The following is a 225,433-nucleotide window of genomic DNA, read 5'->3' as shown; positions in this document are numbered from 1 at the left end:
TCATGCGATGCGGCACCGTGGGTGTCGGCGTTCGGAAGGCGCCGGCCCATCTCCGCTCCACGGCCACGAGGAGCCCCTGCCTGCGGTTCTGCGGCACGCCGTAGTCGACGGCGTTCACGACGAACCAGCTGAACTCGTAACCAAGATGAGCCAGTTCGGCGCGTGCGAAGTCGCGGAAACCTCGGTACCTGTCCGCGTGCGCGAGATCGGGAACGTTCTCGATGATCACCGCTCGTGGCCTGATGGCGTGGGCCAGGTAGACCGTGGCCTCCAACAGGCGCTCCTCCAGGCCCGATTCGGCTCGCCCGGCGGTCGCACTCGACTTCACCCGCGGCAGGCCCGCCGTGAGGAGATCCACGTCATAGCTCTCGGGGTGCTCGACCGGATCGTAGTCGAGCAGGTCGGTGCGGAGCACGTTCCAGTGCGGCCGATTGGCCCGCAAGGTCGTGACGGCGTCCTCGTCGTCGTCCAGGAGCAGACGCGGTTGGAAACCGGCTTGTTCCATGCCGAGAGCGAGTCCGCCCGCCCCGGAGCACACGTCCACGAACGTCAGTCCCCCCATGCCTCCCACTCTCCCGCCTGCTCCGCCAGGCGCCGCTTCACCACCGCTCGCACGCGAGCGGCCACCTCTTCCGAACTCTCGTGCTCCCAGAACCGAAGGACCGCCCACCCCTGATCCTGCAAGTGTCCGGACGTCTCGGTGTCGCGAGCCATGTTCTTGTCGAGCTTGGCCCGCCACCACTCGGCGTTCGACTTCGGCTGGGTGGCGTGCTGCGGGCAGCCGTGCCAGAAGCACCCGTCGAGGAAGATCGCGACCCTGGCTCTGGGAAAGACGATGTCGATCGTGCGGCGGGTCATGCCGGGCACCGGCACGTTCACGCGGTAGCGCATGCCCGACGCGTGGAGCAGTCGTCGCACAGCGATCTCCGGCGCCGTGTCGCGGGAGCCCTGGCGACTCATGCGGGCGGACACGGAGGCGGAGGACGGGATGGGGTCGGGCACGTCGCAATTGTGCCGGCGATCCTGGTGCAGGGAGTCAGACAGCGGTCGTCCCGGACCGACCCACCGGATCGGAGCGGGTGCGCGTCGAGCACGTCTTCGCCCGCATGAAGATCTGGAAAGGTCTCCGCGACTGCTGCCTCGAATCTCCGACACGGCCTCAGCCAACCGATAATCCCCGGCTTATCCGCCCATGCGAAAACGGTCATTGTTCGTTTCTTTGGGCCACGGCATTCTGTGACGCGGGTCCGGGGAGGCGGTGGTCCGCATGCGGAATGCGGCTCGGTGTCTCCGGGTGCCGACGCGTGGAAGTGCCGCGCTGCGGCAGGGGCAACGTGGACATGTCCGAGTGAGGATCACCGCAATGAAGAAGCGCGCCGCGCTCGCACTACAGCGTGACCGGCGAGTCCGGGCCCCACAGGGGCGCCAGATGTGCCCGGCCCGGCGTCCTTCGTTCATGACGGCGACCACCCACTGGTCTGGGACGACACTGCCGACGGGCATTTCCGTGGTGGTGGAGTACACGCGCTCCGACGAGAACGGCGGCGACTGTCCCAAGTGACCACCGCGCCAAGTGACCACCGCGGCAAGTCGACTGAGACAAAAGACTGCTGCGGCGAAAAACGAGTGCGAAAAGACAGATGACCGACGAGGCCCCCGGGCTGTTCGGCCGGGGCGTCAGGCGTCCCGATCGACACTCCGAGAGCCTCGCCACTGAAAGGTAGGACGTTCACCATGAGGCGCATCAAGACGTGGACCGCGACGGTCGTTCCGGCCGCAGCCGTCTCCGCGGCCCTTCTCTCCGCCCCGACGGCCACCGGAGCGCCCGTTCATGGCCAGGCCGAATCCGGGGTGGCCATGAGCGCTCAGGCGAAGACTTGCGAAGGATCCCCCGGAACCGTGGTGACGAAATACCGGACGCCGGTCCACACCGGGTACTACGGCTCCTCCACGGTTACGAAGACCCTCGCGGCCAAGACCTCCGTCCGCACGTACTACAAGTGCGTCAACTCCTACGGCAACGTCTGGTATGAGATCACCGGAAAGATGGATCAGGACACCAGCAAGAGCCGGTTCATCTACAGCGGGAACCTGATGCCCTGATTCTCCGACGAGGCGGCAGGCTGCGCTGCCAACGGGTCGGCGTCGTGACGACCCGTTGGTAACCTGCCGCAATGGACGAGGTGTTGGACGAGGGGCCCTTTTTCCACGGCACGAAGGCCGAGTTGCGGGTCGGGGATCACCTCACCGCCGGGTTCCCTTCGAACTACCGGCCCGAGATCGTGATGAACCACATCTACTTCACCGCGTTGCGTGACGGCGCGGGGCTCGCGGCCGAACTCGCCGCCGGTGACGGGGAACCGCGCGTGTACGCCGTCGAGCCGACCGGGGAGTTCGAGAACGACCCGAACGTCACCGACCGGAAGTTCCCCGGCAACCCCACCCGCTCCTACCGCAGCAGGGAGCCGATCCGGATCGTCGGTGAGGTCACCGGCTGGACGCGCCAGACCCCCGAGGCCCTCCAGGCGTGGCGGGACCGGCTGACCGCGATGCATCGGGAAGGCCGCGCCGAGATCATCAACTGAACCCGGCCAGAACCAGGTGATCCGACCAAGCAGGCCCGCGCAGCCGCCCAGCTGCGCAAGGGTGTGCTGGAGTACTGCGTGCTCGCCCTGATGCGGGACCGTCCCCGCTACGGCGTAGAACTCCTGCACGCCCTGGAGGAGTCCGGGGCCCTTGCCACCAGTCAGGGCACCGTCTATCCGCTGCTCTCCCGGCTGCGCCGCGAGGACCTGGTCACGACCACCTGGCAGGAGTCCGCCTCCGGCCCGCCCCGTCGCTACTACGCGCTGACCGCCACCGGCCGGGCCGCTCTGGACGAGTTCAGCCACGTCTGGCCCGGCTTCCGCGACGCCGTCGACGCGTTCCTGACCACCACCCCGCACCCCTCCGCCGGAGATCTCGTATGAAGACGCCCACGACTTCGACCGACCTCGTTCGCGACTACCTCGCGGCCGTCGAGCGCGAGGCCTCCGCGCTGCCCGCCGACCGGCGCCGGGAACTCGTCGCCGACCTCGGCGAGCACATCGAGGTGGCCCGCGCCGAACGTCCCGGTGCCGCGCCCGGCGAGATCCTCGCGGAGCTGGGGGACCCCCGCACGATCGCGGCGACGGCGCTGGCCGAGGCGGGCAGCGGTGGCGCCCCGGCTCCGGTGTCCGGCGGTGCGGGCGTTCCCGTGCGGCGCGGCAGGGTGCATCCGCTGGTGCCGCTGCTGATGCTGGCCGTTCCGTACCTCGTCACCACGGTCCTCCCCGACGTGCCCGGCCTGGCCCTGTGCAGCGGCCTGGTCCGCATCGCCGGCGGGGTACTGCTGTGCACCTCGGTGCACTGGACGCCGGTGCGGAAGATCGTCGGCGTACTGCTGAGCGTCGTCGCGCCTACCGTCGCCGGGCTCGTCTGGCGGGAGACCACCGTCGCCCCCGCGGGAGACACCCCGGCCCTCGTGGGCAACCTGGTGGTGCTCGCCGTCGTGGTCGGCGCGTCGGGCTGGCTCTGGCGGGCCCGCCGCGCCTGAGGCGGCCTCGCGGGGCGGGGCAGGTGGCCTGGCGGCGGGCACGGCCGGGGGAGCGGGGGCGGATCAGGCCCCCGGCCGCTCCGCGGTGAGGTCTCGCACCGGTAGACGTGGTAGACGACCGGCGGCGCCGGATCTCACCGTTTCCCGGCGACGTCCTCCCCGTGGCACTCGCCGTACGTCCGCCCAGACCCGCACCAGCACGCCGCCCCGCGCTGCGGGGGCCACGCCACCGCGAGGCCCCGGGCCGCCAGTGTCGTCGCGTACTGGGGGAGCAGCGTCGGGTCGGACGGGGACGCGCCCTCGGATGCCGCGAAGGCCTCGTAGGACGGGACCGTGCCCGGGACGACGCCGAGGTTCGGGGTGCCCGACGAGGCCAGTTCGCGCAGGGCCGCCTCTATCGACGCCAGGTGGGCGTCGTAGGAGGGGTATTCGGAGGCGAGGGACGGGTACGCCTCGATCAGTTCCGCCAGTTCGCCGGCCGGCCAGTGGAGCATGGCGACGGGGAAGGGGCGGGACAGGGCCTCGCGGTAGGCGCCCAGCTCGGCGCGGAGGCGGGAGATCTCCGCCTCCAGGTCCGCCGGGTCGTCCGAACCCAGGGACCAGACGCGCTTCGGGTCGTGCAGCTCGTCCAGGGAGACCGGCATCGAGTGCAGGGTGTCGGCCAGTGTGTCCCACCCGTCGTGGGCCAGGCCCAGCATGCGGCGGACGCGGTGGCGGCCGTAGAGGAGGGGGTGGGTGGAGTACGGGGGCTCCGGTACGTCGGTGAGGAGCAGGCGGGCGCCCTCCGTGAACGTCTCGTGCGCCGCCTCCAGCTCGTCGTGGGACTCCAGCGCCTCCGCCACGATCACCCAGGGGGCCGGGTCGCGCGGCGCCGCCGCACGCACGCCGTCGATGATCGCCCTGGCCTCCGCCTCGTGGTCGTACTCCCAGAGGTTGGACGCCTTCAGGGCGCGGACCAGGGACGGGTTCTCCAGGGCGGCGGGGGTGTCGGACGACAGCAGGCGGTCGTAGAGCTTGGTCGCGGCCGGGCGGTCGCCGGACAGTTCCAGGTGGGCCGCGGCGCGCAGCAGCAGGGCCTCGGCGTCCTCGGGGTAGAGGCCGGCGGTCCGTTCCAGGCGGGCAGCCTCGGCGGCGTGGTCGACGTTTTCGGCGGGCGTGTCGGGGCGCATGGGGGACACCGTACTGCCGTGAGGTGACGGGGGTCAGCCACCCGGGTGCCGGAGACCGGGCGGCGGTGCCGAGGATGGCCGGGGTACGGGGCGCGCCGCTCAGTGCCGTGGCCGCAGCGTTCCCACCAGCACCGCGGCCACCACGGCCAGCCCCGCCGACACCCACAGGGCCACGTTCGTGCCCGCCCCCGGGCTCCCCGCCGACGTCGCGATGGCGATCGTCAGGGCGACCCCGGCGCACGAGCCGATGTAGCGGAACGTCTGCTGCGCGCCCGAGCCCATCGCCGCGCGGGCCGTCGGCACCGACTCCACCGCGAGCAGCGGCAGCGCGGCGTTCAGCAGGCCACTGCCCACGCCCGCCACGACCAGGCCGGGCAGCAGGCGCGCCCAGGAACCCGCGTCGACGGCGCCGAGCATGGTCAGGACGCCGGCCGCGTGCAGGGCGAAACCGACGGCCAACTGGTGGCGCGGGGAGACGCGGTGGGCGAAACGGCGGGCCTGGAGGGCCACCGCGAAGGCCAGGCCGGCCCAGACCAGGGAGAGCAGGGCCGTGTCCATCGGGGACAGGCCCAGCGCCCGCTGCAGCACCGTCGGCAGGAAGCTGAAGAGCCCGATCACCGACAGGCCCGTGAACAGCCCGCCCGCGGAGGAGGCCAGGAAGAGCGGGCGGCGCAGCAGCGACAGGTCGATCATCGGGGTGGCGGCGCGGCGTTCCACGACCACGAACAGGCCGCCCAGCAGCACCGCCGCCGCCAGCAGCAGGCCCACCGGCGCCCGCAGCCAGCCGTCCCGGCCCAGCGTCAGCGCCGCCACCAGTGCGACCAGCGCCGGTCCGAAGGTCAACGCGCCGGCGAGGTCCGGCCGGCCGGGCCGCGGCGAGCGCGATTCCGACAGGGCCCGCGCCCCCAGCCCCGCCACCACCAGCGCGGCCGCGCCGAGGACGCCGTACGCCAGTCGCCAGTCGGGGATCGCCCCGACCAGTACGGGGCCGACGGCTATCCCGCCGCTGACGAAGGCGCCCCACACGCCGGTGGCGCGCAGCCGCCCGGCCGGGGTCGGGAAGGCGTGGACGAGCAGGCCGAGGCTGCTGGCGAGGAGCGCCGCGCTCGCCGCGCCCTGTGCGATGCGGGCCAGCGTGAACAGCCAGGTCGTGGACGCGAAGGCGCCCAGGACGGTGGTGACGCCGAGGGCCAGTGTCCCGGAGACGAAGAGCCGGCGGCGCCCGTAGTCGTCGGCCAGGCTGCCGGCCACCAGGAGGAGGGCGGCCAGGCCGAGCGGGGTGCCGTTGATCAGCCAGGCCTGGGCGGACAGCGGGGTGTGCAGGGCGGCGGCCGTGTCGGGAAGCGTGACCAGCGGCGCGGTGTACGTCATCAGGGCCACGGCGGTCGCGGCGCTGGTCAGCGCGAGGGTGCGGCCGGGGTGCGGGGGCGGCGAGGCGCGTTCGGCGGGCGGCGCGGCTGTCGCGGCTGCCGGGGTGGTGGGTGAGGTGGAGGAGTCCGTGCCGGTGTCGCTCATGAGTGGCGGTCCGCTCTCGGTGGCTCGACGGGAGGGTGGGTCGGAGTCGCGAGTTCAGTCAATGAACTGACCTGAGGTGGACCAACCTAGCACCGTTGGTTCGGTGACTGAACCTTGTGGCGGGAAGTCGCTACAGTGGACGGCATGGCACTGGGCAAGGACTACGCGACGCAGGAGTGCTCGATCGCCCGCGCGCTCGAGGTCGTCGGCGAGCGCTGGACGCTGCTGGTGATCCGCGACGCCCTCTACGGTGTCCGGCGCTACAACGACTTCCTCGTCCACCTCGGCATCCCGCGCGCCGTCCTGGCCAACCGCCTCCAGGCGCTCACCGCCGAGGGCATCCTGGACAAGCGCCGGTACCAGGAGTCGCCGCCCCGGGACGAGTACGTCGTCACCGACCGCGGCATCGCCCTGTGGCCCGCCCTGCGGGCGCTCGGCATCTGGGGGCGCGAGCAGCTCGGCGGCGAGCCGATGCGCACCTTCTGGCACGCCGACTGCGGCACCGAACTCAGTCCGTACGGCGCCTGCCCCGCCTGCGGCAGGCTCGTCGCCGTCCACGACATCGACATGCGGCCGGGCCCCGGACTCGACCCCGACCCCGCGGACCCGGTCAGCCGGGCGCTGCTCGGTACGCGGCGGCTGCTCCAGCCGATCGAGACCGAGCCGGGCCCCGCGCAACGTCCTGTATAACTGGGGCAAACGCGCGTGCGAGAGGAGGAGTCGCCGATGTCGCCGACGACCACGGGCAACCGCCCGGCCGTCCTGCGTCTCCTGCGTCTCCTGCGTCCCCTTCTCGTCCTGCTGCTGGTCCTCCTGCCCGTCGCGCTCGTCGACGTCGGCAGCCTCTCCGCCACCGTCGCGCTCGCCGCGACCACCGCGGTCGGTTCCGCGCTCGCCGCGTGCGCCGTCGTCGCCGCACGCTGCGCGCCCGCCGTGCCGCCCACCCGGGTGCGTACGGCCATCAGGGACCGTGACCTGCGTACGGCCTTCCTGCCCCAACGGGATCCCGACGCCCCCGGCCGCCGCAGGCCCCGAGCGCCCGGACACGCCCTCCCGGCGACCACCGCGTAGGGCACATCTCCTTTCCACCCGGCCCCGCGCCGGTCGTGTCGTCATGCCGCCCCGCCTCAACCCGGCACGACGAGACCCCCGGAGGGCTCACCCACCATGTCCGTTTTCGCCAGCCTGGTCGGACACCTCGCCGACCTGCTCCAGCCCCTGTTCGGCGCCTCGGCCGCGGCCGCCGCCATCGTCCTGTTCACGGCCCTCGTACGACTCCTCGTCCACCCGCTGTCCCGGGCCGCCGCGCGCGGCCAGAAGGCGCGCACCGAGCTCCAGCCGCGCGTCGCCGAGCTGCGCCGCAAGCACGCCAAGGACCCCGACAAGCTCCAGCGGGCGGTCCTCGAACTGCACGCCGAGGAGAAGGTGTCCCCGCTGTCGGGATGCCTGCCGAGCCTCTTCCAGCTCCCCGCGTTCTTCCTCCTTTACCACCTGTTCTCCAGCTCCTCGATCGGCGGCGAGGCCAACGCGCTGCTCTCGCACCGGCTCCTCGCCGCCCCGCTCGGCGGACGCTGGGCCGACGCGCTCGGCGACGGCGGGGTGCTCGGAGGCGCGGGGCTCGTGTACGCGGTGCTGTTCGCGCTCGTCGCCGGGGTCGCCACCTTCAGCTACCGGCTCACCAAGCGGACGATGGCCGCGCGGCCGGTGCTGCCCACCGGTGACGGGGAGCCCGTGCCGGGCGTCGGCGCGATCACCAGGGTCATGCCGTTCATGTCCTTCTTCACCCTCTTCACCGTGGCCGTGGTGCCGCTGGCCGCCGCGCTGTACGTCGTCACCAGCACGACGTGGAGCGCGGCGGAGCGGGCGGTGCTCTACCGCTGAGCGCGGGCCGGCCGGGTGCGTGGCTACGGTCCAGTACGTGAACGGGGTATTGCGGAGTGGACCCCCTCCTTGGAGGATCGACCAGTCCTCCGATGCTGTCGCGTTGCTGCCGCACCCAGGTCGCGCATCGTCGGGCGGGCTGCCCGCGATCGAGGAGTTGGGGATCATGAAGCTGTTGCGAGTCGGTACGGCGGGGTCGGAGCGGCCCGCGCTGCTCGACGCCGACGGGACCCTGCGAGACCTGTCGGGCGTCGTGACGGACATCGACGGCGAACTGCTCGCCGACGAGGGCGCGCTCGGCCGGATACGGTCCGCCGCCGAGGCCGGTGAGCTGCCCGCCCTGGACGCGACGGGGCTGCGCGTGGGACCGCCGGTGGGACGCATCGGCAAGATCGTGTGCATCGGGCTGAACTACCACGACCACGCCCGCGAGACCGGGGCCGAGCCGCCCGCCGAGCCGGTCGTCTTCTTCAAGGCGCCGGACACGGTGGTCGGGCCGCACGACACGGTGCTCGTGCCGCGCGGGTCCGTCAAGACCGACTGGGAGGTGGAGCTGGCGGTTGTCATCGGGCGCACCGCCCGCTACCTGGAGTCGGCGGAGGAGGGGCTCGCGTGTGTCGCCGGGTACGCGGTCGCGCACGACGTGTCCGAGCGGGAGTTCCAGATCGAGCGCGGCGGGACCTGGGACAAGGGCAAGAACTGCGAGACGTTCAACCCGCTGGGCCCGTGGCTGGTGACCGCCGACGAGGTGCCCGACCCGCAGCGGCTTTCGCTGCGGCTGTGGGTCAACGGCGAGCTGAAGCAGGACGGGACGACGGCGGAGCAGATCTTCCCGGTGGGGGAGGTCGTGCGGTACGTGAGTCGGTTCATGGTGCTGCGTCCCGGTGACGTCATCAACACCGGGACGCCGGCGGGGGTGGCGATGGGGCAGCCCGAGCCGAAGCCGTATCTGCGGCCGGGCGATGTCGTCGAGTTGGAGGTCGAGGGGCTGGGGCGGCAGCGGCAGGAGTTCAAGGGGGCCTGAGCGGAGAGCGGGTGCGTGCGACTGGGCCGGTCCCGCCCCGGCCCAGTCGCCGGCCGCGGCTCAGCCGACCAGCCTGCCGCAGAGGACGGTACCGTCGTCGAGGTCCCAACGGCGGTCCGCTCCGCAGACGTTGGAGTCTTCGGAGGCGGTGTCCTGAACGGCGGTGATGCGTACCAGGGTCTCGTCCGCGGCGAAGCAGGAGCGGATGGTGTTGCCGTAGATCTTCACGTCGTCATCGATTTCGCCGGCCTTCAGGCACTGGCCCGCCACGTAGTTGCGGGTGAGGCAGAGAACGGTGGTGCTGCTGAGACTGAGTCGCCACACCGTCTTGTCGATCGAGCATTTGACCTTGCCCGCCGTGGTCACACGGTAGACGGCGGCCTTGGCAGAGCAGGGGACCCTCGTCGGGGTGGAGGGGGTCCAGTCGTTGGGGTAGACCGTGCCTTCCCGGAGGTTGCGCAGACAGTCGTCCGGTCTCACGCGGGCGAAGGCAGCGGCAGCGGCGCTCTCGGAGGCCGAGACGTCCGGCGTCTTCCCCGTGTCGGCGCCCGGGTCCGCTCCGGGTTGCGTGCCGGCATCGTCCTGCTCGGCGAAAACGGATGCCACCCGGTCCGCGACCTCGGACAGGGCCGCGGACACGGAGTCCCAGCCGAAGAGGATCAGGGCCCACGCGAGGATCAGGACGATCGCTTTGACCACCGTGCCGACGGCCGGCGTGGACTTCTCCGCCGTTGGTGTCTTCGGTACCTCGGCTTCGGCCGGCGGTTCGGTCTTGTGCTCGGCCTCAGGCCTCGCCGGCGGTCTGTCCTTCTGCTTGCCGGGCGGTTTCCCCGGCGCCTGCTTCTTCCTCTTCCGTCCCTCCTGCGTCTGCGGCTTGTGAGGCTTCCGCTTTTCGGGTCCGCTTCTCGTGCCGTCGCCGTCGGGAGCCTCGCTGAGGACGCGGGTGCGGGGCATGGTCCAGTCGCGGACCAGGGTCTCGGCCTCGGAAAGACCGGCGGCCTGCTCCAGGCGCCGGCCCTCCCGGGCGTACGAGGCGATCAGAAGGTTCCAGTCGGCGGGCAGGGACTCGGTGCCGACCGACAACGACTGGATCAACTCCCGGGCGGTGGGCCGCCCGGCCGGGTCGCGGGACAGGCAGGCGCCGACGGGACCGGCGAGGCCGTCGGGCAGACCGGCGAGGTCGATGTCGGCCTGCCGGACGTAGTTGAGCTGCTGCAGGGGTTCCGTGGTGTACGGGTAGGGAAGCCGTCCGCAGGCCACGTAGTACAGGGTGACACCGAGCGAGTACACATCGGAGGCGGCCGTACAGGACTGCCCCTCGGCCTGCTCCGGTGCGGCGAACGCGATGGTGCCCAGGGTGAGGCGGGTACTGGTCAGGTCGCTCGCATGTGAGATGCCGAAGTCGATGACCTTGGGTCCGGCGGCGGTGAGCAGTACGTTGAGCGGTTTCACATCGCGGTGCACGATCTTCTTGCCGTGCAGTTCCACGAGCGCCTCGGCCACACCCCTGCCCACACGGCATACCGCGCCGGCTCCGTTCAGCGCTCCCCGCTGCACGACCAGCGCCTCGAGTGACGGCGCCGGCACGTATTCCATCGCCATCCACGGCTTGGCCGCCCCTGCGTCGGAGTCCAGCACCCGGGCCGTGCGGTTGCTGCTGACGCGCGCGGCGAGGGCGACCTCGCGACGGAAACGGCGACGTGCCTCGTCGCTGACCCCGCCGGGCGCCAGCACCGTCTTCACCGCGGCCAGGTGGCCCGTTTCGACGTTCCGCCCCAGGTAGATCAGCCCCATTCCGCCCGTGGCCAGCTGACCCAGCAGGCGGTAGGGACCCAGTCTCCGCTCTTCGCCCGCCAGTGCCACGAGTCCCATGCCGCCTGCGGTGGACCTCTCCGTCACAGTGCCTCCGCTCCGGTTCCGTCGTGCTCCCACCGCGTGGTTCGCCGTGTGGAGGCACGGGCTGACGGGCGATCAGTCGCATTCAGTCTGAGACAAGAGAGCGCAGTGTGGAATTGTTTCCAGAAAAATTTCCAGAAATCTCTCCCGCGCTGGAACGGAGGCTAGGCTCACCGGCAGGGGCGAGTGGGAGGCTCCGGGAGCGAGGACGTCCGACCCATGGGTCCGAAACAGCAGCGCGGAGTGGCCACCGTCGAGCAGGTGCTCGACTGTGCGCTGGATCTGTACGCCGCGTCGGGCGAGGCGGGCGTCACCGTGAGCGCCGTGACCTCCGCCAGCGGGGTGAGCGCCGGCAGCGTCTACCATCACTTCGGCAGTCTCCAGGGCGTGCTGGCCGCCGTGGCGCAACGCTGGCTGGGCCGCCTCCTGGCGGAGTTGGTCGCGGCACTCGAGGAGGCCGGTGACGACACGCGCCGCGGCATCGAGGCCGTGGTCCACGACTACCTGCGCTTCGTCACGGACCATCCGGACGCGGCCCGGCTCATGCACTCCGTCGCGACGGACCGCGAGGCCATGGCAAGAGGCCCTGAGCTCCGCAGCTCCCAGGAGGCACGTCTGGCGCCGCTGGCCGCCTGGCTACGGGACCGGCAGGAGGCGGGCGACCTCGTGGCACTGCCCGTACCCGTGCTCGAGTCGCTCGTTCTGGGCCCGGTGACCGCTCTGGCGCGTCGATGGCTCTCGGTCGGAGACATCGACCTGGCCGAGGCGGCGCGCACCGTGCCGCAGCAGATCTGGTGGGCCGTCGGCAACCGCCCGTGACGCCGGCCCGGCCCGCGGTGCTGGGGCCGGGCCGGGACGGGCTGCACCGGCCGCACTGGCTTTACTCAGGCCAGCAGCGCGGCCAGCCGGCGCCAGCCGTCCCTCGGGAGGCGGGTCATGTCGTCCTCCACCAGCTGGAGGGCGACGTGGTCGGCGCCCGCCGCGTGGAAGGCGTCGATGCGGGCGCGGACCGTGGACTCGTCGCCCCAGGCGAAGACCGCGTCGATCAGGCGGTCACTGCCGCCGCCGGTGACGTCGGCGTCGGTGAAGCCGAGGTTCAGGAAGTTCTTCGTGTAGTTGGGCAGCTTCAGGTACATGGCGAGGTAGGCGCGGGCCGTCGCGCGGGCGCGGGCCGGGTCGGCGTCGAGGACGACCTTCAGCTCCGGGGCCAGCAGCGGGCCCGCGCCGAGCCGCTCCCGGGCCTGCGCCGTGTGCTCGGGCGTCACCAGGTACGGGATCGCGCCCGCCGCCCGGTCCCGGGACAGGTCCAGCATCTTCGGGCCGAGCGCCGCCAGCACCCGGTGGCCGGCGTGCATCCCGGCCCGGTCCAGCTCGTCCAGGTAGCCGACCATCGTCGAGTACGGGCGGCGGTACCCCTCCACGCGCGGGCCGTGGCTCACGCCGAGGCCGAGCAGGAAGCGGCCCGGGTGGGACACCTCCAGCTCGGCGAAGGCCGCCGCCGCCTCGGACGCCTTGTGCTCCCAGATGCTCTGGATGCTGGTGCCGACCACGATCCGCGAGGTCGCGCGGATCAGCGGGGCGGCGTTCCGGGCGGCGCTGTTGCCGCCGAGCCACAGGGCGCCGTAGCCGAGCTGCTCCAACTCGGCGGCCGCATCGGCGCGTTCGGCCGCGCCCTCCGGGGCCTCGGAGCGCAGGGGGACGCTCCAGACGCCGTATCGTCCGACCGAATCCTTCAGCTCGTTCAGACCCCTCTGGTCCTTGAGATCCTGCGGGGAAGCCGTCGCCTCGTTCATCGCTTGCGATCCCTCCGGTGGGCACCGTGATCATGCTGCGTGTCTGCCTGCCAACCACGGATACCCACCGCTGATTCCCCGACCGCGCCGCGCGGGGCCGGCCGGGTTACTCGCCGAGGAAGCGCTCCAGCGCCTCCACCACAAGGCGGTGGTCCTCCACCTGCGGCAGTCCGGAGACCGTCACCGCGCCGACGACACCGACGCCGGCGACGGTGACCGGGAAGGAGCCGCCGTGCGCCGCGTACGTGCCCGGGTCGAGCCGCGAGGACTCCTCGAAGGTCGTGCCCTTGGCCCGGAAACGGGAGCCGACCAGGTACGAGGCCGAGCCGTACCGCTCCACCACGCGGCGCTTGCGCGCGATCCAGGCGTCGTTGTCCGGGGTGGAACCCGGCAGGGCGGCGTGGAAGAGCTGCTGGCCGGCGCGGTGGATGTCGACGGCGACCGGAGCCTCGCGCTCCCGGGCCAGCTCGACGAGCAGGGAGCCCAGCGCCCACGCGTCGTCGTGCGTGAACCGGCGGAAGACCAGACGGCGTTCCTGCTCCTCCAGCTCCACCACGGTGGGCGTCGTAGGTGTGGTGCTCACAGGGCCACCACCACTCCGTCGCGGGCGGAGCGGCGGGCCGCCTCCAGGACGTCCAGGGCGGCGGCCGCCTCCCGGGCGTCCACCGGGTTCGGACCGCCCTCGCGCAGGGCCTTCGCCACCGCCGCGTAGTACGCGGGGTAGTCGCCCGCGACGGTCGCCGCCACCTGGCCGCCGCCGGTCAGCGGGGAGTCCCCGGCGCCGACGCGGCCCCACAGCGACTCGTCCTCCTCGCCCCAGCCGGGACCCGGCCGCTTGCCCTCGCGCAGTGCCGCCTCCTGCGGGTCGAGGCCGTGCTTGACGTAGCCGGCCTTCGAGCCGAGCACCCGGAAGCGGGGGCCGAGCTGGGCGGCGGTGGAGGAGACGTAGAGGTGGGAGCGGACGCCGTTCGCGTGCGTGAGCGCGAGGAACGTGTCGTCGTCCGCCTCCGCGCCCGCCCGCCGGACCACGGACTCGGCGTACACCTGCGTGACCGGGCCGAAGAGGACCAGGGCCTGGTCGACGACGTGGCTGCCGAGGTCGTACAGGAGACCGCCGATCTCCGCCGGGTCGCCGGACTCGCGCCAGCCGCCCTTCGGCTTCGGCCGCCAGCGCTCGAAGCGGGACTCGAAGCGCCACACGTCGCCCAGCGCGTCCTGGGCGAGCAGCTCGCGGAGGGTGAGGAAGTCGTTGTCCCAGCGGCGGTTCTGGAAGACGGAGAGGAGCAGACCGCGCTCCTCGGCCAGCGCCGCCAGCGTGCGCGCCTCGGCTGCCGTGCCCGCCACCGGCTTGTCCACCACGACCGGCAGACCGGCCTCCAGCGCCCGCGTCGCGAGCGGCACGTGCGTCTTGTTCGGGGACGCGACGACGATCAGGTCCAGCTCGCCGGCCCGGTCGAACAGCTCGTCGGGCGTGGCGACGGTGCGCACGTCCGGGAACTCGGCGCGGGCCTGCTGCTGCCGCTCCGGGTTCGAGGTGACGACCGTGTCCAGGGCGAGGCCCTCGGTGGCGGCGATCAGCGGGGCGTGGAAGACGGAACCCGCGAGGCCGTAGCCGACGAGGCCGACGCGCAGAGGGGGGTTGCCGGGAGGAGTACCAGTCATGCGTCCCACTTTCGCAACGGTGTTGCCAAAGTGCAAGCGCCGGGGACAATGGGGGAGTGAACAGGAGCAACGGCGGAGGCGCGGGGATCGGCGGAGGTACGGGTACGGGTGCGGGCGGCGCCAACCTGCTCGCCCTGCGCAGCCACAACACCGCCCTGGTGCTCGACCTGCTGCGCACCGCCGGTGCCGAGGGCATCAGCCGGCTGGAACTCGCCGAGCGCACCGGGCTCACCCCGCAGGCGGTCAGCAAGATCACCGCGCGGCTCCGGGGCGAGGGCCTCGCCACCGAGGCCGGACGCCGCGCGTCCACCGGCGGCAAGCCGCGCACGGTCCTGCGCCTGGTGCCCGGGGCCGGTCACGCCCTCGGCGTCCACCTGGACCGGGACGAGCTGCGGGCGGTGCTGGTCGACCTCGACGGCAGGGTGGTGGGGGAGCGGCGCGCTCCACTGGACCTGGGCGCGGGGGCCGAGACCGTGCTGGAAGGGGTGGCGCGGGCGGCGGAGGAGCTGACGGCGGAAGCGTCGGCGGCGGAGGGGGCGGGGGCGGAGGGTGTGAGCCCGGCTCGGTCGGAGGCCGCGGGGCCGGCCGGGTCCGCGGGGAGGAGGACGGCTGCCACCGAAGACCTGCGGTCACTTGCCGGATACGGCCCACGAGTCCGCGCCGAGCAGGGCGGCCCGCTCGCCCATGCCAGGGCGGGCGGTCTGCGAGCCCGTGCCGCGCAGCAGCCGGGGCCTTCCGGCGGGTCGGGGCCGGTGTCTTCCGCCGGGTTGGGGCCGGCGTCTTCTGCCGGGTCGGGACCGGTGCCCTCTGCCGGGTCGGGACCGAGACCCCCCGGCGGGTCGGGACCGCAGCTTTCCGGCAGGTCGGGACCGGGACCTTCCGGTGGGTCGGGGCCGGTGTCTTCCGCCGGGTTGGGGCCGGCGTCTTCTGCCGGGTCGGGACCGGAGCCCTCTGCCGGGTCGGGACCGAGACCCCCCGGCGGGTCGGGACCGCAGCTTTCCGGCAGGTCGGGACCGGGACCTTCCGGTGGGTCGGGGCCGGAGCCCTCTGCTGGGTTGGGGCCGGTGTCTTCCGGCGGGGCGGGGCCGGTGTCTTCCGGTGGGTTGGGGCCGGGGCCTTCCGGTGGGTCGGGGCCGGAGCCCTCTGCTGGGTTGGGGCCGGTGTCTTCCGGCGGGGCGGGGCCGGTGTCTTCCGGTGGGTTGGGGCCGGGGCCTTCCGGTGGGTCGGGGCCGGAGCCCTCTGCTGGGTTGGGGCCGGTGCCTTCCGTTGGGTCGGGACCGAGACCCCCCGGCGGGTCGGGGCCGGAGCCTTCCGGTGGGTCGGGGCCGGAGCCCTCTGCTGGGTCGGGGCCGGAGCCCTCCGGTGGGGCCGGATCGCAGCCGTTCGGCGGGGCGGGGGTTCCCGGTGGGGCGGGCTCCCGGCACCCGGGGTACGCCGCCGGTGCCGACCCCGACGTGCTCGATCACGCTCCCGCCCTCCTCCGACGCCTTCCCACCCTGCTCGGTCTCGGCGTCGCCCTCCCCGGGCCGCTCGACCACGGCCGGGGTGTGCTGCACCGGGTCACCGGCTTTCCGGAGTGGGACGGCTTCCCGCTGCGGGACGCGCTGGAGCGGCGGCTGGGTGTGCCGGTCGTCGTCGACAAGGACACCAACGCGGCCGCGCTCGGCCTCGCGATCACGGACGCGGGACGCGAGGGCGGCTCCTTCGCCTATCTGCACCTCGGTACGGGCCTCGGCGCCGGTCTCGTCTTCGGCGGCGGCGTGCACCGCGGCGCCAGGACCGGCGCCGGGGAGTTCGGGCACCAGGTCGTCCAGCTCGACGGACCGCCCTGCACCTGCGGCGACCGGGGCTGCATAGAGGCCCTGTGCCTCGCCGCCGTCGCCCGCGGGGACCTCGCGGAGGCGGCCAGGGTGCTCGGCGCGGGCGCCGCGAACCTCGCCGGGCTGCTGGACATCGACCTGGTGCTGCTGGGCGGCCGTACCGTCGACGCCGCGCCCGAGGCCTTCGTCCACGGCGTCGGCGCGGTCCTCGACGCCCGCGCCCGGCGTGAGGGCGGCCACGACGGCGCCGTACCGGTGCGGCTCGCGCCGGGCGGGGCGCGGGCGGTGGCGGAGGGTGCGGCCCAGTTGCTGCTGGCGCCGCTGTTCGGGCGGGGCGACGGCGGCTGAGGCCGGCGGAAGAGCCCGCTCCCTCAGATCCCTCAGACGAGGTCCACCAGGTCCGCGATGGACTCCACGACCTTGGTCGGCCGGTACGGGTAGCGGTCGATGTCGTTGAGCGTCGTCAGCCCCGTGAGGACGAGGAAGGTCTCCATCCCGGCCTCGAGCCCGGCCAGGACGTCGGTGTCCATCCGGTCGCCGATCATGGCGCTGGTCTCGGAGTGCGCGCCGATGACGTTGAGCCCGGTGCGCATCATCAGCGGGTTCGGCTTGCCGACGAAGTACGGCTCCTTGCCCGTGGCCTTCGTGATCAGCGCGGCCACGGAACCCGTCGCCGGCAGGGCGCCCTCGGGCGACGGCCCGGTGTTGTCCGGGTTGGTGGCGATGAAACGGGCGCCGTTGTTGATCAGACGGATGGCCTTCGTGAGCGCTTCGAACGAGTAGGTCCGTGTCTCACCGAGAATCACGAAGTCGGGGTCGGTGTCGGTCATCACGTAGCCCGCGTCGTGCAGCGCCGTCGTCAGACCGGCCTCACCGATGACGTAGGCGGTGCCGCCGGGATGCTGGTTGTCCAGGAAGGAGGCGGTGGCCAGCGCGGAGGTCCAAATGTTCTCGACCGGCACCTCGAGACCGATCCGGTTCAGGCGGGCGTGCAGGTCCCGCGCGGTGTAGATCGAGTTGTTGGTGAGGACCAGGAAGGGTCGCCCGGAGTCGCGCAGCTTCTTGATGAAGGCGTCCGCACCGGGAACGGGCACGCCCTCGTGCATCAGCACGCCGTCCATGTCGGTGAGCCACGATTCGATGGGCTTGCGCTCTGTCATGGGGGCGGACTCCTGCCGTGCGTGGACCATGGAAAGCCCATGGTATGCAGTCATACGTTCGGATCGATCACCCCCGAGGCCGCCGAAACCCCCGTTCTCCCGCCATGACCCGATCGGAGTAGCCCCACCCCCGCGCAGGATGCGCGTGCGGGGCACGCGGGGGAGCCTCCAGGTAACTGGAGGTACACGATGGGCTCACTGAAAGTCACTCTCTGTGCGGGCGCCGCGCTGGCCACCGCGCTGTGCGCACCGGCGGCCTACACCTACGCGGCGGACGGCGGCGACGTCTCCGTGTCCCCGTCCAGGCCCGCCCCCGGCACCGACGTCACGCTCCGCGTGCCCGACTGCACCGAGAAGACGGCCGTCGCCGTGTCCGCGGCCTTCGAGTCGGACGTCCGGCTCAGCCTGGCCGCGGGGGACGGCGTCCTCGTCGGGTCGAGCCGGGTCCGCACCAGCGTGCAGGCCGGTGCGTACGCCGTGCAGGTCAAGTGCGGCGACCAGGCACGCAAGGGCACCATCACCGTCCACGACGAGGGGCGCCCGTCCACGCACGCATCGCCCGTCGCCCCCGTCGACGCGGGCGGCGGCGGCACCGCGGAGCTGGCCGCGTCGGACGCCGGGGACGGGGCGCGCGTCGACGCCCCCGGCGCGGCGCACACCGTGACCGGCCTGGTGCTCGCGGGCATCGCCGCCGTCGCCGTCGCGCTGCGCAGCGTCCGCAGCCGGAGCCGCGGGACGGACTGACCATGTCCGGACAGGACGCGCGGGACACCGCGACCCGACAGGACACCGCGACCGGACAGGACGCCGCACCGAACACCGCACCGGGCACCGCCGCCTCAGGCGGCCGCCTGGTGACCGGCATCGCCTGGATGGTGCTGCTCCTCGGGCTGTGGCTGTGGGGCCGCGAGGCCACCGACGTGCGCGAGGGCATATCCCGGCCGGCCACCGGCGACATGGCGGCCGCCGGCCGGCCCCCCGACGTGCCCCTGCCCCCGGCCCACGCACCCCTCGGCGAGGCCCGGCCGCAGCGGATCGAGGTCCCCGAGCTCGGCATCGACGCCCCCGTCGTCGCCCGCGGCCTCGACGGCAAGGGCGCGATCGAACCACCGCCCTTCGACCAGCCCGGCGCCGTCGGCTGGTACGCGGACGGCGTCACCCCCGGGGCGGCCGGCACCGCCCTGATGGTCGGTCACGTCGACACCGAGACCCGGCCCGCCGTCTTCTACGAACTCAGCACCCTCGAACCCGGCGAGACGATCCGCGTGGTCCGCGACGACACGGGGACCGCCGAGTTCACCGTCGACGACGTCCAGGTCCTCACCCGCGACGGCTTCGACGCCCAGCAGGCCTTCGGACCCCGCGACACGGGCCGCTCCGAACTGCGCCTCATCACCTGCGGCGGCACCTTCGACCACACCACCGACAGCTACACGGCCAACGTCGTCGTCTCCGCCTACCTGACCGCGACCGCCTCCTAGCACAGCGCCGGGCCCACCGTCCGGGAACCGCGTGGGTACAGGAGGCGTATGTCAGGATTGAGCCTCGAACAGTGCACCCAGGGGGGTTGGATGTACGGCAGCAAGCCGGCCGGAAACATGTCCAGGAGGCGGGCTGCGTCGGCGGCGGTGCTCGGAGCGGCGGCCCTGCTGATCGCGGGCTGCTCCTCGTCCGGCGACGGGGACGGCAAGGGCGCGGGCGCCGGGATCACGCAGCAGCCCAAGGAGACGGACCCGTTCTGGGTCAACCCCGACGGCACCGCGGCCCAGCAGGTGGCCTCCCTGACCGAGGACGGCAAGAAGGACCAGGCCGAGCAGATCCGCAGGATCGCCCAGCAGCCGACCGGCGAGTGGATCAGCCCGGAGAACCCCGAGGAGCAGGCCCGCGGCTTCACCGAGGCCGCCGACGAGGCCGGCCGCACCGCGCTGCTCGTCCTCTACAACATCCCGCACCGCGACTGCGGCCAGTACTCCCAGGGCGGCGCCGCCGACGGCGACGCCTACCGGGACTTCGTCGACGGCGTCGCCGAGGGCATCGGCGACCGTGCCGCCACCGTCGTACTCGAACCGGACGCGGTGCTCCACCTCGTCGACGGCTGCACGCCCGAGGAGTTCCACGAGGAGCGCTACGACCTCCTCAAGGGCGCGGTCGAGAAGCTCGCCGCCCTGGAGAACACCAAGGTCTACCTGGACGCGGGCAACGCCGGCTGGGGCCACCCCGACCAGATCTTCGACCCCCTGAAGCGGGCCGGCATCGACCAGGCCGACGGCTTCGCGGTCAACGTTTCGAACTTCTACGGCACCGAGGAGTCGATCGCCTACGGCAAGCGGCTCTCCGCCAAGGTCGGCGGCAAGCACTTCGTCGTCGACACCAGCCGCAACGGCAACGGCCCCTACACCGAGGGCGCCCCGGACGAACGCTGGTGCAACCCTCCGGGGCGCGCCCTCGGCGAAACCCCGACGACGAAGACGTCGGACCCCCTCGTGGACGCTTACCTGTGGGTCAAGCGCCCCGGGGAGTCCGACGGCGAGTGCAAGGGCGGCCCGAAGGCAGGCGAGTGGTACCCCGAGTACGCCCTGAAACTGGCGCAGGGATAAGAAACCCAGGGGCGCGGGGCTGTGACATGTGCGGCTGCCGCCGCGTGTGCGCGACCGGCCACAGCGCTCCCGCGCCCGAAGACACGTCCCGCGGGAGCGCTACGGAACCCGCACCCACTCCGCCTTGCTGGGCGTCCCCTCCCCGTCCGTAACGAACATCATGTACCACCCCGACGGAACCAGGTTCTTGCTGCTCGGCACCGTCACCGTCAGCTTGTCCCCGTCCGCCTCGAAGTCCAGCGCGACGGACCGCTGATCCACGTCCGTGACGTGGGTCGACGCGCTCGGCCGGATCAGCCGCACCTTCTTGACCGTCGACGCCGCACGCGAGGTGAACGTCCCCGACCCGCCGCGCTCGATGGTCTGCGGCCCACCCGCCAGGTCCGGCCGCGAGTCCCGGTACAGGTACGGCGGCGTGTAGATCTCGATGCGCTGCTCGAACTTGCCCGGCTTGGTGTTGGCCTTGTCGGCGTAGAGCGAGTCCGAGCCGAAGAACATCAGGCGCCCGTCGGGCAGCAGGATCGAACCGGAGTGGTAGTTGCGCCCCACCAGCGGGTCGGCGACCTGCTCGAACGAGTTGGTGTCCGGGTGGTACAGCCGCGCCTGGAGGATGTTGGAGTCGCCGCGGCCCCGGTAGTCCTCCGAGCCGCCGGAGACCAGCACGCTGTCGTCGGGCAGCACCGAGGCCTGCGGATAGCGCGTGCCCTTCTCCATCGACGGCCCGTCCACGAACTTCGGGTCGTCCGCCTTCAGGTCGACGAGCCGGGTCTTCTCGCTGGACAGCTTGGACTCGCCGACCCCGCCGCCGCCGATCACCATGTACTTCTCGTCCTGCGCCGGAGGCAGCAGCACCGTGTTCGCCGTCTCCAGCATGTTCGCGTCGCTCATGCCGGGGACCTTGGTGAACTTGTTGGTCTCCACGTCCCAGATGCCCGGGTCGCGGCCCACGTCGTCGGGGCCGTAGCCGGCGTTCGCGCCCGAGTAGAAGATCTTGCCGTTCTCCATCAGGAACAGCGCCGGGTACGTCGGGAACTGGCGGACCTTGTCGGTGTAGGTCCACTCCCTGGTCTTCGGGTCGTAGATCTCGTTCTTGCCCGGGACCAGCTGGCCGATGTCGTCGAGACCGGAGACGCTGAGGATCTTCCCGTCGCTCAGGGTGGTGAGCGTCGGGTACCAGCGGGCCTCGTGCATCGGGTCGACCTTGATGTACTTCTCGGCGACCGGGTCGAACTCGAAGGCGTCCCGGATGCCCTGGAAGTCCTTCTTGTCGAGGGCGAGCTTCTGTGCGATGCCGTACGTGTTGCGGGCGTCGGCACCCGACAGGCCCTGGATGCGGTAGTTGTCCTCGGTGCCCGTCTCGTACTCGGTGCCGCTCTTCTGCGCCTCGACGTAGATCCGGCCGAGGCCCGGGTCGTTGCGCAGGAACTTCCCGGTCGCCTTGTCGAAGACCTTCTCGGCGCGGGGCACCAGCACCGGGTCCTTGGAGACGAAGGTCTTGCCGTTCTCCTTGCCGGTGAACCTGGTGCCCGCCGGAAGGGTGATCGGCTTGTCCGGGTTCTCGTTGTGGACGACCATCAGGCCGCCGGCCTTGGTGACGTCGCCCTTGAGCTTCTCGTACCGCTTGGTGCCGCCCGCGATCAGCAGGTTGCCGTTGGCGAGCTGCGTGTGCCCGGTGCAGAACAGGTCGGTGGGCGTCGGCACCTTCTTGATGGTGCCCTTGACGGGGTCCCAGATCCGGGTGTCGTACTGCTTGTCGTCGGAGTTGTCCTGGTTGTTGCCGGACCCGGCGACCATCAGCACCTTGCCGGTGCGCAGCAGTGCCGCGTGGATGGTGTTCTGCCGGTACTTCTCGGGAAACTCGACGATCTCCCACTTGCCGTTGGCGGCCTTGTACTCCGGCTGGTTGATCTTGTACTGGTGGTATTTCTCGGTGCTGAAGCGGTAGAGCCACGGCCCGTTCATCCCGGCCAGCGCTACTACCACCGCCGTACCTATCGCGAAGCGACGGGCGCGGCGGCGGCCGGCACGGTCTTTCATTCCTTACGTCCCCCAAGTCCACCAAGGGCGATCTGCATGGTCTGGTCGTCGCCCCCGTCGGCGGAGGCGGCCCAGTCGGGTGTCTGCTGCGGAGCGGGCGCCGCGTGCCGTCCGTGCGACTGCTGCTGGTACGGCTGCTGTCCGTAGGGCGCCTGCTGCTGCCCGTGGGGCGCGTACGCCTGTCCGGGCGCGGGCTGCTGCGGCGGGACCCGGGGTGCGGGCTCCGCCGCCGAGACCGGCGGTTGCTTCTTCGCCTTCCTCAGCTCGTGGCGCCAGGCGAACATCGGCGACGCGGTGATCAGCAGCGCGAACGTCGCCCAGACGACCATCGCGGGGTGCGAGTGGCCGAGCGCGACACCGGCGGCGATCGAACCGGCGAAGATCACGATGAAGTACCAGTGGTACCGGAAGGTCCCGAACAGGGTGTCCGGGCTGGCCGAGTCGCCCTTCGGGGTCACCACGAACTTGCTCTTGCGGCGCAGCACGGAGTCGATGAGCGCCTTGGCGTACAGCGGCGCCGACAGCGCGGACATGATCATGCCGGCCACGCCGCCGGAGCCCTCCGGCTCGTGCGGGGAGACGTTGTGGCGGCGGTTCCAGACGTACAGGCCGATCTGGAGCGCGGAGGCGTTGCCGTAGAGCATCAGCCAGACCGCCGGGTCGATGTTGACGCCGGACGCGCCCAGGCCCAGGAACAGGCAGCAGCTCATCGCCGCCAGGATCCAGTTCAGGGCCGACATCGGATAGAAGATGATCATCATCGTGTAGTTGAAGAGCTTGCTCGGCGGCAGCGAGTACCAGCCCTTCCAGTACTGCTTGAGGATCGTCTCGTACGTCCCCCGCGACCAGCGCATCTGCTGGGTGAAGAAGTCCGTCCAGGCGTTCGGGCCCTCGCCCACCGCGAGCACGTCCGGGGTGTACACCGAGCGCCACTTGCGGCCCGTGGCCGGGTTCTTGTGGCGGTGCATCTCGAAGCCGGTCGCCATGTCCTCGGTGATCGAGTCGTACAGGCCGCCGATCTGCTTGAGCGCCCTGATGCGCACGGCGTTGGAGGTGCCCACGAACATCGGCCCGCCGTAGCGGTTGCCGGCGCGCTGGATCAGCGCGTGGAAGAGGAACTGCTGCGACTCGGCGGCCTTGGTGATCGGGTTGTCGTAGTTGCCGTAGACCTGCGGGCCGATGACGAAGCCGACGTCCGGGTCGCGGAAGAAGCCGAGCATCCGCTCCAGGTAGTTGGGCAGCGGCACGTGGTCGGTGTCGACGGAGGCGAAGAAGTCGTAGTCGTCGCCGTGCGCCTCGAGCCAGGCGTTGTAGTTGCCGTGCTTGGTCTTGGCGCGGTGCGGGCCCTTCTTCCGGTTCCACTTGGCGACGCCCTTGCGGGAGAAGTGGTGCACGCCCAGGCGCGCGCAGACCTCCTTCACCTCCGGGTCGTCGCCCTCGTCGAGGAGCCAGACGTGCATCAGACCGCGGTGACGGATCTTCACGGCCGCCTCCAGGGTCTTCGTCACCATCTCCAGCGGCTCCTTGCCGGGCACGAAGGAGGTGAGGAAGGCGACCCTGGTGCCGGTCTCGGGCACCACCGGCACGGGGTCGCGGGCGACCAGGGTGGCGTGCGCGTTCGACAGCACGTTCAGGCAGCGGAACAGCTCGATCAGGCCGATCGCCACGAGCATCACGATGTCGAGCGCGGGCAGCCAGGAGAAGGCCGGGTAGTCGCGCTCCGTCCAGTGCTCGGGCTGGAGCAGCCAGACCAGCAGCACCACCGACAGCAGCGGGGCGGCGGCCAGCATCAGGGCGACCCGGATGCGGTGCGGCTCCTGCGAGATCAGCGAGCGGTACTGCACCCGGTACGGCTTGTTCGGGTCGGGCTGGGTGAGGGGGCCCGCGAGGCGGCTGTAGTGCTCGTAGTCGTACTTCGGCAGCGTCTTCTTTATCCGGCGGAAGGAACCGGTGTTCCAGTTCCGGTGCCCGGGGACCCTGAGCTGGGTTGTCTGGGACGGGTCGTGGTCCTGCCCGGCGCCCGTCGGCGTCGACGTCATGAGTCATCCCCCCACACGCTGGTCATGCGTGTTTCGTCGCTTCCTTCGTCTGCTCAGGTCCCCCTCGACCGTCACGGACGCGTCAGTGGTGGGTCATGGTCACCACGGCATCCACACCTTATATAGACATGGAATGGCGGCCCCCGGTTGCATGATGCCCCCCTCGGCATCCCCTCCGCACCCGGCCCCCCGGCCGGACCAGGGTTCTACGGCGTTCGTCATGATCGCAAGACGCCCTGACGCCGAATGCACCGAAGGCCCCCCGTGTGATACGAGAGGCCTTCGACCGTCTGTGCGCCGCCAGGGACTCGAACCCCGGACCCGCTGATTAAGAGTCAGCTGCTCTAACCAACTGAGCTAGCGGCGCCTGCTGACCTGCGCAACTCTACCCGATGCCGACCGGTGCTCCGGACCATCCGGCCGCCGTGCCCGGCGACCGGGCAAATCAGCCGGGTACATCATTCGGACCGTCAACATGCGAGTGATGACGACAGTTGAGAAACTGACCGACATGTACCGAAGTGCGCCGCCGCGGACATGTGTGCCGGGAGTGTGAGGGGAATCGCATGGAGACTCCCGTATTCGAGGAAATCGATCCCGCGAGCGATTGCGAATGCCCCGGCTGCCGTCACTGGCGGCGCGTTCTGCCGCATTCACCGGCAGGCCGCGCGCTCGCCCATCCGGCGGCGTACCGCACGCTGGTCGTGGCCGCCGCCGCTTCCGCGACCGCCGCGTCCGCCCTCGGCGCGGGCCCGGCGGCGGCGCTCCCCGCGGCCGCCCACGCACCCCACCGGCCCGGTGCTCCCGCCGCGGACGAGCCCGGCACCCCGCAGGGACCCAGGGCACCGCTGCACGGTCCGACCGGCCGGCCCGCGACGCCCCCGGCCGGTGCGGAACTGGCCTCCCTCACCCGCACGGAGATCATCGACCGGGCCAAGACCTGGGTGGCCGCGAAGGTCCCGTACAGCATGACCGCGTACCGGTCCGACGGCTACCGGCAGGACTGCTCGGGCTTCGTGTCGATGGCCTGGAAGCTGCCCGCGAACGAGTGGACCGGAAGCCTCGGCACCGTCGCCGACCGCATCACCAAGGCGGAGCTGGAGCCGGGCGACATCCTGCTGTTCCACAACGCGTCCGACCCGGAGAAGGGCTCCCACGTGGTGATCTTCGGCGGCTGGACGGACGGCACGCGCACCGCCTACACGGCGTACGAGCAGACCCCGCCGCACACCCGCAAGCTGGACACGCCGTACGCGTACTGGAGCAACTCGGCCAAGTACCTGCCGTACCGCTACAAGGGGGTCGCCGCGAGCCGGACGGGCAACGCCGGCGCCCAGGAGGCACCGCCCGGGGCCGCGGGGCCCGCCTCGCACGGGGTGGCGGGCTATCCGGGGCGCGGCATGTTCCGGCCGGGCGCCGACAACGCGTACATCACCCGGCTCGGCCGGCAGCTGGTGAGGAAGGGGTTCGGCACGTACTACACGAAGGGACCGGGGCCGCGCTGGGGCGAGGCGGACCGGCGGGGCGTCCAGGCCTTCCAGCGCGCCCAGGGCTGGCGGGGCGGTGCGGCGGACGGCCACCCGGGCCCGGAGACCTGGCGGCGGCTCTTCTCGTGACCGGCGCCCGGCAGGTGACCACCCGTTCATGACGCGTCTGGCGCGGAGGCTGGAGCACGCATGAGTACGAACACGACATCCTCGACCGAACTCCCGACCGATCTGTCGACCGGACTCTCGACCGGACTCCCGGCGGAGGCGCCGGCCGGACTCTCGACGGATGCCCCGGCGAATGCCTCGGCCCAGGCATCGACCGAGGCGTCGACGGGGACCGCGACGCAGTCCTCGGCGGGCCCCGGGGCCGCGGTGCCGGACGCCGCCCGGCCCGCGGCGGCGGAGCCCGGTCCGCGGCCCGCCCGGCTCATTCACAACGAGGCCACCACCGAGATCCCCGTCCATCTGCTGTTCCGCGACGACCCCGCCCCGGCGCCGGTGCCGCTGCGGCCCGCGGTCGTCGCACGGCGGCAGGGGCCGGGGGAGCGGCCCGGCGACCGGCCACCGGCCCGCCGTCCCGTCAAGGCCCGCCCGCGCCCGGTGCCGTCGGTCGACCCGGAGCTGACGGAGCGTCCGGCCCGGGTGCTGCCCGGTGCCGCGGGGGTGGCCGCCGGTCTGTGCGGGGTGGCCGGGTGCGTGGCCACCTCCTGGTGGGCCGGCCTCGTGCCGCCGCTCACGGCCCGGGCGCTGGGGCTGCCGGTGTCGGCGGGCGCCGGGCTCGGGCCCGCGCAGTGGGCGGCGTACGCGGCGGCCGGGGCGCTCGGGATGTTCGGGTTCGGCGGGCTGGCCCGCGGGCGGACCGGACGGGCCTGGGTGCTCGGTCTGTTCGGCCGTTACCGGGGGACGGTGCGGCGGACCGGCCTGATGTGGGTGAACCCGCTGCTGCTGCGCCGCCGGGTGGACGTGCGGCTGCGGCACTGGCGCAGCGAGCCGATGCCCGCGGCCGACGGCAACGGGGTCGCGCTCAGGGCGGTGACGCTGGTGGTGTGGCGGGTGCGGGACACCGTACGGGCCACGCTGGGCGTCGAGGACCACGAGACGTATCTGCGCGAGTGCGTCGAGGCGGCGCTGGCCCGGGTCCCGGTGGAGCCGCTCGGCACGGTCCGCAGCTCGGCGGACGTGGCCGGCGACACGCTGACCCGGCTGGTGGCGGCGGACGCGGCGCCGGTCGGCCTGGAGGTGTTCTCGGTGCGGCCCGTCCGGGTGGAGTACGCCCCCGAGGTCGCCGCCGCGATGCACCGCCGCCGGATCGCCGCGCTGGACGCGGCGCAGCGGGCGAGCGTCCTGACCTCGGTCGTGGACTCGGTGGAGGACACGGTGACCCGGCTGACCATGCGCGGCCTGGTCGAACTGGACGACTACGAGCGCAAGGTGCTGGTGAAGGATCTGACGGTGGCGTTCTGCGCGGGGCGGGGGGACACGGGGTCCTGATCCGCCGGTACGGGGGCGGCCGACGCGTTCCGCCTTTGGTATGGACATGTTCAACTAACGCCAATAATCTGAACTTGGTCTAGACCTGCACGGCTCACTGAACTTCCCCACACGTCACAGGGAGCAGCAGTATGCGCACAAGGACCAAGTTGTACGCGGCCGCGCTGGGCATGGCGACCACCGGAGCCCTCGTGCTCTCGTCCGGCGGCGCCAGCGGTCACGGCTACACCGACCTGCCCGTCAGCCGGCAGAAGGTGTGCCAGAACGGCACGGTCGGCGGATGCGGCGCCATCCAGTGGGAGCCGCAGAGCGTCGAGGGCCCCAAGGGCTTCCCCGCCTCCGGGCCGGCCGACGGGAGCATCTGTTCCGCCGGCCACGGGTCGTTCGCCGCGCTCGACAGCCCCAAGCAGCCGAACGGCCAGGCGTGGCCGACCACCAAGGTGAACGGAGGTCAGAGCTACACCTTCCGCTGGCAGTTCACCGCCCGGCACGCCACGACCGACTTCAAGTACTACGTCACCAAGCCGGGCTGGAACCAGAACCACAACCTGTCCCGGTCCGACCTCAACCTCACGCCGTTCTTCACGGTGCCCTACGGCGGCAAGCAGCCCCCGGCCACGCTCTCCCACAGCGGCACGCTGCCGTCCGGGCTGAGCGGACACCACGTCGTCCTCGCGGTGTGGACGGTCGCCGACACGGCCAACGCGTTCTACGCGTGCTCGGACGTCACCTTCTGAACAGCGGAAGGGCCCCCTCGCCGAGCGAGGGGGCCCTTCCTTCTGTGCGCCGCCAGGGACTCGAACCCCGGACCCGCTGATTAAGAGTCAGCTGCTCTAACCAACTGAGCTAGCGGCGCATGACTCCCGCCGTCCGCTTTCCGCGGCCGACGACGAAGAAAATACTACCCGGTCCCGGGCAGTGCTCCCGACCATCCCCGGACCGGTGCTCGTCCGTCCTAGATCGCCATCGACAGCAGCACCGGCGCCGCCCTCCGGTTCAGCTCGTCCGCCGCCCGGCGCAGCCGGTGCGCGTGCTCGACCGGGAGCGACAGGGCCAGACAGCCCACGGCGGAACCGGCGGTGATCGGAACGGCCGCGCAGACCGTGCCCACCGCGTACTCCTGGAGGTCCAGGACCGGCACGGTGGCCGGCTGGGACTCCAGACGGGACAGCAGCAGCTTGTCGCTGGTGATGGTGCGCGAGGTCAGGCGGGCCATCTTGTGCCGGGCGAGGTGGTCGCGGCGGCCCGCGTGGTCCAGCTGCGTCAGCAGGCTCTTGCCCACCGCGGTCGCGTGCGCCGAGACACGGAAGTCCACCCACTCGTTCACCTTCGGGGCGGCCGGGCTGTCGGCGTACTGGGTGACGCTGACCTCGCCGTCGACGTACCGGCTGATGTAGACGGCGGCGCCCACCGAGTCGCGCAGCCGGTCCAGGGTGCGCTGGAGCTTCTCGCGCAGGGCCTGCTCCCGGCCGTGGGCCGAGCCCAGCCGGGCCAGCGCCTCCCCGGTGACGTACGCGCCGTCGGCGGTCTGCTCGACGTAGCCCTCGCGGCGCAGCATGCGTAGGAGCGGGGTCAGCCGCTCCCCGTCGAGGCCGCTGAGGCGGGCGATCTCGGTGTCGGTGACACCGGAGGTGTGCCGCGTCACCGTCTCCAGAACGCGCAGGGCGTCCTGGGCCGAGTGATGCGGCGCGGTCGGCTGGTGCTGCAGCGCCACGGTGGTCTCCCCCTGCGCTAGCTCGTCGGCCCCTGTCCCTGCCTGTGCCCCCGGTCCGGACAGCGGATGCCGTCCACGATAGCCGCCAAGGTGCCCGATGTGAGGGGGTGTTGGCCCAATTTCAGGGCCCTCAACTGCGACATTGGCCCGGTGGCATATGCCATGGGAATGCCCCAACGTCCCGACCTCGGACGTTGGGGCAGTCACGGCGCGTGGTTACAGGACCGCGCTGAGGAATTCCCGGGTGCGGTCGTGCTCCGGCTCGCTGAAGATCTTCTCCGGCGGTCCGGCCTCGATGACCCGGCCCGAGTCGAACATCAGGACCTGGTCCGAGATGTCCCGGGCGAAGTTCATCTCGTGGGTCACGCAGAGCATGGTGATGTCCGTGGTGCGGGCGATGTCCCGCAGCAGGTCCAGGACGCCCGCGACCAGCTCCGGGTCGAGCGCCGAGGTCACCTCGTCGAGCAGCAGCACCTTCGGCCGCATCGCCAGCGCCCGGGCGATCGCCACCCGCTGCTGCTGGCCGCCGGAGAGCTGGGCCGGCCGGGCGTCGCACTTGTCGGCCAGGCCCACCATGTCGAGCAGGCCCTTGGCCCGCTCCACCGCCTCGTCCTTGGACATCCCGAGGACCGTGACCGGCGCCTCGGTGATGTTGCGCAGGACGCTCATGTTCGGGAACAGGTTGAACTGCTGGAACACCATCCCGATCTGCTTGCGGACCTCGCGCCGCTCCTTCTCCGTCGCCGGGAAGAGCTTCTGCCCGTCCACGGTGATCGTGCCCTCGTCGGGCTTGAGGAGCGTCATCAGCAGCCGCAGGATCGTCGTCTTGCCCGAACCGGACGGGCCGATCAGGGTGACGTGCTTGCCGGCGTCGACGGAGAAGTCCAGGTGGTCCAGGACGGTGTTGTCCCCGAACCGCTTGGTGACCTGCTCCAGGCGTATCAGCTCACCGGAGTTGCGCTCGGGGCTTTTCTCGGGGTTGGGAAGAGTGTCAGTGGGCAAGGCGTCGCTCCAGGGCTCGCAGGGCAAGGGAGGCCAGGTAGGAGATGACGATGAAGGCCACGCCGATCACCGTCAGGGGCTCGGTGAACTGGAAGTTCTGCTGCGAGAACAGCCGTGCCTCGCCGAGCATCTCCAGCACCGTGATCGCCATCAGCAGCGGCGTGTCCTTCAGCATGGAGATCACGTAGTTGCCGAGGGCGGGGGTCACCCGGCGGATCGCCTGCGGCAGGATCACCGCCGTCCAGGTCCGGCGCATCGGCAGATTCAGCGCCGTCGCGGCCTCCCACTGGCCGACCGGCACTCCCTCGATGCCGGCCCGGTAGACCTGCATCGTGTACGTCGAGTAGTGCAGCCCGATGGCGACCACACCGGTGGTGAGCGCCGAGAAGGTGATGTTCCACTCGGGCAGCACGTAGAACAGGAAGAACAACTGCACCAGCAGCGGGGTGTTGCGCACGAACTCGGTGATCACACCGATCGGCCAGGTCACCCAGCGGCTCGGCACCCGCATCAGCAGCGCCCAGACCAGGCCGAGGCCGAAGGAGACCAGCGAGCCGAGGACCAGGATCTGCAGGGTGACCAGCAGCCCGTCCCAGAAGTGCGGCAGGAAGTCGGAGACCGCGCTCCAGTCCCATTTCACGACACACCACTTCCCTCAGGCACCTGCACGGCCGCCGGCTTCTTCTGCGGCGCCTTGCCGACGCCCGCCTTGAGCTTCTTCTCCAGGCCGCGCATCACCCGCGTGAGCAGGAACGCGATCACGAAGTAGATCAGCAGGATGTACGTGTAGATCTCCGCGCTCTCCTGCAGCGCCAGGCGCACCAGGTTGCCGCTGAAGGCCAGGTCGCCCATGCCCATGATCGACACCAGGGCGGTGCCCTTGAGCAGCTCGATCAGCAGGTTCGAGAAGGGCGGGATCATCTCCGGCACCGCCTGCGGCAGCAGGATCAGCTTCATCCGCTGCCAGGGCGTGAAGCTGAGGGCGATGCCGCCCTCCTTCTGCGCCGGGTCGACCGCGCCGAGCGCACCGCGCACGATCTCGGAGCCGTACGCCCCGTAGGTCAGGCCGAGTGCCAGCGTGCCCGCCCACATCGGCACCAGCTGCCAGCCGAAGGCCGGGGGCAGCACGAAGAAGACCCAGAAGATCATCACCAGTGCGGAGGTCCCGCGGAACACCTCGGTGTAGAAGCCCGCGAGGAAGCGGACGATCCACAGCCGGTGGGTGCGCGCGATGCCGGCCACGAAGGAGACGGCCGTCGCCAGCAGCGAGCTGAAGAAGAGCAGCTGGACGGTGACCCAGACGCCCTGGAGTACGAGTTCCCACAGTCCCGAGGTCATCCGCCGCAGAGCTCCTTCGCGGTCAGATCGGTCATCTCGTTCTTGGTGAAACCGAAGGGCTTGAGGATGCGCAGCAGTTCGCCGCTCTTCTTGAGCTTCTGCAGCTCGACGTTGAAGGCGTCCCGCAGGTTGGTCTCGTCCGGGCGGAAGGCGAAGCCGCCGCCGTCGACGTGCGGCTTGCCGCCGACCAGCGGTGCGAAGGCCTCGGTCGCCTCCGCCTTGCTGGACTTCTTCACCACCTCGCGGACGGTCAGGGCCGTACCGGCGAAGACGTCCACGCGCCCGGACTCGACGGCGTTGAGTCCGGCCACCTGGTCGGGGACGATCAGGATGTCGTCCTCCTTGTACCCGTGCTCCACCGCGTAGGCGATCTCGGCGTAGCCGGTGCCGGTCGCGAACTTGGCCTTCTTCTTGACGACGTCCCGGTAGTTGTGCAGCCCGAGCGGGTTGCCCTTGCGCACGATGTACGCGTCGAGCATCTGGTAGTCGGGGTCGGAGAAGATGACCTGCCGGCAGCGGTCGGCGTTGATGTACATCCCGGCCGCCACGACGTCGAACTGCTGCGAGGCCAGGCCCGGGATCAGGGAGCCGAACTCCGTCGGCACCGGCTGCACCCGGTCCACTCCCAGCCGCTTGAAGATGACCTTCGCCAGCTCCGGCGCCTCACCGGTCAGCTCGCCGTTCTTGTCGATGTACCCGAAGGGGATCTCGCCCGCGATGCCGAGCCGGGCGACTCCCTGCGCCCTGAGCCGGCCGAGCAGGTCACCGCCCTCCACGTCGGATGCGCTGGCGACCCGCGAGCAGCCGGCCGCCCCCAGCGCGCCGAGCGCCGCGACCCCCGCGAGCAGCGACCGGCGAGTGGGCCCGGCTGTCCTGGACCTTAGGTCGGATATACCCCATGGCGGGGTTCTGTGTGGTGGAGCCATGGGCGCGCAGCTACCCGAAGGTGGGCAGGTTATGCCGATCTTTTTCAGTCCGATACATCGGCCCGGCGCCCTTGACCGCGGGGCCTCGGGGCACTGCCATGGAGGGCATGGCTGATCGCTACATCGAAGTCTCGCTGGTCAAGCGTGGAATCACCTGCACGGCCCAACTGCTCGACGACCGGGCCCCGATCACCTGCGCGGCCGTCTGGGACGCGCTCCCCCTCGGCGGCGACGTGTATCACGCCAAATACGCCCGCAACGAGATCTACGCCCTCTTCCCGCCCTTCGCGGCATCCGAACCACCGCTGGAGAACCCGACCGTAACGCCCATTCCGGGCGACCTGTGCTATTTCGCCTTCGCGGGTGCCGAGTTGGGCACGAAGGCGTACGGCTACGACCGCGAGGTGCGCCCCGGCACCACCCTCGTCGACCTCGCCCTCTTCTACGAGCGCAACAACCTGCTCCTCAACGGCGACGTCGGCTGGGTCCCCGGCACCGTCTGGGGCCGCATCACCGAGGGCCTCGACGCGATGGCCGAGGCCTGCAACGACCTGTGGCGCACGGGAGCGGCCGGCGAGACCCTCAGCTTCCGCCGAGCGCCGTAGCTGGGGGCAGTCGTGCCTCCCCCAGAGGGGTGCCCCCACGGCGGCACGGGTGGGCGCAGCGGCACCCGGCCGGCGCCGGTTCGCGCCCCCACCCCGCGCCCACCCGCACGCCGGTCACTACTGGGCCGACGTACCCGCCCCGTACAGCGCATGCGCGGCCCGCAAGACCAGATCGTCGCGGTGCCGCGCCGCGACGATCTGCACCCCGACGGGCAGCCCGTCCCCGTCCACCCCCGCAGGGACAGTCGCAGCCGGCTGCTGCGTCAGATTGAACGGATACGTGAACGGCGTCCACCCCGTCCACCGCCGGTACCCCGACCCCTTCGGCACCTCCACCCCCGCCTCGAACGCCGTGACCGGCAACGTCGGCGTCACCAGCAGGTCGTACGAATCGTGGAAGGCGCCCATCCGCCGCCCCAGCTCCATCCGGACGTCCACCGCCGCCAGATAGTCCAGCGCCGAGTACCGCGCCCCCGCCCCCACGATCTCCCGCAGCCCCGGATCCAGCAGCTCCCGCTGTCCCGCCCGCAGATGCTGCACCACCCGAGCCGCCCCGCTGAACCACAGGGTGTGGAAGGCGTCCACCGGGTCCGTGAAGTCGGGGTCGGCCTCCGTCACGTACGCGCCGAGCCCCGCCAGCCGCTCCACCGCCCGCCGCACCGCCCCGGCCACCGCGGGACGCACCGCCACCTGCCCGCCCAGCGAGGGCGAGTACGCCACCCGCAGCCCCCGCACCCCGCCGGACAGCGCCTCCGTGTACGACCCGGCCGCCGGGCCGAGCGCCGACCAGTCCCGGGCGTCCGGGGCGCCGACGACGTCCAGCATCAGCGCCGCGTCCGCCGCGTCCCGGGTCATCGGACCCACGTGCGCGAGCGTGCCGAACGCGCTCGCCGGGTACAGCGGCACCCGCCCGTACGTCGGTTTCAGGCCGAAGATGCCGCAGAAGGACGCCGGGATGCGCACGCTCCCGCCGCCGTCCGTGCCCAGCGCGAGCGGCCCCGCCCCGAGCGCCACCGCCGCCGCCGCGCCCCCGCTGGAACCGCCCGCGGTGCGGGACGGGTCGTGCGGGTTGCGGGTCACGCCGGACAGGGGCGAGTCCGTCACGCCCTTCCAGCCGTACTCCGGCGTCGTGGTCTTGCCGACGAACACCGCGCCGTGCTCGCGCAGCCGGGCCACGGACGGCGCGTCCTCGTCCCAGGGGCCGTCCGGCGAGACGGCCCGGGAACCGCGCAGGGTCGGCTGACCGCGCGTCAGCAGGATGTCCTTCACCGTGACCGGCACCCCGTCGAGACGCCCGCACGGCTCCCCGCGGCGCCACCGCTCCTCGGCCCGACGGGCCTGGTCCAGCGCCTCCTCGCCGGTCAGCCGGACGAAGGCGTTCACCTCCGGCTGGATGCGTTCGGCCCGTTCCAGAACCGCCCGGGTCGCCTCCACAGGGCTGAAAGCACCCTTGCGGTAGCCGTCGACGAGCTGTACAGCGGTCAGCTCGGTGAGGTCGGTCATGCAGCACCCTCCCGCAGGTCCGGGACGTCGGCGACGTCAGTGTCCGGGTACGTATCCGCGCTTCTTGTCGACCACGTTGGCCAGCGGTCCGCCCGCCGCCCAGGTCTCGAACAACTCCACGAACTGAGCGCCCAGTTCGTCCCGCCAGCCGATCGTGTCCCCGCTCATGTGCGGCGAGACGATCAGCCCCGGCACCTCCCACAGGGCGCTGTCCGGCGCCAGGGGCTCGTGGCTGAGCACGTCCAGGGCCGCGCCCGCGATCCGGCGCGCCGTCAGCGCCTCGACCAGGTCGTCCTCGACGACCAGTTGCCCCCGCCCCACGTTCACGAACCGGGCGGAGGGCCGCATCAGCCCGAACCGCCGGGCGTCGAACATGCCGCGCGTGTCGTCGGTGAGGGGTGCCGCCGCCACCACCCAGTCGGCCCCGGCCAGCAGCGGGTCCAGCTCCTCGGTCCCGTGGACGCCGGGGCGCGCGGTGCGGCCGACCAGCGCGGTGGTGATGCCGAGCGCTTCCAGCGTCCGCGCGACCGCCCGGCCGATCGGGCCGGTGCCCACCACGCAGGCGCGGGTTCCGGCCACCCGCATCGACTCGCGGTGCCGCCAGGTCCGCTCGCCCTGCAGGCGCAGCGTGGCGGGCAGGTCCTTGGCCATCGCCAGCACGAGCGCGGCGACGTACTCGGCGATCGGCTGGTCGAAGACACCGCGCGCGTTGGTCACCACCGTGTCCGACTCGGCCAGCTCAGGGCACATCAGATGGTCCACCCCGGCGCTCGCCGTGTGCACCCAGCCCGGCCGCGGGCCGCCGCCGGGCCACGCCTCGCGCACCGCGTGCGAGGTGAAGTCCCACACCAGCAGGACGTCGGCGTGCGGCAGCCGCTCGGCCAGCGTCGCCGCGTCGGCGTGCTCGATCCGGGCCCGGCCGGTCAGCCGGCCCAGACGGGGGAGCGGCTCCGCGTCCAGGACGAGGAGCGTGGGCACGGGCGGGGACGCGGGCGTGGGTGAGGACGCGGACGTGGTCATCGGCGGGCCTGTCTCCGGTCGGTGGAAGCGGGGGCGGTTCAGGTGTTGACGGGGGACTTAACCAGCTGTTGACCTGGAGGTGATGCGGGCGGATTGACCACGCTCGCACCGGAACCTACCTTCGTCAACACGGCCGTTCATAACGGTGCGTTGCCCTCCCCTTCCTCAGTGTGAGGCCGGTGCGTGCCATGGACATCTCCTTTCTCGGCGGACCAGCTCCGCAACGCGGGGTCGGCGTGGTCGCCCCGTTCGACTTCGCACTCGATCGCGAGCTGTGGCGATGGGTGCCCGACGACGTGTCACTGCACATGACACGGACGCCCTTCGTACCCGTCGAGGTCAGTCTGGACCTCGCCCGGATGGTCAGCGAGCACGAGACCCTCGGCGAGGCGGTCCGCACCCTCAACGCCATCGCGCCCCAGGTCGTCGCCTACGCCTGTACCTCGGGCAGCTTTGTCGGCGGCATCGCCGGGGAACGCGCCATGTGCGAGGCGATGACCTGGGCGGGCGCCGTCCCCTCCGTCACCACCTCCGGCGCACTGCTGGACGCGCTGACCGAACTGGGCGTACGCCGGGTCGCGCTGGTGACGCCGTACACCGTGTCCGTGACCCGGGCGCTGGAGGCGTACGTCGCCGAGGCCGGCGTCACCATCACCGGCTGCGCCTTCATGGGGCTGACCCGGCACATCTGGAAGGTCCCGTACCGCGACGTGGCCGACATGGCACGCCAGGCCGTGCCCGCGCCCGGGGCGGCGGACGCCCTGTTCATCTCCTGCACCAATCTCCCCACCTACGACGTCATCCCGCAGCTGGAGGCCGAGCTGCGGATCCCCGTGATCTCGGCCAACCAAGTGACGATGTGGGCGGCGCTGCGCCGACTGGGTACCCCTGCGGTAGGGCCGTACCAGGCCCTGACCGATCCGGCCGCCCGCATCGGCCCCGCGGTGACGGGTGCGACCGGTCCCGCGGTGGTGGGACCCGCCGGTCCCGTCGACCCCGCGGTGGCGGGCCCGGTCGGACCCGCGGCGGCGGACATGCCGGGCGTCGGTGACGTCCCGGACACCGAACAGCAGCAGGAAGGGTGGACATGACAGCACTGGGATTCCTGTACCCGGGCCACTCCGGCGAGGACGACTACCCACGCATCGAGCAGCTCCTGGGCAGCGACATCCGGGTGGACCTGGTGCACACGGACATCGGCGAGGACGCCCACCGGGTGGACGCACTGCTCGAGATGGGCTCGCCGCGGCGGCTGGAGGCGGGCGTGGCCGAGCTGCGGCTGGCCGGCGCCGACGCCGTGGTCTGGGCCTGCACCAGCGGCAGCTTCGTGCACGGCTGGGACGGCGCGCACGAACAGGTGCGCGCCCTGGCCCGGGCGGCGGGTCTGCCGGCCTCCTCCACCTCCTTCGCCTTCGTGCACGCGGCGAAGGAGATCGGGGCGCGGCGGGTCTCGATCGGCGCGACCTACCCGGACGACGTGGCGCGGCTCTTCGCGGACTTCCTCGGCGCCGCCGGCATCGAGGTGTCCGACGTCGTCAGCTCCGGCGTCATCACCGCCGCGGAGGTCGGCACCTGGACCGAGGAGGAGGTGCTGGCACTGGGCCGCGCCGCCGACCGCCCGGACGCCGAGGCGGTGCTCCTGCCGGACACGGCCCTGCGCACGGCGGCCCACATCCCGGCCCTGGAGAAGGAACTGGGCAAGCCGGTCCTCACCGCCAACCAGGTCACCATCTGGGAGGGCTTGCGCCTGGCCGACCGCCGGGTCAACGCTCCCGAACTGGGCGCGCTGTTCACACGGGAGCCGGTGGTGCAGGCCTGACGCGGGACGCGTCGAAGACCGGACCGCGGCCCGGCGGCCGACACGAAGTCCGACACGGAAGAACCCCGGTCCCGCAGGTGCGGGGCCGGGGTTCTCGTCGAGCGCTGAGCAGGCCTTGCACCTGCATTTCCCCACGGGAAGTGGGGCGTCTTTCCTTGGACCACCAACGCACTGCCTGCTGCCGGGAGTTGCTCCCCGTGATCAGGCAAGATGATCGTACCGCAGCTCCGGCCGGGGTGCACATCGGCCGCGTGGCGGGGGAGGGTGGCGGGTCCGGGGGCGACACGTTCCTGGGCGTCGATGTTCATGTACACGGACAGTGTCTCTGAATCTGAATCCATCTGAACCCTTGTCAGGTCCTGGGGTGCATCCTATTCTCACGGCGAGAAAGCGCTTTCCCGCCATGATGATTGACGTGATCATGACATGGCTTCCGTTCCGGCATGTGAAGGCGAATGGGGAGACCGAGGATGAGACGACCAGTCGCGCTGCGACTCCAAGCGGCACTGGGCACGCTGGCCCTCGCGGCCGCGGCCGGTGTGGTGCTGACGATGCCCGAGGCGGCGGCAGCGGCCGGCGGCGCCACCGGCTACGCGACCCAGAACGGCGGAACGACCGGCGGCGCGGGCGGGCAGACCGTACGCGCCACCACCGGCACCGCGATCCACCAGGCCCTGTGCGGCCGGGCCAGCAGCAGCACCCCGATCACCATCGAGGTCGAGGGCACCATCAACCACGGCAACACCAGCAAGGTGTCGGGCGACAGCTGCAACACCGCCGCCGACAAGATCGAACTGAAGCAGATCAGCAACGTCACGATCGTCGGCGTGGGCAGCGGCGCCGTCTTCGACCAGCTGGGCATCCACATCCGGGAGTCCAGCAACATCGTCATCCAGAACGTGACCGTCCGGAACGTCAAGAAGTCCGGCTCGCCCACCTCCAACGGCGGCGACGCCATCGGAATGGAGAGCGACGTCCGCAACGTCTGGGTCGACCACTCCACCCTGGAGGCCTCGGGCGGGGAGTCGGAGGGCTACGACGGCCTCTTCGACATGAAGGCCAACACCCAGTACGTCACCCTGTCCTACAGCGTCCTGCGCAACTCCGGGCGCGGCGGGCTGATCGGCTCCAGCGAGAGCGACCGCTCCAACGGCTACGTCACCTTCCACCACAACCTGTACGAGAACATCGACTCCCGCGCGCCCCTGCTGCGCGGCGGCACCGCCCACATGTACAACAACCACTACGTGAGCCTGAACAAGTCCGGGATCAACTCCCGGGCGGGCGCCAAGGCCAAGGTCGACAACAACTACTTCGAGGACTCCAAGGACGTCCTCGGCACCTTCTACACCGACGAGGCCGGTTCCTGGCAGGTCAGCGGCAACATCTTCGACAACGTGACCTGGTCCGAGCCCGGCGGCGACAACAACCCGGCCGGCCCGGACCCGCAGTCCAACACCACGGTGTCCATCCCGTACTCCTACAGCCTCGACGACGCCTCCTGCGTCCCGTCCGTCGTGAGCGCCACGGCGGGGGCGAACAAGGGCCTGAAGGTGTCGAACGGCAGCTGCACGCCGCAGAGCCCGGACCCGACCGACCCCACGGACCCAGACCCGACGGACCCGACCGACCCGGACCCGACCGACCCGCCGAGCGGGACCAACCTCAGCATCGGGGCCGGCGCCGACGGCTCGTCCAAGGCGAGCGGCACCAGCTACGGCAACGTCCGCGACGGTGACCTGAGCACCTACTGGTCCCCGGCCGGTACGACCGGCTCCGTCTCCGTCAAGTGGTCCTCCGCCAAGACCGTCGCCAAGATCAACATCCGGGAGGCGGCGGGCTCCGGCGGCACCATCGGCGCGTACCGCGTCGTCAACCACGACACCGGTGCCGTCCTGGCCTCCGGCAGCGGCGCGGGCGTGATCGCCTTCTCCCCGGTCTCGCTGGAGAAGATCACCTTCGAGATCACCGGCGCCTCGGGTACCCCGAAGGTCGCCGAGTTCGAGACGTACGCCGGCTGACAGGGCCGCAGCGGCGGGGTGTGTCCGGATCGCGGTGCCGGGCACACCCCGCCCTCTTGCGCGGACGCGGGACAATGGACGGTGGCCCACTCCACCGGAGTGCCCCCGCGCCGGGGGAGGGCCGTCGTGACGTACGAGGAGGAGAAGACATGGCGGAGCCCACGCCGCGTCGGCACGAACCGCGGCTACGCCCCGCGCCCCTGCTCTTCGAGCCGGCGGAGTCGGCCGCCGATCCCGAGCACTTCTTCGACCTCGAGTCGATCGACGACCCCCGGGCCCTGCTGGAGCGGGCCACCGAGCTGACCCACGCGTTCCGCGCGGCGGCGGACCGGGCGATGGAGTTCCAGGCGATCGCGGCGGCGCAGCTGGCCGATCCGCGGCGGTTCGACCGCCTGACGACCGCAGACATCGCCGAACGGGCCGAGTGGACCGAGGACTACGCCAAGAGGATGGTGGAGTTCGGCCGCGACCTGATGCGCGGCGAACCGGCCGAGTAACCGGGGCGCATATGACAGGGGGCTGGGCAAGATACTCCCCTCCCCGGCGTCGTGTCCCCGTTTCCCGTAACCCGGCGGAGCGAGTCCCTCACGCCCGGTAGATATTTGCGCTATGAGCAGCACACGCAACGCCACGCCCCACGTTTCGGACGTCACCTCGGACGGCGCCGCCTGGCTGGCGTCGGCGGGCGCGTACCCGCGCGCCACGCTCGCGCTCTGGGAGGAGCGGCCCGGGACCCCGGTCGTCCTGCCCTGCGGCTCCGCCTTCGACGTGGTGAGCGCTCCCGCGATCTTCGGCCGCCGGATGCTCGACCGGCTGTGGGAGGACGGCCCGGGTTCGGGCCCGGTGGCGGAGTTCCGCGGCCGGATGCTGCTGTTCGCCGCGTCGGGCACCGCCCAGCGCCTGCCCTCGCTCCTCGGCTGGGAGGAGTGGGGTGTCCGCGGCCGGGAGGGCGGCCGTACGGGCGAGGTGCCGCCGCTGCTGTGCCACGGCGTCGGGGACACGGTGACCGTCCCGGCCCCCGCGGGTTCGCCGCCGGGCTCCGGGTCCCGCTGGCTGGTGGCCCCGGACACCCGCCGGCCCTGGCTGCCCGGCCCGGAGATCCTGCTGTGGGCGGCCGTGCGGGCGGCCCGCGCGGCGGTGCGGATTTCGATTTTTCCTCCCGCCGACCAGGATGCTAAGGTCTACGACGTCAGCAGGCGCCGCTAGCTCAGTTGGTTAGAGCAGCTGACTCTTAATCAGCGGGTCCGGGGTTCGAGTCCCTGGCGGCGCACGATGGCGATGGCGAGGTGTGTCCACGGAAAGCGTGGACCTTCTCGCCATCGTTGTTTTTGCGCGGCTTCGCCGCGCGTTGTGGGGGCTTCGCCACCCACACCCCCCCACTCGGTGGGCCGGGGATGAGGGGTTGCCCCCCCCCAGTGGGCCGGGGGGTGAGGGGGCGTCCCGATGTCCGTGTGGTCCGGGGTGTGTGGGTCACCCGGGGGTGATCTGAACGGTCCAGGCGCCCGACTCCGTGCGGCCCTCGACCTTCACCTTCACGCCGTCGCCCGGGACCGTGAAGCTCTCGCCGAGGGCCACCGGGGCGTCGGCGAGCGGGGGGTAGACCGAGTCGGCCCAGCAGGCGTCGGTGTGCGGGTGGGCGTCGACCACGTCGATCGGCCCGCCCCCCGACTGCGCCCCGCTGCGCACCCGGTACACCAGCACCCCCGCCCGGCAGGCGGAGGCGTCGTTGCCGACCGGCGTGCGCACCTCGAAGGCGAGCGCGCTGCCCGCCCCCGTGCGCACCACCGCCAGCTTCGTGCCCTGCCCGAGGCCGAAGGCCGGCGCGCCGGCGGCACCGGGCACCACCACGCCCGGGCCCGCCCCCAGCGGCTCCATCGTCAGCCGGGTCGGCCCGCTGCCCCGTACGCAGACCACCTGCCGGGGCTGCAGCCAGCCCAGCTTCCACTTGTGCCAGCCGAACAGGTCCGGGGCGAGTCCGAACTGGCTGCCCATCAGGTCCCAGTCGCCGACGTGCGTGTCCCAGTCGCCCTTGCCGTCGATTGGACGGTGGTACAGGTCGGGCAGGTCGAAGACGTGCCCCGTCTCGTGGGCCAGGACCAGCCGGTCCGGCGGATGGTTCTCGAAGACCGTGACGACCCGGCGGATGTCGGTGCCGTCGGCCCGCATCGGGGTGTCCAGGTTGACGACCTTCGTGGCGTCGGAGTCCACGCCGGGCGCGTCCGGGTCCGCGACGAAGTAGACGACGTCGTACCGGGAGAAGTCGACGTGCCGGTCGGCCGCGGCCAGCGCGTCGCGCAGGTAGGCGGCCCGGTGCTCGGGGCTCCAGTCGCGCCGTATGGCGTACGACGTCGACGGGCTCGGCATCCGGATCCAGTCCCGCAGCGGATGTGGGCGGAGCGTGAAGGCACCGTAGGAGGCGCGCCGGAAGAAGTCGCCGGTGGCCGGGAAGTGGTCGGCGGCCAGTTCGGCCGGTGCCGTCAGCGGCTGGGAGTCGGGGAAGGACAGGAACACCATCACCGCGTCCAGGGTGCGGGCCGGCCGGGGATAGGTGGCGTTCCAGGTGTCCAGGCCCTCCGAGTGGTGCACGTCGGTGCGCTGGAGCGCGCAGGGCTCCGGGGAGAAGGGCTCGGCGACCGAGGGAGCGGTGATCAGGGAGGTCGCGGCGAGCGCCGACATCGTGGTGCACACCGCCGCCGTGCTGCGCAGCCTGCTCCGCGCCGCCCGCCCCGTGCCCGCCTCCCGGGGAAGTCGCCTCAGGGGAAGCTGGCGCGGCACATGAACCTCCGGGCGCGGTCGACGGGACACCGCACCCAGCTTGTGCATGATTGTCGTATTACGACCTGTTCGCCTGCACCGGAAGGGTGAGCCGGTCGGTTTTTCGCCGGAGTTCTCCTGGCCGACATTCCGAAGACACTCACGGAACGTCACAACTGGTCGGAGGGGTGACGGACCCGTCCAGGTGTGGGCAGAAACGATCTGCCAGAGGGGTCGCTCGGTCCGGAGCGCGGAACGGCGGCTGGAAGGGCCCGGTGTCAGCCTCTATGATCGGCACACTTTCCTGCACGAACAGAGCACGAACAGAGATCGAGGCACTGCGGGAGCGAGCGGTGAACGGAACCTCCGAAGGGCCGGCGCCCGCGGCAGACCTCGGCCCGTCGGTCATCACAGAACGTGACGAAGATCTGGCTCCTCGTGCCGGGCGTGCGGGGCCACCGGCCTACCGGTCGGTGTTCACCACGGCCCCGCTCGCCATGGCCGTCGTCGACGCCGAGGGGCTGGTCGTCAGCGCCAACGACTCCCTGGGCGCCCTCCTCGGCACCGACCCGGCCGCGCTGGCCGGCGGCGTGGCGGCGGACCTCGTCGACCTCGCCTCCGACGCCGGCACCTGGCACGCCTACCGCGAGGTGCTGCGCGGCCACCGGTCCCGGCTGCGCTGCACCAGACGGCTCAAGCGGGCCGACGGGCACTCCCTGTGGGCGCAGGTGACGGTCGAACCGCTGGCCGGCTCCGGGGACGGCGACTGCGAGGGGCTGCTGCTCTCCGTGGCCGACGTCAGCGCCCGGCGCGAACTCCAGGCGCGGCTGCGCCACCTCCAGATGCACGATCCGGTGACCCGGCTGCCCAACCGCGCCCTGTTCTTCGAGCGCCTGACGGCCGCGCTGGAGGCGGAGTCCCACGAGCACGGCCGCACGGGCCGGATCGGCGTCTGCTACCTGGACCTGGACGGTTTCAAAGCCGTCAACGACACCCACGGCCACCGCGTCGGCGACCGGCTCCTCGCCGCCGTGGCCGAACGGCTGACCAAGTGCGCGGAGGAGGCCGCCCACGCCCGGTCCGGCGCACCGCTGGTGGCCCGGCTCGGCGGCGACGAGTTCGCCCTCCTGGTGGAGGACTCCACCGGCACCGAGCAGCTCGCCGACCTGGCCGGAGCGGTCCTGGCGGCCCTCCAGCCGCCGTTCGAGCTCTCCGACCGGTGCCTGTCGGTCACCGCCTCGGTCGGCGTCGTCGAACGCCACACCGCCGGCACCACTCCCACCGCCCTGATGCAGGCCGCGGACACCACCCTGTACTGGGCCAAGGCCGACGGCCGGGCCCGCTGGACCCTCTTCGACCCCGAGCGCAACGCCAGCCGCATGACCCGCCAGGCGCTGGCCGCCACCCTCCGGCCCGCCATCGAACGCGGCGAGTTCGCGTTGGAGTACCAGCCGCTGGTCGGCATGGAGGACGGCCGGGTCCGGGGCGTCGAGGCACTCGTCCGCTGGAATCATCCCCAGTTCGGCGTACTGGCGCCGAATCGGTTCATCGCACTGGCGGAGGAGGATGGATCGATCGTTCCCCTCGGTCGCTGGATCCTGCGCACCGCCTGCCACCAGGCCCGCCGCTGGCAGCTGGCCCACCCGGACGAGCCGCCGATCTTCGTCAGCGTCAACGTGGCGGTCCGCCAGGTCTGGGACTCCGACCTGGTGGCGGACGTCGCCCACGCCCTGGAGGAGACGGGCCTCGCCCCGCACCTGCTCCAGCTGGAGCTGACGGAGTCGGCGGTGATGGGCTCGGCCGGGCGCCCGCTCCAGGTCCTCAAGGCGCTCAGCGACATGGGCGTCCACATCGCCATCGACGACTTCGGCACCGGCTACTCGAACCTGGCCTACCTCAGCCGGCTGCCGGTCTCGGTGCTGAAACTGGACGGCGCGTTCGTACGCGGTTTCCAGTACGACGCCGTGTCCGAGGGCGCCGCCGTCTCGGCGGCCGACGGGGCCGGGGGCGCCAACCCGGCCGACGAGGTGATCGTCGAGGCCATGGTCCAGCTCGCCCACCGCCTCGGCCTGACCGTCACCGCCGAGTGCGTGGAGACCTCCGACCAGGCGACCCGCCTGCGCCGCATCGGCTGCGACACAGGACAGGGCTGGCTCTACTCCCGGCCGGTGGCACCGGACCGCATCTCCGCGCTGCTGGGCTCCGGGGGGCCCGGCGGACCCGCCGGGGTTCAGGCCGGGGTCGGCAACCCGTAGGCGTCGGCGATCAGTTCGTAGGAACGCAGTCGTACGTCGCCGCCGTGGGCGTTGGCGGTGAGCATCATCTCGTCGGCGCCGGTCCGCTTCTGCAGGTCGTCCAGGCCGGCCCGGACCTCGTCGGCGGTGCCGTGGACGACGTTGGAGTTCCAGGACCGCACGAACTCCTCCTCCATCGGGCTGAAGTCGTACGCCTCGGCCTCCTCCGGCGTCGGCACCAGCCCCGGGCGCCCGGTGCGCAGCCGGACCATGTTCAGCGCCGCCGCCCGCACCTGCCTGCGCGCCTCCCTCTCCTCGTCGGTCGCGAGCGCGGCGACGCCGATGAGGGCGTACGGGGCGTCCAGTACCGCGGACGGCCGGAAGGACTCCCGGTACAGGTCGAGCGCGGGGATCGTGTTCTGCGCCGAGAAGTGGTGCGCGAAGGCGAAGGGCAGCCCGAGGGTGCCGGCCAGCCGCGCGCTGAACCCGGAGGAGCCGAGCAGCCACACCGGCGGCCGGTGCGCCGACTGCACCCCGCCGGGCGAGGTGGCCTGCACGGGCCCCGGCACGGCGTGGATACGGGCGTAGGGGTGCCCGTCCGGGAAGTCGTCGTCCAGGAACCGGATCAGCTCGGTCAGCTGCTGCGGGAAGTCGTCGGCGCCCTCGTTCAGCCGGTCGGTGCGGCGCAGGGCGGCGGCGGTGGCCCCGTCCGTGCCGGGCGCGCGGCCGAGACCGAGGTCGACGCGCCCCGGCGCCATCGCCTCCAGCGTCCCGAACTGCTCGGCGATGACGAGCGGCGCGTGGTTGGGCAGCATGACGCCGCCCGACCCGAGCCGGATGCGCTCCGTGTGGGCCGCCAGGTGGGCCAGGATCACCGCGGGGGAGGAGGAGGCGACGCCGGGCATCGAGTGGTGCTCGGCGACCCAGTACCGCTGGAAGCCGCGCGCCTCCGCGAGCCGCACGATGTCCACGCCGGTCCGCAGCGCGTCGGTGGCGGTCCGGCCGGCACCGACGGTCACCAGGTCCAGTACGGAGAGCGGGACGGGAGCGGTGCCGTGGGCGGTGCCCCGGATCTCTCCTGCGGCGTCTGCGGGCATGACGGGGTGCCTCCTGTGCTCGACGTGTTCGACGTGTTCGTACGCGGGTCGCTTCGCGACGTAACAGGAGGGGGTCTCCGGTTATTCCCCGTCGGGTTCCTTGAGGACGCCGGGGAATGCGGTGAGGGACGGCCTGACGTCCGGGTCAGCGGACCACGCGGTGGCGGAGGCGGACGATGCCCGACGCGAAGGTGTGGGACTCCACGAGGTCGAGCTTCACCCGGCGTCCGTCTTGAGGGAAGTAGGAGGTACCGCCGCCGACCAGTACCGGGTGGACCATGGTCCGGTACTCGTCGATCAGGCCGGACGCGGCTACCTCCGCGGCGAGGGTCGCGCCGCCGATCGCGATGTCGCCCTCGCCGGGCTCGGACCGCAGGCGCTCGATCTCCTGCGCCAGGGTGCCGGAGGCCAGGCGTGTGTTGGTGCCCCGCACCGTCTCCAGGGTCCCGGAGAACACCACCTTGGGCACCGCCTTCCACAGCTCGGCCCACTCCAGCTCCGCGGCGTCGAGCGTCGCGTCCTGGCCGGCGGTCTCCCAGTACAGCATCGTCTCGTACAGGCACCGGCCCAGGAGGTGGACGCCGGTCTGCCGCAGCTCGTCGGTGAAGTGGCCGAAGACCTCCTCGTCCGGATCGCTCCAGTCGATGGCGCCGTCCGGGTCGACGATGAAGCCGTCGAGGGACGTGTTCATCGAATAGGTCACCCTGCGCATCGGAAGGCCTCCTCGGTAGCCGTTCGGATTCGACAGTACGGCCGCCGGGCGGGCACCGCAGCAACCGCCGGGAACCGCTCAGCCGTAGTAGGCGATCTTCTCGTCGAGGACCGCCATGGCCTTCCGCAGCGCCGCCACCCGCTCGGCCAGGGCGGCACGGCGCTCGTGCAGGAAGGCCACCCGCTCCTGCGCGGTGTGCTCGGCGCGCAGGACGGCGACGAACTCCCGCAGGTCCGCGATGCCGAGGCCGGCCTCGCGGAAGCACGTCACCAGGCCGATCCAGAAGACGTCGTCCTCGGTGTACTCCCGGTGGCCCCCGGCGGAGCGCCGGATCGGGCCGATGAGCCCTTCGCGCTCGTAGTACCGCAGCGTGTCGAGGGAGACGCCCGTGCGGTCGGCAGTCGCCGCCGGAGTGAGGGTGGTCATGGAAGCCCCTTCTGTGACCGTTGCTACCGTGCCGCGGCGAAGCGCGCCACGTGCGCTTCGGTGAGACGTACGCGGCGTGCGGCAAGGGCTTCCTCGATCTGCTCCACCCCGCTCGCCCCGACGATGGGATCGATCCCCTGGTGCATCAGCCAGGCCAGGACGACCTGGTTCCTCGTCGCCGACAGTTCGCCGGCGACGTCCTCCAGGACCGCGAGCACCCGAGTGGTCCCCGGGTGATCATAGGTCGGCGGAAACGGTTTGTCGGCGCGCACGTAGGATCCCCACATCAGCGAGGTGTACGACCACACGGCGAGCCCCTGCGACCGTGCCAGGTCCAGGTCGTCGGCGGTGAGCATCCGGTGGCCGGCCTCCGCGACGGGGGTGAGGGGACGCGGCTGGGCCAGTGAGTGCCGCAGTTGCAGCGACGTCCACGGCTCCACGCCCCGCTCCCGTGCGAGCGACCGGGCGCGCTCCACGCGCCAGGCGGAGTGGTTCGCCGCTCCGACCCGGAGCGCCGTTCCCTTGGCGACCAACTCGCCGAAGGCGTCCACCGTTTCCTCCAGCGGCACGGTGCGGTCCTCCGCGTGGGCCCAGAACAGATCGACGTGATCGACTCCGAGACGGCGCAGGCTCCCTTCCATGCCGGCGTGCACGGCGCGCGCCGAGAGGCCTTCGGCGGTCTCCGGGGAATGCGGGACGAGCGGGTTGTGACGGACCTTCGTCGCGATCCGCACCGTGTCTCGCGCACCGGGGCGGGACTGGAGCCAGGCGCCGATGACGCGCTCGCTGGCGCCGCCCACGCCGCCGGGGTCGGTCCAGAAGGAGTAGCAGTTGGCGGTGTCGAGCCAGACGCCACCGCCGGCGACGAAGGAGTCGAGGATCGCGAAGGCCCGCTCGGGGGCGACGCGGGTGCCGAAGTCCATGGTTCCAAGGACGATCTGGTGCTGTGTGACATCCATGCCGCTCATCCTCGAATCTGGAGCGCGCTCCAGGTCAAGCGGTCCTCGACCGGAGCGCTGCTCCCGTGTGCGGTGGTCAGTCGACCGGCGAGACCCGGATCAGGTTGCCGTCCGGGTCCGTGATCACGAAGGTACGGCCGAAGACCTCGTCGTGGGGTTCCTCCACCACGGTGACGCCCTTGGCGACCCACTCCGCGTGGAGCGCGTCGATGGCCGCCGGCGAACCGGGCAGCATCAGGCCGACCTCCGAGGTGCGCGGGGTCTGGGGCGTGACCGCGTCCGCGCGGCCGCTCCACAGGGCGAAGAGGACTCCGGGGGCGACCTCGAAGGGGACGTAGCGCGGTGTCGTCACCACCGGTTTGATGTCGAACAGGTCGGAGTAGAAGGCGGTCGCGCGCTCGACGTCGGTGACGTAGACGAGGAAGAGGTTGGGTGCGGGCATGGGGTATCGGCTCCTTCCGGGCGGTCCGTTCGGCCGCTGGTTCCAGCCTGGCCTGAGAACATGACAGAAGTTGTCGTGTTCTGAGGGGGGAGGGGCGTCGGGTGAGTCGGCCGCAGCGGTTGATCGAGCTTCTCGCGGCCCTGCAGGCGCGGCCCCGGACCACCGCCGAGTCGCTGGCCGAAGAGCTGGGGGTGTCGACGCGGACCGTCCTGCGCGATGTGCGGGCGCTCGTCGACGCCGGGATTCCCGTCTTCACCGAGCGGGGCAAGTACGGCGGCATCAGCCTGCTGCCCGGTGACCAGGCCGACCTGTCGAAGCTGACGACCGGTGAGGCGGACCTGCTGCGGGCCGTCGGGCTCGACCTGGAGCGGGCCCGTCAGCTCGGCGGTGAGGCGGCCGCCCGGTCGGCGCTGCGCAAGCTCACCTCGCGCAGGCAGCCGCCGCCCGCCCGGGACGAGCTGCCGCTCGCGCTGACGGACGTGATCGCGATCGACAACCGGCCCTGGTTCGAGGAGGCCGTGCCGCTGCCCGACGTCGCGGGGCTGGTGCGGGACGTGCGTACGGGGAGGCGGTTGCGGATCGTCTACCGCAGGAGCGGGGCCGCGTCGGCGCGGGAGTTCGTGGTGGATCCCTACGGGCTCGTGCAGCGGGGCGGACGTTGGTATCTCGTGGCCGACCGGGACGGGCGGCCACGGATGTTCGCGCTCACCCGGCTCCAGCGGTGGGCCGTGCTCGACGGCGGGCGTCGGCTGCGTCCCGGTGCCGACCTCGCCGGTACGGCACGGGAGTTGGGCGAGGCGTTGGAGCGCAGGGAGCACGTGATGGTCACGGCGCGCGTCGACGGGGCCAGCCTCGACATCGCCCGCCGGATCCTGGGTGCCCGGCTCAGGGCGGTGGGCGACCAGGGGGACGACGGGCGGGTCGGGATCACCGTGGCGTACGACCAGGTCGACGGCGTACGGCAGTTGCTCCAGTTCGGCGAGCACATCGAGGTCGTCGCCCCGGAGGCGGCCCGGCGGCTGGTGGAACGGCTGGCGACCGGAATGGCCCGACGGCACGCGCGGTGACGTATCTCCGGCCCCCTGAACACTCCGCCCGAAACCGTCAGGGCCGCCAGGCCACCCGGTGTTCCGCGAGGTGCGCCGGCAGCGCGTGGTTCGCCTCCCAGCCGTCCGGGCTGTGTTGCTTGGGCGCCTTCGGCGGCGTGCCGGTCCAGGTCCGGCGGTCGAGGGCGTCGTGCTGGGCGTTCGCCGGTCCACCGGTACCTCTTCCGTCAGGGCCGCCAGGCCACCCGGTGTTCCGCGAGATGCGCCAGCACCGCGTGGTTCGCCTCCCAGCCGTCCGGGAACTTCACCAGGGTGCCCAGCTGGACCGGTTCCGTGGACGGGTAGTCGTCGAGCAGGCCGTCCACTCCCTCGCGGCAGACCACGATGCACGCGTGCCGGTGCCGGGAGGCGAGGACGCACAGGCGGCCGGTCTCCAGGTGGAAGGCGGTGGCGTCGGGGCGCCCGGAGAGCGGGTGCAGGACGACCGTGACGTCGTACTCGCGGCCCTGGAGGCGGTTGGCCGTGTCGACGGTCACCTCGGTCACGCCCAGGTCGGCCAGCGCCGAGCGGACCGCCGCCGCCTGGTCGCGGTGCGCGGTGCCGACGGCGATGCGGGCGGAGGTGAGGGGGGCGGGGTCGGGGGAGCGCTCGGACGTCGCGCGGCCCTCGCGGTCCAGGAGGCGCCGGACCACCGCCGCCACCGCCCGCACCGCCTCCGGGTCGGTGCGCGGGGTGTGCCGGGCCGGAAGCTCCAGCAGGCCCCAGCCCGAGACGGCGGCCTCGTCGATCACGCGGTCGGGGCCCGAGCCGTCCGACGGCACGGTGAAGGCCAGACTCCGGTCGCCGTGGTCCGTGCCGCTGCGGAACGGCGTGTACGGGTAGAAGGCGTCGGAGACCAGACGGGCCGCCGACGCCGGGAGCCGCCAGGAGACCGGGAGGCGGTGCTGGGGCAGACCCGGGTTGTGGGCGAGCAGCGTCGTCACGGCGGAGGACGACGGGTCGTAGGCCAGGCCCGCCCACTGCTCGCTGCCCACTGTCGCGAACGGGTCCAGCTGCCCCGGATCGCCCACGAACAGCGCCCGCTCGAAGAGCCCGGCGACCGCGAGCAGGGAGTCCGAGCGCATCTGGTACGCCTCGTCGACGATCGCGTGCCGCCACGGCTCGTCCACCTTGACGTGCGCCCACTTCGCCGCCGTCGACAGCACGACGGCCCGGTCGGCGAGGTCGGCGGCCTTGGCCGACTTGCGGACGTGTCCGAGGGCGTCGAGCGCCTTGTCGTACGGGTCGGCGTCGCTGCTGTGCAGGCGGCCCACCGGGAGGTCCGGGTTCTTCTCGGCCAGGCGCAGCACCAGGTCGTCCACCTGGGCGTTGGTCTGCGCCACCACCATCAGCGGGCGGCCCGCCTCGGCCAGCTCCAGTGCGGCCCGCACCACGAGCGTGGACTTCCCGGCGCCGGGCGGGGAGTCGACGACGACACCGCGCTCCGTGCCGTGCAGGGTGTCGTCGAGGATGGCCGCGGTGGCGCGGGCCGCCTCCGCGCCCGGGTCGAAGGGCGGGGCGGCGGGCTCGGCGGGGGCCTCGGCGGTCACAGCAGGTCCTCCTCGGTCTGGGCGTCGGCGGCCTCCGGCACCGCGGCCGCCTCACCGGGCGGGCCGCCGTGCGTCCACGGCGTCTGCTCCGGGTCGGGGAGCTTCGCGCCGCCCCGCTGCTCGTGCTCGAAGAGCGTGAAGCAGACCAGGTCGCCCTTCTCCGGCACCGACCCGGCCTCGGGCTCCTTGCCGCGGCCCATCTTGTCCATGATCCGCAGGACCAGCGTCCCGTCGTCGGTCCCGGTCCCGGTCGCGTCGTCCGTCCCCGTCCGGTCGTCGGGGAACGCCGGGCCGACGTACTCGGCCGTCTGGGGTTTGCCGCCCAGCGAGCGGTAGACCTTCGTCCGCTCACCCAGGTGCGGGCGGTCGTCCGTGCGGACCGTGACCAGCGGGCGCGGACTGGGCCGCTTGCTCTCGCTGTACGCCATCACCACGTCGACGACCTCGCCCGCGAACGCCTCCCCGGACAGCCGCCGCCCCGCCATCACCAGCGGATCGTCCAGCGCCTCCTGGGCCTCCAGCCGGGCCTGCTCGCGCTCGCGGGTGGCCAGCTTGTTCGCCGCCGTCACGGCGTCGTCGCGACGCGGCTGCGGGGGCTCGCCGGCCAGGATGCGGTCGCGGTGGGAGGTGAACGACCAGCGGTCGCGGGTCCAGCGCTCCTCGGCGTGCGCCCCCTCGGGCAGCTCCCGCAGCAGGTCCAGGCCCCGCCACACCGCGTCCCAGGTGGGCCGGGTGCGGGTCTCGACGAGGGCGCGGATCTCCCGCTCGGCGGCGGTGAGCGCGCCGAGCCGCTCGTCGGCCTCCAGGCCGTCCTCGGCGGCGGCCAGCGCGGTGCGGGCGCGGTCGTAGCGCTCGATGGCGGGGGCCAGCAGCTTGTTGTCGAAGGCCGGGTCGGTCGCCGGGCCCGCGGGCGGGCACAGCAGCTGGCCGTCGGCGTCGCGGGCCAGCTCGGCGCGGCGGGCGGCCTCCGCGCCGGTCGGGCCCGTGTCCCGCGGGTCCTGCGGCGCGATCCACGCGAGCAGGGCCCCCAGATGCTGGTCCTCCAGCGTGGACTGCCCGGTCGCCCAGTGCCGGCCCAGCAGGTCGGTCACGGCGAGCAGGAGGGAGGCGCCGGGAACGCGGGCCCGCTCGCCGTAGTGGGTCAGCCACCGGCCGAGCAGCGGCACCCGCGGCGGCGCCGGGTGCGGGGTCTCCGGGTCCTGCTCCGCCGTGCGCCGAAAGCGCATGGACCGGCCCAGCAGCCGTACGAAGTCGACGCCCGCGCGGCTCGGCACGACCAGCTGCGCGGCGTCCACGCACAGGTCCACCTCGACCTTGACCCGCTTGCCCGTCTCCGGGTCGGTCTCGGTGCGCTCGGCGGCCTCGACGCTCTCCGCGTACGCCTCGACGTGCGGCAGCACGATGTCCGCCAGCTCGGCCAGGAACGCGAAGCGCAGGTCGCGGTCGCGGGGCTGCGGCACGACCAGCAGGTGCGGCGCGTCCCGGTCGGTGCCGACCAGCGCGCCGAGCGGGGCACCGGCCTCACCTGCGGTGGTCAGCGGTACGAAGACCAGCGGACGGTCGGACAGGTGCCGGTGCCGGACGGTGGCGGCGGGCTGGGCGCGGCCGGTGTGCACGGCCTCCAGCCGGGCGAGCGTGGTGATCAGCGACACCCGGTCACCCCGCCGGCCGTCGCGAGTGCCTCCGAACGCAGCTCGGCCGCCCTGCGCAGTGCGGCCACCGCCGGGTCGTCCGGGTCGCCGGCCTCCCCGCGGGCCGCCGCCAGTACGTCCTCGACCGTCGACAGACCGCCCAGCTCGGCCCGGACCGGGCGGCCCAGGCAGGTCACCGCACCGGCCTCGCGGGACCGGGCGCGGCAGTGGAAGGCCAGCTCGCACGCGGACAGGCACTCGGGCGCGTACGTCGCCGGAACCGCCTCGACCGCCGCCGCGAGCTCCTCGGCCGACTGCTCGGGGGAGAAGCAGACGCCCTCCGGGAGCGCGTCGGCGATCTCCTCGATACGGGTCAGCCGGGCCAGCTGGCGGTCGGTGACGGCGCGCTGCTTGCGCACGTCGACGGCGGACGCGGTGGGCAGGTTGGAGAAGTCCTTGGGGCAGACCAGCAGGACGCGGTGGCGCACGCGCGGGGCCGGGTCGAGCCGGGCGGCGACCCGCTCCAGGGCCAGCACGTACACCGCGGCCTGCCGCGCGGCGGCGCCGACCTTCGCGGGGTCGGCGGAGCCGTCCAGCATGGGGAAGGACTTGATCTCGACGACCGTCCAGCTGCCGTCCGGATGCACCACCACGGCGTCCGGCTCCAGGAAGGCGGGCGAACCGGCGACCTCGAGGGCGAGCATCGGGTGGTCGAGCAGCGTCCACGCGCCGGCCGTGCCGGTGGCCTCGCGCAGCGCCAGCGACGTCCGCGCCGCACGCCCCTCGGGGCCGGTCGCGGACAGGTCGGGCACGTGCGCCGGGGCTTCGGCGGGCGGCTCGGCACCCCGGTCCAGCCGCTCGTGCACGAGCCGCAGCAGCTCGGCGCCGCCGTCCGCCTTGACCTTGGCCTCGAAGGCGTTGCCCCGGGTGAGGGCGAACTGCGACTGACCGAAGGCCGACGGCGAGCCCAGCGCGCTCGCCAGCGAGCCCTTGTCCACCCCGGCGCCGTCGAGGATCGCCCGCCGGCGGCACCCCGGGTTGGCGGCCAGGGCGGCCAGGGCGCGCGCGTCGAGGGCCTTGGCCGGTACGTCGGGACCGCGCAGCTCAGCGAGCCGGTGCCGGAGTCTCGTCCCCCGCGTCCGAGGGGGCGGGGTCCGGCTCGGCTCCCGCTCCGAACCGCTGCTCGCGCTGCCGTGGAAATCGCTCACCCGCGGAAGTCTGGCATCCACCACTGACATTCGCGGAACCCGCGCCGTCCGCGGCAGGGGCGGCGACGGCCGCGGGGGTGGTCGCGGCGGCGGTGGCGGAGCCGGTCGATGCCGGCGCGAAACGGTCCGGGAGCCGGGTCCGCACCCGCTCGGCGGTCCGCAGCACGAACGGCGTCAGCAACAGCCCCGCGCCCATCACGGCCGCGCCGGCGACCGCGTCGAGGAAGTAGTGGTTGGCGGTGCCCATCACCACGATCGTGGTGCCCAGGGGGTAGACGACGGCGGCCACCTTCGTGACGCGGGTGCCGCCGTGGCGCCACAGCATCACCCCGCACCACAGCGCCCAGCCCACGTGCAGGCTCGGCATCGCCGCGTACTGGTTGGTCATGCCGCCCATGCCGCGCGGCGCGCTCGCCGCGCCGCCCCACCAGCCGTACGAGCTGTACTGGGCCATCGTGTCGACGAACCCGTGACCGGCGTCCAGCAGCCGGGGCGGGCAGGTGGGCAGGAGGGTGAAGCCGATCAGGCCGATGAACGTGGACGTCATCAGCCAGGTGCGGGCGGCCCGGTAGCGCACCGCGCGGGAGCGGAAGAGCCACACCAGGACCGCCGGGGTGACCAGGTAGTGCAGCGAGGCGTACCAGAAGTCCGCCGGGACGCCGATCCAGGGCTCACTGGTGAACAGGCGGTTGAGGGGGTGCTCCGCGTTGAGGAAGAGCGCCTTCTCGATGTCCAGGAGGGCCAGGCCGTGGTCGACTGCGTCGGAGACGTCGCCCCGCACGAGCAGGCGTCCGGCGCTGTAGCAGGCGTACACGAGGACGATGAGCGGCAGCTCGGTCCACCAGCGCAGCCGAGTTTGCGGGGCCGCCTCGGTGCCCGGTGTCTCGGAGTGCGGCAATCCGATCGCCCTCCCCCTTCTCACTTCTCGTTCACTCGTGCGCCCGGACGGACACGGGCGAGTCACTCTACGGCCTCGCCGGGCCCGCTCCGCGAAGCGCCCTCGGACCGGATAGACGCGGGCGCCGCCCCTCGGGTTGCCCGGACGGACAGTACGGGATGATGGAGGGGTCCCCCCAGACATTTCTCCCGGAAAGGCCTCTTCATGGCACCGCGCATTCTGCTGGCCCGGCACGGACAGACGGAGTGGTCGCTGTCCGGCAGACACACCGGCAGGACCGACGTGCCGCTGCTGGAGGAGGGCCGGCGCGGCGCGAAGCTGCTCGGCGAGCGGCTGCACCGGGCGCCGCTGGACGGACTGGACGGGGTGGAGGTGCGGACCAGTCCGCTGGTGCGGGCGAGCGAGACCTGCGAGCTGGCGGGCTTCGGCGAGCGCGCACGCGCGTGGGACACGTTGATGGAGTGGGACTACGGGGCGTACGAGGGCATGACCCCGGAAGAGATCCAGGCCGTGCGGCCCGGGTGGCTGATCTGGCGGGACGGGGTGCCCGAGGGGGAGAGCGTGGCGGATGTCACCGCGCGCGCGGACGAGGTGGTGGCGTGGGCGCGGGGGGCGGAGCGGGACGTGCTCGTCTTCGCCCACGGGCACGTTCTGCGGGCGATCGGGGCGCGGTGGCTGGGGTTGCCGGTGTCGTTCGGGGCGCGGATACGGCTGAATCCGACGTCGCTGTCGGTGCTGGGGTGGGCGTACGGGGAGCCGGCGGTGGAGAGCTGGAACGACTTGGGGCATCTGGTCGGGTGACGGTTGGTGCGGGTGCGAGGTCCGTGCCGGTGCGGTGCATGTCTGTGGCGGCGCTGGTTGCGGTGCCCGGCGTTGGGGCTGGGCGGGGGTGGGGTGCGTGGCCCGGCGTTGCGGGGTGCCGCTGCGCCCACCCGTGCCGCCCTGGCGGCACGACTGCCCGCAGTGGGGGCGGCTGGGCGGGGGTGCGTGGTCCGGCGTTGCGGGGGTGCCGGTGTGTCCACCCGTGCCGCCGTGGGGGCACGACTGCCCGTAGTTGGGGCGGCCGGGGCTGCGGTTACGCCGGGCGGGGCAGCGCGCCGTGGCGGTCGAGGAAGGCTGCGACGTCCGGCGATCTGTGGTGGGGGAGGAGGACTCGGGCGGTGCTCGCGAGCATGGTGTGGATGCGGGAGGACTGGACCTCGTTCAGGAGGTCCAGGACGCGCATGCCCGCGCCGGCGGCCTCGTCGGGGCGGCCGCCGCGGGCCAGGTCGTCCGCCAGTTCCGCCGAGTACAGCGCGAGGTTCCGGGTGAAGTGCGGGTCCTGGAGGTCCGCCGCCCGCCGCGCGTGCCGGGCGGCCCGCGGCCAGTCGCCCAGGGTGGACCAGCACTGGGCCTCCAGCCCCTCCAGCTCGGCCTCGCCGTAGAAGCTCATCCACTCGGGGTCGGTGTCCGAGGAGCCCCGCGCGAAGAAGGTCTGCGCGCGGACCAGCGCCTGTTCGCAGCCGACCCGGTCGGCGAGCCCCGCCCAGCCGCCCGCCTCGCGCAGCGCGAGCAGGGACATCAGCCGGTCCGAGCCCAGCGGGCGGGCGGCGCGCTGCGCGGCCTGGGCGGCCCGCACGGCCTCGCGCGGGCGGCCCGCGTCACGGGCCAGGAACGCCATGTTGCAGAAGGCGTGCGCCTCCAGACCCGCGTCGCCGTTCATCCGCGAGGTGGCGAGCGCCTCGGCGTAGTGGGAGCGCGCGTCGTCGAAGCGCCCCGAGTCGTGCGCCAGCCAGCCCACGGAGATCGCCAGTTCGCCGGCGCCGGTGTAGAGCCGGTCCGCGGTCGCCTGCCGCGACGCCCCGGCGTCCAGGAGCGCGTACGCGGTGCGCAGCGGGGCCGCCGCGCGCCGGTAGAGACCGTCCGCGCCGTGCCGGTCGTCCAGCAGCCGGATCCGGCGGACTGCCTCTTCGAGGGCGCCGGCCTCGCCCGTCCCGGCCCGGCGCGTGGGGCGCCCGGCCGCCGCGGCGTCCAGGGCGAGTCCCAGGGGGGTCAGCGAGGCGGCGGCCACGGTGGCACCGCTCGTCATGAATGCGCGACGCAGCACGTCGCTCTCCTCGTTGTTGTCGTGCTTTTCGTACAGGTCTTGCGGTTCTTGCGTGTCCCGGACGTCTCGCGAGTCATACGTCTCGTACGGCTCACCCGCCCCCCGCGACTCACTTGTGGCGCGCGCCTGGCGTCCCCGTACCGACGAGCGGGGCGCGAACCCCAGGTCGGTGAGCGTGCGGCCGGGGAACATGTGCAGGAACACCCGCTCGTAGGCGTAGTTGGGGCAGCGGATCTCGCCCGCCTCGACCCGGCCGACGTAGCGCGCGTCGCAGCTGACCCGTTCGCCGATCTCGCGCGCGGCCCGGCGGACCGCCGCCGCGAACTCCGCCGGGGAGCGCTTGCCGCGCAACCGCCTGAAGGCGAGGTTCGGCCGCGGGGGCCGTTCTGGCTGGGCGGAGGTCACCGTTGACGACGCCATGGCCGGGTCCTCTCGTGCGAACCGTCGAACCATGCCGGGTCGGAACGCGACCCTGCGCGTCCCTGTTTCCGGCGAGCAAGAACGTACCGGCTGTGACGGAGCCGCCACGCGCTGTTTGGCTACAAACCGGATATCTCATCCACGATCTGCCATGAAGTGCCATCCTTTGCGGCGGCCCCGTGCCGTAGCCGTTGACGGTCCGCCGCGTTGAACCGGGTGGACCGGGAGGCCCCCGACTCCCGATCCGCTCGTCCGAGGAGGAGTTCCGTGGTGGAGGCCGGGATGGACACCAGCATCAGCGTTCCCCCCTGCGACGCCTGTGACGTCGTCACCGTGCCGACCCGACAGGGTCTGGAAGCGGTCGACATCATCAGGCGGGGAGCCGGTGAGGAGGTGGGCCCGGTGCTCCACGACGACGGCGGCGACACCCTGGGCTTCCTGGTGCCGCCGGGCACCGCCGCCGCCTGGGACGTGCCGGGCAGCACCTGTACGGAGACGGACGGCCGGGGACTGAGCATCGTCCCGGAGCCCGAGCCGCCCGTGGAGGGATCCGACTGGCTGCTGCCGCCCGGCGAGGCGGACCTGGCGACCGACCCCGTCGTCCTGCGGGCCGCGCTGGGCGAGGCGGCCCGGCTGATCAGGGCCGCGGACAGCTGCCGCTGAGGAAGGCCCGCCCGCCCGGTCCGATAATGGGCCGATGGGAAAGACCAGGAACAGCCGCCGTGGGCGTGCCGCCGCCGAATCCGTCGTCGAGGACGTCGACGGAGGGCGCGCCGAGCTGGTGCCCGACCGGGACCGGCCCCGGGCCTGGACGCTGCTGATCGACGGCGCCCCGCAGTCGCACGTCGACCTCGACGACCCGGCGTACCTGTCCTTCGAGTACCAGCGCCGTATCGGTCACGTCATCGACCTGGCCGCCCCGCAGGGCAAGCCGGTCCGGGCCGTGCACCTCGGCGGCGGTGCCCTCACCCTCGCCCGCTACGTCGCCGCGACCCGACCCCGCTCCACCCAGCAGGTCGTCGAGCGGGACGCCGCCCTCGTCCAACTGGTCCGCCGGGAGCTTCCCCTGGACCCCGGTGCGCGGATCCGGGTGCGTTCCGCCGACGCCCGAGCCGGGCTGGCCAAGGTGCCCGACGGCTGGGCCGACCTCGTCGTCGCGGACGTCTTCGGCGGGGCCCGCACACCGGCCCACCTGACCTCCACCGAGTTCCTCGACGAGGTGCGGCGCGCGCTCGCGCCCGGCGGGGTCTACGCCGCCAATCTCGCCGACGGCCCGCCGCTGGCCCACCTGCGCGGCCAGATCGCCACCGCCGCCGCCCGGTTCGCCGAACTCGCCCTCGTCGCCGACCCGGCCGTCCTGCGCGGCAAACGCTTCGGCAACGCGGTCCTGGTCGCCTCCGACCGTCCGCTGCCCGTCGCCGAACTCACCCGCCGCGCCGCCTCCGACCCGCACACCGCGCGCGTGGAACACGGGCGCGCGCTCGGCGACTTCACGGGCGGCGCCCAGCCCGTGACGGACGCGGCGGCGGTGGACTCGCCCGCGCCGCCGGAGTCCGTCTTCGAGTGAGCCCACGCCGTCAACCGGGCACGCGGCCCCAAGCGGGCCTTCGGCCGGCCGCGTCGGTTCAGTAGCTGCCGATCTCCACCCGCGGCGGACCGTCGTGCCAGGTGCAGAACACCGAGACCCGGTCGGCGCCCGAGGTGAACTCCACCCGGATCCACGACTCCGTCTTCCACACCTGCATCGACCAGCCCGCACCCGGCGTCGCCGACACCAGGGACGCGGACGACGTACCGAGGTCGAAGACCGCGCGGCCGCCGTCGGTGTCGTAACTCCGGACTTCCCCGGACGTGTCGGGCGCGGGGCTCGCCGGGTCCGCGGGCGGCGTCGTGGACGGTGCGGTGCGCGACGGTTCGGGGGCTGGTTCGCGGGGTGTCCCGCTCGGCGTCGGCGACGCGCTGTGCGAGGGCGACGGGCGGCTGGTGGACGAGGCCAGGGACTCGCCGTCGTCGTCGCTGCCCGACCCGTCACGCACGCTCGCGTCGGCGGCCGTGATGGGCAGCGCGCGGGGGGCGTCGTAGGCCGTGCCCGCCATCACGGTGTGGACGCCCCACCACGACAGGGTGACCGCGGCGCCGGTGGCGAGCAGCCAGGCGATCACGTGGACGAGTCCTCTGCGCATCGCGGCCATACTGCCCCACCCGCCCCACCCGTGTCGCCCGAACGGGGTGTGACGCGGGCCCGACAGGAGTTGTCCACAGGCCCGGACCGGGTTGGTCCGCATGGCGTACGGTGCCGCCCATGGCAAGTGTGCTCGTGGTCGAGGACGACCAGTTCGTACGCTCGGCGCTCATCCGGCAGCTCACCGACGCCTCGCACACCGTGCGCAGCGTCGGTACGGCACTGGAGGCGCTGCGCGAGGTCGCCCATTTCCGGTTCGACGTGGTGATCCTGGACCTTGGGTTGCCCGACCTGGACGGCTCCGAGGCGCTGAAGATGCTGCGCGGCATCACCGACGTACCGGTGATCGTCGCCACCGCCCGGGACGACGAGGCGGAGGTCGTACGGCTGTTGAACGCGGGCGCGGACGACTACCTCACCAAGCCGTTCTCCGTCGAGCACCTGTCGGCCCGGATGGCGGCCGTACTGCGCCGGGCCCGCGGCGGCCCCGCGGAGGCGGCGCCGCCGACCGTCCTGCGCGTCGGCGGCCTCACCGTCGACCCGCTGCGCCGCCAGGCCGAACTGGACGGCACGGCCCTCGACCTGACCCGCCGCGAGTTCGACCTGCTCGCCTTCCTGGCCGGCCGGCCCGGGGTCGTCGTACCCCGCAAGGAGCTGCTCGCCGAGGTCTGGCAGCAGTCCTACGGCGACGACCAGACCATCGACGTCCACCTGTCCTGGCTGCGGCGCAAGCTGGGCGAGACCGCGGCCCGGCCGCGCTACCTGCACACCCTGCGCGGTGTCGGCGTGAAGCTGGAGCCACCGCGATGAGATGGGCCCTGGTCAAGGTCTCGCTGGCGGTCACCGCGATGGTCGTGGTCGCCTTCGCCGTGCCCCTCGGACTCGTCATCCGCGAGATGGCCCGGGACCGCGCCTTCTCCAACGCCGAACGGGAGGCCGCCGCCGTCGCCCCCGCCCTGTCCATCACCACCGACCGCGAACAACTGGAACGCGTCGTGGCCTCCGCCGGTTCGGACACCGGGATGGCCGTGCACATACCGGCGCCCGCCGACGGCGAAGGCGACCCCACCGACATCGGACGGCAGCGCGCCACCGACGAGGACATCGCCGCCGTACGGGAGATGGGGCGGGCCTCCACCACCGAGGTGGGCGGCGGCTCCACCCTGCTCCAGCCGGTCGCGCTCAGCTCCGGCGAGATCGCCGTCGTCGAGGTGTTCGTCCCCGAGTCCGCGGTGACCAACGGCGTCGGCACGGCCTGGGCGGTGCTCGCGGCGGTCGGCGCCGCCCTGATCGTCGGGTCGGTCGCCGTCGCCGACCGGCTGGGCGTCCGGATGGTGCAGCCCGCGCGGCGCCTGGTCGACGGGGCGCACGAGCTGGGCGAGGGCAGGCTGGGCGCGCGGGTTCCCGAGGAGGGGCCGGACGAACTGCGGCGCGCCGCCGTCGCGTTCAACTCCATGGCCGACCAGGTCGTCCAGCTCCTCGCCAACGAACGGGAGCTGGCCGCCGACCTGTCCCACCGCCTGCGCACCCCGCTGACCGTGCTGCGCCTCAACGCGGCCTCGCTCGGCGACGGCCCGGCCGCCGAGCAGACCCGGGCAGCCGTCGAGCAGCTGGAGCGCGAGGTCGACACGATCATCCGCACCGCGCGGGACGCCAAGCCGCAGACGGCCGCCGCCGGACCCGGCGCCGGGTGCGACGCGGCCGAGGTGGTCCGGGAGCGGATGGGGTTCTGGTCGGCGCTCGCCGAGGACGAGGGCCGCAAGTGGCGGGTGGCCGGCGCCGACCGGCCGGTGCGCATACCCGTGGCCCGCGCCGACCTGGCCGCCTCCCTCGACGCGCTGCTCGGCAACGTCTTCCGGCACACCGCCGAGGGCACCGCATTCGCCGTCGACCTGCACAACGGCGAGGACGCGGTGATCGTGCTCGTCTCCGACGCGGGCACCGGCATACCCGACCCCGAGGCGGCGATGGCCCGCGGGCGGGGGTCGGGCACCGACGGGTCGACCGGGCTCGGCCTGGACATCGTGCGCCGGATGGCGGAGTCCACCGGCGGTGACGTACGCATCGGGTCCTCCGTGCTGGGCGGCACCGAGGTGCGCATCTGGATCCAGCTGGACGGGCGGACGGCGCCGGTGCGGCGCGGACACCGGGGAGCGGTGCGACGGCGCAGGCAGGGCCGCACTCCGGCGTCGGCGCCCACACCGGCGGTCCCGACCGGCCGCGACCATTAATCGGTCCCGATCTCTTCCTTAAGCCCACCCTAAGATCGCCAACCCCCGTCCGGATCAGGCTCTTTGCCCGTTTCTGGGTCGCTAGCGTGCTGCCTCACCCCCACCCCGCCCCCGCCGGTCTCCCGCGGGGGCACCGTGAACAGCGAAGGCAGGCACGTGATGCGTACGCACCGACGCAAGGTCAGTGGCAGGAACAAGGCGATCGGCGCCGTCGTCGCGGCGGCCGTGGCCGGCGGCGGGGCACTGCTGTTCACCAGCACCGCCCAGGCGGCCGCGGTCGGCGCCGCGTACACGAAGACCAGCGAGTGGTCGACGGGCTACACCGCCCAGTACGTCGTCACCAACACCAGCGGACAGGCGAAGGCGGACTGGACGCTGGAGTTCGACCTGCCCTCGGGCGCGAAGCTCGGCTCGCTGTGGAACGCCGAGTCGAAGGTCGACGGGCAGCACGTCACCGTGACCCCGCCCAAGTGGGACACGGACGGGCTGAAGGCCGGAGAGTCCGTCACGGTCGGCTTCGTCGTCGACGGCACCGCCGACCCCACCGGCTGCCTCGTCGACGACGCCACGTGCTCGGCGGACGACGGCGCCACCCCCGAGCCCAGCGGCCGCCCCACCGAGCCCCCGGCCGCGACGCCCACGCCGACCCCCACGGCCACCGACACCGCCGAGCCGACGCCGACCGGCACCCCCACTACCCCGGCGCCGACCGGCACCCCCGGCAACGGCACCGACGCGGGCGCCGGCTTCGCGCCGTACGTCGACACCTCCCTCTACCCGGCCTTCGACCTGCTCGCGCACTCCGCGGCGACCGGTGTGAAGGAGTACAACCTCGCCTTCGTCACCGACGGCGGCGGCTGCACCCCCAAGTGGGGCGGCGTCACCGACCTCGGCGGCGACGCGGTCGCGAACCAGATAGGCGACCTGCGTGCCGAGGGCGGCGACGTCCGCGTCTCCTTCGGCGGCGCCTCCGGCTCCGAACTGGGCACGACCTGCACGTCGGCCGACGCGCTGGCGGCGGCGTACGGCAAGGTCGTCGACGCCTACAAGCTCACCAAGGTCGACTTCGACGTCGAGGGCGGCGCGCTGCCCGACACCGCCGCCAACACCCGCCGCGCCCAGGCGATCGCCGCGCTGCAGAAGCAGCACCCCGGCCTGGACGTCTCCTTCACCCTCCCGGTGATGCCCGAGGGCCTGACCCAGGCGGGCGTCGACCTCCTCGCCGACGCGAAGAAGAACGGCGTGGACATCGCCGCCGTCAACATCATGGCGATGGACTACGGCCCCGCGTACAGCGACGACATGGGCACCTACGCCACCCAGGCCGCCACCGCCACCCAGGCCCAGATCAAGGGCGTCCTCGGCCTGTCCGACGCGGACGCCTGGAAGACGGTCGCCGTCACCCCGATGATCGGCGTCAACGACGTCGCCTCCGAGGTGTTCGAGGTGGAGGACGCCACCCAGCTCGTCGAGTTCGCGAAGTCCAAGGGCCTGGGCGCGCTGTCCATGTGGTCCGCCACCCGCGACAAGGCCTGCCCCGGCGGCCCGAAGCCCTCGGCCGACGCCACGTGCAGCTCCGTCGACCAGGAGCCGAACGCGTTCTCCAAGGCGCTCGCCGCCTACAAGTAGAGCCCCGGGCAGCCGGGCCCCGAGCGGGCCCGGCCTCCCCCGAGCGGGGCCGGGCCCCACACCGGCCCCGCGAGCGGGGCGCGGCACCCCCCAGGTGCCGCGCCCCGCTTCCGTCGTACCGCTGCCCGCCGCGGGGCCTACTCGGCCGCGTCCACCGGCGGCAGCGTCCCCGTGCGGGCGGCCCGGCCGTACCACAGGGCGCTCGACTTCGGGGTGCGCTGCTGGGAGGCGTAGTCGACGTACACCGCGCCGAAGCGCTTCTCGTAGCCGTACGCCCACTCGAAGTTGTCCAGCAGGGACCACAGGTAGTAGCCGCGGACGTCGGCGCCGTCGGCGATGGCCTGCCGGACCGCCGCGAGGTGGCCGTTCAGGTAGGCGACCCGCTCGGGGTCGTGCACCGAACCGTCCGCGCCGGGCTTGTCGTCGTAGGCGGCGCCGTTCTCGCTGATGTACAGCGGCATGCCGGGAGCCTCGCGGTTGTAGCGCATGATCAGCTCGTGCAGGCCGGACGGGTCGACGCTCCAGCCCATCTCCGTGCGCTCGCCCGGCGGCTGGTGGAAGGCCACGTCGTCCGCGGCGGGCCACGGCGAGTGGTCGCTGGCGCCGTGGCCGTCGGCGCGCGGGGCGCGCGAGTCGGCGGCGGCCGCCGACACCACGGTGGGCGTGTAGTAGTTGAGGCAGATCGCGTCGATCGGCTGGCGGATCCGGCCCAGGTCGCCGTCCTGGACGTACGACCAGTCCGTCACCGGGGCGGTCGCCTCCAGCAGGGACTGCGGGTAGGCGCCGTGCAGGATCGGGCCGTGGAAGACGCCGCCGGACAGGTCGTCGATCTTGCGGGCCGCCGCCAGGTCCGCCGCGCTCTGCGACAGCGGCCGTACGACGGACGTGTTGAGACTGATCGCCACCGAGTTGCGGGCCGGCATCACCGAACGCAGCGCCACCGTGCCCAGGCCGTGCGCCAGGTTCAGGTGGTGCGCGGCGCGCAGCGCGGCCACCGGGTCGGTGCGGCCGGGGGCGTGCACACCGGAGGCGTAGCCCAGGAAGGCGGCGCACCACGGCTCGTTCAGGGTGATCCACTGCTCCACCCGGTCGCCGAGCGCCTCGCCGACGATCTGCGCGTACTCGGCGAAGCGGTATGCCGTGTCCCGCTCGGGCCAGCCGCCCGCGTCCTCCAGCTCCTGCGGCAGGTCCCAGTGGTAGAGGGTGACGGCCGGCTTGATCCCGGCGGCGAGCAGCTCGTCCACCAGGCGGCGGTAGAAGTCCAGGCCGCGCTGGACGGCGGGGCCGCGGCCGGTCGGCTGCACCCGGGTCCAGGAGACCGAGAAGCGGTAGGCGCCGAGGCCCAGGTCCTTCATCAGAGCCACGTCGTCGCGGTAGCGGTGGTAGTGGTCGACAGCGATGTCACCGGTCTCCCCGCCGGCCGTCTTCCCGGGGGTGTGGCTGAAGGTGTCCCAGATGGAGGGGGTACGGCCGTCCTCCCGCACCGCGCCCTCGATCTGGTACGCCGAGGTGGCGGCGCCCCACAGGAAGGCAGGGGGGAAGGTCACCGGGGTCACCGGCGTTGCGGACTCAAGCATGGAAGCGCTCCCATAGAGGGTTCGTGGCGGGTCGTCCCGGCCGGCGCGAAGTCCGGCCGGTGAGACCGACGGGTAGAAGGACGAGGGGGGAAGCCGGGCCGGGCGGCGGTCACCCGAACCGGGGCCGGGGCGGCGGTGACCCGGCCCACGGGGGCGAGATGCCGGTGAGGCGTCAGCCCTTGACGGCGCCCTGCATGATGCCGCCCACGATCTGCTTGCCGAAGATCGCGAACACCAGGAGCAGCGGCAGCGTGCCCAGCAGCGCACCGGCCATGATCAGGGACTGGTCCGGGGTGTAGCCGCGGCCCAGCCCGGCGAGGGCCACCTGCACGGTCGGACTGCCGTTCTGCGTCAGCACCAGGAACGGCCACAGGAAGTCGTTCCAGGACTGCACGAACATCAGCATGCCGAGCACGGCCATCGCGGGCCGCGCGGCCGGGAACACCACGTGCCAGATGACCCGCCAACTGCTGGCGCCGTCCACGCGCGCGGCCTCGATGATCTCGTCCGGCAACGCCTGGAGCAGGTACTGCCGCATGAAGAACACCCCGAACGCGTTCACCAGGGACGGCAGGATCACCGCCTGCAGCTGGTCGGACCAGTCCAGCTTCGCGACCAGCATGTACAGCGGGATGATGCTGAGCTGCGGCGGCACCATCATCGTGCCGATGACGATCAGCATCAGCGCGTTGCGCCCGCGGAAGCGCAGCTTGGCGAAGGCGAACCCGGCGATCGTCGACAGGAAGACGATGGTGAACGCCGAGATGCCGGCCACGATGGTGGTGTTGAGGAAGGCCTCGCCGAGGTTGGCGTCGGTCCAGGCGACCTCCAGCTTGTCGAACAGGTTGGCGCCGAACCAGAAGGGCGGCGGCGTCTGGGCGAGCCGCTGGTTGTCGCGCGAGGCGGCGATCGCCGTCCACACCAGCGGGAACAGCGAGCCGATGGTGAACAGAGCGAGGATGATGTAGGCGATCGGCCCGGCGTGCAGCGTGCCGCCCGCCCGCGCCGCCCTGGAACGTCGTCGGCCCCGCCGGGGCGGCTCGGGTGCCGCGTCGGCCGGGGGTTTCGTCATGGTCGTCGTCACGGCCGGTTCTCCTTAACTACTGGCGCGCAGCCGGCGCGAGATGACGGCGTTGATGATCCCGATCACGATGAGGATCAGGAACATCGCCCAGGCGATCGCGGAGGCGCGGCCCAGGTGCTGGTTGACCCAGCCCTGCTCGTACAGGTACAGGCCGAGCGTCTGGAACTGGTGCTGGGAGCCGCCCGAGGCACCCTTGTTGGCGTCGAAGAGCAGCGGCTCGCCGAAGACCTGCGAGGCGCCGATGGTCGACACGACGACCGTGAACAGGATCGTCGGACGCAGCGAGGGCAGCGTGACGTGGATGAACTGCCGCCAGCGGCTGGCGCCGTCCAGCGCCGCCGACTCGTACAGGTCCTGCGGGATCGCCTGCATCGCGGCCAGGTAGATCAGCGCGTTGTAGCCGGTCCAGCGCCAGATGACGATCGAGGACACCGCGAACTTCGACGCCCACGAACCGTTCTGCCAGTCGATCTTGTCCAGGCCCACCAGGTCGAGGAACCAGTTGATCATGCCGTAGTCACGGCCGAAGAGCAGGACGAAGACCAGCGAGGCCGCCGCGATCGACGTCGCGTACGGCGCCAGCATCACGACCCGGTAGAAGGTCGAGGCACGCAGCTTGTAGTTGAGGATGTGCGCGAGGCCCATCGCCATCAGCAGCTGCGGCACCGTCGAGATGACGCCGATCCACAGCGTGTTCCTCGCGGCGTTCCAGAAGAACTCGTCGTCGAAGATCCGGGTGTAGTTGTCCAGTCCCGTCCACGACATGTCGGTGGGCGCGGTCAGCTCCACCGTGTGCAGCGAGGCCCAGCCGGTGTAGATCAGCGGGAACAGGCCGAAGGCGAGGAAGAGCAGGAAGAACGGCGAGACGAACGCGTACGGGCTCCAGCGCATGTCCCGCTGCCAGCGGCGGGACAGCTTGGCCCGCCTCTTGCTGTCCGCCTCCGCGGACGCCCTGTCGCCGGGCGGGCGGCCCGGGGCCGCGCCCCCCTCGACGGGGGACGCGGCGGTGTCGTGCCGGGTGGTCATTCCGGTCACTTCTCCAGGTTGTTGTCGATGGTCTTCACGGCGTTGTTCCACGCGTCCTTCGCCGACTTGCCCTGGGTGACGAGGATGACGCCGTTGTCGGTCAGACCCTGCTGGATGATCTGGTCCTTCGGGCCGATCACCTGGGTCGGGATCTGCTCGGCGGCCTTGGCGAACAGCTCGCCGATGGGCGCGTCACCGGTCATGTCGTTCTTGCCGCCGGTCACCTGCGGAAGCTTGTAGGCGGCGGGAGCGCTCGGGAAGCTGCCCATCTTGGAGAACAGCTTGGCCTGCTGCTCGGGCGCGGTCAGCCAGGTGACCAGCTTCTGGGCCTCCTTCACGTGCTTGCCGCTCTTGGGCACGCCCAGGAAGGTGCCGCCCCAGTTGCCGGACTTCGGGGCCTGGGCCACGTCCCACTTGCCGGTGGAGTCCGGCTGGGACTTGGCCTTGATGGTGCCGAGCATCCACGGCGGACAGGCGACGGTGGCGAACAGGCTGTTGGAGATGGTCTGGTCCCAGGCCGGCTGGAACTGGGTCTGCGACTGAACCAGCCCCTTCTCGGCCGCCTCGGCGGTCAGGTCGAAGGCTTCCTTGATCGCCGGGTTGGTCTTGTAGATGACCTTGCCGGAGGAGTCGTAGAACTTCTCGTCCTCACTGCTGACGATGGCGTTGATCAGACCGCCGGGGGAGTCCATGAAGTAGGTGTCCTTGCCGGCACCCTTCTTGTACTGCTCTCCGGCCTCGATGAACTTCTTCCAGTCGCCGGCCCACAGCTTGGAGACCTCCTCGCGGTCGGTCGGCAGACCGGCCTTCTCGAAGAGGTCCTTGCGGTAGCAGATGGCCATGGGGCCGATGTCGGTGCCGAGGCCGATCGTGGCGCCGTCCTTGGTGGTGGCCTGCTGCCACTTCCAGTCGAGCCAGTTGCCCTTCTGCACGCCCTCGGCCTTGGACATGTCCTCGAACTTGTCCGCCTGGGTGGCGACGACCTCGGCGATGTTGCCGACTTCGACCGCCTGCACGTCCTGGAGGCCGCTGTTGGTGGTGAGGTGGTTCACCAGGGCGGGGTAGTAGTTCTCGTTCCGCTCGGTGACGTTCTCCTCGATGTTGATGTCCGGGTTGAGCTTCTCGTACTCCTCGTAGAGACCGGCCTCCTTGAAGCCCATCGTCCCGAACAGACCGAGGGTGATCGTGGTCTTGCCGCTGCTGTCGCCCGACGACGAGTTGTCCTCGTCGTTCCCGTCGTCGGCACAGCCGGCCAGCAGCCCGGCGCCCAGCGACGCGATGGCCGCCATGACCACCACCTTGCGGGCCGATCCTCTGCGTGCTGCTCGCATTTGCGTCCTCCTGTTGCCCTGACGTGCCGACCCCCCGGCCAACTGCATGGTTGGACCCGCTGCTTCATGTGTTTCGTTCGTCGCTGCGGCTCGGGCGGGGAACGTGCGGGATGTGTATGTGCCAGGTAGTGTGGGAGCGCTCCCACAAGTGATGTGTTGAAGAGTCGTCGGTCCGGGCGGGGGTGTCAAGGGAACGGACGCGACGAATTGCGTTCAGTTATCGGCCTGTTAACTGGACGCCACGAGCGACACGGAGACACTCCCGTACGGCCGGGGAGGGGCCGGAGTCGGTCATTACACCCGACCGGCCTGTTAAATTCCAGGCCAGCCGCAGAGTGCGGGGGTGACGACGGGAGGCGGAGCCGATGGCAGGCCACGGAGTGCGTGGGCGGAGCGGTGGCCGGCCCACCCTCGAAGAGGTGGCGGCACGCGCGGGCGTCGGCCGCGGCACGGTCTCCCGCGTGATCAACGGCTCCCCCCGGGTGAGCGACGCGACCCGGGCGGCGGTCGAGGCGGCGGTCGAGGAACTCGGCTACGTCCCGAACACGGCGGCGCGTGCGCTGGCGGCCAACCGTACGGACGCGATCGCCCTGGTGGTGCCCGAGCCGGAGACCCGGTTCTTCGCGGAACCGTACTTCTCGGACATGCTCAAGGGTGTCGGCTCCGAGCTGTCCGACACCGAGATGCAGCTCCTGCTGATATTCGCGGGCAGCGACCGGGAGCGGGAGCGGCTCGCCCAGTACCTGGCGGCGCACCGGGTCGACGGCGTCCTGCTGGTCTCGGTGCACGCCGACGACCCGCTGCCCGACCTGCTGACCCAGCTGGAGATCCCCGCGGTGATCAGCGGCCCGCGTTCCGCCGCCGAGCCGCTGGCCTCGGTGGACTCGGACAACTACGGCGGCGCCCGCTCGGCCGTCGAGCACCTGCTGTCCCGGGGGCGCGGCCGGATCGCCCACATCACCGGCCACCTCGCCGTCTACGGTGCCCAGCGACGCGTCGACGGCTACCGCGACGCCCTGCGCGAGGCGGGCCACGAGGTGGACGAGGGGCTGATCGAGGCGGGGGACTTCACCGAGGAGGGCGGTCGCCGCGCGATGACGGAGCTGCTGCGCCGCCACCCCGACATCGACGCGGTCTTCGCTGCCTCGGACGTCACCGCTGCGGGTGCGGGCCAGGTCCTGCGCGAGGCGGGCCGGAGCATCCCGGGCGACGTGGCGCTGGTCGGCTACGACGACTCGGCGATCGCCCGGCACATGGAGCCGCCGCTGACCAGCGTGCGCCAGCCCATCGAGGAGATGGGCCGCGCGATGATCGACCTGCTGCTGGCCGAGATCGCCGACCGCAGGCCGGCCGCTTCGCGGGGGCTGGAGCGGCACCAGGTGGTGCTGGCGACGGAGCTGGTGGAGCGCCGGTCGTCGTAGGGGAGGGGTACGGCGCGGGTGGGTCGGTCCACGGGCCGCGTACCCGTAGTAGAGGGGTACCTCTCGCGCCCACCCGTGCCGCTATGGGGGTTACCCCCTCTGGGGGAGGCACGATTGCCCGCAGACGCCTGCGTGCGGGCGTCGGGTGCGGTGCGGGACTGTGGCTTGCGTGCCCCGGCTTGAGGGGGCGAAGGACCCTGGGTGCGGGCGCGGCGGGGGTGGCGCGGGCCGGCCGGCGCCGGCCGGGTGCCGTTGCGCCCTGCCGTGCTGCCGTGGGGGCACCTCCTCTGGGGGAGGCATGATTGCCCGCAGACGCCTGCGTGCGGGCGTCGGGTGCGGTGCGGGACTGTGGCCTGCGTGCCCCGGCCGGAGGGGGGCGAAGGACCCCGGGTGTGGGGACGGCGGGGGGTGGCGCGGGTCGGTGCTGGCCGGGTGTCGCTGCGCCCACCCGTGCCGCCATGGGGCCCCCTCTGGGGGAGGCACGACTGCCCGCAGTTGGGGATGAGCGGGACGCCCGGGTGTGGGTACGGCGAGGGTGACGTGGGCCGGTGCCGGCCGGGTGCCGTTGCGCCCTGCCGTGCTGCCATGGGGGCACCCCCTTTGGGGGAGGCACGACTGGCCGCAGTTGGGGCGGGATGGTGGCTGCTCGCAGCTGGGACGCCTGCGCCGGGCGTCAGGTGCGGTGCAGGACCGTGGCCTCCGTGCCCCAGCCGAGGGGGACGACTCGGGTGACCTGCCAGCCGGTCTGCTCGGCGAGGGCCGTGATCGCGGTGGCGTCCCGCAGCGGGCTGCCGGTCGCGGCGTAGGCGTGCAGTGCCGCTTCGGCCGCGTGCGGGCTCAGGCCGTCCGGGCGGGAGGCCTCCACGAGGACGGCCGTCGGGGCCCAGGCGGCGAGCCGGGTGAGCAGGGCCGCGGCCTCCTCGTCGGTCCGGTGGGCGAGGGCCTTCGCGGCCACGGCGACGTCGGCGGGTCCCGCGGTCCAGTCGATCCGCTCCGGCGCCGGGACGTGGGAGCGCAGGACCGCCGCCGGGACCTCGTCCTCCGCGAGCCGCAGCCGGGGCCGGCGGCCGGCGTCGTCCAGGGCGGCGACGACCGCCGCGCTGCCGGGACCGGTGAGCAGGCACGACTCGACGCCCGCCCACAGGGGGTCGGCGGTCAGGCCGTTCAGGAGGAACACCAACTGCTCGCACTCCTCGACCAGTTCGCCGTACCGCTCCGCGTCCCGGACCACCGTGTCGTGCAGAGTGGCCCCCGACGCCCGCTGCCACGGGGAGCCGCCGTCGCGCAGTGCGGGCGCCAGCTCGGCCAGGGAGAGCAGCAGCTCCGCCTCGTGGCCCACGTACTCCTCCCGCTCGTGTTCGTCGAGCAGTTCCTCGCCCGCCGGGCCCAGCCGCAGCCCGCCGTCGTCGCCGACGACCACGCCGTGCGCGGCGAGGAGGGGCAGCAGGACGCCGACCCTCGGCGCGGGCACGCCCAGCCGCGCGGCGAGCGCGTCGGGCGTCACGCCGGGTGCGTCGGCGACCGCGTCGACCAGCCCGAGCCGCAGCGCGGCCCGCGTGACCAGCCACGGCACCGGCGACGGAACGTGCGCGTGCTCCCCGGCCGCCGGGGCGTCCTGCGTCTCGGCCGGGGCGCCGGTCTCCTCGCGGTGCCAGTAGCCCGTGATGTTCAGCCGCTCCTTCGCCAGCCCGCACTCCCGCCGGAGGTAGCGGCGCACCGGCAGCAGCGCCCGGCTCTCCGCCGCCGCCCAGGCGTAGCCGTCCCCCTCCGGCAGCGGCAGCGTGCGCACGGCGGCCTCCAGTGCCGCCGCGTCGCCGGGCTCCGCGACGACCCACTCGAGCGTGTCGCCGTCCCGCAGCGCGAGCTTCTGGCGGGCGGAGTCGTCCGCGACCGTGACCAGGATGTGCGCCGGTGCGTCGACGGGGCGTTCGTCGAGGAAGCGGCCGATCGCGGGCAGCGCGGTCTCGTCCCCGGCGAGCAGGATCCAGTCCGGCCGCTCGGGCAGCCGCAGCGAGGACTTGGGGCCGACGAACCACAGCTCGTCGCCGGCCCGCGCCGACCTGGCCCAGGCCGCAGCCGGCCCGTCCCCGTGGGTCACGAGGTCGAGGTCGAACTCACCGGCCGCCGTGTCCACCCGACGCGGGGTGTAGTCGCGGGTGAGCCGGGTCTCGGACGGCGTCCACTCGATGCCGTGCGGCAACTGGGCCGGGAGCGCCGCGCGCACGTCCCCGTCCGAGGCCAGGATCAGCTTGACGTGGTCGTCGAACCCCGGCGCGGCGAAGGCCGGGTGCGCGGTCCCGTCCCGGGTGAACGCGCCGAGCTGTTCGCCGCCGAGGACGACCCGCCGCATCCGGGGCGTCACGTCGTGCACGCGGCGCACCGTGACCCGGCGCAGCACCAGGGGATGTGTCGTGTACGCACGCCGCGCCGCCATCAGGAGAACTCCTTCTCGATGATGTCCAGCAGTGCCATCGACTCGTCGTAGTCGCCGCGCAGCACCCAGTACGGCAGGTCGTAGGCGTGGCCCGACTTGAAGGCGGGCAGCGCGCCGTAGACCGGGTTCTTCTTCAGCGTGGCGACATCGGTCGTGTCGGCGTTGAAGCCCATCACGAACACCGACGGCTGGGTGATCGTCTGCCCGGCCTTCTCGGTCGACAGCTCGAACATGTCGCCGCCCTGCCCGTACACCTTGAAACCGCCCTTCGCGAAGACCGGCGCCGGTTCGATGCCGACCTTCTCGAACTCGGCCGGCAGGCCGACGTTCTCCACCAGGCCGTAGGCCGTGCCGTCCCCGGTGAAGGCCAGGAAGGAGACCGGGCCGGGCGGCGGCTCGATCGCGTTCTTCACCTCGGTGATCCGCTTGTCGTAGGCGGCCACGTGCTCGTCGTAGACACCGCCCTTGCCGAACACGTCCTTCGCGAGGAAGGAGAACTGGGCGCGCCAGTCGCCGAGCTTCTTGCCCACCAGCACCGTCGGTGCGATGTCCGAGAGGTCGTCGTAGACCTTCTCCGCCTGGAAGAGCGGGAAGCCGATGCCGCCGCCGACGATGAGGTCGGGCTCCAGGGCGAGGATCGCCTCCAGGTCGAAGCCGTCGACGCTCCACGGCAGGAACGTCGTCCCGTCCTCCTTCGCCTCCTTCGCCCAGTACGGGGAGAACTCGCCCTTGCCGTCGGCGTCCTCGGGGATCGTCGCGCGCACCGGCACGTCCAGGTCGTAGAGGTAGCCGGCGAGGGCGTGGTTCAGCACGACCACGCGCTTCGGCTCGGCCGGCACCTTCACCTTGCCGTAGTCGGTCGTGACGGTACGGGTCGTGGCGGACGCCTTGCCGTCGCCGCCGTCCCCGCCCCCGTCACCGGAGGAGTCGGAGGAGGCGCAGCCGGTGAGGGCCAGCGTGGCGACGAGCGCGACGGCGAGCAGGCGGGCGGGAGCAAGCATGGGACCTCACGGGGCTGGGCCGAATCAGTTGTTCGACGAATTGGTAAGGTGACCCTAACCTCGCTCGGTCCGCGGGATCGGTCCGCATGCGACATCACCGGTGACGGACACGACACTTCGCAGGCACGGGGAGGCAGGCTTGCCGGTCACATCCCTCGGCACCGTGGTCGCCGAGAACGCCATCCGCTTTCTCGGCCACGACACGCACCAGCACGACGAGCCGCACCTCGTCTACGTCGTGACCGGCTCCGCCCTGCTGACCGCCGACGGCGGCGAGTGGCGGCTCGGCCGCCAGGAGGCGGTCTGGCTCGCTCCCCGGGTGCCGCACGCCCTGCGGATCGCCGACGGCGGCATGGCACTCGGACCCACCCTCAACCCCGATGACCTGCCCCGATGCCGTGTGCAGCCGCTCGGGGCGGTGCCCGCGGTCATTGAGGTCATGACCACCGCACTGGGCGCGGCACCGGGCACGGCGGAACAGGTCAGGCCGTTCCGGCAGGCGCTCGGCCGGGTGCTGCGGAACATCTCGCGTCCCTACTTCCCGGTCGTCCTGCCCACCCACCCCGCGGTGCGCGCCCTCGCCCGCGACGCGCTGCGCACCCCCGCCACGACGCTGGAACGGCTCGCCGCACAGCACCGGATGAGCCCGCGCCAGGTGCAGCGGATCTTCCTCGACGAGACCGGACTGCCCTTCACACGGTGGCGCGGCCGGGCCAGGATGAACGCCGCCGTCGAGCACGTCCTCGGCGGCGGGGAGCTCACGGCGGCGGCCCGCGCGGCCGGCTACGCGACCCGGGCCGGACTGCTGCGCGCGCTGAGCCGCGAGTCCGGCATCCCGGTGAGCGAGCTGACCGCGGACCCGGCGGGTGCCCTCGGCGCACGCTGAGCGCACCGGCGCAGGCTCCGGATCCAGAGTGTGCACGTCCGGTGTGTACGTAAGGCATAGCGGTCGCCGCGCGGAGAGCGTGGTGGCCGGCCCGCCCGTGGGGCGGGCCGCGCAAGGAGGATGGATGGCACAGGCGCTCGCGACGGCGACCGCGCCCCCGCAGGCTCGCCCGCCGCGCCCCGGCAGGCGGCGGCTGCTCGGCCTGGCCGTCGCCGTCGCCGTACTGCTCGTGGCGGTGGTGCTCAGCGTCGCGGTCGGCTCGGCGATGCTCCCGCCGGACGTGGTGTGGCAGGCCCTCACCGCTCCCGACGGCTCCGCCGCGCACGCCACGGTCGGTTCCGCCCGCGTGGACCGCACGGTGCTCGGCATCCTCGTCGGCGTGGCCCTCGGCGTGGCGGGCGCGCTGATGCAGGCGCTCACCCGCAATCCGCTCGCCGACCCCGGGATCCTCGGCGTCAACGCCGGCGCCGGGTTCGCCGTCACCCTGGGCGTGGCGGTCCTCGGCGTCACGCGCATCGAGCAGTACCTGCCCTTCGCGTTCGCCGGGGCGGTCGCCGGCGCGGCGGTGGTCTACCTGGTCGGCAGCGGCGGGCGGGGCGGGGCCTCACCGCTGCGGCTCACCCTGGTCGGGGTCGCCTTCACCGCGGTGCTGTCCGGCATCTCCCAGACCCTGGCGCTGATCGACACCGAGACCTTCGACCGGATGCGGTTCTGGGAGGCGGGCACCGTCACCGACCGCCCGGGCGGCACCGCCACCGCGATCCTCCCCTTCGTCGTGGCCGGTCTCGTGCTCGCCGTCTGCTGCGCCCGCCCGCTGAACGCGATCGCCCTCGGCGACGACGCCGCGCGGGCCTTCGGCCTGCGCATCGGGGCGACCCGGGTCGGCGTGGTGCTCGCGGTGACGCTGCTGTGCGGGGCGGCCACGGCGGCGGCGGGCCCGCTGATCTTCGTCGGCCTCATGGTGCCGCACGCGGTACGCCGGATCACCGGGCCCGACTGGCGCTGGATCCTCGCCTACTGTGCCGTCCTCGCGCCGGTGGTCGTACTGGTCGCCGACGTCCTGGGCCGCCTTGTGGTGATCCCCTCCGAGCTGCCGGTCGGCGTGATGATGCCGCTGGTCGGCGCGCCCGTACTGATCCTGCTGGTGCGCACGGGACGGGCGAGGACGCTGTGAGCGGGGTGCTCGTGCTCAGGGCGGGGCCCCTGAGCCTGCGGACGACGCGCCGGGCGGTCGCGGTGTGCGGGCTGCTGTGGCTGGCGCTGCTCGGCCTGGCCCTGTGGGCCTTCACCCTGGGCAGCTATCCCCTGAGCCCCGGCGACGTCGTCTCCGTCCTCACGGGCGAGGCGAGCAGGAGCGTGCGCACGGTCGTCCTGGAGTGGCGGGCACCGCGCATCGTCGCCGCCGTGCTCTTCGGGGCCGCGCTGGCCGTGGGCGGCGCGGTCTTCCAGTCCCTGACCCGCAACCCGCTCGGCAGCCCCGACTTCATCGGCTTCACCACCGGCTCCTACACCGGCGTGGTGCTGACCATGCTGGCCGGGGCGAGCGGCTACGCGGCGCTCGCGGCCGGGGCGCTGGCCGGGGGGCTCGCCACCGCGCTGGCCGTGTACCTGCTGGCGTTCCGGCGCGGGGTGCAGGGCTTCCGGCTGATCGTCGTGGGCATCGCGGTGGGCGCCCTGCTGTCCTCGTTCAACACCTGGTTCTCGGTGAAGGCCGAGGTGGACGCGGCACTGCGGGCGGCGGTGTGGGGCGCCGGGTCGCTCGCCACCGTCGACTGGCGGACCATCGCCGTGGCCGCCGTCGTCCTGACGGGGGTCGCCCTGGTGGCGCCGGTGGCGCAGCGCAGGATGCGGCGGCTCGAACTCGGCGACGACACGGCGGCGATGCTGGGCGTGCCGGTGGAGCGTACGAAGCTGCTGCTGGTCCTCCTCGGCGTGGTCGCCACGGCCACGGTGACCGCGGCGTGCGGACCCATCTCCTTCGTCGCCCTGGCGGCCCCTCAGATCGCCCGCCGCCTCACCGGCCGCGGTACCTCCGTCGACCTCGCCGGATCGGCCCTCGTCGGCGCGGTGCTGCTGCTCGGCGCGGACATCGCCGCGCAGCACGTGATCCCGGGGGTGACGCTGCCGACGGGGGCGGTCACGGTGTGCGTCGGGGGCGCGTATCTGCTGGTGCTGCTCGTGCGGGAGGGGCGGCGGGGGCTTTAGGGGGACGAGGTGGCCGACGAGGTGGCCGAGGGGCGGGGACTCTGCCGCCCGGAGCCCGGAGCCCGGAGCCGGAGCTCCGGAACGCCGTCAGCCGGTGACCCTCTCGCGAGGGTCACCGGCTGACGGATCAGGGTGAGTGACGGGACTTGAACCCGCGGCCACCTGGACCACAACCAGGTGCTCTACCAACTGAGCTACACCCACCAAGGCCGGTGCTCGAATCCCGCATGGCGGGGTTTCCCGACCGGCTGAGAAAAAGTGTACAGGGTCCGAAGGGGTGCTCGCGCCCGGCTTTCCGGACGCCGCCGACCGGTGGGTCCGCGCCCCTAACCGGCGGATACGACGTGCTTGGCGGCGATCGCCCTGGCCGTTTCGGAGTCGGGGCCGGGCTGCGGTACGAAGACCGCCTCCCGGTAGTAGCGCAGCTCGGCGATCGATTCGCGGATGTCGGCGAGCGCGCGGTGGTTGCCGTTCTTCTCGGGGCTGTTGAAGTACGCCCGCGGGTACCAGCGGCGGGCCAGCTCCTTGATCGAGGAGACGTCGACGATCCGGTAGTGGAGGTAGCCCTCCAGCGTCGCCATGTCGCGCAGCAGGAAGCCGCGGTCGGTGCCGACGGAGTTGCCGCACAGGGGGGCCTTGCCGGGCTCCTTCACGTGCTCCCGCACATAGGCCAGCACCTGGGCCTCGGCGTCGGCAAGGGTGGTGCCGCCGTCCAGCTCGGCGAGCAGTCCGGACGCGGTGTGCATCTCGCGCACCACGTCCGGCATCGTCTCCAGGGCCCGGTCCGGCGGGCGGACGACGACGTCGACGCCCTCGCCGAGGATGTTCAGCTCGGAGTCGGTGACGAGGGCGGCAACCTCGATGAGCGCGTCGTCGGACAGCGAGAGGCCGGTCATCTCGCAGTCGATCCACACCATGCGATCGTTCATGCGGGCCACTGTACGGGGGGCGCCTGTTCATCGGTCCCCCGGCGTCGGTGCGGGCCTCGCCGGGGGCTGCCGCCCCCGGGCCCCCGCTTCGGCCCTGAACGGGCCTCGTCCTCAAACGCCGGACGGGCTGGTTGGGGGCGCTGTCCGGCATCGTGCGTGCACGCCGGACCGGCTGGTTGGATCCTGTCCGGCATCGTGCGTGCACGCCGGACGGGCTGGTCGGGGGCCCTGTCCGGCATCGTGCGTGCACGTCGGACCGGCTGGTCGGGGGCCCTGCCCGGCATCGCATGCGGACGCCGGACGGGCGATTGTTCCCGTCCGGCGTTCTGGGTGCCGCGTCACCTCACGGCGCGCTGCGCTGCCCCGGGACGCTTGCCGCGCCCGCCGGCATCGGGGTGGCCGTGCGGCGGGTCTGGAAGGGGACCGCGGTCTCCGGGGGGAGGGCGGCCGGCGGGTCGGACGGGGGCAGGGGCCGGGCGGCGCCCGCGGTGTCCGGGTCGGGCTGGCGGTCGCCCTGGGGGCGGCGGGCCCGGTAGGCCGCCCGGTAGGCGGCCGGGGACGAGCCCAACTGGCGGCGGAAATGGCCGCGCAGGGCCACCGGCGAGCGGAAGCCGCAGCGGCCCGCGACCTCGTCCACCGAGTAGTCCGACGTCTCCAGGAGGCGCTGCGCCTGGAGGACCCGCTGGGTGATCAGCCACTGGAGCGGGGCGCTGCCCGTCAGCGAGCGGAACCGGCGGTCGAAGGTGCGGCGGCTCATGTAGGCGCGCGCGGCCAGCGTCTCCACGTCGAACTGCTCGTGGAGGTGCTCCAGCGCCCAGGCGACGACCTCGGCCAGCGGGTCGGCGCCGATCTCCTCCGGTAAAGACCTGTCGAGGTAGCGCTCCTGGCCGCCGCTGCGGCGCGGCGGGACCACCAGGCGGCGGGCGAGCGCACCGGCCGCCTCGTTGCCGTGGTCCGTGCGCACGATGTGCAGGCACAGGTCGATCCCGGCCGCGGTGCCCGCGGACGTCAGCACGTCGCCGTCGTCCACGAACAGCTCGCGCGGGTCCACGTGCACCGACGGATAGCGCTTGGCCAGCGTCGGCGCGTACATCCAGTGCGTGGTGGCGGGGCGGCCGTCCAGCAGTCCGGCCGCCGCGAGGACGAAGGCGCCCGTGCACAGCCCGACGATGCGTGCCCCCTCCTCGTGCGCGCGGCGCAGCGCGTCGAGCGCCTCCTCCGGCGGCGGCGAGGTGATCGACCGCCAGGCCGGCACGACGACGGTGCCCGCGCGCGAGATCGCCTCCAGTCCCTGCGGCGCGGTGAGTTCCAGGCCCCCCGTGGTCCGCAGCGGGCCCTCCTCACCGGCGCACACCAGCAGCCGGTAGCGCGGCACGCCGGCGTCCTGGCGGTCGATCCCGAACACCGACAGCGGTATGGAACTCTCGAAGATGGGGCCGCCGCTGAACAGCAGCACCGCGACGATCTCCTTGCGGCGTCGCCCGGAAAGCTTCCGGGCCGCGGCTTCCGGCGCGGCAGCGGAGTCGTGGCTCATACTGCTAAGCCCCCCTCGGTGGTCGCGGCGCCCTTCACCCTTCGGGTCTGTCGCTCCAACACGTTTCCCCTCGGTCCTGCACGAGTCCCCCGCCGTAGACGGTCAAGATCGAATCTACTGTGTCCCGCCGCGCCGAGGTGGCTGGTTCGGCACTTGGGACATTGTCGACATGGCAACTTGGCGTGAAGCAGTCGATCACGAAGCGTTGCACTCCGGGGCGCCCCTGGGAAGTGCGCCTTGTGTCAGTGGCCAATCCCCATAGGGTGCGGAGGGGTCCCGAGACCCTTTCCGTGCAGGTGGAACGGGGGTTTGGGGGCGGTGAGGGGTGCAGATGCGCCACCCGCGGAAGTTGGCTGAAAAGAAGCGGAACTGTGCGCGGAAACCGGTCAGTCGACCGGTGTGTTTTGCCCAGTGTGCCGTCCGCCCCTGTGAGCCCGCCGCCGGACCGCCACACGCTCGGACCGGCGCAGCAGCAGACGGCACACGCCGGTGACGGCGGCCAGGCCGAACGCGGTGCCGGCGGCGCCCGCGAACGAGGCGCCGTACCAGAGGAGCGCGACGGGCACCAGGAAGCAGCTGAAGGCCGCCCAGCGGACGAGATCGGTGACGCCGTCGCGGCCGGGTGCGCCGGACGTGGGCTCGGCGGGGCGGTGCGGTCCGGTCACGGGTGCTCCCTGGGGTGGCGGCATGGAGATCAACGTCCGCGCGGCGCATCGGTCACGACCGGTGACCGACAGTTGAATCCTGTGCAAACTGCCTGTACAGAGCAGCAACCATTGCGTTACGGGCGCCCTCTCGGGCATGCTCCGGTGCAGCCCGCGGCCCACCCTCCGCGGGATCTGGGCGAAGGAGGCGTGCCGCCGTACCCTTGGGGGTATGGGGTTGGGAAGACCATTCCCGGACACACAGCTCCGCCGCCCACTGTTGTCCCCCATAGAGGATAAAAACGCCGAGACAGCCATGGCCGGTCACGAATTCTTCGAACCCGCGGACCGCAAGCGGCCCGTCGCCGAACCTACGGCGGCCGAGCCCCTGGCGGCCGGAGAGCCACGCCAGTCGTGCGACCCAGCCTTCAAGCACGGCGTCGTCGTCGGCTTCGACGGCTCCACCTCCAGTGAGCGCGCCCTCGCCTACGCCATCGGCATGGCCTGCCGACTGGGCTCCGGTCTGGTCATCGTGCACGTGGCCAACCGGCTGCCCACCACGGTGTGGGCCGGGTGCGAACCCCCGGTCTTCGTCGACGTGCCCGACCACCGCACCGAGGTGCTCGGTCTGGAGCTGGCGTGCGCCGACTACCTCGCCGAGGTGCCCTGGATCCTGGTCGAGCGCGGCGGCGACATCTGCCACGAACTCGAAGAGGTGGGGCGGGAGTACGAGGCGGACGCCATCGTCGTCGGCTCCAGTCACGGCCTGGTCGGCCGCCTCTTCGGCTCCGTCGCCGGCCGGCTGGCCAAGCGGGCCAAGCGCCCCGTGGTGGTCATTCCCTGACGGCCCCCGTCGTGTCGCCGCGCGCGGGGGCCGTTTCCGGTGGGAGGCGTCCGGCTACTCCACCGTCACCGACTTGGCGAGGTTGCGGGGCTTGTCGATGTCCCGGCCGAGGGCCAGCGCCGTGTGGTAGGCGAGGAGCTGGAGCGGGATGCCCATGAGGATCGGGTCCAGCTCGTCCTCGTTCTTCGGGACGACGACGGTGTGGTCGGCCTTCTCCTGCTCCTGGTGGGCGACGGCGAGGATCTGACCGCTGCGGGCCTTGATCTCCTCCATGGCCGCGCGGTTCTTCTCCAGAAGGTCGTCGTCCGGCACGATCGCGACCGTCGGCAGGGCGGGCTCGATCAGGGCGAGCGGGCCGTGCTTCAGCTCGGAGGCCGGGTAGGCCTCGGCGTGGATGTAGGAGACCTCCTTGAGCTTCAGGGAGGCCTCGCGGGCGACCGGGTAGCCCCGCACGCGGCCGATGAAGAGCATCGAGCGGGCCTCGGCGTACTGCGCGGCCAGCTTCTTGATGTCCTCCTCCTGCTCCAGCATCTCGGAGATCTGCGCGGGCAGCTTGCGCAGGCCCTCGATGATCCGCTTGCCGTCGCGCACGGACAGGTCGCGGGTGCGGCCCAGGTGGAGGGCGAGCAGCGCGAAGGCGACGCAGGTGTTGGTGAAGCACTTGGTGGACACGACGCACACCTCGGGACCGGCGTGCACGTACATGCCGCCGTCGGCCTCGCGGGCGATCGCCGAACCGACGACGTTGACGATGCCGAGGACGCGGGCGCCCTTGCGCTTCAGCTCCTGCACGGCCGCCAGCACGTCGTAGGTCTCACCGGACTGGGAGACGGCGATGTACAGGGTGTCGGGGTCGACGACCGCGTTGCGGTAGCGGAACTCGGAGGCCGGCTCGGCGTCCGCGGGGATGCGGGCCAGCTCCTCGATCATCTGCGCGCCGATCTGGCCCGCGTGGTACGAGGTGCCGCAGCCGAGGATCTTCACGCGGCGCACGGCGCGCGCGTCGCGGGCGTCCAGGTTGAGGCCGCCGAGGTGCACGGTGGAGAAGCGGTCGTCGATCCGGCCGCGCAGCACGCGGTCCACGGCCTCCGCCTGCTCGTGGATCTCCTTGTGCATGTAGGTGTCGTGGCCGCCCATGTCGTAGGAGGCGGCCTCCCACTCCACGGTGGTGGGCTCGGACGTGGTGCGCGTGCCCTCGGTGGTGAAGGTGCGGAAGTCGTCGGCCTTGAGGGTGGCCATCTCGCCGTCGTCGAGCGTGACTATCTGCCGGGTGTGCGCGACCAGCGCGGCGATGTCCGAGGCGACGAACATCTCCTTCTCGCCGATGCCGAGGACGACCGGCGACCCGTTGCGGGCCACGACGATGCGCTCGGGGAAGTCGGCGTGCATCACGGCGATGCCGTACGTGCCCTCGATGACCCGCAGGGTCTCGCGGACCTTGTCCTCCAGCTTCTCCGCCTCGGAGCGGGCGATGAGGTGGACGAGGACCTCGGTGTCGGTCTCGGAGAGGAACTCGACGCCGTCCGCCTCCAGCTTGCGGCGCAGGTCGGCGGCGTTGTCGATGATGCCGTTGTGGACGACGGCGACCTTGTTGTCGGCCGACATGTGCGGGTGGGCGTTCACGTCGGAGGGGGCGCCGTGGGTGGCCCAGCGGGTGTGGGCGATGCCGGTCGTGCCCTTGAAGCGCGCCGGGACCTTGGCCTCCAGGTCGCGCACCCGGCCCTTGGCCTTGACCATCCTCAGGCCGGTCGCCTTCGGGGAGGTGACGACGACACCCGCCGAGTCGTAGCCGCGGTACTCCAGGCGCTGCAGACCCTCCAGGAGCAGGGGCGCGACGTCACGCTTGCCGATGTATCCGACGATTCCGCACATGTATACGTATCCCTCGTGTCCCTCTCGGCCTGCTCAGCCGTAGACGATGCGGCGCAGCTGACGGAGCGACAGCTCCGGCGGCGCGACCGCGCGGTATTTCAGTTCCGACTCGATCCGCTCGAAGATCGTCGCGTTCACCAGGCCCTGGGCCTGGAGCTCGCGGTGGCGGCGACGGACGTATTCCTCGGTCGCCTCGTCGAAGTAGGCGAGCACGTCCTGGACCACGCGCAGCGCCTCGCCCCGGCTCAGGGGGGTGGACCGCGTCAGGTGATCAACGAGTTCGTCGTGCACCCGGTAGATCCTGAGGTAAGGGAGACGCTTGTGCAAGAATCCTGCCCGATATCGGGCAGGTGTGGGCGTACCTGTGTGGTCGCCGTGGCTACATCCGCTTCAGGACCGCCTGCTTCGCCAGGGTGAACTCCTCGTCCGTCAGCACCCCGGAGCGGTGCAGTTCGCCCAGCTCCCGCAGTCGGCGCAGCAGCGCGTCGTGGTCGTCCTCGGCGGCCGGGGCGGGTGCCGGCGGGGCGGCCGGAGCCGCCTCGGCCGGGCCGGCCTCCAGGGCCGCGCGGGCGGCCGGGTGCGGGAGGCGGGCCTGCACGGCCGCGGCCACCAGGGCCATCAGCGGGTCCCGTTTGAAGCCCCACAGCTCCACCGCGTTGGGGTCGTACTTCGGCGGCACCTTGCCCGGCGCCGCCCGCACGGTGAAGCGGAGGTGGCCGTTCTCCAGGCCCACCGTCGGCTGCCACTCCACGGCGACGATGTTCTCCAGCGGGAGGGTGCGCGGCCCGGCGGCGGACTTGGCGTCCTCCGCCTGCCACTTCCACTCCAGCCGCACCCGCTCCCCGTCGAAGTTCGCGACGCCGTCCCCGGCCGACACCGACAGCGGCACCGAAGGCCCCGGCAGCAGATAGGCGTCCACCGGGCCGGACGGAACCCGGTCGAGGAGCAGCGCGTTGCGCACCTCGTCCACGAAGTACTCCGCCACGCCGTACCGGTCGGGCTCCACCACGAGCTGGTACGGGTCGTGCGGCTCGGTCAGCCGGCCGCCCGTCGCGTGCAGCAGGGGATCGGCGCCGTCCCGCAGCCGGAGTCTGAGCCGCCCCGACTTCTTCCCCTGCTCGAACGAGACGCCCGCCAACGCGGTGAGCGGCACGAGCAGTTCACCCAGCTCCCTGCGGAGCAGGCCGACGTTCTTGTCCCGCCCGGGTGTCAGCCGCAGGGCGTCGCCGTCGAAGACCCACGTTCCGTCCTTCTGGATGATTTCCGCCATGCGGGGATTGTTTCATCGCTTCTTCGGACGGCGATGGTGCGGGAGAGTGGTCCGCACCCGTCCCCAACGCCCGTGCCCGACCCCTCGATTGCACCCATCGCGAAGGGAGCCCACGTGAGACCTCATCGACGGCACCACAGAACGACTCCCCGCATCACCCGGCTGCTGGGAGCGCTGCTGCTGGTGGCGGCGGTCGGCGCCACGACCACCGGCGCCACCGCGGCCCGGAGGGCGGCCGCGGAACCCACGCCGCTGGACCGGGTGATCCCGGCCCCCGCCTCGGTCGACCCCGGCGGCGCCCCGTACCGCATCACCCGCGGCACCCACATCCGCGTCGACGACTCCCGCGAGGCCCGCCGCGTCGGCGACTACCTCGCGGACCTCCTGCGGCCCGCCACCGGCTACCGGCTCCCCGTCACCACCCACGGTCACGGCGGCATACAACTGCGCCTGGCCAAGGGCCCGTACGGCGACGAGGGCTACCGCCTCCACAGCGGCCGCTCGGGCGTCACCATCACCGCCCGCAAGGCCGCCGGGCTCTTCCACGGCGTCCAGACCCTGCGTCAGCTGCTGCCCGCCGCCGTCGAGAAGGACTCCGCGCAGCCCGGGCCCTGGCCGGTCGCGGGCGGCACCATCGAGGACACCCCGCGCTACGCCTGGCGCAGTGCCATGCTCGACGTCTCCCGGCACTTCTTCGCTGTCGACGAGGTCAAGCGCTACATCGACCGCGTCGCCCGCTACAAGTACAACAAGCTCCACCTGCACCTCAGCGACGACCAGGGCTGGCGCATCGCCGTCGACTCCTGGCCGCGCCTGGCCACGTACGGCGGCTCCACCGAGGTCGGCGGCGGCCCCGGTGGCCACTACACCAAGGCGGACTACAAGGAGATCGTCCGCTACGCGGCCTCCCGTCACCTCGAGGTGATCCCCGAGATCGACATGCCGGGCCACACCAACGCCGCCCTCGCCTCCTACGCCGAGCTGAACTGCGACGGCGTGGCGCCCCCGCTCTACACCGGCACCGAGGTCGGCTTCAGCTCGCTGTGCGTGGACAAGGACCTCACCTACGACTTCGTGGACGACGTCCTCGGCGAACTCGCCGCGCTCACCCCCGGCCGCTACCTCCACATCGGCGGCGACGAGGCGCACTCCACGCCGCACGAGGACTTCGTGACGTTCATGAAGCGCGTCCAGCCGATCGTCGCCGAGTACGGCAAGACGGTCGTCGGCTGGCACCAGCTGGCCGGCGCCGAGCCGGTCGAGGGCGCCCTGGTCCAGTACTGGGGCCTGGACCGCACGAGCGACGCGGAGAAGGCCGAGGTCGCCGAGGCCGCCAGGAACGGCACCGGACTGATCCTCTCCCCGGCGGACCGGACGTACCTGGACATGAAGTACACCGAGGACACCCCGCTGGGCCTGTCCTGGGCGGGCTACGTCGAGGTGCAGCGGTCCTACGACTGGGACCCGGCCGCCTATCTGCCGGGCGCCCCGGCCGAGGCGGTGCGCGGGGTCGAGGCCCCGCTGTGGACGGAGACCCTGTCCGAACCGGACCAGCTGGACTTCATGGCCTTCCCGAGGCTGCCGGGCGTCGCCGAACTGGGCTGGTCCCCGGCGTCGACGCACGACTGGGACACCTACAAGGTGCGGCTCGCCGCGCAGGCACCGCACTGGGAGGCGGCGGGCATCGACTACTACCGCTCGCCGCAGGTGCCCTGGACCTGACCGGAAGGCACGACGGGCACCCCGGAGGACCGTCTCCGGGGTGCCCGCCCGTCTGTGGGGGCCCTGGGCGCCTACCGGCCCGCGATGGGGTTCTTCAGCGTCCCGACGAGCTGGAGCGCGCCGGACGGGTCGGCCAGGTCCACCATCTGCCGGTTGTCGCGCAGCTGGAGCCGGTTGAGGCAGGACAGTGCGAACTCGGGCGCGAACATGTCGTACCGCTCGAACTTCTCCGCCAGCTCCGGCACCGACTCCTGGTACTCGCGGGTGACCTCGGCGACCGTCCGCCAGAAGGTGTCCTCCTCCACGATCCCCTCCTCCGCGAGGTTCGCGGCGAGGAAGCGGAAGAAGCAGTCGAAGACGTCCGTGAAGATCGACAGGAGCTTCTTGTCGTCCGGCACGTCCACCGCGATCCGGGAGACCTCCGGCGGCAGCACGGCGTCCGGGTCCATCACCGCGATCTCCTCGGCGATGTCCTTGTAGACCGCCCGCCGCACCACGCCGTCCTCCAGCACGAGGATCACGTTCTCGCCGTGCGGCATGTACACCAGGTCGTAGGCGTAGAAGCTGTGCAGCAGCGGGACGTAGTAGGCCCGCAGGTAGTGCCGCAGCCACTCGGCGGGCGGCAGCCCGGACCGCTCGATCAGCGCGCCCGCGAAGGAGGCGCCCTCGTGGTCGACGTGGACCAGGGAGGCCATGGTGGCGAGCGTCTCGCCCTCCCGGAGGGACGGCACCGGGCTCTGGCGCCACAGCGCCGCCAGCATCTTGCGGTACGGCGAGTAGCGGTCGGTGGCCCGCTCGTACTCCAGGTGCCGGTAGCCCACGGCCGCCCGCTCCCGGATGATGCTCAGCCCCGTCGACTTGAGCACCGGGTCGCCCTCGATCAGCTGGGCGAGCCAGTCGTTGATGGCCGGGGTGGCCTCCATGTACGCCGCCGACAGACCGCGCATGAAGCCCATGTTGAGGACGGACAGGGCCGTCTTCACGTAGTGCTTCTCGGGGTGCGAGGCGTTGAAGAAGGTGCGGATGGACTGCTGGGCCAGGTACTCGTCGTCGCCCTCGCCCAGGCAGACCAGGTGCCCGCGGGCGACCTCGGCGGCGAAGGTGACGGTGAGCTTGTTCCACCACTGCCAGGGGTGCACCGGGATGAGCAGGTAGTCGGCCGGGTCCAGACCGCGCTCGTGCAGCACGCCGTGGAAGCGGTCCACGGTCGCGGCGCCCAGCTCGTCCCGGACGAAGGACTCGTACTCGATGCCCACGCCCGCGGTGAACGCCGCCCGCGAGCGGTGCGCGGCCAGCCACACCAGCCGGACCGGACTCGCGGTCTCGGGCGCGTACGACAGGTACTCGTGGACGCCGAAGCCGAGCCGGCCGTTGTTGGCGACGAAGCACGGGTGGCCCTCGGTCATGCCGGTCTCGACGGCCTGGAAGCCGACGCGGGCCAGCTCGGCGGAGGTGACCTGCGGCTTGGCCAGCTTGTAGCAGGTGCCGGAGAGGGTGGAGGAGATCTCCTCCAGGTAGACGGGCAGGATCTCGTCGCTCAGGCCCAGCGTCCGCTTCAGCTCGATGAAGAAGTCCAGGGCGGAGACGGGGAGTTCGGAGCCGTGGCGGTGACGGGTGATGGAGTCGGCCGCCACCTGCCAGTGGTCCAGGGCGCGGACGGTGGCGGTGAAGCGGTACTCGGTCGTGCCGTCGTCGCCGCGGACGACGTACCCCTCCCCGTCCGGTTCCCGCTCGGGGGCCAGCAGCCGCTCGTGCGTGAACTCGGCCAGCGCCTTGCGGACCAGGAGGCGCTCGGCCCGCTCCCAGTGCCCGGGGGTCAGGTGGGCGACGGCGTCGGCGAGGCTCATGCGGACACCGCCCTCTCGAACTGCTCGCGGGTGCAGAAGCTCAGCAAGGCCTTCTTCTCCGGCTTCTGGATCTCGCGCTCGGGCACGAATCCGACGGCTGCGTTCAGGGCGTGGACGGCGGTGTTGGTGACGTCCGGTTCGACGACGACCCGCCGGGTGGCCGGGTCGGCGAAGAGTTCGGTCATGACGGTGGTGATCACGGCGCGGGTGAAGCCGTGCACGGGCCGGTCGGTCGGCGCGGCCAGGAAGTGCATGCCGACGTCGCCCGGCTCGGGCTCGTACAGCCCGACCAGCTCGCGGTGGGCGGGGTCGTAGCGCTCCATCAGGAAGGCCGGGACGCCGTCGTGCAGGCCGATGTGCGCCTGCTGGTGCTCGTCGGCGGCCAGCTCCATGTACGCCCGCTCCACGTCCACCAGTTCGGCGTCCTGCATCATCCAGAACGCGGACTTGGGGTGGGTGAGCCAGCCGTGCAGCAGCCCGGCGTCCTTCAGCGGGTCGAGGGGGCGCAGGGCCAGCGCCCCGACGGCGGTGGCGGTGGTGGTGCTCATGCGGCGAACTCCTGGAACGCGATCGTCTTCTCGACCGGGTAGTACTCGCGGCCGAGCAGCTCCCGGACGATGCAGCTGTTGCGGTAGGCACCCATGCCCAGGTCGGGGCTGGTGATGCTGTGCGTGTGGACCCCCGCGTTCTGCAGGAACACGCCGCCGCCCGTGACGTCCACGGCGTAGTTGCGGGCCACGTCGAAGTTGCCCCGCGAGTCGTAGCGCAGCCGGTCCCGGACGGGCTTGAGGAACTCCGGCTCGGCGTACCGGTAGCCGGTGGCGAGCACCAGGCCCTCGGTCTCGATCTCGAAGTCGCTGCCCTGCTCCTCCTGGCGGAAGCCGAGCGTGTACGTGCCGTCCGCGTACCGGGCGCCGGTCAGCGCCGAGTTGGTGAGCAGGCGGGTGGGGACGGGACCGCCGAGCCGCTTCTGGTAGAGCAGGTCGAAGATCTCGTTGATCAGGTCGCCGTCGATGCCCTTGAACAGGCCTTTCTGCTCACCGGTGAGCCGGTATCGGGTGTCCTCGGGCAGCGCGTGGAAGTAGTCCACGTACTCCGGGGACGTCATCTCCAGCGTCAGCTTGGTGTATTCGAGCGGGAAGAACCGCGGGGAGCGCGTGACCCAGTTGAGCCGGTAGCCGTGGACGTCGATCTCACTCAGCAGGTCCTGGTAGATCTCGGCGGCGGACTGGCCGCTGCCGACCAGCGTGATCGACTTCTTCTTCACCAGCTCCGCCCGCTGCTGGAGGTAGCGGGAGTTGTGGAGGAAGTCGCCGGCCAGGCCCCGGCAGGCGTCCGGGATGTGCGGCGGGGTGCCGGTGCCGAGGACCAGGCGGCGGGCGCGGTAGGTGTCGCCGGAGGTGGTGGCGACGGCGTACAGCTCCTCCCGCTCGTCCCACGTCACCTCGGTGACCGTGGTGGAGAAGCGGACGCTGCTCAGTTTGTGCGCGGCCCAGCGGCAGTAGTCGTCGTACTCGACGCGCAGCGGGTAGAAGTTCTCCCGGATGTAGAACGAGTAGAGACGGCCCTTCTCCTTCAGGTAGTTGAGGAAGGAGTACGGCGAGGTCGGGTCGGCCAGCGTGACCAGGTCCGACATGAACGGGGTCTGGAGGTGGGCGCCGTCCAGGAACATGCCGGCGTGCCATTCGAAGTCCGGCTTGGACTCCAGGAAGACGCCGTTCAGCTCGGCGACGGGCTCGGTGAGGCAGGCGAGGCCGAGGTTGAAGGGGCCGAGGCCGATCCCCACGAAGTCGTACGTGATGCTGGCTTCAGGAAGCGCGGTCAAGGGAGTCTCCCAGGTACTGCTCGGCGTGGCCGGCGATCAGGTCGAGGACGGCGGCGATGTCGGCCGTGGTCGTCTCGGGGTTGAGCAGGGTGAACTTCAGGTAGTGGCGCCCGGCCACCTTGGTGCCCGCGACCACGGCGTCGCCGGAGGCGAACAGGGCCTTGCGGGCGTACAGGTTGACGCGGTCGATCCCGGCGGGGTCGGTGACGGCCGCCGGGACGTAGCGGAAGACCAGGGTGGAGAGGCTGGGCTCGACGACCACGTCGAAGCGCGGGTCGGCGGCGAGCAGTTTCCAGCCCTCGGCGGCCAGGTCGCAGACCTCGTCGAAGAGTTGGCCGATGCCGTCGGCGCCCATCACGCGCAGGGTCATCCACAGCTTGAGCGCGTCGAAGCGGCGGGTGGTCTGGAGGGACTTGTCCACCTGGTTGGGGATACGTTCCTGCACCATGCGGTGCGGGTTGAGGTACTCCGCGTGGTAGGTGGCGTGGCGCAGGGTGGCCGCGTCCCGGACCAGTACCGCCGACGAACTCACCGGCTGGAAGAAGGACTTGTGGTAGTCCACGGTGACCGAGTCGGCCCGCTCGATGCCCGCGGCCCGGTCCCGGTACTTCAGGGAGGCGAGCAGCCCGCAGCCGTAGGCCGCGTCGACGTGCATCCACACGCCGTACTGCTCGCACAGCCCGGCGATCTCGGGCAGCGGGTCGATGGAGCCGAAGTCGGTGGTGCCCGCGGTCGCGACGACGGCCATGGGGACCAGGCCGTCGCTCGCGCAGCGCTCCAGTTCGCGGGCGAGGGCGACGGTCTGCATGCGCTTGTCGTGGTCGACGGGGATCGACACGACGGCGTCGGGGCCGAGGCCGAGCAGTTTCGCGGACTTGTTCACGCTGAAGTGGCTGACCTCGGAGGCGAAGACGCGCAGGTCGGCGAGGTCCTCGGTCTTCGCCTCCTCGCGGGCGAGCAGCAGCGCCTGGAGGTTGGACTGGGTGCCGCCGGAGGTGAACACTCCGTCGGCCGCCGGGCCGAGGCCGATGCGGTGGGTGGTCCAGTCGATCAGTTTGCGCTCGATGAGCGTGCCGCCGGCCGACTGGTCCCAGGTGTCCAGGGAGGAGTTGACGGCGGACAGCACCGCCTCGCCGAGCACCGCCGGTATGACGACGGGGCAGTTGAGGTGGGCGAGGTAGCGGGGGTGGTGGAAGTAGAGGGCGTCGCGGAGGTAGACGTCCTCCAGCTCGTCGAGGACCGCGGCCGTGTCGTGCAGCGGCCGGTCGAGGTCGATCTCGTCGATGCGGGGGGAGAGGGCGTCGACCGTGACACCGGTGAACGGGCGGTCGGTGGTGGCGATTCTGGCGGCCACCCGCTCGACTCCTTCGGTCACGGAGCGGCGGTACTGCTCCGCGGTGGCGTCGTTGAGCAGGTGCGAGCGCATGTGGGGGTCCTCCGGTGGGGACGGTCCGAGAGGGGCGGGGAGGGCGGAGCCCTCGCTTCAACTTAGGTGAGCCTAACCTAAGTCGAAGTGATCAAACGCGCACCTGTGGGTGACCGCCGTCACTGCGGCCCCGTGCGGGCGGGCGTCAGCCCTGCTCGCGGAGTTGTTCCTCCGTCAGGCCCCGGCGCCAGTAGCCGACGAAGGTGACGCGCCGGCGGTCGATGCCGCGCTCGCCGACGAAGTGCCGGCGCAGCCGCTTGACGCAGCCGGACTCGCCCGCGATCCAGACGTAGGGGTGGGCGGCGGAGGGGAGCCGGGCGTCGCGGAGGGTGGCGAGGGTCGCCTCGGCGCCGCCCCCGGCGTCCCGGACCAGCCAGGTGATCTCGGCGTCCGCCGCGGTCGTGAGGTCCTGCACGTCCCCGGCGTGCGGCACCTCCAGCCAGGCCCGGGCGCGGGTGCCGGCCGGCAGCGCCTCCAGGGCGGCGCAGGCGGCCGGTACGGCGGTCTCGTCGCCCCAGATCACCACCAGGTCGGTGTCCTCGGGCGGCCGGAAGCGGATCGCCCGGTTGTCGGCGACGGCGGGGCCCAGCACCAGCACGCGGTCGCCGGGGGCGGCGTCGGCGGCCCAGCGGGCGGCGGGACCGGCCTGGATCCCCGACTCCGGTTCGAGGCCGTGCAGCACGAAGTCGATGTCGATCTCGGCGGTGTGCCCGTCGCCGTCCCGGCGCAGTGCCCGCAGCGTGTACGAGCGCATCACCGCCCGTACGTCCTCCGGCAGTTCGCGCCAGCCCTGCCACCAGCCCTCGCCCAGCTCGACGGGCACCGCGGGCTCCGACTGCCCCGGATGCGGCAGGAACAGCGACAGCGACTGGTCGAGGCCGTCGGAGCGGAAGGCGCGCAGCTCGGGTCCCGCGAAGGTGACCCGGGCCAGGGACGGGCCGAGCCGCCTCGTCCGTACGACCTGGACGGAGAAGAAACGGAACGGGGCGGCGACGGCCGTCGTCATGTGGGGCTCCGGGGAAGGGGGGTGGGTCAGCCGACCTTCTTGGCGTTCTCGATCGCCTCGGCCAGGTTGTCCAGCAGAGGCGTGCACTTGTCGTAGGACAGGATCGGCTCGGGGGAGCGGGCGATGACCTGGCCGGCCTTGACCGCGGGGAGCTTCTTCCAGGTGCCCTCGGTGATGTCCGCGGGCTGGATGGTCGAGGCGCGGTCGTCCATGATGATGACGTCGGCCGGGTACTTGTCGACGTTCTCCCAGCTCAGGGACTCGAACCAGCCGCCGGTCGCCTTCTTGGCCGCCTCGGAGGGCTCCACGAAGTTCACGCCGAGGGACTTGAAGTACTCCAGGTCCACCGAGAGGTTGGTGCCGGAGACGTAGAACAGGTCGGCGCTCGCGGAGCCGGCCAGCACCCTGATCTCGGGCCGGGCCTTGGCGGCGGCGCGCAGCCGGGCGGCGGCCTTGTCGAAGGCGGCCTTGGCATCGGTGACCTTCTTGGCCTTCATGTCCGCGCCGAGCGACTCGGCCAGCTCCCACATGCGCTGCAGCGGCTGGGTGAGCCGGCGGTCGAAGACCGAGATCGCGACGCTCGGGGCGAGCTTGGCGACCTTGTCCTTCGACTCCTCCGGGACGGACCAGAGGGTGCCCGCGGTGTCGAACGTCGTGGTGATGAGCACCTCGGGCGCGAGGGAGGCGTACTTCTCGACGTTGAGCTTGCCCCACTCGTTGCCGAGGACGGTGACCTTGTCGACGTCGAGGTCGCCGGCCTGCACGTCGGGCTTGCCGTCCTTGGTGGTGGTGGGCCCGAAGACACCCTTGACCTGGACGCCGTAGTCGTAGAGGGCGGCGGCGACGCCGGTGAAGGCGACGATGTTCGCCGGCACCTCGTCCAGCTTCACGGTGGTGCCGCGGTCGTCCTTGAAGGACCAGGGGCCGGACTTGGCGGTGCCGCCCGACCCGTCGCCCGAGCCGCCGCTCTTGCCGTCGTCGTCCCCGCAGGCCGCGAGCACGGCACCGAGGCCGAGGGCGCCGCCGGCGGCGAGGATTCCGCGGCGGGTCGGGTGGGAGGCTCTGGCGTTGGACATGGTGGTGGCTGCCTTCGAACGGTGCGGAGCGTCGTGCTCTGCGGGACAATTCGAAGGTAGGTTAGCCTAACCTCAGGCTCTGTCCAGGGGTGGGGGCCGGTGCGGCCCGGCCCCCGTGGCGTCCGAGCCTCAGCCCGCCAGCCCCAGCTCCCGCGCGATCAGCATCCGCTGGACCTCGCTGGTGCCCTCGCCGATCTCCAGGATCTTCGCGTCCCGCCACATGCGGGCCACCGGGTACTCGTTCATGAAGCCGTAGCCGCCGTGGATCTGTGTGGCGTCCCGGGCGTTGTCCACCGCGACCGTCGACGAGTACAGCTTCGCCACCGCCGCCTCCTTCTTGAACGGCTCGCCCGCCACCAGCCGCGAGGCCGCGTCCCGCCAGGCGAGGCGGGCCGTGTGGGCCTTCATCTCCATGTCGGCGATCTTGAACTGGATGGCCTGGTTGGCGCCGATGGGCCGGCCGAAGGCGTGACGTTCCTTCGCGTAGGCGACCGACTCGTCCACACAGCCCTGCGCGAGCCCCGTGCCCAGCGCCGCGATGGCCACCCGGCCCTCGTCCAGGATGCGCAGGAACTGCGCGTAGCCGCGCCCCCGCTCGCCCAGCAGGTTGGCCGCCGGGACCCGCACGTCGGCGAAGGACAGCTCACGGGTGTCCGACGCGTTCCAGCCGACCTTCGAGTACGGGGCGGCCACCGTGAAGCCCGGGGTGCCCGACGGGACGATGATCGACGAGATCAGGGGCCTGCCGTCGGGCTTGCGGCCGGTGACCGCCGTGACCGTGACCAGACCCGTGATGTCCGTGCCGGAGTTGGTGATGAAGCACTTGGTGCCGTTGATCACCCACTCGTTCGTCGACTCGTCCAGGCGGGCCGTGGTGCGGGTCGCGCCCGCGTCGCTGCCGCCGTCCGGCTCGGTCAGGCCGAACGCGCCCAGGATCTCCCCGGAGCACAGCCGGGGCAGCCACTCGCGCTTCTGCTCCTCGGTGCCGAACAGATGCAGGGGCATCGCGCCCAGCGAGACGCCCGCCTCCAGCGTGATCGCCACCGACGAGTCGACCCGGGCCAGCTCCTCCAGGGCCACGCCGAGCGCGAAGTAGTCGCCGCCCATGCCGCCGTACTCCTCCGGGAACGGCAGCCCGAACAGGCCCATGCGGCCCATCTCGCGGACGATCTCGTACGGGAACTCGTGCCGCTCGTAGAAGTCGCCGATCTTCGGCGCCACCACGTCCTGCGCGAACTGCTCGACCGTGCGGCGCAGTTCTTCCAGTTCGGGGGAGAGCTTGTGGTCCATGCTGTTCACGACTCCTGGTGGGAGAGGGCTCGAACGGTGCGGGACGGGCTGGGCCGGCCCAGGTGGGCGGCCATCCAGACGCTTGTGGCGACGAGACGGCCCAGGTCGACCCCGGTGTCGATGCCGAGGCCACGCAGCATCCACACGAGGTCTTCGGTGGCGAGGTTGCCGGTGGCGGACTTCGCGTACGGGCAGCCGCCGAGGCCGCCCGCGGAGGCGTCGACCGTGGTGACGCCCTGCTGGAGCGCGGCCAGCGTGTTGGCCAGGGCCTGGCCGTAGGTGTCGTGGAAGTGGACGCCCAGCGCGGACACCGGCACACCCGCCCCGGTCAGGGCGGTGAGCAGGGCCGTCACATGGCCAGGGGTCGCCACGCCGATGGTGTCGCCGAGACTCAGCTCGTCGCAGCCCATGTCCAGCAGGGCCCGGCAGACCCGCACCACCTGGGGGACCGGGACCGGGCCCTCCCACGGGTCGCCGAAGCACATCGAGAGGTAGCCCCGTACGCGGACGTCGTCGCCCTGCGCCTTCGCCCGGGTCACCACCGGCTCGAACATGGCCAGCGCCTCGTCCACCGTGCGGTTGAGGTTGGCCCTGGCGAAGGACTCGGTGGCGCTGGCGAAGACCGCGACGCGGCGCGCGCCGAGCGCGAGGGCCCGGTCCAGGCCGCGTTCGTTCGGAACCAGCACCGGCAGCGACACCGGCAGGCCGGAGACCTGCGGGTACAGGTCCTCGGCGTCCGCCAGCTGGGGGACCCACCTGGGGTGCACGAAGCTCGTCGCCTCGATCGTGGTCAGGCCGGTGCCGGCCAGGCGGCGGATGAACTCCGCCTTGACGGCCGTCGGCACGGTCGCCTTCTCGTTCTGTAGTCCGTCGCGCGCGCCGACCTCGTGGATGCGGACGCGGGCGGGCAGGCCCTCGGCCGGTACGGTCATCGGCAGGCCCGGGTCCGGGGCGTTCATGCCGTCTCCTCCGCCGCGTCGTCGGTGGGTGCGATGACCGCGAGCACCTGGTCCATGGCGACCGTCGTGCCCGGCGCCACGTCCAGCTCGGCGACGGTGCCCGCGTGCGGGGCGGAGACGACGTGCTCCATTTTCATCGCCTCCACCACCAGCAGGCTCTGCCCGGCGCCCACCTCGTCGCCGACGGCGACCTTCACCACCGTCACCGTGCCCGGCATCGGCGCGGTCAGCGAGTCGGCGCCCGCGTGGGCGGCGCGGTCGAGGGAGGCGGCGACCGGGTCGTGGTCGCGCACGTGCCAGGCGTCGCCGTCGCGGCCCAGCCAGTCGGCGGCGCGGTGGAAGGTGTGCCGGACGCCGTCCAGGGTCACCGACACCCGGTCCCCGGTGACGGTGTGGGTGCCGCTCGGGGTGTGAGTGACGGGTTCGAGTCCCGTCGCACGCAGCGGGAAGGCGGGCGCCTTCGGCTCGCCGCCCATCCGCCAGCCGCTCGGCACCGAGAACGGGTCCGTCCAGCCGTCACCGCGTGGGTGCAGTGCCTGAAGCCGGACGGCCGCCGCCGCCTCGTACACCTCCTCCGGCACTCCGGTGGCGACCAGGCCGTCGACCTCCCGCTCCACCAGCCCGGTGTCCAGCTCGCCCGCCACCACCGCCGGGTGCGCGAGCAGCCGCCGCAGGAACCCGGCGTTGGTCTGCACGCCCAGGGTGACCGTCCCGGCCAGCGCCGCCCGGAGCCTGCGCAGCGCGGTCTCCCGGTCGGGGCCGTACGCGATCACCTTGGACAGCATCGGGTCGTACAGGCTGCCGACCTCGGTGCCCTCGCTGAGCCCCGAGTCGGTGCGCACGCCGTCGCCCTCGGGCTCGCGCAGCCGCAGCACCGTGCCGCCGGACGGCAGGAAGCCCCGGGCAGGGTCCTCCGCGCACAGCCGGGCCTCGATCGCGTGCCCGGTCAGCCGTACGTCCTCCTGCGCGAACCCGAGCCGCTCACCGGCCGCCACCCGCAGCTGCCACTCCACCAGGTCCAGGCCGGTCACCAGCTCGGTCACCGGGTGCTCGACCTGGAGACGGGTGTTCATCTCCATGAAGTAGTACTGCGAGGGGTCGCCGCCCGACACGATGAACTCCACCGTGCCCGCGCCCCGGTAGCCGCAGGAGCGGGCCGCCTGCACGGCCGCCTCGCCCATCGCGGCACGGGTCGCCTCGTCCAGCAGGACGCTCGGCGCCTCCTCGATCACCTTCTGGTGCCGGCGCTGGAGCGAGCACTCGCGCTCGCCCAGGTGCACCACGCCCCCGTGGCCGTCGGCCAGCACCTGGATCTCGATGTGCCGGGGGCGGTCGATCCACCGCTCCACCAGCAGCGTGTCGTCGCCGAAGGAGGCACGGGCCTCGCGGCGCGCGGCGGCGATCTCGTCGGTCAGCACGGCCTCGTCCCGCACCAGCCGCATGCCCTTGCCGCCACCGCCCGCCGACGGCTTGAGCAGCACCGGGGTGCCGATCTCGCGGGCGGCGCCGGCGAGCTGCGCGTCGGTGAGCCCGCTGCCGCTGGAGCCGGGGACGACCGGCACCCCGGCCGCCTTCACCGTCTCCTTGGCGCGGATCTTGTCGCCCATGAGCGCGATCGCGTCGGCGGACGGCCCGATGAAGACCAGCCCCGCCTCCTCGCAGGCCCGCGCGAACCCGGCGTTCTCGGCGAGGAAGCCGTACCCCGGGTGCACCGCCTGTGCGCCCGTGCGGGCCGCCGCCTCCAGCAGCCGCTCGGCGGACAGGTAGCTCTCGGTCGCGGGCGCCGGACCGATCCGTACCGCCTCGTCGGCCTCCCGCACGTGCCGCGCGTCCGCGTCGGCGTCGGAGAAGACCGCCACCGAGCGCACGCCCATCGAGCGCAGCGTCCGGATGACGCGGACGGCGATCTCGCCGCGGTTGGCGACGAGCACGGTGTCGAACATGCGCGGCATGTCGTGGTGCGGCGTCTCGTTCGTGTTCTGCATGGGTCCCCTCCTCACATCCGGAAGACGCCGAACTGGGGCTCGCCCAGCGGCGCGTTGGCACACGCGGTCAGGGCCAGGCCCAGCACCTGCCGGGTGTCTGCGGGCTCGATCACGCCGTCGTCCCACAGGCGGGCGGTCGCGTAGTAGGCGTTGCCCTGGTGCTCGTACTGCGCCCGGATCGGCGCCTTGAAGGACTCCTCCTCCTCGGCCGGCCACTCCTCGCCGCGCCCCTCCAGCTGGTCCCGCTTGACCGTGGCCAGCACGGACGCGGCCTGCTCGCCGCCCATCACGGAGATCTTGGCGTTGGGCCACATCCACAGGAACCGCGGCGAGTACGCCCGCCCGCACATCGAGTAGTTCCCCGCGCCGTACGACCCGCCGACGACCACCGTCAGCTTCGGCACGCGCGTGCACGCCACCGCCGTCACCATCTTGGCGCCGTGCTTGGCGATGCCGCCTGCCTCGTAGTCGCGGCCCACCATGAACCCGGAGATGTTCTGCAGGAACACCAGCGGGATGCCGCGCTGGTCGCACAGCTCGATGAAGTGGGCGCCCTTCTGGGCCGACTCGGAGAACAGGATGCCGTTGTTGGCGACGATCCCGACCGGGTGGCCGTGGATGCGGGCGAAGCCGGTGACCAGGGTCTGCCCGTACTCGGACTTGAACTCGGCGAAGCGGGAGCCGTCCACCACGCGCGCGATGACCTCGCGGACGTCGTAGGGGGTGCGGGAGTCGACCGGCACCGCGCCGTAAAGCCCCTGCGGGTCCACCTTCGGCTCGACCGCGGGCTGCACGCCCCAGGGGAGCGCACCGCGCTCCGGCAGGGTGGAGACGATCTGCCGCACGATGCGCAGAGCGTGCGGATCGTCCTCGGCCAGGTGGTCGGTCACGCCGGACACGCGCGAGTGGACCTCGCCGCCGCCCAGCTCCTCCGCCGTGACCACCTCACCGGTGGCCGCCTTCACCAGCGGCGGGCCGCCGAGGAAGATCGTGCCCTGATTGCGGACGATCACCGCCTCGTCGCTCATCGCCGGGACGTACGCGCCGCCCGCCGTGCAGGAGCCGAGGACGGCGGCGATCTGCGGGATGCCGGCGCCGGACATCCGGGCCTGGTTGTAGAAGATCCGCCCGAAGTGCTCGCGGTCGGGGAAGACCTCGTCCTGCATCGGCAGGAAGGCGCCCCCCGAGTCGACGAGGTAGAGGCACGGCAGCCGGTTCTCCAGCGCCACCTCCTGCGCCCGCAGGTGTTTCTTCACGGTCATCGGGTAGTACGTGCCGCCCTTGACGGTGGCGTCGTTGGCGACGATCACGCACTCCCGGCCGCTGACCCGGCCGACTCCGGCGACGACGCCGGCGGCCGGGGCCGCTCCGTCGTAGAGCCCGTCGGCCGCGAGCGGGGCCAGCTCCAGGAACGGCGAGCCCGCATCGAGCAGCGTGTCCACGCGGTCGCGCGGCAGCAGCTTGCCGCGCGCGGTGTGCCGGGCCCGCGCCCGCTCGCCGCCGCCCAGCCGGGCCGCCGCGAGCTTGGCGCGCAGCTCCTGAACGAGGACGCCGTGCGCCTCCTCGTTGGCCCGAAAGGCCTCCGAGGCGGGGTCCGCCGCCGTCGTCAGCTCCGGTGCCTCTTGCATCCTGCGGTCCCCTCACCCAGTGATCGACCAGTTAATGAGCGTTAACGCATTTCCCTCAGGTTAACGACCGCTAACCTCCCTGTCTAGAATCGACTTCATGGCCACCAGAACCGACGCCCCCACCCGCCGCGAGCAGATCCTCAAGGAGGCCGCCCGGCTCTTCGCCGAGCGCGGCTTCCACGGGGTCGGCGTCGACGAGATAGGCGCCGCGGTCGGCATCAGCGGCCCCGGTCTCTACCGTCACTTCCCCGGCAAGGACGCGATGCTCGCCGAGCTGCTGGTCGGAATCAGCGACTCGCTGCTGACCGGGGCGAAGCGGCGGCTGGCGGAGGACGGGGCGGCCGGTGCCGAAGCGGTCCTCGACTCGCTCATCGAGGGGCACATCGACTTCGCGCTCGACGACCGCCCGCTCATCACCCTGCACGACCGCGAGCTGGACCGCCTGCGGGACGCCGACCGCAAGATGGTGCGGCAGTTGCAGCGGCAGTACGTCGAGCTGTGGGTCGGGGTGCTCCGGGAGGTCTACCCCGCCGTCGCGGAGCCCGCCGCCCGCTCCGCCGTCCACTCGGTCTTCGGCCTCCTGAACTCCACCCCTCACCTGGGCCGCCCAGGCTCCCTGCCCGGCCGCGCGGTCACGGCGTCGCTGCTGCACCGGATGGCGCGGGGGGCGTTCGCGGCGGTGGGGGAGGCGTAGGGGCGGTTCCGGGCTTCTCGGCCGACCCTGCGCCGGAGTGACGAGGGTTACCCGCGTCCCGGTCTGGACGCCTCTGTCTACCCGCCGGTACGGTGGTATCTGAGCAAGCGCTTAGATATTCGTACCCTGGAGGTGGCGCGGTGCGCCGTACGGTGTTCAACGAGGACCACGAGGCGTTCCGGGAGACCCTCCGCGCCTTCATCGAGGCCGAGGTCGTCCCCGTCTACGACGACTGGTTCGCCGCCGGCCAGGCGCCGCGCGAGTTCTACTACAAGCTCGGCGAGCTGGGCATCTTCGGCATCAACGTGCCCGAGGAGTTCGGCGGCGCCGGCATGGACAGCCACAAGTTCGAGGCCGTCCTCTACGAGGAGACCGCCCGCGCCGGCGTCCAGTTCGGCGGCTCCGGCGTGCACGTGCTGCTCGCCCTGCCGTACATCAGGATGCTGGCCACCGACGAGCAGAAGAAGCGCTACCTGCCGAAGTTCGTCACCGGCGAGGAGATGTGGGCCATCGCGATGACGGAGCCCGGCACCGGCTCCGACCTCGCGGGCATGAAGTCCACCGCCAAGCTCTCCGAGGACGGCACCCACTACGTCCTCAACGGCGCCAAGACCTTCATCACCGGCGGCGTGCACGCCGACAAGGTGATCGTCTGCGCCCGCACCGCCGCGCCCACCGCCGAGGACCGCCGCCACGGCATCTCCCTGTTCGCCGTGGACACCAGGTCCGAGGGCTACTCGGTCGGCCGCAAGCTGGACAAGCTGGGCCTGCGCACCTCCGACACCGCCGAGCTGGCCTTCGTCGACGTGAAGGTGCCGGTCGAGGACCTGCTCGGCGAAGAGAACAAGGGCTTCTCCTACCTCGGCCACAACCTGGCCTCCGAGCGCTGGGGCATCGCCTTCGGCGCCTACGCCCAGGCCAAGGCCGCCGTCGCCTTCGCCAAGAGCTACGTCCAGGACCGCACGGTCTTCGGCAAGCCGGTCGCGCACTTCCAGAACACCAAGTTCGAGCTGGCCGCCTGCCAGGCCGAGGTGGACGCCGCCGAGGCCGTCGCCGACCGCGCCACCGAGGCCCTGGACGCCGGCGAGCTGACCCCAGCCGAGGCCGCCAGCGCCAAGCTGTTCTGCACCGAGGTCGCCCACCGCGTCATCGACCGCTGCCTCCAGCTGCACGGAGGCTACGGCTACATGAACGAGTACCCGATCGCCCGCCTGTACGCGGACAACCGCGTCAACCGCATCTACGGCGGCACCAGCGAGATCATGAAGTCGATCATCGCCAAGAACATGGGCCTGTAGACCGCGGAATCACTGGCCATGAGCGAAGCACTCCAGTCCCTCCTCGATCTGCTCGACCTGGAGCGGATCGAGGAGGACATCTACCGCGGCCGCTCCCGGTCCGCCGTCGTCCCCCGGGTCTTCGGCGGGCAGGTGGCGGCCCAGGCGATGGTCGCCGCGGGCCGCACGGTCCCCGAGGACCGGCACGCGCACTCCCTGCACGCGTACTTCCTGCGCCCCGGCGACCCGGGCGCCCCCATCGTCTACGACGTCGACCGGCTGCGCGACGGCCGCTCCTTCACCACCCGCCGCGTCGTCGCCGTCCAGCACGGCAAGCCGATCTTCACCCTGTCGGCGTCCTTCCAGACGTACGAGGAGGGCCTCGACCACCAGGCCCCGATGCCGCCCGCACCGGACCCGGCCACCCTCCCCACCGGCGAGGAGCGGCTGCGCGGCTACCCGCACCTGCCTGCCGAGACCGTGGAGCGCTTCCTGGAGGCCCGCGCCGCCGTCGACCTGCGCTACGTCGACGACCCGCCCTTCGGCGACTTCGGCACCCCGCGCGAACCGCACTCCCAGGTGTGGTTCCGCGCCAACGGCAAACTCGCGGACGATCCGCTGCTGCACGTCGTCCTCGCCACCTACGTCTCCGACATGACCCTGCTCGACTCGGTGCTGCTCGCGCACGGACGCGGCGGCTGGGCCGTCGGGGACGTCGTCGGGGCCTCGCTGGACCACGCCATGTGGTTCCACCGGCCCTTCCGCGCCGACGAATGGCTGCTGTACGACCAGCAGTCGCCGTCCGCGTCCGGCGGCCGGGGCCTCGGCCAGGCCCGCATCCACACCCAGGACGGCCGGCTCGCCGTCTCGGTCGTCCAGGAAGGCGTGGTCCGCGTCCCTCGGGAACACTGAGGGGCATGGCGGACACAGCAGCGGGAGCGGGCGCGAAGAACGGCGGCGGCGACAGCACCTTCACGGTGCTCGTCGCCGCCTTCGCGAATCTGGGCATCGCCGTCGCCAAGGCGGTGGCCGGTGTGATCAGCGGCTCCAGCGCCATGCTGTCCGAGGCCGCGCACTCGGTCGCCGACACCGTCACCGAGGTACTGCTGCTGACCTCGCTCAAACGCAGCGTCCGCCCCGCCGACGAGGACCACCCCCTCGGCCACGGCCCCGAACGCTACGTCTGGGCGCTGCTCGCCGCCGTCGCCACCTTCGTCGGCGGCGCCGTCTTCTCCCTCTACGACGGCATCCACACCCTCACCCGGGGCGAGGACCTCGGCGACCCGCTGGTGTCGTACCTCGTCCTGGCCGTCGCCTTCCTGCTGGAGGGCTACTCGCTGCGCACCGGCCTCAGGCAGGTCCGCGGCGAGGCCGCCCACCACCGGGTCTCCTTCGGCCGCTATCTGCGCCGCACCCCCGACACCGCCGTCAAGGCCGTCGTCATGGAGGACTCCGCCGCGCTGGCCGGTCTGCTGCTGGCCGCGGGCGGACTGCTCGGCGGACAGCTCACCGGCTCCGGCGTCTGGGACGCCGTCGCCTCGCTGTGCATCGGCGTCCTGCTGCTGTACGTCGCCTGGGTGCTGGGCCGCTCCAACGTCGAGTTCCTCGTCGGCCGCCCCCTGTCGCGCTCCGTGCGGGACCGGATCCGGGCGGAGCTGGTGGCCGTCGAGCACATCGAGGCCGTGCTGGAGCTGACCACCCTGGTGCAGGGGCCGAGCGAGGCCCTGGTCGCCGCCAAGGTCGACTTCCGGGACGTGTCGACGGCGGCGCAGATCGAGTGGGCGTGCGAGCGGGCCGAGCAGCGGCTGCGCGAAGAGTTCCCGATCGTGCGCCGGGTCTATCTGGACCCGACGCCGGGATTCGCGCAGCGTCGCTCGGAGGGGCTGAACCCCTGGCCGTAGGAGCCGTGGCAGCCGAGCCGCAGCGGCGCGGGCTACTTCAGACCCGCCTCCGTCAGCAGGTACGCCGTCATCGGGTCGTAGTAGCGCGGGCTGACCACGTGGTCGTCCAGCGGTACCGCCACCTGGAGGGTGCCCTCGGACTCGGCGAGGAAGAGCGCCGGGTCGTTGCAGTCCGCGTAGCCGACGGAGTCCACGCCGTGCTGGGCGGCGTAACCGGCCCAGCCGTGGTCGGCGACCACCAGGTCGGGCAGCGGGCGGCCCTCGCGCTCCAGACCGGTCAGGACGGCCTTCATCGGCTCGCCGGAGTGGGTGTGCCACAGCGAGGCCCCGTGTTCGAGGACCGAGACGTCCGCGAACTGCTGGACGTACCCCTCCTCCGTGGTCAGCCCCTCCGGGATCACGACGATCTCGCAGCCCGCCGTCCGCAGCGCGGCGGCCGTGGCGCGGTGCACGTCGAGCAGTCCGCCGGGGTGACCGGTCGCGAACAGCACCCGCTGCCCGCCGTCGGCCGCCTTGCGCAGCCGCCCCGCCATCCGCTCCAGCGCCGAAACGGTCAGCTCGGGGTCGATGGTGTCCTGGCCGTACCGGTGCTCGGGGTCGTCGTTGACACCGACCCGCTCCGCCATCACCGCGAGCACGTCCTGCTCGTCGCTCCAGCGGTCGCCCAGCTCCAGACCGAGCCAGAAGTGGCGGTCGCCGTTCGCCAGCTTCCGGTAGTGGGAGAGGTTGTTCTCGCGGGGAGTGGCGACGTCGCCCGCGATGCGGGTTCTGACGAGGTGCTCGGCGAGTTCGGCGCGGCTGGGTGTCCCGGGTATCGGCATGGCTCCATTGTGTAGCAGCCGGAGGGCGGGGAGCAGCCGGTCCCGGGCGGGATAGCCGATTCCTCCAGCCCCGGGGCCGCGTATGGACGGAATGTACATGTCGCCCCCGCATTTGGGCCATCTAGTCTGCGACGACCGGCTGCCTCGCTCACCAGTACAGTCGGACGGCAGTAGTACATACGCGACGAAGCGTAAGAAGGAAGGCAGTACATGAGCAGCAACGAGACGCCCCGCGGCCCCGTGGACTCGTCCCGGATCCCGCGCTACGCCGGACCGGCGACCTTCGCCCGGCTCCCGCGCCTGGACGAGGTCCGGGCCGCCGACGTCGCCGTGGTGGGCGTGCCGTTCGACTCGGGCGTCTCCTACCGCCCCGGCGCCCGCTTCGGCGGCAACGCCATCCGCGAGGCCTCCCGCCTGCTGCGCCCCTACAACCCGGCTCAGGACGCCGCTCCCTTCGCCCTCGCCCAGGTCGCCGACGGCGGCGACATAGCCGTGAACCCCTTCGACATCCACGAGGCCGTCGAGACGATCGAGGCCGCCGCCGACGACCTCCTCGGCACCGGCGCCCGCCTGATGACCCTGGGCGGCGACCACACCATCGCCCTGCCGCTGCTGCGCTCGGTCGCCAGGAAGCACGGCCCGGTCGCCCTGCTCCACTTCGACGCCCACCTGGACACCTGGGACACCTACTTCGGCGCCGAGTACACGCACGGCACCCCGTTCCGCCGTGCGGTGGAGGAGGGCGTCCTCGACACCTCCGCCCTCTCCCACGTCGGCACCCGCGGCCCGCTGTACGGCAAGCAGGACCTCACCGACGACGAGAAGATGGGCTTCGGCATCGTCACCTCCGCCGACGTCTACCGCCGCGGCGCCGACGAGGTCGCCGACCAGCTGAGGCAGCGCATCGGCGACCGCCCGCTCTACATCTCCATCGACATCGACTGCCTGGACCCCGCCCACGCTCCCGGCACCGGCACCCCCGAGGCCGGCGGCATGACCTCCCGCGAGCTGCTGGAGATCCTGCGCGGCCTGGCATCCTGCAACCTGGTGTCCGCCGACGTCGTCGAGGTCGCCCCGGCCTACGACCACGCGGAGATCACCTCCGTCGCGGCGTCCCACACCGCGTACGAACTGACCACCATCATGTCCCGCCAGATCGCAGAGGCCCGCGCGAAGTGACCCACGACCACGACCTGGAGCTCCGTCCGACCGCCGCCCAGACGGAGGCCGCGCTGAATCCTCCCCCCGGCCGCAACGGCGGAGACCTGGTCGTGGAGAGCCTGGCCGGGCTCGGCGCGACCACCGTCTTCGGCCTGCCCGGCCAGCACGCCCTCGGCGTGTTCGACGCGCTGCGCCGCTCCGACCTGCGCTACATCGGGCTGCGGGTGGAGAACAACGCCGGTTTCGCCGCCGACGCCTACGGCCGCATCACCGGCGAGGCCGCCCCGCTGCTGCTGTCGACCGGCCCCGGCGCCCTCACCTCGCTGGCCGCGCTCCAGGAGGCGCGGGCGGCCTCGGCGCCGGTGCTGGCGATCAGCAGCCAGGTCCCGACGGCCGGGCTGGGCGGCGGCCGGCACGGATATCTGCACGAACTCCCCGACCAGGCCGCGTCCTTCCGGGGGGTGGTGAAGTCCGTCCACACGGTCCGCACCCAGTCCCAGATCCCGTCCGCCATCGCCGAGGCGTGGACGTCGGCGCTGACCGTCCCGCACGGCCCGGTGTGGGTGGAGGTCCCGCAGGACGTACTCCTGGCCGAGACGACGATCCCGGTCGTGACCGGCGGCGACACCTTCCCCGAGGAACTGCCCCCGCGCCCCGAACTGACGGCGGTCGCCGCCGACCTGCTGACCCGCGCCGAGCGCCCCGTGATCATCGCGGGCGGCGGAGTGGTCCGGGCGGACGCCTCGAAGAAGCTCCGGCAGCTCGCGGAACGCCTCCAGGTCCCCGTCGTCACGACCTTCGGCGGCAAGGGCGCCTTCCCCTGGACGCACCCCCTGTCCCTCCAGTCCTGGCTGGAGGACCGCCACACCACGGACTTCCTGGAGGACGCCGACGTACTCCTCGTCGTCGGCTCGGGCCTCGGCGAACTCTCCTCTAACTACCACACGTTCGAGCCGCGCGGCCGGATCGTCCAGATCGAGGCCGACCTCGGCAAACTCGAGTCCAACCACCCCGCCCTCGGCATCCACGCCGACGCCCGCCTCGCCCTCCAGGCGCTGCTGGAGACGGTGGGGGAGCGCGTCGACCCGGGCGCCCCGGAGCGCGTCCAAGCGGTCCTGGGCAAGGTCCGCCAACGCCTCGCCTCCCAGGAACTCGCCCTGGAACAGGACGTGCTGGCCGCCGTCCGCAAGGCCCTCCCGTCCCGCGCCCCCTCCTTCTGGGACATGACCATCCTGGCCTACTGGGCGTGGTCGGCCTTCGACGCCAAGGCCCCGAACACCATGCACTCCGCCCAGGGCGCCGGCGGCCTCGGCTACGCTTTCCCGGCGGCCCTGGGCGCCGCGGCCGCCGACCCCACCCACCCGGTCCTCGCGGTCTCCGGCGACGGCGGCGCCCTGTACTCCGTCGCCGAACTGGCCACCGCCCGCCAGTACGACCTGAACGTCACCTGGCTGATCGTCGACGACGGCGGCTACGGCATCCTGCGCGAGTACATGACCGACGCCTTCGGCGCGCCGACGGCGACGGAGCTGACCCGCCCCGACTTCGTGGCGCTGGCCGAGTCGTTCGGGGTGCCGGGCGTACGGACGTCGCCGGACACGCTGGCGGCCGACCTCGCGAAGGCCCTGGCCGCACCGGGACCCTCGGTGGTCGTCCTCCCCGCCGTACTGCGCATGTTCGCGCCGACACACCTGGGCTGACGGCGTGTCACCGGCCGGGGAAGGTCAGGAGATGGCCCGCAGACCGCCGCGCGACCCGCGCCCGAGCCGCTCGACGGCGCGTGCCGTCTCCTCGTCGGCGGGCAGCAGCACCAGCAGCTGCTGCGCGTCCGAGGTGAGGTCGAGCGTCTCGCGCCGCAACCGCAGCTCCGGCCCGGAGGGGTGGCGCAGCCGGAGCACACCCCGCGCCGGAACGACGTGCCGGTTCAGCCGACGGGTGAACTCCGGCCCCGCCACCGGCGCGAGATCCGCGGTGAACCACTCGGAGTTCTCCGCCACCGGCCCGAGCCACAGGTCGAAGGCCTGCTCGTCCGCGACGTCGTCCCAGTCGGCGAAGAACTCCCGGGCCCGGGGGTCGGTGAACACGTAGCGGGTGAGGTTCGGGGCGTCGCTGTCGAGCAGCCCGGTGCCGCTCGTCACCGACTCGTACGCGGGAGTGCGCGCGAGGATGTCCCCCAGCCGGTTGGTGACCAGGGCGATCCCCGGCTCCAGCAGACGCAGGGTCTCCAGGACCGGCGGGCGCACCTCGCGGCGCGGCGGGGCCGGGCTGGTGCGGTCCGTGCACTCACCACCGGTGATCTTCGCGAGGTAGCGCAGGTGGTCGCGCTCGGCCGGCGAGAGGCTCAGCGCGTCGCCGATCGCCCGCAGCACGGCATTGGAGGGATGACGGTCCCGGCCCTGCTCGATGCGCGTGAGGTACTCGACACTGATCCCGGCCCGCGTCGCGACGTCCGAGCGCCGCAGCCCCGGTGACCGGCGCCGTCCGTGGTCCGGCAGCCCGAGCGACTCCGGCTGGGTGCTGTCCCGCCTGGCCCGGATGAAGTCCCCCAGAGGTGTCCCCATGCCTTCGAGGATAGGGCGGGCCGCGCCCGCCCCGGCGGCCTGAGGCTGGCCCTGTCGGGGCCAGCCTGAGCACGGTCTGGCTGCCCCGCCGGGCGGACCCGATGGTGAGGGACATGAACAACGCGAACAACGACAAGCTCAAGCTCGTGGTCCTCGTCGGCAGCGTCCGGGACGGGCGGTTCGGCCCCGTGGTGGGTTCCTGGGTGGCCGAGCAGGCCCGTGGCCACGGCGGTTTCGACGTGGAGGTCGTCGACCTCGCCGAGGTCGACGTCCCCCTGACGCTGCCCGCGGTCTCCCCGAGGCAGGCCGGCGACGACTACCCCCGCCCGCAGGGCATGGCGCCCCTGACGTCCGCGCTGGCCGGCGCCGACGCGGTCGTCCTGGTCACGCCGGAGTACAACCACAGCTACCCCGCGTCCCTGAAGGCGGCCATCGACTGGCACTTCACGCAGTGGAAGGCCAAGCCGGTCGCCTTCGTCAGCTACGGCGGCCCCGCGGGCGGCAGGCACGCGGTGCTGCACCTGGAGAACGTCCTGACCGAACTGCACGCGGTGACCATCCGGGACGGGCTCGCCTTCCCGAACTACTACGCCGCCTGGCAGGACGGCAGCCCGCTCGACGCCGACGCCCCGGGTTACGCGAAGACGCTGTTCGAGCAGCTGGCCTGGTGGGCGGCGGCACTGCACACGGCCCGCGCGGCCGCCCCGTACCCGGGCTGAGAAGGGCTACCAGATCGACTCGACCCACTCCGGGTGGTCGACGAACGGGTTGCGGTTGTGCTGGTAGTCGTCGTAGATGACCTGGTTGCGGTGCTCCTCGAAGGCGTCCGGCGGGTCCTCGTCGTTCCAGGCCTTCAGTACGGAGAGCTTGCCGATGTACGGGTTGCTCCCGTTGTCCACCTGGCCGTTGACCTCCAGGTCGGCGAAGCCGTCGCCGCCCTCGTAGCGGACCGCCATGTAGAAGATCATGCGGGCCACGTCGCCCTTGACGGCGTCGCGGGGTTCGAAGGAGTCGGAGTCGCTGAGGCTGCCGCCCCCCTCGCTGACCGCGCTGCCGCCGTTGTCGAAGTCCTTGTTGCCCCGCACGCTGTTGACGCCGACGTCCGAGGGGCGCAGGTGGTGCAGGTCGGTGCCGGGGCCGGTGGCGGTGCCGAAGTCGCCGTGGGACTTGGCCCACACGTGCTCGCGGTTCCAGTCGCCGGTGTCGCCGCCGTTGAGCGACTTGCCGCGGGAGACGCCCGAGTAGAGCAGGATCACGTTGCCGGTGTTGTCCGGGTCCTCGTCGGTGGCCTTCAGGGCGTCCCAGACACCCGAGTACGACAGCTTCGTCTGGTCGCTGATGATGGTGTGGAGGGACGACTTGAGGCTCGTGCCGGTCTTGCCGATCGCGTCCTTGTAGTACGTCGAGTCGTAGTCCGTGTTCGTCGTCGTGGACGCCGTGGCCGGGCTCGCCGTCAGGGAGGGGGCGGCGAGCCCGGCGAGTACGGCGGCCGCGGCGAGGGCCGCCGCCTTCCGGCGCCGGGTGCGTATCGCGAGCATGTGGGGTGTCCGATCTACGCGTGTGGAGTTGTGTGGTACGACGAGCGTGACATGGACATGTTGGAGGTGGGGTGTACGGAGAGTGGCGATTGCGTGACGGTGGCCCCCGGCCGGGAGGGGCGGGGGCCACCGGGGCGGATGCGCCGGGGGGTCAGTCCACGTCGGCGGGATCAAGCCGGTAGAGGGACGAGGAGCTCTCCGAGTCGCCGCTTCCGTATTCGCTCGCCTCGACGGCCGTGCCGTGCTCCTGGACCCACTGGGTCACCTCGGAAGCGGCCCCGGAGCCGCCGCCCCTTCCGCCGCCCATGCCCCCGCCGCCGGCCTGGACGTAGTGCAGCTCGCCGTTCTTCACCAGCTCCTTGAGCCGGGCGAGGGTCATGGCGTTGTCGCTGCCCGACCAGCCCCACATCGAGATGACCGGTTCGCCGCTGCCGAGGATGAGCTGTGCCGCGCTCTGCGAACTCGACACGGCCAGGAGCCACTTGGCCCCGTCCCGGTGCTTCTTCAGGTACGCGACCAGCTCGCTGCTCGCACCGCCGCCCATGTCGGCACCGCCACCCGGACCGCCGGTTCCGCCGCCGAAGCCGCTCGCACCGCCCGGCTGTTCGGCGCCCGCCTCGTCGCCGTCGCCGTCCGGCTGTCGACCGTCCGCCCGCTGACCGTCTGAGTCCGTGCCGGACCCGGACCCGGACCCGGACCCGGAGCCGGAGCCGGAGCCCATGCCCGTGCCGGAGCTGCCGCCCGGGGGTGTGCCGCCGCCGGTATCCCCGGAGCCGCCGGTATCCCCGGAGCCGCCGGGAGCCCGGCCGCCCGGGCCCCGGCCGCCGGACCCCTCACCCTCCCCACCGCCCGGGAACCCGCCCCGGCCGCCGCCGCCACCCGGACCACCGCCACCGGGACCGCCGGCCCCGCCACCCGGGCCGCCCATGCCGCCCCCCGTCGAGGGACCGGCCGTCGGGTTGGTGCCGCCCGCCATGCCGCCGCCCGAGCCGGACGGCACCGACCAGGCGTACGCCGCCGGGCCCGCCACCGCCGCGACGACGGCCGCCGCCACGGACACCGCCAGCAGCCGCACCCGCCGCCCCGACCGGAACACCAGCAGCCCCGCGATCGCCAGCGCCATGACCACCGCGATCGCCGGCCACAACCACGTGTTCCACCCGGACGCGCGGCGCAGCAGCACGACCGCCCACACGCCCGTGACGCCGAGGGCGAGCGGCAGCACCCACACCCACCGCCGGTCGGCCCGGAACGCGCGCAGCAGCATCACCCCGCCGCCCCCGCACAGCGCCGCGATCCCGGGTGCGAGCGCGGTCGTGTAGTACGGGTGCATGGTGCCCTCGGCGAGGGCGAAGGTCAGGTAGTGCAGGGCCGTCCACCCGCCCCAGAGGACGAGTGCGGCGCGCGTGAGGTCGGTGCGGGGCGCCCTGCCGCACAGCACGAGGCCGCCGGCGAGCGCGACGCCCGCGAAGGGGAGCAGCCACGAGATCTGGCCGCCGAGGGCGTCGTTGAACAGCCGGCCGACGCCCGCCGCGCCCGAGAAGCCGCCGCCACCTCCTCCGCCCCCGCCCATGTTGCCGTCGCCGCCGAGGATCCGGCCGAGCCCGTTGTAGCCCGTGATCAGGTCCCAGGCCGTGCCGTCGGTCGAACCGCCGATGTACGGCCGCTCGGAGGCGGGAACGAGGGACACCGCGGCTGCCCACCAGAAACTGGAGACCGCCAGCGTGACGGCGGCGAGCAGCAGGTTCCTGAGCCGCTTCGTCCGGGCGAGGTCCGTCGCGTACACGTAGACGAGGAAGACCGCCGGCAGCGCGATGTAGCCCTGGAGCATCTTCGTGTTGAAGGCGAGCCCGAAGCAGGCCGCCGACCCGAGCAGGGGCCCCAGCCGCCCGTCACGGACGGCGCGCAGACCGAGCGCCGCCCCGGCCACCATCAGGAACACCAGCAGCGTGTCCGGGTTGTTGTCCCGGTTGATGGCGACCGTGATCGGGGTCAGCGCCAGCACCAGTGCGGCGAGTGCCGCCGCACCGTGGCCCCACACCCGCCGCACGGACGCGTGCAGGATCCAGATCGTCGCCAGCGCGGCCACGATCAGCGGCAGCATCATCTGCCAGGTCCCGTACCCGAACAGACGGCACGAGAGACCCATGACCATCAGGGCGAAGGGCGGCTTGTCGACGGTCAGGAAGTTGCCCGCGTCCAGGGAGCCGAAGAACCACGCCTTCCAGCTCTCGGTGCCGCTGAGCACGGCCGCGCTGTAGAAGCTGTTCAGGCCGGACCCGGACAGGTTCCAGCAGTACAGCCCGGCCGCCAGGGCGAGGATCGCCAGGAGCGCGGGCCGCGACCACCGGGGCGCGCCGGCGGTCGGGGACGGTACGGGCGGCTCGGTGGCCGCGTGCGGTGGAGCGGTGGCAGATGTCACCACGCCACCGTGACCGCGGCCGATGGGCACGGGCTGTGGTCCGCCTGGGGGCGAGCTGTGGATCGCGCGAGGTGTGACCGGCCGATTGTTGCGGCGGGATGAAATCCCCGCTCGCCCGTGTTGGTGCCTTCCGGTAGATCAGGTGAGCAGGACGACCGACCGGAGGGCACGGCGTGGACGCGCAACGGGGCTGGGTGCGACGACTGACGGGGTACGCCTGGCGGTATCCCAAGGACGTCGTCCTCGCGCTCGGGGCCTCGCTGGGCGGCATGGCCGTCATGGCGTTCGTACCGCTGATCACCAAGGTGATCATCGACGACGTGATCGGCGACAAGACCAGGGACATGGCCGTCTGGGCCGGTCTCCTGATCGGCGCCGCGGTCGTCGTCTACGCCCTGACCTACATCCGCCGCTACTACGGCGGCCGGCTCGCCCTCGACGTCCAGCACGACCTGCGCACCGACATGTACGGGACGATCACCCGGCTGGACGGGCGGCGGCAGGACGAGCTGTCCACCGGGCAGGTGGTCGGCCGGGCGACCAGCGACCTCCAGCTGATCCAGGGCCTGCTCTTCATGCTCCCGATGACCATCGGGAACGTCCTGCTCTTCCTGATCTCCCTGGTGATCATGGCGTGGCTGTCCCTGCCGCTCACCCTGGTCGCGCTGGCCGTCGCGCCCGCCCTGTGGTTCATCGCCCGCCGCAGCCGCAGCCGGCTGCACCCCGCCACCTGGTACGCGCAGGCGCAGGCCGCCGCCGTCGCCGGGGTGGTCGACGGCTCGGTGAGCGGCGTACGCGTGGTGAAGGGCTTCGGGCAGGAGGAGCAGGAGACCGGGAAGCTCCGCGAGGTCGGACGCAGGCTCTTCGCCGGGCGGCTGCGCACGATCAGGCTGAACGCCACCTACACCCCGGCCCTCCAGGCCGTCCCCGCGCTCGGCCAGGTCGCCATGCTCGCCCTCGGCGGCTGGCTGGCCGTACGGGGGCACATCACCCTCGGCACCTTCGTCGCCTTCTCCACCTACCTCGCCCAGCTGGTCGGCCCGGTCCGCATGCTCGCCATGGTGCTCACCGTCGCCCAGCAGGCCCGCGCCGGCACCGAGCGCGTCCTGGAGCTGATCGACACCGAGCCGGCCATCGAGGACGGCACGAAGACGCTGCCGGCCGACGCGCCCGCCACCGTCGAGTTCGACGACGTCGCCTTCGGCTACGACACGGGCGACGGGGAGCCGCGACCCGTCCTGGACGGACTCTCCTTCGAGATCCGCGCGGGTGAGACCCTCGCCGTCGTCGGCTCCTCCGGTTCCGGCAAGTCCACCGTCTCGCTGCTCCTGCCGCGCTTCTACGACGTGTCGCGCGGAGCCGTCCTGGTCGGCGGCCACGACGTGCGCGAACTGACCCTCGACTCGCTGCGGGCGGCCGTCGGACTCGTGCCCGAGGACTCCTTCCTCTTCTCCGACACCGTCCGCGCCAACATCGCCTACGGCCGCCCGGACGCCACCGACGAGGAGATCGAGGCCGCCGCACGGGCCGCGCAGGCCCACGGCTTCATCACGGAGCTGCCCGAGGGCTACGGCACGACCGTCGGCGAGCACGGGCTGACCCTCTCCGGCGGCCAGCGCCAGCGCGTGGCGCTCGCCCGGGCGATCCTCACCGACCCCCGGCTGCTGGTCCTCGACGACGCCACGTCCGCCGTGGACGCCAAGGTGGAGCACGAGATCCACGAGGCGCTGAAGCAGGTCATGCGGGGCCGCACCACGCTCCTCATCGCCCACCGCCGCTCCACCCTCGGCCTCGCCGACCGCATCGCCGTCCTCGACCGCGGCCGTCTCGCCGACCTCGGCACCCACGAGGAGCTCCAGGAGCGGTCCGCCCTCTACCGGCGCCTGCTCACCGACCCCGACGAGCTGGGCGGTGTCTCGCCCGGCCACACCCGCCCCGCCGGGAAGACGGAGGACACCTCCGACACCTCCGTGCGCGACGAGCTGGACGCCGAGTTCGACGCGGAGCGCGGCGTCACACCACGGCTGTGGACCGGCGACCGCGCGCCCAAGGACACCGCGCTCGCCGACACCCCGGCCACCCCGGAGCTGCTCGCCCAGGTCGACGCGCTGCCCCCGGCGGACGGCACCCCGGACATCGACGAGGCGCGGGCGGTGCGGCCCGAGTCGTCCTACGGCCTGCGGCGTCTGCTGAGCGGCTTCCGGGCGCCGCTGCTGATCAGCCTCGCCCTCGTGGCCGTGGACGCGGGCATGGGCCTGCTGCTGCCGCTGCTGATCCGCAACGGCATCGACGACGGCGTCACCCAGGTCGCCCTCGGCGCGGTGTGGGCGTCCTCGCTGCTCGGCCTGCTCGCCGTACTCGCCCAGTGGGCCGCGCAGACCGGCGAGATCCGCATGACGGGCCGGACCGGCGAGCGGATCCTGTACTCGCTCCGCCTGAAGATCTTCGCCCAGCTCCAGCGGCTCGGCCTCGACTACTACGAGCGCGAGCTGACCGGCCGGATCATGACCCGGATGACGACGGACGTGGACGCGCTGTCGACGTTCCTGCAGACCGGACTCGTCACCGCCTTCGTCTCGGTCGTCACCTTCTTCGGCATCATGGTCGCCCTGCTGGTGATCGACGTGCAGCTCGCCCTGATCGTCTTCGCGACGCTGCCGCCGCTGATCATCGCCACGTACTACTTCCGCCGGGCCAGCGTGAAGGCGTACGAACTGGCCCGCGAGCGGGTGTCCACGGTCAACGCCGACCTCCAGGAGTCGGTGGCGGGCCTCAGGATCGTGCAGGCCTTCCGGCGCGAGGGGGACGGCGGGCGGCGTTTCGCCGAGCGCAGCGACAGCTACCGGCAGGCCCGCATCCGCGGACAGTGGCTGATCTCGATCTACTTCCCGTTCGTGCAGCTGCTGTCCTCGGCCGCCGCCGTGTCCGTACTGGTCGTGGGCGGCGGGCGGATCGACGACGCGACCCTGACGACCGGCGCGCTGGTGGCCTACCTGCTCTACATCGACCTGTTCTTCGCACCGGTCCAGCAGCTCTCCCAGGTTTTCGACGGCTACCAGCAGGCCTCCGTCTCGCTGGGCCGCATCCAGGAACTGCTGCGGGAGCCGACCTCCACCCGGGCCGCCGAGCAGCCCTCCGAGGTCGCCTCGCTGCGCGGCGAGATCGCCTTCGAGGACGTGCGCTTCACCTACGGCGGTGACGACGCCGCGGAGGCCGCGCTCACCGGCATCGACCTGCGCATCCCCGCCGGGCAGACCGTCGCCTTCGTCGGCGAGACCGGCGCGGGCAAGTCGACGCTGGTGAAGCTGGTGGCCCGGTTCTACGACCCGACCGAGGGCCGGGTCACCGTCGACGGGCGGGACCTGCGCGCCCTGGACCTCACCTCCTACCGGCACCGCCTCGGCGTCGTCCCGCAGGAGGCGTACCTCTTCCCCGGCACCGTCCGCGACGCCATCGCCTACGGCCGCCCGGACGCCACCGACGCCCAGGTGGAGGCGGCGGCACGGGCGGTCGGGGCGCACGAGATGATCGCCACGCTCACCGGCGGCTACCTCCACGAGGTCGCCGAGCGGGGCCGCAATCTGTCCGCCGGACAGCGCCAGCTGATCGCGCTGGCCCGCGCCGAGCTGGTCGACCCGGACGTGCTGCTCCTCGACGAGGCGACGGCGGCCCTGGACCTGGCCACCGAGGCGCAGGTCAACCAGGCCACCGACCGCATCGCCGGCCGCCGCACCACGCTCGTCGTCGCCCACCGGCTGACCACCGCCGCCCGCGCGGACCGCGTCGTCGTCATGGACGGCGGGCGGGTCGCCGAGGACGGCACGCACGACGAACTGCTGGCCCTCGACGGGCGGTACGCACGGCTGTGGCGGACCTTCGTCGGCGCGGCCGAACCGGAGGAGCCGGTCGGCGCGGCCCGCTGACCCGCCGTTCGGGCAACCATTCGACACCCTGCGTGCGTCCGTACACCCGTACGTCGTCAGTCATCGCCCCACGGAGGGGGACCGCAGTGGGCCGGACCGGTGCCGCAACCCGTCGTCGGCTGGCGCTCGGCACGGCCGTGCTGAGCGCCGCCGCGCTGCTCGCCGTCGCGACGCCGCAGGACGCACAGGCCGCCACGGGATGCCCCGGCCGCAAGGTGCGCACCCTGCCCCTCTCCACCGGGTCCGTCCTCGTGTACCGACGCGGCGGCCACGTCTGTGCCGTCACGGTCCCCAAGAAGCCGGGCACGAAACGGCAGATGTCCGTGAGCGTGCAGGCACGGGGCGGCCGGCCGGTCGTGGACTCGGGCCGGTTCGCCCACCGGGCCGGACCGGTGACCGTGCACGCCGGAAAGCGCTGCGTGCGGGTGACCGGCAAGGTGGCCAAGAGCTCCGTCGGCTCCGGCTGGATCCTCTGCTGACCCTGGTGTCGCGGGAGTTGCTCCGATAGCTTCCGGCGGACATCCGTTTCACAGGGAGGGTGCATGCGCAAGGCGCTCAGATGGCTGCTGGCGCTCGTGGTGCTCATAGGCACCGTCAGCACGGCGGGCGCGGCCACCGCCGCCGAGCCGAAGGCCGTCGACATCAAGGACCGGCTGCTGTCCATACCGGGCATGAGCCTGATCGAGGAGAAGCCGTACACCGGCTACCGCTTCTTCGTCCTCAACTACACCCAGCCGGTGGACCACCGGCACCCGTCCAAGGGCACCTTCCAGCAGCGGATCACCGTGCTGCACAAGGACGTGAACCGCCCGACGGTCTTCTACACCGGTGGCTACAACGTCTCCACGACGCCCAGCCGGCGTGAGCCGACCCAGATCGTGGACGGCAACCAGGTCTCCATGGAGTACCGCTACTTCACGCCGTCCCGGCCCGCCCCGGCCGACTGGTCCAAGCTGGACATCTGGCAGGCCGCCAGCGACCAGCACCGCATCTTCAAGGCCCTGAAGCGCGTCTACTCGCAGAACTGGATCTCCACCGGAGGCTCCAAGGGCGGCATGACCGCCACCTACTACGAGCGCTTCTACCCGCGTGACATGGACGGCGTCGTCGCCTACGTCGCCCCCAACGACGTGGTGAACAAGGAGGACTCGGCCTACGACCGCTTCTTCGCGCGCGTCGGCACCGAGGAGTGCCGCGACAAGCTGAACGGCGTGCAGCGCGAGGCGCTGGTGCGCCGGGCGCCGCTGGAGAAGAAGTACGCGGCGTACGCGGCCGGGAACGGCTACAGCTTCGACACCATCGGCAGCCTCGACCGCGCCTACGAGGCCGTCGTCCTCGACTACGTCTGGGGCTTCTGGCAGTACAGCACCCTCGCCGACTGCGCCGACATCCCGGCCGACGCCAAGAACGCCACCGACGAGGCGATCTGGGACTCCGTCGACACGATCTCCGGCTTCTCCGCCTACACGGACCAGGGCCTGGAGACGTACACGCCGTACTACTACCAGGCGGGCACGCAGCTCGGCGCGCCGACGATCCACTTCCCGCACATCGAGAAGAAGTACGTCCGCTACGGCTACCAGCCGCCGCGCAACTTCGTGCCCCGCTCGATCCCGATGAAGTTCGAGCCGTGGGCGATGCGGGACGTCGACACCTGGGTGCGGCACAACGCCAGCCACATGCTGTTCGTGTACGGCGAGAACGACCCGTGGGGCGCCGAGCGCTTCCGTCTCGGCCACGGCGCGCGCGACTCCTACGTCATGACCGCGCCCGGCATGAACCACGGTGCGAACGTGGCCGGTCTGGTCGCCGACCAGAAGGCCTTCGCCACCGCCCGCATCCTGGACTGGGCGGGCGTGGCCTCCGCCAAGGTCCAGGAGAACCCGTCGGCGGCCGAGCCGCTGGCGACGTTCGACGCCGGGCTGGACAAGCGGGACGTCGAGCGCGAGCCGGCGCTGCGGCCGTAGGACCGTCCGCGACTTGCCCGTCCGGCACGGTGACTGTGCCCGGCCGCTCACAGCGGCCGGGCACAGCCCGTTCCACAGCCCGGGGAGCGGGTCAGGACCGGTAGCTCAGCCCGTGCCCGAGCGGGAGGAGCACCGTGTCCGGGTCGTCCGCGCGCATCACCGGCACCGGCAGCTTCCCGCGCGGCCGCACCCGCCCGGCGATCACCCGGGCCGCCGCCCGTACCTCCACGTCCGTCCAGGAGTAGGCGGCGAGGAAGGCGGGGACGCCGGGCAGCTGGGCGACGTCGTACGGGTTGCGGACGGCGACCGCGACGACCGGCTTCCCCGTCTCCAGCAGCCGCGTGACCAGGGTGCGCTGGCTGTTGCCCGCGGTCACGTTGTACGTGGCGACGACCACCGCGTCGGCGTCCCCGGCCGCCGTGACGGCGGCGTCGACGGCGGCGGCGGAGGGCGCGGTGCCGGTGGACAGGGCGGTGGCCGTGAAGCCCAGCTCCGTCAGCGCGCCCGCGAGCACACCGGTGGGCGGGCCGGTCGTGCCCGAGGGCGAGGCCGGATCGGCGCCCACGACCAGCAGCCTGCGGTGCTTCCGGTGCGAAAGCGGCAGCAGCCGGCCCTCGTTGACCAGCAGCGTGGTGGTCCGCTCGGCGATCCGGTCGGCCGCGGCCAGGTGCGCCCGGGTGCCGACGGTCCGGTCGACGTCCCGGCGGGTGGTGTACGCGTCCCGGAACAGCCCGAGCTTCGCCTTCAGCCGCAGCACGCGCAGGATCGATTCGTCGAGCCGCGCCTCGGTCAGTTCGCCCTCCCGGACGGCCGTCAGGACGGCGTTCCAGGCGAGCGGCAGGTCCGGCGGGTTCAGCAGCTGGTCGACACCGGCCTTCAGGGCCAGCACCGGCACCCGCTCGTCGCCGTACTTCGTCCGTACGCCCTCCATGCCGAGGGAGTCGGTGACCACGACGCCGTCGTAGCCCAGCTCCTCGCGCAGGATGCCGGTGAGGATGGGGCGGGAGAGGGTGGCCGGGTCGCCGGAGTCGTCGAGCGCGGGGACCATCAGGTGGGCGGTCATGATCGCGTCGATGCCGGCCTCGATCGCCGCGCGGAAGGGCGGCGCGTCCAGCTCCTCCCACTGCTCACGGCTGTGCGTGATGACGGGGAAGCCGGTGTGGCTGTCGGTGGCGGTGTCGCCGTGCCCGGGGAAGTGCTTGGCGCAGGCGGCGACACCCGAGCGCTGATAGCCCGTCACCTCCGCGGCCACCAGCTCCGCCACCGCGCCCGGGTCGGCGCCGAAGGACCGCACGCCGATCACGGGGTTGGCCGGGTTGACGTTGACGTCGGCCACGGGGGAGTAGTCCTGGCGGATGCCCAGGGCGTTCAGCTCGGCGCCCGCGATCCTGCCGAGGGTACGGGCGTCGGACCGCGACCCGCCCGCCCCGACGGCCATCGCGCCCGGGAAGAGGGTGGCGGGCTCGCCCACGCGGGCCACTATGCCGTGCTCCTGGTCGGTGGAGATCAGCACGGGCAGACCGCGGGGCTGCTCCAGGGAGGCCTTCTGGATGCCGTTGGACAGGTCGGCGATCTGGTGCGGGTCGCGGGTGTTGTGCGCCCAGGCGAAGTAGATGATGCCGCCGACCCGGTACCGGGCGACCAGCTCGGCCGCGGTGCGGACGCCGATCTCCGCCAGGTTGGCGTCGACGTCCGCCTGGTCGGGGTCCGTGGCGGAGTGGCCGTAGACCCGCATCACGAAGAGCTGCCCGACCTTCTCCTCCAGCGTCATACGGGAGATGAGGCCGCGGAGCTTGTCGTCGTCGGGCCTGCGGGCGTCGGCGTGGGCCGTCCCGCCCCCGGCCGCGAGGGCCGCGGTGACGACCGCGGTGGCGGTGAGGACGGTGCGTCTGGAGGGCTGAGCGGTGCTTCCCGTGCCGGCCGTGCTGCTGTGGTGCACGTGCGCTCCTTCCGGAGGGCTGCTGAAGGAAACTGCCAAGGAGTCACCAATATCCGGGAAGTTTCTGCCAGTCAAGGGACCGCACACGAGTCGCCCGGGCGGACGGTGGAGGCGGGTCGGCCGGCGGCGACCGAGCGGCCCGTGGAGCTGTCGTGGGCCGAGACGGCCGGCCAGTGGGCCCGCAGCGTGCGGACCGTTTCCGCGATGGCCGGGCGGCGTGCCGCGCCCGTGCGCCACAGTGCGTACAGGCGTCGTACCGGCATCGGGTCGAGCGGCACCTCCACCACTCCCGCGGGCAGCGGGCCGCGTCCCAGCCGGGGGATGAGGGCGACGCCGAGACCGGCGGCGACCAGGGCGACCAGGGTCGGGTTCTCGTCCGCCTGGTGGACGATGTCCGGCTCGTGCCCGGCGCCGCGCAGCGTCCGCAGCAGCCAGTCGTGGCACACCCGCCCGGGCGGCTGGCAGATCCACCGCTCCCCGCCCAGCTCCGCCCGCCGTACGGCGCTCCGCCCCGCGAGGCGGTGGCCCTCGGGCACCAGCAGGTCGCACAGGTCCTCCCCGATCGGCGCCTGCTCCACCCCGGCCGGGGCGGGCAGCGGGGCGATGTCCCAGTCGTGCGCCACCACCAGGTCGACCGCCCCCTTGGCCACCAGGTCCACGGACAGGTGCGGGTCGACCTCGGTGAGCCGCGCGTCGAGGCCCGGGTGGCGTGCCGCCAGGTCGGCCAGCACGGAGGGCAGCAGACCGCGCGCCGCCGACGCGAACGCGGCGATGGCCAGCCGCCCCGACGGCACCCCGCGCCGCTCCTCGAGGCGGGTCTCGGCCCGCTCCACGATGGCCAGCAACTCACCGGCGGTGGCGACCAGTTGCCAGGCCTCGTCGGTGAGCCGCACCCCGCGCCCCTCCCGCTCCAGGAGCACCGTCCTGGTCTCCCGCTCCAGCTTGGCGATCTGCTGCGAGACGGCGGACGGCGTGAAACCGAGCGCGGCGGCGGCCGCACCGACCGTCCCGTGCACGGACACGGCGTGCAGGGCGCGCAGACGCTGGAGGTCGAGCACGGCGGCTCCCGGGGGTGAGACGGACGAGGGGCGGCGTAACGAAAAGCATTAGCAGGGCTTCATCCAACCATGCAGCAATCATCGCTGGTGCTACATGGTCGTTCCGGCGGATCCTCGACGCATGCGACCTTCCCACCTCCTCCTCGCCGTGCTCGTCGCCGCCGTCTGGGGCGTGAACTTCACGGTCGTCGAGATCGGCCTCGACCACTTCCCGCCGCTCCTCTTCTCCGCCCTGCGCTTCCTGGCCGCCGCGCTCCCCGCCGTCTTCCTGGTGGGCCGCCCGAAGGTGGCCTGGAAGTGGATCACGGCGGTGGGACTGGTCCTCGGCGTGGCCAAGTTCGGCCTGGTCTTCGTGGGCATGGACGCGGGCATGCCGGCCGGCCTGTCCTCCCTCGTCCTGCAGATCCAGGCGGTGTTCACCGCGGTGATCGCCGCCGCGGTCCTGCGTGAACGCCCCTCCCGCGTCCAGGCCCTGGGCATGCTGGTCGCACTGGCCGGCATCGGCGTGGCGGCGATCGACGAGGGCACCTCGGGACCGCTGGGCGCGTTCCTGATGGTGGTCGGCGCCGCGGCGGCGTGGGGCGTGTCCAACGTCCTGACCCGCAAGGCGTCCCCGCCCGACGCGCTGAACTTCATGGTCTGGGTCTCCACCGTCCCGGTGCTGCCCCTGCTGGCCCTCTCCCTGCTCACCGAGGGCCCCGCCGAGGACCTCGCGGCGCTGCGCGCCCTGGACTGGCAGGGCGCGGGCACGATCCTCTTCGTCGCCTGGGTCTCGACCGTCTTCGGCTTCGGCGCCTGGGGCCGGCTGCTGCGCCGTCACCCCGCCTCGACGGTCGCGCCGTTCTCGCTCCTGGTCCCGGTCTTCGGCATGTCGTCGGCGGCCCTCTTCCTCGGCGAGTCGGTGACCCCCCTGCGCTGGTGCGCGGCGGCCCTGCTGGTGGGCGGGGTGGCGCTGACGACGCTCACCTCCGCCCGCAAGCACCTGCCGGAGGCGACCGTCCGCACCGCGCCGGAATTCGCTGGACGGCCCCCCGCTCCGGCTGAAGAATCCGTCGGGTGACGTTCACACTGAAGGGCCCGGTCCTCGAAGGCACGCTGGTACGGCTGGAGCCGCTGGACCACCGGCACGCGGCCGACCTGGCGGTGGCGGCGGAGGAGGACCGCGGCACCTACGACTTCACGTCGGTGCCGTCGGCCGGCGAGGTCGGCGCCTACATCGACGCCCACCTGGCCACCGCGGCCACCGGACGGCTGGCGCCCTACGCGCAGGTGTCCCTCGCCACCGGCCGCGCCGTCGGCGCCACCGCCTACTGGGAACCCCGCTCCTGGCTCACCGACGACGCGCTCGACGCCGTCGAGGTCGGCTTCACCTGGCTGGCCCGTGCCACCCAGGGCACGGGCGTCAACGCCGAGGCCAAGCTGCTCCTGTTCCGCCACGCCTTCGAGGTCTGGGGCGTCTTGCGCGTCGACCTCAAGACCGACGCCCGCAACCGGCGCTCCCGCGCCGCGATCGAGAGGACCGGCGCCCGCTTCGAGGGCGTCCTGCGCAACTGGTCCCGCTCCTTCGTGCCGGGCGAAGAGGGCCGGCTGCGCGACTCCGCGATCTACTCGATCACGGCGGCGGAGTGGCCGCACTGCCGGGAGCGGCTGGCGGAGAGCGTGCGGTCGGCGGCGGCGCCGACCGCGCTCACGCCGCGTCCGTGAGCAGCCGGGCGAGGTGCTCCCGGCCACGCCCCAGCAGCTCGGGCAAGGGGGCGGCCGACTCGTACCACCGCTTCTCGTACTCCCAGCACAGCCAGCCGTCCCAGCCGTGCCGCGACAGCACGTCCACCACCTCGGTGAGCGGCAGCACGCCCGCTCCCAGCGCCAGCGGCGTGGTGTCCTCGGCGGAGGCGATGTCCTTGACCTGGACGTAGCCCAGGTGCGGGGAGAGCGCCGCGTACGACTCGGAGGGCTGCTCCCCGCCCAGCCAGGTGTGCATCACGTCCCACAGGGCGCCCGCCCGGCGGTGCCCGACCAGCCCCAGGACCCGCATCGCGTCGGCGCCCGTACGGTGCGAGTCGTGGGTCTCCAGCAGGATGCGTACGCCCAGCTCTGCGGCGTACTCGGCGGCCGTGCCCAGCCGCCGCGCGGCCACCGCGTCCGCCTCCTCGGCGCTCTGCTCGGTGCCGCCGCCGGGGAAGACCCGGATGTACGGGGCGCCCAGGTCACGGGCGAGGTCGAGCAGGCCGCGGATCTCGGCGATCACGGCGTCGTCGTCACCGGGCGCGGCGACCCGCGCGTACCCCGCCACGGCGAGCGGTTCGACACCCGCCGCCCTGAACTGCGCTGCCACCGCGGCCCGTTCGTCCGGACCGAGGCCGGGGTTGACCGGTTCCTCAGGATGGGCGCGCAACTCGACACCGTGGTAACCGTGCGCTGTCGCCAGCCCCAGTACGTCGCTCAGGGGCAGGCCGGGAACACCGAGAGTGGAGAACGCCAGCTTCATGCCCACGGAGCGTACCCGCGATCATTCGGTTTACCTGTCGACGCGGGCCGGCAAATCCAGTCCGGTCACGTATGGACGCCGGCCGGCATTCCCAGCCCGTCCGGCGTTTGAGGACGAGGCCCGTTCAGGGCCGAAGCGGGGGCCTGGGGGCGGCAGCCCCCAGCAGGGCCCACACCAACGCGGGCCCACCGCGTTACCAACGGTCCGCTTCAAACTCGCGGCCGTCCGGAGGACCCCCGTACCATCAACTCCCCCCGCACCGCCGCGATCCCGCCGACCGGCGCCTCCTCCCGCCCCATCGCGACCCGCCCCGCCCGCGCTCCCGCCTCCGCCAGCGGCAGCCGGACCGTCGTCAGCGCGGGCACCGCGTCGATGCTGAACGGCAGGTCGTCGAAGCCGGCCACGGACACGTCGTCCGGGATCCGCAGCCCCGAGTCGCGCAGCGCCGCGCACGCGCCCAGCGCGACGGTGTCGTTCGCGGCGACGACCGCGGTCAGCGTCGGGTCCCTGCGCAGCAGCTCCAGCGTGGCCTCGTACCCGGCCTGCCGGTCGTAGCGCCCGTGGACCGTCCAGCGGGGGTCCTCCTCGATGCCCTGCGCGGCGAGCGCCGTGCGGTGGCCCTCCAGCCGGTGCCGGGTCGTGGTCCGTTCCTCCGGGCCCGCGATGTAGCCGAGCCGCCGGTGCCCGAGCCCGATCAGGTGCTCGGTCAGCATCCGCCCGCCCCCGCGGTTGTCGAAGGTCAGCGCGATCGCCCCGGTGTCCGGGGCCGGCGGGCGCCCGCACAGCACCACCCGCGTCCCGGCCTCCGTGAGCCTGCGCAGCTTCGCCGCCACGGCCGACTGGTGGGCCCCGTCCTCCATCGCGCCGCCGGTCAGCACGACCGCCGCCGCACGCTGCCGCTGGAGCAGCGTGAGGTAGGTCAGCTCGCGCTCCGGGGTGCCGCCGGTGTTGCAGACCACGGCGAGTCTCTCGCCGCCCGCTCTGCCGCCCGGCCCGCCGATCTCGGATTGGACGGCGCCGGCCATGATGCCGAAGAAGGGGTCGGCGATGTCGTTGACGAGGATGCCCACCAGGTCGGAGGTGGCCGCCGCCAGCGCGCTCGCGGGGCCGTTGAGCACGTAGTCCAGCTCGTCGACGGCCTTGAGCACCCGCTCCCGGGTGGAGGCGGCCACGGGGTAGTTGCCGTTCAGTACGCGCGACACCGTCGCGGGGGAGACCTGGGCGCGGGCCGCCACGTCCGCCAGTGTCACCGTCATGTCCTCGTCCTCCGCATCGCACGTGTGAGCCGAACGCCGTACCGGGTGACCTTACGGCCACCGCCCGCCGTCGTTCGCCCCCTCGAACAACTCACCCGAACCGCGGTCTTGTCCAGACCACCGTTCACAGGCTAGCTTCGTCCTACATAGAAAGCGCTTGCTGTTCGGTTCGGGGTCGATCCGCGGCTTGCGGCATGGCTCGTACGAAGGGAATGACGTGACACGCAAGACGGTGCGTATCGCCATGAACGGCGTGACCGGGCGCATGGGCTACCGCCAGCACCTGGTCCGCTCCATCCTGGCGCTGCGCGAACAGGGCGGCCTGGACCTCGGCGACGGCACCGTGCTGTGGCCGGAGCCGGTCCTGGTCGGCCGCCGCGAGCACGCGCTGCGGGCGATGGCCGAACGGCACGGACTCGACGAGATCTCCACCGACCTGGACGCGGTCCTCGCCGACGACGGCATCGACGTCTACTTCGACGCCCAGGTGACCTCGGCCCGCGAGGAGGCGATCAGGAAGGCGATCGCCGCGGGCAAGCACATCTACACGGAGAAGCCCACCGCCACCGGTCTCGACGGCGCACTGGAACTGGCCCGCCTCGCCGAGGCCCGGGGCGTCAAGCACGGCGTCGTCCAGGACAAGCTCTTCCTCCCCGGCCTGCTCAAGCTCAAGCGCCTCATCGACGGCGGCTTCTTCGGCCGGATCCTGTCCGTGCGCGGCGAGTTCGGCTACTGGGTCTTCGAGGGCGACTGGCAGGAGGCCCAGCGCCCGTCCTGGAACTACCGCACGGAGGACGGCGGCGGCATCGTCGTCGACATGTTCCCGCACTGGGAGTACGTGCTGCACGAGCTGTTCGGCCGGGTGAGGACCGTCCAGGCCCTCACCGCCACCCACATCCCCGAGCGCCGGGACGAGAAGGGCAAGCCCTACGACGCCACCGCCGACGACGCCGCGTACGGCGTCTTCGAACTCGACGGCGGCGCGATCGCACAGATCAACTCCTCCTGGGCGGTCCGCGTCAACCGCGACGAGCTGGTCGAGTTCCAGGTCGACGGCACGGAGGGCTCCGCCGTAGCGGGACTGCGGGGCTGCCGTGTCCAGCACCGCTCGGCCACCCCCAAGCCGGTCTGGAACCCGGACGTCCCCGCCACCGAGGCCTTCCGCGACCAGTGGCAGGAGGTCCCCGACAACGGCACGTTCGACAACGGCTTCAAGGCCCAGTGGGAGCTGTTCCTCAAGCACGTCTACGCCGGCGCCCCCTACCACTGGGACCTGCTGGCCGGTGCCCGCGGCGTCCAGCTCGCCGAACTGGGCCTCAGGTCCTCGGCGGAGGGCCGCCGCCTCGACGTACCGGAGATCGCGCTGTGACCCTCCATCTGCCGAACGCCGACGGCACCCTGCGCGCCCACGAACCCCGCACCGCGCCCCCGGCAGTCCCGGCGGCGGGCGGGGGAAGCGGGGGAAGCGCTTTCACCTCCCGGACGGTCTTCTCGGCCGCGCACGTCGTCGCAGACCCGTTCGCGGACACCACGCCCGACTCGCCCGCCGCCGTCGACTGGGACGCCACCCTCGCCTTCCGCCGCCACCTGTGGTCCCACGGACTCGGCGTCGCCGAGGCGATGGACACCGCCCAGCGCGGCATGGGCCTGGACTGGGCCGGGGCGGCCGAGCTGATCCGCCGCTCCGCCGCCGAGGCGAAGGCGACCGGCGGCCGCATCGCCTGCGGCGTGGGCACGGACCAGCTGACCGCGACCGCTACCACCTCCCTCGCGGAGGTCCGGACGGCCTACGAGGAACAGCTCGCCGTCGCCGAGGAGTCGGGCGCCCAGGCCATCCTGATGGCCTCCCGCGCCCTCGCCGCGACGGCCAAGGGCCCGGACGACTACCTGGAGGTCTACGGCCACCTGCTGCGCCAGGCCGCCGAACCGGTGATCCTGCACTGGCTGGGCCCGATGTTCGACCCGGCCCTGGACGGCTACTGGGGCTCGTCCGACCTCGACACGGCGACGGACACCTTCCTGGAGGTCATCGCCGCCCACCCCGACAAGGTCGACGGCATCAAGGTCTCCCTCCTGGACGCCCAGCGCGAGATCGACCTGCGCCGCCGCCTCCCGCAGGGTGTGCGCTGCTACACCGGCGACGACTTCAACTACCCCGAGCTGATCGCGGGCGACGACCAGGGCTTCAGCCACGCCCTGCTCGGCATCTTCGACCCCCTGGGCCCGCTGGCGGCGCAGGCCGTCCGCGTCCTGGACACCGGGGACACGGAGGGCTTCCGCGCCCTCCTCGACCCCACCGTCGAACTCTCCCGCCACCTCTTCCAGACCCCCACCCGCTACTACAAGACGGGCGTGGTCCTCCTGGCCTGGCTGGCCGGGCACCAGAGCCACTTCACGATGGTCGGCGGCCTCCAGTCGGCCCGCTCCCTGCCGCACCTCGCCCGCGCCTACGAACTCGCCGACGACCTGGGCCTGTTCCCCGACCCGAAGCTGGCGGAGGAACGCATGCGCAACCTGCTGAGCCTGTACGGAGTGAACCAGTGAGCGATCCCGGCCCGACCCGCTTCAGCATCAACCAGATGACGGTCAAGCAGCTCTCGCTGCCCGAACTCACCACCGCCTGCCGCGAACTGGGCGTCGGCAACGTCGGCCTGTGGCGCGAACCGGTCCAGGCGTACGGCGTCGAGGCGGCGGCCAAGCTGGTCCGCGACGCGGGCCTGCACGTCACCACCCTGTGCCGGGGCGGCTTCCTCACGGCGACCGACCCGGACGAGCGCGCCCGCGCCCTCGCCGACAACCGCCGTGCCGTCGACGAGGCCGCCGTCCTCGGCACCGACACCCTGGTCCTGGTCTCGGGCGGCCTCCCGTCCGGCGACAAGGACCTGCGCGCCGCCCGCGAACGCATCGCCGACGCGCTGGCGGAGCTCGGCCCGTACGCCGAACGGCACGGCGTACGCCTCGCCATCGAGCCGCTCCACCCCATGTACGCCTCCGACCGCTGCGTGGTCTCCACCCTCGCCCAGGCACTGGACCTCGCCGAGCGCTTCCCGGCCCACCAGGTCGGCGTGACCGTCGACACGTACCACATCTGGTGGGACGACCGGGCGCCCGAGCAGATCGCCCGGGCCGGCGCGCAGGGCCGCATCCACACCTTCCAGCTCGCCGACTGGACGACCCCGCTGCCCGAGGGCGTCCTCAACGGCCGCGGCCAGATCGGCGACGGCGCGATCGACATGCGGGAGTGGAAGGGATACGTCGAGGCGGCCGGGTACACCGGCCCGATCGAGGTCGAACTGTTCAACGAGGGGCTGTGGGCGCGCGACGGGCGGGAGGTGCTGGCCGAGACGGCGGCACGGTTCGCCGAACACGCCGGGGACGGGGCGCCCGAAAAATAATCCCGGCGACCGTGCAACCCTTCCGCGGCCCCGCGGGTCGTACTTGGCATCGGAACTCCCGTGGGGGTACCCGGGGGGGAAAATCCGCGGGGTTCCGAAGGGGTGGGGAACCCGAGGGGGCCCGGTCGTCGACCGGGCCCCCTCAAACTTCTCCCCGCACGCGCGGGCACTCCTCAGAAGAAGACCCCGCACCGCAGCAGCACGTTCGCGTACGGCCGGGCCTCCCCGGTGCGCACGATCAGCCGCGCGCCCGCCGACAGCTCCTTGAGCCGCTCGTGCGGGACGAGTTCGAGCACGGGAAAGAGCCCGTCGAGCAGCGCGGCGCACCCGGTGTTCGCCTCCCGGACCTCCGTCGCCGCCGTGGCGCCCTCGACGACCAGCTCGGCGAGCAGGCCGTCCAGCACCTCGGCGAAGGACGGCACCCCGGCCCGGAACGCCAGGTCGACCACGCGCGGCCCGTCCGGAACGGGCATGCCCGCGTCGCACACCAGGACACCGTCCCCGTGGCCGAGTTCGGCGAGGGCGCCCGCAAGATGGCGGTTGAGTATTCCTGCCTTCTTCACCGCGCCCCGGCCCCCAGCGCCTCGGCTTCCGCAGCCGTCGGGTACGACTCCTGCGCGCCCGCCTTCGTGACCGCCGCCGCGCCCACCCGGGCCGCGTACGCCGCCGCCTCGGCGAGCGACTCGCCCGTGCCGAGCCGCCAGGCCAGCGCCGCGGTGAACGCGTCACCGGCGCCCGTCGTGTCCACGGCGTCCACCTTCACCGACGGCACCCGGACCACACCCCCGGCCGCCGACGCGACCAGCGCGCCCTCGGCGCCCAGCGTCACGACCACCGAGCGGGGCCCCTTGGCCAGCAGGATGCGGGCCCAGTCCTCGGGACGCTCGCCGACCAGGGCGTCGCCGAGGATCACCTTCGCCTCGTGCTCGTTGACGATGAGCGGGTCGCAGGCGGCCAGCACCTCCTGCGGAAGCGGCTGGGGCGGCGACGGGTTCAGCACGAACCGGCTGTCCGGCGCGAGAGAGCGCACCACCTCCACGACCGTCTCCAGCGGGATCTCCAGCTGCGTGGAGACCACCCGGGAGGCGTGGAAGAGGCTGGCCGCGGCCCGGACGTCGCCCGGTGCGAGGCGGCCGTTGGCGCCCGGCGAGACCACGATGCTGTTGTCCCCGGACGGGTCCACGGTGATCAGCGCGACGCCGGTCGGGGCGCCGCCCACCAGGACACCGACCGTGTCGACGCCGGCCGCCCGCTGCGAGTCCAGCAGCAGCCGGCCGTAGTCGTCGTCGCCGACCCGGGCCAGCAGGGCCGTACGGGCACCGAGCCGGGCGGCGGCGACGGCCTGGTTGCCGCCCTTGCCGCCCGGGTGGACGGCCAGGTCGGAGCCGAGCACCGTCTCCCCGGCCCCCGGCCGCCGCTCGACACCGATCACCAGGTCGGCGTTGGCCGACCCGACGACCAGCAGGTCGTAGTCGTACATCAATCGTTCTCCGATTCGAGTGATTCCCGCTGGTTCCCGCGGGCCGGTCTCAGCCTTCGAAGCCGGCCACGTTCTCCTTGGTGACGACCTTCACGGGCACCTTCACCGTCTGCTCCACCTTCTTGTCCTCGGCCGCCCGCAGCGCGTTCTGTACGGCGATCCTGCCCAGTTCCTTCGGCTGCTGCGCGACGGACGCGAACAACGTGCCCTCCTGGACCGCCTTCAGCCCGTCCGGGGTGCCGTCGAAGCCGACGACCTGGACCGACTTTCCGGCCTTGGAACCCAGCGCCTTGATCGCGCCCAGCGCCATCTCGTCGTTCTCCGCGAAGACGCCGTCGACGTCCGGGTGCGCCTGGAGCAGGTTCGTCATCACGTCCAGGCCCTTGGTGCGGTCGAAGTCCGCGGGCTGCTTGGCGACGACCTTGATGCCCGGGTACTCCTTGAGCCCGGCCGCGAAGCCCGCCCCGCGCTCCCGGCTGGCGGAGGTGCCGGCCTGGCCCTGGAGGATCACGATGGTGCCCTTGCCGCCGAGCTTCTCGGCGAGCGCCTTGGCGCCCAGCTCGCCGCCCTCGACGTTGTCGGAGGCGACCAGCGCGGACGTGTCCGCCTTGTTGACGCCGCGGTCCACGGCGATCACGGGGATGTCGTCCTTGTTCGCGGAGCGCACCGAGGGGCCCGCGGCGTCGGAGTCCACGGGGTTGACGACGACCGCGGACAGGCCGCCGCTGACGAAGTTCTGCAGCTGGTTGGCCTGCTGGGAGGCGTCGTTCTGGGCGTCCGTGACCGTCAGGTCCACACCGAGCTTCTTCGCCTCCTCCTGGGCCCCGTCCCTGATCTGCACGAAGAACGGGTTGTTCAGCGTCGACAGCGACAGCCCGATCTTCTGGCCCCTGCCGTCCGAGGAGCCGTTGTGCAGCAGCGAGGTCGCACCGACGACGGCCACCGCGACGACCGCGGCGACCACGTACGTCAGTGCCTGCTTGCCCCGGTTGCCGCCCCCGGAGGCCCCGGCCGCCGGAGTGACCGCGCCCGCCTTGCGCCGCAGCGTGTCGAAGAGCACCGCCAGCGCGATGACGACACCGATGACGACCTGCTGCCAGAACGCGGAGACCGACAGCAGGTTGAGGCCGTTGCGCAGCACCGCGAGGATCAGCGCGCCGATCAGCGTCCCCGACGCCTTGCCGGTGCCGCCCGCCAGCGAGGCACCGCCGATGACGACGGCGGCGATGGCGTCCAGCTCGTAGCCCTGCGCGGCCTGCGGCTGCGCGGAGGAGAGCCGGGAGGCGAGGACGATGCCCGCGGCGGCGGCGAACAGCCCGGAGAAGGCGTAGATGGCGAGCTTCTGCCGCTTCACCCGCAGCCCGGACAGCCGCGCGGCCTCCTCGTTGCCGCCGATCGCGTACATGGACCGGCCGATGTACGTCCGCCCGAGGACGAACGCCGTGATCAGCCCCATCACGATCATCACGAGCACCGGCACCGGCAGCCACCCGCCGAGCGTGTCACCCAGGTGGGAGACCGAGTCCGGGAAGGCGATCGGCGAACCCTGCGAGATGACCAGCGACAGACCGCGCCCCACCGACAGCATGGCGAGCGTCGCGATGAACGGCGGCAGCTTCCCGTACGAGATCAGGAAGCCGTTGACCAGGCCGCAGGCGATGCCCGTCGCGACGGACAGCAGCACGGCGAGCGCGACCGGTATCCCGGCCTCGGTGGCGCTCCAGGCCAGCACGGTGGCCGACAGCGCGGCGACCGAACCGACCGACAGGTCGATGCCCGCCGAGACGATGACGAAGGTGACGCCGAACGCGAGGATCGCGGTGACGGCGGCCTGGACGCCGACGTTCAGGAGGTTGTCGGCGGTCAGGAAGTCCCCGGACAGCGCCGACATGGCGATGACGAGGACGATCAGGGCGGTCAGCGCGCCGTTGTCGAGCAGCAGGCGGCGCAGGCCGCCCGTGGCGCCGCCCTGCGCGCCCGGCTTGCTCTTGAGCGTGTCAGTGGCCACGGGAGGCCTCCGTTCCGTCCGTTCCGTTGGTGTGCGTGCTGACGGCGAGTGCCATCACGGCGTCCTGGGTGGCCTGTTCGGCGGGGAGTTCGCCCGCGACGCGCCCCTGTGCCATGACGATCACGCGATCGCTCATGCCGAGGACCTCCGGCAGATCGCTGGAGATCATGAGCACGGCGGCGCCCGCGGCCGTCAGTTCGTTGACGAGCTGGTAGATCTCGACCTTGGCGCCGACGTCGATGCCGCGCGTCGGCTCGTCGAGGATCAGCACCTTGGTGTTCGCCAGCAGCCACTTGCCGATGACGACCTTCTGCTGGTTGCCGCCGGAGAGCGTGCGCACGTGCTGCCCGAGCCCGGCCATCCGCACGCCGAGCTGCCCGGCGATCCGCTCGGCCGCCGCGTGCTGCCCCTTGAGGTCGACGAGGCCCGCGCGGGCGGAGGACCGGAGCGTGACGAGCCCGAGGTTCTCCTCGACGGACGCGTCCAGCACGAGCCCCTGCCCCTTGCGGTCCTCGGGCACGAGCCCGATCCCGGCGGCCATGGCGGCGTTCACGTCGTGCCGCCGCAGCGGCGCGCCCGCGACGTGCACGCTCCCGGCGTCGTACGGGTCGGCGCCGAACACCGCCCGCACCACCTCCGTCCGCCCGGCCCCGACCAGCCCCGCGATGCCGACGACCTCACCGGCCCGCACCTCGAAGCCGACGTCGTGGAAGACGCCGTCCCGGGTGAGCCCCTCCACCTTGAGCAGCGCCTCACCGGCGTCGGTGCGCTCGCGCGGGTACTGCTGCTCGATGGACCGCCCGACCATGAGCCGTACCAGCTCGTCCTCGGGCGTGGAGGCGGGCACCTGCCCGACGCTGCGGCCGTCCCGGATCACGGTGACCCGGTCGCCGAGCGCGGCGATCTCCTCCAGATGGTGGGTGATGAAGACGATCCCGACGCCGTCCTCGCGCAGCCGCCGCACGATCGCGAACAGCTTCTCGACCTCCTCGGAGGTCAGCACGGCGGTCGGCTCGTCCATGATGAGCACGCGCGCGTCCAGGCTGAGCGCCTTGGCGATCTCGATCATCTGGAGCCGGGCGATGCCGAGTTCACGCACCCGCGCCCGGGGAGAGACGTTGACCCCCACCCGCTCCAGCAGCACCTCGGCGTCGGCGTCCATCCGCTTCCGGTCGATCATGCCGAACCGGCGCGGCTGGCGCCCCAGGAAGATGTTCTCGGCGACCGTCAGATCGGGGACGAGGTTGAACTCCTGGTAGATGGTGGCGATCCCGAGGCGCTCGGAGTCCTGCGCACCGTGGATGCGCACCTCCTCGCCACCGGCCAGGATCCGCCCGGCATCGGGCGTGTAGGCGCCGGAGAGCATCTTGATCAGCGTGCTCTTGCCCGCGCCGTTCTCACCGAGCAGCACGTGCACCTCGCCCCGGCGCAGGTCGAAGTCGACGCTGTCGAGCGCGACCACGCCGGGGAAGGTCTTGCGGATGCCCTCGATGCGCAGCAACTCGTCCGGACTGCGGCTGCTCACGGCGTACTCCTTTGTACGGGGGTCGGGATCTGGTGCACGGCGGTGCTGTGCTCGCCGCACGAGCGGCGCGCGACGAGCCGCGCCGGAAGGGTGACGGACTCGCCGGCCCGCCCCGCGATCCGCTCGACGAGCGCGCGTACGGCGGCCCGCCCGAGCTCACGGGTGGGCTGGGCGATCGCGGTGACCGGCGGATCGGTGTGCACGAACCAGGGGATGTCGTCGAACGCGGCGAGCCCGATGTCCTCGGGGACCCGCAGCCCGCGCGCGCGTACGGCGTCCAGCGCGCCCAGCGCCATCAGGTTGTCGGCGGCGAAGACGACTCCGGGCGGCTCGGGCAGGTCGAGGAAGCCCTCGGTGACCCGGCGTCCGCTGCCGGCCTGGAAGTCGCCCTGGCCGATGTAGGCGTCCGGGAGGGGGAGCCCGTACGCGGCGAGAGCTTCGCGGAAGGCGTCGACGCGCTCGCGTCCGGTGGTCGTGGCGGCGGGCCCGGCGATGATCGCGAGCCGCCGGTGCCCGAGCCCGTGCAGATGCGCCACGAGGTCCCGTACGGCCGCCCGCCCGTCCGACCTGACGACGGGCACGTCCACGCCGGGGATCCACCGGTCGACGAAGACCATCGGGGTCCCGGCCCGCGCTGCGTCCAGCATGCGCGGGGAGCCCCCGTCGGTGGGGGAGACGAGCAGCCCGTCGATCCGCCGGTCGAGAAGCGTGGTGACGTGGTGGTCCTGGAGCTCGGGCCGCTCGTCGGCGTTGCCGATGATGACGCTGTAGCCGAGCGCGCGGGCCTCCTCCTCGACGGAACGGGCCAGCTCGGTGAAGTACGGGTTCATGACGTCGCTGATGACCAGGCCGAGGGTGCGGGTCTGGTCGGTGCGCAGCGACCGGGCGACGGCGTTCGGGCGGTAGCCCAGCGTCTCGACGGCGGCCAGCACGCGCGCGCGGGCGGCTGGGCTGACCGAAGGGTGGCCGTTGAGCGCCCGCGAGACCGTCGCGACGGACACACCCGCCTCGGCGGCGACGTCCTTGATGCTCGCCATCGTCGTTCCACCTCCTCGTGGAATCGATTACATGGAGGATTGGAAACGATTACACGGCCCGGAATCAAGGGGTGGGGGCGGGCCGAGACCCAATCGTGACCCCTTTCCTCCGCGGCGGCCCGGTGGCGGGGGCGGCGGGTACCGTCCCCGGCCGTCACGAACGGCCCGGCCGAGTACCGTCCCGGCCGGTCGCGCGGTAGGAACGGGAGGACGGCGGTGACCGGTCCCCGGGGCGGGGCGACGGTCCCGCGCATCGGCGAACCCGGGAGCACGCGCATGACCCACTCCTCCGGCGGCCCCGCCGGACCGGACACCTTTCCCGCGCTGTGCGCCCACACGCACCTCTTCCCGGGGGCGCGCTGCCGCGTCCAGGGTCTCCCGGACCCGGACGCGTTCGTGGCCGGACCCCGGCCGCTCGACCTGGACCTGCGGTTCTCCGACGGAGTGATGGTGGCGGCCCGGCTGCTCACGGAGCCGGGGGAGGGCTCCCCGCTCGCGGAACCGGGGGAGGGCCACTCCGCGGTGGCGGTGCTGGCCGTCCCCGCCCACACCACGGCCGCCGGGACCCGGATCGACGCCCGCACGTGGCGGATCCGGGACCTGGACGTGCGCGAGGGCGCCGACGTCGAACTCGTCGTCGGCGCCCTCGCGCGGCCCTGAGCCGTGGCGCTCAGCTCACGGCCGTCGCGAACATCCCCGCCTCGTACGAGCCGCCCTTCTGGTGCGTGATCACGGCGAGCCGGTTGGCCGCGTTGATCAGGGCGACCAGGCAGATCAGCGCGGCGGTCTGGTCGTCGTCGTAGTGCTTGCGCACCAGCGCCCACGTCTCGTCGGACACGCCCTCGTGGGCGTCGGCGAGCCGGGTGCCCTCCTCGGTGAGGGCCAGCGCCGCCTGCTCGGCCTCGGTGAACACGGTGGACTCGCGCCAGGCGGCGACCAGGTGGAGCCGGACCGCGCTCTCCCCGGCGGCCGCGGCCTCCTTGACGTGCATGTCGATGCAGTGGCCGCAGCCGTTGATCTGGCTGGCCCGCAGCGACACCAGCTCCTGCGTGGCCTTCGGCAGCGCCGACTCGTGAAGCAGCATGCCCATGCCCGCGAACCGCTTCCCGAACCGGCCTGCGAACTCGTTCTCGAAGAGGTTGAATCGGGTGTCCATGATCTCGTCCTCGCTGTCGTGTCTGGCTGTCGGTGTCTGGCTGTCGGCGCTTCGCCGCCGGTGTCTCCGTGCCTCGGTGACGAACACAAGACGCCGGCGCACCGAGCCCTGTGACAGGCCGCCGATGTGACACAGGCCACCGTCGGCGGGTGTCACGGAATCGGGCCGGCCGGTGTCCTGTGCGCGTGACATCGTGGGAACCGAACGAACGGGAGAAGCCGGTGACCAGCGAGAGGAACGGCCGCGAACAGGGCGACGCGACCGGCGACGGGGGGTCCGCGGGCGCGGTCGACGGGGGATCCGTGGACGCGGCCACCGAGGACTTCGTCGCGCACCGCAACCTGCTCTTCACGGTCGCCTACGAGATGCTCGGCTCGGCAGCCGACGCCGAGGACGTGCTCCAGGAGACCTGGCTGAGATGGGCGGGCGTCGACCTCGACGCGGTGCGCGACCGCCGCGCGTACCTCGTCCGGGTCACCACCCGCCAGGCCCTGAACCGGCTGCGCACGCTCGGCCGCCGCAAGGAGTCCTACGTCGGCTCCTGGCTGCCCGAGCCGCTGCTGACCACGCCCGACGTGGCCGAGGACGTCGAGCTGGCCGACAGCGTGTCGATGGCGATGATGCTGGTCCTGGAGACGCTGGCACCGGTCGAGCGCGCGGTGTTCGTCCTGCGCGAGGTGTTCGACCTCGGGTACGACGAGATCGCCGAGGCCGTCGAGAAGAGCCCGGCCGCCGTCCGGCAGATCGCGCACCGCGCCCGCGCCCACGTGGCGGCACGCCGCCCGCGCGGGGAGGTCACGGCGGCCGAGTCCCGCCGGGCGCTCGCGGCGTTCCAGCGGGCGGTCGAGACGGGCGACCTCCAGGGCCTGCTCGACATCCTCTCCCCGGACGTCGTCCTGCTCGGCGACGGCGGCGGCATCAAGCAGGCCGTGCTCCGGCCGGTCGTCGGCGCCGACAAGGTGGCCCGTCTCATGCTGGGCGGCCTGGTCAAGCTGTCCGTTCCGGTGTCGATGGACCCGGCCCAGGTCAACGGCTATCCGGCGCTGATCGTCCGCCTCGACGGCGAGCTGGACACCGTGGTGGCCGTCCGCTTCGACGAGGGCCGCATCACCGGCCTGTACGCCGTACGCAACCCGGAGAAGCTGTCGTACATGCGCGAGGAGACGGTCCTGAGCCGCTGACCGACGTCCGGGCTCAGCGGGGCTCCGGGAGCGCCTCTCATGTCGAAATCCACTACCGCGACGACGTACGACGGCGGGAGACTTTCCCCATGACGGACATGGGGACGTTTCGCGACGCGGTCACCGCGTGGGCGGCCGGCGGCCCCGGCGGCCCGGCGCAGGACCTGGCCGACCGGCTGTTCGTCCACACCGCCGTCCTCCTCGAAGGGCCGAGCGACGCGGCGGCCGTCGACGCGATGGCCGCGCGGCACGGCCGGGACCTCGCGACGGAGGGTGTCTGCGTCCTCCCGATGGGCGGCGCGATGAGCGTCGGCCGTTTCGCCGGCCTCCTCGGCCCCTCCGCCCTGGACCTGCGCCTCGTGGGCCTGTGCGACGAGCGGGAGCAGGACTTCTATGTCCGGGCCCTGGCACGCGCCGACGCGGCGCGGGACGGCCTCTTCGTCTGCGCGGCCGACCTGGAGGACGAGCTGATCCGCGCGCTGGGCGTGAGCACGGTGACCGAACTCGTCGAGGCGGAGGGCGAGTCGCGCCGCCTCCAGACCTTCCTCCGGCAGCCCGCCCAGCAGGGCCGCGCCGCCCAGCAGCAACTCCGCCGCTTCCTCGGCACCAAGTCGGGCCGCAAGATCCACTACGGCCGCGTCCTGGTGGAGGCCCTGGAACCGGCCCGCACACCCGCTCCACTGGCGGGACTGTTCGCGGCGCTGTGACGGCCGTCGTCACGCCGCCGACAGTTCGCACCACACGTACTTGCCCCGGTTGCCGTGTCTGGCCAGCGGATGCCACCCCCACACGTCGGCGCAGGCCCGTACGAGTGCCAGCCCCCGCCCCTCCTCCAGCTCCGTCACCCGCTCGAACCGGGCAGGCGGCTCGGGCGGTTCGGGGTCGGCGTCCCACGCCCCGATCCGCAACGTCCCCGGCGGCGACCAGCGGATACGGAGGGCGGCGGGGCCCTTGGTGTGCCGTACGGCGTTGGACACCAGCTCCGTGGCGAGCAGTTCGGCGACGTCGACGAGGCGGATCAGCCCGTGCATGGTGAGGACCAGCCGGAGGGTGCGGCGGCTGACGGTGACGGCACGCAGGTCGTTGGGGATGTAGAGGGAGTACTCCCAGGGTTCGTTCTCAGGCATGCGGGGCTCCTCGCGGAGGGCGGTGGGGTGAGGGGCGGGCCCGGTGTCATTGCCGCAGCCGTCATGGCAGGACGGGGCGGTGCGCTTCCGGCGGCCCGGTGTCGCACGGTGTGCGTCGCGTCACCGACCGTAGACCTTAAAGTTTCGGCGCAGCAAGCCGGTCGCGTAATCTTCACCCCGAACGAGTCGCGCCGACGGGCGCGTTGGACGGAGGAACGGTCAATGCCCACGAGGCGCGAGCCAACGGCGCGACAGCTGCGCCTCGCCGTCGAGCTGCGCAGGCTCAGGGAAGCGGCGGGTTTTACCGCGCGGCAGGCTGCGGCCATGCTCGGCGTGAGCAACGTTCAGATCAGTCAGATCGAGTCGGGATTGTCGGGAGTGAGCGAGCAGAGACTCCGACGCCTGGCATCTCATTACGCCTGTACGGACGAGGAGTTCGTCAACGCGTTGGCGGAGGTGGCAACCGACCGCACGCGTGGCTGGTGGGAGGAGTACCGGGGCCTGCTGCCCACCTCGTTCCTGGACCTGTCCGAGCTGAACCACCACGCCAGGTTCCGTCGCGACGTGGCGGTTCTGTATGTGCCGGGGTTGTTGCAGACGGAGGAGTACGCCCGTGCGGTCTTTGCCGGAAGGGTGCCCGAACTCACCGGCGAGGAACTCGAGGTGCGCGTCCGTCACCGCATGGCTTCCCAGCGGCTCACCGTTCCGTACGAGTTGGTGCTCCACGAGGCTGCCCTCCGTATCAGGGTCAGTGACCGTGTCGCCTCGCGGGCCCAGCTCACCAGGCTGCTGCAGCTCTCGGAAGCAGACGACGTCAGTGTGCGCGTCATCCCTTTCGACCTGGACGGCTTTGCCAGAGCCGCCAGCACCATGACGTACGTGGGCGGCGCCGTACCCAAACTGGACACGGTGGTGCGGGACGTACCGCACGGATCGGCGTTCATCGACTCCGAAGCCCAGCTCGGCGCCTTTCGAACTCGTTTCCGTAAAGTGGAAGCCGTATCGCTCGACCCCGATCGCTCGCGTGACCTCATCAACCGGCTGGCGAAGGAGCTGTGAGACGCATGGACAACTGGCGGAAGTCGTCCTACTCAGGCCCCGACGACGGCAACGAATGCGTGGAGATAGCCACGTCGACCACCCACGTCGCCGTCCGCGACAGCAAGGCCCCCACCCGGGCCACCCTCACCTTCCCGCCGGAGGCCTTCGCCTCCTTCCTCGACGCCCTCACGTCGCAAACGCGCCGTTAGCCGTCCCTGCCGTACCGGCGGAACTCCGACGTCTCCACCGTCCACGGCCCGAACGGCATGTAGTGCGGGATGCCCATGGCCGGATAGTCGGCCAACTTCTCGCCGTAGTCGTTGCCCGGGTCGGACGGTGAGACGATCTCGACGGCAGCCAGCACCTGCGTCGCGTCGACGGCCAGGCCCTCTTCGTCGAGGGTGGCTTCGGGGATCACGACGGCGTCCGGGCGGCGCATGCGTCCGATGGCCGGGTGCTCGATCTCGGGGCCGTTCGCGCAGATGTGGTCGGGGTGCGTGTCAAGGAGTTGCGCGTCCAACTGCTTGCAGATGCGGCGGACGGCACCCTCGTGCCGCTTCGACGGGCACATCATCGCCAGTATCTACTGAGAAAGCGACTCTCCGACCGCCCTGTCACACCCCACCGGTACGGTCGACCCATGCCCACCCAGCCCCCCGTGGCCCCCGGCGAGCGGCGGCTCGCCACTCTCGAAGGCGTCCTGGAGAGGATCACGTACGCCAACGAGGAGAACGGCTACACGGTCGCCCGCGTCGACACCGGCAGAGGCGCCGGCGATCTGCTGACCGTCGTCGGCGCGCTGCTGGGTGCGCAGGTGGGGGAGTCGCTGCGGATGGAGGGGCGCTGGGGCTCGCACCCGCAGTACGGCAAGCAGTTCCACGTGGAGAACTACACGACGCTGCTTCCCGCCACCGTGCAGGGCATCCGGCGCTATCTCGGGTCCGGGCTGGTCAAGGGGATCGGGCCGATCTTCGCGGACCGGATCACGCAGCACTTCGGGCTGGACACGCTGACGATCATCGAGGAGGAGCCCAAGCGGCTCATCGAGGTGCCCGGCCTCGGGCCCAAGCGGACCAGGAAGATCGCCGACGCCTGGGAGGAGCAGAAGGCGATCAAGGAGGTCATGCTGTTCCTCCAGACCGTGGAGGTGTCCACCTCCATCGCCGTGCGGATCTACAAGAAGTACGGGGACGCTTCGATCTCCGTCGTGAAGAACCAGCCCTACCGGCTCGCCGCCGACGTCTGGGGCATCGGCTTCCTCACCGCCGACAAGATCGCCCAGTCGGTCGGGATCCCGCACGACAGCCCGGAGCGGGTCGGGGCCGGGCTGCAGTACGCCCTGTCGCAGGCCACCGACCAGGGGCACTGCTATCTCCCGGAGGAGAGGCTGATCGCCGACGCGGTGAAGCTGCTCCAGGTGGACACCGGGCTCGTCATCGAGTGCCTCGGGGAGCTGGCCGCCGAGCCGGAGGACCCGGACGGCGATCCCGGGGTCGTACGGGAGAAGGTGCCGCACCCCGAGGGCGGCGAGCCCGTCACCGCCGTCTACCTCGTCCCCTTCCACCGGGCCGAGCTGGCCCTGGCCGGACAGTTGCGGCGCCTCCTGCACACCGACGAGGACCGGATGCCCGGCTTCCAGGACGTGGCCTGGGACAAGGCGCTCGGGTGGCTGAGGCAGCGCACGGGCGCCGATCTCGCGCCCGAGCAGGAGGCGGCCGTCAAGCTCGCGCTCAGCGAGAAGGTCGCCGTGCTCACCGGCGGGCCCGGCTGCGGCAAGTCCTTCACCGTGCGGTCGATCGTGGAGCTGGCGCGGGCGAAGAAGGCGAAGGTCGTACTCGCCGCGCCCACCGGACGGGCCGCCAAGCGCCTCGCCGAGCTGACCGGCGCCGAGGCGTCCACCGTGCACCGGCTGCTGGAGCTGAAGCCCGGCGGAGACGCGGCCTACGACCGGGAGCGGCCGCTGGACGCCGACCTGGTGGTCGTGGACGAGGCGTCCATGCTCGACCTGCTCCTCGCCAACAAGCTCGTCAAGGCCGTCCCGCCCGGTGCCCATCTGCTGCTCGTCGGGGACGTCGACCAGTTGCCCAGCGTGGGCGCCGGGGAGGTGCTCCGGGACCTGCTGGCGCCCGGCAGCCCCGTGCCCGCCGTCCGGCTCACCCGGGTCTTCCGGCAGGCGCAGGAGTCCGGCGTCGTCACCAACGCGCACCGGATCAACGCCGGGCAGCATCCCGTCACCGACGGCATGAAGGACTTCTTCCTCTTCGTCGAGGACGACACCGAGGAGGCGGGGCGGCTCACCGTGGACGTCGCCGCGCGGCGCATCCCCGCGAAGTTCGGGCTCGACCCGCGCCGGGACGTGCAGGTGCTGGCACCCATGCACCGGGGCCCCGCCGGGGCCGGGACGCTGAACGGACTGCTCCAGCAGGCCGTCACCCCGGGGCGCCCGGACCTGCCGGAGAAGCGGTTCGGCGGCCGGGTCTTCCGCGTCGGCGACAAGGTCACCCAGATCCGCAACAATTACGAGAAGGGCGAGAACGGCGTCTTCAACGGCACCGTCGGCGTCGTCACCTCGCTCGACCCGGTCGACCAGCGCCTCACCGTGCTGACGGACGAGGACGAGGAGGTGCCGTACGACTTCGACGAACTGGACGAGCTGGCGCACGCGTACGCGGTCACCATCCACCGGTCGCAGGGGAGCGAGTACCCGGCGGTGGTCGTCCCCGTGACCACCGGGGCCTGGATGATGCTCCAGCGGAACCTGCTGTACACGGCGGTCACCCGGGCGAAGAGGCTGGTCGTGCTCGTCGGGTCGCGCAAGGCGATCGGCCAGGCGGTGCGGACGGTGTCGGCCGGACGGCGGTGCACGGCGCTCGACTTCCGGCTGGCGGGCTCCCGGCCCTGAAACCTTCCCGCAAACCTCCCGGCCCGTGTGAAAAAAATGATCGATCAAACGAGTCGGAAAGGTCACACAGCACTTCCGGATGGGCCCCGGAGGGGGCAGGATGAGCAAGTTGGCGGCACTGAGTGCCGTCAATAGGCCCGATGGTCGACCCCGAGTGCACTCTCCTCAGCCAAGTGGGGGATGGTAGAGACAGTCAGGGCACCTCGAAGATGAGGCACTACGTCGGTGAGGGAAGACGTGAGCGACAACTCTGTAGTACTGCGGTACGGCGATGGCGAGTACACCTACCCGGTGATCGACAGCACCGTCGGCGACAAGGGCTTCGACATCGGGAAGCTCCGCGCCCAGACCGGTCTGGTGACGCTGGACAGCGGTTACGGCAACACCGCCGCCTACAAATCCGCCATTACGTATCTGGACGGCGAAGCCGGCATCCTCCGGTACCGCGGCTACCCGATCGAGCAGCTGGCCGAGCGCTCCTCCTTCGTGGAGGTGGCCTACCTGCTGATCAACGGCGAGCTGCCGACCGTCGACGAGCTGTCCGCGTTCAAGGGCGAGATCACGCAGCACACCCTGCTGCACGAGGACGTCAAGAACTTCTACAAGGGCTTCCCGCGCGACGCCCACCCGATGGCCATGCTGTCCTCGGTGGTCTCGGCGCTGTCCACCTTCTACCAGGACAGCCACAACCCGTTCGACGAGCGGCAGCGCAACCTCTCCACGATCCGGCTGCTCGCGAAGCTTCCGACGATCGCGGCCTACGCCTACAAGAAGTCGATCGGCCACCCGTTCGTCTACCCGCGCAACGACCTCGGCTACGTCGAGAACTTCCTGCGCATGACCTTCTCGGTCCCGGCGCAGGAGTACGTGCCGGACCCGACGGTCGTCGCGGCGCTCGACAAGCTGCTGATCCTGCACGCGGACCACGAGCAGAACTGCTCGACCTCCACGGTCCGCCTGGTCGGCTCCTCGCAGGCCAACATGTTCGCCTCGATCTCGGCGGGCATCAACGCCCTGTGGGGCCCGCTGCACGGCGGCGCCAACCAGTCGGTGCTGGAGATGCTGGAAGGCATCCGCGACGCGGGCGGCGACGTCGACTCCTTCATCCGCAAGGTGAAGAACAAGGAGGACGGCGTCCGCCTGATGGGCTTCGGCCACCGGGTCTACAAGAACTTCGACCCCCGCGCCAAGATCATCAAGGCCGCCGCGCACGACGTGCTCTCCGCCCTCGGCAAGTCCGACGAGCTGCTGGACATCGCCCTGAAGCTGGAGGAGCACGCGCTCTCCGACGACTACTTCGTCTCGCGCAGCCTCTACCCGAACGTCGACTTCTACACCGGTCTGATCTACCGGGCCATGGGCTTCCCGACCGAGATGTTCACGGTCCTGTTCGCCCTCGGCCGGCTGCCGGGCTGGATCGCCCAGTGGCACGAGATGATCAAGGAGCCGGGTTCCCGCATCGGCCGCCCGCGCCAGATCTACACGGGCGTCGTCGAGCGCGACTTCGTGCCCGTCGAGGAGCGCTGAGCCGCAAGGCACCCCCACAGCGCGTCAGGTGAGTCCCGTACCGCCCCGAGTGGTACGGGACTTTTCCGTGCCCGGACCCCTGAAAGGTGCGGGAACAGCAGAAGGCGCCCTGGCGCCGGTCCCCCCACGGGCCGACGATCCAGGGCGCCTTCCCATGCCCCGGTGCGGATTCCCCCCACGGGATCCGGCCGGGCGTCTGTGAGGACAGCGCCTGAATTCGCTGTTGAGCACAACGAGCAGAACTCGCGGTGCGGGTCGTGCTCGTCCTGCGGTCGTACCTGTCGTACTCGTCGTACCTGTCGTGCTCGTCGTGCGGTCTGCCGGGACAGCGCACGCCCGGGAGGGCCGCTCAAAGCTTCCCGGTGTACGTGTCCCGGCAACGCAGCTCTGGGAAAGTCCCCCAAGACATCCCCAGACGCCAGGTCACGCCCCCCAAGACGCTTCCTGACATCGCCAACTTAGACCTTCGAACCCCTTCGATGGTTACGTTCGCATCACTGTGATCTGCGTCTCTTGCATATGTCCGTTAGGTGCGCAAGAACCCCGTACGTCGCACAGGGCTCAAGCGTAGGGAAGATGCGCGAGCCTTGTGAAGAGCTTATGTGAGGCGAGTGCCGGACTCCAGAGGCCCAGCCCCTCGACCTGCGTGAAATGTGGACCGGTGCGGGTCAGTGAAAGGTGCGCAGCCGGAGGCTGTTGGTGACCACGAAAACCGACGAGAAGGCCATCGCCGCCCCCGCGATCATCGGATTCAGCAGCCCGGCGGCGGCCAGCGGCAGCGCGGCCACGTTGTAGCCGAAGGCCCACACGAGATTGCCCTTGATCGTGGACAGGGTGCGCCGGGACAGCCGGATCGCGTCCGCCGCCACCCCGAGGTCCCCGCGCACCAGGGTCAGGTCGCCCGCCTCGATCGCCGCGTCCGTCCCCGTGCCCATCGCCAGTCCCAGGTCGGCGGTGGCGAGCGCGGCCGCGTCGTTGACGCCGTCGCCGACCATGGCGACCGTACGGCCCTCGGAACGCAGCCGTTCCACCACCGCGACCTTCTCCTCGGGCAGCACCTCGGCGATCACCTCGTCGATGCCGACGGCCGCCGCGACCGACTCGGCCACCCGGCGGTTGTCGCCGGTCAGCAGGACGGGGGTCAGGCCCAGCCGGCGCAGCCGGGCCACGGCCTCGGCGCTGGTCTCCCTGACCGCGTCCGCCACCGCGAGGACTCCGCGCGCCTCGCCGTCCCAGCCGACGACGACGGCCGTACGGCCCCGCTGCTCGGCCTCGTCCACGGCGGCCGACAGCTCGGGCGGGAGGGCGTCGTACAGGCGCCCCACGGCCACCTCGCGGCCCGCCACGCGGGCGCGTACGCCGCGCCCGGGGACGTTCTCGAAGTCCTCGACGCCCGGCAGTGTGCCGACCCGTTCCCCGGCGCCGGCCGCGACCGCGCGGGCCACGGGGTGCTCGGAGGCGTGCTCGACGGCGCCCGCGAGCCGCAGCAGTTCGTCGGCGTCGGTGCCCTCGGCGGCGTACACCTCGTGCAGGGTCATGCGGCCGGTGGTGACGGTGCCGGTCTTGTCCAGCACGACCGTGTCGACGCGCCGCGTGGACTCCAGCACCTCCGGGCCCTTGATGAGGATGCCGAGCTGGGCGCCCCGGCCGGTGCCGACCAGCAGTGCGGTGGGCGTGGCGAGGCCCAGCGCGCACGGGCAGGCGATGATCAGGACGGCGACGGACGCGGTGAACGCGGCGACCGTGTCGCCGGTGGCACCGAGCCAGCCGCCGAAGGTGGCGAACGCGATCAGCAGCACGACCGGCACGAAGACGCCGGAGATCCGGTCGGCGAGGCGCTGCACCTGGGCCTTGCCGCTCTGCGCGTCCTCCACCAGCTTCGCCATCCGCGCGAGCTGCGTGTCCGCGCCGACCCGGGTCGCCTCGACCACCAGCCGGCCCCCGGCGTTCACCGTGGCGCCGGTGACGGCGTCGCCGACGGTGACGTCCACCGGCACGGACTCGCCGGTCAGCAGGGAGGCGTCCACGGCGGAGGCACCCTCGGCCACCGTCCCGTCGGTGGCGATCTTCTCTCCGGGCCGTACGACGAACCGGTCGCCCACGGCCAGCCGGGCCACCGGTATCCGCACCTCGCGGCCCTCGCGCAGTACCGCCACGTCCTTGGCGCCCAGCTCCATCAGCGCCCGCAGCGCGGCACCGGCGCGGCGCTTGGAGCGGGCCTCCAGCCAGCGGCCGAGCAGCAGGAAGGCGGTGACCCCGGCGGCTGCCTCCAGGTAGATCGTGGAGGCACCGTCGGTGCGGGAGACGGTGAGGTCGAAGCCGTGCCGCATGCCCGGCATGCCCGCGTCCCCGAAGAACAGCGCCCACAGGGACCAGCCGAACGCAGCCAGCGTGCCGAGCGAGACCAGCGTGTCCATGGTGGCCGCGCCGTGCCGCAGGCCCGTCCAGGCGGCGCGGTGGAAGGGCAGCCCGCCCCAGACCACGACGGGCGCGGCCAGGGTGAGCGAGAGCCACTGCCAGTTGTCGAACTGGAGCGCCGGGACCATCGCGAGCAGGACGACGGGGACGGCCAGGAGCACGGAGACCAGCAGGCGCTGCCGCAGGGCCGACAGCTCCGGGTCGTCGTCGCCGTCCCCGGTGGCGCGCCCCTCGGTCCCGGCCTCGTCGGCGGGCTCCGGGGGCGGCGCGGGCTCCTCGGCGGTGTACCCGGTCTTCACGACGGTGGCGATCAGGTCGGCGACGGCGACGGTCACCGGGTGGCTGACCCGGGCCTTCTCCGTCGCGTAGTTCACCGTGGCGGTGACACCGTCCATGCGGTTGAGCTTCTTCTCGACGCGGGCCGCGCAGGAGGCGCAGGTCATCCCGCCTATGAGCAGCTCGACCTCGGCGACGCCGGGTTCGGGCCCGGCGGCCGCGGCGGCGGTGCGGGTGTCCGCGGTGGTGCTGGTCATGGTCCGGACTCCAGGGCGGGGACGGGTGCGCCGGGCTCAGACCCGGCCGACGAGCTCGAAGCCCGCCTCGTCCACGGCGGCGCGCACGGCCGCGTCGTCCAGGGGGGCCTCGGAGACGACGGTGACCTCGCCGGTGGAGGCGACGGCCTGCACGGAGCCGACGCCCGTGATCTCGGAGATCTCGCCGGAGACGGCGCCCTCGCAGTGGCCGCAGCTCATTCCGCTCACCTTGTAGACGGTGGTGATGGAGCCCTGGGCGGTGTCGGTCTGGGCGGTCATGTCGTTACTCCTCGTCGGGGGGCGTGCACGGGCGGGTACCCGGGGGTCCGGGCTGGACCACTCGCCTCCCACTGTACCCCTAGGGGGTATGGCTTCGGATGAGCCTGCCGTGAGATGAGGCACGGAAGGCGGAAACTCCGCCCGAACGACAGCCACGGCAGTGACGACAGCCACGACAGTACGAAAGTGGGGGTGACGGATGCGCGCGGTCGTGTTCGAGCGCTTCGGGGAGCCGGCCGGGGTGCGGGAGGTCGCCGACCCCGCGCCCGCGCCGCACGGCGTCGTGGTGCGTGTCGAGGCCACCGGACTGTGCCGCAGCGACTGGCACGGATGGCAGGGCCACGACCCCGGCATCGCGCTGCCGCACGTCCCCGGTCACGAACTCGCCGGTGTCGTCGAGGCGGTCGGCGACCGGGTGGCCGGGTGGCGGCCCGGCGACCGGGTGACCGTGCCCTTCGTCTGTGCCTGCGGGAGCTGCCCGGCCTGCGCGGCGGGGGACCAGCAGGTGTGCGAGCGCCAGACCCAGCCGGGCTTCACCCACTGGGGCTCCTTCGCCGAATACGTGGCGCTCGACCACGCCGACGTCAACCTCGTCGCCGTGCCCGAGGGCATGTCGTACGCCACCGCCGCCTCGCTCGGCTGCCGGTTCGCCACCGCGTTCCGCGCCGTCGTGCAGCAGGGACGGCTCACGGCGGGGGAGTGGGTCGCGGTGCACGGCTGCGGGGGCGTCGGCCTGTCCGCGGTGATGATCGCCGCGGCGTCGGGGGCGCGCGTGGTCGCCGTGGACGTGTCGGACCGCGCGCTGGAGCTGGCGCGGGCCTTCGGCGCGGCCGAGTGCGTGGACGCCTCCCGGACGCCGGACACGGCGGCCGCCGTCCGCGACCTCACCGGCGGCGGCGCCCACCTCTCGCTCGACGCCCTCGGTTCGCCCGTCACCTGCGCCGCGTCCGTGGCCGGCCTGCGCCGCCGCGGCCGGCACGTGCAGGTCGGGCTGCTGCCCTCGGTGGACGGCACCACACCGGTGCCGATGGCCCGCGCGGTCGCCCTGGAGCTGGAGCTGCTGGGCAGCCACGGGACGGCCGCGCACACCTATCCGCCGATGCTCCGGATGGTCGGCGCCGGAGTGCTCCGGCCGGACCTGCTGGTGACGTCCACCATCGGCCTCGACGCGGTCCCGGCGGCGCTCACGGCGATGGGGACGGCACCCGGCGCCGGGGTGACGGTCATCGAGCCGTGACGGCTGCCCCGGGGCGCCCTCGGTGGACGGCCCACTCGTGGCCGAGGACGGCCATCAGCACCTCGTCCACCCACACGCCGTCCCGCCGCTCCACCTCGCGCCGCACGCCCTCGCGCACGAACCCGACCTTCTCGTAGACCCGCAGCGCCCGGTGGTTGTGGGCGTAGGCGTCCAGCTGGACGCGGTGCAGGCCGAGTTCCTCGAAGGCGTGGCCGACGATCAGCCGGGTCGCCTCGGTGCCGACGCCCCGGCCGCGTCCCCGCGCGCCGATCAGGGTGCGGAAGGTGCAGGAACGGTTCTCGGGCTCCCAGTCGTGGAGCACGACCTCGCCGAGCAGTTCCCCGTCGGCGGGGTCGGTGACGGCCAGGTCCAGGCGGTCGGGCCGGGTGCCGCGCGTGCCGTACCAGTCGCGCAGCACCCGAGGGGTGAGTTCGCGCGGCGGGGGGCCGGTGAAGTGCGCGACCTCGGGGTCGTGGACGATCGCCCACATGGGCTCGGCGTCCGCCTCGGTGAAGGGCCGCAGAACGGTCCTGTCACCGGTCAGCACGGGTTTGACGGAGAAGTCCATGGGCCGAACTGTGCCCCACGCGGACGTGGGGCACCGAACGGTTTTCCGGCGCCGGAAGCGCTAGGGCGCCCGCGGGCCCCCTAGCGCTTCCGGTTGCGGGGGCGGGACGCCACCCAGGCCCGGACCGTGTCCGCGTACCAGTACGGCTTTCCTCCCTCCACGTGGTCGGGCGGTGGCAGCAGCCCGTGCTTGCGGTACGACCGCACGGTGTCCGGCTGGACGTTGATGTGGGCCGCGATGTCCTTGTAGGACCAGAGCCTTCGGTCGGTCACTCGTTGCACCTCCCTGCGCGCGCCGCGGCGGCGACCGGGGACGGCCGCCGGGGGGAGCCGGGCGCTGCGCCGGCGATCACCAAGCCTGTTCCGGGTGAACGACGCCGGGTGAGGGGCGGTCAGGGGCCGTACCGGGGTGTGACGGAAGACCCGCGTGCGCGTGACAAGTGTGACGCGGAGGGCGCATTTGTGACACGAGTGCCACACAGGCGTACGCCGTCGTTCAGGCGCGGCGCGTTGACTGTGCCGGTCGTCGGCGCTCCGTCGTACGCCCCGGGACCGCCACCCGGATCAAGTCGTCCGAATGTCCGGACAAAACATTGACAGGCCGCACGCGCGGGGCTAGAAACCGGGGTGACGCAAGGGCGCGGGCAAGAAGGGAACGCGATGGCGCACGACCCGATGGCACACGGCCCGGTCGCCGGTTCCCCCACCGAACGCCTCCGGCGCGGGAAGGCGGCCTCGCCCTGGCAGGAGCGAGGCACGAGCGCCAACTCCCCGCTCGCACCGGCTCCGCGCCGGAGGTTCCCGCGTCCCGCCGTGGCGCCGGCCGCCCACACTGCCCCACGTGTCTACGCGGACGCCCAAACCGCAGACACAGTGTCGGGCGCGCCCGCTGCGCCCGGCTGCTGGGATGGAGTCACGGCCGAGACCGCGACCCGAGCACCGGTCCCGCTCCCGGCCCGTGAGCAGTACGAGCAGTACGCGCAGCACGCGCTGCGAGAGCTGCACCAACGGCACGTCTCGACCCGTCGCCGCCATCTGTGAAGGAGTTCTCGGTCATGACGAACATCGTCAACCACTGGATCGGCGGCAAGACCGCCGAAGGCGCCTCGGGCATGTACGGGCCGGTCACCGACCCGGCGACCGGCGAGGTCACCACCAAGGTCGCCTTCGCCTCGGTCGACGAGGTGGACGCCGCGGTCGCCGCCGCCAAGGAGGCGTACCTGACCTGGGGTCAGTCCTCCCTGGCCCAGCGGACCTCGATCCTTTTCCGGTTCCGGGCGCTGCTGGACGCGCACCGCGACGAGATCGCCGCGCTGATCACCGCCGAGCACGGCAAGGTGCACTCCGACGCGCTCGGCGAGGTCGCGCGCGGCCTGGAGATCGTGGACCTGGCCTGCGGTATCAACGTGCAGCTCAAGGGCGAGCTGTCGATGCAGGTCGCCACCCGCGTCGACGTGTCCTCGATCCGGCAGCCGCTCGGTGTGGTCGCGGGCATCACGCCGTTCAACTTCCCGGCCATGGTGCCGCTGTGGATGTTCCCGATCGCCATCGCCTGCGGCAACACCTTCGTGCTCAAGCCGAGCGAGAAGGACCCGTCGGCCGCCGTGAAGGTCGCCGAACTGCTCTCCGAGGCCGGACTGCCGGACGGCGTCTTCAACGTCGTGCACGGCGACAAGGTGGCCGTGGACCGCCTGCTCGAACACCCTGACGTCCAGGCGGTCTCCTTCGTCGGCTCGACCCCGATCGCCCGCTACATCCACACCACCGCATCCGCCCACGGAAAGCGCGTGCAGGCCCTGGGCGGCGCCAAGAACCACATGCTGGTCCTGCCGGACGCCGACCTCGACGCGGCGGCCGACGCGGCGGTCAGCGCGGCCTACGGATCGGCCGGCGAGCGCTGCATGGCCATCTCCGCGGTCGTGGCCGTCGGTTCCGTCGGCGACGAACTGGTCGAGAAGATCCGCGAGCGTGCCGAGAAGATCAAGATCGGCCCCGGCACCGACCCGTCCTCCGAGATGGGCCCGCTGATCACCAAGGCGCACCGCGACAAGGTCGCCTCCTACGTCGAGGGCGCGGCGGCCGAGGGCTGCGAGGTCGTCCTGGACGGCACCGGATACACCGTCGACGGCCACGAGGACGGCCACTGGATCGGGCTCTCGCTGCTCGACCGGGTGCCGACCACCGCCAAGGCGTACCAGGACGAGATCTTCGGCCCGGTCCTGTGCGTGCTGCGCGCCGAGACGTACGAGGAGGGCGTGGCGCTCATCAACGCCTCGCCGTTCGGCAACGGCACCGCGATCTTCACCCGGGACGGCGGCGCGGCCCGCCGCTTCCAACTGGAGATCGAGGCCGGCATGGTCGGCGTGAACGTCCCGATCCCGGTCCCCGTCGGCTACCACTCCTTCGGCGGCTGGAAGGACTCGCTCTTCGGCGACCACCACATCTACGGCAACGACGGCACGCACTTCTACACCCGCGGCAAGGTCGTCACCACCCGCTGGCCGGACCCGGCCGACGCCCCGGCGGGCGTGGACCTGGGCTTCCCGCGCAACCACTGAGGCGGCGCGGACGCCCCCGGCCCGCCGGTCGACACGGCGAGCCGGGGGCCCGGCGGGTCACTGGCCGATCGCCGTGTCCCGCTGCTCCCTGACCTGCTCGGTGAGGTCGCCGGTCTCGGCGGCGGGCGGCGCCGTGATCTTCTTGGTGGCCCCGAACTTCACGAAGTCCATGTTCACCGTCATTCCGGCGCCGCTCTGCGTGATCCGCACCGGCAGGTCCTTGCCGTCGACCCAGATGTCGCACGTCAGCTTTCCGCCACTCGCCTCCAGGGCGGTGATGGCGGCCTTCTTCTCGGCCGCGGTGAACTCGGACCTCTCGATGTGCTCCGCACCGAGGCTGCCCCGGTAGTGGGTGGTCTTCCTGCCGAGGACGGTCTCCTCGCCGAGGTCCTCCACCTCCGTGGAGGCCGTCATGTAGCGCAGTGTCGCCGTGGGGTCGGCGTTGGCCGCCATGTTGTCGGCGCCCGCCTCGCCCGCCACGGCGGCGACGTCGACGCGCATCCACTCCTTGCCCGCGATCGGGCCGCTCGGCTGGGGATCGACGTCGTAGTAGTAGGCGCCGTCGACCATGACGACCCGCGTCGTCGGGTCGTCCTGGAGGGCGCTCATCTGCGCGGCGGCGGTGTCCATCTCGACGTCCATGGCCGCGCCGTCCCCCCAGGAGTACGTGCCGTCCATGGAGATCGGCTCGCCGCCGGTCGCGTCCAGCTCGGTCGTCGTCCTGACCTGGGCGGAGCCCAGCTCCTCGGTCCGGTAGGTGGCCCGGGTGAGGGCCGCCATGACCGTGTTCGCCTTGTCCACGGCCTTGTCGGCCGTCTCCGTCGCCGTCTTCGCGCCGTCCGAGCCGCACGCGGTGGCCGTGACCATCGCGGCCGCCGTGAGCCCCACCCAGGCCGCGGTGTACTTCAGCTTCATGAGTCCCCACCCGTTGCTGAGTTCCTGTGATTCATCTGTGCGCACGACTGTACCGGCCCCCACCGACAGCGTCCGGATACCGGACGCCGTCGGTGGGGGGCGAAGCCCGGCGGCGGTCCGCCGGAACCCGGCCGGACTACCGCGCCCGTGGTACCCGCGGCCGGGCGCGTACTTCCCTGGGAGGGCCGACGGTTCACTCCCGGGGCGGCCCCCGTCGTCGGCGGCGGCCCGTACCGTTGACGCATGGATCTTCGACTGCCCCGCGTGCGAGGGCTGCTACGGGGGCCGCGGCGGATGCTCTCCGCCGCGGCCGCCGTCGTCGTGCTCGCCGGTGCCGGGACGTGGACGGCCGTCGCCGGTGACGACCCGGCCCCGGTGCGGCACGCCGACCGGGCCGTGGCGGTGGGCGACGGCGTGCGCCTGGACACCTCGTACTTCACGGCGGGATCCGGCGGCCGACGCCCGGCCGTCCTGCTCGCGCACGGCTTCGGCGGCAGCAAGGACGACGTACGGGCGCAGGCCGAGGACCTGGCGAGGGACGGGTACGCGGTCCTCACCTGGTCCGCGCGCGGCTTCGGCAAGTCCACGGGGAAGATCGGGCTGAACGCGCCGGACGGCGAGGTCGCCGACGTCTCCCGCCTGATCGACTGGCTCGCCCAGCAGCCCCAGGTCCGGCTGGACGAGGACGGCGACCCCCGTGTGGGCATCGCGGGCGGCTCCTACGGCGGTGCGGTCGCGCTGCTGGCGGCCGGCCACGACCCCCGGGTGGACGCCATCGCCCCGGCGATCACGTACTGGAACCTGGCGGACGCGCTGTTCCCGAACGGCGTCTTCAAGAAGCTGTGGGCCGGCATCTTCGTCAACTCCGGCGGCGGCTGCGACCGGTTCGAGGCCGACCTGTGCCGCATGTACCAACGGGTCGCCGAGTCCGGTACGCCCGACGCCGAGGCGGTGAAGCTCCTGGAGCAGCGCAGCCCGCAGGCGGTGGGTGAGCGGATCAAGGTGCCCACCCTGCTCGTGCAGGGGCAGACCGACTCCCTCTTCCCGCTCGGCCAGGCCGACGCCGCGGCGAAGACGATCCGGTCGAACGGCGCCCCCGTGGACGTCGACTGGATCGCGGGCGGCCACGACGGCGGCGACATGGAGACCGGCCGCGTCCAGGCACGCGTCGACGACTGGTTCGACCGCTACCTCAAGGACGACGAGGGCGCCGACACCGGCGCGGCCTTCCGCGTCACCCGCACCGGAGGCGTCGACTCCACCGACGGAAGGGCCCAGTTGCGCGGCGCGAGCGCCGACCACTACCCGGGCCTGGGGAACGGACGGCGTTCCGTGCCCCTGCACGGCCGAGAGCAGAGCGTCGACAACCCCGCCGGCGCCAACCCACCCGCCGTCTCCGCACTGCCCGGCCTCGGCGGCGCCGGAGGGCTCTCCCAGCTCTCCTCGCTCGGCGTCGGCGTCTCCCTGGACTTCCCCGGCCAGTACGCCGCGTTCGAGTCCGCCCCGGCCGGTGACGACCTGCGGATCACCGGCTCCCCGACGGCCACCCTCCACGTCCGCTCCACCACCGAGGACGCCGTCCTGTTCGCCAAGGTGTACGACGTCGGCCACGGCTCCGCCGCGCCCGTGCTGCCGTCTCAGCTGGTGACCCCCGTCCGCGTCGAGGACGCCAAGGCGGGCAAGGACGTGACGGTCACCCTCCCGGCGATCGACCACGAGGTGGAGAAGGGCCACCGCCTCCGCCTGGTCCTCGCCTCCACCGACCTCGGCTACGCCTCACCGGCCGCCCCGGCGACGTACACCGTCTCCCTCAAGGGCGACCTGGAGGTGCCGACCGCACCCGGCGTCACGACCGCCGCCGCCCCGCTGCCCGCCTGGGTGTGGTGGCTGCCCCTGGCCGGTGCCGCCGTCGCCCTGGCCCTGCTGTGGACCGGCCGCCGCCGCACCGCCGCACCCGCGCCCGACCCGGCGCTCGCCGACGTACCCCTGCAGATCACCGGCCTGAGCAAGCGCTACGCCGGGTCCGCCGAGCGGTACGCGGTGCGGGAGCTGTCCTTCCGCGTGGAGAAGGGACAGGTGCTCGGCCTGCTCGGACCCAACGGCGCGGGCAAGACCACCACCCTGCGGATGCTGATGGGCCTGATCAAGCCGGACGACGGCGGGATCAGGGTCTTCGGCCACGCCATCCGGCCCGGCGCCCCGGTGCTGTCCCGGGTCGGCGCCTTCGTCGAGGGCGCGGGCTTCCTGCCGCACCTGTCGGGGCGGGAGAACCTGGAGCTGTACTGGCGGGCGACCGGCCGCCCACCCGAGGACGCCCACCTCGACGAGGCCCTGGAGATCGCCGGTCTCGGCGACGCGCTCGCCCGCGCGGTGCGCACGTACTCCCAGGGCATGCGCCAGCGCCTCGCCATCGCCCAGGCCATGCTCGGCCTGCCCGACCTGCTCATCCTGGACGAGCCGACCAACGGCCTGGACCCGCCCCAGATCCGCGAGATGCGCGAGGTGATGATCCGCTACGCGGCGGCCGGGCGCACCGTGATCGTCTCCAGCCACCTGCTGGCCGAGGTCGAGCAGTCCTGCACCCACCTCGTGGTCATGGACCGCGGCCGCCTCGTCCAGGCGGGCCCGGTCGCCGAGATCATCGGCTCCGGCGACACCCTCCTCGTCGGCACCGGCCTGCCCGTGGACGAACCGCTGGTGGACAAGGTCGCCGCGCTGCCGGGAGTGGCCTCGGTCGTGCACACCGACGACGGGCTCCTGGTCCGCCTCGACCCCGGCGGCACGGCGCCCGGCCTGGTCGCCGAACTGGTCCGCCTGGAGGTGCCCGTGGCGTCGGTCGGCCCGCACCGCCGCCTGGAGGACGCCTTCCTCACCCTGATCGGAGGCTCGGCATGAGCACGCCCACCAAGTCGGCCACGACCGGGCCCGGGCCCGAACCGGCGCCGGCGCCCGAGTCCGCCCGCGGCTACCGGGCGGGCCGCACCCTGCCCCTGCGGGTGGAGCTGGTGCGCCAGCTCAAGCGGCGCCGCACCCTGGTCATGGGCGCGATCCTCGCCGTCCTGCCGTTCGTCCTCGTCGTCGCCTTCGCGATCGGCGGCGAGCCGGACGGTCCCGGCGACCGGGTCACCCTGATGGACACCGCCACCGCCTCCGGCGCCAACTTCGCCGCCGTCAACCTCTTCGTCTCGGCGGGCTTCCTGCTGGTCGTCCCGGTCGCCCTGTTCTGCGGGGACACCGTAGCCTCCGAGGCGAGCTGGTCCTCCCTGCGCTACCTGCTCGCCGCGCCGGTGCCGCGCGCCCGGCTGCTCGCCTCCAAGCTGGCCGTCGGGCTCGGGCTGAGCCTGGCCGCGATGGTGCTGCTGCCCCTGGTGGCGCTGGCCGTGGGCACCGTCGCCTACGGCTGGGGGCCGCTGGCCATCCCCACGGGCGGTTCACTCGCCCCGGGGACGGCCGCGCAGCGCCTGGTGGTGGTCGTGGCGTACATCTTCGTGTCCCAACTGGTCACCGCAGGGCTCGCGTTCTGGCTGTCCACCCGCACCGACGCCCCGCTCGGCGCGGTCGGCGGCGCCGTCGGCCTCACCATCGTCGGCAACGTCCTGGACGCGGTGACGGCGCTCGGCCACTGGCGCGACTTCCTGCCCGCGCACTGGCAGTTCGCCTGGGCGGACGCCGTCCAGCCGAACCCCGAGTGGTCCGGCATGATCCAGGGCACGGCGGTCTCGGTCACGTACGCGCTGGTGCTGTTCGCCCTGGCCTTCCGGGGCTTCGCCCGCAAGGACGTCGTCTCCTAGGCCCGGCCCGGCGGACCGCCCCCGGGCCCGCTTCGAGACACAGCCACCCCGTGCCGCACGCTTCGGCCCGCAGGCCCGCCCATTGACGTTTCCTTACGCGTGAGTAAGTTTACTCCGAAGTAAGTTCGTGAACGAGTACACGCGACAGCGCATCAGTCCGACCGCGACCGGGAGCCGTCATGGGCGTACGCAGGGACCTGAAACGGGCGAGAGACCGCAGTGACCTGCGGTCCCGTACGAGGACCGAGACCGTCACGGACGCCCGCGGCACCGTCCGCGAGGCCCGCACCGCCCCCCTCGCGCCCCGTCCCACCGCGGGCAGCACCGCCGACATCCCGTTCACCAACGCGGCCGAGGCCCCCGGCGCGGTGGTCCTGCGCCGCGAGGTGAACGGGGCCTGGCGACCCGTCACCGCCGCGGAGTTCGCCCGCGAGGTCACCGCCGTGGCCAAGGGCCTGATCGCCGCCGGCCTGGAACCCGGCGGCCGGGTCGCCGTCATGTCCCGCACCCGCTACGAGTGGACGGTCCTGGACTTCGCGATCTTGGCGGCCGGCGGCCAGACCGTACCCGTGTACGCCACCTCCTCCGCCGAGCAGGTCGAGTGGATCGTCCGCGACTCCGGAGCCCGCTACGCCGTCACCGAGACCGCCGCCAACACCGCCACCGTCCTGACCGGCACCGCCGGCCACCCCGGGCACCCGCGCGTCTGGGAACTCGACGCCGGCGCGCTCGCCGACCTCACCGCCCTCGGCCTCGGCGTGAGCGACGAGGAAGTCACCAAGCGCCGCACCGCGCTGACCCCGGACACGGCCGCCACCGTCTGCTACACCTCCGGCACCACCGGCCGCCCCAAGGGCTGCGTCCTCACCCACGCCAACCTGCACGCCGAGGCCGCCAACACGGTCGAACTGCTGCACCCGATCTTCAAGGAGGTCACCGGCCAGACCGCCTCGACCCTGCTCTTCCTCCCCCTCGCCCACATCCTGGGCCGCACCATCCAGATCTCCTGCCTGCTGGCCCGCATCGAGATCGGCCACTTCCCGAGCATCAGACCCGACGAACTGCGCCCCGCGCTCAAGTCGTTCCGTCCGACCTTCCTGGTCGGCGTCCCCTACCTCTTCGAGAAGATCCACGACACCGGCCGGGCCACCGCCGAGAAGATTGGCCGCGGCGCCTCCTTCGAACGCGCCCACCGCCTCGCCGTCCGCTTCGGCGCCGCGCACCTGGAACGCTTCCTGGGCCGGGGCAAGGGCCCCACCCCGGGCCTGTGGGCGGGCTGGGCCCTGTACGACCTGCTGGTCTACCGCCGGGTCCGGCGGGAGCTGGGCGGCCGGATGCGCTACGCCATCAGCGGCGGCTCCCCGCTGGAGAGCGACCTCAACCTGTTCTTCTACGCCGCCGGAATCATGGTCTACGAGGGGTACGGCCTGACCGAGACCACCGCGGCCGCGACCATCGTCCCGCCGCTCGGCCCCCGCCCCGGCACGGTCGGCCCGCCCGTCCCCGGCACCGCCGTGCGCATCGCGGACGACGGCGAGGTGCTGGTCAAGGGCGGCATCGTCTTCGGCGCCTACCGGGGCAACCCGGAGGCCACCGACGCGGCCCTCACCGACGGCTGGTTCGCCACCGGCGACCTCGGCTCCCTCGACGCCGACGGCTACCTCACCATCACCGGCCGCAAGAAGGACCTCCTGGTCACCTCCGGCGGCAAGAACGTCTCCCCGGCAGTCCTGGAGGACCGCCTGCGCAGCCGCCCGCCCGTGGCCCAGTGCCTGGTCGTCGGCGACAACCGCCCCTTCGTCGCCGCCCTGATCACCCTCGACCCGGAGGCGGTCGCCCACTGGCTCGCGGTGCGGAAGCTGCCCGCCGGCACACCGCTGTCCGAGCTGGTGCACGACGAGAGGATGCGCGCCGACGTCCAGAAGGCCGTCGACCACGCCAACGCGGCCGTCTCCCGGGCCGAGTCGATCCGCGCCTTCCGGCTGGTCGAGGGCGAGTTCACCGAGGAGAACGGGCTGCTGACCCCGTCCCTGAAGGTGAAGCGGCACGCGGCGGTCGAGGCGTACGCGGACGAGATAGAGGCGCTGTACGCGACGCCGGCACGCTGATCCGCGCCCGGGCGCCGGGGGCATGCGAAAGGGGCGGACCGCCGATGTGCTCGGCGGCCCGCCCCGGGCGCGTCCCGGCGCCTGCGCCCTCAGCCCTCGCCGTTGGAGGACAGGATCGAGACGTCCTCCAGGAGGTGGGCCAGCGCACCGTCGCGCTTGGCCTGCGTGGAGTTCTCGGCGCACTGCTGGTTCATGTCGTCGCCCAGGACGTTGAGGTCCTGGATCGGCACGAGACCGATGACGCTGACCGGGATGTCGCTGACCGCGATGCACGGCTTGTTGAACGAGCCCTGGATGAGCGCCATCTGCGGGCTCATGTTGCCCGTGGTCATCGAGTTGCCGAAGTACTGCGAGGCGCCGTTCCCGTTGGCCGAGACGGGCCCGCTGTCGTCGCCGAGCGCCATCGCCTGCGGGGCCGCGGCAGCGGAGGCGCCCATGACGGAGGCGGCGATCGCCGCGTAGGCAACTACCTTCTTGATCACTGGCCAGTCCTTTCTGAGGAAACCCCGTCCACCGGAGCGCTCTGGTCAACTCCGTGGGTCCGGCCGGGTTTCTCCCGTTCACTCCGACGGCGGACAGCGGGAAATGTGTGCGGGTCCGCGTTTCCCCAGGGGATTTGGGCGATTTACGGGCCGATTCCGGGATCCGGTGCGGGCCAACCGGGTGAACGCCCGAAACCAATCATGGCGCATCGGGTTGATGAGGCCGTAGGACAGTGCGTCGCTACGACGAAAGGAACGCGAAGTGCTCAAGAAGGCAATGGTCGCCGCGGCGGCTGCCGCTTCTGTGATCGGTATGTCGGCTGCCGCCGCTCCCCAGGCCCTGGCCATCGGGGACGACAACGGGCCGGCCGTGGCCAACGGCAACGGCGCCTCCTCGGCGTTCGGCAACTCGGCCACCAAGGGCGACATGAGCCCCCAGCTGTCGCTGGTCGAGGGCACGCTGAACAAGCCGTGCCTCGGTGTCGAGGACGTCAACGTCGCCGCTGTCAACCTCGTGCCGATCCAGGACATCAACGTCCTGGCGGACGACCTGAACCAGCAGTGCGCGGACAACTCCACGCAGGCCAAGCGTGACGGTGCCCTGTCGCACGTCCTGGAGGACCTGTCGGTCCTGTCGGCGAACGGCGAGGGCCGCTGAGTCCAGCCCGCGCCCGGTACGGGCGGCCCCCGCTGATTTCCGCGTGGGCCGCCCGGCCGTGAATCGGGACGGGATTTCGCCGGGGAGCGGATCGACGTCGTCGCTCTCCTGGGGGAACGGCCGGACCGTGCCGTGAGGCATCCGAGTGAATTCCGGGGTGTCCCACGTTCGGTAGTTTCTCCGGCCGTCAATTCCTCGTTTGCAGGCTGCAGGTCATGGTGCGAGCCGTCAATGCTGTGCTCGCGCGGTTTCGGCCGTCAATCAGGCATGACCGCAGAGAAGGGAAAGTTCATGAAGAAGAGCGCTGCTGTCGTCGCGGGCGCGATCATGGCCCTCGGCATGGCCGCCCCGGCCTTCGCCGACGCCGGCGCCGAGGGTGCCGCCGTAGGCTCCCCGGGCCTCCTGTCCGGCAACGTCGTCCAGGTTCCCGTGCACGTTCCCGTCAACGTGTGCGGCAACAGCATCAACGTCGTTGGTCTGCTGAACCCGGCGTTCGGCAACAAGTGCGAGAACGACTGACGTCGTTCCGCACCGACCGGCTGCGTCACGGCCGGCCTCGGCCAACTCGTTTGGTTCGGGGCCGGCCGTTCCCTCTTTCTGCGGCCAGTCCCCCAGACCGTTCTCCAGCCATCTCTCATCTACCAGCAGGAAGACAACCAGAGTGCGACAGACCCTGAGCAGGGGGATGGTCGCGGCTGCCGCCGCGACGGGCATCCTTTCCCTGTGCGGCAGCCCCGCCCTTGCCGACTCGCATGCGGACGGGGCCGCCACGAACTCGCCGGGCGCCGTTTCCGGCAACGCCCTCCAGGCCCCCATCGACATCCCCGTGAACGCCTGCGGCAACTCCGTGGACGTGATCGCCGCGCTGAACCCGGCCTTCGGCAACGAGTGCGAGAACGCCTCGGACGAGCAGCCCGACGGCCACGGCGGCGGATACGGCGAGGACACCTCGTCCACGTCCTCCTCGTCCTCGTCCTCGTCCTCGTCCGGTTCCGGTTCCCACGCGGACGGCGCGACCCACGGTTCGCCCGGCGTCGGATCCGGCAACAACACGCAGATCCCGGTCGACGTGCCGGTCAACCTCTGCGGCAACACCGCCGACGTGATCGCCGCGCTGAACCCGGTGTTCGGCAACGCGTGCGAGAACTCCGCCGAGGAGCCCCCAGGCTACGGCGAGGAGGAGCCGCCGCCCCCGACCACGCCCCCCGGCTACGGCGAGGAGGAGCCCCCGCCGCCCACCCACGAGGAGCCGCCGCCCCCCGGTGAGGAAGAGCCCCCGCCGCCGCCCGAGGAGGAGCACCCCCCGCCGGCTCCCCCGAAGGAGCAGCCGCCCGCGCTGGCCGAGACCGGCAGCGAGGGCACGCTGGGTGCCGCGGCCGCGGGTGCCGTGCTGATCGCGGGCGGAGCGATCCTGTACCGCCGGGGCCGGGCCGCCGCAGGCCGCTGACCCCGGCCCGCTCGCCCCGACCCCCCCCCACACCCCCGACGGCCCCCGCACGGGCCGCCGGGGGTGTCGTGTTCTCCACCCCGGCGGCCCGTCCGCGTCAGCGGATGCCCGCGCGGTCCGCGTCGCGACGGCCGGCGTGGCCCGGGCGGCCCCGGTGGTCCTCGTCCGGACGGTCGGAGACACCGGGGCGGTCCGCGGCCGGTGCGGAGGCCTGGCGCACGACACGGCCCCGGGCCGGGGCGCCGGCCGGCGGACGGGCGTCGCTCCGGTGCGCCCGGTCCCGCAGCCGGGCGCCCACGTGCCGGCCCCACAGCGCCCACAGGGCCCTGCCCGGCGCCCGGTCGTCCCGGGCGTACCAGGCCAGCTCCCGGCCCCCGCGCCCCTCACGGACCGGACGCAGTGCCCTCAGCGGCGCGTAGTTCTCCACCACGAACACCCGCCCCGGCCGCGGCGCCCCCTGCGGCAGCGGACGGTGGGTCAGGTCCAGGTGCAGGGCCCGTACGACGTCCAGCCCCGCGGTGTCGGCGAAGAGCCGGAACTGGGCGCCGGGGCGCGGGTTGAAGTCGAGCATGTGATAGCGGCCGGTCGTGCCGCAGCGGCGGAAGTCGAGGTCGAGGACGCCCCGGTAGCCCAGCTCGGCGACGATCCGCTCGGCGAGCCCCCGCACCTCCGGGTTCGGCGTCCAGCGGCCCACCGCCGTCAGACCCGCGCCGCGCGGCCTGGCCCGCGTCTTGCGGCCCGCACCGCCCGCCCGGACCGTGCCCGAGCGGGCGGCGTACCCGTGGAAGAACCAGTCCCGGTCCGGGCCCGGCGGCAGGAACGCCTGCAGCAGCAGCCGGCTGCCCGCCTCCTCCGCCCGCCGGTACAGCTCCCCGGCCTCCCGCGCCGAGCGCACCAGCACCGTGCTGCGCAGCCCGCCGCCCGGGGGAACGAGCCAGGGCCGGCTCCACTTCGCCACCACCGGCAGCCCCAGCCGCCAGGCAGCGCGCGCCGCCTCCGCCGCGCCGCCGGGGATCACGGTCTCGGGGTGCGGGACGTCCAGGGCCGCGCACACACCGGCCAGTTCCGCCTTGTCCGCCACGCGCTCCGCGAGCCCGCCCGGCTGGTCCGGCAGCAGATAGGCGGGCGCCAGTTCCGCCCGCGCCCGGGCCACCGCCACGGCACACGCGTCGTCCATCGGGATCAGTACGGCGGGGCGGGCGATCCGCGCGGCGACGCGGCGCAGGGCCGCCACGATCTCGCCGAGCGACGCGCCGGGCGGCGGCGGGGTGTGCAGCCCGCCCAGGTAACGGGAGGCACGGACCGGGCTCCCGGCGCAGTCGGCGACCACGTGCACCTCCACCCCCGCGCGGCCGAGGGAACGCACGGCACCCAGTGTTCCGTGGTGGAAGGGATTGCGGTCGGTCCGCAGCACAACGGCGGGGACACGGGTGTCGAGCAGCGGCACGGGAGACTTCCTTCGTATGCGGGCGGCGGACGCCTCGGTTCACCGGTGCGGGCGATCACCGCACTCGAAAGCCGTAACGGCGGTGGCGTGATGGCATCTCATATGACTGAGTGTCAGTAACGGAGACCGGGCCGGAGATCCGACCGGACCAGAGATCTAAGGAGGCCGCCATGGCCGTACGGCAGTCACGGGCGCGGTCCGGGCGGCGGCCGGCGCACGCCGCGGTGGCGGCGATCGCGGCGGCGGCCTTCCTGGCCGCGGGACCCGGTGCCGCCGCCGGCGAACCGGCCGCGCCCGCGCCCGAACCCGGTCCGAAGGCCGGCCCCGCCTTCGGCGCGTACCTGGACTACGGCCCGCGCGGCGTGGCTCGGATGGCCGCGCTGAGCCACTGGCTGGGCGGCGCCGAACTGCGCGTCGGCCACACCTACCTGCCCGGCGACCGCTGGAGCAACATCGAGGGCGCCCCCGGCTTCCTCGACGTGTGGGCCGACTGGCGCACCCGCAAGGCCGACCGGATGCTCGTCCTCAACGTGCCCATGATGGAGCGCAACGAGGAGCACGTCGGCGACGACGAGGTGCGCGAACTGCTGCGCCAGGGCGCCGCCGGACGCTTCGACCAGCACTTCCGCGCCCTCGCCGAACGCCTCGTCGCGCTCAAGGTGCCGGACACGGTGCTGGTGCTCGGCTGGGAGATGAACGGCACCACCTACACCCACCGCTGCGGACCGGATCCGGAGGCCTGGAAGACGTACTGGAACCGGATCGTCACCACCATGCGCGCGGTGCCCGGCCAGAAGTTCCGCTTCGACTTCGCGCCGAGCCGCGGCCGGGACGCCGTGCCGTGGACGCAGTGCTATCCGGGCGACGCCACCGTCGACATCGTCGGCATGGACTCCTACGACCAGCCGCGCGGCATGACCTTCGACGAGCAGGTGAAGGAACCCTACGGGCTCCAGGCGCACGTCGATTTCGCGAAGGCGCACGGCAAGCCCGTCTCCTACCCGGAGTGGGGGCTGTTCCGCAACGGCGACAACGCCGCGTACATGCGGCGCATGCTCGCCTGGATGGACGAGCACAAGCCGGTGTACAACACGGTCACCGACTACTGCCCGCACGGCGTCTGGCAGTGCGACGACAACCCCCGTTCCACCGCCGTCTACCGGTCCGTGCTCTTCGGCCGCACCGAGGAGACGGAGCCGACGGTCCCGGAGCCCGGCGCTTCCACCACGCCCACGCCCACCGCACCCCCGGTGCCCTCCACCGCGCCCGAGCCTCCGGCCGACTGCTCGCCGCTGGAGCTGGGCGACTGGGTGGAGCACTGGCTCGGCGGGAAGCTGTGCCTGCGCCTGGACTGGTACTCGCGCGAGCGGTAGAGGCGCGCGCAGGGTGCCGCGGTGGCGGCGGGCCCGGTCAGGTGCCGCCACCGTCGTGCTCCCTCCGCTCCGCCCGCCGCCGCAGCAGCTCCTTGCCCCGCCGGCGCGCCGCCGCGTCGCACAGGGCCGCCGCCAGCAGCGGGGCCGTGCGGCGGCGGGCCAGCAGCAGCCGCTGGTTCGGCACCGGCTCGGGGCGCCAGCGGTGCTTGTACGGCTCGTCGCCCCGCAGCAGGCTCAGCGTGCCGCGCCCCGGCGCGCGTGCGTACGAGGCGCACGCGTCCAGCAGCATCACCGCGACGTCCGCCTTCCGTTCCCGCAACCGGGGATGCGCGCCGTAGAGGTAGCCGCCGGCCAGCCGGCGCGACAGCAGCGTCACGTCCACGGCCACCACCTCGTCGGCCATCCGGAACTCGGTGACCACCGCGTCCCCGGACCGCACCATCGGCCCCACCGCCCGCACCAGGTGCTCGCGGAACCGGGGAAGCAGGTGCTCGCCGGTCACGTTCCGTCCCCGCCACTGCAACCGGTGCAGTTCGAGGAGGCGCCGCACGGCCGCGTCCGCCTCGTCGGGCAGGACGGGCCGGCCCTTGACGCCGAGCGCGTCCAGCCGGCGCAGCTGGGCGCGGACCCGCTGCCTGGTCTTGGCCGAGGCCAGCCGGGCGACCAGCTCGTCCAGCGGGAGGGCGGGCAGTTCCAGGCAGAGCGAGTCGTCCAGCCGGCGCCGGGGCCCGCGCCAGCGGGCGTAGACCCGTTCGGCGGCGGCGCCCGGCCGTACCTCGCGCAGGTCGACCAGCGCCGTGCGGGACGCCGCCGCGAGGCCCGCGGTGAGCGCGGTCACGGCCTCCGGGCCGCGCTCGTCGTCCAGCAGGACGTCCCCGTAGTCCGAGATCGCCCCGCCCAGCGGCACCAGCGCCGGTACGGGACGCCGTACCAGCATCAGCGGTGCGGCGGCGACCAGTTCGCGGCCGTCGCGGGCCAGCACCAGCCGCAGCCTGCCGGGCGAGCCGTACGAACGCCACCACGAGTACAGCCAGGCGTGGCTCTGGAACGGGGTGGCGGTGTCACATCCGTCGTACAGCCGCCGCCACTCGGCGGCCAGCCCCGCGAAGACCCGCTCGTCGGTGACCAGTTCGATCGTGTGGCCGGGCGGGAGCGGACCCGGGTGCGGGGGCCTGGGAGGCGTCACAGCTGTCCGCGGCCGTCGGCGGCCGAAGCCGGTCCGGGTACGGCCGCCGCCGTGCGGCCGGGCTCCCGGCCGGTGCGGCGCGGCCGGACCAGCAGGGCCAGCCCGCCCAGCAGACCGCCCGCGCTCGCGCCCACCAGGCCCGTCACGGCGGCGGACGGCGAGGACGCCTCGGTGGGCTTGGTGGCCCGGGCGAACTGCCGCAGCTCCACATGGGTGTCGCCGGCGGAGGCGTCCGCGTGCCGGGTCAGGGCGCGGGCCACCGCGTTGGCCATGTCGGCGGCCTCCTCCGGGTCGGCGGAGGTGGCCGTCACGGAGACCATCGGCGCGTCCGGGGAGGTGGCGGTGCGCACACTGCGCTCCAGGGTCGCCACCGGCACGTGGGCCCACATCTGGGCGTCGCCGAGCACCGCGAGCTGCGTGGCGACCCGGCCGTAGGCCTGCGCGAAGCCCAGCGCGGCCGAGGGGTCGGACTGGTCGGCGGGCACGGCCACGACGTAACTCGTCGCCGTGTACCGCGCGGTGGAGAGCAGGCCGTACCCGGCGCCGAGCAGCCCGCCGGCGAGGACGCCGGCCGCCAGTGCCGACCAGGGCGGCAGGGAACGCAGGCGGCGCGGGAGACGGCGCAGGGCGGTCCGGGCGCTGTCCCGGCGTGCGGGCGGGGCGGGCTCGGGGGCCGTCGCGGGCTCGGCCGGGGACTGGGTGAGTGACTCGGTCATGCGGAACTGACTCCCTGGGATGCCGGGGACGGGTGTAGCGGATGCGTGAGGGTGGTCGCGTACACGTCCATCAGCCGGGCGGCGCTGCGGGTGACGCAGTAGTGGCGGGCCGCCTCGGGCGCGGTGCGCATGCCGGGCACCGCGCCGCCGCGGGCGCGCACCTCGGCGAGGGCGCGCGCGAACTCCCCGGTGCCGCCCCCGACCCGCCGTGCCGTGGGCGCGAACCCGGGGGGCAGGTCCTCGATCGCCGGGCAGGAGGCGTACAGCACCGGCAGCCCGGACGCGAGCCCCTCCACGGCGGCCAGGCCGAAGGCCTCCTCCGGCGACGGCGAGGCGAGGACGTCCATCGCGGCGGCGAGGGCGGGCAGGTCGGGGCCCGGGGAGCCGTCGGGCAGGTAGGGGCGTTCGCCGGTGAGCAGGACGCGGTCGGCGACGCCGGCCTCACGGGCGGTGCGGCGCAGCAGGTGCTCCTCGGGGCCGCCGCCGACCAGCAGCAGCCAGCAGTCGGGCGGCAGCAGGGCCAGGGCGCGGACCAGGACGTCGAAGCGCTTGGCCGCGGTCAGCCGGCCGACGCCGCCGACGACGTACGCGCCCTCGGGCAGGCCGAGGCGGCGCCGGGTGCGCAGCCGCTGGACCGGGTCGAAGCGGAAGCGGGCCAGGTCGATGCCATTGGGGACGACCTCGATACGGGGCTCGGGCACGCCCCAGCGGCGCAGCCGGTCGGCGACGGTGGGGGAGACGGCGACCGTGGCGCTGCCGAGGCGCTCTCCCGCCAGGTACAGGGCGCGGATGCCCGGGGTGAGCGCGCGGCCCTCCATCTGGGAGTCGCCGAGGGAGTGTTCGGTGGCGACGACCGCGCGCACCCCGGCCAGGCGGGCGGCGATGCGGCCGTAGAGGCAGGCGCGGTAGAGGTGGGTGTGCACCAGGTCGTAGCCGCCGGTGCGGATGAGCAGGGCCAGGCGCGGCAGCGCGGCCAGGTCGCGGTTGCCGGTCATGCCGAGGTGGACGACTTTCACGCCGTCGGCCAGCAGGCCCTCGGCGACCGGGCCGGGGTTGGTGAGCGTCACGACGTCGCAGTCGACGGGCAGGTGCCGCAGCAGCAGCCGCAGTTGCTGCTCGGCGCCGCCGACACCGAGACCGGTGATGATGTGCAGGGCCTTCACGTCCGCCACCTCACACCCCCGCAGCGGCCCGGCGGCGCAGGCGGTGCAGCCGGGTCTTCAGGAGCAGCCGTACGGGGGTGTCCCGCTGGCCCACGTGCACGCGGGGCAGGGCGTGGGGGCCGGTCAGCGGGCCGGGGTCGATGGCGCAGGCGTAGCCGTACCCGGCGGCGCGCACGGCGTCGGCGGCGCGGGCGTCGACCGTGCCGTACGGGTAGCAGAAGCCGGTGACGGGAGTGCCGGTCAACTCCGTGATCCGGGCCCTGCTTTCAGCGGTCTCGGCGGTCAGCGTGGCCTCGTCCGCCGCGGTGAGGTCGACGTGGGTGAGACCGTGCGAGCCGATCTCGACGCCCTCGGCGGCGGCGCGGCGGATGCCGTCGGCGGTCAGCAGCGGCTTGCGCGGGCCCAGCGGGTCCCACGCGTTGTCGCCGCCGAGCCGGCCCGGCAGCACGAACAGGGTCGCCCCGCAGCCCCAGCGGCGCAGGCACGGCAGCGCGTGCTCGACGAAGTCGGCGTACCCGTCGTCGAAGGTCAGCCCGACCAGGTCCCGGCCGCCGCCCCGGGCGCGCTCGGCCAGCAGCTCGGCGACCGGCACGCCGCGCAGCCCGCGCCGCCGCAGCCAGCCCAGCTGCGCGTCCAGCCGGTCGGGCGTGACGGTGATGCGGTACGGGTCGTCCGAGCAGTCGCCGACGGAGTGGTACATCGCGACCCAGGGGACGGGGGCGGGGCCGGTGCCGGCGCCGGAGCGCGGGCGGGTGTCAGCGGTCGTCGTCGCCGAGGCGGGTGCCGCGGAGGGGGAACCGGAAGCGGGAACGGCCATGCGGGTGCCTTTGTGTGACGGGGCGGAGGAAACGGACGGGGCGGACCGTCCGCAGAACGGTGCCGAGGCCCTGGACGCCCGGGGCCAGGCAGAGGACGGCGAAGACCGCGCCGACGGTCGCGGCGCCGACGGCCAGCGAGACGGCGGCACCGGGGCCGGTGACCCGGTCGGCGGCCAGCACACCCGCACCGGTCGCCACGGCCGCCGCCGGCACCGCCCGGCCCAGGTCGCTCAGGACCCGCCGCACGCGCACCGGCACGCTGCGCGGGCCCGTCCCGGCGAGCAGCAGGGCGGCGGTGACGGTGATGCCGGCGGCGTTGGCGGCGGCGATGCCGCCCACGCCCCACCGGCCGACCGCCGAGACACCGACGGCGGCGGTGGAGACGACCCCGACGGCCATCGCGCCGAACGGGTACCAGGAGGCGCGGCCCGCCGAGAAGTAGGAGCGGGCCAGCGCGCCCACCACGGTCTGGCCGAGCAGCCCGAGCGCGTACACGCGCATGACCCCGGCGGTCGCCGCCGTGTCGGCCGCACCGAACGCGCCGCGCTGGAAGAGCAGGTGGACGATCTGCGGTGCGCAGGCGACCACGGTGGCCGCGCCGAGCAGCACCAGGCGGGCCGCCAGCGCCACGTCCCGTTCGACCCGGTCGCGGGCCCGTTCGGTGTCGCCGTCGGCCAGTGCGCGGGCCACCACCGGGAAGGTGACCGTGCACAGCATCAGCGACAGCGTCATGGGGATCTGGGCCACCTTCTGCGCGTAGTTCAGGTGCGAGATGGCCCCGGAGGGGAGCCCGGAGGCCAGGAAGCGTTCGATGAGGACCTGGGACTGCCGGCACAGCGCGAACAGCAGGACGGTCGTGAACAGGGCGGGGGCGAGCGGACGGGCGGGCTCGTCCGCCACCGGGTTGCGCCCGCCGCCCTCCCGGTGCCGAAGCCGCCGCAGCAGCGAAGGCAGTTGCGCCGCCACCATCAGGGCCCCGCCCACCGCGACGCCGGCCGCCGCCGAGCGCACCCCCCAGCGCCCGCCCAGCACGAACATCACCGTGATGATGCCGGTGTTGTAAGCGACGTAGATCGCCGCCGGCGCGAGGAACCGCCGGTGCGCCCGCAGCGCGGCGCTGCAGTACCCGGCGAGCCCGAAGCTGAGGACGCAGGTGGCGGTGAGCCGGGTGCAGTCCACGGCGAGGGCGTGGTCGGACAGCCCCGGTGCCAGGGCCCGCACCAGCACCGGCGCGGCGACGGCGACCAGCGCACCGGCCGCCGTGAACGCGAGGGCCAGCCGGGGCAGGGTCGAGGCGACCAGCGCGCGCACCGGGTCGCCGGGGACGCCCCGCGCGCGGCGGGCCAGGGCCAGGCTGAACATCGGGACCAGCGCGAAGGCCAGCCCGTCCTCGATGAGCAGCGTCGCCGCGAACTCCGGCACCGTCCATGCCACCAGGAAGGCGTCCGTCTCGCCGCCGGCCCCGAACAGCCGGGCCAGCGCCTGGTCCCGGGCCAGCCCGAGAACCGACCCGGCCACCGAGAGCACGGCGGTGACCAACGCGGCCCGAGCCAGGAAACGCCCCGAGGACCGCCCCTCGGCGGGGGGCGCGGTCTGCGTGCGGGGTGTCTCGCCCCGGAGGCCGGCCTGCGGCGGCCCGGCCGGCAGACCCGTGGACGGCGTCTTCGCCGGGGGGCCTGGGTGCGGCGGGGAGGGCGCTGCTCCGGTGCGTGGCGGGGAGGGCGTGGTGTCGGAGTGCCGTGCGGCGGTCGCGGTCGCGGTGTCGGTGTGCGGCGGGGAGGGCGTGGCTCCGGTGTGTGGCGGGGAGGCGGGGGTGAGGGAGAGGGGCGGGGACGGTGTGGTGTCGGAGTGCCGTGCGGTGTCCCAAGCCGGCGGGGCGGTGGTTCCGCCCGCGTCGGGGGCGGCGTCCGTGCCCGCGCCGTGGGGCGTGCCCGGTCCGCCCGTCGTGCGCGGCGAGGTCGTCGTCACCGCCCCGGCACCTCCCGCGCGGCGGACCCCAGCGCCCACCAGGCCGCCAGCCCGAAGCACAGCGCCGTCAGCACGGTCGACGGCCCGCCGATGTCGGCGTACGCGAAGTCGGTGAGCTGCCACACCAGCAGGCCGCAGGCGACGAACGCGCAGTCCGGCACCGCCCCTCGCTCCCGCCGCACCGCACGCAGCCGGCGCAGGCCCAGCACGAGCAGCGCCAGCCAGCTCCCGGCGAGGCAGAGCAGCCCGATCAGCCCCTGCTCGGCCAGGACCAGCAGATACATGTTGTGCGGCGACAGCAGCGGCTGCCTGCGGTACCCGGCACCCGCGCCGTCCGTCTCGCTGCCCGACGACAGCGCCAACGAGGCGTGCGCGTCCCGGTGTTCGGGGAAGCCCTTCAGTCCGACGCCGGTCAGCGGCCGCTCCCGCCACATGCCGGCCGCCGCCGCCCACATCGTGTAGCGGTCGGTCACCGACTGGTCCGGCGCGTCCGTGACCTGCGTGATGCTGCCGACCCGCTCCTGGAGCATCGCCGTACCGATCCCGAAGCCGCCCACCAGCACCACCGCCGCCGCGACCGCGGCCGCCCCCACCGCCAGCGCCCGGCGCACCCCGGCGAGGAGCAACTGCACCGCGCACGTCACCGCCGTCGCGATCCACGCCCCGCGGCTGAACGACAGGGCCAGCGGAAACAGCAGGGCGAGCGCGCACCCGGCGGCGAGCAGCCGGTGCCGTACCGGCGTCCCGCCCAGCGCCAGTCCGGCCGCGCAGACCAGCCCCAGCGACACCACGGTCGCCATGCCCATCACGTCCTGCGCCCCGAAGGTGCCCACGGCCCGGATCGGCTCCCCCTGGTAGGAGGCGCCGGTCCCGGTGACGTACTGGTGCACGCCGACCGCTCCCTGCCACCCGGCCAGCCCCACCATCGACCAGGCGAGCAGCCGCACGTCGGCCCGGTCGCGCACGAGCAGCAGTACGGCGGCGGGGACGAGGACGAAGACCTGGAGGTACCGCCCGAGCCCGGTGAGCCCGGCCCCCGGCGACAGGGCGCCGGCCGCCGCGACGGCCAGGCCGAGCACGGGCAGGCCGAGGACCACGGCCGCCGTACGGGACAGCGGGCGCCGCCGGTCCCGCACCAGCCGCAGCGCGCAGTACAGCACCGCCAGCGCCGAGACCGCGTCGGCCGGGTGCGCGCCGCCCCCGTCGTCCGGGCCCACGGGCAGCGCGAGCAGCGCCACGACGGCGACCACGGCCAGCACGGGCCGCAGCCGCCGTACGCGTGCCGCGGGCCGGAGGGGCAGGGCGTGGGCCACCTGGGTCAGCTCCCCGTGGGACGCACGAGCGCGACGGCCGTGCGCAGCAGGATGCACACGTCCCGCCACAGCGACCAGTCGTCGATGTACGCGTTGTCGAAGCGCGCCCGGTCCTCGATGGAGGTGTCCCCGCGCAGCCCGTTGATCTGGGCGAGGCCCGTGATCCCGGCCGGCATCCGGTGGCGGGCGGCGTAACCCGGGTAGGTCTGGCTGAACCGGGCCACGAAGTACGGGCGTTCGGGACGGGGGCCGACCAGGCTCATGTCGCCCCGGAAGACGTTCCACAGCTGGAGCAGCTCGTCCAGCGAGGTGCGGCGCAGGAAGCGGCAGAACCACGGCATCCGGTGCTCGTCCGCCACGCTCCACCGGGTCGCCGCCTCGTGCTCGTCGGCCGGGCGGTGCGTGCGGAACTTCAGCAGCGTGAACGGCCTGCCGTCCTGCCCGACGCGCTCCTGCCGGAACAGCACACCCGGGCCGCTCAGCACCCTCAGCGCCGCCGCACAGCCCAGCAGCAGGGGGCTCAGCAGCAGCAACAGCACTCCGGACACCGCCACGTCCAGCGCCCGCTTGCCCGCGCCGCCCGGCCGCCGGTGCGCCGGTTCCAGACGCCGGCAGGGGAAGGCGGCGATCCGGTCCCCGGCCGCGTACGAAGGAGCCTGGGCGGGGGCCTCCGCGTCCAGCTCCCACACCGCGCAGCCCGACTCGGCCAGCGCCCGCAGCAAGGCCGCCTGCCGGGGCCGTACGGACGGGTCCACGGCCAGGACGTCCCGTACGCCGTTCTGCACCACGGCCCGCCGTACCTCCTCGCCCGTGGACAGCACGGGCAGGCCCGCGGTGCCGCCCGGGTCGTCGGTGACGATCCCGACGGGGCGCATCCCGCAGCGCGGGTGGCGCAGCAGCGCCGAGGCCACGCGCTGCGCGGTCGCCGCGGGCCCGACGACGAGGGCGGCGCGGGGGCGGCTCAGCAGCGCCCTGCGGTGTCCGCGGTGCACGACGGCCCGGCCGGCGCAGCCCGCCACCGCGTGCAGCAGGAACCCGGCGGCCAGGGTGCGCGCGGACAGCGCGTGCGGCGGGGCGTACGTCGCGACGAGCGCCGCCACCACCAGCCACACCACCGCGATCCGGCCGCACAGGGCGGGCAGGTCGTCCAGCACGCCCGAGGTCCGCCGGGCAGGGCGCGGCCGGGGACGCAGCAGCAGCGAGGCGGCCACCAGCAGGGCCGCGAGCAGCGGCCGGTGCGGGACACCGGTGAGGACCAGCGAGCCCGGCAGGGCCGCCGTGCCGTCCGCGACGAGCAGGGGCAACGGGGAGCCAGGCCGCGGCGCGGGACGCCCGGCGGGCAGCCGGGGGCTCCCGGTGCCGTCGCGCTGCGGCAGCACCGCGACGGGAGAGGAGCCGAGGTCGCGCGACTGGCCGGCGGGGGAGGGGACGGTGCTGTCCGCGGTCACGGGTGGGTGGACTCCCTGCACTCGATGGGCACGACGGCCGACCGGGCCGAGGCCGCGGGCCAGTCGCCGGGGAGGGGACGCGGTGCGACGGACGGGCCGGCGCTCGGACCGGTGCCGGTGCCGGTGCCTGCGCCGGTGCCTGCGCCTGCGCCGCCGGTGTGCGCCGCGGCCGGGTGGCGTACGCCGGCGGCGGGTCGTACACCGGCAGTGGGCCGTAGGGCGGCGCTGGGCCCTGCGCCGTCCAGAAGGCCGTCGTACAGGGACGTGACCGCCGCGGCCGTGCGCCGTACGTCGTGCGCGGACCGGACGTGCGCGCGCCCCCGGCGGCCGAGCGACGCGCGCAGCGACGCGTCGAGCAGCAGCGCGGAGACGGCGTCGGCCAGCGTCGCCGGGTCCCCGGGCGGTACCAGGCAGTGCGGGAGGAGAGCGGGCGGCAGGCCCTCGCGGGCGCCGTCCACGTCGGTCACCACCACGGGCCGGCCGCAGGCCATCGCCTCAAGCGGGGCCAGCGCCATGCCCTCCCAGCGCGAGGGCAGGACGACCAGGTCGGCGGCCCGGTACCAGCGGGCGGCGTCGGCGACGGTGCCCGCGAAGAGCACGGACTCCGGGGCCCCCTCGGCCAGCCGGGCGCGGTCCGGGCCTTCGCCGACGAGGACCAGCCGGGCGCCGGGCACCCGGGCGAGGACCGTTTCCCACGCGCTCAGCAGGAGGTCCTGTCCCTTCTGCCGGCACAGCCGCCCCACGCAGACCACCAACGGGTCGTGCGCACCGATGCCGTGCCGCAGCCGCAGGCGGGCCGGGTCGGCCGGGCAGGCCGGGTCCTCGGGGTCCTCGGGGGCGTCTTGGGGCACGTCGGCGTCGAATCGGGTGAGGTCGATGCCGTTCGGGACCACCGTCCACGGCCCGCGCAGCCCGGCCCGCACACCCCGCAGCCGTTCCGCCTCGCTCACGCACACCGTCCGCGCCGCCCACCGCGCGGCCCACCGCTCCCAGCCGAGCGCGAGGAGCCCGGCGACACCGCCGACCGCCTCGAACGACCAGGCGTGCGGCTGGAACACGGTCGGGATCCGGCCCCGCACGGCGAGCCGCCCCGCCAGACCGGCCTTCGCGCTGTGCGCGTGCACCAGGTCGGGCCGTACGTCCTCGATCACGCGGGCGAGCCGCCGTACCTCGGCCACCACGGCCGGGCCGGGCGAGCGCGTCGCGGGCCAGTTCCGCACGTCGGCGCCCAGCGCCCGCAGCCGGTCGGCGAGACCCCCGTCGGGACAGGCGACGGCGACGCGCAGTCCGGCGGCGAGCTGAGCGCGCGTCAGGTCGGTGACCACCCGGGCGACTCCGCCGTCCACCGGTTGGGTGAGGTGCAGAACCCTTGGCCGTAAACCGGTCGGTGGCAGGTGCATGCGCGTTTCCTCGCTCACGGAGAATGCTCGGGACGGGCGGGAACGCGCCCGGCCGCGGGGCGCCGGCCGCGACGCGGCATACGGGTGCGTCGAATGGTGTGGGACTCTAGCTGCTATCCGTACTAATACGGCGAAACCGGGTAAGTGTGTTGGATTTGTGAATGCCGGTCTTTCGCGAGATCACCCCTTTGGCGGCACAACTCGGGCGCACGCCACGCGTTGACACTGCGCCGGGCAGCCGCCCGGGTGTGTGTACAACCCCAAGGAGCACTTCTCCATGTCGCGTATCGCGAAGGGCCTGGCCCTGACCTCCGTCGCCGCCGCCGCGGTGGCGGGCACCGCCGGTGTCGCCGCCGCCGACAGCGGCGCGCAGGCCGCCGCCGCCCACTCCCCGGGCGTCCTGTCCGGCAACGTGGTGCAGGTCCCGGTCCACATCCCGGTCAACGTCTGCGGTAACACCATCGACGTCATCGGCCTGCTGAACCCGGCGTTCGGCAACGAGTGCGAGAACGACTGACGTCGGTCGGCAACTCTCCGCACCGGCCGTCCGCACCGCGGTTCCTCCGCGAGCGGGCGGCCGGTTCGCGTTGCCGCGCGGACGGCGGTGTGCTGCCCCGAATGGGGGGACCGCGCGGTGACACGGCGCGCGGACCTTGACAGGGCGTCTCAGCAGGTAAGACGCCGAGCGGAGGAAGGGCGGGCGGCCCGGCCGGGTCACCGCTCGGTTGCAGAGCGCCAGGGGCACTTCCACGGTGGGCACAACATCCGACGCACCACCGAAAGGAACCCCCATGCGTCTGCCCGCACGGCGAATCGCCACCTCCGCTCTCTGCGCCGGCCTGCTGATCGGCCTCTCCGGCCCGGCGGTGATGGCGGCCGACGGCGACTCGGTCCGGGAACGCACCCACGCGGCGTCCCGCGCCCCTCTCCCGGACGCGGAGGAACTGCAGAGCCAGGTCGCCGGCCTGGCCGGTCTGGGCGGGATGCTCACGCCGGTCACCGACATGCTCACCGCCGTCCTCAAGGCCGACAACGGCCAGCTCTCCGCCACGGACGCGGACAAGCTCTCCGCCGCCGTCAAGGACGCCCTCGCCAAGGCGGACGCCGCGGACACGGACGCCGACGACGCGGCGACCACCCCCGGCACGAGCACCCCGGCCCAGCCGCCCGCCACCGCGCCGGAGGCCGGGTCCGACACCCCGGTCACGCTGCCGGCGCCCGTCACGGCGCAGAGCGACGACGGCACCGCGGCGGCCTCCGACCTGTCCGCGGCAGCGCAGACCGAGCTGCAGAAGCAGGTCGACGCCCTGGTGAAGGCCACCACCTCCGGTACCGCCGAACAGGTGAGCCCGGCCGTCAAGGACGTGATGACCGGCATCGTCAACGTCGTCGCCGCCACGCTGGTGGGCAACGGGCTGCCCGCCGCGGACCTGGTCGGCCTGCCCGGCGTCCCCACCGCGCCGGAGGCGACCACCCCGGAGGCGACCACCCCGGAAGCCGCCGTGCCGGAAGCCGCCGTGCCGGAAGCCGCCGTGCCCGCGAACCCGATGCCGGCCGACCCCTCCTGACGCCGTCCCGGGCGTCCCGGGCCGTCGCACCCTCCCTCCCCGGAGGCGCGACGGCCCTTTCCCGTGTCCGGGCTCGTGTCCGGAGATCTCATATGTCTTCCGGACGGCGGAGTTTCCGGGTCCGGCGCAGGTCGTTAGGGAGGGCGTCAGCAATCCACCGGTGACCCGGGTCGCCGAGGAAAGGAACACGATGAAGTCCCTCATCAAGGCCGCCGCCGTCGTCGCCGGTTCCCTGGTCGCCGCCGGCTCCGCCGTGCCCGCGTTCGCCTACGACGCCGCCGACGCCGCCGCTCTCACGCCCACCAGCCTCAACGGTGCCGTGAACGCGCTGACCGCGGAGCCCATCGACATCATGCCGGTCAAGCACCAGTCGGACGCGCGGTCCAACGCCCTGGACACCGAGAACAAGGACTCCGTGCTGCACACCGTGAAGGGTGCGACCACCGAACTGAACTCCGCGAGCGGTCTGCTGGGCGGCCTCCCGCTGGGCGGCTGAGCCACCCGCTGCCCGCCGTACCCCTCCCGCCTTCCCGAAGCCGTACCCCCGCCTTCTCGAAAGGGACCGTGCCTGTCATGAAGCCGACCACCAGACGAACCCTGGCCGCCGTCGTCACCGGTGTGGCCGCTGCCGTGGGCGTCACCGCGACCCCCGCCGCCGCCTCGGCCCGCGCGATTCCCGTGCCGGTGCCGCTGGAGGGCGCGGAGACGGCCCTCGGCATGGAACTGCCCGAGGTGGCCGGCGAGCTGCCCGTGCCGACGGCGGGCGCACCGGAGGGCCCGCGGTACGTGGAGGGCCGGCTGCTGCCGGAGCGCACGCTGCCGCAGCTGCCGGTGCGCGGCGGGCTGCCCGGCCTCGACCTGCGCCAGCCGGTGCCGCACGTCCTCGGCGACGACTTCGACCACGCCGGTGTCGACGCGCCCGCCGCCGAGCTGCGGACCCTGGCACCGGGTCTGTCCCTGGACGCGCCGCTCACCGCGCCGAACCCCGGGGCCCTGGGCCTGCCGGCGCCCAAGCTCCCCGAGGCCGGCCTGCTCGCCCCCGCGCTCCAGACCGTCCCGGTGGCCGACCTGGGCGTCGGGCCGGGACTGTAGGGCCCCTGCTCCCCCTCGCCCCGCGCCACGACCCTGCTCCGACTGGCCCTGCCCGCGGTGACCGCGGGGCCCGCCGTGCGGTTAGCGGTGCGGACCAACGCAACCGGACGAGGAGAGAGCCATGGTCGTCAACGCGGGCGCCGCATCGAGCGGCGCGGAGCGCAGTACGGAGTACGCGGCGGAGGCAGCGGCGAGAGGCGGCACCAGGCGGCAGGTGATGCGGGGGCTCTTCGCGCCGGCCCTCGCGGTCGGCCTGGCGCCCCTGATCGCCGCCTCCCGGCCCTCCCGGGTCACGGAGGCCGCCGGTGGCGAGGGCGCGGCGGGAACCGCGCACCCCGAGCCGCACGCCGCCGAGTCCGCCCCCTCGCCCGCCGACAGCGCCGCCTTCGACGAGACCTACCGCGGCCGGCGCATCCGGGGCATCCGCTCCGCCGCGGGACGGGCCGTGGGCGCAGGCACCTGGCACGTCACCGTGGACGGCCGCCCGCTGCACCTGATGCGCCGGGCCGACGGGAGCTGGCTGAGCATGGTCGACCACTACCGGTCGTACCCCACCCCGCTCGCCGCGGCCCGCGGCGCCGTCGACGAACTCGGCCCCGGCGAGCACCTGCGCGACACCCCCTCCACCGGCCACGACCAGCACTCCGGGGGGCGGCATGGCGTACACGCGTAAGGACGTCAGCACGCTGACCCGGAGCGAGAAGCGACGGTTCGTCAACGCGCTGCTGGAGATCAAACGACGCGGGGAGTACGACGAGTTCGTGCGCACCCACATCGAGTACTACGTCTCCGACGGCGAGGACGGACTGCGTACGGCGCACATGGCGCCGTCCTTCCTGCCCTGGCACCGCCGGTTCCTGCTGGACCTGGAGGAGGCGCTGCGCCGGGTCGACTCGTCGGTCACCGTGCCGTACTGGGACTGGACGAAGGACCGGGGCACCAAGTCGACGCCCTGGACCGCCGATCTGCTGGGCGGCACCGGGCGCCGGTCCGACCACCGGGTCACCACCGGCCCCTTCGCCCACGCCGAGGGCAACTGGACCATCAGGGAGAACGTCACCGACACCGAGTACCTCACCCGGGACCTCGGACGTGCCGGCAACCCCCTCGACCTGCCCTTGAAGAGCGACCTGGAGTGGGCGCTGGACGACCCGGAGTACGACACCTCGCCCTACGACTCGACGGTCGGCAAGGGGTTCCGCAACAAGCTGGAGGGGTGGGGGACCGGCCGGGGCAGCGTGTCCTGGCGCAACCACAACCGGGTGCACCGCTGGGTCGGCGGGGCCATGGTCGGCGGCGCGTCCGTCAACGACCCGGTGTTCTGGCTGCACCACGCCTTCATCGACCTCCAGTGGTCCCGCTGGCAGGCCCGCCACCGCGGCGCCCGCTACCTGCCCGCCGAGCCGCCCGGCCGGGGCAGCGCGCAGCGCGGGCGGATCGTGGCACGGCACGAGAAGCTGCCGCCGTGGGACGTGACGCCGGACGAGCTGGAGGACGTCGGGCGGATCTACCGGTACGCCTGAGCGGATCCGCCGCCCCGGGCACGGCAGGAGCCCCGGCCGGAAGGCCGGGGCTCCTCGGGGGGTCTGGCGGCTCAGCTGCCGTAGCCGCCGCTCTTGTCGTCGTCACCGTTGTCGCAGGCGTTGCCGAAGGCCGGGTTCAGCAGGCCGATGACGTCGATGGTGTTGCCGCAGACGTTGACCGGCACGTGCACCGGGACCTGGACGACGTTGCCGGACAGGACACCGGGCGAGCCGACGGCCGCGCCCTCCGCGCCCGCGTCCGCCATGGCCATGCCGGTGCCGCTGAGCACCACGGCACCGGCGCCGAGGGCGACACCGGCGGCCTTCGCGATGCGAGACATCACGTTCTCCTTCTGACTCGGGGAGCGCGGCGGCAGGACGCGCCGCCGCACTGCCGGTTCAACGCACCCGGTCGCGGCCGGTCACGGGGGGAATGCGCGGATCACCCTTTTTGAACATGCGGGCCGGTGGGGAGGGAAGGTGGGCAGCGGTGGCGGGTAGTGGACGGCGAGTGGTGGGCGGCGAGTGGTGGGCGGCTGACGGCGGCTGACGGCGGGTGGCGGGCGGGAGGCGGAAGGCGGTCGGCGGCGGAAAACCGTTCCCGTGCGTGCCGGTGTGTCCACTAGCCTCCCGGCATGCCGAATGACCGATCCGACGCGTCCGTCAGGGCTTCCCGGCCGTCCGAGCCGTCCGAGCCGTCCCAGTCGTCCGCACTGGCCGCGCTGCCCGGCCTTTTCGCCGAGGAGAGCCGGGTGCGGGCCTTCGCGGCCGTGGCGCTGGGCGCGGGTGATGCCGCGGGGGTGGCCAGGGCGGCCGGCCTCTCCGCGAAGGAGACGGCCGGTGCGCTGCGCCGGCTGCGGGACCAGGGTGTGGTGACGTCCGGCGGGGACGGTGAACTCGTCGTCGCCCACGACCGCTTCCGGGAGCTGGCCCGCGCGGGCCGCCCGGCGACGGAGGCGGCCGGTGACCGTGCCGTGGGAGAGGACGACCCGGCCGGCATCGTCGTGCGGACCTTCGTCAGGGACGGCCGGCTGGTCCGGCTGCCCGCACGCTGGACGCGCAAGAAGGTGGTGCTGCGGCACATCGCCGAGCGGACCTTCGCACCCGGCGTGGAGTATCCGGAACGCACCGTCGACGAGAAGCTGCGCGCGTGGTGCGAGGACGGCGAGGTCGACCATGTGACGCTCCGGCGCTACCTGGTGGACCTCGGTCACCTGCGCCGGAGCGACGGGATCTACTCCCGCCCGGCGGACCCGGCCCGGGCGGGCACCGCCTGAACACCCCTGGGCCCGGTTCGCGGCCGGGTCGGAGGGCCGGGATTCAGGCAGGGGGCACGGGCAGGCGCCGTACGGGTGAGCCCGCGAGGTAGGCGCTGATCGCCTCGACGGCCTGGCCGTAGTAGGTGGCGTAGTTGGCGCGTGACACATAGCCCAGGTGGGGTGTCGCGAGCAGGCGCGGGGCGGTGCGCATCGGGTGGCCGGCGGGCAGCGGCTCGGTGTCGAAGACGTCCACGCCCGCGCCGGCGATACGGCCCTCGTACAGCGCGGCGAGCAGCGCCTCCTGGTCGACGATCGCCGCGCGCGAGGTGTTGACCAGGTAGGCGGTCGGCTTGAGCAGGGCCAGTTCGGCCGGGCCGAGCAGGCCGCGGGTGCGCTCGCCGAGCGCGAGGTGGACGGAGACGAAGTCGGCGGTCCTCAGGAGCTCTTCCTTGGCGGGGGCCAGTTCGACGCCGACCTCGTCGGTGCGCTCCCGGGTGAGATTCTGGCTCCAGGCGCTCACCCGCATGCCGAAGGCCAGGCCGACCTGTGCCACCCGGCCGCCGATCTTGCCGAGGCCCAGCAGTCCGAGCCGGCGGCCGTGCAGGTCGGCGCCCACCGTCCGCTGCCAGGGGCCGCCCTCGCGCAGCCCGTTGCCCTCCTCGACGATGCCGCGGGCCAGGCCGAGCAGCAGGGCCCAGGTCAGCTCCACGGGCGGGGTGGAGGAGGAGGCCGTACCGCAGACGGTGACACCGTGCGCGTCGGCGGCGGCGTAGTCGATCACGCTGTTGCGCATGCCGGAGGCGACGATGAGTTTCAGCCGGGGCAGCCGTGCGATCAGCGAGCCGGGGAAGGAGACGCGTTCGCGCAGGGTGACCACGATGTCGACGTCGGTGAGCGCCGCGGCGAGTGCGTCCTCGTCCGGGAAGTGGGTGGCGCAGGACACGACGTCCACGTGGTCAGCGACCGGGGACCAGTCGGCGATCTCGGTCGCCACCTGCTGGAAGTCGTCCAGCACGGCGCAGCGCAGACGCACGTCGTCCGGTCCCTCCCGCCAAACGAGCATGGCGCCCCCGGCAGGACTCGAACCTGCGGCCAAGCGCTTAGAAGGCGCCTGCTCTATCCACTGAGCTACGGGGGCCTGGTGTGGTGGCCTCGGTCGTGGTGTCCGGGTGTGGCCGGTCCTTGACGTCGCCGGGGACAAGGATAGGGCTCCCGGCTCCATGTCCCTGATGCTTCCCCTCCGTGGCTCGATGTGGAGGTTCGGTGAAGCGGTCCTGATAATCGCAGGCAGTTACGAATCGTGCATCGCTTTTGGCGTCTCGCGCACCGGGTGTTGTCCACTCGTTATGCCTGGACTGTCCTCGTGTCCCGGTAGTCCCTTCCGTCCGGAGTGTCCGGTCGGCGCGCAGACATGCTCATCATGCTCATATGCTTCAGAATTCCCTCAAAATTGGGCATTCTTCCCATGTGGTGACCTTGGACGTACGGCCTCAGCTGCTCGACGCACTCTCCGCCCTGCGCGACCGTGTCGCGGCCGCACGCTTCCCGCTGCCCCTGGCAGGGGCGCCACGCGCGCGTGCCAACCGCGACGAACTGCTCGCACAGCTCGACGACTACTTGGTGCCCCGCCTCAAAGAGCCCGAGGCGCCGTTGCTGGCCGTCGTGGGCGGCTCCACCGGCGCGGGCAAGTCGACCCTGGTGAACTCCCTGGTGGGGCGTCGGATCAGCGAGGCGGGTGTGCTGCGGCCCACGACCCGCACGCCGGTCCTGGTGTGCCACCCGGAGGACCACCACTGGTTCAGCGGCATGCGGGTGCTGCCCGACCTCACGCGCGTGTGGGTGCCCCACCGGGACCCGGACGACGACCTGCTGCTGCCCGGCGAGAACCCCGCGCGGGTGCTGCGGGTCGAGACCGCCGACACGCTGCCACCGGGCATCGCCCTCCTGGACGCGCCCGACATCGACTCCCTCGTCGCCGACAACCGCGTCCTGGCGGCCGAACTGATCTGCGCCGCCGACATCTGGGTGATGGTCACCACGGCCGCCCGGTACGCCGACGCGGTGCCCTGGCACCTGCTGCGCACCGCCAAGGAGTACGACGCCACCCTGGTCACCGTGCTCGACCGGGTGCCCCACCAGGTGGTTTCCGAGGTCTCGCGGCAGTACGGGGCACTGCTCACCAAGGCCGGTCTCGGCGACGTCCCCCGCTTCACCGTCCCCGAACTGCCCGAGTCGGCCTGGGGCGGCGGGCTGCTGCCGGCCAGCGCCGTGGCGCCGCTCAGGTCCTGGCTCGTCCACCGGGCCCAGGAACTCGACGCCCGGCACCACGCCATGGCCCGTACGGCACACGGCATCCTGGACTCGCTGAAGTCCCGGATGCCCGAGCTGGCCGGAGCCACCGCCGCGCAGTACGCCGCCGCGCTGCGGCTCACCGCCGCCGTCGACGGCGCCTACGACGGCGAGCACACGCGCGTGCGGGGGCGGTTGCGGGCGGGTGCCGTACTCGCCGGGGACGCGCTCAAGCGCTGGCGGGCCTTCCCCCTCGACTGCTCGCCGGAAGAGCTCCTCGACTCGCTGGTGGAGAGCCTGAGCGCCCTGCTGCTGTGCGCCGTCACGGCCGCCGACGAACGCGTCGACGAGGCCTGGCGCCGCGAACCGGCGGCGGAGGCCCCCGAACTCGCCGCCCGCGCCCCCGCGCCGGAGAGCGCCGAGCACCGCATCGGGATGGCCGTACGGCGGTGGCGGCGCGAACTGGAGGAGTACGCCGAGGAGGAGGTGCGCGAGCTGGACCGGAACCTCGCGCCGGACCCCGGGGTGGTGGCCGGCCTGGTCGCCACCGTGCTGCTGGGCGGCCGGCGCGCGCGTGTCGCCGGGGAACGGCTCGCCGAACGGATCGGCGCCCACGGCGCGCTGCGGTTGCGCGACCGGGGCGGCCGGCTGCTCGACGAACACGTCGACCGGGTCATGAACGCCGAACGCGAGCGCAGGCTGGCTCCGCTCGACGGCCTGGATGTGCACCCCGAGCCACAGGCGGAGCTCATCGCCGCGCTGTCCGTACTGCAGAAGGAGAGGTGACCGGTGACCGCCGTCACTGACCAGGACCCCACCGAGCACACCGAGCACACGGGACACACCGAGCACACGGACCACAGCGAGCACAGGGCGAAGGAGGCGGAGCGCGCGGCCCGGGCGGGCGATGCGGACTCCCGGTCCCGGGACGAACGCGGTGAGCGGGACCGCCGGGGCGAGCGGGACCGGCGCGGCGCGGAGACCGCTGCCGGAAAGGGCGCCGTCGGAGTCGGGGCCGCCCGTGACGACACGCCCCGCGCGCGCGTGAAGGACGTATGCGTGAAGGACGCGGAGGCGTCGTCCCGCCACGGCGACGGGGACACCGGCCGGGGAAACGGGGCCGGCGGCCGCGGCGACCGCGACGGCAGCCATGGGGAGCGCGACGCGGGCCCCTCCGCCGGTCCGTCCGCCGGTTCGGCCGGCTCCGGGGACGGAGAGGGCGCCTGGGGCGACGGGCTGATCGCGCGGCGGGTGGACGAGAACGGCGGGCCCGAGCCGTACGCCGTCCTGCCCGGCAGGCCCCCGGCCTCCTCGGCGGCCCTGATGCCGCTGGCCTACGACGGGAACCTCAGGTCGCGCCTCGACGCCCTGCGCGAACTGGTGGGGCTCTCCAGGACCCGGCTCGACAGCGGCACGCTGGCCGAGGCCGGCCGGGTCCTGGACGAGGCCGCCGCGCGGCGCAGGCTCTCCGGACAGCACACCGTCGTCGCCATCGCGGGCGCGACCGGCAGCGGCAAGTCACAGCTGTTCAACACCCTCGCCGGGGTCACGATCTCCGAGACGGGCGTCCGCAGGCCGACCACCTCCGCGCCCATCGCGTGCAGTTGGAGCGACGGCGCGGCCAGCCTCCTCGACCGGCTCGGCATCCCCGGCCGGCTGCGCCGCCGCCCGCTCCAGCACCCGGACTCCGAGTCCCCGCTGCGCGGTCTCGTCCTGATCGACCTGCCCGACCACGACTCGGCGGCCGTCCAGCACCGCGAGCAGGTGGACCGCATCCTGGCGCTGGTCGACGCCGTCATCTGGGTCGTCGACCCGGAGAAGTACGCCGACGCCCTGATCCACGAGCGCTATCTGCGGCCGATGGCGGGCCACGCCGAGGTCACCTTCGTCGTCCTCAACCAGGTCGACCGGCTGCCCGGTGAGGCCGCCGAGCAGGTCCTCGACGACCTGCGGCGCCTGCTCGACGAGGACGGCATCGCGCTGGGCGAGTACGGCGAACCCGGCGCGACCGTGCTCGCCCTGTCCGGGCTCACCGGGGAGGGCATCGGCGAACTGCGCGAGACACTGGGCCAGTTCGTCGCCGAACGGCAGGCACCGGCCCGCCGTATCGCGGCCGACGTGGACGCCGCCGCACGGCAGTTGCGTCCCGTGTACGTGACGGGGCAGCGCACCGGGCTCAGCGAGGAGGCGCGGGACGAGTTCGCGGACCGGCTGGCTGACGCGGTGGGCGCCACCGCGGCGGGCGAGGCGGCCGAACGGGCCTGGCTGCGCAACGCCAACCGTGCGTGCGGGACGCCCTGGCTGCGGCTGTGGCGCTGGTACCACGACCGGCGCGACCCCGTCACGGGACGGCTGCCGTCGCGCGCCCAGGCGGACGAGGAGGCCACGGCGCGCCAGCGCGTCGAGCACGCGGTGCGTACCGTCTCGGACCGGGCCTCGGCCGGACTGCCCGCGCCGTGGGCGCAGGCGATGCGCGAGGCGGCCGTCCGCGGTGCCCAGGGGCTGCCCGAGGCTCTCGACGAGCTGGCCGTGCGCACGGGCCTGCCGCCGGGGCGCCCGCCGCGGCCCGGCTGGTGGCCGGTGGCCGTCCTCGCCCAGGCGACCATGACCCTGCTCCAGGTGGTGGGCGGCCTGTGGCTGCTCGGCCAGATCATCGGCTTCGTGCCGCCGAATTTGGGCGTGCCGGTGCTGCTGATGCTGGCCGGAATCGTCGGCGGCCCCCTCATCGAGTGGAGCTGCCGCCTGGCGGCCCGCGGACCCGCCCGACGCTACGGCCACGAGGCGGAACGGCTGTTGCGGGAGGCGGCCGCGGGATGCGGCCGGGCCAGGGTGCTGGACCCGCTGGCGGCGGAACTGCTGCGCTACCGCGAGGTGCGGGAGCAGTACGCGCGGGTCACGGGGGTGGGGGCCGCGTCGAGGTAGGCGAGGCAGGGAGGCGGCTGCGGACCACCGGGGACCGGCCGGCCGGTCGAGGCGAGGCGGGGCGGGTGCTGCGGCCGGCCTTCTGGGCCTGTCGGCCACCCGTACGGGTGGCGGAGTTCTCCACAGCCGCCGGGCCGGTCCACAGCCCCCGGCGGACCGGTCCCGATCGCGGGCAGTCTGGCTTCGCGGCGATCGCGAGGGACGCGGTCGCCCCGGCCGCCGTACGGGAGGTGCCCGTACGGGAGGGAGGACTCGCGATGAACGAGACGATGATCTGCGCCGTGGGCAACGTGGCCACCCAGCCGGTCTTCCGGGACCTGGCGAACGGACCGTCGGCGCGCTTCCGGCTCGCGGTCACCGCGCGCTACTGGGACCGCGAGAAGAGCGCCTGGACGGACGGCCACACCAACTTCTTCACGGTGTGGGCCAACCGGCAACTCGCCAACAACGCCTCGGCATCGCTGGCGGTGGGCGACCCCGTCGTCGTGCAGGGCAGGCTGAAGGTGCGCACCGATGTCCGTGAGGGACAGAGCCGGACCTCGGCCGACATCGACGCGGTGGCGATCGGCCACGACCTCGCCCGCGGCACGGCGGCGTTCCGGCGCACCGGCAGGGCGGAGGCGTCGACCTCACCGCCCCAGCCGGAACCCAACTGGGAGACCGCGGCGGAGCCGCCCGGTGAAGCTGCCGGCGAACCGGCCGGACCGGCCCGCGAACAGCGACCGGAGCCCGTCGCGGTGGCATGAGACCGAGGCGCTCCCGGAACCGCCCGATGCACGGCTTATCGACCCATGCGTCCGGAGCGCGCGCGGGTGGATTTGTCGATAAGCCCTGCTCAAAGAGGCTCTCGGCGATAACGATTCCGATTCGGATCACCGCGCGGGCGACGATCACCGGCAGCGCCGGACCGTCACGTCCTTAGGATGCCGAACGAGCCTTGTGTGGCTGCTGATTCTGCTGGTGGGACCGTTCCCCCACGTCAACGGGTCCTGCTCGAAGGGGAATTTGGTGTTTTCTTCGCTCGCTGCGCCGTCTCTGCCCGGTCGAGGGGCGGTACGTCTCGCCGCCGGTGCGCTGGTGTCCGTGCTCGCCGTCGCCGGTGTGGCGACCGGTGCGGCTCCGGCCGCCGCCGCCCAGGACGAGGCGGCGCGGGGCCAGGGCGGGGCGACGGCCACCATAGGCGGCCTCAAGACCCACGGCATCGCGGTCATCCACGGGGCGGACGGCGACCAGCAGGTGCAGGCCGGTCTGTTCGAGATGTCCGTCGAGGGCGGCGGCATGCTGCAGACGTACTGCGTCGACATCCAGAACCCGACGCAGAAGGACGCCAAGTACCGGGAAACTCCCTGGAGCGGCACGTCGCTCGGCACCAACAAGGACGCGGGCCGTGTCCGCTGGATCCTGCAGAACAGCTACCCCCAGGTCAACGACCTCGCCGCGCTCGCGAAGAAGGCGGGCCTCCGCGGGCTCACCGAGGACGAGGCGGCGGCCGGTACCCAGGTCGCCATCTGGCGCTACTCGGACGACACGGACGTCGAGGCCGTCGACCCGCAGGCCGAGCGGCTCGCCGACTACCTGGAGAAGAACGCCCGCGGTGTCGCCGAGCCCGCGGCATCCCTGGCCCTGGACCCGCCCGCAGTCTCCGGCCACCCCGGTGAGCGCCTCGGCCCGGTGACGGTCCACACCAACGCCGACGGTGCGACGGTGACGCCCCCGGTGGGGGCCGCCGACGAGGACGCGGTACGGATCGTCGACACCAAGGGCCGGCCCGTCACCAAGGTCACCGACGGCACCCAGCTCTTCTTCGACGTGCCCGAGGACGCGGAGGCCGGCACCGCCCAGCTGTCCGTCCAGGCCTCGACGACCGTGCCGGTCGGCCGTGCCTTCGCCTCCGACAGCCGCAGCCAGACCCAGATCCTGGCCGGCTCCAGCGAGTCGACGGTCGCGGCGACGGCGACCGCCACCTGGGCGGCCGGCGGCGCGATACCCGCCCTGTCGGCACGTAAGAACTGCGCCGAGGGCACCCTGGACATCACGGCGCTCAACAAGGGCGACGAGCCCTTCACCTTCGAACTCCTGGACACGGAGTACGCCATCGCGCCGGGCGAGACCCGGACGGTGCCGGTCCCGCTGCCGGAGGACCGCCCCTACGACTTCACCATCCGGGGCCCGGCCGGCTTCGAACAGCGCTTCACCGGCGTCCTCGACTGCCGCACCCAGAGCGCCGCCCTCGCCGACACCACCCACCCCCTCAGCGAACCGGCCCCCACCACGGTCGTCACCCCGCCCGCCAACCCCAACCTCGCCGAAACCGGCAGCTCCGACGCGACCCCCCTGATCGGCGGCGCGGCCATCGGCCTGGTCGTGATCGGCGGCGCGGTCCTGCTCCTCGCCCGCCGGAGGAACGAACAGTGACGACGTGACCCCGCCGGCACTCCGCCCGTTGCCGAACCGGCCAGCAGTGGGTTCCCCCGGTGGAGGGGCGCTCCCCGGCGCCGGTCACGTGGACACCCGCAGCGCGGCGTGCAAAACCCCAGGTCAGAGCCCCCGCCAGGAACGCGTTTCCGCGCAGGGGCGGCGGTGCGGCAAGATGGGGTGTATCTGCCCACCTGCCTGATCAAGCTGCCGGACGGTTTCTCTTGGCTGAGTACATTTACACCATGCGCAAGGCGCGCAAGGCGCACGGCGACAAGGTGATCCTTGACGACGTCACCCTGAGCTTCCTCCCCGGCGCGAAGATCGGTGTGGTCGGTCCGAACGGTGCCGGCAAGTCGACCGTTCTGAAGATCATGGCGGGGCTCGAGCAGCCCTCGAACGGGGACGCGTTCCTGGCCCCGGGCTACACCGTGGGCATCCTGCTCCAGGAGCCCCCGCTGAACGAGGAGAAGACCGTCCTGGAGAACGTCCAGGAGGGTGTCGCCGAGGTCAAGGGCAAGCTCGACCGGTTCAACGAGATCGCCGAGCAGATGGCGACCGACTACTCGGACGCGCTGCTCGAGGAGATGGGCAAGCTCCAGGAGGAGCTCGACCACGCCAACGCCTGGGACCTCGACGCCCAGCTGGAGCAGGCCATGGACGCGCTGGGCTGCCCGCCCGGCGACTGGCCCGTCGTGAACCTCTCCGGTGGTGAGAAGCGGCGCGTGGCGCTGTGCAAGCTGCTGCTGGAGGCGCCCGACCTGCTGCTCCTCGACGAGCCCACCAACCACCTCGATGCCGAGTCGGTGAACTGGCTGGAGCAGCACCTCGCCAAGTACGAGGGCACCGTCGTGGCCGTCACCCACGACCGGTACTTCCTGGACAACGTCGCCGGCTGGATCTGCGAGGTCGACCGCGGCCGCCTGCACGGCTACGAGGGCAACTACTCCAAGTACCTGGAGACCAAGGCCACCCGCCTCAAGGTCGAGGGCCAGAAGGACGCCAAGCGGCAGAAGCGCCTCAAGGACGAGCTGGACTGGGTGCGCTCCAACGCCAAGGGGCGCCAGGCCAAGTCCAAGGCCCGCCTCGCGCGGTACGAGGAGATGGCCGCTGAGGCCGACAAGATGCGGAAGCTGGACTTCGAGGAGATCCAGATCCCGCCGGGCCCGCGGCTCGGCAACGTCGTCGTCGAGATCAACAACCTCAGCAAGGCCTTCGGCGACAAGGTCCTCATCGACGACCTCTCCTTCACGCTCCCGCGCAACGGCATCGTCGGCGTCATCGGGCCCAACGGCGCGGGCAAGACCACTCTGTTCAAGATGATCCAGGGCTTCGAGGAGCCGGACTCCGGCACCATCAAGGTCGGCGACACCGTCAAGATCTCCTACGTCGACCAGAGCCGCGAGAACATCGACCCGAAGAAGTCGCTGTGGGCCGTGGTGAGCGACGAGCTCGACTACATCAACGTCGGGCAGGTCGAGATGCCCTCTCGCGCCTACGTCTCCGCCTTCGGGTTCAAGGGCCCGGACCAGCAGAAGGCCGCCGGCGTCCTCTCCGGCGGTGAGCGCAACCGGCTGAACCTCGCGCTCACCCTCAAGCAGGGCGGCAACCTGCTCCTCCTCGACGAGCCCACCAACGACCTCGACGTCGAGACGCTGGGCAGCCTCGAGAACGCGCTGCTGGAGTTCCCCGGGTGCGCCGTGGTCGTCTCCCACGACCGGTGGTTCCTGGACCGGGTCGCCACCCACATCCTCGCCTACGAGGGCGAGTCCAAGTGGTTCTGGTTCGAGGGCAACTTCGAGTCGTACGAGAAGAACAAGGTCGAGCGGCTGGGCGCCGACGCCGCCCGTCCGCACCGCGCCACCTACAAGAAGCTGACCCGGGGCTGATCTTGCGGCACATCTACCGCTGCCCACTGCGCTGGGCGGACATGGACGCGTACGGCCACGTCAACAACGTGGTCTTCCTCCGCTACCTGGAGGAGGCGCGCATCGACTTCCTGTTCCGCCCGGAGAAAGACTTCAAGCAGGGGTCCGTGGTGGCACGCCATGAGATCGACTACAAGCGCCAGCTCGTCCACCGGCACCGGCCGGTCGACATCGAGCTGTGGGTCACGCAGATCAGGGCCGCTTCGTTCACCCTCACCTACGAGGTCAAGGACGGCGACGTGGTCTACGTCCGCGCCTCGACGGTGATCGTGCCGTTCGACTTCGCGGCGCAGCGGCCCCGGCGGATCACCGCCGAGGAACGGGAGTTCCTCCAGGAGTACACGGACGACAAGGAGGAGGCCGTCGCCGCATGACGGTGCTCCACCTGGCCGACGAGGGGGAGGCCGCGGATCTCGCGGCCTTCCTCTCCCGGCTGCTCCACTACGACCGTTCGGCCGCGGTGCGCCTCCAGGCGGCCGGTACGGCCCTCGCCGTCTTCGGCCGGCCGCCCTCCTTCGAGGTGCTGGCCGTGCGCGCGGTACGGCTGGCCAAGCCGTACGAGAACGGGCTCGACGTCACCCTGGACGTGACCGTGTCCGCCGGTGAACTGCTCGAGGCCGTGGACGAGCGGGCGGTGACCGCCGGCGTTCCGGACGCCGTCACCGGGCCGCCGTGGGCCGGGGTGCTGCCCCCGCGCGGGGGCTGGCGGCCCGAGCCGGGGCTGCCCGACCCCGACGCCCTGCGTGCGCTGGTCGCCGCCGCGGTGGCGGAGTTCCGGGCCCGTACGGAGGAACTCGCGGCCGGGGACCGTACGCGGGCCGAACTCGACCGCATCGGGAGGGACATCTGGTCCCGCACGGTCGGGGAGACCGGGCTGCCGGTGCGGGCCGTGCACGCGGCCCAGTCGCTCGGGTTCCTGCGGTCGTCCGGAGCACCGGGTTGCGGCGAGACCGTGCCGACGCTGTTCTCCTCCGGTGCGTGGCTGCGGCTGCGCACGCCCTTCGGGTCCGTCGCGCTGCGGCGGGCGGGGACCGGGGCACTGGGCATCAGCGTGCGCTGACCAGCCTCGACGGGCTCCCCGGCCGGGCCCGTTCAGTGGTGGGGTTCGCTGTCGTCCGGGCGTACGGCGATGTGGTCGCTCTCCAGTTCCAGGGCGACTCGGTCGCGCATGCCGAGGGCCGCGGTGTAGTCGGCGGGCAGCTGGAGCCGGCCGGCCCGGTCGAGCATGGCGTACTCGCGGGCCACCACCGTCTCGTGGCCGGTCTCGGCGTCCACCTCGCTGCGGCGCAGCACCTCCGTGGAGGTACGGCCGTCGCGGATGGCGACCGTGCGGCGGACCTCGCCGGCCACGGCCTGGTCGTGGGTGACGATGACGACCGTGGTGCCCAGCTGCTCGTTCGCCGTGCGGAAGGCGGCGAAGATCTGTTCCGCGGTGTGCGAGTCCAGCTCGCCCGTGGGTTCGTCGGCGAGCAGGACCGAGGGGGCGCCCGCGAGGGCCACGGCGATGGCGACCCGCTGCTGCTGCCCGCCGGACAGCTGCCGCGGGCGGCGGTCGCGGCAGTCGGCGAGGCCCATCAGGTCCAGGAGTTCCAGCGCGCGTGCGGTGCGCGCCGCCCGGCGTCCGCCGGTGCCGGCCAACTGCAGGGGCAGGGCCACGTTCTGCGCGGCAGTCAGATAGGGCATGAGGTTCCGGGACGTCTGCTGCCACACGAAGCCGACCACCGTACGACGGTAGGCCAGGCGGTCCTTCGCCGTCATCGCCAGCAGGTCGCGCCCCGCCACCCGGGCCGCCCCGGCGGTCGGTGTGTCCAGGCCGGCCAGGATGTTCATCAGCGTGGACTTGCCGCTGCCCGAGGCGCCGACCAGCGCCATCAGCTCGCCCTCGCGTACCAGCAGGTCGAGCCCCTGCAGGGCCTGCACCTCCACCCCGTCCGCGCTGAAGATCCGGACCAGGCGGTCGCAGGCGATCAGCGCGTCGTGTCCGTAGGCGGGCCGGTCACGGGACGCGGTGGCGCGGCCGGCCAGATCGGCGAGGGTGGGATCGGTCGTCATCGGGTCTCCTCCAGGTCCGCGTCCGCGGTACGCCGTGTCTCCGGTCGCGCCTTCACCGGGCGTCGCCCGCCCGCAGCTCCGTCACCGCTCCGCGCCGGCCCGACCACCATGCCTGCAGTGCGGCCACCCCCACCGCCAGCACCAGCACCGCCGCCGCCGGGACGGCAAGCGACCACGGGTCGGTGCGCAGTTCCGCGCGGCCCACCGGAGAGGCAGCCGTCGACATCGCGATGGTCGTCAGGTCGACGCCGGGGGAGAGGAGCCGTACGGCCGCCCAGCCGGTCAGGACGCCGCCCAGCGCGGCGGGAAGGGCCTGCGGGAGGGACTCCAGGACGAGCAGGCGGCGGCCCTGGGCACGGGTGAGGCCCATGGTGCGCAACCGGGCCAGGAGGGCGGCGCGTTCGGGCGCGGTGCTCGCCAGCGACAGCAGCAGGGCCAGGGCGGCGTAGCCGGCGCCGGCGGCCACGGCGGCCGTGTAGACGCGCTCCGCACCGGACTGCAGCGGCGAGTCCACGTACCTGCCGCGCTCCTCGGACCGAAGGTGGACGGTGCCGGCGTCGTCCGCCGCCCGGCGCAGCGCGCCCGCGTCCAGGTCGTCGCCGGTCAGCAGCAGCACGTTCGGCGGGGCGGACCCGGTGGGCAGCCCGGCCCGGTCCACGACGAGGAAGTCGTCGCCGTACACGGCCGGGGTGCGGTCGCGCACCAGCACGATCCGCAGCGCGGCGACGCCGCCGTCGGCCAGGCGCAACCGGAAGGTGCCGTTGCCGAAGCGGTCGGCGACCGCGGGGGAGGCCAGCGCCGGCAGTACGGCGTCCCCGGAGCCGCCCCCGGCGCCGTCCGACCGGGTCAGCCGCCCCGCGGGGAACGCGCCGAGACCCGTCCGCCCGGCCAGTGCCGCGTAGGCGCCGGGTTCCACGCCCGCGAGCGGGACCGACTGGCGGCCGTCCGGCGTCCTGGCCAGGTGGTCGACGCCGGCCTCGGTGACCTCCCGCACCCCGGGCGCCTTCCCCAGCCGGGCCGGCAGGCCGGAGGGCAGCGCCCCGGTGGTCGCCTCCACCCGGGCGTCCGCGCCGACGGCGAGCAGCGCGGCCCGGTCGCGGGCGTCGGCCACGCCGCTGAGGACCGAGCCGCCGAACGCCGCGACGGTGAACGCGGTCAGCAGCGCGAGGAGGGGCAGCGCGGTGGAGGCGGAGGTACGGCCGGCCCGGGCCAGCGCGAGCGGACCGACCGCGCCGCGCAGCCGCCGGGCCGGGCGGGCCAGCCCGCGCAGCGGCAGCGGATACAGGCGCACCAGCACCAGCGCGGCGATCACCCCGACCAGTACCGGTGCCATCGCCACCAGGCCGCCCGCGCCCTCCGTCGCGCCGCGCCGGCGCAGGACCTCGACCGCGCCGACGGCGAGGACCACGACGGTCAGTTCGGCGACCGTACGGCGCCGGGAGGCGCGCGGCGACGCCGCGTCCCGCCGGTCGTCGTGGACACGCACCCGGTGGTGCGCGGCGGCGGCCCGCACCGGCAGCGCGAGGCAGGCCACGGCGGTGACCGCGCCGGCGGCCCACAGCGCGGGCAGCAACCGGGCGCCGGGCAGCGCGAGCAGGGCCACGCCGAGGCCGAGGGCGCCCGCGGGCACGGCCACGACCGCCGTCTCGGCCAGTAGCCGCCCCGCCATGCCCCGTACGGAGGCGCCGCGGGCCCGCAGCAGGGCCAGTTCGGCGCGGCGCCGGTCACCGGCCAGACCCCCCGCCATCAGCAGGACGACGGCGGCGACCGTGCCCGAACCCGACGCGGCGACGGCGACCAGCGGGCCGATGTCGCCGCGGAGCCGCCCGTACGTGGTGAGGACCTCGTCGAGGCCGGTCGTGGCGTCCGCCAGGGGGCTGACCGTCGAGTGCAGTCGCTGCAGGCCGGGCCCGGACTCCAGGGAGGCCACGGCGGAGGCGAGCCCGTCGAGGTCGCGGCCGTGCAGCGCGTCCGGGTCGGGCGCGAGGTGCCAGTAGCGGACCAAGGGGGCCGAACCCAGGAGCGCGGGGCCCGCCTCGGGGGCGAGCAGCAGGCCGCCGACCCAGTAGGTGGGGCTGGGGGCGCCGGACGGCCCCGGCGCGCGCCGCAGGGAGGGGGTGCGCAGCACGGAGTCGACGGACCAGTAGGCGCCGTCGGGCCGCTCGGGCGCGACGATGGCGGTGACGTGGACGGTCAGCTCGCGGTGGCCGGGCAGGTGGACGACCGAGCCCGCCTTCATGTGCAGGGTGCGGGCCGTCTCCTCGGTCACCGCGGCCTCCAGCGCGGTGGTCGAGGCGCCGGACCGCCCGCCGGTGACTCTCGGCAGCCGGCCGGAGCGCAGCCGGGCGTGGTCGCCGAGCCCCTGCGGCGCGGCGAGGACCATCTCCGCGGGCAGCCCGTCGGGCCGGGGCAGCCACTCCTCGGGCGAGGGCAGGCTGCCGGTGACGCGGACGCCGTAGGACGACTGCTCCTCGTCGACGACGAGCGGGCGCTCGACGGCGTCGAGCACGGAGCGGTGGGCGTCGGCGAGGGGCCGGGGCCGGAGGCTGTCCTCCGCGGCCGCCACCTCCAGCCCCGGGGCGGGCGCGGCGGTCACCAGGACGCCGGTCACGTCGGCCGGGGCCCCCTCGACGGCCCGGCGCAGTCCGGCGTCCGTGTACCGGTCCAGCGCCCTGGGGAACGCCGCGGCCAGACACGCGGTCAACGCCACCAGCACCGCCAGCGCGACGGCGGCACCGGGCGCGGCCCGCAGCCGGGTACGCACCCAGGGGGCGGTCACGGGGGTCACCGGCCGGTACCTCCGGGTTCCGCGTGGGCGCCCGTGGTGTCGGTGCGGGGCGGTGCGAATACGGGCGGGGGCGCGGCCGGGAGCGGGGCGGTCGCCGGGCGGGCCCGGGGCTGTGGCGAGGGGGTGGTCGTGGGGCGCACCGAGCTGGTATCGCCGTGTTCTGTGTGGGCGCCCGTGGTGTCGCTGTGGGGCGGTGTGCAGGCGGGCGCGGGTGTGGGCGGGAGCGGGGCGGTTGCCTGGAGGGTCCGGGTATGCACCCGGGGGGTGGTCTCGGGGGTCACTGGACCGGTACCGGCGTGTTCTGTGTGGGCGCCCGTGGTGTCGGTGCGGGGCGGTGCGAATACGGGCGGGGGCGCGGCCGGGAGCGGGACGGTTGCCGGGCGGGCCCGGGTCTGTGGCGAGGGGGTGGTCGTGGGGCGCACCGAGCTGATGTCGCCGTGGCGGGTCCGGGGCGAGGGGGCGGTCACGGGGGTCACCGGCCGGTACCTCCCTGTTCGTTCAGCGTGGACGTCGTGTCCGTGCGGCGCAGGGCCAGGGCGGCCGTGACCAGGAGCGGGACGACGGCCATGCCGGCCAGCAGCAGGGCGAGCCGGCCGGGGGGCAGGGTCACGTGCACCTCCGGCACGGGACGGGTGGCCTGCGGGGTCAGTACGGTCAGGGGGATCACCGCCCGGGTCAGGACCGCGCCGAGGGCGGCACCGGTCAGCAGGGCCAGAGCGGTCAGCACGCCCTGCTCGACGGCGACCGCGCGGGCCAGGCGGCGGCGCGAGGCGCCCAGGGCGCGCAGTACGGAGAGCTCCCGGCCCCGCTCGCGCAGCGACCCCGCCGCACTGACCGCGAAGCCGACCGCGGCCAGTGCCGCCGCCACCAGGGTCGCCGCGGCGAACGCCGCCCCGGGACCGGCGCCGAACGGGTCGTCGCGCAGCCGCTCGGCGACCTCGTCGCGGACCAGGACCTGGGCCGGCGCCGTGTCCGGGAACGCCCGCAGGCCCGCCGCCGCCTCGCCGGTCTGCCCCGGCCCGGCCCGCAGCCACCACTCGGTGGGCTCGACGGCGGCGCCGTACTTGGCCTGGAGGTGCCGGTTCAGCGCCGGCAGATCGACCAGCAGGGTGCCGCCGAACCGCGCCGACGGCGTCTCGGGCCCGGTGCCCGGCACCTCGCGCACGGAGCGCACGATCCGCACGGGGAGGTCGTGCCCGGCGACCGGTACCGTGACGCGCTGCCCGGTACGGGCGCCCGCGGAGTCGAGGAACCGGTCGCCGGCCACGGCGGTCACCTCCTTCGGCCTCGGCTGCGCGACCCGCAGCCGCACGGTCAGCGTGGTGATCTCCGAGCCGTCCGTGCGGCCCGTGGAGTACTCGACGGCGAGCGGACCGGAATCCAGCAGGCGCGGCTTGGGAGGGGCGCCGTCCACGTCCGGTTCGAACGGCGGCGGGAACAGCTCCGACCCGGCCGTCCAGGCTTCGGGCAGCGGCACCTGCCGTACGGCCCCGTCGGCACCCCGGGCCGTCACCCGCCCTACGGTCAGGCGGTGTTCCTCGCTCCGGTCCTCCGGCTGGACCACCGTGAACTCGACGCCGGTCAGGAGGAGCCGCCCGGCGGGGACGTCCAGGCCGAGGGTGTGCTCCCGGCCGTCGGCGGCCAGCGAACCGGCCCCGAGCCGGTACGGGGTGCCCCAGCGGTCCTCGACGGTGACCGTGACGTCGGCCGAGCGGGAGCCGGCGGAGTACCGGCCCGCCCCCGGCACGGCCAGGGTCGCCGTCAGCGCCAGCCGGGCCGTGCCCGCCGGGATCCGCGCGCCGTTCGACGGCCGCCCGGGCGCCATTCCGGACAGCAGCCCGTGCGGCGAACCGTCGGCCAAATCCGGCCGCATCAGCATCGTGTCCGCCGCGTGCGCCGTGTCCAGCGCGAGCACCGTCGCCGTCCGGTCGCCGGACAGCGGAACCTCGGATCGCACCGCGGGAGCGACCTGCCGTACGCCCGCGACGCCCGCGATCCGGTCGGTGCGGTCCGGGCCCGCCGCACCGGCGGCCCGCACCCGGATCGGCGCGCCCGTGCGGAAGTCGGCCTGGTCGTCCTGCGAACGGGACCACGAGGCGCCCTGCCCGATCGCCATAGTGCCGAGCGCCACGGCGAGCACCAGCAGCAGCACGGGACCCGCCCCGCGCATCGGGCGCCGGCTCAGCTGCCAGCCGGCCAGCGCAGCCGCCAGCCCGCGTCCGCTCGCCGCCCGGCGCTCCGCGAGCCGCGCCACCAGCGGCAGCAGCCGCAGCGCGAGCACCGTCCCGGCCAGCAGCGCCAGCGTGGGCGTCACCACGAACAGCGGATCCACCCCCAGGGTGCCCGCGTCGTCGGCGTCGCCCGTACCGGTGCCGGCGGAGGTCTGCCGGTCCAGCTGCCAGTAGGCGATGCCGGCGATCACCAGCAGGCCCACGTCCGCGCCGGCCCGCAGCCAGCCCGGCAGTGCCCGGGACCGGCCGCCACCGGCCTCCGGCGCGAGGGTCAGCGCCGGCAGGGCCACGGCCAGGGTGCAGCCGAGGGCCGCCACCGCCGCCACCAGCCACACCGTGCCGCTGCCGCCGGCCGCCGGCAGCCGGCCGAGCCCGATCCGGGACAGCGCCCCTTGCCCGGCCAGCAACCGGATCAGCGGCCCGGACAGCAGCGGCGCGCAGACCAGCGCGGGCACGGCCGGCAGCAGCGCCTCCAGCGCGGATCCCGCCGCCAGCCGGGCCCGGGAGGCGCCGCGCGCCCGCAGCAGCCGCAGCTCGCCCGCCCGCTCCACGCTCAGCAGCCGCGCCACCAGCAGCAGCGCGCCGCCCGCGAGCAGGACGAGCTGCAACGCGATGACGAGGAGGGTGGAACGGGAGACCTCCAGCGAACGGTCGAGGCGTTCCAGGATCGAGGGCAGCTCGGTCGTCGCCGCGGTGGTGCCGCTGAGCACCGGCTGCTCACGCAGCCACGCCGTGCCGCCCCGGGCCGCCTCGCCCAGGGCCCGGGTCCCTCCGGCCGTCAGCGACGAGTAGTCCGCCCGCACCAGCCACCCGGACGACCCCGCGCTGACCCGGCCGCCGCTCAGCACGCCGGGCGGGGCGAGCAGCGGCCCGTACGTCGTGAAGCCGCCCTGCTTCACCCCGCGCCCCTCCAGGTCGTCGAGGCGCCAGTACGGCGACCCGGTGTCGACGGGCCGGTACAGGCCGCTGACCACGACGCGGACGGCCGGCCCGTCGAGCCGGTCGGTGAGGGTGAGCCGGTCGCCGGTGCCGACGCCGACGCGTTCGGCGGCGGCCACCGGCACCGCCACCTCGACCGTGCTGCCCGCGGCCCCCGCCGAAGGCATCTGCCCCTCCTCGACGCGGACCTGCGACGGGTCGAGCGCCGCGAAGAACGTCAGATCGGGGTCGCCGGAGCGCTCGGTCGGCGGCCGCAGGGAGACCGGCAGCGCGTAGGGGCCCGAGCGGACCAGGGTCCGTACCGTGAGCGGCAGCCCGTCGAAGGTCCTCGCGGCCCCCTCGCGCACGGTGGCGTCGGCGGCCTGCCGCTGTCCGGCCGGTACGTCCGCCTTCACGACCAGCGCGGCGTCGGACCCGGTGCGCGCGTCGGCGAGGGCGTGCCGCAGGGCGGCGTCGCCGACGACGCCCGAGTAGGCGGTGAGGGTGGCGAGGACCGTCGTGGTCAGCAGGACGGTGAGCAGGGCCGCGGCCAGCAGCAGACGGTGCGCCCGCGCGCGCAGCAGCACGAACCGCGTGAGCCCCCCGAACCCTGCCACCCGGCCCCCCGCCGCTGTCGTCCAGACCTCGCCGGGATGCTGTCAGAGGTGGGGGTGCCGAAGTAAGCGCCCGGAACCGGGACTTGACCGGATCGTGACCGGAATCCGACGCCGGCTGACCGGAATGCGTCAGTCAGCCCGTCAGTCCGTCAGACTGTGGGCCCGACAGGCCGTGGGCCCGTCAGGCCGTGGGCCCGTCAGTCAGGGGTGTTGATCATCGAGGCCGCCGCGTACGTCAGGTACTTCCACAGCGTCTGCTCGTGCTCCTCGGACAGGCCCAGCTCGTCGAGTGCGACCCGCATGTGCTTCAGCCAGGCGTCGTGCGCGGCCCGGTCGACGACGAAGGGGGCGTGCCGCATCCGCAGCCGCGGATGGCCCCGGTTGTCGCTGTACGTCGTCGGGCCGCCCCAGTACTGCATGAGGAACAGCGCGAAACGGTCCTCGGCCGGACCCAGGTCCTCCTCGGGGTACATCGGCCGCAGGATCGGATCCCCGGCGACGCCCTCGTAGAAACGGTGGACGAGCCGGCGGAAGGTCTCCTCCCCGCCGACCTGCTCGTAGAAGGTCTGCTCCTGAAGCGTGCCGCGCCGAATCTCATTCACGCCGTCCATGGTCTCAGACCCGGGGGCATAGGACTCAAGACCTAGGACTGCGCCCGCGGACCCTGCCCGCGGCCCGCCCGGCCCGTACTGTGGAGGCATGGGCGGGTACGAGGACCTGGACAGCCTCGCCGCCTCCGCGCGGGCGGAGCTGGTGCGGGAGATCGAGCTGAGCGGCGCCTGGACGGCCGACCCGGTCTGGCGGGAGGCGTTCAGGGCGGTGCCGCGCCACCTCTTCGTGCCGTACTACTACGTCGGTGTCCGGGGCGGCTACGAACGCCGGTGGGGCGAGCACCCCGACCCCGGCGCCCGCGAGCGCTGGGTGCGCGGCGCCTACGCCGACGCCCCGCTGGCGACCCGGATGCGCGACGGCGAACTGCTCTCCTCCAGCAGCCAGCCCTCGCTGATGGCGATGATGCTGGCCGAACTGGACGTGCGGGACGGCGACCGGGTCCTGGAGATCGGCGCCGGCACCGGCTACAACGCCGCCCTGCTCGCCCACCGCCTCGGCGACGACGACCTGGTCACCACCGTCGACCTGGACCCCGAGATCACCGAGTCGGCCCGCCGGCACCTGGACGCCGCCGGGTACCACCCGGCCGTCGTCACGGGCGACGGCGCCCGCGGTGTCCCCGAGCGCGCCCCCTACGACCGGATCCTCGCCACCTGCGCGCTGCCCTCGGTACCGCGCGCGTGGACCGCCCAGTGCCGCCCCGGCGGACGGATCCTGACCCCGCTCGCCACCGGGCTCGTCGTCCTCACCGTCCGCGACGCACGGCATGCCGAGGGGCGCTTCCTGCACACGCCCGCGTACTTCGTGCCGCTGCGCGGCGCGGAGCGCGCCGAGCCCGAGACGCCGGGCCTGGGCGGCGTACCGCGCCGGGCCCGGGAGGACGACCTGTTCCGCTTCCTGCTGGCGCTGAGCCGGGGCGGGCTCGACCCGCAGGAGGCGTACGCGCTGTGGCAGCGCGAGGACGCCCCGCGCCGCGAGCGCTACGGCATCACCGTCAGCGGCGAACGGGCCTGGGCGTGGCTGGACGACCCCGAGGGGCCGTACGCCTGGCCGTTCGCCTGACGGAGACCGCCGGTCCTATCCCCGGCGGATCGTGATCGTCGTCCAGGCGCCCACGTGCACCCGGTCGCCGTCCTGGAGCGGCACCGGCACGAAGGGCTGGATCGGCTCCTCGCCCCCGTTGACCGTGGTGCCGTTCGTCGAGTTCTGGTCGACGACCGCCCAGCTGCCGTCCGGCTGCTGCACCAGCACCGCGTGCTGGTGCGAGACGCCCGGGTCCTCCGGCGGCACGGCCAGATCGATGTCCGGGGTGTCGCCGGTGGAGTGACGGCGGCGGCCGATGGTGATCTGGTTGCCGGTGAGCGCGCGCTGCTGCTCGGGCGAGTACGCGGGCAGGTTCAGGCCCGCGGCCTCGGGGCCGGAGCGCTGCATCATCGCCATGAAGTACTCGCGGTCCGGGCCGATCGTCGCCGACCAGGTCGTCGGCTGCTGGGGCCGCTGCGGCTGCTGCGGGAAGCCCTGGCCGGGGCCGGGCGGTGCCTGGGTGGCGCCGGGCTGCGGGTAGCCGTAGCCGCCCTGGGCCGGGCCCGGGCCGTTCGGGCCGCCGGGACCTCCCGGGCCGCCGGGACCGGTGGACGACGGCGGGGAGAGCACCCAGTCGTCCTCGCCGAAGGACGGGCCGCCCTGCTGCGGCGGGCGGTTGGTCTCCTGCGGGAAGGCGGGCGGGGCCGGCGGACCGGCCTGGAACCCCTGCGGGCCGCCACCCGGACCGCCCGGGCCACCGGCGCCGGGCGGGGGCGGAACGGGACCGGACGGAGGCGGGACCGGACGCGACGGATCGGCACCGAAACCGGGCGGGGGCGGGGGGCCGGAGGGGCCGTTCGGGCCGCCGGGACCGCCGAACCCATCGGGGCCGCCGAAGCCGCCGGGGCCACCAGGACCGTTGGGTCCCCCAGGGCTGCCGGGCCCACCCGGGCCGCCGAAGCCGCCGGGCCTGTCGGAGCCCCCGGGACCGCCAGGTCCACCGGGTCCGCCAGGACCGAAGGGGCCGCCCGCAGGACCGCCATGACCACCAGGACCGCTCCCCGGTCCGCCCGGCCCACCGCGTCCCGACGGGTCGGCGCCGAAGGGCGGCGGGCCCGGGGGAATCGGTTCGGCGGGGCGGTTCACCTGGGACGGGCGGGAGCCCTGGTAGTCGTACGCGTCACCGCCGCCGTAGGACGGGCCCGCCGAGGGACCGCCCGGCGGCTGTCCGAAGTGCGGCGCCGGGCCGGGCGCCGGCGGGCGCGGGGCGGCCGGGGTGTACGACGTGGCGGTGTTGGTCAGGAAGTTCCACCGGCACTCCTCGCAGAACGGCGCACCGCCCTCACGCGGCGTGCGGCACTGCGGACACAGCTGCGGCTCGCCGCCGGGACCACCGGGACCACCGCCCGGGCCGCCCGGACCGGCGGGCGGCGGGAAGCCGTAGCCGCCGCCCGGTGGCGGGGGCGGCGGAGGGGGCGGCACGGCACCGGCCATGCGGTGACCGCAGACCTCGCACCAGTCGTCGGAACCCGACTGGTGTCCGTTCGGGCAGGTCGGCATGTCGGAGCTTCCCTCTCTAGCGGGCGTGTCGCGCGTTTGTCGTGCTGCGTCACTTCTTTACACGAACAGTCTTTGTCGACCGGGTCTCGAGAGTCATCTCGTCGGCTTCCTCGACCTTCGCTTTCAGTCGCACAGTACCTGCCGCCGCGTCCACTACGTCCACCACCTTCGCGAGCAGTTTCGCCGTATCGGCGTTTCCGGAGGCTCCGGCGAGCTGAACCGCGCGCCCCAGTTTGGCCGTTGCTCCGTCGATGTCTCCCGCTTTGCGCAGATCCAGCCCTTGCTGGATGGCTTGTGCCAGTTCGGCCTGCCCGGTGTAGTGGGCGACTTGGGGGTTGATCGACGTGGAGGCGGCCATGTCGTCGGTCCACACGGCCCGTACGAGACCCTGCGCGCCCAGGTTCTGGACGGACCCGTCGGGCTCCGGGATGACCAGGGAGACGCGGGCGGCCAGCATCTCCCGGCCGAGCCCCGCGGCCGGTACCTCCACGCAGACGTGGTAGTCACGGGACTCGTCGCCCCAGGAACCGGTGGGGTAGTCACCGGCGCGCGGGCCCGCCTCGGTGCGGCGGCCAGTCAGCTCCTCGACCGTCGGCGCGACCTGCTTGACGAACCTGACCGCGGTGCCGACCGGGGTCCACAGCCGCAGCGCGACGTCCGCGACCTCCTTGCCCATGGCCGTCTCCATCATTCGCGTGAAGTCGGCGGCCAGGCCCGCGGGATCGGCGACGATGTCGGCGGTGCCGAGCAGGGCGGAGGCGATCCCTGTGACTTCTTTCACTTCCCAGTCGGTGCCCACGCCACGGGCGTCGCACGTGAACCGCCCGGCGCAGGCGTCGAGCGCCGCCCTGAGGTCCTCGGGCGACTCGTGCTCGTTGCGGCCGTCGGTGAGCAGGATGCCGTGCCGGATGGCGACGTCCGCGGTGGACAGCAGCCGGTCCGCCAGCCGCAGCCAGGTGCCGATGGCGGTGCCGCCGCCCGCATTGAGACCCCGCAGCGCCTGCTTGGCCTGCGCCCGGGTGGTGGCGTCGGCGACCGCGAGCCGGCCGCCGCCCGGGTAGACCTCCTTGGCCACGTGGGTGCCGGCCACGACCGTGAAGTGGACGCCGTCGCGCAGGGTGTCGACCGCTGCGGACGTGGCGTCGCGGGCGTTGCGCATCTTGGTCGGCGGATAGTCCATCGAGCCCGAGCAGTCGACCATCAGCGCCACGGCGGCGGACGGGCCCCGGCCGGGCGAGTACAGGTGGGGCGCGGCGACCGCGCTCCCGATCGTGCCGCCGCCGGTCGCGGTGACCGTGACGATGGCGTTGACCTCGCGGCCGCCCTCGGCCAGGTACTCGTTCTGGTAGACGTCCACCGCGAACTGCGGCACGTTCGACTTCGAGAAATTGGCCATGCCGGATCGCATCCCCCTCTACGTCCCCCGGTGGCGGGGGTCCTGGCTCGTTGGCGCGGACCGCCCCCTGCGGTCCGCGAGGCCGCCCCTGACCCGTACCCGTGCGGGGGCCTCAGGCCGATCCTGCCCCCTGCGGCGGGGCCGGGAACGGCAGGAGGGCCACTGTTACGTTGTCGTGGCCCCCGCCGTCCAGGGCGTGGCCGACCAGGACGCGGGCGCCGTGCAGCGGGCGGGCGGCGGCGTCCTGGGGCACGGCGTCGGCCATCTCCTCGGCGGACTCCGCGTAGTTCCACAGGCCGTCCGTGCAGACCACGACCACGCCGGGGCGGTCCGGCTTGAAGGACGCGGTGTGCGGCTCCAGTTCGTAGGCGTCGGCGCCCAGCCAGCCGGTGATGGCGTGGGCGCGCTCGTCGGCGTAGGCCTCGGCCTCGTTCATCAGGCCCGCGGCGACCATCTGGGCCGCCCACGAGTCGTCCTCGGTGAGCCGGGCGGGCGGGGTGGCGCGGTCGGCGGGCACCCAGTAGACGCGGCTGTCGCCGACCCAGCCGACGACCAGGAGACCGGCGGTGACCACGGCGCCGACCAGGGTGCAGGCGGGCGCGTTCTGGTGCGGGGCCTGCTCGCGGGCGGTGGCGGGCTCGTCGGCCAGCGCGTTGACGGCGTGCGAGGCGGCGAGGATGGCGTCGTGCATGGCCTGCTGCGGATGCGTGCCGCGCGGCAGGGCGCCCAGCAGCGACTGGCCGGCCGCGCGGGACGCGGCGAGGGAGGCGTCGTCGGGGCGGGTCGCCGAGGACACGCCGTCGCAGACGATCGCCACGGAGGCGGGGGCGCCGTCGGGCAGCGCGGTGCAGCCCACCGAGAACGCGTCCTCGTTGCGGTGGTGGCGCAGGCCCCGGTCGCTGACGGCGGCGATCGGACCGGACTCCTGCTCCATGTGGTCGCGTTCGCGGGGCTGGGCGTGCCCGCAGTTCTCGCAATAGCCGTCGTCGTCGACCCGGCCCGCGCGGCAGGCGACGCACACCTTCTCGGCGGCGGGCGACCCGGCGGGCGGGGCCGGCACCTGAGCGGCGGCCTCCTGTTCGGCGGTCAGCCGCGGGTCGGGGGCCTGCAGGGGGTACTCGTCGGGCTCGTCCGGCCGGTCGAACCGGACGCCGGGCGCGGCGGACGCCGGTGCCGCCCCCGGAGCGGCGGGCGGTGCCGCCGGAGGGGCGGGCGGTGGCGGCAGCGGGGCGCCGCCCGAGTCGGTGCCCGGGAGTTCGGCCGCCGCGTGCACCGGGGCGGGACGGCCCTGGCCGTCCGAGTCCCGGGCCGCGGGCCAGTCCACGCCGTCCGGCGCGGGCACCGCGCCGTTGACGACGAGGGTGGGGCTGTCCTCGGGCCGCGCGGGCACGACGGACAGGTCGTATCCGCACGCACCGCAGAAACGGTCACCCGACTCGAGGGGCTCCTCGCAGCTCGGGCACTTCGACACAGCGGCCTGCTGGGGCATCTGCGACATCAACTACACCCACGTCCGGGGGCGGTAACGATTGGCACGTTCCACCAGGTCGATCCTCTCCTCGCCGCCCCGAGCCAGCCGTGCCAGCGTGCGGTACGAACGCTCCAGGCCGAAACGCAGGCCGCGTTCGTCCAGGCCGCTGCCGAGCAGCGTCCGTCCCCCGGCGGCGGGAGGGACGGAACCCCGACCTCCGGAGAGTACCCAGTCCAGCGCGCAACCGAGGACCTCGACCGACAGCTGCTCGCGCCGCGCCGGATCCAGACCGTACACGTCCAGTGCCTCGACCTGCCGCGCGGCGGCGATCAGATCGTCCAGGAACTCCAGGTCGCCCGCGGCCGCGGTGCGCCGCCGCAGCCTCGCCCGCACGGCCGCCACGCGCGCTCCGGTGCAGTGGACCGACGACTCCGGCACCGACTCCAGCGTCCGTACGGCACCGGCCCGGTCGCCGCCGGCCAGCTGGACCCGGGCCAGCCCGAACGCCGCGCTGACATGGCTCGGGTCGGAGGCCCACACCAGCCAGTAGTACTCGGCGGCGTTGTCCAACTGCCCCAGCACCTCCGCGCACAGGGCGAGCGCGAGCTTGGGCGCGATCTCGCCGGGGAAGGCGTCGTAGACCGCGTCGAAGGCCAGCGCGGCGTCCTCGTGGGCGCCGGTCACCAGTGCGGCGAGACCGCGGTACCAGACCACCCGCCAGTCGTCGGGGCGTTCGCCCTCCAGGTCCCCGAGGACCTCCAGCGCGGCGGGCGCGTCGCCGTTCTCCAGCAGGGCCCGGATCTGCCGCAGCCGCGTCTCGGCCGACGGCGCCGGTGCGGCGGCCAGCGCCGTCAGCAGCTCGGCCGGCGCGGACGCCATCAGGCCCGCCAGGAAACCCGCGTTGGGGTCACCGGCGTCGACCCGGGGGACCGGCAGCGCCAGCGTGGCGGTGGGCGCGTCGGCCGGCTCGACCAGGCCGGAGGTCCCGACGTCGAGACCGCCGACGCTGCTCACGGCACCCGGCAGCGCCGCGCTCGCGCCACGCGGCGCACCCGTCGTCGCGCCCGCGGGCAGGGCACCGGCGCCGGCCGGCGGGGCGTGCGCGACGGTCCCGCCCGGCGCGCCCACGGCAGGACCGGCCCCGCCCGGCAGCGCGGACGCGGCTCCCGCACCGCCCGGCGGCACCGCGGCGGAGCCGCCCCGGCGTCCCCGTCCCCGCGTACGCACCGCCCTGGCCCCCAGCCGCGACACGTCGCCGTCGAGGCGCGGGAACAGCTCCGTGTCCGTCACCCGCACCTCGGGCCCGAACAGCGTGGAGACGGCGGGCCTGGCACGGCCCGTCTGGAGCGAGACCACCTCGCGCAGTACACCCGTCAGCTGCTCCGCCATCTCCTGCGCGGAGGCGAACCTGCGGGCCGGGTCCGGGTCGGTGGCCCGCACCAGCAGCCGGTAGAACGACTCGTAGCGCCGGAAGACGTCGATGTTGTCGGGGTCCGGCAGGGAGTCCGCGTAGACCGTGGTGTAACCCTGGAAGTCGAAGGTCAGCACGGCCAGGGTGCGGCCCACGGTGTACAGGTCGGAGGCCACCGACGGGCCGACGTCGGCGACCTCGGGGGCCTGGTAGCCCACCGTGCCGTAGATGGCCGACTCGTCGTCGTCCATGCGGCGGACCGCGCCCATGTCTATGAGCTTGAGCTGGTCCTCGGTCTGGATGGCGTTGTCGACCTTGAAGTCGCAGTACAGCAGCTTGCGGCTGTGCAGGTGGCCGAGCGCCTCCAGCGCCTCGATGCCGTACGCGCAGGCCTGCTCGACCGGCAGCGGGTCCCGTCTGCCGTCCGGGGAGCGCCGGGCGTTGGCGATCTCCTTGAGCGACTTGCCGCCGACGTACTCCATGACGATGTAGCCGTCGAGGGAGCCGGTGCGCTGGTCGAGGTGCTCGACGAAGTTGTAGATCCGCACGATGTTGGCGTGCTCGATCTCGGCGAGGAAGCGCCGCTCGGAGATCGCCGCCGCCATCGCGTCCTGGTCGCCCGTGTCCAGCAGGCCCTTGAGGACCACCCAGCGGTCGGACACGGCCTTGTCCACCGCGAGGTAGATCCAGCCGAGGCCGCCGTGCGCGAGGCAGCCCACCACCTCGTACTGGCCGTGCACCACGTCCCCGGCCTTCAGCTTCGGCACGAACGAGTACGGGTGGCCGCACTTGGTGCAGAAGCCCTCCGTACGTCCCGGCCGCTCGCCGCGCGCGCGCCCGACCGGCGCCCCGCAGTCCGAGCGCGAGCAGAACCGCTTGCGCTCGGGCACCTCCGGGTGGTCCATGACCATCTCGCGCGGGTCGGGCCGCGGCACCGCCGGCACCTCCACGAGACCCACGCCCAGGCGCCCGCGACCGGTGGACCCGGCACCCGAACCCGAGCTGCGCACGGACACCGAACGCCCCGTGGAACGGCCCGACACGGCTCGCGAGAGCCGCCCCGACACGGAACGCCGAGACTTCGACGACTGCGAGGACGTGCGGGAACTGCGGGCGCTGGAGCGGGAACCGCCGCTGCCCGACGACCCGCGCGAGCCCCGGCCGCCGCCCCCGGTGACGCCCGTGGGGACCGAGCCGAGCGCGCCGCCCGACCCGACGACCGGCGCGAGACCGCAGGTGTCGCAGTACAGCTCGCCGCCGCCCATGTCCTCGTAGGTCCCGCCGCAGCCGGGACGCTGACACGTCCGCCCTGCCTCACTCATGCCGCTGCCTCCCCCTTCTCGCTCCCTCGCGGGTGCCGCTCGCGGGGGAGCCGCCGGTCGCGCGCCGGTTCCCGCCCGTGCGCCGGTGATCGCTCATGCGCCGGGTCCCGTCCGGTCGACCTGTCCGCCCTGGCCGGGTACGCGCGGTGCGGTGGTGCCGAGCAGTTCGGCCGCCGCGTACTGGTAGCGCAGCACGGCCTGCTCGGCGACGCGCAGGTCGCAGGGCGCGCTCCACAGCATGCGGCGCGCCCGCTCGTACTTCTCGGCCAGCTCCGGGTCCTCTGCGTGCCCCAGCCGGGCCATCTTCGCCTTGTAAGCGTCCAGCCGGCCGCGCAGCTCGGCACGGACCGCGAGCGGTGCCGTGACCGCCGTCAACGACTCGCGGGCCCGCAGCAGTTCGTCCTCCGCCTTCTCCTCCAGGGACTCCAGGAGCGGCGACAGGCGGTGCCACTGGGCGTGTCTGCGGTACTCGGCGGCAGCCGCCAGCTGCTCCTGGAGCACGATCGGCGGTCCGCCGACCACCGGCACCTCCGTCGCGGCGATCTTCGCCAGCACCTCGCCGCGCGCGGTGCGGGCCTCGGCCAGCGTGCGGTCCGCGCGGGAGAGCACGTCCCGCAGCCGCACGATCCGCTGCTCGGCGTCCTGGCGCACGGCCAGCACCGCGTCGATCTCCCGGCGCACCTCCTCCAGCGCCAGCGCCTCCCGGTCGTACACCGTGGTGTCGGGCCGGCCGCCGCCCGGTGCCGAACTACCCTGCGCGGGCGTCCAGAAGGCCAGCGGGTCGGAGACCACCTGCTCGCGCAGCCGCGTCAGGGTGCGGGTGATCCGCTCCAGGTCGTCCCCGGACGGGTGCTCGCCGGGGCGCACGCCGACCGAGTGCGCCAGCTTGCGGGTGCGCTGCAGTTCGGCGGCGAGTAAATCGATCCGGGCGGGCAGGGCCGACCACACGGCGTCGGCGGCGACCACCATGTCCAGGGAGGTCGCGTAGAGATGGTTCATCCGGTCCACCAGCGCCACCAACGTGTACCGCTCGCTGAGCCGGCCCGGACCCCCGTTCGGGGTGGGCGCGTTGGCGGTGGCGGCGGCCGAGCCGGCCACCGTGACGGCCTCGCCGCGCAGCAGCTCCGTCAGCTCCGCCAGGTCCTCGCGGCTGGACCAGCGGCGCCGGGAACGGATCTCCCGCGCGGTGCGCAGCGTGCCCGAGTACGCGTCGAAGTAGGTCCACAGCAGCGTGATCGACGCCTCCGTGGCCGCCCAGCGTCCGGCGGTGACGCCGGTCAGCTCGGCGCCTTCGAGGAGTCTGCGGCCCGCGTGGTCCTGGAGGGCGAGGAGCGAGGTCTCGATCGCCTCGTGCTCGGCGCCGAGCCGCGCCAGCGCACGGTCCACCTCGTCCCGGTCCATCACCGGCCCGGTGGGTCCCGTGTCGCCCATCGATCACCTCTCGCCGTAGCGGACTTGCGTGTGCCGTGCGTGTGTTCTCTCCTGGCCTGCGCCGCGGCCGTCGGTCAGCTCTCGCGCAGGTACTGCGGGGTCGGCGGCAGCGACTTCGCCGCGTCGTCCATGGTCTCCGACAGCCACCGGTCGTACGAGTGCTGCCACCCCTTTGCCCGGTCCGCGCGCCACTGCTCCAGGACCTGGTTGACCCGGCGTACCAGATCGTCGGCGTCCTTCTTCATCGCCACGCCGTAGTACTCGGTGGTGAAGGCGTCGCCCTTCAGTTCGACCGTCGGGTCCTGTGCGGCCTGGCTGGCGGCGAGGGCGCCGTCGGTGACCACCGCGTCGACCTCGCCCAGCTGGAGCCTCACCAGGCAGTCGAGTTGGTTGGGCACCGTGGTGCGCAGGTCGACGCCCTCGGGCAGCTTGCCGTCCGTCCGGTCCTGCTCCAGCGTGCTCAGCGCCGTCGAACCCGCCGCCGTGCAGATCTCCTTGCCGGCCAGGGTGCCGTCGTACCCGGTGATCTCCGAGGACTTGGGCGCCAGTACCTGCTGGCCGGTCTGGAAGTAGGGGGCGGAGAACGCGACGTCCTTCAGCCGGTCGCAGTTGATGGTCATCGTGCGGACGACCATGTCGACCCGGCCGTCCTGGATGGCGGGGACGCGCTGGTCGGTGGGGATCGCCTTGAACTGCACGGCGTCCTCGTCGCCGAGGACGTCCTTCGCGATCCGGTGCGCCAGGTCGATGTCGAAGCCCTCCAGCTCGGCGTCGCCGCCGCTGTTCGGGTCGCGGTAGCCCCAGCGGTAGCTGTTCTGGTCGACGCCGACGATCAGCTTGCGCTTCTCGCCCTCGCGGGCGCGGATCTCGTCGACGGTCGGCCCGTCGTCGCCGGAGGGGGCGAGGGTCTGCTTCTCCGGGGCCTTGCACTCCTCGGCGGCCCGCGCCCGGCTGCCGTGGGCGACACCCTGGCCGCCGCCGGCCGTGCCGTCGTCGTCCCCGCCGTGCGAGTGGACCACCGGCAGGAGCAGGGCCGCCAGTACCGCGAGGGCGCAGGCGAGGGCCATCGCCCCCACACCGCCCCAGCCCTCCAGGCCGGTCCGCAACCGTCGCGCACGCATCCTCGCGCCCCCTTTCCCGGGCACTGCCTCCACGGGCACCCCTTCCCGCCGGCCCGCCGGGTGCGCGGCCCGCCTCACCGGTACTCCGACAGCCTGCGGCCGATGCCGACGAGCGCCCCGGCCGCACCGAGGGCGGCGAGCACACCGGCACCCTGCGGCAGGTAGCCCATCGCGTCCAGACCGTCGCCCGCCGCCTGCTCGAACTCCGCCTTCTCGTGCTTCAGGGCGGTGGCCAGCGCGGCGTCGACGCCGTCGAAGCACTCCACCGTGGCGCCGTCGCCGCCGATCACCAGGTCCAGCGCCTGCTGGTAGTTGCCGTTCTCGTCCTGCTCACGGGCCGAGGTGTGGCGCTTCTTCCACTCCGTCATGTCGCCGCTCGCCGTGCCCACCGGCTGTTCGCCGGTCTCGTCGTCGGCGAGCCGGCCCGCCTCGGCCAGTGCCGTGCCGAGGGCGTCCATGTTCTTGTTGAAGGCCAGGTCGTAGGAGTCGTACGTCTCGCCGTCCACCTTGGTGGTCTCCGCACCGCGGGAGACCAGGGTCAGGTTCTCGTTGCCCCGGGCCTTGAGGGAGGCGATGCGGGCCTCGTTCAGCGCGTTCAGGGAGCGCACGCCGTGTTCGTAGGAGTCGGTCAGGTTCGAGCGGGCGACGCCGTGGCCGACGACCAGCCAGAGCAGCACGATCGCGGAGGCGGCGGTCGCGGCGACCAGGCCGTGGTTCAGGACGCGGTTGGTGCGCCGGTAGTGGCGGTGCTGGGCCCAGGCCAGCGCGCCGAGCAGGACGACGCCGAGGGCGATCGCCGCCCAGGGGTAGGGCTTGGCGTCGCCGTAGTCGGCGCTCAGCCGCTCGTTCTCCTTGGTGTAGAGGTCCTCCGCCGCCGGGAGCATCTCCTTCTGCATCTTCTCGTTGGCGTAGCGCAGGTAGGCGCCGCCGACCGGGAAGCCCTGCCGGTTGTAGGTGCGGGCGCGCTCGACCAGGCCCTTGTACTCGGGCAGCAGCCGGTTGAGTTCGGCGATGGTCTTCGCCGCCGGGGACTTGGGCTCGGAGTTGGCGGCGGCCGTCACGAGCCCCTCGGCGGCCGCGCGGATCCCGTGGTCGTAACGCGTGCGGGAGTCCTCCGTCTCCTGCCCGCCGGCCAGGAAACCGCTGGAGGCCGCGGTGTTGGCCTCGGCGAGGGAGCGGTAGATGTCGGCCGCGGCGGAGCTGAGCGGCTGGCTGCGGGTCAGCACGTCGTCGGCGGCCGCGGTCCGCTCGTTCATCTGCCAGGCGGTGACGGCACCGAAGGCGATCACGAGTACGGCGAGCAGCGCGCCGATGATGCGCAGCCGCCCCGGCTCGGTGACCGCGGCCGCGCGCAGCCGGTCCACGCCCTCGGCGAAGGCGGTGCGACGCCGGGCCGGGGGCGGCGGGGGAGCGGAGGGCGTACCGCCCGACCGCTGTCCCGGCACCGGTGCGGCACGCGGCGGTACGGCGGGCGGGCCGGGCACACCCGTGCCGGGCGGCGCCGCCGCGCTGCCCTTCGGCGGTTGAGTCACTGCTGACCTCCCCCATGGTCATCCGTCGCCGCAAGTATCGCTGCCCGCACCGGCATTCGCACCGGGCTTCACCCGATCTTGATGCCATCCCGGTGCAACGCACCACCCCTGCCCATGAATACGCCACGGGAACCGGTTCGGTTCCCCGTACCGGTTCCCGGTCGCCCACGCGGCGGGTGATGCCGGTGATGCGGATGACGCGGGTGGCGCAGTCGGCGCAGATCGTCGCAGACGGCTTCGGCGGCTTCGGCGGCTCAGGCTGCTCAGGCGGCGAAGTGCTTCCGGACCCGTTCACCGGCTCCGGCCGCCGCGCCCACGTGGTCGAGCCCCAGCAGCACCGCGCCCAGCACGGGCGGGGCCGTCACCACGCGGGGCACCGCCTTGGGGGCGTGGGCCGCCAGCAGTTCCCGTATCCGGTCGTCGAGCCGCGGATGCCGGGCCGCCAGCACGCTGCCGCCGAGCAGGACCGGCGCCGGTTCGTCCAGCAGGTCCAGGCGGGTCAGCGCGACCGCGGCCATGGCCACCACCTCGTCGGCCTGCCGGTCCACGACCGACCTGGCGAGCGGGTCGCCCCCGGCCGCCGTGGCGAACAGCACGGGGGTCAGCTCGTGCCGCCGTACCGGCTCGATCCGCCGCAGGTGCAGGGCCTCTATCAGGGCGTACATCGAGTCGAGGCCGAAATGCGCCGGCAGGGTCCGGGCCAGCTCGGTCGGCCCGCCGCGGCCGTCCTCCGCGCGCGCGGCGTGCCACAGCGCCTCCTCGGCCAGCCCCCAGCCGCCGCCCCAGTCCCCGGAGATGCGGCCGATGGCCGGGAACCGGGCGGTGCGCCCGTCGGGGCGCATGCCGACGCAGTTGACGCCGGCCCCGCACACGACGGCGACGCCCAGCGGCTCGGCGACACCGGCCCGCAGGATCGCGAACGTGTCGTTGCGTACCTCGACGCCCGCACCCCACGCGCGCGCGTGCAGCGCGGCGGCCAGCTGCTCCTCCTCCACCGGCAGGTCGGCGTTGGCCAGGCAGGCCGACACGTGGCCGACGGAGGTGACGCCGGCCGCGTCGAAGGCCCGCGTCACCGCCTCCGCCAGGGCGTCCACGGCCCGTTCGACACCCACGGCGGGCGGCCGGAAGGCCCCGCCCCGCGCCGTGGCGAGGACCTCGCCGTCGGCCGCCACCACGGCCACGTCGGTCTTGCTGTTGCCCGCGTCGACGGCGAGGACGCTTGCGGTCAGGCCCACGCCAGGTGCTCCCGGTTGTGTGCGATCAGCCGGTCGGTGAGCTGCTCGGCGTACGCGTACTGGCCCACGAGCGGGTGGGCGAGCAGTGCCCGGAAAACCCGGTCCCGGCCGCCGCGCAGGGCCGCGTCCAGGGCCAGGTCCTCGTACGCGGTCACGTTCGCCATGAGCCCCGCGTACAGCGGGTCCACGTCCGCCACCGGCAGCGGGGAGGCCCCCTTGCCGCCCACCGCGGCCGGCACCTCGATCACCGCGTCGTCGGGGAGGAAGGGCAGCGTGCCACGGTTGTAGGTGTTCACCACCTGGTACGGGGAGCCCGCGCCGCCGAGCAGGGCGGCGGCGAGGTCCACGGCGGCCTCGGAGTAGTAGGCGCCGCCGCGCTTGGCGAGCAGCTCGGGCTTCTCGTCCAGGGCCGGGTCGCCGTACATCTGCAGCAGCTGCCGTTCCATCTCCGCCACCTCGGCGGCCCGGGACGGCTTGGTGCGCAGCTCGTCGACGACCTCGTCGTGGGCGTAGTAGTAGCGCAGGTAGTAGGACGGGACGACGCCCAGGCGGTCCAGGAGCGGCCGGGGCAGGCGCAGGTCGGCGGCGACCTTCTCCCCGTGCTCGGCCAGCAGGCGGGGCAGCGCGTCCTCGCCCTCGGGGCCGCCGAGCCGTACGGCGGTCTCCCAGGTGAGGTGGTTGAGGCCGACGTGGTCCAGGTGGACGTCGGCGGGTGCCACCCCGAGCAGCGCGGCGAACTTGCGTTGCAGTCCGATCGCCACGTTGCACAGCCCGACCGCCCGGTGCCCGGCCCGGAGCAGGGCGCGGGTGACGATGCCGACCGGGTTGGTGAAGTCGATGATCCAGGCGTCCGGGTTGGCCCGGCGCACCCGCTCGGCGATGTCCAGCACCACCGGCACCGTGCGCAGCGCCTTGGCGAGCCCGCCCGCGCCGGTCGTCTCCTGGCCGACGCAGCCGCACTCCAGGGGCCAGGTCTCGTCCTGCTGCCTGGCCGCCTGACCGCCGACGCGCAACTGGAGCAGGACCGCGTCGGCGCCGTCGACGGCCGCGTCCAGGTCGGAGGTGGTGACCACCCGGCCACTGTGGTCCTGCCTGGCGAAGATGCGGCGGGCGAGGCCCCCGACCAACTCCAGCCGGTCCGCGGCCGGATCCACCAGGACCAGCTCCTCCACCGGCAGCGTGTCACGCAACCGGGCGAAGCCGTCGATCAGTTCGGGCGTGTAGGTCGAACCGCCGCCGACCACGGTGAGTTTCATGAAGTCATCAACCCTTTACTCCGGTCAGTGTGACGCCCTCGACGAACGCCTTCTGCGCGAAGAAGAACACGAGGATCACGGGGGCCATGACCAGCACGGTGGCGGCCATGGTGAGGTTCCAGTCGGTGTGGTGGGCGCCCTTGAAGGACTCCAGGCCGTAGGAGAGCGTCCAGGCGCCGGGGTTCTCGGAGGCGTAGATCTGGGGCCCGAAGTAGTCGTTCCAGGCGTAGAAGAACTGGAAGAGCGCCACGGCCGCGATGCCCGGCTTCGCCATCGGCAGGACGACCTTCAGCAGGGTGCGCAGCTCCCCGCAGCCGTCCACCTTCGCCGCGTCCAGGTACTCGTCCGGGATGGTCAGCAGGAACTGCCGCAGCAGGAAGATGGAGAAGGCGTCGCCGAAGGCCATCGGGATGATCAGCGGCCACAGGGTGCCGGACAGGTCCAGCTGCTTCGCCCAGAACAGGTACATCGGGATGATGATCACCTGCGGGGGCAGCATCATCATCGAGATCACCAGCATCAGCGACAGATGCCGGCCCCGGAAGCGGAACTTGGCCAGCGCGTACGCCACCGGGATCGACGACGCCACCGTCAGCGCGGTGCCGAGGCCCGCGTAGAGCAGCGTGTTCTTCCACCAGGTGAGGAAGCCGGGCGTGTCCAGGACCGCGCGGTAGTTGCCCCATTCCCAGGTGTGCGGCCACAGGTCCCGGGTGAGGGTCTGCTGGTCGCTCATCAGCGAGGTGAGCACCACGAAGACGAACGGCAGCGTGAAGAAGAGGGCGGCGGCCACGCCCAGGGAGTGGACGGCGATCCACTCCAGCAGGACGCGGCGACGGGCGGTGCGTTCCTCCGTGGACGGCGGACCACCGGCCGCCGCGGGCCGCTCCAGCACCTGGGCCGTCGATACCTGGGTCATCGGTCACCTGCCTGGATCAGACCGCCCCGGCGGCGCATCAGCAGCGCGGTGAACGCCATCGCCAGTGCGAACAGCACGAGCGCGACCACGCAGGCGGAGCCGTAGTCGAAGCGCTGGAAGCCGAGGTTGTAGACGAGCTGGGGGAGGGTGAGGGTCGACTTGTCGGGATAGCCGGGCTCGAAGGACTGCCCGGAGCCGCCGATGATCCCGGAGGCGACCTTCCCGGCGACCAGCGGCTGCGTGTAGTACTGCATGGTCTGGATCACGCCCGTGACCACGGCGAACAGCACGATCGGCGAGATGTTCGGCAGCGTCACGAACCGGAACCGCTGCCAGGCCGACGCCCCGTCCAGCTCGGCGGCCTCGTACTGCTCCTTCGGCACGTCGAGCAGCGCGGCCATGAAGATGACCATGAGGTCGCCCACGCCCCACACGGCGAGCGCGGTCAGCGCCGGCTTGGACCAGGCGGCGTCCGTGAACCAGCCGGGCGCCGGTACGCCGAGGCCCTCCAGCACCGAGTTGACCGGCCCCGTACCGGGGTTGAGGAGGAAGACGAAGGCCAGCGTCGCGGCGACGGGCGGGGCGAGGTAGGGCAGGTAGAAGAGGGTCCGGAAGACCCCGGCGCCCGACTTGATCTTCGTGATGAGCAGCCCGACCCCGAGCCCGAACACCACCCGGCAGGTCACCATCACCAGGACCAGCCAGAGGGTGTTGCGCAGGGCCGGCCAGAACAGCGGGTAGTCCTGGAAGACGTACGCCCAGTTGTCCAGGCCCCGGAACTCCGGGACGCCGAAGCCGTCGTACTTCATCAGCGAGAAGTACACGGTGGACACCAGGGGGTAGGCGAAGAAGACGCCGAACCCGACGAGCCACGGGGACATGAAGGCCACCGTGCGCAGCGCCGAGCGGCGGCGCTTGGCGCGCAGCGTGTTGGTGGCGGCCGAGGATGCCGTCACGGATGTCATGGACGTCATGGACCGCTACTTCGTCTGCTCGATGTCGCGGTCGATCTGCTCGGCGGTCTTCTCCAGCCCCGCCTTGAGGTCCTTCACCTTGCCCGACTCGTACTGGTAGCCGAAGTCCTGGAGGGTCAGCTGGTAGGTGGCGCCGTTGACGGAGGCCGGCGGGGAGTTCGACTCGGGGTGCTGGGCGATGTCCAGGAAGGTCTTGAACGCCGGGTCGGTCTTCAGGTCGGGCGACTTGAGCGCCGGGAAGGTGGAGGGCACGTTGCGGATGGCGTTGGCGAAGGAGACGACGGCCTCGGTGTCGGTCGTCATGTACTTCACCAGCTCCCACGCCGCGTTCTGCTTCTTGCTCTGCGGGGCGATGCCCATGACGGTGCCGGACAGGAAGCCCTTGCCGTACTCGTCCACCTCGTCGTCGGCGACGGGCATCGGCGCGGTGCCGATCTCGAAGTCCACGCCCGCGTCCTTCGCCATGCCGAGCCGCCACTCGCCGTCGAGCTGCATGGCCACCTGGCCGGTCTGGAAGGGGTGCTTGGCGCCCCACTCGTCGCCGAAGGTGTTGCGGTACTTCTCCAGCTTCGCGAAGCCGCCGAGGTCGTCGACGAGCTTCTTCTGGTACGTGAACATCTCGGCGAACGCCGGGTCCTCGGCGACGCTGGACTTGCCGTCCTCGCCGAAGTAGGCGTGGTCCCACTGGGACATGTAGTGGTCGACGACGGTCTCGTAGCCGTGGTAGTTCGGCATGAAGCCGAGCTGCTCGTACCCGTCGCCCTTGGTCTTCGTCAGCTTCTTCGCCACCCGGGCGAACTCCGACCAGGTCTTCGGCGGGGCCTCGATGCCGGCCGCCTCGAAGGCGTCCTTGTTGTAGTACAGGCCGTAGGCGTCGCCGAGCAGGGGCAGGGCGCAGCGTGTCCCGTCGAACTGCGTGTAGTCCAGCATCGGCTTCGGGATGAGGGCGTCCAGGTCGAGCTTCGACTTCTCGACGAACGGCTTGAGGTCGAGGAAGGCGCCCGAGGAGCAGAACTTGCCGATGTTGGAGGTGGTGAACGAGGACACCACGTCGGGGCCGCTCGAACCGCCCGCGCGCAGCGCCTGGTTGAGCTTGTCATCGTTGATGTTGCCGACGACCTTCACCTTGATGTTGGGGTGCGCCTTCTCGAACCGGTCCACGTTGGCCTGGACGGCCTTCACCTCGGCGGGTGCGCTCCAGCCGTGCCAGAAGGTGATGGTCGTCTCGGCGTCCGGGTCGTCGGAGGCGCCGGATTCCGCCTGGCCGGTACAGGCGGTGGCGAGCAGGGTGAGGGAGGCGGAGGCGGCGACCGCGAAGGCCGCTTTCCTGGATATTCCGGGCATGGCGAAGCTCCCAGGGTCAGGGTGAGGTCAGACGGGTGGGGCAAGCGGGTGGTGGTGCGGGGGTCAGCGCGAGGTGTCGAAGACCTCGTCGCGGGTGGTCGCGAGCGCGCTCTCCAGCGCACCGCGCAGAACGGGGTGCTCGGTCACGTCACCGACGGCGAGCCGGGGCCGGGAGGCGGCCAGTTCCTCCAGTTCGTCCTGGACCAGGTCGCGCAGCGCCTCGCCTCCGGCGGTCAGCGAGGTGCCGCTCAGCACCACCAGCTCGGGGTCCAGTACCGAGACGAGGGAGGCGAGGCCGGTGGCCAGGCGGGTGGCGTAGGTCCTGAGCAGCCGGCGGTGCGGATCGTCGTCGGTGCCGGCCTGCGCGGCGCGGGTCACCAGGGCGGCGGCGACCTCGGTGTACGGCCCCGAGGGCACGTCGGTGACCCCCAGCTCCCGGGCCAGTCCCGCCAGGGCCTGGGAACCGGCCAGCTCCTGGAAGCCGCCGCTGCCGGTACGGCTGACCTTGCGGACCAGCGGGGCGCCCGGCACGGGCAGGAACCCGACCTCGCCGGCGCCGCCGGTCCAGCCGCGGTGCAGCCGGCCGCCGAGGACCAGGGCGGCGCCGAGGCCCTCCTGGTTCCACAGCAGCACGAAGTCCTCGTGGTCCCGGGCCGCTCCGAGGCGCTGCTCGGCCACGGCGGCGAGGTTCACGTCGTTCTCGTACTCGACCGGCATCGGCAGCGCGGCGGCGACTTCGTCGAGCAGGGTGGGGGAGTGCCAGCCGGGCAGGTGGGAGGCGTAGCGCAGCCGCCCGGTGCCCGGGTCGAAGGCGCCCGGCGTGCCGATGACGAGCCGGTGGACGGCGCTCCGGTCCAGCCCGGCCGCCTTCACGGCGCCGTCGAGGGCGTCGGTGACCTGCTGGACGACGGGAGTGGCGGGACGCCGGCCCGGGGTGGGCAGTTCGTACCGGCCGACCGTGCGTCCGGTGACGTCGGCGACGGCGGCCAGGACGCGGTCCGGGGTGACGTCGAGCCCGGCGGCGTACGCGGCGGCGGGGTTGACCTCGTAGAGCTGGGCGCCGGGCCCCGGACGCCCTTCGGTCGTACCCCCCGCCAGCACCAGCCCCGCCGCCTCCAGCCGGGCCAGCAACTGCGACGCCGTCGGCTTCGACAGCCCGGTCAGCTTGCCGATCCGGGTCCGGGACAGCGGCCCGTGCTCCAGCAGGAGGTCGAGTGCGGCCCGGTCGTTCATGGCGCGCAGGACGCGCGGGGTGCCCGGCGTACCGGCGGTTCCTGCCATGCGTGTCCACACCTGCCTCTCGACCGCTCAGCTTTTCAGGGGGCGATGGGGAAGTCCACCGCACGGATCACGGCAAACGCCTCCGAGAAGCTCTGTTAGGAAAGTTTCCTGTTGGACGGAGAACGTAGGCCCGCCCGCGAGGAGCCGTCAAGGGACCTGCGCGAGGCGGCCCGGTCGTGACCGCGAACCCACCGCCGGGCCGCACGAGCCGCGCATGGTAGGACTGTCCGAAAAGTGAACACGTTCTACGGGGGAGGTCTGCCGGATGGCGTGGGACGAGTGGGAGCCGATCAAGGCCGAGGCCGTCCAACGGCAGTCGGCACACACGCGGTTGAACCAACTGCCCGCCGAGGCGGGCGGCGGGAGCGACTCCGGTGATCTGGTGGTGCACGACGACGAGCTGGGCAAGCTCGGCAACCTGGCGTACGACCTGCTGACGCAACTGTCGACGGACGGCGACGTGGCCCGCCCGAGCACGTTCACCGCGTCGAACTCCCTCTTCAACGACGGCCTGGACATGGGTGCCGCGCTGCTGGAGGTCCACGACGGCTGGAACACTCAGCTCAGGACCCTCAAGGAGGCGTGCGCGCACATCTCCAACCACCTGGACTTCTCCCGGGCCGGCACGCGAACGGCAGCGTCATCGCCTCGCTCCCCTCCGGCGCGGCGGCCGGGGACAGCAAGGACGTCTACAAGCCCACGAGGTGCAGCAGAACCTCAGCGTGTCCCTGGCGAACGCGACGCACAGCCACTCGCCCGAGATGACGGAAACAGCACCGCCAACAGGATCGCAGGCAAACACGAATGAGCCGACCGACAGTGCGCAGGATCGTCCCGTCCGTGGTGTCGGTGGTGGCTCTGGCCATGGGTGTGTCCGCCTGCGGCGACGACGAGAGCTACGCGGTTCCCGACCGGCTCTGCGGGGTCTCGGTCGAGCCCGGACTCCTGAAGCCCTTGCTGCCGGCCGGCGAGGAGCTGAAGGCCGAGCCCCGGTATGTGGGGGACGACGAATTCCCGGGCAGCGAAGGTGCGCGGCGCTGCATGGCGACGGTGGACGGGAAGAACGCTCTCTACATCCAGGAGTTCAGCGGCCAGAACTCGTTCGACGTGCTTGAGCATGCGCGGAAGTCGTTCTTCGACCGGAATCCGCAGAAGATCAAGGGTGTGGCCAACGCGGTCGTCGCCGACGGGAGGTTCCTCGCGGTGACTCCGTGCGGGAACGGAAAGAAGAGTCATCTGCTCGACATCGACATGAACATGCCGGTCGAGGAGGCCGGTGACCTGCGGGGCGAGCTGGAACGCTTCGCGACGGCGTACCTGCCGGCCGGCAAGAAGAAAATGGGCTGTGAACAGTAAACAGCTGTGAACGGGGGGACACACACGCCATGAAGCGGCACACGCCCGCTCCCACGCCGAGCGGGCAGGACTGCGAGGGCTACTTGGCCGTGCTCGGCGGTGGGATGGGGGACGCCGCGATGGACTGGGGCGACACGGTGCTCGCGTAGGCGGAGGGTGCCGCGACGGCCGCTGTCGGGTCGGCGGCGGCCGGGGCGCCTTCCAGCGGAACGGTGGCGCCGCCGACGATGGCGATGCCGGCCGCGTCGAAGGCCCGCTTGATGCGCCAGCGCAGCTCACGCTCGACGGTGAGGGACTTGCCGGGCATGGTCTTAGCGGAGACCCGCACCACCATCGAGTCGAGCAGCACGGAGTCCAGGCCGAGGGTCTCGATCGGGCCCCAGAGCATCTCGTTCCAGGGCTCTTCCTTGCTCATCCGCTCGCCGACCGCGGTGAGGGTCTCCTTCACCTTGTCCAGGTCCTCGTCGGAGCGGACGGTGACGTCGACGCCGGCCGTGGACCAGCCCTGGGAGAGGTTGCCGATGCGCTTGACCTCGCCGTTGCGGACGTACCAGATCTCGCCTTCGGCGCCGCGCAGCTTGGTCACGCGCAGACCGACCTCGATCACCTCGCCGGAGGCCACGCCCGCGTCGATGCTGTCGCCGACGCCGTACTGGTCCTCCAGGATCATGAAGACGCCGGACAGGAAGTCGGTGACCAGGTTGCGGGCGCCGAAGCCGATCGCGACACCGGCGACACCGGCGGAGGCCAGCAGCGGGGCCAGGTTGATCTGGAAGGTGCCCAGCACCATCAGGGCCGCGGTGCCGAGGATGAGGAAGCTGGCCACCGAGCGCAGGACGGAACCGATGGCCTCGGAGCGCTGCCGACGCCGCTCGGCGTTGACGAGGAGCCCGCTCAGCGCGGTGCCGCCGGACGCCCCGCTCCTGCGGTTCATCCGGTCTATGAGCTTGGTGATCGCCCGCCGCACCACGGCGCGCAGCACCACCGCGATCACCACGATCAGCAGCACCCGCAGCCCGATCGCGAGCCACGTCGACCAGTTCTCCTCGACCCAGCCCGCGGCGTTCGTCGCGCTCTCGTGGGCCTCCCGCAGCGAGGGCACGGTCGGGGCCGTCGGGGTCGGTGACGGCGAGGGCGACGACGCAGACGACGAACCGGCGGCCAGCAGGGGCAGGACGGCGGCGGACAGGGACACGGCGGAAACCTCCAGACACGGCGGCCCGTCCTGCGCGGTCCGGTCCGAGGTCCGGTCCAAGGTCACGGAAAGGTCACCGGACGGGCAGATGCACCACACTAACGGGGCATGGGGCCCGCTTCGGCCCGAAACCGGCGGGGAAGACGCCGCTCACCCGCGCCTGAACTGGTCACGCCTTTCGATCACGGGTCCCGTGTGGTCGAAAACACTCCCAGCCCGTTACCGGGACATGGTGGCGCTACGACCAGGCATGAGGGGAGACTGAACCAGATCGTCCCGGCGCGAGCCACGCGCCGCCGACGCCCAAGGAGGCACCCGTGCCGCATGTCCTGGTCCTCAACGCGTCGTACGAGCCACTCGGCGTCGTACCGCTCCGCCGCGCGCTCGTCCTCGTCCTGGAGAACAAGGCCGTGTGCCTCGAGGAGTCCGGCGCCTATCTGCACAGCGCGACCGTCACCGTGCCCGCACCCAGCGTGGTCCGGCTCAAGCGGTTCGTGCGGGTGCCCTACCGGGGCCCCGTCCCGCTCACCCGCCGTGCCCTGTTCGCCCGCGACGGAGGCCGCTGCATGTACTGCGGTGCCGTCGCCACCAGCGTCGACCACGTCATCCCGCGCAGCCGCGGGGGCCTGCACGCGTGGGAGAACGTGGTGGCGTCCTGCCGCCGCTGCAACCACGTCAAGGCCGACCGCCACCTGGTCGAGCTGGGCTGGCGCCTGCGCCACAAACCGGCCCCGCCCACCGGCCTGGCCTGGCGCATCATCGGCACCGGCCATCGGGACCCGCGCTGGTTGCCGTACTTGCAGCCGTACGGCGCGGAGGACGCCATGGCCCGGATCGACGGCATTTCCGCCTGACGGTCCGGGCCTCCACTTGCTCCGGCGCTCCGGCTCGGGCTCCTGCCCCGGCTCAGCGCACCCAGTTCTTCAGCGGCTCGGTGTCCAGTGCGATCCCGACCGGCTCGGGCAGCGCGACCTCCTTGCCGAAGGGCAGCGTCTGCACGGTCTCGTACCGTCCCCCGTCCGGACGGCTGTGCACCTTGACCTCACAGGTGTCCCGGTCGACGAGCAGGTACACGGGGATCCCCGTCTCGGCGTAGGCCCGGGGCTTGTCGACCCGGTCACGCCGGTCGGTGTCCGAGTCGTACGAGGTGACCTCGACGACCATGAGGACGGGGTCGGGGTCGGCCCATTCGCCCTGGCCCACGAAGGCCTCAGCCGGGGCCAGTGAGCCGTCCGGCCGGGCACGGCCGCCCCGGTACGCCTCGACCACCAGTCCCTGGGTCGGATCCAGCCACAGGTCGGGTCGGTGCTGCATGCAGATTCGCGTCAGCCATTGGATGACGCGTCCGTGGTCGCCGTCGGGCACGGCCTTCCCCCCAAGATGTCCGTTGATGAACTCGAGCCGCGCGCCTTCTATGCTCCGGTCGGCATGGCGGGCGAGTTCCTCGAACTCGGTGACGAGCATCTGCGGCCTGTCGGCGGTCACGGTCACAAGGCTCCTCCGGATCTGCGGGGGTCCACATGCTCAGCGTAGGGGAGATCCGGTCCATCGGACGGCGCATACCGCTCGGCGTACACCGTCACAGGTACCGCAGCTCCCACCGAGTACATGTACTGAGTGAATAGCTGAGTGGTGCGGCCAGGTGAGGCGGTGCGAGCGTGTCCGGTTTGGGTGATCCGTGCTTCGGTTAGGTGATTTTTTGGCCGAGTCTGTGCGGGTTCAGGAGGGGGTGGATGTGACCAGGGTCACGTTGGGGGTATTGGGGCGTCTGTCCTCGCCCGGACTGGGTAGGGGCTGCCGTAACTCGCCACAAGCGTGTCCGACACACCGCCCGACCCCGAGCCCGAACCAGAGCCTGTTCCAGAGTCCGACCCAGAGCCTGAACCAAAGGAGACCCCCGTGGCTGCACTGGCGCCCCTTCTGCTGCCGGCCCCCTCCAAACCCGTGGCGGAGCCGTCCACCCCCTGGGCGGAGCCCTCCGCCGCCTCCGAGACCCCGCACTACTGCGTCTTCGGCGCCACCGGCAGCTGCGCCGAGACCCCGCTGACCAGCGAACCGCCGCTGCCCGACGCCGAGCCCCTCACCAGCGAGTCGCCGTTCGCCGACGCCGTGCCGCTGACCAGCGAGTCCTCGCCCGAACTCACGGCCGACGTGCCGGAGCAGGGCGGCCCCTCCTTCGCCGTCCCCGTCCCGGAACCCACGAGGTCGTAGAGGAAGCAGATGCCCGCAGCGCAGCCGGCCGAGCCCACCGCCGAGGACCTTCCCGAGGATCTGACCAGGCTCGCCGCCCTGCACGGCGTCGCCACCTCCTACCGCCCCGCCCCTGATCGCACCGTCCAGGCCTCGGCCACCGCCGTCACCCTCGCGCTGGCCGCCCTCGGCGTGGACACGGGCAGCCCCGGGGCCGTACGGGCCGCGCTCACCGCCCGCGAGGCCGAGCTGCGCGAGCGGCTGCTGCCGCCCACCGTCGTCCGCTGGGGCGACGGCGGCACACCGGACGCCCTGGCCGCCCTGCCGCCAGGCACCCGGCTGCGCGTCGACACCGAGCGGGGCGAGCGCCGCGACGGTGTCGAAGGGCTTCCGAGTGGGGTGCACCGGCTGACCGCCACCGCGCCGGACGGGCGCACCGCCGAGGCGCACCTGATCGTCGCGCCCGCCCGGCTGCCCGCCCCCGCCGCGCGCTCCCACGGGCTCCTCGTCCAGCTGTACTCCCTCCTCTCCCGGCGCTCCTGGGGCATGGGCGACCTCGGCGACCTCGGCGAACTCGCCGCCTGGGCCGGACGCGCCCTCGGCGCCGGGTTCGTCCAGGTCAACCCGCTGCACGCGGCCGTGCCCGGGGCTCCCACCGACCCCTCCCCGTACCGGCCCTCCTCGCGCCGCTTCCCCGACCCGGTGCACCTGCGGATCGAGGCCGTGCCGGAGTACGCGTACGTCACCGACCACGAGCGCACCCGGGTCCTGCGGGAACGCGCGGGGCGGCTGCGCGAGGGCGTGCTGGAGAAGGACGCCCTCATCGACCGGGACGCCGTGTGGGAGCTGAAGCGCGACGCGCTCGAACTGCTCCACGGGGTTCCCCTCGGCCCCGGCCGCCGCGCCGCCTACTGCGACTACCTCGCCGAACAGGGCACCGCGCTGGAGGACCACGCCACCTGGTGCGCGCTCGCCGAGGTCCACGGCTCCGACTGGCACCGGTGGCCCGAGGGCCTGCGCGACCCCCGCTCGGCCGCGACCGACCGCGCCCGCGCCGAGTTGATGGACCGCGTCGACTTCCACTCCCGTCTCACCTGGCTCACCGACACCCAGCTGACCGCCGCCCAGCACACCGCCCGCGAGGCCGGCATGCCGCTGGGGATCGTCCACGACCTCGCCGTCGGCGTGCACCCGCGCGGCGCCGACTCCTGGGCCCAGCAGGCGCACTTCGCCGCCGGCATGTCGGTGGGCGCGCCGCCCGACGCCTTCAACGCCCGCGGCCAGGACTGGGGGCTGCCGCCCTGGCGCCCCGACCGCCTGGCCGACTCCGGGTACGCGCCGTTCCGGGAGCTGCTGCGCGGCCTGTTCCGGTATGCCGGGGCGCTGCGCGTCGACCACGTCATGGGCCTGTTCCGGCTCTGGTGGGTGCCCGAGGGCCACCCGCCCACCGAGGGCACCTACGTCCACTACGACGCCGAGGCCATGCTCGCCGTCCTCGTCCTGGAGGCGGGCCGGGCCGGTGCCGTCGTCATCGGCGAGGACCTGGGCACCGTCGAGCCCGGTGTGCGCGAGGCGCTGCGCGAGCGCGGGGTGCTGGGCACCTCGGTGCTGTGGTTCGAACGGGACTGGACCGGCGACGGCCGCCCCCTGCCGCCCGAGCGGTGGCGCGCCGACTGCCTGGCCACCGCCACCACGCACGACCTGCCGTCCACCGCCGCCCGTCTCACCGGCGAACACGTCGAACTCCGCGACCGCCTCGGCCTGCTCACCCGCCCGCTGGAGGAGGAACGCGCCGAGGCCGCGGCGGACACCGCGGAATGGCTCGACGTCCTGGCCCGGCTCGGGCTGCTGCACGGGACCGGCGGCGACACCGGCACCCCCGCCGAGGAGGCCGGGATCCAGGCCGTGCACCGCTTCCTGCTGCGCACCCCCGCCCGCATGGCCGGCATCTGGCTCCCGGACGCCGTCGGCGACCGCCGTCCCCAGAACCTCCCCGGCACCTGGGACCAGTACCCGAACTGGCGGCTGCCCGTCGCCGACGCCGAGGGCCGCCCGGTGACCCTGGAGGACCTGGTCGCCTCGCCCCGGCTGCACGCCCTGATCGACGTCGTACGCGAGGCCGGCCGGGACGTGGTGCGGGATGCCCCGCGGGAGCGCGGCGGCGACCGGGACGGCTGACCGGTACGCCCGCGGGCCCCGTACGGGCACCCCGGGCGCGCGGTCGCCGGGACCGTTCGCTAACTTGGCACCGTGGACAAGAAGAACGCCCTGCGCGCCGGCGCCCTGGCAGCCGGTACGACGCTGATGATGCTGCTCATGTCGTCCCCCGCGCTCGCGCTGACCCGCGACGACGGCGACGACCCCGGCACCGGCCTGAGCGTCGTCGAGACGCTGGGCCTCTACGTCCTGGCCCCGATCGCGCTGTTCGTGATCATCGCGGGCCTGATCATGGTCCTGGACCGGTCCAACCCGGACCACCTGGTGAAGACCCCCGGCACGAAGGCCAAGTCCAAGGTCAAGGCCGACGCGAAGGCCTGACCTCCCGCCCGGCCCACCGCCCACGCTTCACCGAGGGCGCCGCCCCCGCCGCACGCACACGCATCAGCCGTACGGCGACGGGGACGGCGCCCTCGGTCGTTTCCGCGTGTCCCGGGTCTCCCGCGGTCCAGCGGGCCGGCCGCCCTACTTCTCCGTGCCGGCGAGGAGGTCGCGCAGCAGGCCGGCCAGTTGACCGGCCCGTTCCGCGTCGAGGGAGGCCAGTGCCTCGGTCTGCGCGGCCAGGCCCGCGCCGACCGCCTCGTCGATCAGCTCCAGCCCTCGCTCGGTGAGGGTGACCTGCAGTCCCCGGCGGTCGTGCGGGTCGGGGGAGCGGCGCAGCAGACCCGCCCGCTCCAGCTTGTCCAGGCGGCCGGTCATGCCGCCGGTGGTGAGCATCAGCGTGGCCGAGAGCTGCCGGGGGGAGAGCGTGTACGGCTCACCGGAGCGGCGCAGGGTGGCCAGGGCGTCGAACTCCCCGCGCGAGATGCCGAAGCGTGCGTACGCCTGCTCCATTCGGTCGCCCATCGCGCGCGCCAGCCGGAAGACGCGGCCGAACACCTCCATGCCGGCCGTGTCCAGGTCGGGCCGTACCGCCGCCCACTGATCGATGATCACGTCGACGGGGTCCTTGGGGTGTTCAGTCATGGGACGAGTATCGAGGCCTTTCCGGTCGGCCGCAAGAAAGTAGCTTGACGGAAACTTGCTTGAAAGTAAGCTACTTCCATACGAGCTTCTTTTGTTCCTCGCTCCTCGTTCTTCCCCTCTCGTTTCTCGCTCCTCGAAGGGGTGTCCCATGGCCGCCACCCGCCCCGCCGTCATCGCGCTCACCGCCCTCGCCCCCGTCTCCTGGGGCACGACGTACGCCGTGACCACCGAGCTCCTTCCGCCCGACCGGCCCCTGTTCACCGCGCTGACGCGGGCCCTGCCCGCCGGTCTGCTGCTGCTCGCCCTCGCCCGCGTGCTGCCGCGCGGCGCCTGGTGGGGGAAGGCGGCGGTACTGGGTGCGCTGAACATCGGGGCCTTCTTCCCGCTGCTGTTCCTCTCCGCCTACCGGATGCCGGGCGGCATGGCCGCCGTCGTCGGCTCGCTCGGCCCGCTCCTCGTCGTCGGGCTCTCGGCCCTGCTGCTCGGGCAGCGGCCCACCACCCGCTCCGTGCTCACCGGCGCCGTCGCCGCGTTCGGCGTCAGTATGGTGGTGCTGGAGGCGGCCGGGACGCTGGACGCGCTCGGAGTACTGGCGGCCGTCGCCGCCACCGCGTCCATGTCCGCCGGGACCGTGCTCACCAAGCGCTGGGGCCGCCCCGACGGCGTCGGCCCGCTCGCCCTCACCGCCTGGCAGCTGACCGCCGGCGGCCTGCTCCTCGCACCGCTCGCCCTCCTGGCCGAGGGCGCACCGCCCGGCCTGGACGGCCCGGCGGCCGGCGGCTACCTCTACCTGGCGCTGGCCAACACCGCGCTGGCGTACTGGCTCTGGTTCCGCGGCATCGCCCGGCTCCCGGCCACCCAGGTCACCTTCCTCGGCCCGCTCTCGCCGCTGACCGCCGCCGTCATCGGCTGGGCGGCGCTCGGCGAGGCGCTGGGCCCGGTGCAACTGGCGGGCATGGTGCTGGCGTTCGGTGCGACCCTCGCGGGGCAGTGGGTGCCGCGCGGGCGGGCGGCCGCAGCCGGCCCCGCATCTTTCAGTTCTGCTTCAAAGAACGGTCGGAAAGATTCGATGGACCTGACGGGTCCGCCCCTGCGACGGTAGGCCCGCCAGGCCTCCGACCAGGAAAGGACCTCCGTGGCCACAGCCACCCGCCGGACCGCCGCCCGCCCCGCCGAGACCTCCGCGCAGCCGACGGCGCCCGTCGCCCTCGGTCTCGCGCTCGCCGTACTCGCCACCCTCGTCTGGTCCGGCAGCTTCGTCACCTCGCGGGCTCTCGGCGACAGCGTGCCGCCGGTCCAGCACGCGTTCTGGCGCTGGGTGGTGGCCCTCGCCGTCGTCGCCCCCTTCGGCGCCCGGCGGGCCTGGCGGCAGCGTGCCCTGATCCGGCGCCACCTCGGCTTCGTGGTCCTCGCCTCCCTGCTCGGCGTGACCGTCTACAACACCCTCGTCAACCAGGCCGGCGTCACCACCCCCGCCGCCAACATGGGCATGATCATGGCGGCGTCCCCCGTCCTCATGGCCCTCTACGAACGCGCGGGCGGCGTCCGGCTCGGCGCCCGCCGGGTCGCCGGGCTGGTCATCGCCTGCGCGGGCGTCCTGCTGCTCGTCGGCGGTGACGGGGCGTCCTTCTCGGCCGGTGACCTGTGGATGATCGCCGCCGCCTGCTGCTTCGGGTCGTACAGCGCGCTGCTGCGCCGCAGGCCCGAGGGGCTGGACGGGGCGGGCTTCCTCTTCACCACGTTTCTCGTCGGCACCGTCCTGCTGCTGCCCGCGCAGGGCGTCAGCCTCGCCGTGCAGGGCGGCTTCGCCCCGACCCCGGACACCGTCTGGCCGCTCCTCTACGTCGGCGTCGCCTCCTCCGCCGTCGCCTTCTTCGCCTGGAACAAGGCGGTCTCCCTGATCGGCCCCTCCCGCGCCGGGGTCGTCTACTACCTCCAGCCGGTGTGCGTCGCCCTGCTGTCCTGGGCCCTGCTCGCCGAGCCGACCGGCTGGGCGCAGGCCGGCTGCATGGCGCTGATCCTCGGTGGCGTCGTCCTCGGCGCGGGGGCCCGCCGGTAGGTTGCCGCCATGGCCGACTGGGACATCCGCAAGCTGCAGATCCTGCGGACGCTGCGGGAGAGGGGCACGGTGACCGCGACGGCCGAGGCGCTGCACATGACGCCGTCCGCCGTGTCCCAGCAGCTGACGAACCTCTCCAGACAGCTCGGGGTGGAGCTGCTCCAGGCCCACGGAAGAAGGGTCCGGCTGACGGACGCGGCCCGGCTGGTGCTGCGCCACGCCGAGGCGGTGTTCGAGCAACTGGAGCGCGCCGACGCCGAGTTGGCGGCCCACATCCGGGGCGATGCGGGCGAGGTCCGGGTCGGCGCGTTCTCCACCGCCGTGCCCGCCCTCGTCGTACCGGCGGTCACCGCCCTGCGCGCCACGCGTCCGGGGATCGCGGTGCGGGTGCGGGAGGCGGAGGCGCAGGAGGCGTACGAGCTGCTGGCCGCCGGGGAGGTGGACCTCGCGCTGTCGCTGGCCGCGCAGGCGCCGAGCGCCGCCGACCCGCGCTTCACCCGTGTCCCGCTGCTCGCCGACCCACTGGACGTCGCCCTGTCCGGCGAGCACCCGCTGGCCCGCGCGGAACGGCTGCGGCTGGCCGACCTCGCCGCCGAGCCGTGGATCTTCGGCGGCAGCGGGCCCTGGTCCGACATCACGCGCGGTGCCTGTGAGACCGCCGGGTTCCGGCCGCACCGGGCCCACGCGGCGGCGGGCTGGCCGGCCATCCTCGCCATGGTCGGAGCGGGCATGGGCGTCGCCCTGGTCCCGCGCATGGCGGCCGTGCCGCGGGACGGGGTGGTGATGCGCGAGCTGCGCGAGGACCGCCCCGTCCGGCACGTCGTCGCGGCCGTGCGCAAGGGCGCGGAGGAGGCCCCCGCGACCGCCACCGTCCTGACGGCCCTGCGGGCGGCGGCACGGGGGCGCGTCGCCTGAACCCGCACGGGGGTCCGGTACAGGGCCCCGGGGGACGTTCGGTCCGTGCCGGATGCGGTTGGTTCGCGGCTGTCCGCGCCGGACGCGGCGGAGGGGCCCGGACAGAGTCCCGCGCTCCTCGGGTCATGCCCTTTCGCCCGTCGCAAGGCGTCGGGGAGGTCTTGGTGGCGCGGGGCCGGTCAGGTGTCGTTCGGTCGGGTGGGGTGTCGTGTCCGGGCGCCGGGGTCGCCGGTCGTGGTACTGCGGGCACGTGCCGGGTGCGGGTGGTTCGCGCCGGACGTGGCGGAGGGGCCCGGACAGAGTCCCGCGCTCCTCGGGTCATGCCCTTTCGCCCGTCGCAAGGCGTCGGGGAGGTCTTGGTGGCGCGGGGCCGGTC

At 73.0% G+C, this 225,433-nt stretch carries 196 protein-coding genes, 5 tRNA genes and 1 pseudogene (1 of these 202 cut by a window edge); 93 read left to right on the top strand and 109 right to left on the bottom strand.

All coding sequences use genetic code 11. The features are described from left to right. Window positions 1-562: the 5' portion of a DNA cytosine methyltransferase gene (locus ACIQFU_RS01985; RefSeq protein WP_402548278.1), read on the bottom strand. The gene continues 434 nt to the left of window position 1, outside the view; 562 of the gene's 996 nt are visible here — the first part of the coding sequence; the start codon lies at window positions 560-562; its stop codon lies off the left edge, out of view. Beyond that, window positions 550-1,002, bottom strand: a complete 453-nt coding sequence (locus ACIQFU_RS01980) for a very short patch repair endonuclease (RefSeq protein ID WP_402548277.1) — start codon at window positions 1,000-1,002, stop codon at window positions 550-552. The genes ACIQFU_RS01985 and ACIQFU_RS01980 overlap by 13 nt, the downstream gene beginning before the upstream one ends. Before the next feature lie 897 nt (window positions 1,003-1,899). Between ACIQFU_RS01980 and ACIQFU_RS01975 the strand changes: the two genes are divergently transcribed. The 4 genes from ACIQFU_RS01975 (at window position 1,900) to ACIQFU_RS01960 (ending at window position 3,574) form a co-directional block, all read left to right on the top strand. Further along, complete coding sequence (locus ACIQFU_RS01975; protein ID WP_402548276.1) at window positions 1,900-2,103, top strand: hypothetical protein; 204 nt, start codon at window positions 1,900-1,902, stop codon at window positions 2,101-2,103. A 71-nt stretch (window positions 2,104-2,174) separates the two neighbouring features. Continuing rightward, window positions 2,175-2,585: an NAD(+)--rifampin ADP-ribosyltransferase gene (arr, locus tag ACIQFU_RS01970; RefSeq protein ID WP_402548274.1), complete on the top strand. Its 411-nt coding sequence runs from the start codon at window positions 2,175-2,177 to the stop codon at window positions 2,583-2,585. Window positions 2,586-2,663: 78 nt separating this feature from the next. Further along, window positions 2,664-2,969, top strand: coding sequence for a PadR family transcriptional regulator (locus tag ACIQFU_RS01965; RefSeq protein ID WP_402548273.1), 306 nt, complete (start codon window positions 2,664-2,666; stop codon window positions 2,967-2,969). Then, entirely contained in the window at window positions 2,966-3,574 is a 609-nt protein-coding gene (locus tag ACIQFU_RS01960) for an HAAS signaling domain-containing protein (RefSeq protein ID WP_402548272.1), read from the top strand. The genes ACIQFU_RS01965 and ACIQFU_RS01960 overlap by 4 nt, the downstream gene beginning before the upstream one ends. A gap of 134 nt (window positions 3,575-3,708) precedes the next feature. Here the strand turns inward: ACIQFU_RS01960 and ACIQFU_RS01955 are convergent, their stop codons facing one another. Together ACIQFU_RS01955 and ACIQFU_RS01950 are read right to left on the bottom strand one after the other, a co-directional pair. Continuing rightward, window positions 3,709-4,743 carry an SEC-C domain-containing protein gene (locus tag ACIQFU_RS01955; protein ID WP_402548270.1) on the bottom strand — a complete coding sequence of 345 codons (1,035 nt, stop codon included), beginning with the start codon at window positions 4,741-4,743 and terminating at the stop codon, window positions 3,709-3,711. Between the two features lie 99 nt (window positions 4,744-4,842). Further along, a complete protein-coding gene (locus ACIQFU_RS01950; protein WP_402548268.1) occupies window positions 4,843-6,258 on the bottom strand; it encodes an MFS transporter in 1,416 nt (471 codons plus the stop codon). A 144-nt stretch (window positions 6,259-6,402) separates the two neighbouring features. Between ACIQFU_RS01950 and ACIQFU_RS01945 the strand changes: the two genes are divergently transcribed. The 4 genes from ACIQFU_RS01945 (at window position 6,403) to ACIQFU_RS01930 (ending at window position 9,163) form a co-directional block, all read left to right on the top strand. Beyond that, window positions 6,403-6,948, top strand: a complete 546-nt coding sequence (locus tag ACIQFU_RS01945; protein ID WP_402548267.1) for a winged helix-turn-helix transcriptional regulator — start codon at window positions 6,403-6,405, stop codon at window positions 6,946-6,948. A 36-nt stretch (window positions 6,949-6,984) separates the two neighbouring features. Continuing rightward, on the top strand, window positions 6,985-7,329 hold the full coding sequence (locus ACIQFU_RS01940; RefSeq protein ID WP_402548266.1) for a DUF6412 domain-containing protein: 345 nt from the start codon (window positions 6,985-6,987) through the stop codon (window positions 7,327-7,329). Between the two features lie 96 nt (window positions 7,330-7,425). After that, complete coding sequence (locus ACIQFU_RS01935) at window positions 7,426-8,139, top strand: YidC/Oxa1 family membrane protein insertase (protein ID WP_402548265.1); 714 nt, start codon at window positions 7,426-7,428, stop codon at window positions 8,137-8,139. A 166-nt stretch (window positions 8,140-8,305) separates the two neighbouring features. After that, on the top strand, window positions 8,306-9,163 hold the full coding sequence (locus tag ACIQFU_RS01930) for a fumarylacetoacetate hydrolase family protein (protein WP_402548264.1): 858 nt from the start codon (window positions 8,306-8,308) through the stop codon (window positions 9,161-9,163). A 60-nt stretch (window positions 9,164-9,223) separates the two neighbouring features. On the opposite strand, the gene ACIQFU_RS01925 is transcribed toward ACIQFU_RS01930, so the two are convergent. Then, window positions 9,224-11,035, bottom strand: a complete 1,812-nt coding sequence (locus tag ACIQFU_RS01925) for a protein kinase (RefSeq protein ID WP_402548263.1) — start codon at window positions 11,033-11,035, stop codon at window positions 9,224-9,226. A gap of 243 nt (window positions 11,036-11,278) precedes the next feature. Here ACIQFU_RS01925 and ACIQFU_RS01920 point away from each other — a divergent pair, with 243 nt between their 5' ends. Then, window positions 11,279-11,878: a TetR/AcrR family transcriptional regulator gene (locus ACIQFU_RS01920; protein WP_402548261.1), complete on the top strand. Its 600-nt coding sequence runs from the start codon at window positions 11,279-11,281 to the stop codon at window positions 11,876-11,878. Window positions 11,879-11,943: 65 nt separating this feature from the next. Here ACIQFU_RS01920 and ACIQFU_RS01915 read toward each other — a convergent pair whose 3' ends face one another. From ACIQFU_RS01915 to ACIQFU_RS01905, 3 genes are all read right to left on the bottom strand, one after another. Next, entirely contained in the window at window positions 11,944-12,852 is a 909-nt protein-coding gene (locus tag ACIQFU_RS01915; protein WP_402548260.1) for an LLM class F420-dependent oxidoreductase, read from the bottom strand. Window positions 12,853-12,958: 106 nt separating this feature from the next. Further along, window positions 12,959-13,435 (bottom strand): heme-degrading domain-containing protein, encoded by a 477-nt coding sequence (locus tag ACIQFU_RS01910; RefSeq protein WP_402548259.1) that lies wholly within the window; start codon window positions 13,433-13,435, stop codon window positions 12,959-12,961. Continuing rightward, window positions 13,432-14,514, bottom strand: coding sequence for a Gfo/Idh/MocA family oxidoreductase (locus tag ACIQFU_RS01905; RefSeq protein ID WP_402548258.1), 1,083 nt, complete (start codon window positions 14,512-14,514; stop codon window positions 13,432-13,434). Before ACIQFU_RS01905 ends, ACIQFU_RS01910 begins: the two co-directional genes overlap by 4 nt. A gap of 86 nt (window positions 14,515-14,600) precedes the next feature. Between ACIQFU_RS01905 and ACIQFU_RS01900 the strand changes: the two are divergent. Then, window positions 14,601-15,029, top strand: a pseudogene (locus ACIQFU_RS01900) (winged helix-turn-helix transcriptional regulator); the annotation flags it as partial. 540 nt (window positions 15,030-15,569) lie between these two features. Beyond that, entirely contained in the window at window positions 15,570-16,682 is a 1,113-nt protein-coding gene (locus tag ACIQFU_RS01895; RefSeq protein WP_402548480.1) for an ROK family protein, read from the top strand. A 32-nt stretch (window positions 16,683-16,714) separates the two neighbouring features. On the opposite strand, the gene ACIQFU_RS01890 is transcribed toward ACIQFU_RS01895, so the two are convergent. Next, window positions 16,715-17,494, bottom strand: a complete 780-nt coding sequence (locus tag ACIQFU_RS01890; protein WP_402548257.1) for an HAD-IIA family hydrolase — start codon at window positions 17,492-17,494, stop codon at window positions 16,715-16,717. A gap of 189 nt (window positions 17,495-17,683) precedes the next feature. Between ACIQFU_RS01890 and ACIQFU_RS01885 the strand changes: the two genes are divergently transcribed. The 3 genes from ACIQFU_RS01885 to ACIQFU_RS01875 all read left to right on the top strand — a co-directional run bounded on the left by ACIQFU_RS01885 (window position 17,684) and on the right by ACIQFU_RS01875 (window position 20,091). Continuing rightward, window positions 17,684-18,238 carry a hypothetical protein gene (locus ACIQFU_RS01885; RefSeq protein ID WP_402548256.1) on the top strand — a complete coding sequence of 185 codons (555 nt, stop codon included), beginning with the start codon at window positions 17,684-17,686 and terminating at the stop codon, window positions 18,236-18,238. A gap of 2 nt (window positions 18,239-18,240) precedes the next feature. Continuing rightward, window positions 18,241-18,975, top strand: a complete 735-nt coding sequence (locus ACIQFU_RS01880) for a class F sortase (RefSeq protein WP_402548255.1) — start codon at window positions 18,241-18,243, stop codon at window positions 18,973-18,975. 90 nt (window positions 18,976-19,065) lie between these two features. Beyond that, on the top strand, window positions 19,066-20,091 hold the full coding sequence (locus ACIQFU_RS01875; RefSeq protein ID WP_402548254.1) for a glycoside hydrolase family 6 protein: 1,026 nt from the start codon (window positions 19,066-19,068) through the stop codon (window positions 20,089-20,091). Between the two features lie 99 nt (window positions 20,092-20,190). Here ACIQFU_RS01875 and ACIQFU_RS01870 read toward each other — a convergent pair whose 3' ends face one another. From ACIQFU_RS01870 to ACIQFU_RS01860, 3 genes are all read right to left on the bottom strand, one after another. Next, the gene (locus ACIQFU_RS01870) at window positions 20,191-22,128 is read right to left on the bottom strand and encodes a galactose oxidase-like domain-containing protein (RefSeq protein ID WP_402548252.1); all 1,938 of its coding nucleotides are present in this window, start codon (window positions 22,126-22,128) and stop codon (window positions 20,191-20,193) included. Next, the gene (locus ACIQFU_RS01865) at window positions 22,125-24,167 is read right to left on the bottom strand and encodes a glycosyltransferase family 2 protein (protein WP_402548251.1); all 2,043 of its coding nucleotides are present in this window, start codon (window positions 24,165-24,167) and stop codon (window positions 22,125-22,127) included. The genes ACIQFU_RS01870 and ACIQFU_RS01865 overlap by 4 nt, the downstream gene beginning before the upstream one ends. A 293-nt stretch (window positions 24,168-24,460) precedes the next feature. Continuing rightward, window positions 24,461-24,534: transfer RNA gene (locus ACIQFU_RS01860), tRNA-Lys, on the bottom strand. 199 nt (window positions 24,535-24,733) lie between these two features. On the opposite strand from ACIQFU_RS01860, the gene ACIQFU_RS01855 reads away from it, so the two are divergent. The 3 genes from ACIQFU_RS01855 (at window position 24,734) to ACIQFU_RS01845 (ending at window position 27,885) form a co-directional block, all read left to right on the top strand. Further along, entirely contained in the window at window positions 24,734-25,783 is a 1,050-nt protein-coding gene (locus ACIQFU_RS01855; protein WP_402548250.1) for a peptidoglycan-binding protein, read from the top strand. 60 nt (window positions 25,784-25,843) lie between these two features. Then, the gene (locus ACIQFU_RS01850) at window positions 25,844-27,148 is read left to right on the top strand and encodes an SPFH domain-containing protein (protein ID WP_402548248.1); all 1,305 of its coding nucleotides are present in this window, start codon (window positions 25,844-25,846) and stop codon (window positions 27,146-27,148) included. A gap of 131 nt (window positions 27,149-27,279) precedes the next feature. Beyond that, a complete protein-coding gene (locus tag ACIQFU_RS01845; protein ID WP_402548247.1) occupies window positions 27,280-27,885 on the top strand; it encodes a lytic polysaccharide monooxygenase in 606 nt (201 codons plus the stop codon). 45 nt (window positions 27,886-27,930) lie between these two features. On the opposite strand, the gene ACIQFU_RS01840 is transcribed toward ACIQFU_RS01845, so the two are convergent. The 6 genes from ACIQFU_RS01840 to ehuB all read right to left on the bottom strand — a co-directional run bounded on the left by ACIQFU_RS01840 (window position 27,931) and on the right by ehuB (window position 32,128). Beyond that, window positions 27,931-28,004 (bottom strand) — tRNA-Lys (locus ACIQFU_RS01840). Between the two features lie 99 nt (window positions 28,005-28,103). Then, a complete protein-coding gene (locus ACIQFU_RS01835; protein WP_402548245.1) occupies window positions 28,104-28,862 on the bottom strand; it encodes an IclR family transcriptional regulator in 759 nt (252 codons plus the stop codon). Between the two features lie 216 nt (window positions 28,863-29,078). After that, the gene (ehuA, locus tag ACIQFU_RS01830) at window positions 29,079-29,864 is read right to left on the bottom strand and encodes an ectoine/hydroxyectoine ABC transporter ATP-binding protein EhuA (RefSeq protein ID WP_402548243.1); all 786 of its coding nucleotides are present in this window, start codon (window positions 29,862-29,864) and stop codon (window positions 29,079-29,081) included. Beyond that, window positions 29,854-30,504, bottom strand: coding sequence for an ectoine/hydroxyectoine ABC transporter permease subunit EhuD (ehuD, locus tag ACIQFU_RS01825; protein WP_402548241.1), 651 nt, complete (start codon window positions 30,502-30,504; stop codon window positions 29,854-29,856). Before ehuD ends, ehuA begins: the two co-directional genes overlap by 11 nt. Beyond that, window positions 30,501-31,202, bottom strand: a complete 702-nt coding sequence (ehuC, locus tag ACIQFU_RS01820; protein WP_402548239.1) for an ectoine/hydroxyectoine ABC transporter permease subunit EhuC — start codon at window positions 31,200-31,202, stop codon at window positions 30,501-30,503. Before ehuC ends, ehuD begins: the two co-directional genes overlap by 4 nt. Continuing rightward, window positions 31,199-32,128 (bottom strand): ectoine/hydroxyectoine ABC transporter substrate-binding protein EhuB, encoded by a 930-nt coding sequence (gene ehuB, locus ACIQFU_RS01815; RefSeq protein ID WP_402548237.1) that lies wholly within the window; start codon window positions 32,126-32,128, stop codon window positions 31,199-31,201. The genes ehuC and ehuB overlap by 4 nt, the downstream gene beginning before the upstream one ends. Before the next feature lie 107 nt (window positions 32,129-32,235). Between ehuB and ACIQFU_RS01810 the strand changes: the two genes are divergently transcribed. Continuing rightward, window positions 32,236-32,733 carry a DUF3830 family protein gene (locus ACIQFU_RS01810; RefSeq protein ID WP_402548235.1) on the top strand — a complete coding sequence of 166 codons (498 nt, stop codon included), beginning with the start codon at window positions 32,236-32,238 and terminating at the stop codon, window positions 32,731-32,733. 117 nt (window positions 32,734-32,850) lie between these two features. Here ACIQFU_RS01810 and ACIQFU_RS01805 read toward each other — a convergent pair whose 3' ends face one another. Further along, the gene (locus tag ACIQFU_RS01805) at window positions 32,851-34,236 is read right to left on the bottom strand and encodes an amidase (protein WP_402548233.1); all 1,386 of its coding nucleotides are present in this window, start codon (window positions 34,234-34,236) and stop codon (window positions 32,851-32,853) included. Window positions 34,237-34,272: 36 nt separating this feature from the next. Then, entirely contained in the window at window positions 34,273-35,256 is a 984-nt protein-coding gene (locus tag ACIQFU_RS01800) for a D-2-hydroxyacid dehydrogenase (protein WP_402548231.1), read from the bottom strand. Window positions 35,257-35,444: 188 nt separating this feature from the next. Between ACIQFU_RS01800 and ACIQFU_RS01795 the strand changes: the two genes are divergently transcribed. From ACIQFU_RS01795 to ACIQFU_RS01770, 6 genes are all read left to right on the top strand, one after another. Beyond that, window positions 35,445-36,347 carry a decarboxylase gene (locus tag ACIQFU_RS01795; RefSeq protein WP_402548229.1) on the top strand — a complete coding sequence of 301 codons (903 nt, stop codon included), beginning with the start codon at window positions 35,445-35,447 and terminating at the stop codon, window positions 36,345-36,347. Further along, window positions 36,344-37,075 (top strand): aspartate/glutamate racemase family protein, encoded by a 732-nt coding sequence (locus tag ACIQFU_RS01790; protein ID WP_402548227.1) that lies wholly within the window; start codon window positions 36,344-36,346, stop codon window positions 37,073-37,075. The genes ACIQFU_RS01795 and ACIQFU_RS01790 overlap by 4 nt, the downstream gene beginning before the upstream one ends. Window positions 37,076-37,545: 470 nt before the next feature. Beyond that, window positions 37,546-39,096, top strand: a complete 1,551-nt coding sequence (locus ACIQFU_RS01785; RefSeq protein WP_402548225.1) for a polysaccharide lyase family 1 protein — start codon at window positions 37,546-37,548, stop codon at window positions 39,094-39,096. Between the two features lie 149 nt (window positions 39,097-39,245). Continuing rightward, window positions 39,246-39,593 (top strand): hypothetical protein, encoded by a 348-nt coding sequence (locus ACIQFU_RS01780; protein WP_402548223.1) that lies wholly within the window; start codon window positions 39,246-39,248, stop codon window positions 39,591-39,593. 112 nt (window positions 39,594-39,705) lie between these two features. Continuing rightward, entirely contained in the window at window positions 39,706-40,302 is a 597-nt protein-coding gene (locus tag ACIQFU_RS01775) for a hypothetical protein (RefSeq protein ID WP_402548221.1), read from the top strand. Further along, a tRNA-Lys gene (locus ACIQFU_RS01770) sits at window positions 40,293-40,366 on the top strand. Before ACIQFU_RS01775 ends, ACIQFU_RS01770 begins: the two co-directional genes overlap by 10 nt. Window positions 40,367-40,566: 200 nt before the next feature. Here ACIQFU_RS01770 and ACIQFU_RS01765 read toward each other — a convergent pair. Continuing rightward, window positions 40,567-41,919, bottom strand: a complete 1,353-nt coding sequence (locus ACIQFU_RS01765) for a M6 family metalloprotease domain-containing protein (RefSeq protein ID WP_402548220.1) — start codon at window positions 41,917-41,919, stop codon at window positions 40,567-40,569. Between the two features lie 284 nt (window positions 41,920-42,203). Here ACIQFU_RS01765 and ACIQFU_RS01760 point away from each other — a divergent pair, with 284 nt between their 5' ends. Beyond that, complete coding sequence (locus tag ACIQFU_RS01760) at window positions 42,204-44,105, top strand: putative bifunctional diguanylate cyclase/phosphodiesterase (protein ID WP_402548218.1); 1,902 nt, start codon at window positions 42,204-42,206, stop codon at window positions 44,103-44,105. On the opposite strand, the gene ACIQFU_RS01755 is transcribed toward ACIQFU_RS01760, so the two are convergent. The 5 genes from ACIQFU_RS01755 to ACIQFU_RS01735 all read right to left on the bottom strand — a co-directional run bounded on the left by ACIQFU_RS01755 (window position 44,081) and on the right by ACIQFU_RS01735 (window position 47,720). Further along, window positions 44,081-45,181, bottom strand: a complete 1,101-nt coding sequence (locus ACIQFU_RS01755) for an LLM class flavin-dependent oxidoreductase (RefSeq protein WP_402548217.1) — start codon at window positions 45,179-45,181, stop codon at window positions 44,081-44,083. The genes ACIQFU_RS01760 and ACIQFU_RS01755 overlap by 25 nt on opposite strands. A gap of 145 nt (window positions 45,182-45,326) precedes the next feature. Further along, window positions 45,327-45,893, bottom strand: a complete 567-nt coding sequence (locus tag ACIQFU_RS01750; RefSeq protein WP_402548215.1) for a dihydrofolate reductase family protein — start codon at window positions 45,891-45,893, stop codon at window positions 45,327-45,329. A gap of 78 nt (window positions 45,894-45,971) precedes the next feature. Continuing rightward, window positions 45,972-46,319 carry a MerR family transcriptional regulator gene (locus ACIQFU_RS01745; RefSeq protein ID WP_402548214.1) on the bottom strand — a complete coding sequence of 116 codons (348 nt, stop codon included), beginning with the start codon at window positions 46,317-46,319 and terminating at the stop codon, window positions 45,972-45,974. A 23-nt stretch (window positions 46,320-46,342) separates the two neighbouring features. After that, entirely contained in the window at window positions 46,343-47,278 is a 936-nt protein-coding gene (locus ACIQFU_RS01740; protein WP_402548213.1) for an aldo/keto reductase, read from the bottom strand. A 76-nt stretch (window positions 47,279-47,354) separates the two neighbouring features. Then, window positions 47,355-47,720, bottom strand: a complete 366-nt coding sequence (locus tag ACIQFU_RS01735) for a VOC family protein (RefSeq protein WP_402548211.1) — start codon at window positions 47,718-47,720, stop codon at window positions 47,355-47,357. A 101-nt stretch (window positions 47,721-47,821) separates the two neighbouring features. Between ACIQFU_RS01735 and ACIQFU_RS01730 the strand changes: the two genes are divergently transcribed. Beyond that, complete coding sequence (locus ACIQFU_RS01730) at window positions 47,822-48,787, top strand: helix-turn-helix transcriptional regulator (RefSeq protein ID WP_402548209.1); 966 nt, start codon at window positions 47,822-47,824, stop codon at window positions 48,785-48,787. 206 nt (window positions 48,788-48,993) lie between these two features. Here ACIQFU_RS01730 and ACIQFU_RS01725 read toward each other — a convergent pair whose 3' ends face one another. From ACIQFU_RS01725 to ACIQFU_RS01710, 4 genes are read right to left on the bottom strand one after another with little or no spacing between them, the layout of a single operon-like run. Then, window positions 48,994-50,355, bottom strand: coding sequence for an AAA domain-containing protein (locus ACIQFU_RS01725; RefSeq protein WP_402548208.1), 1,362 nt, complete (start codon window positions 50,353-50,355; stop codon window positions 48,994-48,996). Continuing rightward, window positions 50,352-52,007 (bottom strand): hypothetical protein, encoded by a 1,656-nt coding sequence (locus ACIQFU_RS01720; protein WP_402548206.1) that lies wholly within the window; start codon window positions 52,005-52,007, stop codon window positions 50,352-50,354. Before ACIQFU_RS01720 ends, ACIQFU_RS01725 begins: the two co-directional genes overlap by 4 nt. Further along, window positions 51,998-53,194 (bottom strand): hypothetical protein, encoded by a 1,197-nt coding sequence (locus ACIQFU_RS01715; RefSeq protein ID WP_402548204.1) that lies wholly within the window; start codon window positions 53,192-53,194, stop codon window positions 51,998-52,000. Before ACIQFU_RS01715 ends, ACIQFU_RS01720 begins: the two co-directional genes overlap by 10 nt. Further along, window positions 53,091-54,092, bottom strand: coding sequence for a phosphatase PAP2 family protein (locus tag ACIQFU_RS01710; RefSeq protein WP_402548202.1), 1,002 nt, complete (start codon window positions 54,090-54,092; stop codon window positions 53,091-53,093). Before ACIQFU_RS01710 ends, ACIQFU_RS01715 begins: the two co-directional genes overlap by 104 nt. A 204-nt stretch (window positions 54,093-54,296) precedes the next feature. Here ACIQFU_RS01710 and ACIQFU_RS01705 point away from each other — a divergent pair, with 204 nt between their 5' ends. Then, on the top strand, window positions 54,297-54,893 hold the full coding sequence (locus ACIQFU_RS01705; protein WP_402548200.1) for a histidine phosphatase family protein: 597 nt from the start codon (window positions 54,297-54,299) through the stop codon (window positions 54,891-54,893). Window positions 54,894-55,167: 274 nt separating this feature from the next. On the opposite strand, the gene ACIQFU_RS01700 is transcribed toward ACIQFU_RS01705, so the two are convergent. Then, window positions 55,168-56,598: a hypothetical protein gene (locus ACIQFU_RS01700; protein ID WP_402548198.1), complete on the bottom strand. Its 1,431-nt coding sequence runs from the start codon at window positions 56,596-56,598 to the stop codon at window positions 55,168-55,170. A 282-nt stretch (window positions 56,599-56,880) separates the two neighbouring features. Here ACIQFU_RS01700 and ACIQFU_RS01695 point away from each other — a divergent pair, with 282 nt between their 5' ends. Together ACIQFU_RS01695 and ACIQFU_RS01690 are read left to right on the top strand one after the other, a co-directional pair. Beyond that, complete coding sequence (locus ACIQFU_RS01695) at window positions 56,881-57,261, top strand: hypothetical protein (RefSeq protein ID WP_402548197.1); 381 nt, start codon at window positions 56,881-56,883, stop codon at window positions 57,259-57,261. Window positions 57,262-57,295: 34 nt separating this feature from the next. Next, window positions 57,296-58,165, top strand: coding sequence for a spermidine synthase (locus tag ACIQFU_RS01690; protein WP_402548196.1), 870 nt, complete (start codon window positions 57,296-57,298; stop codon window positions 58,163-58,165). Between the two features lie 58 nt (window positions 58,166-58,223). Here the strand turns inward: ACIQFU_RS01690 and ACIQFU_RS01685 are convergent, their stop codons facing one another. Beyond that, window positions 58,224-58,781: a hypothetical protein gene (locus ACIQFU_RS01685; protein WP_402548194.1), complete on the bottom strand. Its 558-nt coding sequence runs from the start codon at window positions 58,779-58,781 to the stop codon at window positions 58,224-58,226. Between the two features lie 119 nt (window positions 58,782-58,900). On the opposite strand from ACIQFU_RS01685, the gene ACIQFU_RS01680 reads away from it, so the two are divergent. From ACIQFU_RS01680 to ACIQFU_RS01670, 3 genes are all read left to right on the top strand, one after another. Then, entirely contained in the window at window positions 58,901-59,590 is a 690-nt protein-coding gene (locus ACIQFU_RS01680; protein WP_402548192.1) for a response regulator transcription factor, read from the top strand. Further along, the gene (locus tag ACIQFU_RS01675) at window positions 59,587-61,011 is read left to right on the top strand and encodes a sensor histidine kinase (protein WP_402548191.1); all 1,425 of its coding nucleotides are present in this window, start codon (window positions 59,587-59,589) and stop codon (window positions 61,009-61,011) included. Before ACIQFU_RS01680 ends, ACIQFU_RS01675 begins: the two co-directional genes overlap by 4 nt. A gap of 159 nt (window positions 61,012-61,170) precedes the next feature. Beyond that, a complete protein-coding gene (locus ACIQFU_RS01670) occupies window positions 61,171-62,640 on the top strand; it encodes a cellulose binding domain-containing protein (RefSeq protein ID WP_402548190.1) in 1,470 nt (489 codons plus the stop codon). 137 nt (window positions 62,641-62,777) lie between these two features. Here the strand turns inward: ACIQFU_RS01670 and ACIQFU_RS01665 are convergent, their stop codons facing one another. The 4 genes from ACIQFU_RS01665 to ACIQFU_RS01650 form a co-directional block, all read right to left on the bottom strand. Beyond that, entirely contained in the window at window positions 62,778-64,217 is a 1,440-nt protein-coding gene (locus ACIQFU_RS01665; protein ID WP_402548189.1) for a GH1 family beta-glucosidase, read from the bottom strand. A gap of 172 nt (window positions 64,218-64,389) precedes the next feature. Next, window positions 64,390-65,301, bottom strand: coding sequence for a carbohydrate ABC transporter permease (locus tag ACIQFU_RS01660; protein WP_402548187.1), 912 nt, complete (start codon window positions 65,299-65,301; stop codon window positions 64,390-64,392). A 12-nt stretch (window positions 65,302-65,313) separates the two neighbouring features. Next, window positions 65,314-66,327 (bottom strand): carbohydrate ABC transporter permease, encoded by a 1,014-nt coding sequence (locus ACIQFU_RS01655; protein ID WP_402548479.1) that lies wholly within the window; start codon window positions 66,325-66,327, stop codon window positions 65,314-65,316. A gap of 5 nt (window positions 66,328-66,332) precedes the next feature. Continuing rightward, the gene (locus ACIQFU_RS01650; protein WP_402548185.1) at window positions 66,333-67,658 is read right to left on the bottom strand and encodes an ABC transporter substrate-binding protein; all 1,326 of its coding nucleotides are present in this window, start codon (window positions 67,656-67,658) and stop codon (window positions 66,333-66,335) included. Window positions 67,659-68,023: 365 nt separating this feature from the next. On the opposite strand from ACIQFU_RS01650, the gene ACIQFU_RS01645 reads away from it, so the two are divergent. Beyond that, window positions 68,024-69,079 carry a LacI family DNA-binding transcriptional regulator gene (locus tag ACIQFU_RS01645; protein WP_402548184.1) on the top strand — a complete coding sequence of 352 codons (1,056 nt, stop codon included), beginning with the start codon at window positions 68,024-68,026 and terminating at the stop codon, window positions 69,077-69,079. 673 nt (window positions 69,080-69,752) lie between these two features. Here ACIQFU_RS01645 and ACIQFU_RS01640 read toward each other — a convergent pair. Both ACIQFU_RS01640 and ACIQFU_RS01635 read right to left on the bottom strand, forming a co-directional pair. Next, entirely contained in the window at window positions 69,753-71,513 is a 1,761-nt protein-coding gene (locus ACIQFU_RS01640) for a siderophore-interacting protein (protein ID WP_402548182.1), read from the bottom strand. Further along, window positions 71,513-72,514 carry an ABC transporter substrate-binding protein gene (locus ACIQFU_RS01635; protein WP_402548180.1) on the bottom strand — a complete coding sequence of 334 codons (1,002 nt, stop codon included), beginning with the start codon at window positions 72,512-72,514 and terminating at the stop codon, window positions 71,513-71,515. The genes ACIQFU_RS01640 and ACIQFU_RS01635 overlap by 1 nt, the downstream gene beginning before the upstream one ends. A 139-nt stretch (window positions 72,515-72,653) precedes the next feature. On the opposite strand from ACIQFU_RS01635, the gene ACIQFU_RS01630 reads away from it, so the two are divergent. From ACIQFU_RS01630 to ACIQFU_RS01620, 3 genes are all read left to right on the top strand, one after another. Next, window positions 72,654-73,400 carry a helix-turn-helix domain-containing protein gene (locus tag ACIQFU_RS01630; RefSeq protein WP_402548179.1) on the top strand — a complete coding sequence of 249 codons (747 nt, stop codon included), beginning with the start codon at window positions 72,654-72,656 and terminating at the stop codon, window positions 73,398-73,400. 124 nt (window positions 73,401-73,524) lie between these two features. Further along, window positions 73,525-74,574 carry an iron chelate uptake ABC transporter family permease subunit gene (locus ACIQFU_RS01625; RefSeq protein ID WP_402548177.1) on the top strand — a complete coding sequence of 350 codons (1,050 nt, stop codon included), beginning with the start codon at window positions 73,525-73,527 and terminating at the stop codon, window positions 74,572-74,574. Then, window positions 74,571-75,605, top strand: a complete 1,035-nt coding sequence (locus tag ACIQFU_RS01620) for a FecCD family ABC transporter permease (RefSeq protein ID WP_402548176.1) — start codon at window positions 74,571-74,573, stop codon at window positions 75,603-75,605. The genes ACIQFU_RS01625 and ACIQFU_RS01620 overlap by 4 nt, the downstream gene beginning before the upstream one ends. A 131-nt stretch (window positions 75,606-75,736) precedes the next feature. On the opposite strand, the gene ACIQFU_RS01615 is transcribed toward ACIQFU_RS01620, so the two are convergent. From ACIQFU_RS01615 to ACIQFU_RS01600, 4 genes are all read right to left on the bottom strand, one after another. Next, a tRNA-His gene (locus ACIQFU_RS01615) sits at window positions 75,737-75,809 on the bottom strand. 122 nt (window positions 75,810-75,931) lie between these two features. Continuing rightward, the gene (gene orn, locus ACIQFU_RS01610) at window positions 75,932-76,534 is read right to left on the bottom strand and encodes an oligoribonuclease (RefSeq protein ID WP_402548175.1); all 603 of its coding nucleotides are present in this window, start codon (window positions 76,532-76,534) and stop codon (window positions 75,932-75,934) included. A 343-nt stretch (window positions 76,535-76,877) separates the two neighbouring features. Beyond that, window positions 76,878-78,068 (bottom strand): helix-turn-helix domain-containing protein, encoded by a 1,191-nt coding sequence (locus ACIQFU_RS01605; protein WP_402548173.1) that lies wholly within the window; start codon window positions 78,066-78,068, stop codon window positions 76,878-76,880. A 386-nt stretch (window positions 78,069-78,454) separates the two neighbouring features. Next, window positions 78,455-78,733 (bottom strand): hypothetical protein, encoded by a 279-nt coding sequence (locus ACIQFU_RS01600; RefSeq protein ID WP_402548172.1) that lies wholly within the window; start codon window positions 78,731-78,733, stop codon window positions 78,455-78,457. A 295-nt stretch (window positions 78,734-79,028) separates the two neighbouring features. On the opposite strand from ACIQFU_RS01600, the gene ACIQFU_RS01595 reads away from it, so the two are divergent. Beyond that, on the top strand, window positions 79,029-79,556 hold the full coding sequence (locus ACIQFU_RS01595; RefSeq protein WP_402548171.1) for a universal stress protein: 528 nt from the start codon (window positions 79,029-79,031) through the stop codon (window positions 79,554-79,556). A gap of 54 nt (window positions 79,557-79,610) precedes the next feature. Here the strand turns inward: ACIQFU_RS01595 and glmS are convergent, their stop codons facing one another. From glmS to ACIQFU_RS01580, 3 genes are all read right to left on the bottom strand, one after another. Beyond that, window positions 79,611-81,428, bottom strand: a complete 1,818-nt coding sequence (glmS, locus tag ACIQFU_RS01590; protein WP_402548170.1) for a glutamine--fructose-6-phosphate transaminase (isomerizing) — start codon at window positions 81,426-81,428, stop codon at window positions 79,611-79,613. 33 nt (window positions 81,429-81,461) lie between these two features. Then, on the bottom strand, window positions 81,462-81,719 hold the full coding sequence (locus ACIQFU_RS01585) for a hypothetical protein (protein ID WP_402548477.1): 258 nt from the start codon (window positions 81,717-81,719) through the stop codon (window positions 81,462-81,464). An 88-nt stretch (window positions 81,720-81,807) separates the two neighbouring features. After that, window positions 81,808-82,698: a DUF4429 domain-containing protein gene (locus tag ACIQFU_RS01580; RefSeq protein WP_402548169.1), complete on the bottom strand. Its 891-nt coding sequence runs from the start codon at window positions 82,696-82,698 to the stop codon at window positions 81,808-81,810. A 114-nt stretch (window positions 82,699-82,812) separates the two neighbouring features. Between ACIQFU_RS01580 and ACIQFU_RS01575 the strand changes: the two genes are divergently transcribed. Further along, on the top strand, window positions 82,813-84,420 hold the full coding sequence (locus ACIQFU_RS01575) for a beta-N-acetylhexosaminidase (protein WP_402548167.1): 1,608 nt from the start codon (window positions 82,813-82,815) through the stop codon (window positions 84,418-84,420). Between the two features lie 71 nt (window positions 84,421-84,491). On the opposite strand, the gene ACIQFU_RS01570 is transcribed toward ACIQFU_RS01575, so the two are convergent. The 10 genes from ACIQFU_RS01570 to ACIQFU_RS01525 form a co-directional block, all read right to left on the bottom strand. Beyond that, entirely contained in the window at window positions 84,492-86,267 is a 1,776-nt protein-coding gene (locus ACIQFU_RS01570) for an IucA/IucC family protein (protein ID WP_402548165.1), read from the bottom strand. Beyond that, the gene (locus tag ACIQFU_RS01565) at window positions 86,264-86,815 is read right to left on the bottom strand and encodes a GNAT family N-acetyltransferase (RefSeq protein ID WP_402548164.1); all 552 of its coding nucleotides are present in this window, start codon (window positions 86,813-86,815) and stop codon (window positions 86,264-86,266) included. Before ACIQFU_RS01565 ends, ACIQFU_RS01570 begins: the two co-directional genes overlap by 4 nt. Further along, complete coding sequence (locus tag ACIQFU_RS01560; protein ID WP_402548162.1) at window positions 86,812-88,092, bottom strand: lysine N(6)-hydroxylase/L-ornithine N(5)-oxygenase family protein; 1,281 nt, start codon at window positions 88,090-88,092, stop codon at window positions 86,812-86,814. Before ACIQFU_RS01560 ends, ACIQFU_RS01565 begins: the two co-directional genes overlap by 4 nt. After that, the gene (gene desA / locus ACIQFU_RS01555) at window positions 88,076-89,518 is read right to left on the bottom strand and encodes a lysine decarboxylase DesA (RefSeq protein ID WP_402548161.1); all 1,443 of its coding nucleotides are present in this window, start codon (window positions 89,516-89,518) and stop codon (window positions 88,076-88,078) included. The genes ACIQFU_RS01560 and desA overlap by 17 nt, the downstream gene beginning before the upstream one ends. A 145-nt stretch (window positions 89,519-89,663) precedes the next feature. After that, window positions 89,664-90,524: a siderophore-interacting protein gene (locus tag ACIQFU_RS01550; protein ID WP_402548159.1), complete on the bottom strand. Its 861-nt coding sequence runs from the start codon at window positions 90,522-90,524 to the stop codon at window positions 89,664-89,666. 26 nt (window positions 90,525-90,550) lie between these two features. After that, a complete protein-coding gene (gene desE, locus ACIQFU_RS01545) occupies window positions 90,551-91,600 on the bottom strand; it encodes a siderophore-binding protein DesE (RefSeq protein ID WP_402548158.1) in 1,050 nt (349 codons plus the stop codon). A gap of 129 nt (window positions 91,601-91,729) precedes the next feature. Next, the gene (locus tag ACIQFU_RS01540; RefSeq protein WP_402548476.1) at window positions 91,730-92,890 is read right to left on the bottom strand and encodes an acyl-CoA dehydrogenase family protein; all 1,161 of its coding nucleotides are present in this window, start codon (window positions 92,888-92,890) and stop codon (window positions 91,730-91,732) included. Between the two features lie 5 nt (window positions 92,891-92,895). After that, window positions 92,896-93,849, bottom strand: coding sequence for a hydroxymethylglutaryl-CoA lyase (locus tag ACIQFU_RS01535; protein ID WP_402548156.1), 954 nt, complete (start codon window positions 93,847-93,849; stop codon window positions 92,896-92,898). Next, window positions 93,846-95,792 (bottom strand): acetyl/propionyl/methylcrotonyl-CoA carboxylase subunit alpha, encoded by a 1,947-nt coding sequence (locus ACIQFU_RS01530; RefSeq protein WP_402548474.1) that lies wholly within the window; start codon window positions 95,790-95,792, stop codon window positions 93,846-93,848. Before ACIQFU_RS01530 ends, ACIQFU_RS01535 begins: the two co-directional genes overlap by 4 nt. A 53-nt stretch (window positions 95,793-95,845) precedes the next feature. Beyond that, on the bottom strand, window positions 95,846-97,462 hold the full coding sequence (locus tag ACIQFU_RS01525) for a carboxyl transferase domain-containing protein (RefSeq protein WP_402548155.1): 1,617 nt from the start codon (window positions 97,460-97,462) through the stop codon (window positions 95,846-95,848). Window positions 97,463-97,559: 97 nt separating this feature from the next. On the opposite strand from ACIQFU_RS01525, the gene ACIQFU_RS01520 reads away from it, so the two are divergent. From ACIQFU_RS01520 to ACIQFU_RS01505, 4 genes are all read left to right on the top strand, one after another. Next, window positions 97,560-98,156: a TetR/AcrR family transcriptional regulator gene (locus tag ACIQFU_RS01520; protein ID WP_402548154.1), complete on the top strand. Its 597-nt coding sequence runs from the start codon at window positions 97,560-97,562 to the stop codon at window positions 98,154-98,156. Between the two features lie 140 nt (window positions 98,157-98,296). Further along, window positions 98,297-99,454: an acyl-CoA dehydrogenase family protein gene (locus ACIQFU_RS01515; RefSeq protein WP_402548152.1), complete on the top strand. Its 1,158-nt coding sequence runs from the start codon at window positions 98,297-98,299 to the stop codon at window positions 99,452-99,454. An 18-nt stretch (window positions 99,455-99,472) separates the two neighbouring features. Continuing rightward, the gene (locus ACIQFU_RS01510; RefSeq protein WP_402548150.1) at window positions 99,473-100,345 is read left to right on the top strand and encodes an acyl-CoA thioesterase; all 873 of its coding nucleotides are present in this window, start codon (window positions 99,473-99,475) and stop codon (window positions 100,343-100,345) included. Between the two features lie 5 nt (window positions 100,346-100,350). Beyond that, a complete protein-coding gene (locus ACIQFU_RS01505) occupies window positions 100,351-101,334 on the top strand; it encodes a cation diffusion facilitator family transporter (RefSeq protein WP_402548148.1) in 984 nt (327 codons plus the stop codon). A gap of 32 nt (window positions 101,335-101,366) precedes the next feature. Here ACIQFU_RS01505 and ACIQFU_RS01500 read toward each other — a convergent pair whose 3' ends face one another. Further along, window positions 101,367-102,155, bottom strand: coding sequence for a phosphatase (locus ACIQFU_RS01500; protein ID WP_402548147.1), 789 nt, complete (start codon window positions 102,153-102,155; stop codon window positions 101,367-101,369). 210 nt (window positions 102,156-102,365) lie between these two features. On the opposite strand from ACIQFU_RS01500, the gene speB reads away from it, so the two are divergent. Together speB and ACIQFU_RS01490 are read left to right on the top strand one after the other, a co-directional pair. After that, window positions 102,366-103,334 carry an agmatinase gene (speB, locus tag ACIQFU_RS01495; protein ID WP_402548146.1) on the top strand — a complete coding sequence of 323 codons (969 nt, stop codon included), beginning with the start codon at window positions 102,366-102,368 and terminating at the stop codon, window positions 103,332-103,334. Beyond that, window positions 103,331-105,016 (top strand): thiamine pyrophosphate-binding protein, encoded by a 1,686-nt coding sequence (locus ACIQFU_RS01490; RefSeq protein WP_402548145.1) that lies wholly within the window; start codon window positions 103,331-103,333, stop codon window positions 105,014-105,016. The genes speB and ACIQFU_RS01490 overlap by 4 nt, the downstream gene beginning before the upstream one ends. Before the next feature lie 24 nt (window positions 105,017-105,040). Here ACIQFU_RS01490 and ACIQFU_RS01485 read toward each other — a convergent pair whose 3' ends face one another. Beyond that, window positions 105,041-105,877 carry a helix-turn-helix transcriptional regulator gene (locus tag ACIQFU_RS01485; RefSeq protein ID WP_402548144.1) on the bottom strand — a complete coding sequence of 279 codons (837 nt, stop codon included), beginning with the start codon at window positions 105,875-105,877 and terminating at the stop codon, window positions 105,041-105,043. Between the two features lie 113 nt (window positions 105,878-105,990). Here ACIQFU_RS01485 and ACIQFU_RS01480 point away from each other — a divergent pair, with 113 nt between their 5' ends. Beyond that, on the top strand, window positions 105,991-106,596 hold the full coding sequence (locus tag ACIQFU_RS01480; protein WP_402548142.1) for an NADPH-dependent FMN reductase: 606 nt from the start codon (window positions 105,991-105,993) through the stop codon (window positions 106,594-106,596). Window positions 106,597-106,602: 6 nt separating this feature from the next. On the opposite strand, the gene ACIQFU_RS01475 is transcribed toward ACIQFU_RS01480, so the two are convergent. Both ACIQFU_RS01475 and ACIQFU_RS01470 read right to left on the bottom strand, forming a co-directional pair. Next, window positions 106,603-107,415 carry an endonuclease I family protein gene (locus tag ACIQFU_RS01475; protein ID WP_402548141.1) on the bottom strand — a complete coding sequence of 271 codons (813 nt, stop codon included), beginning with the start codon at window positions 107,413-107,415 and terminating at the stop codon, window positions 106,603-106,605. Between the two features lie 151 nt (window positions 107,416-107,566). Further along, window positions 107,567-109,837 (bottom strand): ArnT family glycosyltransferase, encoded by a 2,271-nt coding sequence (locus tag ACIQFU_RS01470; protein WP_402548139.1) that lies wholly within the window; start codon window positions 109,835-109,837, stop codon window positions 107,567-107,569. A 173-nt stretch (window positions 109,838-110,010) separates the two neighbouring features. On the opposite strand from ACIQFU_RS01470, the gene ACIQFU_RS01465 reads away from it, so the two are divergent. From ACIQFU_RS01465 to ACIQFU_RS01455, 3 genes are all read left to right on the top strand, one after another. Further along, the gene (locus ACIQFU_RS01465; RefSeq protein ID WP_402548137.1) at window positions 110,011-113,760 is read left to right on the top strand and encodes an ABC transporter ATP-binding protein; all 3,750 of its coding nucleotides are present in this window, start codon (window positions 110,011-110,013) and stop codon (window positions 113,758-113,760) included. Between the two features lie 86 nt (window positions 113,761-113,846). Then, entirely contained in the window at window positions 113,847-114,239 is a 393-nt protein-coding gene (locus ACIQFU_RS01460) for a hypothetical protein (protein WP_402548135.1), read from the top strand. A 63-nt stretch (window positions 114,240-114,302) separates the two neighbouring features. Further along, window positions 114,303-115,727, top strand: coding sequence for a S28 family serine protease (locus ACIQFU_RS01455; protein WP_402548134.1), 1,425 nt, complete (start codon window positions 114,303-114,305; stop codon window positions 115,725-115,727). Between the two features lie 91 nt (window positions 115,728-115,818). Here the strand turns inward: ACIQFU_RS01455 and ACIQFU_RS01450 are convergent, their stop codons facing one another. Both ACIQFU_RS01450 and ACIQFU_RS01445 read right to left on the bottom strand, forming a co-directional pair. Beyond that, window positions 115,819-117,666: a glycoside hydrolase family 3 protein gene (locus ACIQFU_RS01450; RefSeq protein WP_402548133.1), complete on the bottom strand. Its 1,848-nt coding sequence runs from the start codon at window positions 117,664-117,666 to the stop codon at window positions 115,819-115,821. A gap of 71 nt (window positions 117,667-117,737) precedes the next feature. Beyond that, entirely contained in the window at window positions 117,738-118,724 is a 987-nt protein-coding gene (locus tag ACIQFU_RS01445; protein WP_402548132.1) for a LysR family transcriptional regulator, read from the bottom strand. A 121-nt stretch (window positions 118,725-118,845) separates the two neighbouring features. On the opposite strand from ACIQFU_RS01445, the gene ACIQFU_RS01440 reads away from it, so the two are divergent. Further along, window positions 118,846-119,784, top strand: a complete 939-nt coding sequence (locus ACIQFU_RS01440; RefSeq protein ID WP_402548130.1) for an EamA family transporter — start codon at window positions 118,846-118,848, stop codon at window positions 119,782-119,784. After that, on the top strand, window positions 119,781-120,428 hold the full coding sequence (locus tag ACIQFU_RS01435) for a GNAT family N-acetyltransferase (protein WP_402548129.1): 648 nt from the start codon (window positions 119,781-119,783) through the stop codon (window positions 120,426-120,428). Before ACIQFU_RS01440 ends, ACIQFU_RS01435 begins: the two co-directional genes overlap by 4 nt. On the opposite strand, the gene ACIQFU_RS01430 is transcribed toward ACIQFU_RS01435, so the two are convergent. Together ACIQFU_RS01430 and ACIQFU_RS01425 are read right to left on the bottom strand one after the other, a co-directional pair. Continuing rightward, window positions 120,412-121,212 (bottom strand): sugar phosphate isomerase/epimerase family protein, encoded by an 801-nt coding sequence (locus tag ACIQFU_RS01430; protein ID WP_402548127.1) that lies wholly within the window; start codon window positions 121,210-121,212, stop codon window positions 120,412-120,414. The two genes, ACIQFU_RS01435 and ACIQFU_RS01430, sit on opposite strands and share 17 nt — an antisense overlap. Before the next feature lie 209 nt (window positions 121,213-121,421). After that, window positions 121,422-122,468, bottom strand: coding sequence for a LacI family DNA-binding transcriptional regulator (locus tag ACIQFU_RS01425; protein WP_402548126.1), 1,047 nt, complete (start codon window positions 122,466-122,468; stop codon window positions 121,422-121,424). A 217-nt stretch (window positions 122,469-122,685) separates the two neighbouring features. Between ACIQFU_RS01425 and ACIQFU_RS01420 the strand changes: the two genes are divergently transcribed. The 3 genes from ACIQFU_RS01420 to ACIQFU_RS01410 are packed head-to-tail and all read left to right on the top strand — an operon-like array spanning window position 122,686 to window position 125,863. After that, the gene (locus tag ACIQFU_RS01420) at window positions 122,686-123,837 is read left to right on the top strand and encodes a Gfo/Idh/MocA family protein (protein ID WP_402548124.1); all 1,152 of its coding nucleotides are present in this window, start codon (window positions 122,686-122,688) and stop codon (window positions 123,835-123,837) included. Then, entirely contained in the window at window positions 123,834-125,012 is a 1,179-nt protein-coding gene (locus tag ACIQFU_RS01415) for a dihydrodipicolinate synthase family protein (RefSeq protein WP_402548123.1), read from the top strand. The genes ACIQFU_RS01420 and ACIQFU_RS01415 overlap by 4 nt, the downstream gene beginning before the upstream one ends. A 35-nt stretch (window positions 125,013-125,047) precedes the next feature. After that, window positions 125,048-125,863 (top strand): sugar phosphate isomerase/epimerase family protein, encoded by an 816-nt coding sequence (locus ACIQFU_RS01410; protein ID WP_402548473.1) that lies wholly within the window; start codon window positions 125,048-125,050, stop codon window positions 125,861-125,863. Window positions 125,864-126,036: 173 nt separating this feature from the next. Here the strand turns inward: ACIQFU_RS01410 and rbsD are convergent, their stop codons facing one another. The 5 genes from rbsD to ACIQFU_RS01385 are packed head-to-tail and all read right to left on the bottom strand — an operon-like array spanning window position 126,037 to window position 131,913. Next, window positions 126,037-126,426, bottom strand: a complete 390-nt coding sequence (gene rbsD / locus ACIQFU_RS01405) for a D-ribose pyranase (protein ID WP_402548121.1) — start codon at window positions 126,424-126,426, stop codon at window positions 126,037-126,039. Further along, window positions 126,423-127,343 carry a ribokinase gene (locus tag ACIQFU_RS01400; protein ID WP_402548119.1) on the bottom strand — a complete coding sequence of 307 codons (921 nt, stop codon included), beginning with the start codon at window positions 127,341-127,343 and terminating at the stop codon, window positions 126,423-126,425. The genes rbsD and ACIQFU_RS01400 overlap by 4 nt, the downstream gene beginning before the upstream one ends. 49 nt (window positions 127,344-127,392) lie before the next feature. Continuing rightward, complete coding sequence (locus tag ACIQFU_RS01395; protein ID WP_402548118.1) at window positions 127,393-129,351, bottom strand: substrate-binding domain-containing protein; 1,959 nt, start codon at window positions 129,349-129,351, stop codon at window positions 127,393-127,395. Continuing rightward, window positions 129,341-130,876, bottom strand: a complete 1,536-nt coding sequence (locus tag ACIQFU_RS01390) for a sugar ABC transporter ATP-binding protein (RefSeq protein ID WP_402548117.1) — start codon at window positions 130,874-130,876, stop codon at window positions 129,341-129,343. Before ACIQFU_RS01390 ends, ACIQFU_RS01395 begins: the two co-directional genes overlap by 11 nt. Continuing rightward, on the bottom strand, window positions 130,873-131,913 hold the full coding sequence (locus ACIQFU_RS01385; protein WP_402548115.1) for a LacI family DNA-binding transcriptional regulator: 1,041 nt from the start codon (window positions 131,911-131,913) through the stop codon (window positions 130,873-130,875). The genes ACIQFU_RS01390 and ACIQFU_RS01385 overlap by 4 nt, the downstream gene beginning before the upstream one ends. A 276-nt stretch (window positions 131,914-132,189) precedes the next feature. On the opposite strand from ACIQFU_RS01385, the gene ACIQFU_RS01380 reads away from it, so the two are divergent. After that, a complete protein-coding gene (locus ACIQFU_RS01380) occupies window positions 132,190-132,573 on the top strand; it encodes a hypothetical protein (RefSeq protein ID WP_402548114.1) in 384 nt (127 codons plus the stop codon). A gap of 10 nt (window positions 132,574-132,583) precedes the next feature. Here the strand turns inward: ACIQFU_RS01380 and ACIQFU_RS01375 are convergent, their stop codons facing one another. Beyond that, window positions 132,584-133,069, bottom strand: a complete 486-nt coding sequence (locus ACIQFU_RS01375) for a carboxymuconolactone decarboxylase family protein (RefSeq protein ID WP_402548113.1) — start codon at window positions 133,067-133,069, stop codon at window positions 132,584-132,586. A gap of 221 nt (window positions 133,070-133,290) precedes the next feature. Here ACIQFU_RS01375 and ACIQFU_RS01370 point away from each other — a divergent pair, with 221 nt between their 5' ends. Then, the gene (locus ACIQFU_RS01370) at window positions 133,291-134,250 is read left to right on the top strand and encodes an RNA polymerase sigma-70 factor (RefSeq protein WP_402548112.1); all 960 of its coding nucleotides are present in this window, start codon (window positions 133,291-133,293) and stop codon (window positions 134,248-134,250) included. A gap of 89 nt (window positions 134,251-134,339) precedes the next feature. Further along, the gene (locus ACIQFU_RS01365; RefSeq protein WP_402548111.1) at window positions 134,340-134,957 is read left to right on the top strand and encodes a TOPRIM nucleotidyl transferase/hydrolase domain-containing protein; all 618 of its coding nucleotides are present in this window, start codon (window positions 134,340-134,342) and stop codon (window positions 134,955-134,957) included. Window positions 134,958-134,966: 9 nt separating this feature from the next. On the opposite strand, the gene ACIQFU_RS01360 is transcribed toward ACIQFU_RS01365, so the two are convergent. Then, window positions 134,967-135,377, bottom strand: coding sequence for an ATP-binding protein (locus ACIQFU_RS01360; protein ID WP_402548110.1), 411 nt, complete (start codon window positions 135,375-135,377; stop codon window positions 134,967-134,969). Window positions 135,378-135,599: 222 nt separating this feature from the next. On the opposite strand from ACIQFU_RS01360, the gene ACIQFU_RS01355 reads away from it, so the two are divergent. Both ACIQFU_RS01355 and ACIQFU_RS01350 read left to right on the top strand, forming a co-directional pair. Beyond that, a complete protein-coding gene (locus ACIQFU_RS01355) occupies window positions 135,600-136,436 on the top strand; it encodes a helix-turn-helix domain-containing protein (RefSeq protein ID WP_402548108.1) in 837 nt (278 codons plus the stop codon). Window positions 136,437-136,441: 5 nt separating this feature from the next. Further along, a complete protein-coding gene (locus ACIQFU_RS01350; protein ID WP_402548106.1) occupies window positions 136,442-136,627 on the top strand; it encodes a DUF397 domain-containing protein in 186 nt (61 codons plus the stop codon). Here the strand turns inward: ACIQFU_RS01350 and ACIQFU_RS01345 are convergent. Next, entirely contained in the window at window positions 136,624-136,992 is a 369-nt protein-coding gene (locus ACIQFU_RS01345; protein ID WP_402548104.1) for a Uma2 family endonuclease, read from the bottom strand. The genes ACIQFU_RS01350 and ACIQFU_RS01345 overlap by 4 nt on opposite strands. Before the next feature lie 66 nt (window positions 136,993-137,058). Here ACIQFU_RS01345 and ACIQFU_RS01340 point away from each other — a divergent pair, with 66 nt between their 5' ends. After that, entirely contained in the window at window positions 137,059-139,320 is a 2,262-nt protein-coding gene (locus ACIQFU_RS01340) for an ATP-dependent RecD-like DNA helicase (RefSeq protein WP_402548102.1), read from the top strand. 237 nt (window positions 139,321-139,557) lie between these two features. Next, the gene (locus ACIQFU_RS01335; RefSeq protein WP_402548100.1) at window positions 139,558-140,847 is read left to right on the top strand and encodes a citrate synthase; all 1,290 of its coding nucleotides are present in this window, start codon (window positions 139,558-139,560) and stop codon (window positions 140,845-140,847) included. 668 nt (window positions 140,848-141,515) lie between these two features. On the opposite strand, the gene ACIQFU_RS01330 is transcribed toward ACIQFU_RS01335, so the two are convergent. Together ACIQFU_RS01330 and ACIQFU_RS01325 are read right to left on the bottom strand one after the other, a co-directional pair. After that, a complete protein-coding gene (locus tag ACIQFU_RS01330; RefSeq protein WP_402548098.1) occupies window positions 141,516-143,798 on the bottom strand; it encodes a heavy metal translocating P-type ATPase in 2,283 nt (760 codons plus the stop codon). A gap of 36 nt (window positions 143,799-143,834) precedes the next feature. Next, complete coding sequence (locus tag ACIQFU_RS01325; protein ID WP_402548096.1) at window positions 143,835-144,077, bottom strand: heavy-metal-associated domain-containing protein; 243 nt, start codon at window positions 144,075-144,077, stop codon at window positions 143,835-143,837. 199 nt (window positions 144,078-144,276) lie between these two features. On the opposite strand from ACIQFU_RS01325, the gene ACIQFU_RS01320 reads away from it, so the two are divergent. Further along, the gene (locus ACIQFU_RS01320) at window positions 144,277-145,314 is read left to right on the top strand and encodes a zinc-dependent alcohol dehydrogenase family protein (RefSeq protein WP_402548094.1); all 1,038 of its coding nucleotides are present in this window, start codon (window positions 144,277-144,279) and stop codon (window positions 145,312-145,314) included. Here the strand turns inward: ACIQFU_RS01320 and ACIQFU_RS01315 are convergent. Together ACIQFU_RS01315 and ACIQFU_RS01310 are read right to left on the bottom strand one after the other, a co-directional pair. Beyond that, a complete protein-coding gene (locus ACIQFU_RS01315) occupies window positions 145,301-145,882 on the bottom strand; it encodes a GNAT family N-acetyltransferase (RefSeq protein ID WP_402548092.1) in 582 nt (193 codons plus the stop codon). The two genes, ACIQFU_RS01320 and ACIQFU_RS01315, sit on opposite strands and share 14 nt — an antisense overlap. 80 nt (window positions 145,883-145,962) lie before the next feature. Beyond that, window positions 145,963-146,154 (bottom strand): helix-turn-helix transcriptional regulator, encoded by a 192-nt coding sequence (locus ACIQFU_RS01310; RefSeq protein ID WP_402548090.1) that lies wholly within the window; start codon window positions 146,152-146,154, stop codon window positions 145,963-145,965. Window positions 146,155-146,936: 782 nt separating this feature from the next. Between ACIQFU_RS01310 and mmsA the strand changes: the two genes are divergently transcribed. Continuing rightward, a complete protein-coding gene (mmsA, locus tag ACIQFU_RS01305; RefSeq protein WP_402548088.1) occupies window positions 146,937-148,439 on the top strand; it encodes a CoA-acylating methylmalonate-semialdehyde dehydrogenase in 1,503 nt (500 codons plus the stop codon). 57 nt (window positions 148,440-148,496) lie between these two features. Here the strand turns inward: mmsA and ACIQFU_RS01300 are convergent, their stop codons facing one another. Next, a complete protein-coding gene (locus ACIQFU_RS01300; protein ID WP_402548086.1) occupies window positions 148,497-149,354 on the bottom strand; it encodes a hypothetical protein in 858 nt (285 codons plus the stop codon). A gap of 243 nt (window positions 149,355-149,597) precedes the next feature. Between ACIQFU_RS01300 and ACIQFU_RS01295 the strand changes: the two genes are divergently transcribed. The 3 genes from ACIQFU_RS01295 to ACIQFU_RS01285 all read left to right on the top strand — a co-directional run bounded on the left by ACIQFU_RS01295 (window position 149,598) and on the right by ACIQFU_RS01285 (window position 155,253). Continuing rightward, on the top strand, window positions 149,598-152,249 hold the full coding sequence (locus tag ACIQFU_RS01295; RefSeq protein ID WP_402548084.1) for a CocE/NonD family hydrolase: 2,652 nt from the start codon (window positions 149,598-149,600) through the stop codon (window positions 152,247-152,249). Further along, a complete protein-coding gene (locus ACIQFU_RS01290; protein ID WP_402548082.1) occupies window positions 152,246-153,145 on the top strand; it encodes an ABC transporter permease in 900 nt (299 codons plus the stop codon). The genes ACIQFU_RS01295 and ACIQFU_RS01290 overlap by 4 nt, the downstream gene beginning before the upstream one ends. 179 nt (window positions 153,146-153,324) lie before the next feature. Beyond that, window positions 153,325-155,253 carry an AMP-dependent synthetase/ligase gene (locus ACIQFU_RS01285; RefSeq protein ID WP_402548080.1) on the top strand — a complete coding sequence of 643 codons (1,929 nt, stop codon included), beginning with the start codon at window positions 153,325-153,327 and terminating at the stop codon, window positions 155,251-155,253. Window positions 155,254-155,342: 89 nt separating this feature from the next. On the opposite strand, the gene rdlB is transcribed toward ACIQFU_RS01285, so the two are convergent. Further along, window positions 155,343-155,735 carry a rodlin RdlB gene (gene rdlB, locus ACIQFU_RS01280; RefSeq protein WP_373900041.1) on the bottom strand — a complete coding sequence of 131 codons (393 nt, stop codon included), beginning with the start codon at window positions 155,733-155,735 and terminating at the stop codon, window positions 155,343-155,345. Between the two features lie 262 nt (window positions 155,736-155,997). On the opposite strand from rdlB, the gene rdlA reads away from it, so the two are divergent. From rdlA to chpA, 3 genes are all read left to right on the top strand, one after another. After that, entirely contained in the window at window positions 155,998-156,393 is a 396-nt protein-coding gene (gene rdlA / locus ACIQFU_RS01275) for a rodlin RdlA (RefSeq protein WP_402548078.1), read from the top strand. 291 nt (window positions 156,394-156,684) lie between these two features. Continuing rightward, on the top strand, window positions 156,685-156,912 hold the full coding sequence (chpD, locus tag ACIQFU_RS01270) for a chaplin ChpD (protein ID WP_052838075.1): 228 nt from the start codon (window positions 156,685-156,687) through the stop codon (window positions 156,910-156,912). Window positions 156,913-157,054: 142 nt separating this feature from the next. Then, window positions 157,055-157,840, top strand: coding sequence for an LAXTG-anchored chaplin ChpA (gene chpA / locus ACIQFU_RS01265; RefSeq protein ID WP_402548076.1), 786 nt, complete (start codon window positions 157,055-157,057; stop codon window positions 157,838-157,840). 97 nt (window positions 157,841-157,937) lie between these two features. Here the strand turns inward: chpA and ACIQFU_RS01260 are convergent, their stop codons facing one another. Continuing rightward, on the bottom strand, window positions 157,938-159,287 hold the full coding sequence (locus tag ACIQFU_RS01260) for an ATP-grasp domain-containing protein (RefSeq protein ID WP_402548075.1): 1,350 nt from the start codon (window positions 159,285-159,287) through the stop codon (window positions 157,938-157,940). Window positions 159,288-159,457: 170 nt separating this feature from the next. Here ACIQFU_RS01260 and ACIQFU_RS01255 point away from each other — a divergent pair, with 170 nt between their 5' ends. Next, the gene (locus tag ACIQFU_RS01255) at window positions 159,458-160,660 is read left to right on the top strand and encodes a glycoside hydrolase family 26 protein (protein ID WP_402548073.1); all 1,203 of its coding nucleotides are present in this window, start codon (window positions 159,458-159,460) and stop codon (window positions 160,658-160,660) included. Window positions 160,661-160,697: 37 nt separating this feature from the next. Here ACIQFU_RS01255 and ACIQFU_RS01250 read toward each other — a convergent pair whose 3' ends face one another. Genes ACIQFU_RS01250 through ACIQFU_RS01215 form a run of 8 tightly spaced genes read right to left on the bottom strand, consistent with a single transcriptional unit; the run spans window position 160,698 to window position 170,672 of the window. Beyond that, window positions 160,698-161,846, bottom strand: a complete 1,149-nt coding sequence (locus tag ACIQFU_RS01250) for a GNAT family N-acetyltransferase (RefSeq protein WP_402548071.1) — start codon at window positions 161,844-161,846, stop codon at window positions 160,698-160,700. Beyond that, a complete protein-coding gene (locus ACIQFU_RS01245; protein ID WP_402548070.1) occupies window positions 161,843-162,562 on the bottom strand; it encodes a lipopolysaccharide biosynthesis protein in 720 nt (239 codons plus the stop codon). The genes ACIQFU_RS01250 and ACIQFU_RS01245 overlap by 4 nt, the downstream gene beginning before the upstream one ends. Next, on the bottom strand, window positions 162,559-163,725 hold the full coding sequence (locus tag ACIQFU_RS01240) for a glycosyltransferase (protein WP_402548068.1): 1,167 nt from the start codon (window positions 163,723-163,725) through the stop codon (window positions 162,559-162,561). Before ACIQFU_RS01240 ends, ACIQFU_RS01245 begins: the two co-directional genes overlap by 4 nt. 10 nt (window positions 163,726-163,735) lie before the next feature. Then, on the bottom strand, window positions 163,736-164,425 hold the full coding sequence (locus tag ACIQFU_RS01235) for a polysaccharide deacetylase family protein (protein ID WP_402548471.1): 690 nt from the start codon (window positions 164,423-164,425) through the stop codon (window positions 163,736-163,738). A gap of 55 nt (window positions 164,426-164,480) precedes the next feature. Beyond that, complete coding sequence (locus tag ACIQFU_RS01230; RefSeq protein ID WP_402548066.1) at window positions 164,481-166,511, bottom strand: lipid II flippase MurJ; 2,031 nt, start codon at window positions 166,509-166,511, stop codon at window positions 164,481-164,483. Beyond that, window positions 166,508-167,824, bottom strand: coding sequence for an O-antigen ligase family protein (locus ACIQFU_RS01225; RefSeq protein ID WP_402548064.1), 1,317 nt, complete (start codon window positions 167,822-167,824; stop codon window positions 166,508-166,510). Before ACIQFU_RS01225 ends, ACIQFU_RS01230 begins: the two co-directional genes overlap by 4 nt. Before the next feature lie 5 nt (window positions 167,825-167,829). Beyond that, a complete protein-coding gene (locus ACIQFU_RS01220; RefSeq protein WP_402548062.1) occupies window positions 167,830-169,272 on the bottom strand; it encodes a sugar transferase in 1,443 nt (480 codons plus the stop codon). Then, entirely contained in the window at window positions 169,269-170,672 is a 1,404-nt protein-coding gene (locus tag ACIQFU_RS01215) for a glycosyltransferase family 4 protein (RefSeq protein WP_402548061.1), read from the bottom strand. Before ACIQFU_RS01215 ends, ACIQFU_RS01220 begins: the two co-directional genes overlap by 4 nt. A 277-nt stretch (window positions 170,673-170,949) precedes the next feature. Here ACIQFU_RS01215 and chpG point away from each other — a divergent pair, with 277 nt between their 5' ends. From chpG to ACIQFU_RS01185, 6 genes are all read left to right on the top strand, one after another. Beyond that, entirely contained in the window at window positions 170,950-171,189 is a 240-nt protein-coding gene (chpG, locus tag ACIQFU_RS01210) for a chaplin ChpG (protein ID WP_007449696.1), read from the top strand. Between the two features lie 274 nt (window positions 171,190-171,463). Further along, complete coding sequence (locus tag ACIQFU_RS01205) at window positions 171,464-172,240, top strand: hypothetical protein (protein ID WP_402548060.1); 777 nt, start codon at window positions 171,464-171,466, stop codon at window positions 172,238-172,240. Window positions 172,241-172,430: 190 nt separating this feature from the next. Beyond that, window positions 172,431-172,736, top strand: coding sequence for a hypothetical protein (locus ACIQFU_RS01200; protein WP_402548059.1), 306 nt, complete (start codon window positions 172,431-172,433; stop codon window positions 172,734-172,736). Window positions 172,737-172,813: 77 nt separating this feature from the next. Continuing rightward, window positions 172,814-173,332, top strand: coding sequence for a hypothetical protein (locus tag ACIQFU_RS01195; protein ID WP_402548058.1), 519 nt, complete (start codon window positions 172,814-172,816; stop codon window positions 173,330-173,332). Window positions 173,333-173,453: 121 nt separating this feature from the next. After that, on the top strand, window positions 173,454-174,005 hold the full coding sequence (locus ACIQFU_RS01190) for a tyrosinase family oxidase copper chaperone (RefSeq protein ID WP_402548057.1): 552 nt from the start codon (window positions 173,454-173,456) through the stop codon (window positions 174,003-174,005). Beyond that, window positions 173,989-174,855, top strand: a complete 867-nt coding sequence (locus ACIQFU_RS01185) for a tyrosinase family protein (protein ID WP_402548056.1) — start codon at window positions 173,989-173,991, stop codon at window positions 174,853-174,855. Before ACIQFU_RS01190 ends, ACIQFU_RS01185 begins: the two co-directional genes overlap by 17 nt. A gap of 71 nt (window positions 174,856-174,926) precedes the next feature. Here ACIQFU_RS01185 and chpF read toward each other — a convergent pair whose 3' ends face one another. After that, window positions 174,927-175,196: a chaplin ChpF gene (chpF, locus tag ACIQFU_RS01180; protein WP_402548054.1), complete on the bottom strand. Its 270-nt coding sequence runs from the start codon at window positions 175,194-175,196 to the stop codon at window positions 174,927-174,929. A gap of 294 nt (window positions 175,197-175,490) precedes the next feature. Here chpF and ACIQFU_RS01175 point away from each other — a divergent pair, with 294 nt between their 5' ends. Then, window positions 175,491-176,132 carry a DUF2087 domain-containing protein gene (locus ACIQFU_RS01175; RefSeq protein WP_402548053.1) on the top strand — a complete coding sequence of 214 codons (642 nt, stop codon included), beginning with the start codon at window positions 175,491-175,493 and terminating at the stop codon, window positions 176,130-176,132. A 43-nt stretch (window positions 176,133-176,175) separates the two neighbouring features. Here ACIQFU_RS01175 and ACIQFU_RS01170 read toward each other — a convergent pair whose 3' ends face one another. Both ACIQFU_RS01170 and ACIQFU_RS01165 read right to left on the bottom strand, forming a co-directional pair. Beyond that, window positions 176,176-177,147: a D-2-hydroxyacid dehydrogenase family protein gene (locus ACIQFU_RS01170; protein ID WP_402548470.1), complete on the bottom strand. Its 972-nt coding sequence runs from the start codon at window positions 177,145-177,147 to the stop codon at window positions 176,176-176,178. Window positions 177,148-177,176: 29 nt separating this feature from the next. Continuing rightward, window positions 177,177-177,252 (bottom strand) — tRNA-Arg (locus tag ACIQFU_RS01165). Between the two features lie 329 nt (window positions 177,253-177,581). Here ACIQFU_RS01165 and ACIQFU_RS01160 point away from each other — a divergent pair. The 7 genes from ACIQFU_RS01160 to ACIQFU_RS01130 all read left to right on the top strand — a co-directional run bounded on the left by ACIQFU_RS01160 (window position 177,582) and on the right by ACIQFU_RS01130 (window position 186,728). Continuing rightward, the gene (locus ACIQFU_RS01160) at window positions 177,582-179,189 is read left to right on the top strand and encodes a dynamin family protein (protein WP_402548051.1); all 1,608 of its coding nucleotides are present in this window, start codon (window positions 177,582-177,584) and stop codon (window positions 179,187-179,189) included. A 3-nt stretch (window positions 179,190-179,192) separates the two neighbouring features. After that, on the top strand, window positions 179,193-181,325 hold the full coding sequence (locus ACIQFU_RS01155; RefSeq protein ID WP_402548050.1) for a YfjP family GTPase: 2,133 nt from the start codon (window positions 179,193-179,195) through the stop codon (window positions 181,323-181,325). A gap of 257 nt (window positions 181,326-181,582) precedes the next feature. After that, window positions 181,583-182,071 (top strand): single-stranded DNA-binding protein, encoded by a 489-nt coding sequence (locus ACIQFU_RS01150; RefSeq protein WP_402548049.1) that lies wholly within the window; start codon window positions 181,583-181,585, stop codon window positions 182,069-182,071. Between the two features lie 262 nt (window positions 182,072-182,333). Continuing rightward, window positions 182,334-183,740 carry a Cys-Gln thioester bond-forming surface protein gene (locus ACIQFU_RS01145; RefSeq protein ID WP_402548047.1) on the top strand — a complete coding sequence of 469 codons (1,407 nt, stop codon included), beginning with the start codon at window positions 182,334-182,336 and terminating at the stop codon, window positions 183,738-183,740. 224 nt (window positions 183,741-183,964) lie between these two features. Then, window positions 183,965-185,629 (top strand): energy-dependent translational throttle protein EttA, encoded by a 1,665-nt coding sequence (gene ettA / locus ACIQFU_RS01140; RefSeq protein WP_402548046.1) that lies wholly within the window; start codon window positions 183,965-183,967, stop codon window positions 185,627-185,629. 2 nt (window positions 185,630-185,631) lie between these two features. Then, window positions 185,632-186,042, top strand: a complete 411-nt coding sequence (locus ACIQFU_RS01135) for an acyl-CoA thioesterase (protein WP_402548044.1) — start codon at window positions 185,632-185,634, stop codon at window positions 186,040-186,042. After that, window positions 186,039-186,728 carry a hypothetical protein gene (locus ACIQFU_RS01130; protein WP_402548043.1) on the top strand — a complete coding sequence of 230 codons (690 nt, stop codon included), beginning with the start codon at window positions 186,039-186,041 and terminating at the stop codon, window positions 186,726-186,728. The genes ACIQFU_RS01135 and ACIQFU_RS01130 overlap by 4 nt, the downstream gene beginning before the upstream one ends. A gap of 32 nt (window positions 186,729-186,760) precedes the next feature. On the opposite strand, the gene ACIQFU_RS01125 is transcribed toward ACIQFU_RS01130, so the two are convergent. From ACIQFU_RS01125 to ACIQFU_RS01110, 4 genes are all read right to left on the bottom strand, one after another. Continuing rightward, the gene (locus ACIQFU_RS01125) at window positions 186,761-187,720 is read right to left on the bottom strand and encodes an ABC transporter ATP-binding protein (RefSeq protein WP_402548041.1); all 960 of its coding nucleotides are present in this window, start codon (window positions 187,718-187,720) and stop codon (window positions 186,761-186,763) included. 52 nt (window positions 187,721-187,772) lie between these two features. Continuing rightward, window positions 187,773-190,508, bottom strand: a complete 2,736-nt coding sequence (locus ACIQFU_RS01120; protein ID WP_402548039.1) for an FtsX-like permease family protein — start codon at window positions 190,506-190,508, stop codon at window positions 187,773-187,775. A 472-nt stretch (window positions 190,509-190,980) separates the two neighbouring features. After that, the gene (locus tag ACIQFU_RS01115) at window positions 190,981-194,274 is read right to left on the bottom strand and encodes an FtsX-like permease family protein (protein WP_402548037.1); all 3,294 of its coding nucleotides are present in this window, start codon (window positions 194,272-194,274) and stop codon (window positions 190,981-190,983) included. A 197-nt stretch (window positions 194,275-194,471) separates the two neighbouring features. Further along, window positions 194,472-194,885 (bottom strand): globin, encoded by a 414-nt coding sequence (locus ACIQFU_RS01110; RefSeq protein WP_402548035.1) that lies wholly within the window; start codon window positions 194,883-194,885, stop codon window positions 194,472-194,474. Between the two features lie 88 nt (window positions 194,886-194,973). Here ACIQFU_RS01110 and ACIQFU_RS01105 point away from each other — a divergent pair, with 88 nt between their 5' ends. Continuing rightward, complete coding sequence (locus ACIQFU_RS01105) at window positions 194,974-195,948, top strand: methyltransferase domain-containing protein (protein WP_402548034.1); 975 nt, start codon at window positions 194,974-194,976, stop codon at window positions 195,946-195,948. Window positions 195,949-195,963: 15 nt separating this feature from the next. On the opposite strand, the gene ACIQFU_RS01100 is transcribed toward ACIQFU_RS01105, so the two are convergent. The 13 genes from ACIQFU_RS01100 to ACIQFU_RS01040 all read right to left on the bottom strand — a co-directional run bounded on the left by ACIQFU_RS01100 (window position 195,964) and on the right by ACIQFU_RS01040 (window position 214,159). Further along, window positions 195,964-197,469, bottom strand: a complete 1,506-nt coding sequence (locus ACIQFU_RS01100) for an FHA domain-containing protein (RefSeq protein ID WP_402548033.1) — start codon at window positions 197,467-197,469, stop codon at window positions 195,964-195,966. A 49-nt stretch (window positions 197,470-197,518) separates the two neighbouring features. Beyond that, on the bottom strand, window positions 197,519-198,865 hold the full coding sequence (locus tag ACIQFU_RS01095) for a VWA domain-containing protein (protein WP_402548031.1): 1,347 nt from the start codon (window positions 198,863-198,865) through the stop codon (window positions 197,519-197,521). A gap of 112 nt (window positions 198,866-198,977) precedes the next feature. After that, entirely contained in the window at window positions 198,978-200,363 is a 1,386-nt protein-coding gene (locus ACIQFU_RS01090; RefSeq protein WP_402548030.1) for a PP2C family serine/threonine-protein phosphatase, read from the bottom strand. Window positions 200,364-200,366: 3 nt separating this feature from the next. Beyond that, entirely contained in the window at window positions 200,367-203,069 is a 2,703-nt protein-coding gene (locus ACIQFU_RS01085) for a tetratricopeptide repeat protein (RefSeq protein WP_402548028.1), read from the bottom strand. A gap of 93 nt (window positions 203,070-203,162) precedes the next feature. Beyond that, window positions 203,163-204,500 carry a hypothetical protein gene (locus ACIQFU_RS01080; protein ID WP_402548026.1) on the bottom strand — a complete coding sequence of 446 codons (1,338 nt, stop codon included), beginning with the start codon at window positions 204,498-204,500 and terminating at the stop codon, window positions 203,163-203,165. A gap of 74 nt (window positions 204,501-204,574) precedes the next feature. Then, window positions 204,575-205,621: a glutamate ABC transporter substrate-binding protein gene (locus tag ACIQFU_RS01075; protein WP_402548025.1), complete on the bottom strand. Its 1,047-nt coding sequence runs from the start codon at window positions 205,619-205,621 to the stop codon at window positions 204,575-204,577. Window positions 205,622-205,695: 74 nt separating this feature from the next. Beyond that, a complete protein-coding gene (locus ACIQFU_RS01070) occupies window positions 205,696-207,153 on the bottom strand; it encodes a hypothetical protein (RefSeq protein WP_402548024.1) in 1,458 nt (485 codons plus the stop codon). A 263-nt stretch (window positions 207,154-207,416) separates the two neighbouring features. Then, window positions 207,417-208,388, bottom strand: coding sequence for an N-acetylglucosamine kinase (locus ACIQFU_RS01065; RefSeq protein ID WP_402548022.1), 972 nt, complete (start codon window positions 208,386-208,388; stop codon window positions 207,417-207,419). Continuing rightward, window positions 208,379-209,644 (bottom strand): 6-phospho-beta-glucosidase, encoded by a 1,266-nt coding sequence (locus ACIQFU_RS01060; RefSeq protein WP_402548021.1) that lies wholly within the window; start codon window positions 209,642-209,644, stop codon window positions 208,379-208,381. The genes ACIQFU_RS01065 and ACIQFU_RS01060 overlap by 10 nt, the downstream gene beginning before the upstream one ends. A gap of 7 nt (window positions 209,645-209,651) precedes the next feature. After that, window positions 209,652-210,560, bottom strand: coding sequence for a carbohydrate ABC transporter permease (locus ACIQFU_RS01055; protein WP_402548019.1), 909 nt, complete (start codon window positions 210,558-210,560; stop codon window positions 209,652-209,654). Then, window positions 210,557-211,525: a carbohydrate ABC transporter permease gene (locus ACIQFU_RS01050; protein WP_402548469.1), complete on the bottom strand. Its 969-nt coding sequence runs from the start codon at window positions 211,523-211,525 to the stop codon at window positions 210,557-210,559. The genes ACIQFU_RS01055 and ACIQFU_RS01050 overlap by 4 nt, the downstream gene beginning before the upstream one ends. A gap of 15 nt (window positions 211,526-211,540) precedes the next feature. Then, window positions 211,541-212,878 (bottom strand): ABC transporter substrate-binding protein, encoded by a 1,338-nt coding sequence (locus ACIQFU_RS01045; protein ID WP_402548018.1) that lies wholly within the window; start codon window positions 212,876-212,878, stop codon window positions 211,541-211,543. A 63-nt stretch (window positions 212,879-212,941) separates the two neighbouring features. After that, window positions 212,942-214,159 carry an ROK family protein gene (locus ACIQFU_RS01040; RefSeq protein WP_402548017.1) on the bottom strand — a complete coding sequence of 406 codons (1,218 nt, stop codon included), beginning with the start codon at window positions 214,157-214,159 and terminating at the stop codon, window positions 212,942-212,944. A gap of 265 nt (window positions 214,160-214,424) precedes the next feature. Here ACIQFU_RS01040 and ACIQFU_RS01035 point away from each other — a divergent pair, with 265 nt between their 5' ends. Together ACIQFU_RS01035 and ACIQFU_RS01030 are read left to right on the top strand one after the other, a co-directional pair. Continuing rightward, on the top strand, window positions 214,425-214,967 hold the full coding sequence (locus tag ACIQFU_RS01035) for a hypothetical protein (protein ID WP_402548016.1): 543 nt from the start codon (window positions 214,425-214,427) through the stop codon (window positions 214,965-214,967). Beyond that, window positions 214,964-215,515 carry a hypothetical protein gene (locus ACIQFU_RS01030; protein ID WP_402548015.1) on the top strand — a complete coding sequence of 184 codons (552 nt, stop codon included), beginning with the start codon at window positions 214,964-214,966 and terminating at the stop codon, window positions 215,513-215,515. The genes ACIQFU_RS01035 and ACIQFU_RS01030 overlap by 4 nt, the downstream gene beginning before the upstream one ends. Window positions 215,516-215,594: 79 nt before the next feature. On the opposite strand, the gene ACIQFU_RS01025 is transcribed toward ACIQFU_RS01030, so the two are convergent. Next, window positions 215,595-216,710 carry a mechanosensitive ion channel family protein gene (locus tag ACIQFU_RS01025; RefSeq protein ID WP_402548014.1) on the bottom strand — a complete coding sequence of 372 codons (1,116 nt, stop codon included), beginning with the start codon at window positions 216,708-216,710 and terminating at the stop codon, window positions 215,595-215,597. Between the two features lie 317 nt (window positions 216,711-217,027). Between ACIQFU_RS01025 and ACIQFU_RS01020 the strand changes: the two genes are divergently transcribed. Continuing rightward, window positions 217,028-217,564 carry an HNH endonuclease gene (locus ACIQFU_RS01020; protein WP_356861173.1) on the top strand — a complete coding sequence of 179 codons (537 nt, stop codon included), beginning with the start codon at window positions 217,028-217,030 and terminating at the stop codon, window positions 217,562-217,564. Between the two features lie 52 nt (window positions 217,565-217,616). On the opposite strand, the gene ACIQFU_RS01015 is transcribed toward ACIQFU_RS01020, so the two are convergent. Then, window positions 217,617-218,201 (bottom strand): Uma2 family endonuclease, encoded by a 585-nt coding sequence (locus ACIQFU_RS01015; RefSeq protein ID WP_402548012.1) that lies wholly within the window; start codon window positions 218,199-218,201, stop codon window positions 217,617-217,619. Between the two features lie 408 nt (window positions 218,202-218,609). Between ACIQFU_RS01015 and ACIQFU_RS01010 the strand changes: the two genes are divergently transcribed. The 3 genes from ACIQFU_RS01010 to ACIQFU_RS01000 all read left to right on the top strand — a co-directional run bounded on the left by ACIQFU_RS01010 (window position 218,610) and on the right by ACIQFU_RS01000 (window position 221,438). After that, window positions 218,610-218,921, top strand: a complete 312-nt coding sequence (locus ACIQFU_RS01010; protein WP_061444727.1) for a hypothetical protein — start codon at window positions 218,610-218,612, stop codon at window positions 218,919-218,921. A 9-nt stretch (window positions 218,922-218,930) separates the two neighbouring features. Next, window positions 218,931-221,078, top strand: a complete 2,148-nt coding sequence (malQ, locus tag ACIQFU_RS01005) for a 4-alpha-glucanotransferase (RefSeq protein ID WP_402548010.1) — start codon at window positions 218,931-218,933, stop codon at window positions 221,076-221,078. Window positions 221,079-221,150: 72 nt separating this feature from the next. Further along, window positions 221,151-221,438: a hypothetical protein gene (locus tag ACIQFU_RS01000; RefSeq protein WP_402548008.1), complete on the top strand. Its 288-nt coding sequence runs from the start codon at window positions 221,151-221,153 to the stop codon at window positions 221,436-221,438. A 144-nt stretch (window positions 221,439-221,582) separates the two neighbouring features. Here ACIQFU_RS01000 and ACIQFU_RS00995 read toward each other — a convergent pair whose 3' ends face one another. Then, entirely contained in the window at window positions 221,583-222,083 is a 501-nt protein-coding gene (locus ACIQFU_RS00995; protein WP_402548006.1) for a MarR family winged helix-turn-helix transcriptional regulator, read from the bottom strand. A gap of 148 nt (window positions 222,084-222,231) precedes the next feature. Between ACIQFU_RS00995 and ACIQFU_RS00990 the strand changes: the two genes are divergently transcribed. From ACIQFU_RS00990 to ACIQFU_RS00980, 3 genes are read left to right on the top strand one after another with little or no spacing between them, the layout of a single operon-like run. Next, entirely contained in the window at window positions 222,232-223,185 is a 954-nt protein-coding gene (locus ACIQFU_RS00990) for an EamA family transporter (protein ID WP_402548004.1), read from the top strand. 33 nt (window positions 223,186-223,218) lie between these two features. Then, entirely contained in the window at window positions 223,219-224,142 is a 924-nt protein-coding gene (locus ACIQFU_RS00985) for a DMT family transporter (RefSeq protein ID WP_402548003.1), read from the top strand. A gap of 9 nt (window positions 224,143-224,151) precedes the next feature. After that, complete coding sequence (locus ACIQFU_RS00980; RefSeq protein WP_402548001.1) at window positions 224,152-225,057, top strand: LysR family transcriptional regulator; 906 nt, start codon at window positions 224,152-224,154, stop codon at window positions 225,055-225,057. Window positions 225,058-225,433 lie beyond the last annotated feature (376 nt).

The organism is Streptomyces sp. NPDC093065 (genome assembly GCF_044754585.1).
Classification (GTDB): Bacteria; Actinomycetota; Actinomycetes; order Streptomycetales; family Streptomycetaceae; genus Streptomyces.
This window is presented reverse-complemented; position numbering and strand designations above follow the sequence as displayed.

Bases quoted from the DNA above. Each gene is read 5' to 3' on its own strand.
- ehuC (WP_402548239.1), bottom strand. From the start codon at position 31,202: ATGACCTCGGGACTGTGGGAACTCGTACTCCAGGGCGTCTGGGTCACC.
- ACIQFU_RS01690 (WP_402548196.1), top strand. From the start codon at position 57,296: ATGGGAAAGACCAGGAACAGCCGCCGTGGGCGTGCCGCCGCCGAATCC.
- ACIQFU_RS01870 (WP_402548252.1), bottom strand. From the start codon at position 22,128: ATGAAAGACCGTGCCGGCCGCCGCCGCGCCCGTCGCTTCGCGATAGGT.
- ACIQFU_RS01510 (WP_402548150.1), top strand. From the start codon at position 99,473: ATGAGCGAAGCACTCCAGTCCCTCCTCGATCTGCTCGACCTGGAGCGG.
- ACIQFU_RS01795 (WP_402548229.1), top strand. From the start codon at position 35,445: ATGGACATCTCCTTTCTCGGCGGACCAGCTCCGCAACGCGGGGTCGGC.
- ACIQFU_RS01345 (WP_402548104.1), bottom strand. From the start codon at position 136,992: ATGATGTGCCCGTCGAAGCGGCACGAGGGTGCCGTCCGCCGCATCTGC.
- ACIQFU_RS01205 (WP_402548060.1), top strand. From the start codon at position 171,464: ATGCGTCTGCCCGCACGGCGAATCGCCACCTCCGCTCTCTGCGCCGGC.
- ACIQFU_RS01190 (WP_402548057.1), top strand. From the start codon at position 173,454: ATGGTCGTCAACGCGGGCGCCGCATCGAGCGGCGCGGAGCGCAGTACG.
- ACIQFU_RS01055 (WP_402548019.1), bottom strand. From the start codon at position 210,560: ATGACCCAGGTATCGACGGCCCAGGTGCTGGAGCGGCCCGCGGCGGCC.
- ACIQFU_RS01740 (WP_402548213.1), bottom strand. From the start codon at position 47,278: ATGGATGTCACACAGCACCAGATCGTCCTTGGAACCATGGACTTCGGC.
- ACIQFU_RS01105 (WP_402548034.1), top strand. From the start codon at position 194,974: ATGGGCGGGTACGAGGACCTGGACAGCCTCGCCGCCTCCGCGCGGGCG.
- ACIQFU_RS01955 (WP_402548270.1), bottom strand. From the start codon at position 4,743: ATGCGCCCCGACACGCCCGCCGAAAACGTCGACCACGCCGCCGAGGCT.
- ACIQFU_RS01315 (WP_402548092.1), bottom strand. From the start codon at position 145,882: ATGGACTTCTCCGTCAAACCCGTGCTGACCGGTGACAGGACCGTTCTG.
- ACIQFU_RS00995 (WP_402548006.1), bottom strand. From the start codon at position 222,083: ATGACTGAACACCCCAAGGACCCCGTCGACGTGATCATCGATCAGTGG.
- ACIQFU_RS01735 (WP_402548211.1), bottom strand. From the start codon at position 47,720: ATGCCCGCACCCAACCTCTTCCTCGTCTACGTCACCGACGTCGAGCGC.
- ACIQFU_RS01095 (WP_402548031.1), bottom strand. From the start codon at position 198,865: ATGGCCAATTTCTCGAAGTCGAACGTGCCGCAGTTCGCGGTGGACGTC.
- ACIQFU_RS01325 (WP_402548096.1), bottom strand. From the start codon at position 144,077: ATGACCGCCCAGACCGACACCGCCCAGGGCTCCATCACCACCGTCTAC.
- ACIQFU_RS01040 (WP_402548017.1), bottom strand. From the start codon at position 214,159: ATGGCAGGAACCGCCGGTACGCCGGGCACCCCGCGCGTCCTGCGCGCC.
- desE (WP_402548158.1), bottom strand. From the start codon at position 91,600: ATGTCCAACGCCAGAGCCTCCCACCCGACCCGCCGCGGAATCCTCGCC.
- ACIQFU_RS01380 (WP_402548114.1), top strand. From the start codon at position 132,190: ATGACCCACTCCTCCGGCGGCCCCGCCGGACCGGACACCTTTCCCGCG.
- ACIQFU_RS01700 (WP_402548198.1), bottom strand. From the start codon at position 56,598: ATGGCGTCGTCAACGGTGACCTCCGCCCAGCCAGAACGGCCCCCGCGG.
- desA (WP_402548161.1), bottom strand. From the start codon at position 89,518: ATGCGCTCGCACCTGCTCAACGACGCCACCGCGGAGCAGTACCGCCGC.
- ehuB (WP_402548237.1), bottom strand. From the start codon at position 32,128: ATGGCTCCACCACACAGAACCCCGCCATGGGGTATATCCGACCTAAGG.
- ACIQFU_RS01670 (WP_402548190.1), top strand. From the start codon at position 61,171: ATGCGTACGCACCGACGCAAGGTCAGTGGCAGGAACAAGGCGATCGGC.
- glmS (WP_402548170.1), bottom strand. From the start codon at position 81,428: ATGTGCGGAATCGTCGGATACATCGGCAAGCGTGACGTCGCGCCCCTG.
- ACIQFU_RS01330 (WP_402548098.1), bottom strand. From the start codon at position 143,798: ATGACCAGCACCACCGCGGACACCCGCACCGCCGCCGCGGCCGCCGGG.
- ACIQFU_RS01695 (WP_402548197.1), top strand. From the start codon at position 56,881: ATGGACACCAGCATCAGCGTTCCCCCCTGCGACGCCTGTGACGTCGTC.
- ACIQFU_RS01080 (WP_402548026.1), bottom strand. From the start codon at position 204,500: ATGGGCGACACGGGACCCACCGGGCCGGTGATGGACCGGGACGAGGTG.
- ACIQFU_RS01805 (WP_402548233.1), bottom strand. From the start codon at position 34,236: ATGACCGACCTCACCGAGCTGACCGCTGTACAGCTCGTCGACGGCTAC.
- ACIQFU_RS01850 (WP_402548248.1), top strand. From the start codon at position 25,844: ATGAGTACGAACACGACATCCTCGACCGAACTCCCGACCGATCTGTCG.
- ACIQFU_RS00990 (WP_402548004.1), top strand. From the start codon at position 222,232: ATGGCCGCCACCCGCCCCGCCGTCATCGCGCTCACCGCCCTCGCCCCC.
- ACIQFU_RS01540 (WP_402548476.1), bottom strand. From the start codon at position 92,890: ATGGACCACAAGCTCTCCCCCGAACTGGAAGAACTGCGCCGCACGGTC.
- ACIQFU_RS01505 (WP_402548148.1), top strand. From the start codon at position 100,351: ATGGCGGACACAGCAGCGGGAGCGGGCGCGAAGAACGGCGGCGGCGAC.
- orn (WP_402548175.1), bottom strand. From the start codon at position 76,534: ATGAACGATCGCATGGTGTGGATCGACTGCGAGATGACCGGCCTCTCG.
- ACIQFU_RS01750 (WP_402548215.1), bottom strand. From the start codon at position 45,893: ATGCGCAGGGTGACCTATTCGATGAACACGTCCCTCGACGGCTTCATC.
- ACIQFU_RS01875 (WP_402548254.1), top strand. From the start codon at position 19,066: ATGTACGGCAGCAAGCCGGCCGGAAACATGTCCAGGAGGCGGGCTGCG.
- ACIQFU_RS01385 (WP_402548115.1), bottom strand. From the start codon at position 131,913: ATGGCGAGCATCAAGGACGTCGCCGCCGAGGCGGGTGTGTCCGTCGCG.
- ACIQFU_RS01810 (WP_402548235.1), top strand. From the start codon at position 32,236: ATGGCTGATCGCTACATCGAAGTCTCGCTGGTCAAGCGTGGAATCACC.
- ACIQFU_RS01350 (WP_402548106.1), top strand. From the start codon at position 136,442: ATGGACAACTGGCGGAAGTCGTCCTACTCAGGCCCCGACGACGGCAAC.
- ACIQFU_RS01255 (WP_402548073.1), top strand. From the start codon at position 159,458: ATGGCCGTACGGCAGTCACGGGCGCGGTCCGGGCGGCGGCCGGCGCAC.
- ACIQFU_RS01915 (WP_402548260.1), bottom strand. From the start codon at position 12,852: ATGAACGAGGCGACGGCTTCCCCGCAGGATCTCAAGGACCAGAGGGGT.
- ACIQFU_RS01400 (WP_402548119.1), bottom strand. From the start codon at position 127,343: ATGTACGACTACGACCTGCTGGTCGTCGGGTCGGCCAACGCCGACCTG.
- ACIQFU_RS01790 (WP_402548227.1), top strand. From the start codon at position 36,344: ATGACAGCACTGGGATTCCTGTACCCGGGCCACTCCGGCGAGGACGAC.
- ACIQFU_RS01705 (WP_402548200.1), top strand. From the start codon at position 54,297: ATGGCACCGCGCATTCTGCTGGCCCGGCACGGACAGACGGAGTGGTCG.
- ACIQFU_RS01935 (WP_402548265.1), top strand. From the start codon at position 7,426: ATGTCCGTTTTCGCCAGCCTGGTCGGACACCTCGCCGACCTGCTCCAG.
- ACIQFU_RS01455 (WP_402548134.1), top strand. From the start codon at position 114,303: ATGCGCAAGGCGCTCAGATGGCTGCTGGCGCTCGTGGTGCTCATAGGC.
- ACIQFU_RS01655 (WP_402548479.1), bottom strand. From the start codon at position 66,327: ATGACCACCCGGCACGACACCGCCGCGTCCCCCGTCGAGGGGGGCGCG.
- ACIQFU_RS01410 (WP_402548473.1), top strand. From the start codon at position 125,048: ATGACGGTCAAGCAGCTCTCGCTGCCCGAACTCACCACCGCCTGCCGC.
- ACIQFU_RS01090 (WP_402548030.1), bottom strand. From the start codon at position 200,363: ATGTCGCAGATGCCCCAGCAGGCCGCTGTGTCGAAGTGCCCGAGCTGC.
- ACIQFU_RS01340 (WP_402548102.1), top strand. From the start codon at position 137,059: ATGCCCACCCAGCCCCCCGTGGCCCCCGGCGAGCGGCGGCTCGCCACT.
- ACIQFU_RS01285 (WP_402548080.1), top strand. From the start codon at position 153,325: ATGGGCGTACGCAGGGACCTGAAACGGGCGAGAGACCGCAGTGACCTG.
- ACIQFU_RS01755 (WP_402548217.1), bottom strand. From the start codon at position 45,181: ATGCCCGCAGACGCCGCAGGAGAGATCCGGGGCACCGCCCACGGCACC.
- ACIQFU_RS01355 (WP_402548108.1), top strand. From the start codon at position 135,600: ATGCCCACGAGGCGCGAGCCAACGGCGCGACAGCTGCGCCTCGCCGTC.
- ACIQFU_RS01775 (WP_402548221.1), top strand. From the start codon at position 39,706: ATGAGCAGCACACGCAACGCCACGCCCCACGTTTCGGACGTCACCTCG.
- ACIQFU_RS01195 (WP_402548058.1), top strand. From the start codon at position 172,814: ATGAAGCCGACCACCAGACGAACCCTGGCCGCCGTCGTCACCGGTGTG.
- ACIQFU_RS01365 (WP_402548111.1), top strand. From the start codon at position 134,340: ATGACGGACATGGGGACGTTTCGCGACGCGGTCACCGCGTGGGCGGCC.
- chpG (WP_007449696.1), top strand. From the start codon at position 170,950: ATGTCGCGTATCGCGAAGGGCCTGGCCCTGACCTCCGTCGCCGCCGCC.
- ACIQFU_RS01425 (WP_402548126.1), bottom strand. From the start codon at position 122,468: ATGACGGTGACACTGGCGGACGTGGCGGCCCGCGCCCAGGTCTCCCCC.
- ACIQFU_RS01780 (WP_402548223.1), top strand. From the start codon at position 39,246: ATGGCGGAGCCCACGCCGCGTCGGCACGAACCGCGGCTACGCCCCGCG.
- chpD (WP_052838075.1), top strand. From the start codon at position 156,685: ATGAAGAAGAGCGCTGCTGTCGTCGCGGGCGCGATCATGGCCCTCGGC.
- ACIQFU_RS01530 (WP_402548474.1), bottom strand. From the start codon at position 95,792: ATGTTCGACACCGTGCTCGTCGCCAACCGCGGCGAGATCGCCGTCCGC.
- ACIQFU_RS01475 (WP_402548141.1), bottom strand. From the start codon at position 107,415: ATGCTCGCGATACGCACCCGGCGCCGGAAGGCGGCGGCCCTCGCCGCG.
- ACIQFU_RS01500 (WP_402548147.1), bottom strand. From the start codon at position 102,155: ATGCCGATACCCGGGACACCCAGCCGCGCCGAACTCGCCGAGCACCTC.
- ACIQFU_RS01480 (WP_402548142.1), top strand. From the start codon at position 105,991: ATGAACAACGCGAACAACGACAAGCTCAAGCTCGTGGTCCTCGTCGGC.
- ACIQFU_RS01565 (WP_402548164.1), bottom strand. From the start codon at position 86,815: ATGAGCACCACCACCGCCACCGCCGTCGGGGCGCTGGCCCTGCGCCCC.
- ACIQFU_RS01130 (WP_402548043.1), top strand. From the start codon at position 186,039: ATGACGGTGCTCCACCTGGCCGACGAGGGGGAGGCCGCGGATCTCGCG.
- ACIQFU_RS01580 (WP_402548169.1), bottom strand. From the start codon at position 82,698: ATGGCGGAAATCATCCAGAAGGACGGAACGTGGGTCTTCGACGGCGAC.
- ACIQFU_RS01200 (WP_402548059.1), top strand. From the start codon at position 172,431: ATGAAGTCCCTCATCAAGGCCGCCGCCGTCGTCGCCGGTTCCCTGGTC.
- ACIQFU_RS01085 (WP_402548028.1), bottom strand. From the start codon at position 203,069: ATGAGTGAGGCAGGGCGGACGTGTCAGCGTCCCGGCTGCGGCGGGACC.
- ACIQFU_RS01680 (WP_402548192.1), top strand. From the start codon at position 58,901: ATGGCAAGTGTGCTCGTGGTCGAGGACGACCAGTTCGTACGCTCGGCG.
- ACIQFU_RS01185 (WP_402548056.1), top strand. From the start codon at position 173,989: ATGGCGTACACGCGTAAGGACGTCAGCACGCTGACCCGGAGCGAGAAG.
- arr (WP_402548274.1), top strand. From the start codon at position 2,175: ATGGACGAGGTGTTGGACGAGGGGCCCTTTTTCCACGGCACGAAGGCC.
- ACIQFU_RS01430 (WP_402548127.1), bottom strand. From the start codon at position 121,212: ATGAAGCTGGCGTTCTCCACTCTCGGTGTTCCCGGCCTGCCCCTGAGC.
- chpF (WP_402548054.1), bottom strand. From the start codon at position 175,196: ATGTCTCGCATCGCGAAGGCCGCCGGTGTCGCCCTCGGCGCCGGTGCC.
- ACIQFU_RS01855 (WP_402548250.1), top strand. From the start codon at position 24,734: ATGGAGACTCCCGTATTCGAGGAAATCGATCCCGCGAGCGATTGCGAA.
- ACIQFU_RS01950 (WP_402548268.1), bottom strand. From the start codon at position 6,258: ATGAGCGACACCGGCACGGACTCCTCCACCTCACCCACCACCCCGGCA.
- ACIQFU_RS01075 (WP_402548025.1), bottom strand. From the start codon at position 205,621: ATGCGTGCGCGACGGTTGCGGACCGGCCTGGAGGGCTGGGGCGGTGTG.
- ACIQFU_RS01675 (WP_402548191.1), top strand. From the start codon at position 59,587: ATGAGATGGGCCCTGGTCAAGGTCTCGCTGGCGGTCACCGCGATGGTC.
- ACIQFU_RS01960 (WP_402548272.1), top strand. From the start codon at position 2,966: ATGAAGACGCCCACGACTTCGACCGACCTCGTTCGCGACTACCTCGCG.
- ACIQFU_RS01535 (WP_402548156.1), bottom strand. From the start codon at position 93,849: ATGAACGCCCCGGACCCGGGCCTGCCGATGACCGTACCGGCCGAGGGC.
- ACIQFU_RS01745 (WP_402548214.1), bottom strand. From the start codon at position 46,319: ATGACCACCCTCACTCCGGCGGCGACTGCCGACCGCACGGGCGTCTCC.
- ACIQFU_RS01110 (WP_402548035.1), bottom strand. From the start codon at position 194,885: ATGGACGGCGTGAATGAGATTCGGCGCGGCACGCTTCAGGAGCAGACC.
- ACIQFU_RS01665 (WP_402548189.1), bottom strand. From the start codon at position 64,217: ATGCTTGAGTCCGCAACGCCGGTGACCCCGGTGACCTTCCCCCCTGCC.
- ACIQFU_RS01150 (WP_402548049.1), top strand. From the start codon at position 181,583: ATGAACGAGACGATGATCTGCGCCGTGGGCAACGTGGCCACCCAGCCG.
- ACIQFU_RS01940 (WP_402548266.1), top strand. From the start codon at position 6,985: ATGTCGCCGACGACCACGGGCAACCGCCCGGCCGTCCTGCGTCTCCTG.
- ACIQFU_RS01785 (WP_402548225.1), top strand. From the start codon at position 37,546: ATGAGACGACCAGTCGCGCTGCGACTCCAAGCGGCACTGGGCACGCTG.
- ACIQFU_RS01440 (WP_402548130.1), top strand. From the start codon at position 118,846: ATGCGACCTTCCCACCTCCTCCTCGCCGTGCTCGTCGCCGCCGTCTGG.
- ACIQFU_RS01175 (WP_402548053.1), top strand. From the start codon at position 175,491: ATGCCGAATGACCGATCCGACGCGTCCGTCAGGGCTTCCCGGCCGTCC.
- ACIQFU_RS01885 (WP_402548256.1), top strand. From the start codon at position 17,684: ATGGGCTCACTGAAAGTCACTCTCTGTGCGGGCGCCGCGCTGGCCACC.
- ACIQFU_RS01550 (WP_402548159.1), bottom strand. From the start codon at position 90,524: ATGACGACGGCCGTCGCCGCCCCGTTCCGTTTCTTCTCCGTCCAGGTC.
- mmsA (WP_402548088.1), top strand. From the start codon at position 146,937: ATGACGAACATCGTCAACCACTGGATCGGCGGCAAGACCGCCGAAGGC.
- ACIQFU_RS01215 (WP_402548061.1), bottom strand. From the start codon at position 170,672: ATGCACCTGCCACCGACCGGTTTACGGCCAAGGGTTCTGCACCTCACC.
- ACIQFU_RS01030 (WP_402548015.1), top strand. From the start codon at position 214,964: ATGAGCCGACCGACAGTGCGCAGGATCGTCCCGTCCGTGGTGTCGGTG.
- ACIQFU_RS01880 (WP_402548255.1), top strand. From the start codon at position 18,241: ATGTCCGGACAGGACGCGCGGGACACCGCGACCCGACAGGACACCGCG.
- ACIQFU_RS01595 (WP_402548171.1), top strand. From the start codon at position 79,029: ATGGCCGGTCACGAATTCTTCGAACCCGCGGACCGCAAGCGGCCCGTC.
- ACIQFU_RS01605 (WP_402548173.1), bottom strand. From the start codon at position 78,068: ATGAGCCACGACTCCGCTGCCGCGCCGGAAGCCGCGGCCCGGAAGCTT.
- ACIQFU_RS01035 (WP_402548016.1), top strand. From the start codon at position 214,425: ATGGCGTGGGACGAGTGGGAGCCGATCAAGGCCGAGGCCGTCCAACGG.
- ACIQFU_RS01360 (WP_402548110.1), bottom strand. From the start codon at position 135,377: ATGCCTGAGAACGAACCCTGGGAGTACTCCCTCTACATCCCCAACGAC.
- ACIQFU_RS01570 (WP_402548165.1), bottom strand. From the start codon at position 86,267: ATGAGCCTCGCCGACGCCGTCGCCCACCTGACCCCCGGGCACTGGGAG.
- ACIQFU_RS01245 (WP_402548070.1), bottom strand. From the start codon at position 162,562: ATGACCGAGTCACTCACCCAGTCCCCGGCCGAGCCCGCGACGGCCCCC.
- ACIQFU_RS01295 (WP_402548084.1), top strand. From the start codon at position 149,598: ATGGATCTTCGACTGCCCCGCGTGCGAGGGCTGCTACGGGGGCCGCGG.
- ACIQFU_RS01485 (WP_402548144.1), bottom strand. From the start codon at position 105,877: ATGGGGACACCTCTGGGGGACTTCATCCGGGCCAGGCGGGACAGCACC.
- ACIQFU_RS01525 (WP_402548155.1), bottom strand. From the start codon at position 97,462: ATGCAAGAGGCACCGGAGCTGACGACGGCGGCGGACCCCGCCTCGGAG.
- ACIQFU_RS01925 (WP_402548263.1), bottom strand. From the start codon at position 11,035: ATGGGACTCGTGGCACTGGCGGGCGAAGAGCGGAGACTGGGTCCCTAC.
- ACIQFU_RS01930 (WP_402548264.1), top strand. From the start codon at position 8,306: ATGAAGCTGTTGCGAGTCGGTACGGCGGGGTCGGAGCGGCCCGCGCTG.
- ACIQFU_RS01625 (WP_402548177.1), top strand. From the start codon at position 73,525: ATGGCACAGGCGCTCGCGACGGCGACCGCGCCCCCGCAGGCTCGCCCG.
- ACIQFU_RS01650 (WP_402548185.1), bottom strand. From the start codon at position 67,658: ATGCGAGCAGCACGCAGAGGATCGGCCCGCAAGGTGGTGGTCATGGCG.
- ACIQFU_RS01520 (WP_402548154.1), top strand. From the start codon at position 97,560: ATGGCCACCAGAACCGACGCCCCCACCCGCCGCGAGCAGATCCTCAAG.
- ACIQFU_RS01865 (WP_402548251.1), bottom strand. From the start codon at position 24,167: ATGACGTCGACGCCGACGGGCGCCGGGCAGGACCACGACCCGTCCCAG.
- ACIQFU_RS01375 (WP_402548113.1), bottom strand. From the start codon at position 133,069: ATGGACACCCGATTCAACCTCTTCGAGAACGAGTTCGCAGGCCGGTTC.
- ACIQFU_RS01060 (WP_402548021.1), bottom strand. From the start codon at position 209,644: ATGAAACTCACCGTGGTCGGCGGCGGTTCGACCTACACGCCCGAACTG.
- ACIQFU_RS01845 (WP_402548247.1), top strand. From the start codon at position 27,280: ATGCGCACAAGGACCAAGTTGTACGCGGCCGCGCTGGGCATGGCGACC.
- ACIQFU_RS01905 (WP_402548258.1), bottom strand. From the start codon at position 14,514: ATGACTGGTACTCCTCCCGGCAACCCCCCTCTGCGCGTCGGCCTCGTC.
- ACIQFU_RS01765 (WP_402548220.1), bottom strand. From the start codon at position 41,919: ATGCACAAGCTGGGTGCGGTGTCCCGTCGACCGCGCCCGGAGGTTCAT.
- ACIQFU_RS00980 (WP_402548001.1), top strand. From the start codon at position 224,152: ATGGCCGACTGGGACATCCGCAAGCTGCAGATCCTGCGGACGCTGCGG.
- ACIQFU_RS01100 (WP_402548033.1), bottom strand. From the start codon at position 197,469: ATGCCGACCTGCCCGAACGGACACCAGTCGGGTTCCGACGACTGGTGC.
- ACIQFU_RS01290 (WP_402548082.1), top strand. From the start codon at position 152,246: ATGAGCACGCCCACCAAGTCGGCCACGACCGGGCCCGGGCCCGAACCG.
- ACIQFU_RS01300 (WP_402548086.1), bottom strand. From the start codon at position 149,354: ATGAAGCTGAAGTACACCGCGGCCTGGGTGGGGCTCACGGCGGCCGCG.
- ACIQFU_RS01320 (WP_402548094.1), top strand. From the start codon at position 144,277: ATGCGCGCGGTCGTGTTCGAGCGCTTCGGGGAGCCGGCCGGGGTGCGG.
- ACIQFU_RS01685 (WP_402548194.1), bottom strand. From the start codon at position 58,781: ATGCGCAGAGGACTCGTCCACGTGATCGCCTGGCTGCTCGCCACCGGC.
- ACIQFU_RS01945 (WP_402548267.1), top strand. From the start codon at position 6,403: ATGGCACTGGGCAAGGACTACGCGACGCAGGAGTGCTCGATCGCCCGC.
- ACIQFU_RS01045 (WP_402548018.1), bottom strand. From the start codon at position 212,878: ATGCCCGGAATATCCAGGAAAGCGGCCTTCGCGGTCGCCGCCTCCGCC.
- ACIQFU_RS01050 (WP_402548469.1), bottom strand. From the start codon at position 211,525: ATGACATCCGTGACGGCATCCTCGGCCGCCACCAACACGCTGCGCGCC.
- ACIQFU_RS01125 (WP_402548041.1), bottom strand. From the start codon at position 187,720: ATGACGACCGATCCCACCCTCGCCGATCTGGCCGGCCGCGCCACCGCG.
- speB (WP_402548146.1), top strand. From the start codon at position 102,366: ATGAGCAGCAACGAGACGCCCCGCGGCCCCGTGGACTCGTCCCGGATC.
- ACIQFU_RS01920 (WP_402548261.1), top strand. From the start codon at position 11,279: ATGGGTCCGAAACAGCAGCGCGGAGTGGCCACCGTCGAGCAGGTGCTC.
- ACIQFU_RS01235 (WP_402548471.1), bottom strand. From the start codon at position 164,425: ATGTACCACTCCGTCGGCGACTGCTCGGACGACCCGTACCGCATCACC.
- ACIQFU_RS01800 (WP_402548231.1), bottom strand. From the start codon at position 35,256: ATGACCACGTCCGCGTCCTCACCCACGCCCGCGTCCCCGCCCGTGCCC.
- ACIQFU_RS01640 (WP_402548182.1), bottom strand. From the start codon at position 71,513: ATGGCGGCGCGGCGTGCGTACACGACACATCCCCTGGTGCTGCGCCGG.
- malQ (WP_402548010.1), top strand. From the start codon at position 218,931: ATGCCCGCAGCGCAGCCGGCCGAGCCCACCGCCGAGGACCTTCCCGAG.
- ACIQFU_RS01890 (WP_402548257.1), bottom strand. From the start codon at position 17,494: ATGACAGAGCGCAAGCCCATCGAATCGTGGCTCACCGACATGGACGGC.
- ACIQFU_RS01645 (WP_402548184.1), top strand. From the start codon at position 68,024: ATGGCAGGCCACGGAGTGCGTGGGCGGAGCGGTGGCCGGCCCACCCTC.
- ACIQFU_RS01635 (WP_402548180.1), bottom strand. From the start codon at position 72,514: ATGCTTGCTCCCGCCCGCCTGCTCGCCGTCGCGCTCGTCGCCACGCTG.